Genomic DNA, 226,609 nt, shown 5'->3' with positions numbered 1-226,609 from the left:
AGAAGGCGAAGGTTGCGAAACTGTTCATTTTAGGCGAGGTTGGCCTATCGCTTTGAATGGCCACACCGACGCCCGGCCAGCGAGGAGATTCGTAATGCTTGTAAACTATGCCGATGAATATGGCAGCGACGTTGCGGACGACCTTGACAATGGCCCTCAGCCACGGTGGTGTTCTAGTGTGACAATACGGCAGGAGGCCTCGAACCCGAACGTGCTGGCCCTTACGGATGGCCAGCGCGATTGCTTGCGCCTCGTCTACAACCACATGAAATCGAAGGATATTGCCCGTGTGCTCGGCGTCTCGCCGCACACGGTCGACATGCGTCTGCGCACTGCCATGAAAACGCTGGGCGTCGCCAGCCGGATCGAAGCGGCGCGGATGCTGGTGCAGGAGGAATCCGGCGGGGAAACCACCCCGGATCGTGCCTCGGCCCAATATCAGTCGTTGATATATCAGGCACCGGATGTTGCCGAGCCGACGGATCCGGCGAAAATGCAATCACCGGCTCTGGACAGCGGTGACGACGCAGACATCACCAATTTTTCGGTCGACTGCATCACCCCCGCCTCCAGCCCGGTCGTCGATCCGATCGTCAACGGCCCTCCCCGTCTGGCAACCGCATCGATGGATGTCGAAACCTTGTTCGACACCAATAGGGCGGGTGCTGGGTCTTTTGACCCTGGACCCAGCATCCGCCCGACCGGTGAACCAGGGGTCCGATCCCTGCCGTGGGGACAACGCAACGATCTTTCGGTCGGCGCGCGGCTCGGATGGATCTTCATGATTGCAGTTGGTTCGGCGCTGGCCTTCGGCTCGATATTGGCCGCCCTCGCCGCACTGAAAACCTTAATCTGACGCTTCCGGGTGATGGTCATCCGGGAGGGTGACCATCAACCGCGCAAACCCCTAGGTTGCGCAACGGAAGGATATTGTCATGATTTCTCAGTCGAATGTCGCCGCTTTCGGTAACACCCAGGCCCCCATCCGTATCGCCGCCCACCAGCTCACCGAACAGCTCATCGCCGCCGAAGCCGCCATCGATGCCGCTGTCGCCGCCGTCGCCGCCCTCGCCGCCGGCATGCCACTCGCCACCCAGCAGGCCAATGTCGGCACCCATGTGCTACAGGAATCGCTGATGCACGCCATGGAAACCTGCCAGACCCTCGTCAAGTCGCGCACCCAGATCCTGCGCACCCACCGCGCCATGTCGGGCGCGCTGCACAATGTCGGCCTCACCCCGATGGCCATCGGCGACGTGTCCAAGATGTGCGAAGCCGAACTCGACGAAGGCCTTGCCGTCACCGCCATCGCCGCCTGAAGCTGACAGTACAACCACCCGCCCCGTCGCCCGGGGCGGGTTGTCCTGTGCAGTTGCGACTTTTGGAGGCATCATGCTCTGGTCGGTTATCACCCTTTTGACCATCGCTGGCTGCTGCGCTTACGCCTTGCGTTGGGGTGGCCTCGATGAACGGCTCGCTGCGATCGGTGGCCTGCTCGCCGTCGTCGCATCGAACATCGTCACCGATGGCGCATATACCCATACGGAAGGCGGCGTCCTCGTCGTTGACGTTGCACTTTTCATCGGCCTGCTGGTCCTCGCTCTGCGCAGCGACCGCTTCTGGCCGATGTATGCGGCAGCGTTCCAGCTGGTTGGAACCATGTTCCATTTCGCCAGCATGGTGCAGACGGGCGACTTCGCCTGGGCCTATTACATCGCACTGATCTTCTGGACCTTCCCGGTGTTCATCGCCCTTGCCGCCGGGACCTGGTTCGAAGGCCGTTACCGCCGCCGCTGAACCGCGGCCGCGCTGGGGAGGAGGACGACCGCGCCGGGCCAACCGGCGCGGTCGTTTCCATGTCGGCGCGTCACCACCGCCGGTTGCCGATGCCCCGCACCGCCCCTATCTCGGTTCCATCTTGCCTGCGGCGAACAAATATGGAACAAATCACCCCATGCTCACCCATATCCAGGTCCGCGGCGCGCGCGAACACAACCTCAAGGGCGTCGATGTAGACCTGCCCAAGAATGCGCTGACCGTCATCACCGGCCTGTCGGGCAGCGGCAAATCGAGCCTCGCCTTCGACACCATCTATGCCGAGGGCCAGCGCCGCTATGTGGAATCGCTGTCGGCCTATGCCCGGCAGTTCCTGGAGCTGATGTCCAAGCCCGACGTCGACCATATCGAGGGGCTGTCGCCGGCCATCAGCATCGAACAGAAGACCACGAGCAAGAACCCGCGCTCCACCGTCGCCACCGTCACCGAAATCTATGACTATATGCGGCTGCTGTGGGCGCGCGTCGGCGTCCCGTACAGCCCGGCCACCGGGCTGCCGATCACCGCCCAGACGGTCAGCCAGATGGTCGATCGCGTCATGGCGCTGCCCGAAGGCACCCGCCTGTTCCTGCTCGCCCCCATCGTGCGCGGCCGCAAGGGCGAATATCGCAAGGAACTGGCGCAGCTGCAGAAGGACGGCTTCACCCGCGTCAAGATCGACGGCGAATTCCACGACATCGACGCCGCCCCGGCGCTCGACAAGAAATACAAGCACGACATCGACGTCGTCGTCGACCGTATCGTCGTGAAGGAAGGCCTCGAACCCCGCCTCGCCGAAAGCTTCGAAACCGCGCTGAAACTCGCCGAAGGCCTCGCCATCGCCGAAATGGCCGATGGGGCCGAAGGCGCGCCGAAGGACCGCATCACCTTCTCCGAAAAATTCGCCTGCCCCGTCTCCGGCTTCACCATTGCCGAGATCGAACCGCGGCTGTTCTCCTTCAACGCCCCCCAGGGCGCCTGCCCGGCGTGCGACGGCCTCGGCGAAAAGCTGCTCTTCGACGAAGATCTCATCGTCCCCAACCACGCGCTCAGCATCGAAAAGGGCGCCGTCATGCCCTGGGCCAAGTCCAACCCGCCCAGCCCCTATTACATGCAGGTCCTGGGCAGCGTCGCCCGCGCCTACAACATCACGCTGAAGGCACCCTGGGCGAGCCTGCCCGCCGAGGCGCAGCGCGCCATCCTCCACGGCACCGGCGGCCGCGCCATCCCGCTGCGCTTCGAGGACGGCCGCAAATCCTATGAGGTCGTCAAGCCGTTCGAAGGCGTCATCGCCAACCTCGAAAAGCGCCTGCGCGCCACCGAAAGCGCCTGGATGCGCGAGGAACTGTCGCGCTACCAGTCCGCCGCCCCGTGCGAAGTCTGCCACGGCGACCGCCTCAAGCCCGAGGCGCTTGCCGTCAAGGTCGCCGGCGAAACCATCGCCCAGGCCGTCCGCCGCCCGGTCAGCCAGGCGTTCGCCTGGGCGAAAGGCCTCGCCGAGCAGCTGACGCCCAAGCAGCGCACCATCGGCGAACGCATCCTCAAGGAAATCATCGAACGCCTCGGCTTCCTCGACAATGTCGGGCTCGATTACCTCAATCTCGATCGCAAGTCCGGCACCCTGTCCGGCGGCGAAAGCCAGCGCATCCGCCTGGCCTCCCAGATCGGCTCCGGCCTCTCCGGCGTCCTCTACGTCCTCGATGAACCGTCGATCGGCCTCCACCAGCGCGACAACGACCGCCTGCTCGTCACCCTCCGCCGCCTGCGCGACCTCGGCAACACCGTCCTCGTCGTCGAACATGATGAAGACGCCATCCGCACCGCCGATTACATCGTCGACATGGGGCCCGGCGCCGGCGTCCATGGCGGCGCCGTCGTCGCGCGCGGCACGCTGGCGGACATCCTCGCCACCCCGGGCAGCATCACCGCCGATTACCTGTCCGGCCGCCGCAGCGTCGCCGTGCCCGCCACCCGCCGCAAGGGCACCGGCAAGAAGCTCACCGTCAAGAACGCCCGCGGCAACAACCTGCAGGGCGTCACCGCCGCCATCCCGCTCGGCACCTTCACCTGCATCACCGGCGTCTCGGGCAGCGGCAAATCCACCTTCACCATCGACACGCTCTACGCCGCCGCGGCGCGGGAGCTCAACGGCGCCCGCCTCGTCATGGCCCCGCACGACAGCATCGACGGGCTGCAGCATCTCGACAAGGTCATCGACATCGACCAGTCCCCCATCGGCCGCACGCCCCGGAGCAACCCCGCCACCTACACCGGCGCCTTCACCAACATCCGGGACTGGTTCGCCGGCCTGCCCGAAGCGCAGGCGCGCGGCTACAAGCCCGGGCGCTTCAGTTTCAACGTCAAGGGCGGCCGCTGCGAGGCGTGCAGCGGCGACGGCCTCATCAAGATCGAAATGCACTTCCTGCCGGATGTCTATGTCACCTGCGACGTCTGCCACGGCGCCCGCTACAACCGCGAAACGCTGGAAGTGAAGTTCAAGGGCCAGTCGATCGCCGACGTCCTCGACATGACGGTGGAAGACGGCGTCGAATTCTTCAAGGCCGTCCCCCCCATCCGCGAAAAGCTCGCCATGCTCCACGAAGTCGGGCTCGGCTATGTCAAGATCGGCCAGCAGGCGACCACCCTGTCGGGCGGGGAGGCGCAGCGCGTCAAGCTCGCCAAGGAACTCGCCCGCCGCGCCACCGGCCAGACGCTCTACATCCTCGATGAACCCACCACCGGGCTCCACTTCGAGGACGTCCGCAAGCTGCTCGAAGTCCTCCACGCCCTTGTCGACCAGGGCAACACCGTCGTCGTCATCGAACACAATCTCGACGTCATCAAGACCGCCGACTGGGTCGTCGACCTGGGGCCCGACGGCGGCGACAAGGGCGGCCAGATCGTCGCCACCGGCACCCCCGAAGTCATCGCGGCAACCCCCGGCAGCCACACCGGCCATTACCTCGCGCCCCTGCTCACCCCCGCCGCGACGCCAGCCCCGGACCCGGCCCCCGCCCCGGCCAAACCCCGCCGCAAGGTCCGTGCATAAAGCCGAAATCTTTCTCAACGAACGTTGATGAATATTTACGTTCTATAAAATGATTCATGTTAACCATTGTGAATGCCCGGCGAGTCGGCAACCGGGCAGAGGGGCACCATCGTCAACGATAACAGGGGTAGGAACAGGCTTGGGCTCCGCCAGCCGGCATCATGCGAACCGTATCTGATCGTAAAGAGAGGGGCCTTCGAAATGACCAAGCTGAGCTTCGTTCCACTTGCCGCCGCCATCGGCATCGCCATGGCATCCACACCCGCGGCCGCGGTCGTCTATTCCAACCCGACGCCGATCGTCATCCTCGACAACGATGACAGCTTCAGCGATATCACCATCGCCGGCACCACCGGCACCATCACCAACCTGACCCTGTCGCTCGCCGGGCTCAGCCACACCTATCCGGACGATCTCCTCCTCGGCCTGATCAACGCCGACGCCGGCCTCGGCTTCATCTTCATGAGCTTCGCCGGCGGCAGCATCGATATCAGCGGCGTCAACCTCACCTTCTCCGACGCCGCATCGTCGCAGCTGCCCCAAACCTTCGTCAGCCCGTTCCCGATCACCTCGGGCACCTATCTGCCGTCGAACTTCGGTGGCTACACCTTCACCTTCTACGACAACGCCACCAGCTTCGCCGGCTTCAACGGCCTCAGCGCCAACGGCACCTGGACGCTTCTCGTCGCCGATACGTTCGCCGCCGACGTCGGCACCGTCGCCGGCGGCTGGAGCCTCGACATCACCACCAGCGCCGGCGCCATCCCCGAACCCGCCAGCTGGGCCATGATGATCGCCGGCTTCGGCCTCGTCGGCGCCAGCGCCCGCCGCCGCCGCACCACCCACGTCACCGCCTGACACCACCGGGGGAGGGCAAACCACCCTCCCCCTCTCTCGCCCGCGCGAGAGGCGAGACACACCCGGCGCGCCGGGTGCGGGTGTGCGCGCGTCGAAAATGGGAACCGCCTGCCCTGCCGTGCCCGAAGCGCCTCCGGCGGCTGGGGCCTTGGCCCCAGACCCCACTCCTCACCCATGTCTGTAAGGCAGACGATCAGGATGAATACTAGTCCCGGTTCTGGGCAAACGACCGCTTAGAGCGGCAATTATATACTTGAGAAAACAAGCAGACGGCCTTACAAGAGTTGGGACGTGCCGGCGATACTGAGTTGCTTCAAGAAATCGAATATGAAGTGCGCTGTTGGGACATCGAGCGCGCTTTAACTTATTCCCAGTTCGCGGCGTGCGTTCTCAAGATCGCTCGCGGGGAAGCGGCGACCATCGCCGCCAATGATTACCCAGACCTTTGGCGACAGATAGCCGCCAAGGTCTGACGCTTGGGCGATGATCGAACGCAACTCTTCTTGCGAGTAAGCCTTGTCTTGGACACGAGCGAAGGGACCGTCGTAGATAACTCGCTGTGTATGCCAGGCCCCGCCACGCCAAGGCCTTCGATGCAGCAGCCCGTGTATCAGGTCGTGTCGCGCGTCGCCTAAGCGCTTCGCTTCAATACGGGTTTGCCGTAAAAACTCTTGAGTTTCGGGCGAAAAGCGAGGATCGCGTTGCATCACGCGAAGGTATTTCAGCTTGGCAGAAAGGCTGCGCGGGTGCTCGGCCTGCAATTCGGTGCCGTGATGCTGATACCATGCGATCAACTCATCAAGCATGCGCTCAACGCCCGCCCATGTTATCGTCAGCGTGCCGACAAGGCCGAGCACGCTCTGAGTTTCCGCCCATTGGGCAGCTTGGAGCGCGGCGCGGTCACGTCGCGCCATGTAGGCGCGAAGGCGGCGATACGGGTTAAGGCGCTTGAGGGTTCTGATAGCTGACACCGATCAAAAGCGAGAAGATGACGTGCTGCGGCGGCTGCTGAAACGCCGCCGACGCCGCGTAAGCCGAAGGACAAGGAACGAGGCGATGCGCCTAGAAAGATTGATGGTGCCTACGTGCTAGCGCCCTTCACCTCTGGTGAGGCGAGGGCGCTAGAAGACCTAGTTATGCAGGAAGTGCGGGTTGCTTCAGCAGCTTCATTTCAAGCCATTCGTTCACCGCAACCGGACCATAGCCAGCGATCGGTGCCGACAGCCTGATGACATAAAAGCGGTCGTTGTTGTCGAGGAAGTGGCTGAAGATGCTGTAAATCGCGGCCGCATCGAGAGTAGTTTCGATGGCGTACGATGATTCAGACAGCCTCGCCCAGTCGTAGTGCTCTTTAATAAACTGGACGATGGGTGGACGTTTCGTTTCGTAGCTCAGATCGTACGTAACAAGGTAAACAGCCATGATAGGCCCTTTCGTCGTTTGCGACGTACGGCCCTTGTCAATCGAGCAAATTGCTATAGTATTCTCTGCGCTGACAGGCAGAGAGGCAATCGACTCTCTTGGACCAGCGGACCGTCGCCAAGACATTGCTGGTCTTCTCGGGTCATCACCTTCTGGGGAGTCGGTGATGGCCCGAAACTGTTTTTAACCTATTTGATTCATCAGCGCTAGTGCGCCGGGCGCGATTTGTTCCGCCAGCGCAGGAAGCGCTTCGCCTGCTGTTGCAGCGCCTTATGCGGCGTTAGCCCGCCGCTAGGTCAAGCGCTTGGGCGACCTTACATAGCCGACAGTGCATCCAATCACCAACGCAACCCTCAGCCGGCTGGCGGGCGTGAGTTGGCAAGCGACATTTGCAACCGAGACATCTTGTAATTTACAACCAAATCGGTTACACAACCGATCATGACCCAGCCCCCCTTCGCCCCCGCCCCGCTCCACCCACGCCAGGATGGCTGGACACCCGAGCGACAATGGTCGTTCATTGAAACCCTCGCGCAGACCGCCTCCGTCACCGAGGCGGCGCGGGCGGTGGGGATGAGCGTGCGGTCGGCGCATCGCCTGCGGCTCCACCCCAAGGCGACCGAGTTTCGCGCCGCCTGGGACAAGGCGCTCGCCCAGGCGTGGGAGCTGCTCGAACAGGTCGCGCTCGATCGCGTCATCAACGGCGAGCACGAGGTCATCGCGCGCGACGGCGTCATCATCGAACGGCACAAGCCCTGTTCGGAACGGCTGCTCGTCCACCTCCTCGCCATCCGCGAACGCGCCCGCGCCGAGGAACGCGCCGAACGCGCCCGCGCCCATGCCCGCGCCGTGGAAGCGGCAGCGCGCGCCGCCCTCGCCTCCCAAAGCCGCCGCAAGGGCACGCCGCCGCCGCCCGCCCCGCCGGTGCTGCTCGATGACCAGGGCGCGCAAACCGCGATCCTCGCCGCGCTGCACGCCCATGGCACCGCCTTCACCGCCTGGCCCGCCGACGCAGCGGCGCCGCGCCTGCCGAAACCGGCCGCAGAGCCCCGCATCCGCTGGGAGGAATTCCGCCCGCCCATTGCCGCCCGCGGCGAAGGTCGCGGGTGCGATTCGGTGTGACTTTCGAGACTTTCGGGCGTGGGCGTTGACGGCGATCCGACCCCCGATATCCGTCACCCCCGCGAAGGCGGGGGTCCATCTCCGGGTCTTCGAAGGCGGATATGCAATTCCGCTCATCCCGAGCGAAAGGAAGGAAGCAAGGGGACGCGGCAAAGCCGCGTCGTCGGACGGGTTCGGTCCGCGACGCCGCCCGCCCCGCCGGCCGGGCCTGCGGCGTCTTGCAGATAGCTGCGCTATCTGGCAGCGCCTTGGCCATGTGCAACGAAGTCGCCCGGCGCATCGCCCTCGCCCTCATCCGCGAGGATTTCAACGAACTGAAGATCCCGCTGCGCTTCCCGGAGGGCCTGCCCAACCTTCCCGCCACCGACAGCATCCGCATCACCGACACCACCCCGATCATCCGCGCCGCGCCCGACAAGGAAGCCGAAATGGTGCAGCGCCGCTGGTCCTGGCCCGGGCCGACGGGCAAGCCGGTGTACAATTACCGGTCGGAAGGCCGCACCCTCGGCAATGTCGCCAAGGGCGGCCGCTGCCTCATCCCCGTCGACGGCTTCTACGAATTCACCACGGCCGAAGACCCCAGGGCCAAACGCAAGGACAAATGGCTTTTCACCATGACCGGCGCGCCCTTCTTCTGCATCGCCGGCCTGTGGCGCGCCGACCCGGTGGTGGGGGAGGCGTTCACCATGCTGACCTGCGAACCCGGCCCCGACATCGCGCCCTACCACAGCCGCCAGATCGTGCTGATGCCGCGCGAACACTGGGCCGGCTGGATCGCCGGGGTGGTGCCGGCGGCGGACCTGATCGCGCCGACTCCGGCGGGCACGCTCACCGTGGTCAGAGGATGAATTCGCCCTCGATGGTGGTGACGCAGCGGCCGGTCAGCACCACCCGGTCGCCTTCGAGACGGCAACCCATATGCCCGCCGCGCGCGCTGGCCTGATAGGCGGTGAAGTCCGCCCGGCCCAGCCGGTCCGCCCAATAGGGCGCGATGACGGCGTGCGCCGATCCGGTGACGCTGTCCTCGTCGATGCCGGCACCGGGCACGAACACCCGGCTGACGACCTGCGCGCCGCTGGCATCGCCGATGCCGATGGCGGTGGCGATGAACAGCACATCGCCGGTCAACAGCTTTGCCAGCGCGCGAAAATCGGGCTGCAACGCCCTGACTTCGCTGGCATGTTCGTACACCGCGACCACATGGTCACGGCCGCGCAGCCAGGTTTCGGCCGGCACCGCGCCCAGCGCCGCGGTAATCGCCGCACGGTCGGCGGCGCCGGGTGCGTCCGTGGCGGGCAAGGCCGGCAGTGCCATGCGCAAGCCGCCGCCATCGGCGCGGGCCACCGTCAGCACGCCCGACCGGCGGGTGGCGAAGCGCACGATGTCCATTCCCGCCGCGCTGCCCAAGATGACATGGCCGCTGGCCAGCGTGGCATGGCCGCACAGCGCCACCTCGACCGCGGGGGTGAACCAGCGCAGTTCGAAATCGGCGACTTCGGCATCGGCACAGGGCACCAGGAACGCCGTTTCCGCGAGGTTGTTCTCCTGCCCGATCGCCTGCAGCTGCGCATCCGGCAGCCATTCGCCGAGCAGCATCACCGCCGCCGGATTGCCGCTGAACGGCGCATCGGCAAAGGCATCGACCTGCCGGAACGGGATGCGGGTCACGGGTACAGCAACCCCGATGTCCAGCCGCCGCCGGTGCGGGTGAAGACCAGCCGTTCGTGCAGCCGGTTGTCGCGGTCCTGCCAGAATTCGATCACCTGCGGCACGATCCGCCAGCCGGACCAGCGCGGCGGCCGCGGCACCTCGCCGCCATCGAAGCGCGCGGCCGCGGCGGCGATGCGGTCCTCGAACGTTTCCCGCGTCGCCAGCGGCCGGGACTGGTCCGACGCCCAGGCGCCCAGTTGCGATTCGCGCGGGCGGGTGGCGAAATAGGCGTCCGCCTCGGCATCGTCGACCAGCGCGGCGGCGCCGTCGACGCGCACCTGGCGGCGCTGCGACTTCCAGTGGAAATCCATGTGCACCAGCGGGTTGGCGGCGATTTCGGCACCCTTGCGGCTGTCCATGTTGCTGTAGAAGACGAAACCCTGGTCGTCCCAGCCCTTGCACAGCACGACGCGAACCGATGGCCGGCCGTCCGGTGTCGCGGTCGCCAGCGCAAAGGCGTTGGGGTCGGCCGGCTCGGTGGCGCTGGCTTCGGCGAACCAGCGGGCAAAGCGCGTGAAGGGATCGGTGTCGACGGTGTCCATCCCGACGCTCTATCGCCTCCCGGTGCCGAAGTCACCCGCTGTCGGAACGGCCACCGCGACCGACTTTTTTGCAGGATGACAGATTTCCCCGGCGGCCGTATCAGGCTGGCCATGGCGCCACGGTCCTTCCTGAAAATGCACGGCCTGGGCAATGATTTCGTCGTGTTCGACGCACGCGGCGACGCCTTCGACCCGGATGCCGACCTGGTGCGCCGCCTCGCCGATCGCCGCACCGGCATCGGCTGCGACCAGCTGATCGTCGTCGATGCCAGCGCCGTCGCCACGGTGCGCGCACGGTTCTGGAACTGCGACGGCGAAGCCGTCGGCGCCTGCGGCAACGGCAGCCGCGCCGTCGCGGCACTGGTCGGCGGCGATGCCAGCATCGAAACCGCGGGCGGCCTGCTGACGGCGACCGCATTGGTCGGCGGCGCCAGCGTCGACATGGGGACACCCAGGTTCGATTGGGACGCTGTGCCGCTCGCCTATGCGATGGACACGCTGGCGCTGCCGCTGGCCTGGGGGCTGCTCGCAAACCCTGGTGCCGCCAATGTCGGCAACCCGCATATCGTGTTTTTCGTCGCGGATCCGGACGCCATCGATCTCGGCGTCATCGGGCCGGAGATCGAACACGACCCGGTTTTCCCCGAACGCATCAACGTCGGCGTCGCGGCGCTTCCGGCCCGCGACCACATGGTGTTGCGCGTCTGGGAGCGCGGCGCCGGCCTCACCCGCGCCTGCGGCACCGGCGCGGTCGCGGCCGTCGCCGTCGCACAGCGCCGCGGCCTCGCCGATGCGCGCGTCACCGTCAGCCTGCCGGGCGGCGACCTCGTCATCACGCGGCAGGACGACGGCCATCTGGTCATGGCCGGCCCGGCGGTGATCGCCTTCACCGGCACCGTCGACCTGGAGGATTATCGATGAGCTGGCTCGACCGGCTGAAATCCGGCCTCACCCGCTCGACATCGAAACTGGGGGACAGCCTCGCCGGCCTCGCCACCGGCAGCATGCCGCTCGACGACGCAAGGCTCGACGCGATCGAGGAGGCGCTGATCGCCGCCGATCTGGGGCCCGCCGTCGCCGGCCGCATCCGCGATCGCCTCGCCGACGTCAAATTCGCCAAGGGCATCGACGAGGCCGGGCTGCGCGCCGCCGTTGCTGCCGAAGTCACCGCCGTCATGGCGCCCGTCGCCAAGGCGCTGCAGGTCACCGCCTTTCCGCGGCCGCACGTCATCCTCGTCGTCGGCGTCAACGGCTCGGGCAAGACGACGACCATCGCCAAGCTGGCGCGCCGCTTCACCGAGGCGGATTATACCGTCATGCTCGCCGCCGGTGACACGTTCCGCGCCGCCGCCATCGCCCAGCTGAAGATCTGGGCGGAACGGATCGGCGTGCCGGTGATTTCAGGCGAACAAGGGGCCGACGCGGCGGGCCTGGCCTTCGAGGCGTTGAAGGCGGCACGCGCCGCCGGCAGCGACGTGCTGATCATCGATACCGCCGGCCGGCTGCAGAACAAGGCCGGGCTGATGGACGAACTCGCCAAGATGCGGCGCGTCATCCAGAAGCTCAGCCCGGCGGCGCCGCACGACACGGTGCTGGTGCTCGATGCCACCACCGGCCAGAACGCCCTCAACCAGATCGAGGTGTTCCGCGACATCGCCAAGGTCACCGGGCTGGTGATGACCAAGCTCGATGGTTCGGCGCGCGGCGGTGTGCTGGTGGCAGCTGCGGAGCGTTTCCGCCTGCCGATCCACGCCATCGGCGTCGGCGAGGGCATGGACGATTTGCGGCCGTTCACCGCCGAGGAATTTGCCGACGCCCTGACCGGCACGTCCTGATGGAGGCAGCGGCCGGAATGACCGCAGCCGGGCGTCGCCTGCTCGTCGGCCTCCTGTTCGTGGCGATCGCGCTCAACTATGTCGACCGCCAGGTGCTGTCGCTGCTCAAGCCGACACTGGAGGCCGAATTCGGCTGGACGTCGAGCGACTATGCCCATCTGGGCTCGGCGTTCCAGATTGCCGCCGCCTCGGCGCTGCTGCTCGTCGGCTGGTTCGTCGACCGTGTCGGCGTTCGGCTGGCGCTCGGCCTCGGCGTCGTGCTGTGGAGCCTTGCCGGCATGGCGCATGCCTTTGCCGGTTCGGTGCAGCAGTTCGTCGCCGCGCGGGTGGCGCTGGCGGTGGCGGAATCGGTCGGCACACCGGCGGCGGTCAAGACGGCGGCGGTCTATCTGCCGCTCCGGCAACGGTCGTTCGCGCTGGGGCTGTTCAACACCGCCCCCAATATCGGCGCCATCTTGACGCCGCTGCTGATTCCGCCGCTGGCGCTGGCGTTCGGCTGGCGGGCGGCCTTCCTTGTCACCGGCGGCCTCGGGCTGGTCTGGGCAATCTTCTGGATCATCGGCACCCGGCGGCTGCGGCCGGTCGAAGCCGTCACGGCCGCGACGCCAAAGGCCGCCGGCTGGGGCATGCTGCTGCGGGCGCGCAGCAGCTGGACGATCATCGGCGCCAAGGCCCTGTCCGATCTCGTCTGGTGGTTCGTGCTGTTCTGGACCCCCGATTTCTTTCACCGCGAATTCGGCCTGGAACAGGGGGCGCTCGGCTATCCGATCGTGCTGATCTTCAGCTTCGCCGCTGCCGGTGCCCTGTCATCGGGCTGGCTGTTTCCCAAGCTCGTCGACTCCGGCCTCAGCATCAATGCGGCGCGCAAGCGCTCGATGCTGTTCTATGCGCTGTTGATCGTTCCCATCCCCCTGGCGCTGCTGACTCAAAGTGCCTGGGTGGCGGCGCTGCTGATCGGCGTCGGCCTGTTCGCGCATCAGGGGATTTCAACCAACATCTTCGGGCTGAGCACCGACATCGTCCCGGCTAGCGGCATTGCCCGTGTCATCGCCATGGGCGCCGTCGCCGGCAATATTTCGGGCAGCCTCATCATCGAGCTGGCGGGCTGGTCGATCGACAACGGCCATGGCTATTGGCCGATGTTCGCCATCTGCGCGGTCGCCTATCTGCTGGCGCTGGCGTTCATCCAGTTGATGCTGCCGGTCATTCGGCCGGTCAACCCGCTGGACGAACGCCCGGCTGCCTGAAACCCGGCAGCCCAGGACCTGGCCGCCTAGAAATTGTACCGCCCCGTCACCCCGAAGTAACGATCGGCCTCGCGCGGGATCAGGTAGCGCAGCGACCCGCCGGGGCCGCCGTTGGTGATCTGGGCGGGAAAGCTCTGGTCGAACAGGTTCTTGACGACGAACTGCAGGCGGAAGCGGTCGTCCTTCTCCACCACCGCGAACTGCAGGTCGACCAGGCTGTAGGCGTCGATCAGGCCCTGCTGGCGCACCAGCGCGCTTGCGTCGAACAGCGACAACTGGCTCGACTGGGTCGAGGCCTGGACGCCGAACGCCAGGTCGACCGCCGCGCCGGTGCGCCAGCGATAATCGGCGCCCAGCGACCCCTTCCATTTCGGCGCAAAGGCCAGCGGCGTGCCGACGGGCACGACCGCCGCCCCCGGCGGCGCGTTGAAACGGTCGACCCGGGCATCGGTATAGGCCAGCCCGCCCGTGATGGTGAAGTCGGTGACCGGGCGCCAAACCAGGTCGAGTTCCCCGCCGCGGGTGGAAATGTCACCGGCATTGGTGAAGCGCGTGATGACCACGCCGGCCACCAGATCGGGGTTGTTCGCCTGGAAATTCTTGTACTTGGCGTAATAGCCGGCGAGATTGAGGATCAGCGAACCGTCGAACAGCACGTTCTTCAGGCCGATTTCATAGCTGTCGGCGGTTTCAGGCGCGATGACATTGGTGCCATTGGCGTTGAGGTTGAAGAAGATGTTGTACGCCGGCCCCTTGTAGCCGCGCGAATAGGTGCCATAGGCCATGACGTCCGAATTGACATCGAACTGCAGCCCGGCCTTGCCCGACAGGTTGTCGGCGTTGGTCGCGGTGGTGAAAGGTGCGCCGTTCGATGCCAGCGGGTCGCCGTTGATGTTCGCCGGCGTTGACGTGTTGAACACGCCCTGGTCGAAGTTGCGGTTGACGCCCGGGATGCCGGCGACGTTGGGTGTTGTCACCCGGCGGTGGAACACCGACAGATTGTCGATCGTGTAACGCAGGCCGACGATGCCGCGCAGCCGGTCGCTGAAGTTGATCGTGCTCTGGCCGAAAACGGCGACATTGTCGAACGTCGAACCGAAATTGGCGGTGCCCGAAAACAGTGACGTCGGCGGCGCGCCCGCCGCGCCGCACGGCACGACGGCCGCAACCGCCGGGGCCGGATTGCAGCTGACCACGTTGCGGGTGAAGGTGCGTTCCGAGACGGCGTGCGAGTAAAAGGCACCCAGGACATAGCTGACGAACTGGTCGGCGGGCGAGGTCAGCCGCAGTTCCTGGCTGAAGGTGCTGCCGGTCTGCGGGCCATCGTCGTGGAGCTGCGGAATGCCGGCGATCGGCTGGCCGATCCAGTCGCCGTCACGGATCTCGCGGTTGGCATAGTTGCGATAGGCGGTGATCGACGTGACGGTTTGCGTGCCGAGCTCGGCATCGAGCTGCGCCGACAGGCCCCAGCTGGTTTCCTCGGTGCGGGTGACGAGGTTCTGGCGGATCGTGCGCGTTTCATCGCCCTGGAAGTTGATGCCGGCGAGCGCCAGCGCGCCGACGCCGGTGGGCGCCGTACCGATGACTTCGGCGCAGCAATCGTCGTTCGCCTGGCGCCAGTCGGCGATGACCGTCAGCTTGGCGCTTTCGCCGATATCGGCCTCGACCATGCCGCGGACGCCATAGCGTTCATAGCCGTTGACCCGGCGATTGATGCCGGCAGCATCGTTGAAGATGTTGCCGTCATATTTCCCGTAGAAACCGGTGATGCGGCTGCGGGCATTGTCGCTGAGCGGCACGTCGATGGCGCCGCGCGCGCGATATTCGGTGCCGTTGCCGAGATAAAGCCCGCCTTCGGCAAAGCCGCCCAGCACGTCGCCCGGCCGCTTCGAAACGATGTTGACGACCCCTGCCGAGGAATTCTTGCCGAACAGCGTCCCCTGCGGCCCGCGCAGCACTTCGATCCGCTCGATATCGACAAGGTCGGAAAAGGCCTCGCCGGCGCGCGACAGCACGACACCATCGAGAACGGTCGACACCGAGGGCTCGCCGGCGATCGAGAAGGTCGAGGTGCCGACGCCGCGCAGGAACAGCGACTGGTTGATCGACGTCCCCGACTTGCGGAAATTGAGGCTGGGGACGAGATATTGCGCGCCTTCGAGGCTGAGTGCGCCCTGGCGCGCGAGCATGTCCCCCGAGACGACGGACACCGCCACCGGCACGTCCTGCAACCGTTCCGACCGCTTTTGCGCGGTGACGATGATTTCCAGCGAATCGTCGGTGTCTGCCGCCGCCACCGGCCCCGGCGCTGGCCCCGGCCTCGACGACGCCGCCACCTGCGCCTGCGCCGGCGCAACACTCAACGCCGCAAGCGCCACAGTGCCGAGAAAGAGTGTCCGCATCATCGTGCCTCCCAAAGCCGTCGCCGGGGTTTCTCCCAGGTCGATCGATTGCCGCAACAAAGCCTTTCTTCGCTGTGCGTCAATCGACGCTGCCGCGAAACGCCGCCGCTGTTGCAACGCGGCAACAGCGGTGGCGGTCAAAGCCCCAGTTCGGCCATCGCCACCACGCGCTTGTCGCGCGCGCTCATTTCCGCCGCCAGCCCCATCGCCACGGCGCGCAGGCCATCATCGGCGGTAACCATCACCGGCCCCTGCCCGCGCACCGCCGCGGCGAAATGCTGGTGCTGGTAGAAGGTCGAGCCATGATGCTGCCCCGCCGCCAGCGCCGCGCCATCGGTATGGATGACGTCGCGCGTCGCCTGCTTGGGGTTCATGAAGCCGACGCGCGGGCTGTGGACGATGGCGCCGGCCGGGATGAAGCAATCGAGCCGCGCCGCATCGCCGGTGGCGGCGATCTCCTCCTGCTGTTCGGCGCCATCGGCGAACATGCACAAATCGAGCATGGCGCGGACGCCGTTGGCGAAATCCACGGTGGTGAAGCTGTTGTCGATGATGTCGGGGGTCCGCCCATCATAGCGTTCGTCGCGGTGGTTGACGTCCATCGCGCCCGAACAAAAGACGCGCACTGGTTCGGACTGGACGATCAGCCGCATCAGGTCGAAGAAATGACAGCATTTTTCGGTCATCGTGCCGCCGGTGTTGGCCGAAAAGCGGTTCCAGTCGCCGACCTTGACGAGGAACGGAAAGCGATGCTCGCGGATGGCGAGCATGTGCAGCCGGCCGACCCGGCCATCGTGGATCTGGCGGACATATTCGGCCATCGGCGGCATGAAGCGATATTCCATCGCCGTCCAGAACACCCGCCCATAGGCCTTTGCCGCATCGGCGATGGCGCGGGCGTCCGCGATCGTCGTCGCCAGCGGCTTTTCGCACAGGATGTGCAGGTTGGCGGCCATCAGCGGCGGCAGCACCTGCGCATGGGTGAAATTGGGGGAGGCGATGACAACGGCGTCGCACAGGCCCGACGCGGCCAGCGCCTCGGCATCGGCGAAGCGCGCGACGTCATGGCCGATGGCCGCGGCCGCGCGATCGAGCGACGACGTCACCGGGTCGGCGATGGCGGTGACCCTGGTGCCGGGGGTGAGCGCCAGATTGGCGATATGCTCGATCGCCATCATGCCGGTCCCGACAATTCCATAGCGGATGACATCGGTACTTTTCATTTGGCAAGGCTCCGGGCATTGGCGTGTCATGGATGACATCGTTCTTTCTCCCGATCCCCGGCCGCTCGGCAAGTCCGCATTGCAGGTTTCGCCAATGGCGTGGGGCATGTGGCGCTTCGCCGGCGATGACGTTGCCGCCGCCCGCCGCCGCGTCGAAGCGGCGCTCGCCGCCGGCATCACCTTCTTCGACACCGCCGACATCTATGGCCCGGACAATGACGAGCCGTTCGGCGCATCGGAAGCGCTGCTCGGCCGGGTGTTCGCCGACAGCCCCGGACTGCGCGACCGGATCGTGCTGGCGTCGAAGGGCGGCATCCGCATGGGCGTGCCCTATGATTCGTCGCCCGCCTATCTGCGCGCCGCGGTCGAGGCATCGCTGACCCGGCTGGGTGTCGACCATATCGACCTGTGGCAGGTGCACCGCCCCGACATGCTGGCCCATCCCGCCGATGTCGCCGCGACGCTCGATGCGCTGGTGGCGGAAGGCAAGATCGGCACGGTCGGCGTCTCCAACCACACGCCGGCACAGACGCGCGCGCTGGCGCGGCACCTGACATCGGCGCTGGCGTCGACCCAGCCCGAATTTTCGCCGCTGGCAACGGCACCGCTGTTCGACGGCACGCTCGACGGCGCGATGGAACACCGGCTGGGCGTCATGGCCTGGTCGCCGCTGGGGCAAGGCCGGCTTGGCGAGGGGGATCCGCGGCCCGGCCGCAAGGTTGCCGAAGACAGCCGCATCGTCGCCGTCAAGACCGCGCTGGCGGCGCATGGCCAGCGCCATGGCGTCGGCGTCGCCGCGGCCGCCTATGCCTGGATCATGGCGCACCCCGCCGGCATCATCCCGATCGTCGGCAGCCAGAACGAAGGCCGCATCGCCGAAAGCGCCGACGCCTACAAGGTGCGCTTCACCCGCGCCGAATGGTACGCCATCCTGGTCGCGTCCCTGGGAGAAGATCTGCCATGACCCAATGTGAAGTCAGCTGGTTCTCGGCGCTGTGCGACGACGACTATGAATTTCTGGGCGTGCCCGACCCGCTGCTGAAATCCAGCTTCGAACATTGCCGCGACATTGTCCTGGGCGCCGAAACCGGCGGCTTCGACAATGTGCTGCTGCCGTCGGGCTATGCGCTCGGCATCGATTCGACCGCCTTTGCCGCCGCCATCGCCGTCCTCACCCGGCGCATCAAGCTGCTGCTCGCGGTGCGCACCGGCGAAGCCTGGCCGCCGCAGCTGGCGCGCCAGATCGCGACGCTCGACCGGATCGCCGGCGGGCGCCTCAACATCAACATCATCTCGTCGGACCTGCCGGGCGAAACGCTGGCCTCGAAGCCGCGCTACGGCCGCACCGTCGAGGTGATGACGATCCTCAAGACGCTGCTCAACGGCGAGGCGCTCGACCACCAGGGTGAGCATTACAATCTCAAGCTCGACCCGCCCGGCGTTACCACCGTCTCGGGCAAATGCCCGCCACTGTATTTCGGCGGACTCAGCCCCGACGCGCGCGATGCCGCGGCCCGCGCCGCCGACGTCTATCTGATGTGGCCCGACACCACCCCCGTCGTGCAGGGCATCATCGACGACATGACCGCCCGCGCCGCCACCTATGGCCGGACGCTCAAATTCGGCTATCGCGCCCATGTCATCGTCCGCGATACCGAGGCCGAGGCGCGCGCCTATGCCGACCGGCTGTTGTCGAAGCTCGACGCCGCCACCGGCGACGCCATCCGCGCCAAATCGCTCGACTCGCAGTCGGTCGGCGTGCTGCGCCAGGCCGAACTGCGCGACGCCGCCAGCGACGGCTATGTCGAGGACAATCTGTGGACCGGCATCGGCCGCGCCCGCTCCGGCTGCGGCGCCGCCATCGTCGGCAACCCCGACCAGGTGCTCGCCAAGCTCCACGCCTATCAGGCAATGGGGATCGATGCGTTCATCCTGTCGGGCTATCCGCACGCCGCCGAAGGCGACCTGTTCGCGCGGCACGTTTTGCCGCGCCTCGACCATGGTCCGTTGACCCTCTGATCGCGGGGCGGCGCACGATCGCCGCCCGCGGCTCAGACCGTGATCGACACGCCGCGATAGACCCGCGCCCGATAGCGCGAATCCTCGGCATCGGGCAGCGGCGTTCCCGCCAGCAGCACGGCGCGGGCGAAGCGCTTGACCTCCTCGTCATGCTCGGCGGCGTTGCGCGGTTCCTCGGAGCGGACGCGGCGTGTCAGGTTGATCTGGTTGACCGGCACGTCATGGACCAGCCGCTCGTTCTCGACCGCGATCGTCGCGGTGAAGGCGTGCAGCGTCGTCTTGACGAAGTTCGCCAGTGCGAACGCCGAGCCGCCACCCTGCCCCATCGGCACGTCGGGCGACACCAGCACGATCTGGCAGCCATCGAACAGCGACGCCTTGCGCGCGACGCGGAAATGATGCGTCAGGTTGGTTTCCACGACATCGGCAAAGCCGGCGCCATCGAGCGGCGTCGGGCCATCGAACAGCGCATCGGGCAGCGGCTTGAACGGCGTCGACACGATCGTCGTCGGCCGGCCCCATTGCGTGAGCGCCGCGTCGAGGCTGTCCTCGATGGCGTCGCCGACGACCAGCGTTTCCACCCGGTTACCGCCGTCGATCGCCGTCGCCAGCGCCGCACCGCCCGCCGCCGTCATCGGCAGCAGCACGACCCGGGCCACGCCGGCGGCCAGGAAGCTGCGCGCGCTTTCGGCGAGGTAGTCGACCAGATGTTCGCCGACCAGCCAGACCGTCTTGCCCGCCATGGCGTCGACGCGCTCCTGCCTGGGACTGCCGAACAACTCGCGCTCGGTCGTCGAGCGTTCGACGTTGAGCCCACCCGACGGCATGAAGGTTTCCCCCGACACGGCGCGGTCGGCAAGGAAGAACACCGTCGCCTGCGCGACTTCGCCTTCGGTCGGCATCTTGCCGAGATGCAGCTGCGACAGCACCCCCGACCGGACCTTGGCAGCCTCACGGCCGATCTGCGCCGCCGGCAGCCACGGCATGTCATCGGGCGGGAAGCGCAGCAGCCAGCCGTCATCGGGCTTGCTCGCCCAGCCCAGCCCCAGGAAAAACCCGCCGAGCCGCAGCCGCTTGACCAGCTTTGCCGCCAGCGCCGGTGTCAGCAGGTACCGATCCCAGCAGCAGCTTTCATCGCCTTCGCGCGCGCACGCCAGCGCCAGGTCGCGCAGTTCCTGCGGCACCGCCTTGTCGTGGCTCAACTGCACCGTGTCGTTGCGTGCCAACCGGCCCAATATCGTCTCGACATTCTCGCCGCGGCGTACCGCCTTGATGGTTGCGGCATAGACGGCGTTGAGCCGCTTGTTCTCCAGGATCAGCCGGCCGCGCCGTTCGAACAGCCCGGGCTTGCCGCCCAGCCCCGCCAGCCGGTCGCCATCCACTGGCCCCGGCGCAATCGCGTTGATCTGGATTTCCGGCCCCAGATGCCGCGCCATCGATTCGACCATGGCGCGCTGCCCGGCCTTCGACACCGCATAGTCGGTGCGGTTGGGGTAGCTGACGGCGAGAAACTTCTCCCCGCCGAAATAGCTCGACACGTTGAGGATATAGCCCGAGCCCTGCGCCTTCATCATCGGCACGACCATGTGCATCAGCGCATAGTTGGAGATGAGATTGGCGTTCTGCGTGTTGCGCCACGCCTTCAGGTCCATGTCGACGGCCATTTCCTCGGCCCCCGACACGCCGGCGTTGTTGATGAGATAATCGATGTGGCCGAATGCCTTGATCGTCTCGTCGACGGCATGCTTCAGGCTTGCCATGTCGGCGACATCGACATTGGCGAGGGTGCGCACCCGGCGCTCGACGCCCGAAAAGCCGATGTCTTCCAGCTCGCCGACGATGCGTTCGCGTGCCGCCGCCAGCTCGCTTTCTCGGCGGGCGACCATCATCACCTTGGCCCCCGCGAGCGCCAGCAGCCGCGCGACCTGGCCGCCGATGCCGGCCGAGCCGCCGGTGATCAGCGCCACCTTGCCGAGGTGAAGGCCGGTGATGTTCTCGGTCGTCCCCACCATTGCGCGCCGCGCGCCGGTCGCTTCGGCGATGCTTTCGGGCAGGTACAGATTGACGGGGTCGATCTTGCGCTCCTTGAGCACGATCCGCGCTGCCTGGCCGGCGGCGAACGACAGGCTTTCGGGCTCGGCATTGGTGTAGCGGACGATCTGGTTGCCCCATTCGGGCTTGTCGCGCCGGCCATGCGCAGCGTCGACGGCGCTTTCGTCGCGCCAGACGCGGATCAGCTCCTCCAATGCGGCGCGCAGCAGATTGGCATAGGCGTTGCCGGCGCCATCATCGCCGTTCGACACGAAGACGAAGCGCGGATCGTGGAGCAGGCCGTCGTGCCGCTTCCAATAGCGGCTGAGCGTGCGCGCCACGGCGATATTGGCTTCCAGCTCGTCATCGACAAAGCGTTCGACCTGCGCGTCGCTGGCGTCACCAATCGCGCCGGTGAAATAGCCGGCGGCGCGCGTCGGCAGGATGATGGCGCCGGTCACCGGGCAGCAGGTGGCGGTGAACTCGGCAAGCACCCGGTCCATGACGAGATTGTCGTGGCGGGGGAAATGCACGACGTGAATGCGCGGCGTGTCCGCCAGCTGCGCTGTCGCGTCCTCGGCGGCCGCCCTGGCATGAAAGCCGAGAAGTACCTCCGCACCCGCATCGGCCTGCACACGGGCGATCGCGATGGCGTCGTCGAGCTGGCTGCCGGCGCTGACCAGCACCCCCAGCCCGCCGCCGTCGATCGACCGCATCGTCGGCCGCGAGGTGAAGGTCGATCGCGATTCGGGCCGGACCGCCATGCCATGGGTGACTTCGAAATCATGGCCGGAGAAGGCCGCCGATTCATCGGAGCCGAGGAAGACACAGGTGTGGGCAATGTCGGCGGGGGTCGGGAAGGTCTTGGCGCGGGCAGCGCCATCGACGCTGCGTTCCAGCGCCATCAGGTCGAAGAAATGGTTCGCCGTCGCGCCGGCTTCGTCCCCGCGCAGGCCGTCCATGGCGGCAAAGACGTTGCGGATGCGCTCGCTGGCGATCGGCCCCGGGAACAGCAAATTGACGCGGATGCCGCGCGGCCCCAGCTCCGTCGCCAGTTCGCGTGACAGCGCGTTCATCGCCGCCTTGGGAACGGTATAGGCAGCGCGCGCATAATATTCGGTGCGCGAGAAGATCGTCGACACGTTGATGATCGATCCGCCCTCCCCCATCGCGCCGGCGGCGGCGCGCACCATGTTCCAGGCGACGACCATGATGTTGCGCGCGGCGTCGCCCACTGTCTCGCTGTCGGTGCTGCCCGCGGCCTGCAGGGCCGCCAGATCGGCGGTGCTCAGAGGCAGGTTTTCCAGTGGCTGCTTGGGGCCGGCCGACCCGGCATTGTTGACCAAAATGTCGATCCGGCCATGGCGCGCGACGACTTCGGCGATGCCGGCGCGCACGCTCTCGGCGTCGGCCCCGTCGATGACCACCGTCGAGGCGCGATCGCTGTCGACCTCTGCCGCCGCCACTGCCGCCTCGCGCGCCGTGTCGGTCCGCGCGCGGTCGCGCCCGGAAAACACCACGGTGGCGCCTTCGGCCAGATAGCGCCGGGCGATATTCTGCCCCAGATTGCCGGCGGCACCGGTGATCAGCGCGACTTTGCCGGCCAGGCGGCCGACAGGCGCAGTTGTTGCGGCGGTGGTGGTCTTGCCCATCGTCGGTTCTTTCAGTTCGAGGTCGCAGGGGCTTCGGCCGCCCAGGCTTCGTACAGTTCGTCACGGCTGCGCAGCCCCGACGCCGGCAGCGCATGGTTGACGATATAGGTCGCGCCCGAATGGCGGTTGTCCCACATCGACTGGTGCGCTTCGGGCAATCCCTCCCATGGCACCACCGTCGGCTCGGTTACGTCGAGCAGCCCGGCTGCGACCATGTCGTTCATCCGCGTCACTTCATAGGCATTGCACAGATGCGTGCCGAGGATTTCGGCGGTCGGCATGATGATCCGCCGCTGCCGCGTCCACACCTGCGGCGCGTAGAAATTATAGCGCTGCCCGGCCATGTCCTCGGCATAAACGATCCGCCCGGTGAAGGGCTTGACCAGCGCCGAGGTGACCCCGAGCGTGTCCTGCCCGGCACGTTCCAGCACGATGTCGGGAGCGCCGCGCGGGTTGTCGGGGGATCGCAGCAACTTGCCGACGGCACTGCCGAACGGCTTGAGCGTCTTGTCCTGGAATTCGCGCACGGCTTCGCGGAAGGCCTCGATATCGGCACGCGCTACCGGCAAACGCGGCATGGTGTCGGGCCATTCGAAATTGGCCCCCTCCCGCCGCTTGATGCCTTCCAGAGACACGACCCCCGCCACGGCATCTTCGAAACCCAGCGACAGGATGAATTCACGCTGGCCATCGGTGGTGGTGACCACGACGGTGCGGGCGCCGATGCCGCGCGCCGCCTCGATCATCTCCAGCCCGGTTTCGTCGGCGAGCGCCGTCGAATTGGGACCGTAGAAGATCAGGATCGCCTCGCCGCCCCGGGCACCGGCCTTTTGCAGCATCGCCTCGGCGGTCGATGCCCCTGGCTTGCCCATGAAGCCGAGGTGATAGCCCGACGACGCGCCATAAAAGGCCAGCTTGCCCCCTTCGGCGAGCAGCTGGAAGCTGCGCGGGAACGACGTCTCGCCGGCATGGCTGACGGCATAATCGGCCAGCTTGCCATTGTTGAGGCGCTTGTATTCCGCGACGAGCGGTGCGCCCGCTGCCTCCCACGCCCGCGACGCCTCCGCCCCATCGGGAACCGGCGTGTAAAGCGCGGCAAAGCGCGCATCGGTCCGGTCGATGGCGCCCACCGCGCCCTTCAGCGTCACGAACTCCGCGCGCGCCGGGCTCGACACCAGCCCGGTCACCGCCAGCCCGCTGGCCTTCGACGACTTCAGCGCATCGAGCCCGGTCCCGGTCGCCGAGCCTTCGATGAAGATCGTCTTGCCGCCGACGATTTCCAGCGTCGTGAACAGGCAGCGCACGATCGTGCCGAGGTTGAGGATATAGCTGCCCGCCTGTTCGAGCGTCAGGTCGCCGGGAACGGCATGCAGCTGAGGCGCCTGGACGGTGAGGAACTGGGCGTGGCTGCCGGTCTTGGTTTCATAGCCCTGGATGCTGAAATCGGCGAACATCGGGTCCCGGCCGGCCGCCGGGCTGAGCAGATCCGACGTGCCGGAATAGACCGCGACCATGTCGCCGACCTTCAGACGGCCCTCGCCCCGCGCTTCGGAGCCCAGCGCCGCGATCAATGCCAGGCCACCCGACCCGGTCGTCTGGAAATCTTCCTCATGGCCATCGAAGGGCGACACCGGAATCCCGGTCAACGCCCAGATATCGTTGAAGTTGACCTCCGACGTCAGCAGATAGACCAGTGCCTCGTTCGGCTCCGGTGCCGGCACCGGCACGATCAGCTCGCGCTCATGCGTCGCCGGCTGGCCGAACCGCGGCGCCCCGGTATCGGCGTCGCGCGCAATGCCAAAGGCATATTGGTGGCCAGGGATCGCCGTCACGCCGGGGAAGAAGGGTGCGCCGACCGGCAACAGGTCGCCGGCCGCTTCCAGCCGCTCGGCCCGGGCGTCATGCTCGCTGTCGATGAAGACGCCGTTGCGGCGCACCGGCAGCGGCGGGCTCTTCTTGTCGAGGAATTCGCGAATGCCGGTCTTGCCGCCCTGCGGGTCGACCACGGCTTCGGCGAACAGCTGCGCCTCGCGTTCCAGCCCGGCGGCCATGCCCTCGGTCCAGCCGGCGCGGATCGCAGCGATGGCGCGTTCGCCGGCGGTCGCGCGGCCGGCCCATTCGAGCTGGCGCAGAATGCGCTGGACAAAGTCATCCGCCAGCGCTTCGTCGAGATCGACATGCGCCGGCTGCTGCCAGGCGCCCTTGGCGGCCTTGCGGCGTTCCGCCCAGACGCGGCCGAGCTTGCTGTTCTCGCCATGGCGAACGAACTCGCGCACCGCGGCATGGGCGAGGCCGAGCGCGTCATCGGCACCGGTCGCAAGGGTTTCGACAAGGCCGATTTCCAGCGCCGCTTCGCCATCGATGCTGCGGCCGCCAAGGATGAGGTCGAGCGCATCGCGCAGCCCCTCCGGCCCGCGCTTTTCGGCGAGCAGGCGCGGCAACCTTTGCGTGCCGCCATAGCCGGGCAGCAGGCGCAGCCGGATTTCGGGCTGGCCGAAGCGCGCATGCGCCTCCGCCACCCGCCAATGGCAGGCCAGCGCGAATTCCATGCCGCCGCCGAGCGCGACGCCCTGGATCGCGGCGACGCACGGCTTGCCCATGCTTTCGATGCGCGCGAACGCCAGCTGGGCGTTGTTGGGCAGCACCCGCGCTTCCTCGATCGTGTGGATTTCGTCGAGGAACTGGCGAATATCGGCACCGGCGACAAAACTCGCCGTGCCGTCGCCGGTGAAGACGACGGCGACGACATCGTCGCGCCGCGACAGATGCTCGACAACGATGACCAGCTCGTCGATGGCGCGCTCGTTCAGCGCATTGACCGGCGGGTTGGTGACGAACACCGTCGCAACCTTCTGCCCGGGCGCGACTTCGTTGTACTGGATGCGGAAATAGCGATAGCGGTCGAAGATCTGCTGGTCTTCGGACAGGCTCTGCCGCCGCTGCCAGTCGCCGATCACCTTTTTCAGCTCATCGAGGCTTTCGGGGTTGCGCAGCGTCGTCACATCGCCGACGTCGCCGCCCTCCACGATCGCCCGCACCATCCGCCGCATATATTTGCCGCTGCGGGTTTCAGGGAACTGGCTGACCTCGATGAAATCACCGGGCACCGCAACGGCGCCCTTTTCCTGCCGCACCAGGTCAGACAGGCGGCGGAAGTCGTCGCGCGTCAGAGTCTGGCCCGGCGCTGCCGTCACGAACGCGATCGGGGTCAGCCCCTTTTCGCGGTGCGGCGCACCGACCACCAGGACATTGCCGAGCGGGCTGTCGGGGTCGAGCTGCTTGTCGCGCAAAATCGCGCCTTCGATCTCCTCGGTGCCCATGCGGTGGCCCGAGACATTGATGACATCGTCCGACCGGCCATGGAGCGAAAAGCCGTCATCGGCATGCCGCACGGCGAAATCGCCCTGGGTATAGGCCCAGACGCCATTCCAGCGCCGCCAGTAATTGCTGTCCCAACGCTCGGCGTCGCCCTTCCAGCCGGCCGCCACACTGCCATCGACGACGGTGAAATGCTCGGGGTCGCCCCAGACGGTGCGCGCCAGATAGGGATAGGGCGCGGCGATGACGATTTCGCCCTTTTCGCCCACATCGGCGCGGCGCCAGTTGACGCCGCCGCCGCCGCCGGCACGCGCCAGCGGCGCCACCGCCTGGCCGTCGCCGGCCTCGTCCTCCACCCAGACATCACCGACGATCCAGGGCAGCGGGAAGGTCCGCGCATCGGCGGCAAGCGGGAAATCGTCGTTGCCGTAGAAATGCGTCCAGGCGATGCCGCCGTGTTCCGTGGCCCAATAGCTGTTGATATATTGCGGCGTCACATTCGCCATGCCGAACGCCTGCACCGGCGGCGAGCAGGGCTCCGCACAGAAGGTCGCGACGCGCAGGCCGCCCATGTCGTAATTCTGGATGTCCTTCAGGTTCTGCGGGTCGCTCATCACCGCCTTCAGGAAGGTCACGCCGGCCTTGAAGATGGTGACGCCGTGCCGCTCGATCATCGCGGCGAAGCGCCCCGAATGCGGGAACACCGGCGCCCCCTCCCCCAGCACCGTCGTCACGCGCGTCAGCAGCGGGGCGGAGATCATGTAGCTCTGGCCGGTGATCCAGCCCGGATCGGCAACGACATACAGCACGTCGCCGGGCCGCGCATCGAACGCCACCTTCATCGTTTCGGCGATCCCGGCGGCGTAACCGCCATGGACATGGACGACGCCCTTGGGTTTGCCCGTCGACCCCGAGGTGTAGATGAAGAACATCGGATATTCGGCATCGACCGGCAGCACCGGCGCTGCCGCCCAGATGGCGCGAACGAAATCGGTGTCCGGCAGTGCCAGCAGTTCGGCCTCCGAAGCAACGCCGGCGGCGGCGAGGATTTCGGCCAGCGCCTTGTTGGTCAGGTCGTGGCTCCACAGGTCGCGGTCGCGCCAGACGATATCGGGCTGGCCGGTGTGGCGCGCGACGACCACGGCGTCGACGCGCGGCGGCGTCGCCACCAGGCTTTCGGCGACCGCGATGCGGATTCGCGCCGCCGCGGTCGAATCGACGGTTCCCGCCTTGCCCAGTTCGGCCAGCGCGCGGCCGACGCCGCGCATGACATCGCCGCGCTCGACGGTGACTTCGCCCTTCAGCGTCGCGCTGACGGTTTCGACCATCGCCGCCGCCATCTCCGCCGACAGGCCGAGATCGTCACCGGCGAGCCGATCGGCCAACAGCCGCAACGCCACCTGCACCGGGACATAATTGTCGAGCGCCGGATCGGTATAGGCGGTCTTGAACGGCACGATCTGCGCCATGCGATAGCCGCCATCGGCGGTGATGACGATCCGCGCGCCGGCGTCATGGATGCGGTCCGAAAGCGTCTTGTCGGAAAAGCCGCCGAACACCGGGGTGTAGAGCACGCCGATCCGCTTGGCCGCTTCGGTCCAGTAGAGCTGCGCCGGGATGTTGGGCATGTTGAGCGCGATACGGTCGCCGGCCTTGAGCCCCAGGTTCTTCAGCGCGATCGCGCATTTGGCGGTTTCGAGCAGCAGCCGCTTGCGGCTGACACCATAGCAATCGACCGGCGCGCCGCGGCCCTGGTCCTGCGCCATGTCCCAGCGATCGCCTTCGAAGATGAAGGCGGTCTCGTCGCCATGGCCGGCGAGGACATGCCGATCGACCTCGTTGAAGCCGCAATTGGTCCGCGCGCCATCGAACCAGCGGAAATGCGGCGCGTCGTCATCGTTGAAGGCCCGCGTCCATGGGGCAAAATCGGCGGCCAGGTCGGGGGTGACGGGCGCGGCGGTGGCTGCGTCCCAACCCGACCAGCCCGTGCCGTCGAAGGCGAGCCACGCCGATGTGCCATCCGCAAGCGGGACCAGCCAGTGCAGGTTGCGCGCCGCGATCGCGCCATGGACGGCACCCGGATCGGCGACCACCGCCGCTCGCAGATCGTCCCAATCGGCCCGCGTCCGGATCGGGTTGCTGACGGGCTCGAGGCGCGCCGGCCGCGCATCCGCCGCCAGAGTTGCAATATCGGTCATTGGTTTTGCCCTTGATCCCCTGCGCGCAATCCCCGCCCAACAGCCATAACGTGCGGCCCCGGCGGGGCCAAGCGATCACATCGAAATGATCCCGCCATATGGCATGACGACGCTTCATTATCGTTAGATGCCGTTTAGGGCACGAATATGTCCGGAATCAAGCTCGAACGACCATGGTGTTGCCATTCGATCGGAAAGCGGGAATCGGGGCGCAGCCTCTGCCTGTCGCACGCGCTACGGCGGCGGGGTCATTTTGCCACAAACTGCAGGGATTCGCGCACCCGTCCCTCCGGCCGAAGCGAAGGCCGTGCGCGACCCGGCCCGAAATACGGAGCCACGGCAGCGCTTGCGCGGTGTCCCGGCATTGCGGCCGATGCAGTTGCGCGCAGGCGACAGCCTCCATGTCCGCAGGCACCAGACACAAAAAGGCCTGCCGACGTCGCCGCCGGCAGGCCCTTTTTGCGATGCGTCAGACGATCAGGCGACGACGCTGCCGTTGCGGGCGCGGCGGCGAACCTGGACGCCGACAAGGCCGAAGCCGACGACGAGCATGCCCCAGACCTGCGGTTCGGGAACGGCATTGACGATCGGCGCCGGATCCGAAGAGAAGCTGCCGCCGGCAACACCGGTGAAGGTGCGCAGTGCACGACCGGTGGTGCGGAAGATCGACGGCGTGATCGAGGTCATCGACATCGAGAAATCACGCGCCGCGGTGGCGTCGAAATCGAGGAAGTCCGACGTATAGGTCAGGACGCCAGTGTCCGAATTGCCCGAAAACGAACCCGACGTCGAAGCACCAAAGATCGACCCGGCCGAGAAGGTGCCGGTCAGCAGGTTGGAGCCCGCTGCATAGGTGACATTGCCGACGGTCACGGCCTGACGGCTCGTGAAGGAGAAAGAGCCAGTCGGAACGATCTGGATGCTGAACCCGCCCATGGTCGATGCCGGCGTGTTGGTCACCGTAATGTCCATGAAGAAGTCAGCCGAAATCGGGCTAACAGTCGCCAGAACCGGCTGGAGGAAGTTGAATGCCACGATGGTCGAGGCCGGAACCGTACCGGTCGCGGAGCCGATGGTGTAGAAATAGCCGCCGGTGCCGGTCGAGGTGTTGGTGACCGACGAGGTTTTGCCGACGCCGTTGTTGACCCAGCGCACATTGGCGGCCGATGTCGGGCTGCTGAACGTCGCAAAGGTTTCGATGACAGCATGCGCTGCAGTGGAGGACAGGGATGCCGCTGCGACCGCAGCGGCCATGATGAGCTTGATCTTCGACATTTAGAGCCACTCCGCAAAGGATTTAACAAAGGGTAAAGGTTTGGAAACACTCGGGAAATCCGGAGAACATCCCCTTGCGAAAGTCTATGCAAGGCCCATGCCAATTGCGTTCGTAACGCTAAGCGTATGAAAATGCGCACCTACTACTTTTGGCTAGATTTGGAACTGTAAAGCCTGCCGACAGTTTGCACCCGTTCGGGTTAGCGCACTCTTTTGAGTGACAGTGCCGGTTCCTCGATGAGGTGCCAGGACAGCGCGGCGAGCGGGAGGGTGATGAGAAACCCCCAGGCAATATTCGCCAGCGGATCGGCGGCACCGAAGTGCAACGCCACCTGCTGCGCCGGGAAGGCATAGATATAGATGCCATAGCTATAGTCCGGCAGCCGCTGGCTGGCGGTCTTGATCGCCGCCGGCATCCGGAAGGCTGCGACCATGACGAAATAGGTCAGGGCAATCTCGATGGCCGGCAGCTGGTACCGGTTTTCGACCGGAACCAGCAGCGCCGCCGCCACGCCGGCGACGGCCAGCGGCCACGACAGGCTCATCCGCTCACGCCACAGCCATGCCAGCACGCCGACGAAGAACGCGAAGCCCAACCGCCGCGCCAGCATGAGCGGCGGAATCAGATTTTCGGGCAAGGCCAGGTGCAGCGCCAGCCCCGCGAGCAGGATGATCGTCAGCCGCCGCCGCGTCAGCCCCAAGCCAAGGCCCGCGAGCAACGCCAGCGCCAGATAGCATCGCACTTCATAAGGGATCGTCCACAGCGAGCCATTGACCGCCATCGACGGCGAATCCAGGAAAATGCCCGGCAATGTATAGGCGCCGCCGATCAGCAGGGCATTGCGCCAGACATAGGCCAGGGTCTCGCGATGGGTGAAGAAGTCCGCTGCCGGGGTGGTGCCGCAGACCAGCCACAGCAGCACCGGCACGACGATCAGCATGACCCACAGCCCCGGGATCAACCGCAGTGCCCGGTTTTTCAGGAAAGTGCCGACGCCCCGCCGCAGCAGCCCGCCGATGACCAGGTATCCGCTGAGCGAGAAGAACAGCAGAACCGCGAGCCGGCTGACCGGCTGGCCCAGGATCGCCACGGACGGATCGAGCCCCTGCGACGGCTGGGTCAAATCCCACCCGTGCGAGAACATCACCGTCGACGCCAGGATCCAGCGCATGAGCGTGAAGGCGTTGCCATCGGCCCGCAGCTCCGCATCGGTAACGGGCGCGCCCAGCCAGCGCGGCTGCGAAAGCGATTCAGAACGCATTTTTGGGCAGCAATACGGAGCCGATGGTCCGGAACAGGATGTAGAAGTCGAACGCCAGCGACCAGTTCTCGATATAGTGAAGGTCATGCTCGAGCCGCTTGACGAGCTTTTCCTCGGTATCGGTTTCGCCACGCCAGCCACAGACCTGCGCCCAGCCGGTGATCCCCGGCTTGACCTTGTGCCGCGCGGCATAGGACGCAACGACATCGGAGAACAGCCGGCCGCCGGCGCGCGTCGACGCCGCATGCGGCCGTGGCCCGACCAGCGACATGTCGCCGTTCAAGACGTTGAACAGCTGCGGCAGCTCATCAAGGCTGGTCCGCCGCAGGATTCGCCCGACGCGTGTCACGCGCGGATCGGACCGGCTGGCCTGCTGGATGGCGTCGAATTCCGACCGGTTGTGATACATGGTGCGGAATTTGAAAACCCGGAACGGCCGGTTGTTGAAGCCTTCCCGCGGCTGGCGGAAGAACACCGGACCCGGCGAATCGAGCTTCACGGCGATGGCGATGGCGAGCAGGATCGGCCAGGTGAACGCCAGGATGGTCAGCGTCAGCAACTTGTCCTCGACCAGCTTGAGCGCCGCATCCATGCCCGAGATCGGCCGTTCGAACAGCGTCAGCATCGGGATGTCGCCAAGCACCACGATCGGCCGCCGGGCAAAGGCAAAGCTGGCGAGGTCGGGCGCCAGACGGATCTTCACCGGCGTCAGCGCGAGGCGGCTGACCACCTGCTGCAGCCGCGCTTCGGCAGACCATGGCAAGGCGACCACGACCTGGTCGACGCGCCCATCGCGAATCAGCGAAATCAGCGCGGAAAGATTGCCGAGCACCGGGACGGTTGCGGCCGCCGACGGCACCCGACCGTCACGGCGGTCATCGAAAAACCCGACCAGCGAGATCGTCAACCGGTCGTGCTTCAAGACATAATCGGCAAAACGCACCCCCTGCGGACCGGCCCCGAAAACCGCCACCCGCTGGTTGAAGGTGCCGCGATTCTTCAGCCGGCGCACCCAGACGGTCGTCGCCCCGCGGGACAGCAGCAGCGCCAGCCCGCCCGCCGCAAACCAGCCACCGGCCCAGGATCGCGACACCGAATCGGACGCTTTCAGGATGAACCCGAGGGTCATCATGAACAGCGCCGAGGTCAGCCAGCTGGTCGCCACCCGCTGCCACGCCATCCGGAGCGAAAACTGCGCATCGAGGTCGTAGCAACCAAGGCTTTCGGCGAGGACGGCAAAGGCGATGCCGGTGATGAGAACGACGCGCAGATGGACCGCGACTTCGGATTCGGTCAGCCCATTGTGGATCAGCAGGATCGCGAGACTGCCGCTGCCCAGCACCACCAGGAATTCCACGATCCGCACGGCGAACGTCGCCACGTCGAGCGGCAAACCGGCACGCCCGCCGGACCGCTCGGCCTGCCGATACAGGTTCACCTGGGGATCGTTCATTCCGTGCCGCCCATCGCCATCAGCAATGCGCAGCTCGTGACAAAATCGCCACGCCCCCGCGCCACCGTTCGCATGTCAGTAGTGCAAAAGGCTGAAGATGATGTAATGGCAGCCAAGAGCATTGAGGGAACATCATGGAAACACCATATGATTGGACGACGATCATCGTCTTTGCCGGCCTCATTGTGCTGTTTCTGCAACGGTCGCAGGGCGCGCCGCGCGACCATCTGTGGCAGTATCTCGTCGCCGCAATAGGCTGCGCGACGACCAATTACCTTGGCAACGAAGCCATCAAACAGAGTTCCATGTCCTATCATTTCGCTGCTGTCGCCCTCGGCCTCGCGACCCTCGCTTTCATCTGGTTCATTCTGCAGCCTTTTACAAATGACCAAAGCTGAACACACGCAGATTTTTGCTGCGGTGCACAATCGCGGCGCCCGGCCCCTGTAGGGCTATGCCATCTCGCCGGCGAGTCGACGTCCGATGAATGCAGGACGATCGGCGGGCTTCATCGTTTCCATCATGATGCGCGCGAAGTCGCCAAGTTCCACGAACGTGGCGGCGCTGGGCTCGCCCACCGTCGACATCCGCACCAGGACACCATCGGCGAGATAGCCGCGCATCTGCTGGCGCAGCTTCACCCAGCGCTGCTCGCGGCCGGTGGTCGGCAGGTCGTCGCCGATGCGCGTCCAGTAGAGAATGGGTTCGACCCGGGTTTCCGACCGCGCCGTCAGCTCGCGGGTCGGCAATTTCGCCGAATCACTCAGCCGGACCAATCCCGGCCGCGAATCCGAAATGGCAAAGCCGACCGCCGAATAGCAGGTCTCCGGACGATGCAGCTGCAGCAGATCGTTCTGAACCGCGCCATAGGCGATGACGAGCATCACCGGCCGCCGGTCGGGAGCCTCGTAAAAGCGCGTGAGTGTCTGGTTGTAGAGCCGGTCGGCAAGGCTGCCCTCGGTTTTCGGCAGCACGAACGCGTCCGATTCGATCGGCCGCCACGACCCGATCTTCTTGGGGACGATCTCCTCGAGCGCGCGCCCCTCGGGCAGCAGCACGAGCCGGTCGCGCGGCCGCAACACCTCGGCGCTGGCCGCGGCGGCAATCAGGCCGCCGCCGAGCAGGATATCGCGACGGTTCATGCGCCCTCCGGCCGATCGGGCGCCAGCGCGTTGCGCACCGGAGTCAGCAGCTTGTCGACAAGGAAGATGAATAGCAGCGCCGAGGTGAACGTCACCATCCCGGCAAAGTTGTGGAGATAGCCCTGCGCCGCAGCATTGCCGAAATGATAGGTGATCAGCACCAATGCGGCGACGCGGATCATGTTCGCCGCAATGGCGATCGGCACCACCAGCGCCAGCAGCAGCATCGAATAGCGCCAGTTGCTGCCCCGCAGCATGTAAACATAGAACAGTCCGATCGCCGACAGGCTGACCAGCGAATTGAGGCCGGCGCAGGCATCCTCGACGAGCAGCTGATAGCTCGCCACGTAGATCGTCACGCCGACACGGGCGACCGGATAGCCGAAGGCGGCAAGGCCGTTGGTCACGACTTCGGACACCAGCAGCTTCAGCGGCTGGGTCACCGTATCCAGCACCCAGCCCGGGATCGGGATGACGAAGCCGAGATAGAAGATCGGAAACCAGAGCATCCGGATGACGACGGCACCGAGATAATAATAGGCCACCGATACCAGCGCCAGCAGCAGCGCCGCCGTCTCGATGCTGATGAAATCATAGGCGCGGCCGAACGCGTAAAGCGGAATTGCCACCAACACGCCGGCAAGCGCCAGGGCGAAACTGCCGTCGCGACGATAGGCACGGATGTCCGGAAGCCGACGGGCGATCAGCCAGCCGCCGGTCGCGACGACGATCGGCCCATGGACGCCCGATTCCATCGACCAGGGACCACGCGCCAGCGACACCAGAGTCGGCAACGTCATCGCCAGGATACCGATGACCAGCAGCCAGTAGCGCGAAGCCAGGGCCGACCAATCGACCGGGCCGGCAGGTGCGATTGTCGCCACTATCAGAATTCGTTCAGAACCGAACCGATGACGGTGCAGCGTGTCGATTGCAGCTGGTTGACGAGCGTCGTCACGTCCTTGAAGTAGCTGTGGTCGCGTCGCGCAACGACCATGGCATAGCCGACGACACCGCCGACCGTCAGCGCATCGGCACTCGAATTTGCCGGGGCGGTATCGAACAGCACCATGTCGAATTCGCGCAACAATGTGTTGACGCCGTCGCGGAAGCGGTTGGACGACAACAGCTCCTGCGGCATCAGCACCGGCGGCCCTGCGGTGATCACCGAAAGATTGGGCAGCACATTGGCATGGACGACCCGCTCCGGCCGCGCCACTTGCAGCGAAAGGTAACTCGACAGGCCGGGGGCATTGGGGTCGAGCCCGAACACCTGGTCGACCCGGGGCGAGCGGAGGTTGCAATCGACGATCAGCGTCTTGACGCCGACCTGTGAAAGCCCCGCCGCCAGATTGGCTGCCATGAAGGTGCAGCCGACGCCTTCGACCGGCGAAGCGACAACGATGCCGCGCCGCCCGACCTTGATGTGCTGGGCGATGATCTGCGTGCGCAGCATGCGGATCGCTTCGGCACGCGGCGACACCGGCTCGTTGATGACAACGAGCTCGTCCGAAACCGGTCGCCGGTTGGTGCTCTGCAGCGCCAGACTGTTGATCAGCAGGTCGCGGGCCCGGTCGAGATCATCATCGCTAATGAAGCCGAGCTCGCGCGCCGCCTGGTCGAAATCCAGGCTCTTTTCTGCCTGATACGCGACGACCCGCTGGGTCTGGTCCTCGGTCAGATAGCCCAGCCGCAACAGCACGTCGCGGATGGGCGAGTCAAAGCCCTGCCCCGCGGCGCCGGTAACCGCCACCTGGCCCGACTGATCGATGACATTCGACGTGTCGGTCATTGTGCGGGCTGCCATTCAGCTGTGGCCTTGCGACCGCTGGAGAAACGATTGCGGATACGGTCCAGCCAGGAGGTGCGATTGCCCTCGGCAACAATCGCCAGAACCGGCGCCCGGGTGGCAAAGGCCAGATCCTCGACCCCGCGCACGCGGCGCGCCATCAGCTCGGTGATCATCGCGATGACGATCCCAAGCGCCAGGCCGAAGCCTGCCGACATACCGAGGATCATCGGCCATTTCGGGAACGACGGCGCACCATTGGCCATCGCGTCGCCCAGGACGACGAGCCCGCTTTCGGACAGATTGGCCTGCAGGCGCAGGTCGGCCGTGCGTGCGGCCGCCTTCTGATACTGGTCGCGCCGCAGTTCGACTTCGCGCTGCAACTGGCCAAGCTCGTTGAGCTTGCCCTTCATGCCGAGCACGAGCGCCTTCTGCGCTTCATATTCGGCGTTGAGACGCGCGATCGACGAGGCCGAGGACCCGCTCTGCATGGCACCGGCGGCCCGCGCCGCAGCCGTTTCGCGCGAGATCTCGCTGTTCAGCATCTGGCGGCGCGACAGCAAGGCCTTGTAGGTCGGATGCTCGGTGCCCAACCGCTCGCCGGCCTGGCCGATCTGGTCGTTGAGCGTCGCCAACTGCACCTTGAGCTGGTCGACAACTGGTGCCGTCGTCGCGGCGCGCGTCGCCTCGAAGTCACGGTCCGTCGCGCTGGCGCGTGCGGCCATCAGGGCGCCCTGAAGGCTGGCGAGCTTGCTGCTCTCCGCCTCGGCGTTCTGCGGCCCCATGACGATGCCATTGTCCTTTTCGAACTTGTTCATCGCGTCTTCGGCGGCAACCAGGGCCCGCTGGGCACGATCGGACTGTTCACGATACCAGTCGGCCGTCCGCCCGGCGCTGTCGGTGCGGAAGCGCAGGCTGGCGTCGATATAGGCGTCGCGCAGCATGCTGACGATCGTCTTGGCGACTTCGGGATTGGGGCCTTCATAGGTGATTTCGAGAATGTTCGAGGTGTCGACCATCCCGGCATTGGTGGCGTTGATGATGCGCTGCGCCGCCCAGCGACGCATGTCGCCGACACCGCCGGTATCGGCCTGCCATGCGGCGATGACCGCCGGGTTCTGCAGCCAGCCGGCACGATCGACCACGTCACCGGCAACGCGATAATCCTGGATCAACTCGGTCTGCGTCTTGATGTAGGATCGCACCGCCGGGCCGCCGAGCATCTGGCCGGTCACCGGGTCGGGCTTGACGACGTCGAGGATGACGCGCGCCCGCGCGTCATAGCGCTCCGGCAACGACTTCGCCGTTGCGACGGCAACGACGACGCAAGTCACCAGCGAGATGATGATGATCCACCGCCGGACCATCAGAATTCGCAGAAATTGCATGATGCTCATCAGCGACTACCTCTACTAAGCGCCGGAATGCGGGTCAGAACAACCGCTCCTTGACCACGATCACGTCATTCTTCTGCACGATCTGATTCGTGTCCACATCGACTTCCTTGGCGTTGCCGCGGATCAGGCCGACCTTGTTCGACGACCCCGAGGCGGTGACACCGCCGGCGGCGGCGATCGCCTGCCGAATCGTCATGTTGGGAAGCACCGCGAAACCGCCGGGCTTGTTGATCTGCCCGGTGAGGAAGGCCAGGTCGGCATCGGGCACGAACAACGTATCGCCGCCACGCAGCAGCAGGTCCTTGTCGGGACCGCCACGCACCAGGTCCTCGACATCGAGGCGCATTTCTTCCTGTCCGGGACGGCGCAGGTAGATATAGGTCGCACCGGCATCATTGACCCAGCCGGCCTTCAACAGCGCCTCGAGAACGCGATACGGACGGTCGAGCGGGATGATCCCCGGCTGCGCGACCTTGCCGGCGACGTTCACCGACTTGCTGAGATAGTTCATGATCTCGACGTTGACGATCGGCGACTTGAGCAGCCCGCCCTTGGTCAGCGCGTCGGTGATCGCAGCGGCGAGGCTCAGGTTGGTCCGGCCAGCGGCCTTGACCGACCCGATCAGCGGCATGACGATGGTGCCGTCGGACTTGATCCGGGTGGTGATGTTGAATTCCGACTGGCCATAGACAACGACCTGCACGGTATCATCCGGCCCAAGCACATAGCCCGCCTCCTGCGCCTGCGCGCGGTCCGCCATGCCGACGACGGCAATGGCGGCGACCAGCAGCAGTGCCAGCGTCACCAGCGCCCGTCGAAAGCGATCGATCGTGTCGGTCATCAACCTCTCCCAAACTTTACACGCAACCGCAGCAGCGCTGTCGTACTCTTGAAATCGAAATCGTCCGGGTCGGCGTTGCGCTGTTGATGCGCCACGACGACACCGATCGAATACAGGGCAACCGGCGAATAGTCGAGTTGCGCATAGACCCGCGTTGTCGTGTCATTGTTCCGCAACCGGACTTCGTCCGGCGTCGTGAAGCTGCCCCGATAATCGTTCCTGTAGTGCGTGGCGCCGACGCCCGCGTCCAACTTCGAACTCAGCTTGTAGTTCACATTGGCAGAATAGCCTTGCGCAACAATGAACAGCGCACCGACATTCGGACTGACCCGCACATTGCGTGTCGCCATGATGCCGATGCTGAGCCGGCTAGAGGCGCTGTAATCGAGCGAAAAGTCGAAACCGCTACCGGTAAAGCTGTCGCGCGGCACCTGGACGACCTGTCCATTGGCATCGATCGCCAGGATGACCCCCGGAGACGGCGTCGTCTTCAGATACGACCCGCCGAACGACAGCTGGAGCCGCGAACCGAGATTGCGCGAATAGCCCAGCCGACCCGATAAGATGCGGACGCCCTCGCCGACCGGCCCGTCGATCGTCGGAGCAAAACGGTTCGGGTACGACACATTGTTGAAGTTCCCGCTCAACGAGAACTGACCGATCGTCGGCGTGCCATAGGAAATGCTGGGCGAATAGGTCGTGCTGTCGAGATCGAAGGCGGCGCGTTCCGGTCGTTCGTTGCGGATGCCGGACTTCCGCACACTGCCGGCAAAACCCAGCCCGGTGGCGGTCTGGCAGCTCGCCGACGCCGCGATCACATCGGTATTCTGCACATTATCGGTCAATTCCGCCTGGTCGAAGACGAACGACAACCGGCTCGAATATTCGGCGCCGACAACTCCGGAACAGCGCGAACCGAGCTTCCAGGCCACGCCGCCGCCGATCGAGCTGCGGTTGCGGTTGAACTCCGGATTGCCGAGCAAATAGTCACGCCCGAAATCGCCGCCAAGAAACAACTGCTGCCGTCCGACGGGCAGACCGACCGCAGCCGACACCGACGGGGTCAGCCGCACGCCGGCCTCCGGCTCCTTGGTGCGGCGAAAATTGGTGTCACTCAGCGTGTTCATGTTGAAGCCGACGGTCCAGGCCCGCCCCTGCACCATCGGTGTCGACAGCAGTCCGGCGCCCAGCACCGGGCCGTTGTCGCCATCGGTGTTCGGCGCCGCGGCGACGGGCGCCGCCGCCAGCAGCGCGACCATCGCGCACAAACGCCGGCCGTCCGCCGAACGGACGGCTCGGCGGCGGCGACCGCAGGGCGTCGCTGATGTTGCAAGGAAACGCGCTGAGATTGTCACAGCCCTGCGTGCTACACATGTGGCAGGGTATCGGCAAGGTCACTTGCCGACGTTAACGATATTCGTCTTTCAGGGTGTGGCACTTATAAAGCACGTGCAATTTCGGCTTTCAGCGTCTAGGCGAAGACACGGCCATAGCGTTGAGGATAGAGCGTAAATGATCTGGAAACGTCGCGGTCACGCTGAGTCAGTTGCAGTACAGGATGAGGCGTCGCAAGCTTTGGGCGAGCAGGCCGAAAATACCGGCATGCAGGCAGAGGCACCGCCGACATTCGCCCAGCCTCCCGCAACCAGCGTCGGCGCCGCCCTGGAAGAACGGCCGTCGTTTCTCGACCGGCTTTGGGCCAATCCGGCCGACCAGGGGCGTGTCGATACTTTGCCGCGCTTCACGGCGACCGCCTCGGATGAAGTCGAACAATCCACCGACGCGCTGATGGTGCGCCGCAAGATCGCGCTGCGCGACGCAATGGGTGCATCGCAGCCGGTCGTCGATCGCGAACATTTCGCCGGCCGCCACGACGCGCTCCGGCAACTGATCAACGCCGTCGAGCAGCAGCGCATGCATGTCGTCGTCTATGGCGAGCGCGGCATCGGCAAGACCAGCCTCGTCCATGTCTTTGCCGAAACGGCACGCGAGGCCCGCTACCTCGTGCTGTACGGCAGCTGCGGTTCGGACACGCGCTTCGAAACCCTCTTTTCCGCCTTCGCCGCGCGCATTCCGCGTCTTTATCATCGGTCGGTCCTGCCCAATTCGCCCGAAGCGGAAAGCGGCGACAATTTCGATGCGATGCTGGAACCGGGATTCGGTCCGCGTGAACTCGCCGATGTCTTCGCCGATGTGACCGGCACCCGCGTCATCCTCATTCTCGACGAATATGACCGCGTCGCCGATCCGATGTTCCGCCGCGACGTTGCCGAGCTCATCAAGAACCTGTCGGATCGCGCCTCGCGGGTGCAGTTGATCCTGACCGGCGTCGCCCAGAATCTCGACGAAATTCTCGGCTATGCGCCTTCGGTGCGCCGCAACGTCGTCGGCCTGCCGCTGCGTCCGATGTCGTCGGCCGAAGTCACCGATCTCATCGGCATCGGCGAGGCTGCCGCCGAAATCGAGTTCGCCGAAAGCGCGACGCGGATCGTGACCGTCATGGCGGGCGGGTCGCCCTATCTCGTCCGGCTTATCGCCCACCAGGCCGGCCTCGTCGCCCTCGATGCGCGCAGCGCCGTCGTCACCGATACGCACGCCACCACCGCGGTGGAACGCGTGCTGACCGAATGGAATGCCTCGCTGCCGCGGCGTGTCCAGGTCAGCCTCAGCCGCGAGGAAGCCCGGGCGCAATGGCCGGTGCTGATCGCCGCCGCACGCGCCGGCAGCGCCGCCGACGGCATGTTCAGTGCCGACGACGTCATCACCGAGCTTGGCGAAGCCCGCGTGCCGTCGATTCTCGAACGCGACCTCAAGGGCTTCACCGGTCCGCACGACCTTCTCGAAGTGCAGGAAAAGAACGGGGAGACGCAGTTCCGCTTCCGCTATCCGGGGGTCGCTGCGCTGCTGTTGATGTCGTCGGCGATGGCGCGGCTGTCGGCTTGACGATTCGGACGGACTCGCGATGATCGGCGCCCTGCTCGACCGTGTCCGGTTGCGGCTGCTGCTCCGCGACGAATATGACAGCATGGCACTGCGCACCCTGTTCGCGACGCGCTACCGGGTCGAGGTCGGGCTTTACAGCTATGGCTGTTTCGATCGCTGGCGGGTGCCGCCGCGCACCCGCATCGGCCGCTATTGCTCCTTTGCCAAATCAGTGCGCGTGCTCGACGCCAACCATCCGTTCGATGCGATGACGACCCACCCGTTCCTCTACGAAGCCAAGTTCGGAGTCGTCGCCGCCGACCGCATCAATCCGCCGTGGCTGGAGATTTCGGACGATGTCTGGATCGGCCACAACGCCATCATCACGCCGGGCTGCAAGGCCATCGGTCGCGGCGCCATCATCGGCGCCGGCGCCGTCGTCACCCGCGATGTCCCGGCCTATGCGATCATGGCCGGGACGCCGGCAAAGTTGCTGCGCCAGCGCTTCGACGCCGACACCATTGCCGCGCTGGAAGCATCGCGGTGGTGGGAGCTCGATCGCGCCGGGCTGCGCGACCTGGTGGCGGCGACGCCCGACACCGTCTTCCACCCCGATCCGGCCAACCTTGCCGCGCTGGTCGCCCGCCGGGCAGCGGCATGACCGCCCCTGCGTCCGCAGCCGAAACCGACCTGCCGCCGCACCGCCATGCGGCGCCGCGGGTGTCCGTCATCATCCCGCACCTCAACACGCCCGATCTGCTGGCCCGCTGCCTCACCTCGGTCATCGCGCAGCGGCTCGACGGTGGCGGTTTCGAAGTCCTTGTCGTCGACAATGGCTCGCACACGCCGCTGGGCGATGTCGCGGCGCGCTTCCCGGGCGTGCGCTTTCTCGCCGAACCACGCCCCGGTCCGGGCCTCGCGCGCAACCGCGGCATCGCGGCGGCCCGCGCCCCCATATTGGCCTTCATCGATGCCGATTGCCGCGCCGACGATGGCTGGCTGCAGGCCGCTGTCACCGCCGTGGCGGCCGATCCCGATCGGGCCGTCGTCGGCGGCGATGTCCGGATCGAAACCCGCGACCCCCGCTGCTTCACACCGGTGGAGGCGTATGAAAGCGTCTTCGGCTTCCGCCAGAGGATGTACATCGAAAAGCGGCAATTCTCGGTCACCGCCAACCTCGCCATGGCGGCGCGCGTGTTTCCGGCGGTCGGGCCGTTCGGCGGCATCGACATCGCGGAGGATCTCGATTGGGGCCAGCGCGCCCATGCCGCCGGCTTCGTCACCCGTTTCGTGCCGCAGATGCGCGTCTGGCATCCGGCGCGCGCCGATTTTCCGGCGCTGGCGCGCAAGTGGCAGCGGCATATCAACCATGAATATCACGATCATCTGGCGGCGGACCGGCCGCGCTGGCGCTGGCAGGCGCGCGCCGCGATGTTGCTGGTGTCGATCCTGCCCGATGCCGGGCGCTGCCTGGTCTCGGACCGTCTCGATGGTCTTGCCAACCGCTGGAAGGCCGTGACGATGCTGGCGCGCATCCGGCTGTTCCGGGCCCGCGAAATGCTGCACATTGCCAACACTGCGCAGGTGTCCGGCGCCGAGTTCTGGAACCGTTGATGATCAGGCCGACCACTCCGACCCGTGCCCCCGCGCCCGTCGCCCGGCAATCGAGCGGCGCCAGCCTGACGGCGCCGCTTGGCATCGTCCTCGTCAACTGGAACCGCTGGGCGGATACCATCGAATGCCTCGAATCGGTGCTGCGCAGCAGCATTCCGGTGCGCATCGTCGTTGTCGACAATGGCTCGACCGATGGCTCGCTCGATCGGATCGCGGCCTGGGCCGACGGCACCCAGCCGGTCGAACCGACGAGCGCCGCCATGGCGCGGTTTTCGCAACCGCCCTGCCCCAAGCCGGTCCCCTACGAACGCCTCGATGCAGCGGCGATGGCCCGGCCGGACGCTGTCGCCCGCCAATATCTGACCCTCGTCGATTCCGGCGCCAATCTGGGCTTTGCCGGTGGCAACAATGTCGGGCTGCGGCTGTTGATGGCCGATCCGCGGGTCAACTGGTTCTGGCTGCTCAACAACGATACGGTGATCGAGGCCAATGCCGCCGAGGCGCTGGTGCGCCGCATGGCGACGACCCACGATATCGGCATGTGCGGTACGATCGTGCGCTATTATCACGATCCGGAGCGCATCCAGGCGCTCAACGGCCATCGCTTCAATGTCTGGACCGGCCAGTCGCAGGGCATCGGCGTCCGCGAGCTGATCACCAAGCCGTTCGATTCCAAGCGCGTCGTGGACCAGACCGACTTCGTGCTGGGGGCGTCGCTGGGGGCCAGCCGGCGTTTCCTCGAAACCGTCGGGCCGATGGAAGACCGGTATTTCCTCTATTATGAGGAGATCGACTGGGCGGCGCGCAACAACGGCCGCTTCGCCATCGGTTTTGCCCATGGCGCCACGGTCTTTCACAAGGAAGGCGGATCGATCGGATCGTCGGGCAAACCCGGCGCGCGCAGCCTCGGCTCGGAATATTGGCTGACCCGTTCCCGGCTCGCCTTCTTTCGGCGCAACCGGCCCTGGCTGCTGCCCTGGCACTGGCTGGTGACGCTGTCGCTGATCGCGCGGCGGCTGGTCAAGGGTCAGCCGAAAAAAGCCGCCGCCATTGCCCGGGCGCTGTTCGGCCTTGGCCAGAAACCATGACGGCTGCGTTCCATGTTGACCGCGAAGACATTGCCCGCAAAGACATTGACCGCGACGACATTGACCGCGACGACTTGGCCTGTGCATGACACGCCACCGCTGACACGACATAGATACGGAGCCTTCTGCGTATGACCGTGATGAAATCGTCCTTTCTGGCCTCGGCGGCACTGACGCTGCTGGTACTTGCCGCGTGCGACAAGGCGGACAAGGCGCCCGAGGGCCAGGTCGTTGCCACCGTCGACGGCACCGAGGTCACCGTTCACGAACTCAATGCCGAAACCGCGATGCTGGCGAGCCGTGCCAATGGCGCGCCGCCCAAGCTGGTCGAATCGGTGGCGCTGCAGCGCGTCATCGAACGCAAGATGCTCGCCGACGAAGCCGCGAAGCTGAAGCTGGACAAGAACCCGCAGTTCCTGATCGCCAAGCAGCGGACCGACGAAGGGCTTCTGGTCCAGGCGCTCCAGGCCGATATCCAGGCCAAGGTGCCCAAGGCAACCCGCGAGGCGGCCCAGAAATATGTTGCCGACAATCCCCAGGTGTTCGGCGACCGCAAGGTCTTCACGCTCGACCAGATCCAGTTCCTGCGTCCCGCCAATATCGAACAGCTGCCGCTCAAGCAGGCGAAGTCGATGGCCGAAGTCGAACGCGTCCTGATCGATGCCAACATCGAATATCGCCGTGCCCCGCAGCAGCTCGATTCGCTGGTCATCAACCCGGCCTTGACCAGCGAAATCTCCAAGATCGCCGCCACCGCCAATGGCGAACCCTTCATCTTCAGCGATCAGCCGCAGGGCGCCCCGGTGCCGGTGCTGTATGTCAACAACATCACCAACACCGTCACCCAGCCGTTCACCGGTGAAAAGGCCATTACCTATGCGCAGAACCTGCTGCAGCGGCAGGATGTGCAGAAGCGGCTGGCAGCCGAACTGAAGGCCATCCAGGAAAAGTACAAGGCCAAGATCGTCTACGGCAAGGGTTACGGCCCGCCCGACACCACCAAGCTGGCGCCTGCCAAGCCCGGCGCCGCGCCGGCGGCAGCACCGGCCGCCCCGGCTGCGACGGCGCCGGCTGCCCCAGCGCCGGTTGCGGCGGCACCGGCCACTACACCGACCAACTGACCCGTTCCTTTCGTTCCTCGCTGCCCGACGGAGCATCGCACGTGAAAACGCTTCGTATCGGCTTGCTGTGGCACTCCGCCGCCGCCGGCAATCTCGGCGTCGGCGCGCTCAGCGTCGGCAATATTGCCCTGGCCCGCGCCGCGGCGGCGCGGGCCGGTCTGACACCGGAATTCACCCTGTTCGGCGGGCGCGAGACCGGCGCTGCGTATATCACCGGGCCGGACATCGGCATGCGCGTCATCGATGGCCGCTACATGGCGTCGCCGGGCGGCTATCTCGCCGATGTCCGCGCCCATGACATCATGCTCGACATCGGCGCCGGCGACAGCTTCGCCGATATCTACACGGACAAGCGCTTCGCCTATATCATGGCGACCAAGGCGATCCCGATCCTCGCCGGCACGCCACTGGTGCTGTCACCGCAAACGATCGGGCCGTTCTCGCGCCAGCCGCACGCCGGCATGGCGGCCTGGGCCTGCCGCAAGGCGAAGATGGTCTTTGCCCGCGACCCGCTGTCGATGGACGTGCTGCGCAAGCTGGCGCCGACGGCCAACGCCCGCCAGGTCATCGATGTCGCCTTCGCCCTGCCCTTCGATCGCCCGGTGCGCCCCGCCGGCGACCCCATTCGCGTCGGCCTCAACGTCTCGGGCCTGTTGATGAGCGGCGGCTATTCGGGCGGCAGCAACGATTATGGCCTCGGCTTCGACTATCCGGCGATGACCCGCGCGCTGATCACAGCGTTCACCGCCATGCCCGGCGTCGTCCTGTCGCTGGTGCCGCACGTCAATGCCCCCGACATGCCGCGCGACGACGATGGCGCCGCCTGCGACGCGCTGAAACGCGAATTTCCGCAGGTCGAACGCACACCCGACTTCGCGTCGCCATCCGCGGCCAAATCGACGATCGCCGGCCTCGATTTCCTCGTCGGCGCGCGCATGCACGCCACCATCGCCGCCTATTCCGCCGGCATTCCGGTCGTGCCGATCAGCTACAGCCGCAAGTTCGAAGGCCTTTATGGCGGCCTGCGCTACCCCTGGGTGGTCAATGCCAAGGGCATGGACACCAAGGCGGCGGTCGCCTTTGTCCTCGATGCGTTCGAGCGGCGCGTGCAGGTCGCCGCCGACATCGCCCGCGGCAAACCGGTCATCGATGCCGGCCTCGAAGACTATACCGCCGCACTCGAGGCGCAGTTCACGGCCGCTGCCCGATGAGCGCTTACACCTCGCCGGCACTGGCGCGGGTGGAGCGCGGCCAGACCTGTTCCGGCTGCGGCCTGTGCGCCGCCATCGCCTCCGGCGCCGTCACCATGGCACAAGCGCCGCCAGGGTATCTCCGGCCGGTGCAAAGCGCCCATCTCACGCCCGAACAGGAAACCGGTGTCAGCGAAGCCTGCCCTGGAATCATCGTCGACATCCGCACCGATGCGCCGGTCGACGACCTGCTCTGGGGGCCGGCGCACTTCACCGGCACCGGCTTCGTCACCGATCCGGCGCTGCGCCACCAGGCGTCGTCGGGCGGGGTGATCTCCGGGCTGCTCGTCCACGCCCTTGCCACCGGCCTTGTGGACTTTGTTGTCGAAACCGGCGCCGACCCGATCGTCCACACCGGCAACCGCAGCGTCGTTGCCCGCACCGCCGCCGAAGTGTTCGACGCCGCCGGCTCGCGCTATGCCGCGTCGTCACCGCTGGCGGGGCTGGAGGACTGGCTCGGCCGGCCCGGTCGCTTCGCCTTTGTCGGCAAGCCCTGCGACGTGGCCGCGCTGCGCGCCCGCGCCCGCCACGACCCGCGCATCGATGCCAAGGTGCCGGTCATGCTCGCCTTTTTCTGCGCCGGCATCCCCAGTGCCCGCGCCAACAACCGCCTGCTCGACGCGATGGAGGCACCGCGGGACCAGGTCACCGGCTTTCGCTATCGCGGCGATGGCTGGCCCGGCTATGCCAAGGCGACGCTCGCGGACGGCACCACCCGGCGGATGAGCTATGACGCGAGCTGGGGCCAGATCCTGTCGAAGGAAGTCCAGTTCCGCTGCAAGGTTTGCGCCGATGCCGTGGGCAGCGCCGCCGATGTCGCCTGCGCCGATGCCTGGTACGGCGATGACAAGGGCTATCCCAGCTTTCAGGAACAGGACGGCCGCAGCCTCGTCATGGCGCGCACCGCCGCAGGGCTGGCGCTGCTCGATTCGGCCCGCGCCGCCGGCACCATCGACACGACGCCGCTGGCCATGACCGAGATCATCAAGATGCAGCCGCACCAGGCGCGCCGCAAACGCCAGATTCTGTCGCGCCTTGCTGCAATGGCGGTTGCCGGTCGCCCGGCACCCCGGTATCGCGGGTTGCAGCTGTGGGCGGCAGCGGCGCGGGAAAGTCCCGTTGAACAGGCGCGCAGCTTTGCCGGGCTGGTCCGGCGTTTCCTTCAGGGGCGAGCATGACCAACAGCGGAACACAGCGCCGGGGCATCATCCTGGCAGGCGGTTCGGGCACGCGCCTTTATCCGTTGACCAAGCCGGTCTCCAAGCAGTTGATGCCGGTCTATGACAAGCCGATGATCTATTATCCGCTGTCGGTGTTGATGCTCGCCGGCATCCGCGAAGTGCTGATCATCACCACCCCGCACGACAGCGCGGCGTTCCGCGGCCTGCTCGGCGACGGCTCGGACTGGGGCATGGAAATCCAGTACGCCGTCCAGCCCGAACCCAAGGGGCTGGCGCAGGCCTATCACATCGGCGCGGACTTCGTCGGCGACCGCCCGTCGACGCTGATCCTGGGCGACAATATCTTCTACGGCCATGGCCTGCCCGAACTTCTCGGCCGCGCTTCGGACCGCAGCGATGGCGCCACCGTCTTCGGCTATTATGTCAGGGACCCACAGGCCTATGGCGTCGTCTCCTTCGACGCCGATGGCCGCGCCGCGACGATCGAGGAAAAGCCCAAGGCACCCCGATCCAACTACGCCGTCACCGGGCTCTATTTCTACGATGGCGACGCCGTCCGCCTGGCGCGGGACATCACGCCCTCGCCGCGCGGCGAGCTGGAAATCACCGATCTCAACCGGCTGTATCTCGAAGCCGGCAAGCTCCACGTCGAACTGATGGGCCGCGGCTTCGCCTGGCTCGACACCGGCACCCATGGCTCGCTGCTCGATGCCGGCCTTTATGTCCGCATCGTCGAGGAACGCCAGGGACTGAAGATCTGCTGCCCAGAGGAAATCGCCTGGCGCCAGGGCTTCATCGAGGCGGAGCAACTCGCCCGCATCGCCGAACCGCTGCGCAAATCGGGCTATGGCGAATATCTGCTCGAACAGCTGAAGACGGCCCGGTGAGGCGCACACGATGAACGTCATCGACACCGCCCTGCCCGGCGTCAAGCTGATCGAACCGCGCGTGTTCGGCGACGATCGCGGCTTTTTCCTGGAAAGCTGGAACGCCGCGACCTTCGCCGCCAACGGGCTCGACATCGCGTTCGTCCAGGACAACCACAGCCGCTCGGCGAGGGGCGTGCTGCGCGGGCTGCATTACCAGTTGCAAAGCCCGCAGGGCAAACTCGTCCGCGTCACATCGGGCGCCGTCTTCGATGTCGCCGTCGACATCCGCCGCAGCAGCCCGCATTTCGGCCAGTGGGTCGGTTATGAACTGTCGGACACCAACAAGCGCATGCTCTGGGTCCCGCCCGGCTTCGCCCATGGCTTCCTGGTGCTCAGCGACACGGCCGATTTCCTCTACAAGGTGACGACGCTGTACGACGCCCCCAATGATCGCGGCATCCGCTGGGACGATCCCGACATCGGCATCGCATGGCCCGATGTCGGTGCGGCGCCGCAGCTTTCGGGCAAGGATACCGTCGCGCCGCTGCTCGCCGATGCGCCTGTGTTCGAATAGGGTGTTCGCATGAAGTTCCTCATCGCCGGCGCCGGCGGCCAGCTCGGCCGCGCCTTGCAGGCGCGCGTTCCGGCCGGCAGCAGCGTCATCGCCCCGCCGGAGGCCGATTTCGACATTACCGACGCCGCCCGCGTCGCCGATGTCGTTGCGTCATCGGGTGCCACCCACCTCGTCAACGCCGCCGCCTATACCGCCGTCGACAAGGCGGAGGCCGATCTCGAAGCCGCGCGCCGCATCAATGTCGATGCCGTCGCCGCGCTCGCCGTCGCGGCGCGCACCGCAGGCCTTGGCTTCATCCATGTCTCGACCGATTTCGTCTTCGACGGCACCGCCAGCTCCCCCTATGCCCCCGACGCGCCGACCAACCCGATCGGCGTCTATGGCGAAACCAAGCGCGACGGTGAAATCGCCGCCGGCGCCGATGCGCTGATCGTCCGCACCGCCTGGGTCTATGCCGCCGCCGGCAACAATTTCGTCAAGACGATGTTGCGGCTGATGGCGGAACGCGATGAAGTCCGCGTCGTCGCCGACCAGATCGGCACCCCCAGCCACGCCGCCGGCCTCGCCGGGGCGCTGTGGACGCTCGCCGGCGCCAAGGCCACCGGCCTGCATCACTGGACCGATGCCGGCGCCGCCAGCTGGTATGATTTCGCCGTCGCCATCCAGGAGGAAGCGGTCGCGCTCGGCCTGCTCGCCCGCGCCGTTCCCGTCATCCCGATCCGCACCGCCGATTACCCCACCCCGGCGCAGCGCCCGGCCTATAGCGTCCTCGACAAGACCAGCAGCTGGGCGATCACCGGCCCTGCCCGCCATTGGCGCGCCGAACTGCGCGATTGCCTAGCCACCATGAAGGCCAGCTCATGAGCCATCTTCTCGTCACCGGCGGCGCCGGCTTCATCGGCGCCAATTTCGTCCATTACTGGCGCCAGCATCACCCGCAGGACAGCGTCACCGTGCTCGACGCGCTGACCTATGCCGGCAACCGCGCCAACCTTGCGGGCGCGAACAGCGTGCAGCTGGTCGAAGGCGATATCCGCGACACCCCGCTGATCGAAGGGCTGCTGCGCGACCACGCTATCGACACCATCGTGCATTTCGCGGCCGAATCGCACGTCGACCGCTCGATCCACGGCCCGGCGGCGTTCGTCGAAACCAACGTCATCGGCACGATGAACCTGCTGACGGCGGCCCGCGCCGTCTGGCTCGCCGACGGCGGCAAGCCGCACCGCTTCCACCACGTCTCGACCGACGAAGTCTATGGCACGCTCGGGCCCAACGACCCGCCGTTCAACGAAACCACCGCCTATGCCCCCAACAGCCCCTATTCGGCGTCGAAGGCGGCGAGCGACCATCTCGTCCGCGCCTGGCACCATACCTATGGCCTGCAGGTGACGACGTCGAACTGTTCGAACAACTACGGCCCCTATCAGTTTCCCGAAAAGCTGATTCCGCTATTCCTCATCAACGCCCTCCACGGCCGGCCGCTGCCGATCTATGGTGACGGCATGCAGATCCGCGACTGGCTGCATGTCGAGGACCATTGCCGCGGCATCGAAGCCGTCCTCCACCATGGCCGGGTCGGCGAAACCTATTGCATCGGCGGGGGTGCCGAACTGCCCAACATCACCGTCATCGACACGCTGTGCGCCGCCGTCGACGCCGCCTTCGCCGCCGACCCGGCGCTGGCCGCCCGCTTCCCCGAGGCGCCGGCCGCACGCGGCATTCCCACTGCCAGCCTGAAGACCACCGTTGCCGACCGGCCCGGCCATGATCGCCGCTACGCCATCGATGAAACCCGCGCCCGCGCCGAAATCGGCTATGCACCGGCCCGCGACTTCAAGACCGGCTTTGCCGCCACCCTCGCCTGGTATCTCGCCAACGAACCCTGGTGGCGCGGCGTTCTCGATGGCAGCTATCGCAACTGGGTCGAAACCAATTACGCGGCGCGCTGAAGGGTGATGCGGCGGCCGTTGGCAAGCCGCTCGACATGATCGTCCGCCGCTACGCGCGCTTTGTCGCCTTTCTCGTCGTCGGCGCCATCGCCGCCGGACTCGCGGCGCAACGTTTCGGCTGGGCGCCCGCGCTGCTGATCGGCTTCGACATCGGCACTCTGGTGTTCTTCTTGACGCTGATCTCGATGTTCCGCGGCGCCACCGCCGATTCGATGCGCGAACGGTCGCAGGCCAACGAGCCCGACCATGGTTCGCTGCTGCTGTTGTCGATGGCCATTGCCGGGGTGACGATCGCCGGCGTGTGGACCGAACTGGCGTCGATTTCCGCGGGCCCGGGCGAGGGCGATCGCCCGATGATTGCATTGGCGATGGGCAGCCTCGTGCTCGCCTGGCTCTTCGCCAATGTGCTCGGCGCCATCCATTATGCGCATCTCTGGTATCTGCGCGGGCCCGATGGCAAGGATGCGCGCGGGCTGGATTTTCCCGGGCCGTGTCTCGACCCGGATTATTTCGACTTCGCCTATTTCGCCGCCGTGCTCAGCATGACCTTCCAGGTGTCCGACGTCGCGATCACGTCAAAGCACATGCGGCGGCTGGCGCTGGTTCATGGCCTTGTCGCCTTCCTGTTCAACTTCAGCGTCATCGCCTTGTCGGTCAATCTGGTGACCGGCGTGATGGGGACGTAACGGCCGCCGCCGCCAACATGGCAGCGGCCGGCATCGGTCAGGCGAGTGTGGCGCGCAACATCCAGGCGGTCTTTTCATGCACCTGCATGCGCTGGGTCAACAGGTCGGCCGTCGGCTCGTCATGCGCCTCATCGGCGATCGGGAAAACGCTGCGCGCGGTGCGCACCACGGCGAGCTGGTCAGCGGCGAGAATCCGCACCATCTCCTCGGCCGGCGGGTTGCCATCGGCTTCGGTGATCGTCGACAGCCGCGCGAACGCCGAATAGCTGCCCGGCGCCGGCACGCCGAGCGCGCGGATCCGCTCCGCAATCAGGTCGACGGCCGCCGCCAGCTCGGTATACTGACCTTCGAACATCAGATGCAGCGAGTTGAACTGCGGACCAGTAACGTTCCAGTGGAAGTTATGCGTCTTCAGATACAGGGTATAGGTGTCGGCGAGAAGCCGCGACAGGCCGGCTGCGATGTCCAGCCGCTGCTTGTCGTCGAACCCCAGGTCGATTGCATCCAGCGCCTCGGCGGCCGCCAGCTTCTTGCCCGATTTCGCCATACATCACCTCCATTGAAGCGATGACCCTAGGCGGTGCGGCGACAGCATCCAACCGGAAAAACCGATCAGGGCCATCGCCGCACTGCGTCACCTCAACGCTGGATCAGCGGCAGGTGACGTTGTTCTTGCCGACCGACGATCCGAGAACAGCACCCAGGCCGCCACCCAGGATCGACCCCAACGTCTTCGATCCGCCCGGCGCGATGACATTGCCGAGCACGCCGCCGCCGAGCGCGCCGACGATCAGGCCCGTCGTGCCGTCGTTGCGGCGGCAGTAATAGCGATTGTCCTGGCCGCGGTAGATGCGTTCATTCGCGGTGAGCCGGCGCGGCTGGTAGTTGTTCCCGCCACGATAATAGTTGTCGGCATAATAGCCGTTGTAGCGAGGGTCCGGTCGGTTGTGCGAATAGGCACGGCCGCGGTTCCAGTCGCGGGCATCCTGCCGCGCCTCGTTCTGTGCCCGCCGCAGGTCGCGCGTCTCTTCCCGCACATCCCGACGGTCGCCGTTGCGGACCGCCTGCCGCACGTCGCGGCGTTCCTCGGCAATGCGACGCTGGTTGTCACGCAGTTCGTTGGCGTCGACATAGGCCCGATCGCGCGGCTGTGCCTGCAACGGCATCGCGGTGGTGACGATGGCAAGAGCAGTCATCGACATCAAGATGGTACGCATGGGCACAGTCCTTCTTCTGGTGCCGACCAGAAATGCATGACCCCGCATGGAGGTTTCATGAACGTAACGGACAGCGCGTGTTCAGGTTGGAAGGGGCGCCGATACAACCGGCCCGGAGCCACGCCCCGGGCCGCGTGATGCCTAATCCTTCTTCAGGCCGAAACCCGAAAAGCGCTTGTTGAAGCGCGCCACCTGGCCGCCGGCATCGAGCATCTTGCCGGCGCCGCCGACCCAAGCCGGGTGCGAGGTCGGGTCGATATCCAGCGCCAGCGTATCGCCTTCCTTGCCGTAGGTCGAACGCGTGGAATATTCGCTGCCGTCGGTCATCTTGACGGTAATGCGGTGATAATCGGGGTGGATACCGGGCTTCATGTCTGGCGCTTTCGTGGCTGCGGCTGGTTCCGACCAGCCTGTTGTGACGGCGGCCCATAGCCGACCTGGCCCCTGCGGGCAAGCGCCAGCCGCGCTGCGCGACCGGCGGGTGTTTTTTGCGGCAACGGGAAGGCTTTGACTTGCGCCTGTAACAACAGCGGTGCATGCTGCACTGCAACAGGAAAGGGAGGCCGGACATGACCGCTTTTGGCAATACCCGATGTGTGGCGAAGCTGCGCGACCTGGCACAGCTGCGCCTGTTGATCCTGTCGATGCTGTTCGTGCCGGGCCACGCCATGGCAGCGCAAGTCCCTGCATCCGTGCAACGAATTGCCGATGCGGCATCGCGCGACGCCACCCGCCTGTCGGCGCTGGTGCTGGTCTGCGTCGTCTTCGGCCTGTTCGTCCTCGCCGATCGCCGCCGGCGCTCGCGGGTCCGCCAGGCCTCTGCCTGACGCACTGCAACATCGCAGCCGCGAAGCCGAAAACCCCGCCGCCACGTATCGGTTGAGCCGGGGCGACGAACCGGCCTATACGGCTTGGCATGCCCCAGATCGGTCAGCCTCTCGTCCCCAGCGCCGAAACGCGCGCCAATGCCGCTGCGATGGCAGTCCTGGTGGCCGATCTTCGCGCCAAGGTGGCCGAAATCGCCCTGGGAGGCCCGTCGGCCAGCCGCGATCGCCATGTCGCGCGCGGCAAGCTGTTGCCGCGCCAGCGCGTCGAGGCGCTGCTCGATCCCGGCACCGCCTTCCTTGAAATCGGGCAGTTGGCAGCGCACGGCGTCTATGGCGAGGATGTCCCCGCCGCCGGCATGATCGCCGGGGTCGGTCAGGTCGCCGGCCGGCTGTGCGTAATTGTTGCCAATGACGCGACGGTGAAGGGCGGCAGCTATTATCCGCTCACCGTCAAGAAGCACCTGCGCGCCCAGGAAATCGCCGCCCAGAACGCCCTGCCCTGCGTCTATCTCGTCGATTCGGGCGGTGCCAACCTGCCGCGTCAGGACGAGGTCTTCCCAGATCGTGACCATTTCGGCCGCATCTTCTTCAACCAGGCCAATATGTCGGCACAAGGGATCGCCCAGATCGCCGTGGTGATGGGCAGTTGCACCGCCGGCGGCGCCTATGTCCCCGCCATGGCCGACGAATCGATCATCGTCCGCGACCAGGGCACGATCTTCCTCGGCGGGCCGCCGCTGGTAAAGGCCGCCACCGGCGAGGAAGTCACCGCAGAGGAGCTCGGCGGCGGCGACGTCCACACCCGCCTGTCCGGCGTCGCCGATCATCTGGCGGAGGACGATCCCGACGCGCTGCGCATCGCCCGCAGTATCGTCGCCACCCTGCCCGCGCCCGCGCAGGTCGCCGCCCAGCCGACGCGCCCGCCGCACTTCGACGCCCAGGACCTCCACGCGCTGGCACCGCTCGACACCCGCCACCCGGTCGACGTGCGCGAAGTCATCGCGCGCATCGTCGACGCGTCGGACCTCCATGAATTCAAGCCGCGCTTCGGCGAAACGCTGGTCACCGGCTTTGCCCATGTCGGAGGCATGCCGGTCGCCATCCTCGCCAACAACGGCATCCTGTTTTCCGAAAGCGCGCAAAAGGGCGCGCATTTCATCGAACTTGCCTGCCAGCGCCGCATCCCCTTGCTGTTCCTCCAGAACATTTCGGGCTTCATGGTCGGCAAGCGCTTCGAGAACGAAGGCATCGCCAAGCACGGCGCCAAGCTCGTCACCGCCGTCGCCTGCGCTGCCGTCCCCAAGATCACCGTCGTCACCGGCGGCAGCTTTGGCGCCGGCAATTACGGCATGTGCGGCCGCGCCTATTCGCCCCGCTTCCTGTGGATGTGGCCCAACGCCCGCATCAGCGTCATGGGCGGCGAACAGGCGGCATCGGTGCTCGCCACCGTCAAGTCCGGCGGCTTCAAGTCCGCTGCCGACGAAGAAGCCTTCAAGGCCCCCATCCGCGCCCAGTACGACCGCGAAGGCCACCCCTATTACGCCAGCGCCCGCCTGTGGGACGACGGCATCATCGACCCTGCCGATACCCGCGCCGTCGTCGCGCTCAGCCTCGCGGCCGCGCTGCAACAGCCGGTGCCGGAGACGCGCTTCGGCACGTTCCGGATGTGACGGCATGAGCCTGTCGACCACCATCACCGCCGGCGTGGCGCATGTCACCCTCGCCCGCCCAGCCCAGCACAATGCCTTTGACGAGGTGTTGATCGCGGCGCTGACTGCGACGTTCAACGCCCTCGGCATCGACCCGGCGGTGCGCGCCATCATCCTGTCGGGCGAGGGCAAGTCCTTCTGCGCCGGCGCCGACCTCGGCTGGATGAAGCGCGCCGCCGCCTTTACCGAGGCCGAGAATCGCGCCGACGCGATGCGGCTGTCGGACATGCTCGCCGCCATCGATAGCTGCCCCAAGCCGGTCATCGCCCGCGTCCATGGCAATGTCGCCGGCGGCGGCGTCGGCCTCGTCGCCTGCGCCGACATGGCGGTCGCCATCGACGGCACGCAGTTCCGGCTGTCCGAAGTCCGCCTCGGCCTCACCCCCGCCACCATTTCCCCCTTCGTTGTCGCCCGCATCGGCGCCGGCCAGGCGCGCCGCTGGTTCCTCACCGCCGAGGCGTTCGACGCCGCACAGGCCAGGGCCATCGGCCTCGTCCATGAAACCGCCGCCGATGCCGCCGCGGCCGACGCCATCATCGCCGGCTGGCTGTCCCACCTCACCGCCGCCGCCCCCGGCGCCGTCGCCGACGCCAAGGCGCTTGTGGCCGACGTCGCCGGCCGCACGATCACCGACGCGCTGCGCGCCCTGACCGCCAGCCGCATCGCCGCGCGACGCGCCTCTGCCGAGGGCCGTGAAGGGCTGGCGGCCTTCTTCGACAAGCGCAAACCGGAGTGGAGCCGATGAAATTCGCCCCTGTTGCCCCTGTCGCCCCTGTTGCCCTTGTCGCTCTGCTGCTCGCCGGCCCCGCCGCGGCGTCGCCGCAGGCCGAAGTGGCTGCGGCGCTGGATGCCTTCATGGCCAGCGTCAACACCAGCAACGCCGATGCCTTCACCGCCGCCGTCGATCCGCGCGCCATGATCCAGGTCCAGCAGTTCCAGCCCGACGGCAGCAGCGCCCTGCGCGTCTTCCCGGCCAGCGACTTTGCCGCGCGGTTGCGCAGCCGCACCGGCAAATCCACCGTCGATGAACGGCTGATCGACCCGCAGATCCTCGTCACCCGCGACTTCGCCCATGTCTGGACGCCCTACAGCGTCGATATCGATGGCAAGCGGCTGCATTGCGGCGTCAATTCGTTCAGCTTCATCAAGACCGCGGGCAAATGGCTGGTCACCAACCTCACCTGGACCGCCGATCCGCAAGGCTGCCCGAAATGAAAAAGCTGCTCATCGCCAACCGCGGCGAAATCGCCCGCCGCATCATCCGCACCGCCGACGCCATGGGAATCGCCAGCGTCGCCGTCTATTCGGATGCCGACGCCGCCAGCCCCTATGTCCGCGAGGCCGGCCAGTCGGTCGCCATCGGCCCCGCCGACGCCCGCCCCTACCTGGACAGTGACAAGATCATCGCCGCCGCGCGCCTGACCGGCGCCGACGCCATCCACCCCGGCTATGGCTTCCTGTCGGAGAATGCCGATTTCGCCAAGGCCGTCCGCAAGGCCGGGCTGGTCTTCGTCGGCCCGCCCGAAGCCGCCATGCGCGTCATGGCCTTGAAGGACAGCGCCAAGGCGGCGATGAAAAAGGCCGGCGTGCCGATCACCCCCGGCTATCAGGGCAATGACCAGTCGCTCGTCCGCCTGCAACGCGCCGCCGAAGGCGTCGGCTTTCCGCTGCTCATCAAGGCGGTCGCCGGCGGCGGCGGCAAGGGCATGCGCGCCGTCCATGACGCTGCCGACTTCCAGGATGCGCTGATGGCGGCGCAGCGCGAGGGCCAGGCCAGCTTCGGCAATGCCGGAGTCATGCTTGAAAAGCTCATCCAGCGGCCGCGCCACGTCGAAGTCCAGGTCTTTGCCGATTCGCACGGCAATGTCGTCCATCTGTTCGAACGCGATTGCTCGCTGCAACGCCGCCACCAGAAGGTCATCGAGGAAGCCCCGGCCCCCGGCCTTTCCGAAACCCTGCGCCACACGCTGGGCGTTGCCGCCGCCACCGCTGCCCATGCCATCGGCTACCAGGGCGCCGGCACGGTGGAATTCATCCTCGATCTCGATGCCGTCGATGCCAGTGGCGACCCGGCCTTCTATTTCATGGAAATGAACACTCGGCTGCAGGTCGAACATCCGGTCACCGAGGCGATCACCGGCCATGACCTTGTCGAATGGCAGCTGCGCGTCGCCCGCGGTGAAATGCTCCCCGCCAACCAGGACGCACTCACCGTCACCGGCCACGCCGTCGAGGCGCGGCTTTACGCCGAGGACGCCGACGGCGGCTTCCTGCCCTCCACCGGCACGCTGACCGCGCTGGCGTTCGGGAGTGGGGCCGGCATCCGCATCGACACCGGGGTCGAAACCGGCAGCGTCATCGGCCTCGATTACGACCCGATGATTGCCAAGGTCATCGCCTGGGGCCCCGACCGCGCCACTGCGATCGACCGGCTCGTCGGCGCCCTCGGCGGCACGGTCGTCGAAGGGCTGAAATCCAACCGCGCCTTTCTCGCCCGCCTTGCCAACCACCCGGCGTTCCGTGCCGGCGATGTCGATACCGGCTTCATCCCGCGCCACGCCGCCGAACTGACACCGCCCGACACCGTCCCCGAAATTGCGCTGGCGCTGGCAGCGCTGGCGCTGGTTCTCGATACCCGCCCCGGCGGGCCCTTTGCCGGCAGCGGCTTCCGCCTCAACCTGCCCGAAGAACGCGTCATCCGGCTGTGGTCGGGCACGGTCGCGCATTGCCTGACTGTGCGCCGCGCCGGGACGCGCTTCCGCCTCGGCGGGCTCGACACCGTCGCCGAGGCCGGCGCCGTGCGCGATGGCCACCGCATCCACCTCGATCGCGGCGGCGAACTCGTCACCGCCGATGTCATCATCGCCGATGCCGCCGTCGAGGTGCGCGTCAACGGCCAGACCTACACGCTCGCCACCCGCGCCCCGGCCAGGGCCGCCCAGGCCGGCGCCAGCGACGGCCGCATCATCGCGCCGATGCCCGGCCGCGTCCTTGCCGTCGACATCAAGGTCGGCGACGCCGTCGCGCCGGGCGACCGGTTGCTGGTGCTCGAAGCGATGAAGATGGAACACCGCATCACCGCCCGCGCTGCCGGCACCATCGCCGCAGTAAACATCGCCGAAGGCGACCAGGTGGCCGACGGCATGCTGCTGGTGGAAATCACCGCCTGACCTTCTCCCCTCCCGGCACGGGAGGGTGATCACCCCCCCCAATCTTCTCCCCTCCCGGCACGGGAGGGGTCGGGGGTGGGTTCTAAAACACCATCGTCATGAACTGATTATACGGACTCGGTGCATAATCGGCAAAGGCGTCACAGCCGACAAACCCCGCCGACCGATAAAGCGCCACCGCCGGCGCATGCAACGCGCCGGTCCCTGTCTCCAGGTTCAGCCGCGCATAGCCCCGCGCCCGCGCCTCGGCGATGACATGCAGCAGCAGCGCCCGCCCGACCCCGGTGCCACGAAACGCCGGCGCCGCCCGCATCGACTTCAACTCGCCCTGTCGGTCGTCCAGCACCTTCAACGCGACGAACCCGGCCAGCGCATCCCCCCGCCACGCCGTCCAGAATGTCACCTCGGGCGCCGATAGCCCCGTCGCATCGAGCGCAAAGGCATGGCTCGCCATCACGCTGCGCAACTCGGCCAGATGATACGCCAGCAACGCCGCGACATGCGCAGCGGCCGGATCGTCACGCCGGATGACCAGTTCATTCACCAAATACGCCCCCTCGATACCGACCCCAAAACCCGCTCATCCCGAGCGAAGTCGAGGGACGCTCGAACCACCGACCGAGCGTCCCTCGACTTCGCTCGGGATGAGCGGGGAGGAGGATGCTCGCGGATTCAAAAACCTTGTCATCCCAGGCCTGACCCGCGATCCGGCTGCCCCGACGCTCACCCGATCTCGTGGTCCATATCATCCACCCCGACAGCTTCGCCACCATCACGCCACGCCAGCACGATGCCCGGCATGGCGAGATGGACCCACGCCAGGCTCCAAAGCAGCGACCGCGCCGTTGCCGCCGCAGGCATCGGCAAACCCCAGCCTTCCGCCCGCAGGCCATAAAAGGCCACAGACAACCAGATCAGTCCCATCGCCCGGTGGGCGAACATGAAGCTTGCGGCGCGTTCCGCATGCTCGCGCTCGTCGAATTCGCCGGGCTGTACGCCACGCCACCCGGGTGCCGCGACCGATATCCAGAGCAGAAGCGGGACCGCCGCCATGGCTGCGAAAACATCGAGTGGCAGCCTGACCCAAACCGACGCGACGGCGATACTTGGCAGCACCAGATAATGGCAAGCGAGTCCTGCCGACGCCACCAGCGACGCGATGCGCACCTGTCTCGGCGTCATCATCCCCCAATAGTGCCCCCGCTCAGCCATGCCTGTCCCCCTCCCGATCTTTCGCGATCATCGCCAACGCGTTCGCCAGCGTCGGAAACGGGTCCAGCGAGAACAGCGTCTCCACCGGCACCCCGAACACCGCCGCCAGTTTCAGCCCCAGTTCGAGGCTCGGGCCATATTGCCCGCGCTCGAGAAAGCCTATCGTCTGCGGATTGACATCGACCCGCTCGGCCAGCGCCGCCCGCGACAGTCCCGCCTCGACGCGGAACAGCGCAAGCCGATTGTGCAGACTGGCCGAGACGTTTTCGGAACCCATGATATATTGCTTATACACAACACAACTGAACGTGCAAACGCCGGTTTCTGCCCCTGTCCTACGCACCCCAACTCGTTTAGAACATTCAGCCGGGCCGGCGTCGCCTCGCCGCGTCCGGCACGACAGACGCCTTTTTGCACACCCCAATTCGGTGTGACTTTCGAGACTTTCGCCCCGCCTTGCCACGCCAGGAACCCCCGACGATGCTCTCCACACTGCGGTTCAATCACGGTGAAACCATCGACATGCTGCGCGACAGCGTCGCCGCTTTCGCCGCCGCCGAAATCGCCCCGCGCGCTGCGGAAATCGATGCCAGCAACGCGTTCCCGATGGACCTTTGGAAAAAACTCGGCGACCTCGGCCTCCACGGCATCACCGTCAAGGAGGAAGACGGCGGCGCCGGGCTCGGCTATCTCGCCCATGTCATCGCCATCGAGGAAATCAGCCGCGCCTCTGCCAGTGTCGGCCTGTCCTATGGCGCGCACAGCAACCTGTGCATCAACCAGATTGCCCGCTGGGGCACCGCCGACCAGAAGCAGCGCTATCTGCCCCGGCTGATTTCCGGGGACCATGTCGGCAGCCTTGCCATGTCGGAATCGGGCAGCGGCTCCGATGTCATATCGATGAAGCTGCGCGCCGATCGCAAGGGCAACGACGCCTTTGTCCTCAATGGCAACAAGTTCTGGATCACCAACGGTCCTGATGCCGATACCCTCGTCGTCTATGCCAAGACCGATGTCGACGCCGGCCCGCGCGGCATCACCGCTTTCCTCATCGAACGTGGGATGAAGGGTTTCACGACGGCGCAAAAGCTCGACAAGCTCGGCATGCGCGGGTCGAACACCTGCGAACTGGTTTTTGAAGATTGCGAAGTGCCGGCGGAAAATGTCCTCGGCGGTGTCGGCATCGGCGCCCGGGTGCTGATGTCGGGCCTCGATTACGAACGTGTCGTGCTCAGCGGCGGCCCGCTCGGCATCATGGCGGCGTGCATGGATGTCGTCGTGCCCTATGTCCATGATCGCAGCCAGTTCGGCGCACCGATCGGCAGCTTCCAGCTGATGCAGGGCAAGCTGGCCGACATGTATGTCGCCCAGTCGACCGCCCGCGCCTATACCTATGCCGTCGCCGATGCCTGCGACCGCGGCGAAACCACCCGCAAGGATTCGGCCGGCTGCATCCTCTATTCGGCGGAAAAGGCGACCTGGATGGCGCTGGAGGCGATCCAGTGCCTTGGCGGCAACGGCTATATCAACGATTATCCCACCGGCCGCCTGCTCCGCGATGCCAAGCTGTACGAAATCGGCGCCGGCACCAGTGAAATCCGCCGCTACCTGATCGGCCGCGAGCTGTTCGACGAAACCGCGTGAGGGTTCTGGGGGCAGTCCTGGCCGGCGGCGCCGCGTCGCGCTTCGGTTCGGACAAGGCGTCGGCGCTGTTCGACGGGCGGCCGCTGATCGACCATGTCATCGCCGCGCTGGCACCGCAGGTCGATGGGCTTGTCGTCGTCGGCCGCGATTGGCCAGGACATGTGCGCGTGGATGACCTGCCGGTCGCCGGGCTCGGCCCGCTCGGCGGCCTCTGCGGCGCCCTCCTCCATGGCCTGCACCATGGTTTCGACGCCGTGCTGTGCGCGCCCTGCGACACGGTCGGCCTGCCTGGCGACCTTGTGACGCGGTTCGGTGCCGGGCCAACCGTGGCGCGCGGGCAGCGCAGCATCGGCCTGTGGCCTGCCAGCTATGGGCCGACGCTGCTGGCGCGATTGACCAGCGGCGGCAGCCGCGCCCTCCATGTCTGGGCCACATCGACCGAGGCGCGCGAAGTCGATTGCGGGCCGCTGCGCAACATCAACCGGCCGGCCGACCTGGAACTGCTAACGACTCGCAAAGGGCAACCGGATGAACGCTGACGGGTTCAGTGAAAACCCCCGCCAGGAGATTACCGATGTCGTACACCGCCACCCAGAACCGCACCGACACCGCCAAGCGCCATAGCGATTCCGACCATGGCACGACCACCACTGCCGTCGTCGCCGGCGCCGCCGGTTTCGGTCTCGGCTTGCTCGCCGCCGCCGGCCGCAAGGCCGTTGTCCAGGCCGCCACCTATTCCGCCGGCGACTGGATGGAAGGACTGAAGGCTGAACACAAGGCCGCCCGCCTGATCCTTGAAAAGCTTGCCGAAACCACCGACGATGAACAGGCCAAGCGCGCGCCGCTGGTCCTGTCGCTGCAGCATGCCATCGGCAAGCACAACGTCCAGGAAGAATATGTCGTCTACTGCGTCCTGGCCGAAACCGGCCAGGACAGTGCCGCCGACCATCTCAACGCCGACCACTTCGAACTGAAGAAGGGCCTGTACGAGCTCGAACAGATCGGCAAGGAACAGCGCCCCGGTTTTCTCGCCAAGCTCGCCGAAATCCGCGCCAGCTTCGAAGAACATGTCCGCGAGGAAGAAGACGACATCTTCCCGACTCTCCACGCGGCACTGAGCGCGGAACAGCAGACGAACCTTACCAACCGGATGAACCGCGAAGGCTTCAAGGTCGCTTGAGCCCGATTTGGGGGAGGCTTCGGCCTCCCCCTTTTGCGAAAAGGAGTTGCAATGCCTTCGACCTCAGGAATCTTCGACACCCGCCGCGAAGCCGAAATGGCGATCGAGCGGCTTGTTCAGGAACATGGCGTCGATCGGGCCGTGATCGCCGTCGCGCCGGCCGGTCGCCAGAACAGCGTCGGTATCGAAGTTGCCGGCTCCGATGCCAAGCGCGGGGATGCCGAACCGGCACGCGACGACGAAGCCGCGCTCAACGGCCGTATCGCGGTCACCGTTCCGGACGGCGTCGACGCCCCGGTGGACGATGTGTTCCGCGAATTTCACGCCACCGATATCCGCGCCGAGGCCGGCCAGCCGTCGACGGAAACCCGCCAGAGCTGATCGCTCTGGCGCGATCCCGCCGTCCGGATTATCGCCGATGCGATGTCCGGCCGTTCGTTCGCCCTTGTCCAATGCGCCGCCGGCATCGGTTCGCTGTGCCTGATGGATGTCGTCGTCAAGCATCTCGCGGCAACGACCCCAGTGGCGGTGATTACCCTTGGCCGCTATGTCACCGGGACGCTGCTGGCGCTGGTGGTCTGGCAATTGCAGGGCCGCCCGGCGATCACCCGTGCGATGCTGCCGCTGCATCTGGTGCGCGGCGGCCTCATCGCCAGCATGGCGTTCGCCTTCTACTGGTCGCTGAAAACGCTGCCGCTCGCCGAAGCCATCACCCTGTCCTTCATCGCGCCGCTGCTGGTCCCGCCCTTCGCCAGCCTGTTGCTGAAGGAACGGATGCAGCCGCGCCTTCTTGCCGCCGGGGCGCTGGGCTTCGTCGGCGTCCTGGTCACGGTCCAGGGGGCGCCGCGCTTCGATGGCGACCGGCTGCTGGCGCTTGGCGCGGTCCTCTATGCAGCGGTCGCCTATGCGGGCTCCGCGGTGCTGCTCCGCGCCCGGGCGGCGAGCGACGGCGCGACGATCGTCACGCTGATGGGCGCATTGGTGCCGATGATCATCCTCAGCCCCGTCGCCATCGGCGCAGCCCCCGTCGATGCCGTTACCATCGGCTGGCTGATCGCCATGGGCGCCATCGGCAATATCGGCATGCAGTTGCTCAGCCGCGCCTACGCGCAAATCGAAGCACAGGTGCTGGCCGTCATGGAGTTCACGGCGCTTGGCTGGGCGGCGCTGTTCGGCTGGATCTTCTTTGCCGAGCCGGTGCGGGCGCAGATCTGGGCCGGCGCGCTGGTCATCCTCATCGCCTGCCTCTGGGCGGGGCGTCAGCCCCGCCCCGTCACGGCGTGATGCCGAGCGCCTTCAGCAGCGGCGCATCTATCCCGCCCGCGGCAAGTCCACGCGACTGGCGAAAGGCGGTGATCGCCGCGAGCGTGCGCGGCCCGGCGTCGCCATCGGCTGCCCCGACGCCGGCAAAGCCGGCACGTAGCAGCGCCTTCTGCACCCGGATGACCAATTCGGCCGGTGGCTGCGCCGCCGGTGCCGGCGGCGGCGCCGCGAGCACCCGGCGCACCTTGTCGAGCCACTCGCGCCGATCGGCGATCCCGGTCGTGCCGCCGTTGATGATGATGGTGCAGCGCGTGAAGTCGCGTGCATCGCACACCGGGTTCAACCCCTTCCACTTCCAGAACGCCGCGGCACACAGCAAGGCATTGCCCGGCACCGTGACCAGGTCGGGATCGGCCTCCATCGGCAAGCCGGCGCGCGCGCCGACTTCGCGATAACCGTCGCGCCCGGTAATCTGGATCAGTCCGCGCCCGCGGAAGCGAAAGCCGTCGCCGCTTGCCGGCGGGCCATTGCCCATCCGCCCGCCATAAACGAAATTGGCGAGCTTTTCCGGGTTGTTGGCAAAGGGCGCGGCGGCGGCAATGGTCGGAAAACGCCGCGGCCATACCTCGGTCATCCGTTTCGCCGAATAGTTGAGGTTTTCGGCGTTGATCGTCAGTCCGCCCGATTCATGCCCGACCTGCGCCAGGAAATAGGCCAGACGATCGGGCTTGTCGGCGATACCGAAGCGCCCCAGCACATCACCCGCCGCCGCGGCGACGCCCGACAGCAGATCGGGGATCGCCCGGGGGTACAGGGTAGAAAGCTGGGCTTTGGTCACCGGCATCGCCATTCTCCCGAAAGAGACGCCGATTGTGACTCAGATGCAACGACCGGGCAAATGCCCAAATGGTCAGGCGGGCGGATCGGCGATCATTGCCGTGAAACTGGCCTCGGCAACCAGCTTGCCGCCGATCTCGGCGCGCCCGGCGAACTTGCTGATCCGCCCGCGATTCTGGACGAATTCGACCTTCAGATCGAGCACGCACCCCGGCTCGACCGGGCTTCGGAACTTGGCATTCTCGATCGCCATGAAATAGACGAGCTTGCCCTTGCCCGCATCGCCGAGCGTCGAAAGCGCCAGCACGCCGGCGGTCTGCGCCAGCGCCTCGACGATCAGCACGCCGGGCATGATCGGCCGGCCGGGGAAATGGCCGGCAAAGAACGGCTCGTTGATCGTCACGGCCTTGACGCCGCGTGCCGACCGGCCCGGGACGATGTCCTCGACCCGGTCGACGAGCAGCATCGGAAAGCGGTGCGGCAACAAGGCCATCACCGCGAGGATATCGGCGGCCCCCATGGCCTCCGCCGTCTCCCCGCCGGTCATTTCGCTCACTTGGCCGGAGCGGTCGTCACGACGCGCGGCAGCGCCTTGTCGAGCCGGGCGATGACATCGGTGGTGACGTCGATCGCCGCCGCGTGCTGCAGGGTCGCGCCTTCGGCGAGCGCGATCGAGGCACCGCGCTCCTTCATGATCGTGCTGATGATCGGCTGCGCCGCGTCATTCAGCTGCTTGACGACGAACTGGCGGCTGGCCTGCAGGTCCTGGTCGCGCTTGGCGAGTTCCTGTTCGGCCTGGGTCTTGCGGGTCTGGAAATCCTTGGCCTTGGCTTCCCAGGCGGTTGCTGCTGCACCGGCTGCAGTCGGACGGGTGCTGACCAGCGTCTGCTCCTCGGTGCCGAACGAGGTGCGCAGCTGCTGCAGCCGCGCCTGGATACCGTCGGCGCGGGTCTTGAGCTCGGTGAGCGCCTGCTTGCCGGCGGCCGAAGTCTGGAACACCGAGTCGAGATCGACAACGATGATCACGGCCGGCGGCAGCGTCTGGGCGGCCACCGGGCCAGTGATCGCGGCGCTGGCAATCGCCAGCGAAATGAGAAGCTTCTTCATCAGAATTGGGTCCCTACGTTAAATTGAAACAACTGCGTGTCGTCGCCAGGCTGCTTGAGCAGGGCCTTGGCCAGATCGAAGCGGAATGGCCCGAACGGCGAGTTCCAGTTGACGCCGATACCGACCGAAAGCCGCGGGCTGGGCGTGTTGCCGAGGAACTCCTCGCGGAACCCCAGCGACGAGCCATTGTACGGCGCGCATTCGGCGAATGTCGTCGTCGGACCGTTGAGGCAGACGGTCTGAGGCGCCTTGACGTTCCAGACCGCACCGACATCGGTGAAGATCGAGGGACGCAGCCCCAGCTCGCTGATCGCCGAGCCCAGCGGCAGCTGGATTTCGGCGCGCGCCAGATAATAGGCCTTGCCGCCGAGCGCATCGTCGGTGGCCTGCTGGCGGTCCGTCACGATATTGCCGTCGGCATCGAGCGGCCGCCGCAGCACACGCGGTCCGACGCCGCGGATGTTGAAGCCGCGCATCTGAGGCTGGCCGAGGAAGAAGCGGTCGGTCAGCAGAACGTCGCGCCCGCCATAGCCGAAGATGGCGCCCGCCTCGCCGCCGATGTTGAGCACGAAGCCGCTGCCGAACAGATTGTGATACCAGTCGTAATTGACGCGCGACCGGAGATATTTGACCCCGATCGGAACGCCGGCCAGATCCTGGCTGAAGGTGAAGCGCTGGCCCGCCGATGGCCGCAGATTGTTGTTCAGATTGTTGTAGATGATCGAATAACCGATCGACGAGATCGTGCGCTTGCCGATCGCTTCGCACAGATAGCGGCCGGCGAGCAGTGGGTCGCAGACACCATTGGTGAAGAACACCAATTCATCGAGGCCGATTTCTTCGCGGCTCAGGCCATAGCGCAGCGACGCTGCCCAGAATTCGGTGATCGAGAAGCCGGTGCGCACCTGGAAGCCGGTCGAAACCTGGGTGTAGGTCGTGTCACGCGTGTTGTTGCTGGTGAAGCGGAACGACCGGAAGTCGCGGCGGAACACGTCGAAGCCCAACGCCAGGTTGCGCCCGAACAGATATGGCTCGGTAAAGCCTGCCTCGATCGACTTGGAATAGCTCGACAAATTCGCCGACGCCCGCAGCTCTTGACCGCGGCCACGGAAGTTGCGCTGGCGGATCGACAGCGACAGGATGAAGCGTTCGATGCTCGAGAACCCGGCCGAAACCTGCAACTCGCCGGTCGGTCGTTCCTGCACATTGGCTTCAAGGATCACCTTGTCGGGCGAACTGCCGGGTTTCTGCTCGATCTCGAGCTTCTCCTGGAAATAGCCCAGCCCCTTCAACCGATCACTGGTACGGCGCACCTTGATCGAATTGAACGCATCGCCTTCGGCCAGACGGAATTCGCGGCGGATGACCGTGTCGAGCGTCGTCGTGTTGCCGTTGATCTGGATCCGCTCGACATAGACACGCGGCGCTTCGCCAATGGCGAAGGTCACGTTCATCTCGTGCTTTTCCTTGTCGCGGTCGAACTGCGGCCGCACATCGGCGAAGGCATAGCCGAGGAGCCCAGCGGTTTCGGTCAGCGATTCGACCGTGTCCTCGATCTTCTGGGCATTGTACCAGTCACCCGCCTTGACGCGGATCAGCGATTGAAACTCCTTGGGCTTGATGTCGCGAATCTGGCTGTCCAACTCGACCTTGCCGAATTTGTAACGCTCGCCCTCGTCGAGCACATAGGTGACGATGAAGTCCTTCTTGTCGGGCGTCAGCTCGGCGACCGTCGAAACGACGCGAAAATCGGCATAGCCCTCGGTCAGGTAGAATTGCCGCAGCTTCTGTGCGTCATAGGCCAGACGATCCGGGTCGTAAGTGTCGTTGGAGGTGAAGAACCGCCAGGCGCGCGCCTGTTTGGTGGCCATCGACGAACGGATCTCCTTTTCGGAGAATTTCTCGTTGCCCAGGATGTTGATCTGGCGGACCTTCGACTTCGGCCCCTCCTGGATCTCAAACACCACATCGACGCGGTTCTGTTCGAGCTGGATGATCTTGGGCTCGATCGACGCCGCGAACCGTCCCGAACGGCGATAAAGCTCCAGAATGCGGCCGACATCGGCGCGGGCCTTGGACCGGGTGAAGATCTGCCGCGGCGCCAACCGGATTTCCTCGCGGATCTTGTCTTCCTTGACGCGCTTGCCGCCTTCGATGACGATCCGGTTGATCACCGGATTTTCCTTCACCTCGACGATCAGCGTGCCGTTGTCGTCGCGGATCGTCGCGTCGGCGAACAGTTCGGACGCATAAAGCGCCTTGACCGCCTGGTCGAGCCGTTCCCGGTCATAGCGGTCGCCGATGCTCAGGTTGATGTACGACCGCACGGTTTCAGGCTCGAGCCGCTCGGTGCCGCGCACGATGACCGCGCGAACAACGCTGCTGACAGCGCCCGGTGCAACGGTAGCCACCGGCGCCTCGGCGACCGGCGCTTCCACCGGTACCGGTGGCGGCGGTGGCGGCGCATCCTGGCCGCGGCGCTGACGCTGCGCCATTGCCGGCGTCGCCAGCATGGTGGAAATCAGAAAGGTTGAAATCAGGCGTGGCGCCAAACGCTGCTGCCCGAACGTATGATTCACGCGAAGTCCGTCCTTACTGCCACCCGACTGCCTCAACTCGCCCGCCCGCGCCGTCAACTCAGCCAGGATGCTACCCTCGCCCACACCCCGACGGCGCCAAGGTCATTCCAGGTGAGCACGACCATCAACGACATGATGGCGGCAAAACCCGACATGAACGCCCATTCCTGCACTTTGGCACCGATAGGCTGCCGCCGAACGGCCTCGACCGCGTAGAGGAGAAGATGCCCGCCGTCCAGCATCGGGATCGGGATGAGGTTGATGAAGCCCAGGTTTATCGAAAAGAATGCCATGAAGACGATGAACGACAGCACGCCGAGCGAAGCCTGCTGCCCGGTGACCTGGCCGGTCTTGATCGGCCCGCCGAGTTCATCGAGGCTGCGCTCCCCCATGACGATCTGGCGGATCGTGCGCGCAATCGAAACGGTGATGCCCCAGGTATCCGCCACGCCATAGCGCAGCGCATTGATCGGACCGACGTTTTCGACAACTTGCGCGCCGCTGCGGGCGATCCCCAGGCGCCCATGGCGCACCACGCCGCCAAAGCGATCGACCGTTTCAACGATCTTGGGCGTGACGGTGACGGTCTTTTCGACACCGGCGCGTTCGAACGCCACCGTCATCGGCGCCCCGGCGCTGGTCATCGCCGCATTGGCGATATCTTCGAAGCGGTCGACCGAACTGCCGTCGATGGCGGTGATCCGGTCGCCCGGGCGAATGCCTGCAGCAGCCGCCGGACCATCGGCAACGACCGCCGAGACCACCGGCGGCGTCGATGGGTGGCCGAGCGCCATGTAGACGCCGGCGAGAATCAGGATGGCAAAGGCAAAATTGATCAGCGGCCCCGCCGCGACGATGATCGCCCGTTGCCACAAGGGCTTGAACAGGAACAGCTCGGCACGTTCGGAGGCTGGCAGCGCGGCCAGCTGCGGGTCGGGCTGGCTGGCGGCGTTCATATCGCCGGTGAACTTCACATAACCGCCGAGCGGGATCAGGTTGAACTTCCAACGCGTGCCGCGGGAATCGTCATAGCCGAACAATTCTCGTCCGAAACCAAAGGCAAAGGCGTCGATCTTCACACCGAAATAGCGCCCGGCGAGGTAATGGCCGCCTTCGTGGACGACGACCAGGATGGCCACCATCACGATATAGGTCGCAAGCGTGAAGAGAATCCCCGGCTGGGGCAGCAGATCGGTCATGTGCCCTCCTAAGCGGCGCGGCGTGTAACCTCGGCCTGTGCCCCGGCGCGGGCTTCGGCATCGATTGCGACGACCTCGGCCAGCGATCCGACCGGTCCCGATGCGATACGCGCCAATGTGGCCGAAACAATGGCATCGATATCGAGGAAACCAACTTGCCCGGCGATGAACGCCGCCACGGCGACTTCATTCGCCGCGTTGAGGATGCAGGGCGCCGAGCCGCCGGCACGCAGCGCGTCCCATGCCAGCTGCAGACACGGAAAACGTTGCAGATCAGGCGCTTCGAATTCGAGCTTGCCGACGCTTGCGAGGTCGAGCCGGGTTGCCGGCGTGGCGATGCGCTCGGGCCAGGCCATCGCATAGGCGATCGGTATGCGCATGTCGGGCGTGCCGAGCTGCGCCAGAACCGACCCGTCGACATATTCGACCATCGAATGGACGACCGATTGCGGGTGGACGATGACATCGAGCCGATCGACACCGACGGGAAAAAGATGATGCGCCTCGATGAGTTCGAGGCCCTTGTTCATAAGCGTCGCCGAATCGACCGAGATCTTCGCCCCCATCGACCACACCGGATGCTTGCACGCCTGCGCCACCGTCACCGCCGCCATGTCGTTGCGGCTGAAAGTCCGGAAAGGCCCGCCGCTGCATGTCAGGATGATCTTCGCCACCCGGTCGGGCTGGTCATGGTCGAACACCTGGAAGATGGCGTTATGTTCGCTATCGACCGGCAACAACCGCGCGCCACTCGCCGCCGCCGCCGCCGTGACCACCGGCCCCGCGCACACAAGCGTCTCCTTGTTGGCGATCGCCAGCGTCGCGCCGCGTTCCACCGCCGCCAGCGTGGGGGCCAGCCCCGCCGCGCCGACAATGGCGGTCAGCACGATGTCCCCCGGGCGCCGCGCCGCCTCGCAGATCGCTTCCGGCCCGGCACCGGTTTCGACGTCGGTGCCGGCGAGCGCGTCCCTGAGCGCCGCATGCGCCGAGGCATCGGCGATGGCCGCAAAGCGGGCCCCACAGGCGATCGCGGCACGTGCCAGCCCATCGACGTCACTGTTGGCGGTCAGCGCCTCGACCGACCAGCGGCCGGGGTTGCGCGCGACCAGGTCAAGCGCCTGGCTTCCCACCGATCCGGTGGCGCCCAAAATCGTCAAGCTTCGTGTCATCCGGCCCATCCCGTCACGGCAAACACGCCGGCGCCCGCCACTGCCACGGGAACCAGCCCGTCGAGCCGATCCATGACCCCGCCATGGCCCGGCAGGATAGAGCCTGAATCCTTGACGCCAGCCCGGCGTTTCAACCAGCTTTCGAACAAATCACCGAGCACCGACAACACTGCCAGCGCGCCGGCGATGCCGATGAACGCGATTCCACCGGTGCCGCCGACCCGCGCCAGATAGGCGATGGCAAGCCCGCCGGCGACGACCATCGCGCCGATCACCCCGCCGACCGCGCCCGCCCAGGTCTTGTTGGGGCTGATCGATGGCGCAAGCCGCGCCCCGCCGATCGCACGGCCGGCAAAAAAGGCGCCGATATCGGTCGCCCAGACGCAGACCAGCACGAACACCGTCGCCGCCAGTCCAAGCGAAAGCCCGCGCAGCCACAACAGCGCCAGCGCCGGCAGCCCGCAATAGAGCAAGCCCATCGCCGCCGCGCGGCCGCCAGCCCGATCGACCCGCGCCGTAACGCCGCCCGCCGGGATGCTGCGCCCTAGCGACGCCGCGAAAAAGCCGATGATGATGGCGCCGAAACCGAGCAACAGCATCGCTTCGGCCGACCGGCCGAACGACATGAGCAGGATCACGCCGGCCAGGATGACCAGCCCAGCGCGCATCACCAGCCGCGCCATCCGGTGCATCACACCCCATTCGCCGAACATCAGCAGCGTCGCCGCCGCGACCAGAGCCGTATAGGCCGTGCCGCCGACCCATACCGCTGCGAGCGCCAGCGCGACCAGCGCGACGCCGGTGACGATCCGCAGCAGCAGCGGGTTACGCTCAGCGGCCGCCAAAACGCCGCTCGCGCGTCGCGAATTCGGCCACGGCGTCGGCCAGCGCCTGGGCGTTGAAATCGGGCCACAACGTGTCGGTGGCGACGAATTCGGCATAGGCCGACTGCCACAACAGGAAGTTGGACAGCCGCATTTCGCCCGACGTGCGCAACACCAGATCGGGCGGCGGCAGTGCCGCCGTGTCGAGCCGCGCCGCCAGCGTCTCGACGGTAATGGCCTCGGGCGACAGGGTTCCCGCCGCAACGTCGCGCGCCAGCGATTTCGCGGCGCGCATCATCTCGTCCTGGCCGCCATAGTTGAGCGCCATGATCAGCGTCAGCCGCGTATTCCCGGCCGTCTTGACCCGCGCCGCATCGAGCATCGCGACCAGGTCGGGTTTCAACGCACGATAGTTGCCGATAAAATCCAGGCGCACACCATTTTTGTGCAATGCGTTGATTTCGGACTGGATATAGTGGCGCAGCAAACCCATCAGGTCGGCGACTTCGTCGGCCGGCCGCTTCCAGTTTTCGGAACTGAAGGCATAGAGCGTCAGCACTTCGATACCGAGATCGGGCGCCGCCTCGACGACGCGGCGCACCGCCTCCACCCCGGCCCGGTGTCCGGCAATCCGCGGCAGGCGGCGCGCCTTGGCCCAGCGGCCATTGCCGTCCATGATGATCGCCAGATGGCGCAGCCCAGCGGCGCCATCACCCAGCGAGGCGGCCGCCGTGCTCACTTGCCGAGGATTTCCTTTTCCTTGGCGGCGGCGGCGGCGTCGATGTCGACCATCGACTTGTCGGTGATCTTCTGCAGCTCGGTTTCCAGCTTTTTCTGCTCGTCCTGGCTGATCTTGCCCTTCTTTTCAGCGGCTTTCAGCGCTTCCATGCCATCGCGTCGCACGTTGCGCGCGGCGATCTTGGCCTTTTCGGCATAGCTCGACGCCAGCTTGGCCATTTCCTTGCGGCGTTCTTCGGTCATGTCGGGAATGGGAAGCCGCAGCGTCTGGCCGTCGGTGATCGGGTTGAGCCCCAGCCCGGCCGAGCGAATGGCCTTTTCCACCGGCGTCACGTTCGACTTGTCCCAGACCTGGACGCTCAGCATCCGCGGTTCGGGCGCCGTCACCGTGGCGACCTGCGCTAGCGGCATCGCCGAACCATAGACTTCGACCGTCACCGGGTCGAGCAGGCTGGTGTTGGCGCGGCCGGTACGCAGGCCTTGCAGATCGTGCTTTAACGCCTCGATCGCCCCCGTCGTGCGGCGGTCAAGATCGGCCTTCCACGGGCCCGGTTCGAATTCAGCCACTGTTCGGCTCCTCAGTTCATCACGATGGTCGAAGTGCCCTCGCCGCGCAACACCGCTGCCAGCGTGCCGGCCTCGCGAATGTTGAAGACGACGATGGGAATGTCATTGTCGCGGCACATCGACACCGCGCTGGCGTCCATGACCTTGAGATTGTCGGCGAGGACCTTGGAAAAGCTCAAGGTCTGATAGCGCTTCGCTGTCGGAACCAGCTTTGGATCGGCGTCATAGACCCCATCGACCGACGTGCCCTTGAGCAAGGCGTCGCAATTCATCTCGGCAGCGCGCAGCGCGGCGCCGGTATCGGTGGTGAAGAACGGATTGCCGGTGCCGGCGGCAAAGATCACCACCCGGCCCTTTTCGATATGCCGCTCGGCCCGGCGGCGGATATAGGGTTCGCACACCGATGGCATCGGGATCGCCGACTGCACCCGAGTATGGACGCCGACATTCTCGAGCGCGTTCTGCACCGCCAGCGCGTTCATCACCGTCGCCAGCATGCCCATGTAATCGGCGCTGCCACGGTCGAACCCCTTGGCGGCAGCCGCCAGGCCGCGGAAGATGTTGCCGCCGCCGACGACGAGGCACAATTCATAGCCGGCGTCATGGGCAAGCTTGACCTCACCGGCAATCCGCGCCGTTTCCGCAGGGTCGATGCCGTATTGGCCCGTGCCCATCAGCGCTTCGCCGGACAATTTGAGCAATATGCGCTTGAAGCCGGACCGTTGCATGACTTGTCATCTTCTCCCGGATGTCAACGCGCGCGCACCCTAGTCAGGCGCGGCAGTGGTGCCAAGGGGCGCAGACCGCCCCCTGGCACAAGGCCGTTACATGCCGGCAGCGGCCGCCACTTCGGCGGCAAAGTCCTTCTCTTCGCGCTCGATGCCTTCACCGAGCTGCAGCCGGACGAAGCTGCTGATCGTGATCGGCGTGCCGGCGGCCTTGGCGGCGGCGGCGACGATATCGGCGACCTTGGACTTGCCGTCGATCACGAACACCTGGGTCAGCAGCGAATTTTCCTGGGCGTACTTGCGCACCCCGCCTTCGATCATCTTTTCGATGATCTCGGCCGGCTTGCCCGACGTCGCGGCCTTTTCACGTGCGATCGCCCGTTCCCGCTCGACCAGCGACTGGTCGAGACCGGCCTCGTCCAGCGCCAGCGGGTTGGCGGCGGCGATGTGCATGGCAATCTGCTTGCCCAGTGGTTCCAGAACGTCCGCCGACGCGGCGCTTTCCAACCCGACGAGAACGCCGATCTTGCCCAGCCCCGACGCCGTGGCGTTGTGGACATAGGAGGTGACGACGCCCTGCTCGACTTCCACGATCGCGGCGCGGCGCAGCGACTGGTGCTCGCCGATGGTGGCGACATTATGGGTCAGCTTGTCGTGCACGCTGCCATCGCTTTCCGGATAGGACGCCGACAGCAGTGCCTGGACATCGCTGCCCAGTTCGGCGGCGATTTCGGTGACGGTGCGGACAAAGCCCTGGAACGTGTCGTTCTTGGCGACGAAATCGGTTTCCGAATTGACTTCCACCATGGCGCCGCGCTTGCCGGCGACGGTGACGCCGATCAGGCCCTCGGCGGCGGTGCGACCGGCCTTCTTGGCGGCGGCGGCAAGACCCTTGGTGCGCAGCCAGTCGACGGCCGCTTCCATGTCACCGGCGGTTTCGTTCAATGCCTTCTTGCAGTCCATCATGCCGGCGCCGGTGCGGTCGCGCAGGTCCTTGACCATGGTTGCGGTAATGTCGGCCATCGTATCGGCTCCTTGTTTGCGGGTCTGGTTGGCCGATGGACGGCCAATCTTGCAATCTTGTGACAGGCTTTGCGGAAACAGCCGGACGCAAAGGGATGCGCCCGGCCTGCTTCGCATTTTCAGCGTCGGCCCGAAGGCCGGCCGCACCGTCAGGCCGCCGGCGTTTCCGCAGCGGCTTCGTCCATGGCGGCTTCGGCGCTCAGCACCGGTGCCGCTTCCAGAACCGGCTCGGCAATGGCGAACTCGACGGGTGCATCTTCCTGCGCCCCGAGATCGACACCGCGGTCGGCGGCGCGGCCCTGGCGAGCCTCGATCACCGTGTCGGCGATGGCGTTGACGTACAGCAGGATCGCCCGGCTGGCGTCGTCATTGCCCGGGATCGGGAAGGCGATGCCGCTCGGATCGGTGTTGGTGTCAAGGATGGCGACGACGGGAATGCCGAGGACATTGGCTTCCTTGACCGCCAGCTCTTCCTTGTTGACGTCGATGATGAAGATCACGTCGGGCAGGCCGCCCATGTCGCGGATGCCGCCGAGCGACAGCTCGAACTTGTCACGCTCGCGGGTGAGCTTGAGGATTTCCTTCTTGGTCAGGCCCACCGTGTCGCCCGCCAGCTGCTCTTCGAGCTGCTTGAACTTCTTGATCGATCCGGAAATCGTCTTCCAGTTGGTCAGCATGCCGCCCAGCCAACGATGGTTGACATAATGCTGGCCCGACCGGCGTGCGGCCTCGGCGATCGGCTCCTGCGCCTGGCGCTTGGTGCCGACGAACAGCACCTTGCCGCCCGACTGGACGGTGCCGCGGACGAAATCGAGCGCGCGCGCGAACAGCGGCACGGACTGCGAAAGGTCGATGATGTGAACGCCGTTGCGATCACCGAAGATGTAGGGCTTCATCTTCGGGTTCCAGCGGTGGGTCTGGTGACCGAAGTGGGCGCCGGCTTCCAAAAGCTGCGCCATCGTGACGACGGGTGCCGCCATAAGTCTCTCTCCTCTATCCGGTTGGTCCGCTGCAGGGGATGTTCGGCTGTTGCCGACACCGGATGGGTTGCCCCTGCATGTGGTTACCGGCACGATTGCCGGTGGCGGGCGGATAGCGGCAGCGGCCGCTTCGGTCAAGATATGTTGTCGGGCGGCGCGTCGCGGGATAGGATCGGGCTGTCAGTCGGGGAGACACGCCATGTTGTCACTGGCCACCGCAACGCCGGTCACCTTCGTCATGACGACAGATGCCGAACGATCCCGCCGCTTCTACGCCGAAACGCTGTCGCTGCCGCTCGGCACCCAGGACGAATACGCCATGGTCTATGATCTGGCAGGCACGATCCTGCGCATTACCGAGGTTCCGCAATTCGCGGCGGGTCCGCATCCGGTGCTCGGCTGGAAAGTGGCCGATGTCGTGGCGATCGCCGGCGAACTGCGCGCGCGGGGGGTCACCTTCACGATCTATGACGGTCTCGACCAGGACCAGGACGGCATCTGGACGGCGCCCGACGGCGCCGCCCAGGTCGCCTGGTTCAACGATCCGGATGGCAATGTGCTCAGCCTGACCAAGAGCTAGGCTGCCGGCGCCACCCGCAACAGCTTGCCATCGGCATCGTCGGTCAGCAGGTACAGGGCCCCATCGGGGCCTTGCACGACATCACGGATCCGCTCGCCGCGATCGGTGAGCAGCCGTTCCTCGCCTGCGACCCGGCCTTCCTTCAACACCAGCCGCACCAGCGCCTTCGACGACAGGCCGCCGATGAAGACATTGCCGCGCCATTCCGGCAACAGGCTGCCGGAATAGATCGTCATGCCCGATGGCGAGATGACCGGGTCCCAATAATAGACCGGCTGTTCCATGCCGGCCGCCTTGGTGATGCCCTTGCCGATCGGCTTGCCCGAATATTCCTCGCCATAGCTGATCGTCGGCCAACCATAGTCGCGCCCGCGCATGACGAGGTTGAGCTCGTCGCCGCCCTTGGGTCCCATTTCGACGTCCCACAACCGCCCCTGGTCGTCGAGCGCCGCGGACAGGATGTTGCGATGGCCTTTCGACCAGATTTCCGGCCGCGCCGCCTTGTTGGCGAGATAGGGGTTGTCGCGCGGCACCGTTCCGTCGCGGTTGATGCGGACGATCTTGCCGAAATGGCTGCCAAGGTCCTGCGCCTGAACGCGGCCGGGCATGTCCGACCGTTCTCCCAGGGTGACGAACAGCGTGCCATCCTTGGGGAAGATCAGGCGGCCGCCGGCATGCTTGGTCGAATCGAGCGTCGGCATCATCCGGAAGATGACCTTCACATCGCTCATCGCCGGCGCCGCCGCGGTGCCGCCCAGCTTGCCGCGCGCGACGGCCAGACCGTTGCCGCCGTCCCGCGGCTCGGCATAGCTCCAATAGACATAGCCATCGCCGGGCGCGGCGACGCCCATCATGCCGAGCTGGTCACGTGCATCGGTTTTCGGCGTCCCGGTGACGGGTGCCGACTTGGTGCCATCCTTGGCAATGATGCGCAGCGTGCCGGCGGCCTTTTCGCTGACCAGCATCCGCCCGTCGGGCAGGAAGGCAAGGCCCCAGGGCTTATTGAGCCCGGTGGCGATTTCGGTCACCGCCAGCTTCGTCTGCGACGTGACGGCGGGCGCCCGCGTCTGGCCGGCAAAAGCCGGGGTGAATTCAGGCACATTGGCAGGCCCGGTGGGTACCGGAGCGGCGGCCACCGGCGCGGCAATGGCAAGGGCAAGAAGGAAATGGCGCATGAAAAACTCCCGGGATGGTGCGGCCCCGCGCAACGTGGCGCCGGGCAATCTTGCCCCTAACGCCGCATAACGCCCTTCTGTTCCAACCGCCATATCAACTGATCGATACGGTCCTGTCCAAAAAACGGCTCGCCATCCAGCACCATCAGCGGCACGCCGTAATGGCCGCCCTTGCGCTGGTCGGACTGGTTGGTTTCCACCACATCGACATGATGCACCGGGTCGGCGGCGATCGCGGCGTCGAGTTCGGCCAGGTCGCAGCCGGCCCGCGCCGCCGCCTGCGCCAGATGGTCGCCCTCGTGCCAATTGTCGGTGCAGCCGTCCCAGATCAGCGCGCTGACCTCGGCGATGAAGGCCAGGCCGCGGCCGCGTTCGGCGGCTGCGACACCCAGATGGCTCAGCCGGTGGATATGCGGCTGCGCGCGCGGATACGTCCGGGTCGCCGGGTCCATCAGCACCGGGTCCGGGTTGGGCCAGCGATAGGGCAGGCCGAGAAACTCGGCCGTGCGATAGGTGTCCTTCATCAGGTAGAATACCCAGAGCGGGTCGGCATTGGCGAAGAAATCCGCCTGGCGCACCGCGATCGGATAGACGATGCGGACGTTGCAGGCGACATCGAAATCCCGCACCAGGTTCACCAGCCGCGGCGTCGCCAGATAGGAATAGGGCGATCGAAACGACCAGAACAGGTCGAAGCCGAGGGCGGTCATGCCGACATCAGCCCGGGCCGCGTGCGGATGTTGAGCTGACCCTTCAACCCGGCGAAGCGGTGCACCTCGATGCCCTGATATTCGGGCAGTGCCACCATCGCCAGCATCGCCTGCGGACCGGGATAATAAGCGAGCGCCACCATGTCCCAGAGTTCCTCGACTTCGCCGAGCAGAAGGCCGGTGACATCCCCCGAAAACACCGCACGGCCGCCGACCATCGCCAGGCATGTCTGCACGGCGGCGCCATAGCGCAGATACGCTTCGCGGCCCGTCAGGTCGGCATCCGAGCCATCGGGATATTCGGCCCTGTCCTTGAACTTGAGCAGGTTGACCATCACCATCGGCGCGTCGGCATCTGCGGCAAAGAATGCCGCAGCCTGGTCCGGCTGCGGCATCAGCGCGTTGAGGACGTGCACGGCGTCAGACCCCTTCCCTGCGTCACGCCCGAATGAAACCGTCGATCAGGGTGACGATCTGCGGCGCCGCATCTTCCTGCAGGAAATGCCCGCCGGGCAGGATGACGTGTGGCTGGCCCAGCGCGCCCGGCATCCGCGTCTTGAAAATCGCCTCGCCGCCCCTGGTCACCGGGTCATTGTCGGAAAAGCAGGTCAGTACCGGCCGGGTGAAGTCTTCGAGCACCCGCCAGGCGGTGATGTTCTCGCACACCGACAGGTGGCTGGGCGTCATCGGGACCAGCGTCGGGAACTGGCGCGCGCCCGCCTTGTACCGTTCATCGGGAAACGGTGCGTCATAGGCGGCGATCTCGGCAGCGGTCAGTTCGCGGGTCGTGCCCAGGTTGACGATGTTGCCGGTCGGAAGCTCGGGGATCGTCTGGCTCAGCGTCAGCCATTGCTGAAATCCCGGCGTCATGCCCGACCCGGTCGGCAACCCGGTGTTGGCGATGACCAGCCGGGCAAAACGGTCGGGGAACGCCGCCACCAGCCGCAGCCCGATCAGCCCGCCCCAATCCTGGCAGAACAGCGTAATATCCGTCAGGTCGAGCCCGACCAGCCAGTCCGACATCCAGGCGACATGGCGTTCATAGGTGTAATCGGCCCGCGCCGCCGGCTTGTCGGACTTGCCGAAACCGATCAGGTCGGGCGCCACCACGCGGTGGCCCCTGGCGGCCAGCGGCGCCGCAATGTCGCGATACAGATAGGACCAGCTCGGCTCACCATGCAGCAACAGCACCGGCGCCGCATCCGCCGGGCCCTCGTCGATATAATGGATCCGCAGCGGCGTGCCGCTCGATGCGTCGACGACCTCGGCATAATGCGGCGCGAACGGATAATCCGTCAGTGCCTCGAAACACGCGTCCGGGGTACGCAACACCTGCATCAATCGGCCCTCATCTTATGGCACGAACAGTGCAGTATCTTTGCTGTCAGGTCAATACGCCCTTCGCGGTAAGCTCTTGGTCGAGCCGCAAGCTCGCACGCCAGAACAGCACCGCCGGCACCAACCCCAGCCAGGCGGCACCGAACAGCACCCAGCGCACACTCTCAGCACCCGCCACCGGCTGGAAATAATCGGACATCATCCCGAACGCGAGCGGCCCTAGCCCCAGCCCGATCAGGTTCTGCGCGAACATCATCACCGCCGTCGCCGTGGCGCGCGCCTGCGGGTGCACCAGCTGCTGCGCCAGCGCATAGGTCGGGCCATAATAGAGCGAATTGAGGAAGGTCGGCGCCACCAGCAGCGCCAGCGCGACCCGCCAATCATCGACGCTGTAACCAAGGAACAGCATCGGCGCCGCGACCGCCATGCCGACGGCCGGCCCGGTCAGCATATGGCGCTTGTGGACGCGCCCGAACTTGTCCGCCAGCCAGCCGCCCGCCCAGGTCCCGGCCAGCCCGGCAATTCCGAGCACGACGCCCAGCCACAGGCCCGTCTGCGTCGGCGTCAGCCCATGGGTGCGCATGAAGAAGATCACCGCCCATACCGCCTTGCCATAACCAAGGAAGGCCACGAAACCGCCCGCCAGGGTCACCAGCACGAAGGCACGGCTGCTGAAGATATCGGCCAGTGCCGCCCGCGCCGGCATCCGCGGCGGCGCCGGCGCCCGCGCCCGCAGCGCCGCCGCCAGCGACCCGAACCGCGGATCGCGCAGTGCGAACCAGACGAACGCCGCCAGCACCAGCCCCGGCACACCGACGACCATGAACGCCCGGCGCCAGCCCAGGACATCGGCCAGGAAGCCGCCGATGACCATGCCGAGCAGCGAGCCGATGGGGATGCCCAGCCCGTAAAAGGCGATCGCCGACGCCCGCCGCTCGATCGGCACCGCGTCGGAAATCAGCGAGTGCGCCGCCGGCGTGCACCCCGCCTCGCCGACGCCGACGCCGACGCGGGCCATGAGCAGTTGCGTGAAATTCTGCGCCAGGCCACACACGGCCGTCATCGCCGACCACAGGACCAGCGAAAAGGAGATCAGCCCGACCCGGTTCGACATCGGCCGGTCGGCATAACGCGCGATCGGGATGCCGAGCACGGCATAGAACAGCGCGAACGCCAGCCCGGTCATCAGGCCCAGTTGCGTATCGGACAGGCCAAGGTCGCGCTTGATCGGCTCGGCCAGGATGGTGACGATCTGGCGATCGAGAAAGTTGAAGATATAGACGAACAGCAAGGTCCACAGCAGCAGCCGTTCGGAATTGACACGCTCCGGGGCCACAGCCCGCGCAGCACCTGCCGGCGTCGATGCCATCACGCTCTCCCCGCCGGGGCTTGTTGCCCTCGTCGGTCATGAAGTTGACGCAATGCCAAAGCAGCAGCAAGCCGTTTCTATCGCTAGGCCATTCCCGTCACCGCGGGCCGTCCGGCTTGCCCGCCGCCGGGCGCCGTTCTACGCCTGAGCCTCCAACCGGGAGAGCAGCACATGGGCGATTTCATCCGCCGCGAGACCATCGGCAAGGTCGCCATCCTCCATCTCGACCGCCCCGACAGTCTCAACGCCATCGGCACGCTGGAGGATTGCGATGACTTTGTCGCCGCGGTCGAAGCCGTCGGCGCGGATCGCGGCATCAGCTGCATGATCCTGACGGGGACCGGTCGCGGCTTTTCCGCCGGCGGCAATCTGAAGGCGATGCAGGACAAGACCGGCATCGGCCCCGGCGCCCAGCCCGCCGATACACGCGACACCTATGCCCGCGGCGTCCAGCGCATCACCCGCGCGCTGATGGACCTCGAAGTCCCTGCCATCGCCGCGATCAACGGCCATGCCGTCGGCCTCGGCTGCGACCTCGCCTGCCTTTGCGACATGCGGATCGCTGCGCAAAGCGCGATGTTTGCGTGCAGCTTCATCAAGATCGGCCTCGTCCCCGGCGACGGCGGCGCCTGGTCGCTGTCGCGCGTCGTCGGCTATGCCATGGCGGCGGAGCTGTTCTTCACCGGCGACCGCTTCGATGCCGCCCGCGCGCTCGAGATCGGCCTCGTCTCGCGCGTCGTTCCCGATGCCGAGTTGATGCCCACCGCATTGGCCCTTGCCGAACGCATCACCGCCAACCCCGCACGCGCCCTGCGCCTGACCAAGCGCCTGCTCCGCGAAGCCCAGACGGCGCGGATGAGCGAAATCCTCGAACTGTCCGCCGCCTACCAGGCCATCGTCCACGAAACCGCCGACCACAAGGAGGCCGTCGCCGCGTTCCTCGACAAGCGGCCGGCCGTGTTGACGGGGGACTGAGCCTTCGGCGGCTTATGCGGGCAGCCGGGGTACATAGAGCGTCAGCGCCAGCATTGCCGCCGTCGCGACCCATAGCGCATCGTGCCCCAGCACGGCCTCGGTCACCGCGCCCAGCGTTGCCCCCGACAACATGCCGAGAAACAGCGTCGCGGGCTGAACCCAGCCCAGCCGGTCACCGCCCGAAAGCGCCGTCGCGATGCGCTTGCCGATCCGCACCAGGGCGCCGGTCATGTAGGTCAGCCCCACCTTGACCTCGCCGTCGGCGGCGAACACGGTGTTCTTGGCGCCCATCGCCGCCGCCAGCAGCAGCACCGACGGCACCAGCAACCCGCGTCCGACCGCCAGTGCCGCCACCGCCATCAGGATCGTAACAAGCCACAACACCGCCCGGCGCTGCCCGGCGCCGGCGCGCCGCCCGACGAGCGATCCCACCACCACGCCACTGACAAATGCGGTGATGAGCCCGGCCCCCAGCGCAATCGTCTCGAGCCGGCCGGCCAGCCCCAGACCCAATTTGGTGACATTGCCGCTCATGAACGACACGAACAGGCCGCCCGAAATCAGCCAGCCGACCGCATCGACAAATCCGGCGGTCGCCGACAATGTGGCAGCGAAGATGCGAGTGCGACGGCTTTCGAGCATGGCGGACAGCAACAGCCGGCGACGGCCGCTGTCAAGACGGTGCCGAGGGGACGGCGTCCGCATGCCTGGCGCCCGCGACATCGGTCGCGACGGCAAACCCCCGCTTTACCCGGCCCCAGTTTTTCCCGCCCGCTTTTGGCACCGCCGCTGCTATGACGACGACATGACGCTGACCCATCTGCAACGGCTCGAAGCCGAGAGCATCCATATCCTGCGCGAAGTCGTTGCCGAAGTCGAACGGCCGGTAATGCTCTATTCGATCGGCAAGGATTCGTCGGTGATGCTGCACCTGGCGCTGAAGGCCTTTTACCCGGCGCCGCTGCCCTTTCCGCTGCTCCATATCGCCAGCGGCTGGGATTTCCAGGCGATGCTCGCCCACCGCGACACGATGGTCGCGACGCATGGTCTCGATCTCATCGTCCAGCACAATGACGAAGCGGCCGCCGCCGGGATCAACCCGTTCGATACGCCGACCCCACTTTATACCCGTCTGATGCTTACCGACATGCTCAAGGCCGCGCTCGATGCCGGGCGCTATGATGCCGCGTTCGGCGGCGGCCGCCGCGACGAGGAAAAGGCCCGCGCCAAGGAACGCATCTTCAGCTTTCGCAACCCTGACCATGTCTGGGATCCGCGCAACCAGCGCCCCGAAGTCTGGAACCTCTACAACAGCCACAAGGCCAAGGGCGACAGCATCCGCGTTTTCCCGCTGTCGAACTGGACCGAACTCGACATCTGGCAATATATCGAGGCGGAGAACATTCCGATCGTTCCCCTCTATCTCGCCGCCGAACGCCCCACCGTCACCCGCGACGGCATGATCCTGATGGTCGACGATGATCGCATGGCGTTGCGCCCCGGTGAAACCGTCACCCACCGCGCGATCCGCTTCCGCACGCTTGGCTGCTACCCGCTGTCGGGCGCCGCCGAAAGCAGCGCTGCTTCCTTGCCCCAGGTCATCCAGGAAATGCTGGTGTCGACCGCGTCGGAACGCCTCGGCCGCGCCGTCGATCACGACCCGACCGCCAGCATGGAGAAGAAGAAGGCGGAGGGCTATTTCTGATGGCCACGGACCCGTACCATGCCGCCGATGTCGGCGCCTATCTCGCCGCGCAATCGGCCAAGCCGCTGGTCCGCGTCATCACCTGCGGCTCGGTCGACGACGGCAAGTCGACCCTCATCGGCCGGCTGCTTTACGACAGCAAGCAGGTCTTCGATGATCAGTTGAGCGCGCTGACGGCGGATTCGAAGCGCGTCGGGACGCAAGGCGCCAATCTCGATTTCGCCCTGCTCGTCGATGGCCTGTCGGCGGAGCGCGAGCAAGGCATCACCATCGATGTCGCCTATCGCTTTTTGTCGACGCCGCGCGCCAAGCTGATCATCGCCGACTGCCCGGGGCATGAACAATATACCCGCAACATGGTCACCGGCGCCTCGACCGCCGACGCCGCCATCGTCCTTGTCGATGCACGCAAGGGCGTCCTGACCCAGACGCGCCGCCACAGCTATCTCGTCCATCTGCTCGGCATTCGCCACGTCGTGCTGGCGGTCAACAAGATGGACCTTGTCGGCTTCGACCAGACCGTCTTCGACGCGATCTGCGCCGACTATGCCGCTTTTGCTGCCTCGATCGGGATCGAGACCGTCATCACCGTGCCGATTTCGGGCCTGGGCGGCGACAATATCATGGTCCGATCCCCCAACACACCATGGTTTGCCGGACCGCCGTTGCTGGAGACCCTCGAAAGCCTCGACGTGTCCGCCGACACCGCCGGCCGGGCGTTCCGGATGCCGGTGCAATGGGTCAACCGCCCCGACCAGGATTTTCGCGGGTTCGCCGGCCAGGTTGCCAGCGGCAGCATCGCGCCGGGCGATGCCGTCCGCGTCCTGCCATCGGGCCGCACCACGCAAATCGCGCGCATCGTCACCGCCGATGGTGACCTCGACATGGCCGAAGCCGGCCAGTCGATCACCCTCAGCTTCACCGACAATGTCGATTGCGCCCGCGGTGACGTCATCGCCGCTGCCGGTGACCCGCCGCAGGTCGCCGACCAGTTCGAAGCCACACTCGTCTGGATGGACGCGACGCCGCTGCTCCCCGGGCGCTCCTATCTGCTCAAGCTCGGCACCCAGACCGTCGCCGTCAGCATCCAGCCGCCGAAATACACCGTCAACGTCAACACGCTCGAACAACTGGCGGCCAGGACGCTCGATCTCAACGCCATCGGCGTCGCCGCCATCACCACGGCGCGCCCGATTGTCTTTGAACCCTATGCCGACAGCCGGACGCTTGGTGGTTTCATCCTCATCGACCGCGCCACCCATGCCACCGTCGCCGCCGGCATGATCCATTTCGCCCTGCGTCGGTCGCAGAACCTCCACCTCCAGGCCAGCGCCATCACCCGCGCCGACCATGCCGCACAAAAGGGCCAGCAGGCGAAAGTGCTGTGGCTCACCGGGCTTTCGGGGGCGGGCAAATCGACGATCGCCGACCTTGTCGAACAACGGCTTCACGCTGCCGGGCGCCACAGTTTCCTGCTCGATGGCGACAATGTCCGCCACCGCCTCAACAAGGACCTGGGGTTCAGCGACACCGACCGGATCGAGAACATCCGCCGCGTCGGCGAAGTCGCGCGGCTGATGACCGACGCCGGCTTGATCGTCATCACCGCCTTCATTTCGCCCTTCCGGGCCGAGCGACAATTGGTGCGCGAGATGATGGCGCCAGGCGAATTCTGGGAAATCCACATCGATACGCCGCTGGCCGAAGCCGAGCGCCGCGACGTCAAGGGTCTCTACAAAAAGGCGCGGTCGGGGGCGCTGGCCAATTTCACCGGCATCGATTCGCCCTATGAAGCGCCCGAGGCGCCCGAAATCCGGGTGGACACAACCGCGATGTCCGCCGAAGCTGCCGCCGACCTGATCGTCGCCCGTTTGCTGGCAGAGGACCGCGGATGACCGAAACCGATGCCGGCCTCGCGCGGCGCCTCGCCACACTTGCCGGTCGGTTGTTGCTGCAACTGCGCGATAACGAGGACACCAATGCCAAGGCGCTGGGCGATGAAGGCGACCGCGCCGCCAACCGGCTGATCCTCGACGCGCTGCGCCGCGCCCGCCCCGACGACGCAGTGTTGTCGGAAGAAGAAGCCGCCGATCCGGCGCGATTGGCGGCGCGCCGCATCTGGATCATCGACCCGCTCGACGGCACGCGCGAATATGGCGAACGCCGCGACGATTGGGCGGTGCACGTCGGCCTCGCCATCGATGGCGTCGCGGCGGAGGGCGCGGTGTCGCTGCCGGCGATGAACGCCTGTTTCTGCACCGCCGCGCCGCCGTCGCTGCTGGCCGAAAACCGGCCGCTGCGCATGCTGATCAGCCGCACCCGCCCCGCGCCCGAAGCCCTGGCGGTCGCCAGGGCGCTCGGTGCCGAGCTGGTGCCGATGGGCAGCGCCGGCGCCAAGGCCATGGCCGTGCTGCGCGGTGACGCCGATATCTATCTTCATAGCGGCGGGCAGTATGAATGGGACAATTGCGCCCCCGCCGCCGTCGCGATCGCCGCCGGCCTCCACGCCAGCCGCATCGACGGGTCGCCGCTGGTCTATAATCGCGCCGACCCGCTGCTCCCTGATCTGCTGATCTGCCACAAGGCCCGCGCCGCCGAAATCCTTGCGCTCGTGGCCGGCAACGCTTGAGCTGCCATACCGGCGCAGGTCGGCGTCCAGGACATCGATCACCCGTCCAATATCACCCCCCTTGCGCCGGCGCCCACCAGCCGCCAATTCACCACCCGTGACCCGCCGTCTCCTCGCCTCGATCCACGATGTCTCGCCGCGCTTCGAAGCGCAGGTCGATCGGCTCGCCGAACGGCTCGATTGCCACCTCGGCGCCGCCCGCTTCGCCATGCTCGTCGTTCCCGACCATTGGGACAGGGCGCCGCTGGCGGATGACAAGCCATTCCAGGCGCGGCTGCGCCGCTGGGCGGATGCGGGGGTGGAAATGTTCCTCCACGGCTGGCGCCATCGCGACGATGCCCCCGCCGGCTTCAAGGCGCGCCACATGACGGCCGGCGAAGGCGAGTTTTCGCACCTCGACCATTATGAAGCCAGGCAGCGCCTGCGCCGGGGCCGCGCCGTGGTGGAAGATGCCATCGGCCGCCCGGTCGCCGGCTTCATCGCGCCGGCATGGCTCTACAGTCCCGCCGCGCTCGACGCCGTTCGCGACGAAGGCTTTGCGCTGGCGGAGGATCACATGAAGGTCTGGCGCCCGGCCGATGGCCGTGTCCTTGCCCGCGGCCCGGTCATCACCTGGGCCAGCCGCTCGCCGGCGCGCATCCGCAGCTCGCTGTTCTTTGCCGGCCTCGCCGGTTATGGCCTGCAACCGCTGCCGACCGTCCGCGTCGCCGTCCACCCCGGCGACACCGGCGTGCCGGCGCTGCTCGCCAGTCTCGACACCACCTTGTCCCGCCTGCTGCCGGGGCGGATCGCGGCGCGTTACGCCGACCTCGCCTGATGGCCGCCTCCGGCCGCCCGCTGGCGGTGATGGTCCCCCTCCACAGCTTCGCCCCCGGCGGCGTCGAGCGCGTCGCCCTGCGGCTGTGCGGGGCCTGGGCACAGGACCCCGGCCTCGACGTCCAGCTCGTCATGGGCCGCGAGGATGGTGCCATGCGCGGCGAAGCCCCCGCCGGCCTGGCCCGCCACGTCACCCCCGAACCCTTTCCCACCGCCGCCTGGGAAAGCCTGTGGATGATGCTGACCCTGCCCGCCCATATCCGCCGGCTGCGGCCGGATGTGATCTTTGCCGCCGGCAACAGCTATTCGGTCATCGCCGTCGCCATGAAGCTGTGGCTCGGCCGTCGCTGTCCGCCGGTGATGCTGAAGATCTCCAACGACCTTGTCCGCCGCGACCTGCCGGCGCCGGCGCGCTGGGTCTATCATCGCTGGCTGCGCATCCAGGGGCGCATGATCGACCATGTCACCGGCCTCGCCGAACCGATGCGCGCCGAAATCGCCGCGCGCATGCACGTGCCCGCCGGCCGCATCCACATCATCGACGACCCGGCGCTGTCGGCAATCGACCTCGCCAGCCTTGCCGCCATCGGCACCGCCCGCACCCCGGCATCGCGGCCCGGCCGACACTTCGTCGGCATCGGCCGGCTGGCGCGGCAGAAGAACTGGCCGCTACTGCTCACCGCCTTCGCCCGCATTGCCGGCGCCGATGACACGCTGACCATCGTCGGCGAAGGCGATGAACGCGCCCGGCTGACCCGGCTTGCCGCCTCGCTGGGCATTTCCGATCGGCTCGGCCTTCCCGGCCATGGCGCCATCGCGCCGGCGCTCGCCGCCGCCGACGTCTTTGTCCTGTCGTCCGACTATGAAGGTGTCCCCGCTGTCCTCATCGAGGCGCTGGCCAGCGGCCTGCCGGTGGTGGCAACCGACTGCGCCGTATCGATCCGCAGCCTCGTCGCCGGTTTCGGCAGCATCGTGCCGGTCGGCGACGCGGACGCGCTTGCCACGGCCATGGCAGCGCAGCGTCCGCTCGATCCGGTCGCACGCGCTGCCGCTGCCGCGGCGATGGCGCGGTTCACCGTGGAGCGCGCGGCGGGTGCCTATGCGACGCTCTTCGGCATCGCGGCGGCGCCGGCGCCATCCACCTGACCTTGCATCGGCAGGGCGGGCACCCGATCTGTGCAACCGCGGCCGCCGCAGCGCGTCGTCAAAATGCCATATTGGCCTCCTACGGACGCTGGTATCGCTCCCGATAGCGGATGGTGATCGCGCGTGTACAACCTCAGTGCCAGTGCCGAACGGAGCCATCCTGGCCCTGCCGACACGCTTGCCATCGATCCGGCCCCGCTGGCCCGGGAGGATCGCGGCTGGACCTGGTGGGTCAGCGCCGGCTTCTCGGTCGCGATTCTGGTCGCCGTGCTCTGGCAGGTGCGCAGCGTCGGGCTGACCGAAGTCATCGCCATGGTGCCACGCACACCGGCGTTCTGGCTGGTCTTTCTCGCCGCCTATTTTTCCTCGCCCTTCATCGACTGGCTGATCTTCCGCCGGTTGTGGAACATCCCGGCTTCGGGCTTTGCGGCGCTGCTGCGCAAGTTGATCGGCAACGAACTGCTGCTCGGTTACATCGGCGAAGTCTATTTCTACACCTGGGCGCGGCGTCGGACCGGCATGACCGCGGCGCCGTTCGGCGCGGTCAAGGATGTCGCAATTTTGTCGGCGTTGATGGGCAATGTGGTGACCATCGCCATGCTCGTGCTGGCGGCACCGCTGCTGTCGACGATGGAATTCGGCATCGATGCCGATACGCTGATCGCGTCGATCGCGGTCGTGCTGCTGTCCTCCAGCGCGTTGCTGCTGTTCCGCCGCAAATTGTTCAGCCTGCCGGCCGCCGAACTCCGTTATGTCTCGGCAATGCACCTGGTCCGCATCGGGCTGACCACCGGGCTCAGTGCGCTTGCCTGGCACCTCGTCCTTCCCGATGTCGCGCTGCAATGGTGGCTGCTGCTGTCGGCCCTGCGGCTGCTGCTGTCGCGCCTGCCGTTGCTGCCCAACAAGGACATTGTCTTTGCCGGGCTCGCGGTGTTCCTGATCGGCCATGACGTCCAGATCGGCGCGCTGATGACGATGATGGCCAGCCTCATCCTCGCCACCCATGTCATCGTCGGCCTTGGGCTGGTGGCGGGCGACATCCGCCACTGGCGCCGGCGCGCGTGATGCGCACCCTGGCCGCGCTGCTGGTCGCGGCGGCCCCGATTGCTGCCGCTGCCGCCGCGCCCGCCGCGGGGTATCTGCCGTCGACACCCGATCTGGGCAAGGCGGAGGCACAGTGCCGGCCCGGCGAGACCGGCCCCGCCGTGCTCGTGCTCGCCGTCGGGCTGAAGGATCGCGAGGGCCGGATGAAGGCCGAACTCTATCCGGCGAACGAGGAGGATTTCCTCGCCGACGACAATGTCCTGATCATGGCCGGCAAGACCTTCCGGCGTGTCGAGATCCCGGTGCCGCCGTCGGGTCCGGTGCAACTGTGCATCCGCCTGCCCGGCCCCGGCCAATATGCGCTGGTGCTGCTGCATGATCGCGATTCGAATCGCAAGTTCGGCTTGTCGACCGATGGCATCGGCTTTTCCAACAACCCCAAGCTCGGCCTGTCAAAGCCCAAGGCCGACGCCGTGCGCTTCACGGCGGGGTCCGGCCTGACCCCGGTGACAGTGCGGATGAACTATCGCCATGGGCTTTTCGGCTTCGGGCCGTTGAAGAATTAGCGGCGGCCGCTGCCGACCCTCTCTGGGGAAGGTCGCTGACGCACGTCTGCAACATTTTTGACATGACGATACAAATTGTAAGAAACCGGCCCTAAGAGCCGATCGTGAATTCGACCCGCCCGTCCCCGACCCGCCTGCTGCCCGCCATCCTGTTCCTCATCGGGGCCGGACCGGCGCACGCGCATCTGCCATCGATCCCGCCGCCATCGGCGGCCCCCCAGGCGATCCGCGCCGCAACCGACCCGTTCCTCGCCGCGCTGGCGGTCCGCTCGCCGACAGCCGACTTTGCCGAGGCCATCAACGGCGCTGCGCGCACCCTGCCGGTGCTGGGCGAACGCGGCGCCGATGTGGCCGCCGCGGCGGCGCTGCGCGACCAGGCGCGGTCGCGGCTGTTCCCGACCCTGGGGGTCGATGCCGTCGGCGCGCGCACCATCGCCCGCGATTTCCAGCTGTCCTCGACCCAGGTCGAAAATCTGTCACCGCGATCGCGAAACGACGTGACCGGCTCGGTCGAACAGCTGGTGGCCGATTTCGGCGCCACCGGCGCGCGCATCCGCGCCGGCAACGCCAATGAAGATTCGGCGCGCGCCACGCTCGACGCGGCGCGCAACGCGGCGCTGCTGCAACTCGTCGGCGCCTGGGTCGATGTGCTGTCGGCGCGCACCGCGGTGTCGCTGTCCGCCGCCACCGTCGCCCGACTCGATGATCTGGCGCAGGGCGCGGCGCTGCGCTTCGAACGCGGCGTCGACAGCGGCGGCGATGTCGCGCGCGCCCGCTCCTATCTGGCGGCGGCGCAAAGCCAGCAGGTCAATTTCCTGCGCCGGCGTACCAGCGCCGAAGCGCGCTTTGCCGAGATTTTCGGGTCTGTGCCCGGCACCCTCGTCCGCCCCGCCCTGCCCGGCGACGCCGGCATCGTCACCCCCCGGCCCGAAGTCGTCGCCGCCCGGGCCGATGCCCGCGCCGCCGACGCCGCCGTCGATGCGGCAAAATCGGATCGGCTGCCGCGCATCGGCATCCGCGTCGGCGGCACTGCCTATGACGTGCTGAACGGTCGCCAGCCCGACCATGATGTCCGCGCGCAGCTGACGCTGACGCAGCGTTTTTCGGCCGGCGGCGGCGAAGCGGCGCGCGTCGCCGAGCTGGCGGCGCGTCGGCAGTCGGCGGGCTTTGCGGTCGATCGCATCGACGCCGCCGCGACGCGGGAACGCGCCACCGCCGAAGCCGATGTCGCCGGCCTCGCCGGATCGCTGCCGCCGCTGACCGCCGCCTATCTCGACGCGCTGCGCGCCCGCGACCTGTTCGTCGAACAGTTTCGCGTCTCGCGCGGCACCCTGTTCGACGTGCTGCGCGCCGAACGCGACCTGCTCGACACGGCGCTGGCACTGGCGCAAACAGGCTATGACCATGATGTCGCCCGCTTCACGCTGCTGGCGCGGCGCGGCGGGCTGATCGAATATTTCGGCCTGACGCCGGCCGTCATCGCCAATCGGGACCTGCCGCAATGATGACCCCGCGCACCCCCTGGCTGTCGCCCTGGCTCGCCGGCCCGCTCAGGGCGCACCGCAAGACCTATATGAAGGTCGCGATCGCCGCCGTGTTCACCAACATCTTCGCGCTCGCCACGTCGCTTTATTCGATGACGGTGTACAACCGCATCGTCCCCAACAACGCCACGAGTTCGCTGATCGCGCTGTCGATCGGCGTCGGGATCATTCTCGTCTTCGATTTCATCCTGCGCATGTTGCGCGGTTATTTCGTTGATGTCGCCGGGCGCGATGTCGATGCGCGATTGGGCGCCGATGTCTTTGCCCGCCTCATCTCCATGCGCATGGCCAACAAGCAGGGGTCAAGCGGAGCCTTTGCCGGGTTGCTGCGCGAATTCGAGACGCTGCGCGAATTCTTCGCCAGCGCCACCATCGTCGCGCTGGTCGACGTGCCGTTCATCCTGTTGTTCCTCACCGTCATCTGGCTCATCGGCGGCCCCGTGGTCATCGTGCCACTGGTCATGGTGCCGTTGGTCATCGGCAGCGCGCTGATCGTCCAGCCCGGGCTCGACCGACTCGCCGGCAGCGCCATCGGCCTTGGCTTTTCCAAGCAGGGCGTGATGGTGGAAGCCATCGGCGGGCTGGAAACCGTCAAGGCCACCGCGGCCGGAACCATGTTGACCGGCCGCTGGCAGAATGCGGTCGACAGCAGCGCCGATGTCGCGCTGCGCAGCCGGCTGCTGTCGGCCTTTGCCACCAACGTCGCCGCATCCGCACAACAGGTCGTCTATGTCGGTGTCATCATCCACGGCGTCTTCCTGATCGCGGCGAACGAGATGACCAGCGGCGCGCTGATCGCCGCCTCCATCCTCGCAGGTCGCTGCGTGGCGCCGCTCAGCCAGGTTGCCGGGTTGCTGACCCGGCTCAGCACCACGCGCGCCGCCTATGGCCGGCTTGACGCCTTCATGACCGCGGGCGGGGAACTGGCTGCCGGGGCCACGCCGGTGCGCCGGTCGCGGCTCGATGGCCGCATCGAATTCCGCAACGTCGTCTTCCACTATCCGGGCACCAACACGCGTGTTCTCGACAATGTCAGCTTCACCATCGAACCCGGCGAGCATGTCGCCATCGTCGGGCGCGTCGGATCGGGCAAGTCGACCATCGCCCGGCTGATCCTGGGCCTCTACCAGCCGACCGAGGGCCAGATCCTCATCGATGGCGCCGATGTGCGGCAGCTTCACCCCGACGATCTGCGCCGCAACATCGGATCGGTGCTGCAGGACATCGTGCTGTTTTCTGGGTCGATCCGGGACAATATCACCCTGGGCCGCGACATCGACGACGCCGAACTGCTGCGGCTGGCCAAGCTCAGCGGCACCCATGACTTCGTCGGCCAGATCGCCAATGGCTTCGATCTGACCCTCGCCGATCGCGGCGAGGGCCTGTCGGGTGGCCAGCGACAATCGATCGCCGTCGCCCGGTCGCTCGGCGGCAAGCCGCCGATCATCGTCTTCGACGAACCGACCAGCGCGATGGACAGCCAGTCCGAAAACGGTCTTGTCGCGCGCATGGCGGCGGAACTGGCGGGGCGCACCTTCATCGTCGTCACCCACCGCCAGCCGATGTTGAAGCTCGTCGATCGCATCATCATCCTGTCGAATGGCAAGGTGACGGCGCAGGGTCCGCGCGACGATGTGCTGCGCTCGCTGGCGGTGGGACAGGCCTGATGACCAATATCGTCGAAACCGCGCTCGTCGGCGCACCGGACCGCGTCAAGGAACGGGACTTCGCCAGCATCCTGTTGTGGGTCATCGTCGCACTGACGCTGGCGTTGCTGCTGTGGGCGGCGCTGGCGCGGGTCGACGAAGTCGTCCACGCCCAGGGCAAGGTGATGCCGTCGAGCCGGCTGCAGGTCGTCTCAAATCTGGAAGGCGGAGTGGTGTCGCAGATCCTCGTCCATGCCGGGGACAAGGTCGCCGCCGGCCAGCCGCTGCTGCGCCTCGACGCGACCGCCGTCACCGCCGATTTCAACCGCAGCGACACGACGCTCGACAGCCTGGTGGCGCGCGCCGCCCGGCTCGACGCCGAGGCACGCGGTCGGCCGCTGGTCTTCCCCGCGGCGATCGAAACCCGCGCTGCGGGCCTGGTTGCCAACGAACGCGCCCTCCACACCGCGCAAATGTCGGCGCGCGACAGCGAACGCAGCATCGCCGCCGCGCGCATCGACCAGGCCCGGCGCGGCCTGGCGCAGGCCGAAGCCGATGCCGACGCCCGCGGCGAAGCGCTGGCCCAGGCCGAGCGCGAAGTCGCGATCATCGCGCCGCTGGTCGAAAAGGGCGCCGAGCCGCGGCTGGCGCTGGTGCGCGCCGAATCGAGCGCCCGCCAGGCCGCCAGCGTCCGTGACGGCGCCGTCCTCGCCGCCCGCCGCGCCGCCGCGGCGCTGACCGAGGCGCAGGGCGCGCTGCACAGCGTCGATGACCGCTTCCGCGCCACGGCGTCGGACGCGCTGGCGACCACCCGCGCCGAGATCGCGGCGCAGAGCAAGACGCTGCCGGCGCTCGCCGACCGCATGCGCCGCGCCGAACTGCGCGCGCCGGTCGCGGGCATCGTCAATCGCGTGCTGGCGACGACCGTCGGCGGTTCGATCCGCCCCGGGGAGCCGCTGGTAGAGGTCGTGCCGCTCGCCGACTCGCTGATCATCGAAGCCATGGTGGCGCCGGCCGACATCGCCTTCCTGCGCCCCGGCCAAAAGGCCAGCGTCAAGATCAGCGCCTATGATTATTCGGTCTATGGCGCGCTGCCCGGCAGGGTCGAAAGCATCGCCCCCGACGCGACCGTCAACGAACGCACCGGCGAATCGCACTTCACCGTCCGCGTCCGCACCGACACCAATGCGCTGGCCGGTGAAGGCGGCGTCCGCCTGCCGATCAGCGCCGGCATGATGGCCGACGTCGATGTGCTCGGCCGCGAACGCACCGTCCTCAACTATCTGCTGACGCCGCTGACCCGCCTGCGCGACACCGCCTTTCGCGAGAAGCTTTAAGGCCGGTCCCCTGAGTTAAGAGAGGCAAGCGCCACCCGCCGACCCCATTATGATCTCCCGACACCCTCGGGAGACCCCGCCATGACCCCGCTCGAACGCTGGCACGCCCACATCCGGAACCCCGATCACGCCGCGCTGTTCGACATGCTCCACCCCGACGCGGTCTTCGAAAGCCCGGTGGTCCACACGCCGCAGGTCGGGCGCGACATCACCTTCAAATATCTGGCGAGTGCCGACAAGGTCCTCGGTGGACCCGGCTTCACCTACATCGGCGAATGGACCGCGCCGAACAGCGCCATCCTGGAATTCGAAACCGTCATCGACGGCATCAAGGTCAACGGCATCGACATGATCACCTGGAACAGCGACGGCCAGATCACCCATTTCAAGGTCATGGTGCGGCCGCTGAAGGCGATCCAGATGGTCCACGCCAAGATGGGAGAAATGCTCGCCAAGGCAGGCTGACACCGGCGTCATTGGTGCTTCCAAGCGCGGCGCGGCGCTTCTATGCTGCGCTGCACAAGCTTTGAAGGCCGCCGATTCATGCCGAACCCCGCCGACGACCGCGCCGACGTCCGTTATCTTGGCCGGCTTCTCGGCGATGTCATCCGCGAACAGGATGGCGAAGCGGTATTCGACGCGATCGAAGGCGTCCGCCAGGCCTCGGTCAACGCCCACCGCGCCCCCGATGCAGCGGCGACGGCCGCGCTCAGCGCCCGGCTGGGCTCGCTCGATCTCGGCGACACGCTGCGCTTCGTGCGCGGCTTTCTGCTGTTTTCGCTGCTTGCCAACCTGGCCGAGGATCGCTCGGAAACCGGCAGTACGGCGAGTCTCGCCAGCGCGATCGACAGCCTTGCCGCCGCTGGCGTCGACCGCGATGCCGTGGTGGCGCTGCTGCAGGGCGCCCTCATCGTCCCGGTGCTCACCGCCCACCCGACCGAAGTCCGGCGCAAGAGCATGATCGACCGCGAAGCCAGCATCGCCGCGCTGATGGCGCAGTGCCGCGCCGGGCGTCGCGACCCGGCAGCCGAGGCCGAGCTGGTCCGCCAGATCACCATCTTGTGGCAGACCCGGCCATTGCGCGCGGTCAAACCGGTCGTCCTCGACGAAATCCAGTCGGCGCTGTCGTATCTCGGCGGCAGCTTCCTTCCCGTCCTGCCGCGCCTCCACGCGCGTTGGGAAGCCTTGACCGGCACCGGGCTGCCGCCCTTCCTGCGCCCCGGCAGCTGGATCGGCGGCGATCGCGACGGCAATCCCAATGTCAACGCCGCCACGCTCGAGGCTGCGCTGTCGGCCCAGGCGCGCGTCGTCATCGGCCATTATCTTGCCGAACTCAACGCCATCGGCGCCGAACTGTCGATGTCCTCGGCCATGGTCGTCGTCACCCCCGAACTCGCAGCGCTGGCTGAAGCCAGCGGAGATACCGCCGCCAGCCGCGCCGACGAGCCCTATCGCCGCGCCCTGTTCGGGCTGTACGCCCGCACCGCCGCCAGCTACCGGGTCATCGCCGGCCAGGCGCCGCCGCTGGCCTCGCTGGTCCCCGGCGCGCCCTATGATCGCGCTGCCGACCTGCTCGCCGACTTGCGCACCGTCGCCGCTTCGCTGGCGGCACATGGCGGCACCGTCATGGTCGGCGGTCGGCTCGATGCACTGATCCGTGCTGTCGAAATTTTCGGCTTCCACCTCGCCACGCTCGACTTGCGCCAGAATGCCGACGTCCATGCTCGTGTCGTCGCCGAGCTTCTGCGCATCGCGGGCGTCACCGATGATTACGAGGCGCTCGATGAGGAAGCGCGCATCGCCCTGCTCGGCGCCGAACTTGCCTCGCCACGCCTGCTGTTCAACAGCTATGCTGACTATGGCGCCGAAACGCTTGGCGAAATGGCGATCCTGCGCGCCACGGCCGCCGCCCATGCCCGCTTCGGACCCGAAGTCATCCGCGCCTATATCGTGTCCAAGACCAGCGGGGTGTCCAACCTGCTCGAAGTCTATCTGCTGCTCAAGGAAGTCGGCGTCTACATCCCCGGCGACCCGCCGTCCTGTGCGATCATGGCCGTTCCGCTGTTCGAAACCATCGAGGATCTTCAGGCGGCGCCCGACGTCATGGCGCGCTTCCTCGATCGCCCCAAGGCGGCCGCGCTGGCAGCCGTGCGCGGTTATCAGGAGGTGATGATCGGCTATTCGGATTCCAACAAGGATGGCGGGTATCTGACGTCGAACTGGTCGCTCCACGAAGGCGCGCTGGCGCTCGCCGCGGTGTTTTCGGACCGCAACCTGCGCATGCAGCTGTTCCACGGCCGCGGCGGCGCCGTCGGGCGCGGCGGCGGTCCCGCGTTCGACGCCATCCGCGCCCAGCCGCAAGGAACGGTCAAGGGCCGCATCCGGATCACCGAGCAGGGCGAAGTCATCGCATCGAAATATGGCACGCCGGCCGTCGCCGAAACCAGCCTGGAGACGATGGCTGCCGCCACCCTGCTCGCCAGCCTCGAACCGCCGCGCCTCAGCACCGTCGATTTCACTCGCTTCCGCGCCGCCATGGCGAGCATCAGCGCCGCCGCTTATCGCAGCTATCGGGGGTTGGTCTATGAAACTCCGGGCTTCAACGCCTTCTTTCGCGCCGCCACGCCGATCACCGAGATCGCCGAACTCAAGATCGGCTCGCGTCCGGCATCACGAACACGGTCGGACCGGATCGAGGACCTGCGCGCGATTCCCTGGGTGTTCAGCTGGGCACAGGCGCGAATCATGCTGCCCGGCTGGTACGGCACCGGCGACGCGCTGGCCGGGTTCGAAGACAAGGGTCTGCTGGCGGAGATGGTCGACGCCTGGCCGTTTCTCGGTGCCACCCTGTCAAACCTCGAAATGGTGCTGGCAAAATCCAATATGGATATCGCCCGACGCTATGCCGGGCTGGTGCCCGACACGGCGCTGCGCAAGTCGGTGTTCGGCGGTATCGAAGGCGGCTGGAACCGCACCCGCGACACGCTGCTGCAGCTGACCGGCCAGACCGAGCTGCTCGATCGCCATCCGGCGCTTGGCCGGTCGGTGCGCATGCGCCTGCCCTATATCGATCCGCTCAATGAACTGCAGATCGACCTCATCCGCCGTCGCCGGGCCGGCGAGGACGACCCGCGGATCGCCGAGGGCATCCATCTCACCATCAACGGCATCGCCGCCGGGTTGCGCAATAGCGGCTGACGTCAGCGCTTCGGCTTGGCATTGGCTGCCCGCTCGCGCGCCGTACCGCGCTTGGCCGCCAGGATCGGCGCGCAATTGACGTCCTTGGCATCGCCCAAATCGACAAAGGCGGCGATTGCGGCGACCGGGGTTGCCACCAGCCCCAGCGTCACGGCCGCCGCGCCGCGCGCCAGCAACTCGGCGGAAATCGGGTTGATCGACGGATCGGCAAAATAGCCGCCGATCCCGATCGGCGACTGGCCGGAAAACAGGCTGAAACGCTTCGAATCGCCTTCCAGCGACATGTCGAGCGATTCATCGACAAAGCTGAACCCGCCGCGGCCGCGGAATACGGCGCGGTCGGTATCGATAACGATCGGATCGGCCACGGCCCGCCCCTTGGTAACCGTGAAGGCGACGACGCCGCAATTGATCTGCCGCTTTTCCTTCAACTGCTTGCCGAGCAGGGCCAGCAGGAAATTCTGCAGATCGAGCTTGGCGAGTTCGATGTTTCGGATCCACAGCTGGCCGGTCGGCACCACCAGCGCGATCCGACCGTCGGCATTTGCCAGTGATTTGTGCACGGTGTCACCGACGCCCTTCAGCTGCAGGCGTCCCCGCACCGACGCCGTGGTACCGGCGTCCTCGACCTTGAACCCCGTCAACACCCGGCCCAGCGGAATCTCGGTCAGCCGCACGTCGTAGTCGGTTCGTACCAGCGGCGACCGCGCGTCGATGCCGATCTTGGCGATCAAGCGCCCGCCGGCGACATCGAACGCCAGCGGCGACAGGGTCAGCAGTTTCCGGTCAAGCCCGAAATCCAGCCGCAGATTGTCAAACGGCAGTTTGCCGGTTCGCACCGTCTTGGCGCGATAATCGATCTTGGCGTCGAACTTGCCGATCGCGTCGACCGCCAATGTGGCGTCCGGCAGCAGCCGGGGCCGGCCAGCGACCTGCACGACGACACCCTTGCCGGACTCGATCCTTGCCGGATCATAGCCGACCAGCGGCCCGACATCCTTGATATCGAGCGTTTGCGAATTGAGCGTGCCGTCGATGCGGAAGCGATCACCCGGGTTCGCGGCAAGTGTTGCCGTCAGATTGCCGGCGATGTCCGAATCGCCCAGCCGCCCGGTCAGCTTCGTCAAGCGAAGCTCCTGCCCGGATTTGGTCAGATTGGCCGTCAACTTGTAAGGCCGCGTCGCCGGCAGCGCGATGTCGAACAGCCGCCAGGGGTCCTGGAAGTTACGCCCGGCCACCGAGATCCGCAGGTCAGCCCCATCGATCCGCGTCGCACCGGGCAGAACCCCTGCAACGGCGATCCGCGTCTGCGCAATGTTGGCGGTCAGGTCGAGCCCGATCCGGCCACCGGCCGCCGCCTGGTTCGGCGTCGTCAGCCGGCCGGCGATATCGAAGGGTGCACCGTGTGTCCGGCCCTTGCCGGAAAAGCTGAGCGGACCGTTGATCCGCTGGCCACCGCTTGCGGCGGTGCCGGCAATATCGCCGAAGGCGATGTCGAGGCGGGTATCAGTCACCGCGTCGACGAAAGCGATGCCGCTGTCGGTCACCGCGGCACGGACGATGTCGGGGATTTCCAGGGCGCCGCCACCGAAGGTCCAGCTGTTGGTCCTGTCGGCTCGGCGTTGCAGCGCCAACCGGCCGCCGTCGACGGTCAGGTCATTGATCGTCACTGTGCCGAAAAGCGCCTTCCACAACGACGCATCGAGCGCGATGCGCCGGGCAACGAAGAAATCATCCTGTTCGGCCCAGTCGGGGTTCGCAACCCGCAGCCCGTCGGCGCGGAAACGGATGTTCGGATCGAGATAAAGCTCGAAATTCCCCGCCACCCGGACCGAACGGCCAGCGCGCTTCGACACATAGGATTCGAATGTCGATTTCCAGAACGCGCCGCGCGTCACATATTGGAAGATGTATAGTCCGACGAGCAGGGCGGCCAGCCCTGCGGCGATCTGGAGGGCGCGCCGCCGGCGCATGCTGCGCAGCGGAGGGGCAGGATCGGCTTCGTTTCGGGCAGCAGGCGTGACATCCATCATCGCCAAATGCCTGACCCCCTTTGCTCGTTCCGTGATACCGCGTGTCGGCGTCGCGGAGTCATGCCCGAAAACATCCAAAGGGTCGAGATGCCTTTGGGCGCTGTGCGCGCAAGATTGACTTGCGCGCGAAGACCAACCCGTTGGATCGGGTCAAAAATATCTGTGCAGTACCAGGCGGACGCTTGTCCCGAGACGTCTCCCCGCCGATCCGGGCGCCGGACTCCTCTCGCTTCCGACCAGCAGGCTTTATCCGCCCGCCCGACAATGTTAGCCACGCTCGCGTGCGCAGAAAGGGTGTCCGATGACTGAACCATGGGCATCATATGCGCCGATTGCCCTTGGTACGGCAGGCGGCACCGTCGCGGGCGCTGCAATTGCCGAGATGACCCACCGTTGGCCAAAATCGCTCGGGTTCGTGGCCCACCGGCACGACGATGTGCATGACCAACGCCTCGCAGCGACGCCTCCCGGTGCGGGGCGGCGACGCCTGGTGATCATTCTGGTAGCAGCCGCAATCGGTGCCGTCAGCCTGGCGGCAAGACCCTTGCCGGGGGGAATAGGTGGGGCAATCTTCGGCTGGATGCTGCTGGCGCTGCTGGTTCTCGATGTCGAATATTTCTGGCTGCCCGACCGATTGACCGTGCCCCTCGCCGCCATGGGCCTGGCAGCCGGGATCTGGCTGCCACCGAGTGTTCCAGACCGTTTGATCGGGGCCGCAGCGGGTTTCGCCAGTCTTGCCGGCATCGCCTATGCATACCGCGTGATGACCGGAAGGGTCGGGCTCGGCGGCGGCGATCCCCGGCTGTTCGCGGCCATCGGCGCCTGGCTGGGGTGGGTTGCCCTGCCCTTCGTTCTCCTGCTTGCGGCTTCGTTCGGCTTGGCACTTGTCGCCTATGACCGCCTCCGGGGGCGCGCCATCACCCGGCATAGCCGTATCCCGCTCGGTGCGTTGCTGGCCGCCGCGGCCTGGCTATTGTGGGTGCCGGGTCCATTTTCAGTTTGGGAGCGCTGATTATGACAGCTTTCGCCGGTGCGCAGCGGATGCCGCTGCCTGGGGTGACGATCTACGTCCGCCGCGATTTTCTCGATCCGACCGAGTGCGAGACGCTCATCGCGCGGATCGAGGCCGAGCGGCGGCCGTCGGCTCTGGCGGATCACACGGGCGACAACAGCTTTCGGACCAGCGAGACCTGCGACCTGGGCGGCAGCGACGCTTTCATCAGCGGCATCGTCGCCAAAATCGCGGCCTTTGCTGGCCTCAATGCCGCCCATGCCGAGCCGCTGCAGGGACAACGCTATGCCGTCGGCCAGGAGTTCAAGGCCCATACGGACACGTTCGAACCGGGCGGCCCCGACTATGCGCGATTCTGCACCGTGTCCGGACAGCGCACCTGGACCGTCATGGTCTATCTGAACAAACCGCAATCAGGCGGCGCCACGCGGTTCAAGCAATACGACAAGATCGTCCAGCCCGAAGCCGGCAAGCTGCTCGCCTGGAACAATCTGCTTGCAGACGGTCGGCCGAATTATGCCACGCTGCACCAAGGGATGCCGGTCAGGGCAGGTGTGAAACACATCATCACCTGCTGGTTCCGCGAGCGCCCCTGGTCCTAGACCAGGGGCGGAGAGCGAAAAAGCGCCTAGAAGTTGATGCTGGCGCCGATCGAACCGCTCACCCCGACGTCCCAGAGGTTGAAGAAGATGCGATTGTCACCGCTTTGCTGAAATTCCTGGTTCTTGGTCGCGGTAATGTTGCGAACCTCGAGCTTCAATTCGATCGTCTTGCCCGACACTTCGATCCCCTGACGGGCAACGAAATCGAGGCGGAAGCCCGGCTTCTCGATGATATCGGGCTGGCCGGGGCCACCGCGGCTGGTGACGCGGTTGCTGGCATAGCTCAGCAGGAACGTCTGCTGCGAAAGCCGTTCCGAATCCTGCAGGCCGAACTGCAGATTGACCAGATGGTCGGACTGGCCGGTCAACGGTGCACCGTCGCGGAAATAATCGGTCGCCAGATTGGCCGCCGATGCGAACACGGCGACGGGGTCATTCGGACCGACCTTCAGCTTCGACTGGGTGTAGGTGTAGTTGGCGATCAGCAGGGCGCGGCGTGACGCCCAGAAAGCACCCTTGCCGACATCGGCAAGGTCGAAATACTTCTGCGTTTCCAGTTCGACGCCATAAAGATCGGCCTTCGGCGCGTTGGCAAAACTGGTGATGACCAGATTGTCGCTGAAGCTGACAAAGGACTCGATCGGGTTGTCGATACGCTTGAAGAAACCTGCCACCGAAAGCTGCTCGTCGGTGCCGAAATACCACTCATAACGGGCTTCGGCGTTGAACAACTGGCTGTCCGTAAGCAGCGGGTTGCCGCGATAGAGCCGGTTGCTCTCCGGATCGAAATAGTTCTGGAAGATCAGCTCACGAAACTGCGGGCGTGCCAACGTCTTGGAGGCGTTGAGCCGAACCTGCATGCGATCGGCGAGTTCCCAGGTCAGCGTGGCGGCCGGCAACCAATAGCTGCGGTCAAGCAGCGTCTCGGCGAGCGACGCTGTTGGCTCCTTGAACACCTGCACCGGCGTGACCGTCTGCTTCGCGGTTTCATAACGCACGCCGGCGTTGAGGCTCAGCGTCGGCGTCAGCTCTGCCTGGATCTGGCCATAGGCGCCGTGAATGCGCAATCTGGCGTCAAACACCGGGTTGGCTTCGTTCACATCGACCAACGCGATGTTGTAATAATCGATGACCGAAGGCTGCAACAGCAAGTCGGGGCGCAGCATCGCGACACCCCGCGGGAAATCCGACGGTGCAATGAACTGAAACTCACGCCGCTCGGTGCGCCGGCTGGTATCCGAATAGGCATAGCCGAGCGTCGCCGTCACCGCATCGATCGGCTTGTACGACAGATCGGCGCCGCCCGACCAGAGATTCTCGTTGAGCTTGGAGTAGGTCGCCGACGCCAGACCCTGCTGGCCATTGTTGAGGCGGTTGATGAACTGGGCGCCAAAGGGATCCTGCTCGCTGTTGCTGCGCAGATATTCGAAGCTCAGTTCCGCCGGCGCATCGCGCCTGGAATTGGCATAGGCGCCGCGCATGTCGAGGCTCAGCTCGGGTGTCAGCTCGAATTCGCCGGTCAGCTGGGTGTTGAACAGCTGGCGCGCGTACCAGGCCGTGTCCTGCTGCTGAAGCGTCGCATTGGGTGCCCCGGTGGCACGCTGGCCGATGCCGATCCGCGCCTGTTTCAGGGTGTCGCGGATGAACAGGTTCGTCCAGCGCAGCTTGTTCTCGTCCCATTCATAGCCAACGCCGAGCAGGCCGTTGACGATGATGCGGTTGTCCGTGATCACCCGCTGGAAATCGAGTTCCTTCTGCGACAGGTCAGCCGACGACGCCGTCTGCTGGATCGCATCGCGCGTCCGCCAGGTATTGCTGTAGCCCAGAGTGGCGATGACGCCGAGCGTCCCGTCGTTGCCGACATCATAGGAATCGCCGGCGGTCAGGGTCGCCGAGGTATTTGCTGGAATATGACGGTTGCGCTGGACGAGCGCATTGCGGGCGTTGACCAGTTCCCCGGCGATCGGCTTGGTGTCGACCGCGCCGGTGCTGATCCGCTCACCACTGGCGAGATACGCGGCGAGTGCCGGCGGCGTGCTGCGCGTGCCGTTGTCGAAGCCGGTCGGGTCGGTGGGGCTGCCGAAATAGGTATAGCCGAGCCCGTTGGTGGTGACCGTGTCACCGCCGATCGCGCCGCCGATGGTGATGAAGCGTTCCTGCGGGATAGCCTTGGTCGTCAGGTTGATGACACCGCCGCCGAACTCGCCGGGGAAGTTGACCGAATAGCTCTTCTGGACAAGTGTCGAGGAAATGACGCTGGTCGGAAACAGGTCGAGCGGCACGACCCGGCGCAGCGGCTCGGGGCTCGGCAGTGGCGAGCCGTTGAGCAGCGCCAGCGAATAGCGATCGCCAAGGCCGCGGACATAGACAAAGCCGTTGCCGACAACGCTGAGGCCGGTGACATGGCTGAGCGCGCCGGCGATGTCGCCTTCACCGGTTCGCGCAATGTCGGCGCTGGACAGAACCGAAACGACCTGCGGGACCGACTTGGCAATATTGGCGTTGCGCCGTCCGGTTACGACGATATCTTCATTGGCACCGGGAATGGAAATGTCGACGCTTTCCTCGGCGGGCACGTCGGCCGCGGGCGGGGATGCGGCCGCCGGCGGCGCCGCGGATTGGGCGCGCACCATCGCAGGTGCCACCAGCGATGACGAAATGAGCAAAAGGCTCGCAAGTTGCAACGGCCTCGACATCAGCAGCCCCCAGCTATCAGTTCAAGAAGCCGCGTGGCGCAGCGCCGGATGCGCCACGCCACGTCGGCGAATAGTAGATCAGTACGTCGGGATCGTGGTGCACAGGCCAGTGTTGCCGGTGCCGAAGTCAACGGTGGCGCTGTTGCAAGTCCAGGTGCGGATCCAGTTGTCGGACGCATCCTTGACCGCACCGATGTAGGTCACCTTGTCGAAGAACGGATCGAGGGTGCTGGCATCGAACACCGGAACCGCCGTTTCGGTCGGACCGTTGATGAAGACGCTGGTCAGGCTCGGGACATAGGCATCGTTGTTGTTGCTTGTGCCCGTCCCGAACACTGCTGCGACTTGCGCGTCCGTGACGCCGTTCGAACCAATATACTTCGGCGTCCCGCACTGCATCTGCATCGAACGGATGATCGGCGGGCCGACTTCGTCGGTCGCAGCATTTGGCGCAGTAACGATCGTTTGCGGGCGGCTGATGCGCAGGCAGGGGTTGAGCGGGCTGCTCGCGAGCACGCCATTTACGAGTGCGTAATCGGTGCCGCCGCGCAGCAGGATCGAGGCGTTGTTCCCGAAACTGTTCGCCGAACGCTGGATGAAAGTGAAGTTGGCGACACGGGTATTCTGGCGCGGGATGTTGCCGTCGACGGCATTGTCGGAGTCGGCTTCGATCATCGAGTCGCCGATATTGGGACGCTGGACAACCAGGACATACTGGAAGTTGGCCTTGACGCCGGTATCGGTGTCGAGGTTGTCATCTTCGGCCCCGACCGAGATGAAATACTTCATGTTAACACGGCCGCCGAAGAATTCGGCGCCATCGTCCGAGCTATTGAAGGTCATGATGTGGTCGAGCTGCGTGCCGGTGCCGGTGCCCTGCGTTGTCAGCGCCTGAAGCTCGCTGTTTCCGGACAGGACGAAACCCGAGTAGCGGATCTGCACATAGCTCATCCGGCCGCTGCTATCGGTGTTGGTGGCACCACCATAAAGCGCAGGATCGACAGCGCCTTCGGTCTGGCGTTCGCACGACACGGTGCCGGGCGTTGCGCCGGGCGCGGCGCAATCGGTGACCTGGGCGCGGCCGCTCAACACGACGCCGCCCCACTGGCCGGACGAACTGTCGGAGTTGAGGCCGAGGACGTTGTCACGGCTGGTGAAGATGATCGGCAGGGCAGCGGTGCCAACGGCGTTGATGCGGTTGCCGCGATTGACGTGCAACCACGACACGCCGGTCCCGCCGTAGACGATGACACCCGGATCGATGGTCAACGTCACGTTCGAATCATTGGCGCTTGCCGTCGGGCCGCCATCGGTGCCGACATCGACTCGTCCGGCAAGCTGGTAAAGCAGGCCGCGCACCTTCGTCAGCTGGATGCTGCGCGTGATGCGTGCCGGCAGGGTGCAGACGCGCCACGTGCCAGTCGGGCCGGTGATTGTGCCGCCGTCGGTCAGACCGGCGGGGTCGGCGACGGTCGGACAACCTGCGGCGGGGGTCACCAACGTCGGCGTCGGTGTCGGTGTCGGCGTCGGGGTGGGTGTCGGCGTCGGGGTCGGCGTCGGGGTGATGATGACATTTCCGCCGGTGCCAGGCGACGCAACATCGTTGGCGCCGTTACAGGCTGTCACGGTCAGCGCTCCGCCAAGCAACAGCAAGGCCCGCATCTTGGTCATTATCTGGCTCCCATCCGATTCGCGCGGCACAATGCCGCCCCTTACGCGTCCCGGCCGGGTGTTAGTGGCGCTTCATGGCGGAATTATTACATAATGACCTAACAATGATATCGTCATAAAAGTCACAAATCTGTCATATCGCCGATCACGCATGGCCGTGACTTGCGCAACACCATTGTTTGTTTCTGCATCGACCTGCGGACGTCTTGTCCAGCGGGGATCTGGCTGACCCGTAATGGATGAAACGCTGTGATACAGGGTCAGCGATTGCAGCCTGCGATCCCGGCCACCGGCGCCACAACCTCGACGCCGTCGCTATCCGTCACCGAGATCACGCCGTCACGCACGATGGCGCTGCCTGGCGTGTCGTTTGCGACGATTGCCAGGTCGGTGACGATCCGCAGCGTGCCATCGGTATATTCAGCGCGGGGAACAAAGCCCGCGACAGCCTCGCCCTCCCCGGCCTTCCGCGGCAGTGCCAGCGCGCTGCCTTTGCTGACAACGCGAATCGCCTCGGGGTTCAGCAGCATCATCGCGATGCGTCGCCCGGTGGCGCGGTCCCACAGGACCAGCGCACATTCGTTCACCGCCAGCTTCTGGGTCGGAAGTTCGGCGAGTGGCAGCGGCGAAACGACCGGCGTCGCGCTTGCCGCCAGAAGAAATGCAGCGAGCCCCAGCATCGAAGCCATCAGAATATGCCCTCCGTCGTCAGCGTCAGGCCGGTCGGTGTCGGCAAGAACCCGGCGGCCAACAACAACGGACGCTGCGCTTCGCTCACCCCGTCGAGCGAAAGCTCCGCGCGATAACGCCGGTTCGCCTCGACCCGCACCATCAACCGCTCCCTGCCCGACGCCGATGCCAGCGGCAGCACGACAGCCGAGCCCTCGCAGCGCGGCCGGCCGTCGAGGCTCTCACCGTCCGCAAGGCCTGCCCCGGGTTGAACCCGCACCATCCCCTCCGCGGTTACGCAGGCCCCTGCGTCGAACCCGATACTGACCTGTTCGAAGCTCACCGCCGTCACCGGCACGCCGCCGATCGACAGCGGGCCCACGCGTCCGGCCAGCCCGGCGATCCCGAAACCACCCCGACCCCGAAAACCCGCGCCTGAAAGCGCCTCAGAAGCAAAATCGAGCCGCAATCGGCCACCCAGCAGCGCCGCCGGTGCCACGCCGACGGCAACATCCCCCAATGCGATTCCGCCGAGCTGCGCCGCTTCCAGGTGGCCGCGCCATATCGTGCCGCTGGCGGCGCGTGCCGATACGCCGGCGCTGTCGAGTCCGGCAAGGCGCAGCGGAAACAGCGCCAGGGTGGCGAAAAGCAGGCAGGCTGCAAAAATCGACAAGCGAACGCGCCGCGTCATCGGGCGGCACCGCGAAACGCCAGGTCCGCAGCGACTGTGGCGTCACCGTTGCGGGTAACCGTCAGACTGTCGACCAAGATCTGATCGCGCGTCTCGATATCGGCAATCCAGCGCAGCAGGACTGCCGGCTTGATCGCGGCAATGCGCAGCGTGACCCGCCCGGCGCCGTCATCGGCAATGGTGTCCGCAACCAGGCCAGCATCGGTCGCGCGGCGTCGGATCGTGTCGATCGCCGGCACGTCCCCGGCCGATCGCGCCCGGGCTTCCGCAGCCCGGATGATCGGCGTCAGCGCCCGGATTTCGCCCAGATCGGCCTCGGCGGCGGCCAGCCGGTCCGCAGCTTCGGCGCGGGCCTGCGCCAAGGGTCGCAGCACCCCGAGCCAGCCGAACACAAGGCCGAACAGGACAAGCGCCGACGCCAGCAGGATCTGCTCGCGTCGGGTCCGACCGTGCCACCACGATGTCAGGGCCTTGGTCATCGCGGCCGCACCACGATGTCGACAACCGTGGTGCCGGCCACGTCGCGCGGCGCGCCGACTGTCAACGTCTGGCCGGACCCGGGAGCAATCGCGGTCAATTGCTGGCGCGCTTCGGGAGATCGCACCTCCACGGCCGCCGCAAGGCCGCTGTCGGGCGCATATTTCAGCGATTGCAGCACTGTGGCGGTCTGGTCTCGCATCCCTGCCAGCAATGGCCCGGCGAGCTGCGTGAAGCCGCTGCCCGCCGCCCCCAGCCGCGCCGCGCGCGCCGCCACCTGGGCGCGTGGCGCGTCGACGGCCGTGCCCCGCGGCAACGCCGCGCGGGCGGCATCCGCTGCGCGTTGCTCGATCTGGTCGGCGGCGAACCTGTCGCGCAGCAGTGTCGCGGCTTCGACGCCGAGCCACAGCCCTGCCGCCGCGACGGCGGTCACGGCGATCCGACGCAATTGCCGCCGGTCGAGCGGCGCCCGCCGCTTGCGGGCAAATGCGCCCTGCCGCAGATTGACGACATCGGTGGCCAGCATCGCGGACAGGCTGGCTTCAAAGCGCGCCGCGTCGATCGGGATGATCGTGCGGTCGGCCAGCATGACATCGACCAGCGGCAGTTCGGCCGAAAAAGCGAGCCGGTCGCCGCGGACATGGCCGATGTCGCCGATGGGCAGCAGCGTCGCATGCGCGCCTTCGGCATCGGCAGACGCCGCCGGCAGCAGCAGCGGCAGCGGTACGATGCGCACCGCGTCCAGTCCCGCTGCGGCCAGAATTGCCAGCCAGTCGTCCATCGTCCGCGTGTCGACCAGCGCCAACGGCCTTGTGCCCTCGCTATCGACGTCGCCGAGCGCGACATGTGTCGAAGCGATGGCGCCGCCGCAGACATCGGCCGCCAGCAACCGCGCCGCCGCCGCCGCCTGTGCCGGCGCCAGGGCCGGAAGCTCGACCCAGTGCACGACCACCGACACGCCGGAAACAACAGCGACGACGTCGCGCGGCGCTTCCCCGGCGGATCGGAGTTCCGCAAGGTCGGTGCCGCGCGCGACGATGCGGCCGGCCTCCATTTCCAGCCATAGGCAGGAATAGCCATTGTCCGGGAAGACGATCAATTCGGTCATTCGTCGGCGGTCCAGCGGCGGCGGGCGAGCTTCACCGGCGATTGTCGGGCATCGAACAGCGCCGTTTCGCGCAATTCGCCATCCCCCGCGAGGATCTGCATGTCGACCGCGAACCAGGACGTCTGCACGCCGGGCTGCCGCCGGCCCTCGCCGGATGGCACGACGCCCTGCAGCGCCGGCGTGTTCCAGAACGACGCCATCTCGCCCCAGCCTGCGGCCGGCCGGGCGGCGATGACGCGGCGGGCGGCGGCAACGCTCAGCGTGCCGGGAAACAGCATCGCCAGCAGCGGCGCCTGGTCGGGGGTGAGCGTGTTGACATTCAAGGGTGAAATCTCGGCAACCGGCAAGGCGCAAAGCAACGGGCGCAACCGCGCGTACAGCGCCGGCGTCACGCCCGTCACCGCACGCCATTCACTGGCATCGGTCATCAACGTGTTGCCGGTGCGATAGGCGGGTGACCCCCGGGCATAAACGCTGTCCTCGGCGCCCTCCGGATTGGCGTCGCCGTCGCTGTCGATCCAGTCCGCTGTCGCCGCGGCGATGCGCCGGGCCTCGCTGTCCGGCACATCGAGGACCATCATCAATCGGGCGAGCTGGTCGATGGCCGGCGGCCGGGACGCGCGGGCATCGCGACTGTCCATGACGAGGCTGTTCAGGTTGAAGCAATTGGCACCGTCGCGCACGCGAATTTCGGCGCTCCCCGACGGCAGCGGGATGACCGTCGCGCGCCCCTGCCAGCCGCCGACCAACGTCGTGCGCCCGGGACTGGCGGTGACCAGATCCTCGATCTTCATTGCCACGAGCGCCTCGGCGATCGCCGAAAAACTGCGGGCGTCCTCGATGCCGGCATGGTTCGACGCCAGCATGGTCGCCAGTCGCAACCGGTCGAACACCACCACCGCCAGCGCGCCCAAGACGCTGACGAGGATCAGCACCGTCAACAAGGCGGCACCGCGCTCATGCGCTGCGGGTTCGATCGGTCCGGTCATGCCGCAGGGCCGGGTCCGACCAGAAAAACCTGCCGCAGCGGCGGGATCGCCGCCGAAGCGACAGTCACTTCGACCGCGTCCGGCAGGGCGTCGTCGGTGACCGGCTGCCAGTCGTCGCGCCATTCGCCGCCGGCGTGGAAGCGCATCTTCAGCGACGTCACGCCGGTCAGCAGGACGGCCGGGGGCGATTCCGCCGTCCCGTCGACCATCGGCGCCGCCGTTCGCACCAGCCGGTCCCCGTCGAGGCGATAGGCGACGCGCTGCAACGACGATCGCGGCGCCGCGCCGTCATTCGCCCAGCCGCCACGCACCAGTTGCAACGCCGCCTCGCCGCTGTTGCCGGCAAAGGCCGGCCGGCGCAGACCCGACTCGTCACGCCAGGTTCGCGGCGTCGCCTGGGCGAGGTCGGCGGTCAGCAGCGATCGCGTGCGCACCACACTGGCCAAGCTGTCCAGCCGCTCGGTGGTGCGCTGGCGCGAATCGATGCTGAACGACAGCAACGAAACGCCGCCGATCGACAGCAATGCAAAGATCGACAAAGCGATGAGCATTTCCACAAGCGTGAAACCGGCCGTTCTCATGACGCGCGTCGCACCACCGTGCGCGTGGCGGCCACGCTGCCGTCGGGCGTCATAACCTTGATCTCGATCTGCTGCAGGCGCACGTCGGGGCTGCGCGCGACTGTTTGCGCCCACCGCCAGACGCGCCCGCCATTGGCTTCCTCGCCGGCGGTGGCGCCAAAGCCCGGTGGCTGTGGCGCGATCATCGCCTCGATGGCCCGGTTCTGGGCCACCACGCCGGCAAGCGCGCGCTCGTCCAGCCGCGCCGTGGTGCTCAGCGCCGCACCCTGCAGTCGCAACAGCGCCAGCGCCGCCAGGCTGAAGATGGCGAGCGCGACGAGCACTTCGATCAACGTGAAGCCGCCTTCGCGCGCGGGCATTGCGATGTCAGCGTGCATCGACATGCACCGCTCCTGCGGCATCGACGGCGATGCTGGCGCGGCCGCGGCCGCGCTGCAGCGTGACGAGCGCCGGGGTTGCAAGGCCGGTGGTGTCGAAGACCAGCCTGTCACCATTGTCGATGCGGGTCTGCACGGCTGTGCCTGTGCCCCACAGACGCGCCTGCAGGGCCTTGGCGGCGGCAGGCTGCCACCCGTCCACGCGGCGCTGTGCGAAGCGATAGCCAACGGCATCGACCTCGACGGCAATATCACGCCCCGAAACGATCGACAGGTCACGCGCCGCGACCAGCCGCGCGGCAAAGGCATCGGCATCGTCGGCAAGCCGCGCCTGCTGGTCGGGAATGGCGACGACGACCGTCGCCGCGGCCAGGCCGATGATGACCAGCACGACCATCAGCTCGACCAGCGTGAACCCATCCCGGCGCGGGGACGGTGTTCCTGCCCGGTCAGCGCCAGTTGCCGATGTCGGCATCGTTGGCGGTCCCTCCCGGTGCGCCGTCGGCACCAAGCGAATAGACGTCGATGGCGCCATGGGTCCCAGGGTTGGCATATTGATAGGGCTTCCCCCACGGATCGTCCGGCAGCCGTTTCAGATAGCCGCCCTGGCGATAACGCTCGGGCTGGGCAAGATCGGCCGGCGCCGAGCGCAGCGCCGCCAGCCCCTGTGTCGCGGCGGGATAGTTGAAATTGTCGAGCCGGTACATTTCGAGGCCCTGCTCGATCAACGCGATGTCGGCGCGCGCCTTTTCCTGCATCGCCTTGTCGCGCGTCGGCAGCACATTGACGATGACCACCGTCGCCAGCAGGCCGATGATGACGATGACGACCATCAGTTCGACCAGCGTAAAGCCTTCTTCGTCCGATCCTGGGTGCATCCGGGGTCTCACTGTGCTGCCAATGTGTCGAGTTGCAGGATGGGAAGCAGGATCGACAGGACGATTGCCGCGACGATGCCGCCCATCAGGATTATGACGCCGGGTTCGAGCAGCGACAATGCCGTCGCCGTGAAGGTGTCGAACTCGCGTTCCAGATAATCGGCGGCGCGTTCGAGCATCAGGTCGAGCCGTCCGGACGTCTCGCCGCCGGCGGCCATATAGACCAGCAACGGTGGAAACAGGCCGCTGCGGCGCAGCGCCACCGACAGGCTGCCGCCTTCGCGGATCGCCACCACCATGTCCTGCGATGCTTGCCGCAAGGCGCGGTTGTTGATCGTCGGGGTGGTCAACGCCAGGCCTTCGATCAGCGGCAGCCGGCTGGCGACCATCGTCGCCAGCGTGCGGGCAAGCCGGGCGGCATGAAGGTCACGCAACAGACGCCCGATCAGCGGCAGGCCAAGCAGCCAGGTGTCGAAGCGCAGCCGGAATACCTCGTCGCGCATCAGGCGGGCAAAGGCCAGCCCGGCGCCGGCAACGAACAGCAAAAGCGCCCACCACCAGCCCGACAGGAAATCCGACAGCGCAATAACGATCCGCGTCAGCAGCGGCAGCTGCTGGCCGATATCCTCGAACTGGGCAACGACCTTGGGAACCACAAAGACCATCAAGGCGATCACGACGGCAACGGCGACCACCGCCAATGCCGCCGGATAGGCGACCGCGGCCATGACCTTGCCGCGCACCGTCGCCTGCCGTTCCTGCAGCATCGCCAGCCGTTCGAGGATTTCGGGCAGCGAGCTCGAGCTTTCGCCGGCGGCGACCATCGCACGGTACAGCGGCGGAAAGCTGTTGGGTGCCAGCGCCATTGCGGCCGACAACGGTCGCCCTTCGACAATGCCCGCGTGCACCCGTTCGAGGATCTGCTGGACATGCGGCTGTTCGGTCTGGCGAACGATGGTGCGGATCGCTTCTTCAAGCGGTGCGACCTGGACCAACGTCGCGACCTGCCGGGTGAACAGCGTCAACTGCTTGGGGCTGAGCTTACGCCGCGACCCGCCCGGCTGGCGCGGCGCCGCGGCGCTGGGGCCGGCAGGCTGGAGGCGGGTTGCAAACAGCTTCTGGCGCAGCAGCGCCGATCGCGCCGCGTCATCGTCCCCCGCCGTCACCCGGCCATGGCGCAACCGCCCGGCCGTATCGATGGCACTATATTGATAGTCAGGCATCGCCGCCGCTCCGCATGACGCGGACCGATTCCTCGGCCGTCGTCACGCCGGCGATCACCAGCGCCCGCGCCGCGCCCGACAAGGCCGGCGCGCCGGCAAAGGCCTGCGCCATGATCGCACTTTCATCGCCACCGTCGAGGATGAGGCGCCGGATCTCGTCCGTGATGCGGATCGCCTCGAAGACGCCGAGCCGCCCGCGATAGCCGCTGTTCGAACAGGCAGGGCAGCCTGCCGCCGACCAGATGATCGCGGCTTCGGCAATGCCGATCAACGCCGCCTCGGCGGCCGTTGCAGGGTGCGGCACGGCGCAATCGCGGCAGAGACGGCGGACCAGCCGCTGGGCAACAACGGCGCGCAGGGTGGACGCCAGTAGAAACGGTTCGATCCCCATGTCGCGCAGGCGGGTGATGGCGCCGGCGGCGTCGTTGGTATGGACCGACGACAGGACCAGATGGCCGGTCAGCGAGGCCTGGATGGCGATTTCCGCGGTTTCGGAATCGCGGATTTCGCCGACCATGACGGTGTCGGGGTCCTGGCGCAGGATGGCCCGCAGCCCGGTCGCGAACGACAGGCCGACCTTTGGGTTGACCTGCGTCTGGCCGATCCCGTCGACGGCATATTCCACCGGGTCCTCGACGGTCAGGATGTTGCGGCTGCCGTCGTTGAGCAGCCGCAAGCCGGCGTAAAGCGTCGTGGTCTTGCCCGAGCCGGTCGGTCCCGTGACCAGGACGATGCCGTTCGGCTCCGCCAGGGCATTGCGGAACACCCGGTCGATCGCCGCCGGCATGCCGAGCGCATCGAGGTCGATCCCGGCATTTTCCTTGTCGAGAAGGCGCAGCACGACGCGTTCGCCGGCGCGCGACGGCAGCGTGGACACCCGGACATCGAGGCTCTTGCCGCCCAGCGTCAGGCCGATGCGGCCATCCTGCGGCAAGCGCCGCTCGGCAATATCGAGCCGCGCCATCACCTTGATCCGGCTGACCACCATGCCGGCGACATTGGCCGGCAGCCGGTGCCGTTCGGTCAACTGGCCATCGGCACGCATCCGGACGATCAGCGCCGTCTCATAGGGCTCGATATGGATATCGGACACATTCTGGCGCGCGGCCTCGGCGATCAGGCCGTTGATGAGCCGAATGATCGGGGCATCGTCCTGGGTGTCGAGAAGGTCGTCAGCCGACGGGATGTTGTCGACCAGCAGGCCAAGCTCGTCGCCGCTGTCGATCGCGCCGCCGGTAAAGCCTCCCAGTGCATAATTGCCCGACAACAGGCGGTCGAAACTCGGAGCCTCGACGATTTCCACCGCGAGCGGTCGACCGACAAGCCGCCGGACCTCGGCGAGGACGCGCGGGTCGTCACCCTTGCGCAGCCCGACATGGATTGCGGCATCATCATTTCCGGTGATGACCACGCCGAAGCGCTTGGCGAACCCGTAAGGCAAGACCGGAACCTCGGCTTCGGGCGCGACGACCATGGTCATCGGGGCACCGTCGGCGCGGGCAATGCCGGCGGCGCCGTGTGCAGATAGTCGCGCACCATCGAATCGAGGGACGTCGTTTCCGACGGGTTGCCGCCATTTTGCGCCAGTTCCGCGTCGCGCATGTAATTGTAGCGCTCTGCCGCCAGGCGCTGGGCATCCGGCGCCGATCGCACGATCGTCGGCCGGATGAACACCATCAGATTGGTCTTGGTGCGGCTGCGCGATTTCGACCGGAACAATACGCCAAGCCCCGGAATATCGCCGAGCAGCGGCACCTTCTCGATCGTCCGGCGCTCATTGTCGTCGATCAGCCCGCCGAGCGCGATGATCTGGCCATCGTCGACCGTAACAGTGGTCGACAATTCGCGCTTGTTGAGGATCAATTCGCTCGAAGTCGACGACACCGGCCCGGCGATCGAGCTGACTTCCTGCCGCAACGCCAGCTTGATCGTGCCACCGGCGTTGATCTGTGGCTTCACATCGAGCTGGATACCGACATTCTGGCGCTGAATGGTGCGAAACGCGTTGTCGAAATTGCTCGACAGCGATTCCCCCGTCGAAATCGGGATCTCCTGGCCGACCAGGATCTTCGCCTGCTGGTTGTCGAGCGTCATGATCGATGGCGTCGACAGCACGTTGGAATTGGTGTCCGACTTCACGGCATTGATGACAAAGCCGAAAATGGCATTGTTGCCGAGCTTGCCGCCGAGACCGAAGGATCCCCCGGTCGCGCTCAACAGCGTCGAAACCGCCGCATCGCGAAGGGTCTGGGTAAGTGTCGAGCCCGGATCGGTTTTTTCACTTGCCACGGCCCCGGCCACCGTCAGCAGGTTGGGGACGGCATTAGAATAATTGGTGACCGAAAACGGGATATTGCTGCCACCCGTGCCGGTCAGCAGGAACTGCACACCCAGCTTCTTGGCCACGACATCGGAAATTTCCACGATGATCGCTTCGACCAGCACCTGCTCGCGGCGCGTATCGAGCTGACGGATGACCTCGCCGAGCTGGCGCTGCACATCGCCGGGCGCCGAGATGATGATGGCATTGGCGCCCTCATAACGCGCAATGACAGCTTGCCCACGGCCGATGGTGGCGCCGGCGATCGGCGTGGCGCTCACCGATGGTGCCGACGCCGAAACGCTGGCCTGGCGGTTGCCGAAAGGTTGCTGCGCTGTATTCGGCGTCGTGGCCGTCGGCGCCGTCGTGGTCGGTGCCTGCCCGACCAGCTGTTGCAGGACCGGCAGCAGCTTTTCGGCGTCGGCATGCGCCAGGAAGATGACCCGGACATCGGCGCCGGCAGCGGCACGCCGGTCGAGGTCAAGCACGGTTTCGGCCATTTTCTGAACGGCCGCCGCATCCCCGCGCAACGCCACGGCATTGGAGCTGTCGATCGCGACGACCTGCACGCCGCCGCGGGCTGCACCCCCACCGTCCGCCGGATCGCCACCGGGCCCCGACCCGCCAAGCTGGTTGAGCGCGCCGGCAATCTCGCGCGCGCCGGCGTTTTTCAGCGGAACGACGCGTGTCGTCTGTCGGTCGCGGTCGATCTGGCCCAGCAGGCTGCGAACGCGTGCCACGTTGTCGGCATAATCGGCGACGATGATGGCATTGCCGGACCGGTTCGACGTGACCTGGCCCTCGCGACTGATCAACGGCCGCAGCGTCTCCGCGGCCGAAGCGGCATCGATCGAATTCAGTCTGAAGACCTGCGTGACAAAGCGGTTGCGGCTCGACCCCGAACCCCCTGGCTGGGCCGCGGCGCCATCGGCGGGCTGCACCCGGAACGCGCCGCCCGATGCCGGAATGACGACCAGGCCATTGGCACGCAGCGTCGACAGGAACAGCTCGAAATAGGCGTCACGCCCCAGGGGACGTTCGCTGACAACGGACACCTTGCCCTGGACCCGTGGATCGATGATGAAGGTGCGACCGGTCGCCCGGGCGACGTCCTGGATATAGGCGCGGACATCGGCATCGCGCAGGTTGATCGTCTGCTGCGCATGGGCCGGAATGGCCATGGACATGACAGTGAGCAGCGAAACCGCTGCCCAGAGCTTCGGGCGCATCGACCGCGCCGCGGTCGGCCAGACCCGGCGAAACGTCACTTGGCGCCGATCCGGAATGTCGCCGGCCTGCCGTTACGCTCGACCGTGATGTCGATTCCGCCGCCGGCAAGTTGCTGGGACAGTCCCGCGACATCCCTGAGGCTGGTCACCGTGGCCCCATCGACGCTGACCAGCACATCACCCGGTTGCAGGCCGGCCGCGGCAAAGGCGGCGCCGGACCCCTTTGGTGTCAGCACATAGCCGGTGATCGTTGCCCCATCCCGGCGCGGCGTGATGGTGACGTCGGCTGCCAATGCCGCCCCCGCCTCGTCCGTCGTGCCGCCGCTGCTCGCACTGGCTTGCGGCATGGTGACGGGGGCTGCGCCGGCGGACTGGTCGACAAACAGCCGTTCGGTGGTTCCGCCGCGCGAAATGGTCACGGAATCAAAGCCAACCGCTGTCAGCGTCACGCCCGGCTGGATCAGCTCACCGACTGCATAGCTCGACTGGACGCCATCGGGCGTGCCGATGATCGCCGAGCCGCGGCCCGAGACCTGATCGACCCGCGTGCCCGCCAGCACAAGATCGAGGTCCGATACCGCGCTGCCCTCGTCAACCGCCGATCGGAAAAACGGGTCATAGCTGCCGACAATGGTCCGATCGGGCGCGCCGGGAACATTGACGGGCTGCGTCCAGTCCCCGAGCGACGCCGCCGGCGTTGCAATGGTCCAGCCAAGACGTGCAACCTGCCACGCGAGAGCACCAAGGACGAGACATTCGAGGACGTTAATTGTCGTGGCAAAGGCGTGTTCCCGCGACACCGCCATCGGCGACCATGCGCCCGGTCGTTGAAACTGCAATCGCATTCAGGGTCGGGCCTTTTACCAGCCTGCGCTGCCTATACACCGCCGATGACAAATTTGTGACAGATTGGATCGGACTGGTCGAGCCAACTCCGGCCCAAATCGCGTGGTGGATCGACACAAAAAGCGGCGCCAGTTTCGCGAAATTGTCACCGCGCCGCGTCCGCCGCAACCCTATACGACAATCGTGCAAACCGGCGTCCGCGGCGAGCCGAATGCAACGGGCATGTGATCGAAGTGCGCGCAAAATCTGCATGGTCGGGGCGAGAGGATTCGAACCTCCGGCCTCTGCCTCCCGAAGGCAGCGCTCTACCGGGCTGAGCTACGCCCCGACGGCATGCAGAGGCGCGGCTATAGCGACCCGGTCGCGGCCGCGCAACGGGAATGATGACACCATCGTTGTCGGCGACGGCAATGATTGCACCACTGTGCAACAGGGACTAGACCCCGGCCGAAAGCAGATAGGAACGCCCATGACCGCCATCGGACAGGACAGCCTCGGTACGCGCCGCACCCTCACCGTCGACGGCAAGGCTTATGGTTACTACAGCCTCGAAGTTGCCGCAGCGGCACTCGGCGATCTGTCCCGCCTGCCCTATTCGATGAAGGTGCTGTTCGAAAACCTGCTGCGCTTCGAGGACGGCGCGACAGTCAAGGTCGAGGACCTGAAGGCCCTTGTCGCCTGGCTCGGCAGCGGAAAATCGAACCACGAGATCAATTACCGCCCGGCTCGCGTGCTGATGCAGGATTTCACCGGCGTCCCCTGTGTCGTCGATCTTGCCGCGATGCGCGATGCGATGACGGCGCTGGGCGGTGATCCCCAGAAGATCAATCCGCTCGTCCCGGTCGACCTGGTTATCGATCACAGTGTCATGGTCGACGAGTTCGGCACGCCGCAGGCGTTCGAGGACAATATGGACCTCGAATATGCCCGCAATATCGAACGCTATGAGTTCCTGCGCTGGGGTTCATCGGCGCTGAAGGGCTTTCGCGTCGTGCCGCCCGGTACCGGCATCTGCCACCAGGTCAATCTCGAATATCTGGCCCAGGCGGTCTGGACCAGCGAAGCCGCAGACGGCGCCACCATCGCCTATCCCGACACCGTCGTAGGTACGGACAGCCACACGACGATGGTCAACGGGCTCGGCGTTCTCGGCTGGGGAGTCGGCGGGATCGAGGCCGAGGCGGCGATGCTCGGCCAGCCGGTCTCGATGCTCATTCCCGAAGTCGTCGGTTTCAAGCTGTTCGGCGCCATGCCCGAAGGCATCACCGCGACCGACCTCGTCCTCACCGTCACCCAGATGCTGCGCAAGAAGGGCGTCGTCGGCCGCTTCGTCGAATTCTACGGTCCCGGGCTCGACGCCCTGACGCTGGCGGACCGCGCCACGATCGCCAACATGGCCCCGGAATATGGCGCCACCTGCGGCTTTTTCCCGATCGACGAAGCCACGCTCGATTACATGCGGCTGACCGGACGGGATCCGGCGCGGGTCGCGCTGGTCAAGGCCTATTGCCAGGCACAGGGGCTGTGGCGCGAATCGAACACCCCCGACCCGATCTTCACCGACACGCTGGAGCTCGATCTCGGCAGCGTCCTGCCCAGCCTGGCCGGACCGCGGCGTCCCCAGGACAAGGTGCTGTTGTCGAACGCGGCACCGGCCTTCGAAGGGGAACTCGCCGGCGGCTACAAGCAGGCCGAAACCATGGACCGCCGGGTGCCTGTCACCGGCGCTGCGCACGACATCGGCCATGGCGATGTCGTCATCGCCGCGATCACCAGTTGCACGAACACATCGAACCCCAATGTCCTCGTCGCCGCCGGGCTGGTTGCGCGCAAGGCGCATGCGCTCGGCCTGACCTCGAAACCCTGGGTCAAGACCTCGCTCGCTCCGGGGTCGAAGGTCGTCACCGATTATTTCGCCAAATCGGGGCTGCAGGCCGATCTCGACGCGATGGGCTTCAACCTCGTCGGCTATGGTTGCACGACCTGCATCGGCAATTCCGGCCCGCTTCCCGAACCGATTTCGGATGCCATCAACGGCAATGACATCGTCGCTGCCTCGGTGTTGTCGGGCAACCGCAACTTCGAGGGCCGGGTGTCACCGGACGTTCGGGCCAATTATCTGGCGAGCCCGCCGCTCGTCGTCGCTTATGCCATCGCCGGCTCGATGCGGCTCGACCTGACGACCGAAGCGCTCGGCATCGGCGCCAATGGCGACCCGGTGTTCCTGAAGGACATCTGGCCGACCAACCAGGAAGTCGCGGCGATGGTGCTGTCGTCGGTCACTGCCGAGATGTTCCGTGCCCGCTACGACAACGTCTTCGACGGCGACGCGCGCTGGCAGGGCATCAAGGTCGAAGGCGGCGCCACCTACAAATGGAACCCGTCGTCGACCTATGTCCAGAACCCGCCCTATTTCGAGGGCATGACGATGACCCCGCAGCCGACGCAGGACATCATCGGCGCCCGGCCGCTGGCGATCTTTGCCGATTCGATCACCACCGATCACATCTCGCCCGCCGGCAGCATCAAGGAAGCCTCGCCTGCCGGCCGCTACCTCAACGAGCGTCAGGTCGCGCGCGCCGAATTCAACAGCTATGGCGCGCGCCGCGGCAATCATGAGGTGATGATGCGCGGCACCTTCGCCAACATCCGCATCCGCAACGAGATGGTCCCGGGCGTGGAAGGCGGCGTGACGAAGCACATTCCGTCGGGCGAGGAGCTGGCCATTTTCGACGCGGCCGAACGGTACAAGGCCGAAGGCACGCCGCTGGTCGTCGTCGCCGGCAAGGAATATGGCACCGGATCGTCGCGCGACTGGGCTGCCAAGGGCACCACCCTGCTCGGCGTCCGCGCTGTCATCGCCGAAAGCTTCGAGCGCATTCACCGCTCCAACCTCGTCGGAATGGGTGTCCTGCCGTTGCAGTTCGCCGAAGGCCAGGATCGCAAGACGGCGGGTCTCGACGGCACCGAGATCTTCGAGATCCTGGGCGTTGCAGACTTGAAACCGCGCCAAACCGTTCAGGTTGGCTTCACCCGTGCCGATGGCACGCACGGCAACTTCGAAACCCTGTGCCGAATCGATACCGAGCAGGAACTCGGCTATTTTTATGCCGGCGGCATTTTGCCCTACGTTTTGCGCAAACTTGCTGCATAGTAGCGGACCGCGGAAAACCGGGAAATTATGGGAAAATCCTTACCCTTAAGGATAGGGTAACCTCTTTCTTGTTGCAGTGCACATTGGCATTGCGCACGTTAGTCACAACCGGTTCATCTTTGAACTTGGGGGAAACAGCGATGAAGGGGTTTGCCACGATGCGCAGCGCACTGCTGAGTCTTACGATCCTTGCGGCCGGTACATCGACTGCTGCTTCGGCGGCGTTGACCTACACGGCAGCCAACCTGCCGCAGCTGGAACGCACCAAGGGTGACAGGACCGCCCAGGGGTCGAGCAACGGCCTCACCTGGACGGCGCGCAACACGATCATCGGTGGCACGCCGACGTCGAACGTCCCGCCCGCGCCGTCGCCCGCGCCCGGCGTCGGTGGTGGCGACCCCATTTACAAGCCGTCGGCGAACAAGAGCGGCGTCGTCGCGCTGATCATGACCTATGCCGATGGCGCCCGCTTTATCTGCTCGGGCAGCGTCCTCGGAGACGGCATGTCGATCGCGACCGCCGGCCATTGCGTCAGCGACGGTGCCGGCACGGCCAACCCGGTCAGCACGACCGCCTATTTCTTCGATGGCGATGCCGATGTCCGCACGCCGTTCAAGCCCGGCGGCGTTTCGATCGATGTCACGCGCTATTTCGTCAACCCGAATTACACCGGCGAAGTCATCGACCAGAACGACATCGCCGTCCTGCGTCTCGCCACGGCCGCACCGAGCTCGGCCGAGCGCTATGACCTCTACACCAGCGAAATCAAGGGTCAGCAGTTCAACGTTGCCGGTTACGGCACGCGTTCGACCGTTGGGGGTGCTACCGGCAACACGCCGCCTGACGCTGGCCAGACGGGTTTCCTGCGCGAAGGCGACAACATCTATGACTATGCCTGGGGCGACGCACTGTTCCAGGGCTTTTTCACCGATCGTGACGCCAATGGCGAGAACTTCTTCGGTACTGCCGAAGTGGAGTTCAGCTATATCTCCGACTTCGACAATGGCCTCGCCGCGCAGGATCAGGCGCGCCGGATCGCCAATGCACTCGGCCTCGGCGCCATTGGTGATGCGAACTTTGCCGACACCGGCCTTGGCGCCCGCGAAGTCGGCATCGCCGGCGGTGACTCGGGTGGCCCGGCGTTCATCGACGGCAAGCTTGCCTCGATCAACTCCTACGGGCTGACCTTCGGGACGGCGTTCGGGGACTTCGGCGGCGGCCTCAACTCGGGCTGGGGTGAATTCAGCGGCTATGTGCCGGTTTTCATCCACACCGATTTCATCGCCTCGGCGATGGCGGTTCCGGAACCCTCCAGCTGGGCCATGATGATCGCCGGCTTCGGCCTCAGCGGTGCCGCGATGCGCCGTCAGCGCAAGGCGCTCGCCAAGGCGGCCTGATCGACGGGGTTCGCCCCGGGATCGCAAACACGGAACATCCCGCCATCGCATCAGCGGTGGCGGGATTTCTGTATCGGTGGCGCGGCGAGGCCGGTTGGGCCGCTCTGCGCCGCTCAGGCGCGTTCGAACAGGGATTTGGCGGGCACGCCCCAATCGACGATCTGCCAGCCACGACGGGTGGCCTCGGCCCGCAGCGCCGGCGACGGATTGACCGCCACCGCCTCTCCGCCACGTTCCTCGGCGAGTTCGAAGCTCGGCAGGTCGGACAGATGGTCGGAAAAGAACCGGACTTCGGCATCGGCCAGCCCGTTGCGGCCCAGCCATCCCGCGACCTGCAAGGCCTTGGCAGCGCCGTAGCAATTGTCATCGTCCAGCCACGGGTGCAGCACGTCGCCACGCCAGCGCGATTCACTGGCAATGATATCCGTGATGCCGAGTTCGGCGCCGATGGCGCGCACATAATAGGCGTTCGACGCGGTTGCCAGCACCAGCCGATGTCCGGCATCGCGGGCCTGCGCCAGCGCCGTCCTGGCAGCGGGGAAAACCTCGTTGGCGACCATCTCGCGGGCGAAGACCTTTGCCGCTGCCTCGACCCGCCGCCGCGACACCGTCGGCCCCATCAAAAGCCGATGCCCCCAGGCTTTCAGCTTGCCGCGATCGATCAGCCGCGTCGCATAGGCGACGCCGGGGACCACCATCAGCGGCACCATCACGACACGCCACGGGGCCTGGGTGCGCAACCAGAACTGCAGCCAGGGGATCCACGTCCCCCGCCGCGTCAAGGTCCGGTCCATATCGTAGATGCTGACAATCATGTCGCGCCACGATACGGGCCCGCGGGGCTACCGCAAAGCCGTTTGCGCTTTTTGCTGGCAATCTGCTGCGTCGACACCACATGATCGCACCATGGGCCATTATTCCGCCAGCCATGTCATCGTCCTGCTGATCAGCATCCTGATGTGGGTCGGCGCCGCGGCCGCGATCGTGGTTGCGGGCCGGAAGATGGGGCTTTTTGGTCGCCGCCCGAAATAGTGGCGCCACCGCGCTTCTTTCGGCCGCAAGGGTTGCCCTTGCGCGCCACTTCCCGCACGACTGACATTAATGACGATGCCAATGATCGAGGATAGCGCTGTCGGAGATCCCCGTTCGCCTGGGGAATCGCGCCGCATCGCCGTGACCGGCGACCTGACCATGGCGAGCATCGGCAGCGTCGTCGGACCGCTGCGCGCCATTGAACCGGCCGGCACCGAACTTGCGCTCGATCTCGGCGGCATCGAGCGCATCGATACGGCAGGTGCCTGGATCATCCATCGGATGGTCAAGGACTGGAGCGCCGCCGGCGTCCCCACGCACGTCGAAAATGCCAGCACCGAGGCCGAACGGCTGATCGCGACCGTCGCCGCCAACGACGCCCGGGTGTCGCGCCGCGAACCGCGTGGCAATGTCGTCATCGATCGGTTGAGCCGCATCGGCGCCGCCATGGTGGCAGCCGCCAACAACATCGGCCTTTTCCTGGCCTTTCTCGGCCAGACGCTGGTCGTGCTGGCGGGAACCGTGGCCGGCAAGCGCTCGTTGCGCTGGAATGCCTTCATCCACCAGTGCGAAGCGATCGGCGTCTCGGCGCTCGGCATTGTCGGCCTGCTGCTGTTCCTTGTCGGCATGGTCGTGGCCCAGCAGGGTGCCGTGCAGCTGCGCCAGTTCGGTGCCGAGGTGTTCGTCGTCAACCTTGTCGGCCGCTCGATCGCGCGCGAACTCGGGGTGCTTTTGACAGCGATCATGGTCGCCGGCCGGTCGGCCTCGGCGTTCGCCGCACAGATCGGCTCGATGAAGCTCAATCAGGAAGTCGACGCGCTCGAAACCATCGGCCTGTCGCCCATCGAAGTCCTGGTGATCCCCCGTGTCGCCGCGATGGCCTTGATGATGCTGCTGCTCGGCTTTTACGGCATCGTCATGGCCATCCTCGGCGGTGGCCTGTTCGCCTGGGTGTCGCTCGACATTCCCCCCAGTGCCTTTTTCGGGCGCATCCAGGAAGTCACGCCGCTGTCCGACCTTGTCATCGGGCTGATCAAGGCACCCGTGTTCGGGGTGATTATCGCCATGATGGGGTGTTTCCAGGGGCTGCAGGTCTCGGGCAACGCCGAATCAGTCGGCGAACGCACCACCCGCGCCGTGGTCGAATCGATCTTTGCCGTCATCGTGATCGATGCGTTCTTCGCGGTGTTCTTCTCCGCCCTCGGATTCAACTGATGCTGTCCCCTATCCTTCCCGATGACGCTGATGTGGCGATCCGCGTGCGCGGGCTGCGCAATGCCTTTGGCGACCAGGTCATCCATGACGGGCTCGATCTCGATGTTCGCGCCGGGGAAATCATCGGCATCGTCGGTGGTTCGGGAACCGGAAAGTCGGTCTTGATGCGCGCGATCATCGGTCTGCAGCGGCCGGCGGCCGGCACCATCGAAATCTTCGGCGAGGATGTCGCCGAACTCGACGCTGCCGCTGCACGGGACCTGCGCCGACGTTGGGGCGTGCTGTTCCAGGACGGGGCGCTCTTCTCCTCGCTGACGGTCGCCGAAAATGTCGAGGTTCCGATGCGCGAATTTCTCGGCCTGCCCGAAGCGATCATGGACGAACTCGCCGGCTACAAGGTCGCCATGGTCGGACTGCCCCCGGAAGCCGGCCCGAAATTCCCCAACGAGCTGTCGGGCGGCATGCGCAAGCGGGCCGGCCTGGCCCGTGCGCTTGCCATCGACCCGCAGCTGCTGTTTCTCGATGAACCGACCGCCGGGCTCGACCCGATCAGCGCTGCCGCGTTCGACGACCTGATCCGCGAGCTGCGCGACGCGCTCGCCCTGACGGTCTTTCTCATCACCCATGACCTTGATACGCTGCACGCGATCTGCGACCGCGTGGCGGTGATCGCCGACCGGAAGGTTCTCGCCGTGGGGACGATACCCGAACTTCTGACCTTCGATCACCCCTGGGTGAAAAGCTATTTCACCGGGCCCCGCGGCCGTGCCGCGCTCTCCGGCAAACAGGCGGCCTGAATGGAAACGCGCAGCAACTATGCCATCGTCGGCGCCGTCGTCGTGGCCCTCGTCGTCGCCATGTTCATCGCCGTGCTGTGGCTGGCGCGCTTTGCCGGCGCCGATGACCAGCGTTTCGACATATTCTTCAAACAGTCGATCAGCGGCCTCGCCATCGGCTCGCCGGTCGCCTTCAACGGTGTTCCGGTCGGCAAGATCGACGAAATCAAGCTGCTGCCGGACACGCCGCAATATGTTCGCGTCCGCATCAGCATCGCCGAGGATGTCCCGGTGCTGAAGGGCACCACCGCCGCTGTGGAAGGCGTCGGCTTTACCGGCGTCAGCCAGATCGCGCTGTCCGGCGCCATGCAGGGGGCGGAGCGGATTACCGCACCCGGTCCCTATGGCGTCCCCGTCATCCCGCCCCGGGTGGGCGGCTTCGGCGCCCTGCTCGCCAGCGCGCCCGAACTGCTCAACAATGTCTCCAAGCTGACGGAACGGCTTGGCGAGCTGCTCAACCCCGCCAATCGCAACTCGCTCGGCAATATCCTGAAGAACGCCGATCGCGTGTCCGGCGCACTAGCAGACCGTGCGCCGGAGATTGCCGATACGATCGTGGAAGCGCGTGCCACGCTGCGCGCCGCGACGGCAACGCTGGCCCGGTTCGAAGGTCTGGCGGGCAGCGCCCAGGACATGATCGACAAGGACGGCAGGCCTTTGATTGCGGACCTGCGCCGCACCGTGCAATCGGCCAATGCCAGCCTCGCCCGGGTCGATGCGCTGACGGCAGCGGCACAGCCGGGGGTCGAAACCCTGACCACCGAAACCCTGCCCGAAGCCAATCGCCTGATCCGCGACCTGCGCGATGTCACCACCAGCCTGGGCGCCGTGGCGGCCAAGCTTGACGAAGACCCGGCCGGCGCACTCATCGGCGGCCGCAATCTGCCCGATTATTCGCCGCCCAAGCAAGCTGAGGACACGAAATGAAGTCCGCGATCGTCCTTGCGCTGTCCTGTGGCGCCCTGCTCGCCGCCTGCGGTCCGCTCGTCCAGATCGGCGGCAACAGTCCGCCGGCGCAATCGCTGCTGGTGCTGTCGGCGACCACCCCGCCGGCGCCCTATTCCGGCGCGACCCCGGCCAGCGCCACCGTCGGCGTCGAGATTCCGGCCGTGCCGGCGACCCTGCAGACGCTGCGGCTGCCGGTCGATACCACTGCGACCGAGGTCACCTATCTCGTCGGCGCCACCTGGGCCGAACAGCCCAACCGCCAGTTCCAGCGCCTGCTCGCCGACACGATGACGGCCAAGGGCATTGCCGTCGTCGATGCCCGCCAGGTCCGCACGCCGCCGGTGCGATCGTTGACCGGCACGCTGCGCAGCTTCGGCCTCGACGTCACCGACCCTGCCAACCCGGTGGTGCGCGTCCGCTACGATGCCCAGCTGTCGGGCAATCGCACCGCCACCAATGTCATGCTTCGCCGCTTCGATGCGGTCGAGCCGGTGGCCGTCCAGACTCCGCTCGCGGTCGCCGCCGCCCTCAACCGCGCCGCCAACCGCGTCGCCGTCGATGTTGCCGGCTGGGTCGCCGGCTGACCCTTTGCGACCGGCGCACCGCCGCCTAGAGTGATCAAAACACCACGGGGAGACGTCACCATGCCTTATGTTCGTGCCGATGTGCAGAACCTGCTTGCCATGCTCGCGGCCCAGCCGGGCCCGAAGATGGAGGACGGCGATGCGCCGACCGCGCGCGCCGCGATGACGATGATGATGCAATTGGTCGAAGCGCCGCGGCCGGACATCGCCGAAACGAAGGACCTTGCCATCCCGGGGCCGGCCGGCACCATTCCCGCCCGCCTTTACCGCAACAGCCTCGCCACCGATCCGGCGCCGGTGCTGGTCTTCTATCATGGCGGCGGCTGGGTGATCGGCGACGTCAACGTCTATGATTCGCTCTGCGCCGAAGTCTGCCGCACGCTCAACATGACGGTCGTGTCGGTCGATTATCGCCTTGCCCCCGAACACCCCTTCCCTGCGGCTACCGAGGATTGCCTTGCCGCCACCGCCTGGGTGGCCGGCAGCCCCGCCGAGATCGGCCACCCGGTCTCCGGACTGGTGCCCGCCGGCGACAGCGCCGGCGGCAATCTGGCGGCAGTGATCTCACAGGAACAGCACGGCAAATTGCCGGTGCCCATCCTGGCGCAATGGCTGATCTATCCCGCGACGGACATGACGGCGACCACCGGATCGATGATCGATTTTGCCGATGGCTATCTGCTGACCGCCGGCACCATGGAATGGTTCACGCGCCATTACATGGGCGACCAGGATCTCACCCACCGCTGGGCATCCCCGCTGCTGACCGAAAGCCTTGCCGGCCAGCCGCCGACGCTGGTCTATACCTGCAGCCTCGACCCGCTGCGCGACCAGGGGCGCGCCTATGCGGCCAAGCTGACCGCCGCTGGTGTCCGCACCATATTCCGCGAGGCCGAAGGGCAGATCCACGGCAGCGTCACCCTGCGCGGCGGCATCCCCAGCGCGCAGGACGACCTTCACAAGAACCTGCGTGCGCTCAAACTTCTCATCGACGAGGCTGCATGACCACGACACCGCGCGCGCACCCCTCCGGCCTGCCCTATCGCCCGGGGGTCGGCGTCCTGCTGTTCAACGACGAGGGCAAGGTCTTCGTCGGCCAGCGCCTCGATTCCAAGCTCGAGGCCTGGCAAATGCCCCAGGGCGGCATCGACGACGGCGAAGACGCGCAGACCGCGGCGCTGCGCGAACTGGAGGAAGAAACCGGCATCCCGTCGCACTTCGTCGAGATCATCGGTGAAACGCCCGAGTGGCATTATTACGATCTGCCCGAGGACATGATCGGCACGGTGTGGAAGGGCCGATATTGTGGTCAGCGCCAGAAGTGGTTTGCCATGCGCTTCCTGGGTTCCGACCGCGACGTCGCCATCGAGACCGAGCATCCCGAATTCAAGGCCTGGCGCTGGGCGACCGTCGACACGCTGGTCGACATGGCGGTGCCGTTCAAACGTCAGCTCTATGCCGATGTGATCGGCATCTTGGCGCGATAGGCGGATGTCGCTCGACCGCTTCGTCGAAGCCCAGGCCGATGGCGTCTACGAAACGGCGCTTGCCGAACTGGTCGCCGGGCACAAGCAGGGCCACTGGATGTGGTTCATCTTTCCGCAGCGCAAGGGCCTGGGCGTCAGCCAGAGATCGAATTTCTACGGCATCGATTCGCTCGATGAAGCAGCGGCCTACCTCGCCCATCCGCTGCTCGGACCACGACTGCTTTGCTGTGCCGAGGCCATGCGGGGCCATGCCGATCGCGGCGCCGTAAGCGTCCTCGGCACGGTCGATGCCGCCAAATTCCAGTCGTGCCTGACCCTGTTTGCCCGGGTGCCTGGCGCACCGCCGCTGTTCGCGCAATTGCTTGACGATTATTTCGGCGGTGTGCGCGATCCCCGAAGCCAGGCCGATTGATCTGGTCCGCCACTGACTCGCCCAAAGTCCCAACCACATCGGCGCTGCCAGAATGGCGGGCCGGGATGCCGCATTAAACCGCAGCAAGCAGGCCGGGTCAGTCGTCGAAGCCGACGAACACCGCCGCCTCGTCGACGGACTTGCGTTGCGAAACCACGGCATTGGCCGGAAAGTCATCGTCGGGCCAGCCCATCGCGACGCAGATCATGATGACCTGGTCGTCGGCAATGCCGGCATGCTCGCGCACCACCGGCGATTGCATGATGCCCTGGCTGTTGATGACACAGCCCAGCCCGCGCGACCAGGCAGCGTTGACAAGCGCGTTGGTAACGGCACCGCAGTCGAACGGCCCGATGTCGCCGCCGTGCACCGCCCGGTCATAGGTGACGACAATCGATACCGGCGCGTCGAACTGGCGGAACCCGCGCAACACCCAATCGCGCCGCGCGGCCTGGTCGTGGCGTTCGATCCCCATGGCGCCGAACAGTTGCTTGGCAATGCCGACCTGTCGCTCGCGGTGAACTCCGGCATAGTCTTCCTGCGCCCGAAACTCGCGCGACGACGGCACGCCGGCCAGGTTGCGCTCGGTATTGCCGGCCCGGATACGATCGAGCGGCGCCCCGGTGACGACGGTGAAGTTCCACGGCTGGGTGTTGAGCGACGAAGGCGCCCGCAGTGCCAGCGCAAGGATCTCGCGGATCAGCGCCTTGGGCACCGGCTCAGGCCGAAACCCGCGAATGCTGCGCCGGCCCATCACCACCGCATCGAAACTGGCAACATCGAAACCGGCGGTCGCGTCCGTCGTCATCGCATATCGTCCCTGCCAGCCCGACGCCATGCGCGTCCGGGCGCAGTTAGCGAGCCGCAGTCGCCGCCGTAAAGCCTAGCGAATCTGCCCGGCGGCGCCGCAGCGCGCCCCCGACCATGCCGAAGCCGGCGATCAGCATCGCCCAACTGGCGGGTTCCGGTACCATGCTGATCCGCACGACCTCACCGATGCCGGCCGCGGCGCTGAAGTTGGTGATGTAGAAACTGCCATCGGCACCGATTTCCAGCCCGGTCGGCGTCACCAGCCCACGGCTGAAGATCGTCGAACGCGTGCCATCGGCGGCAAGCCGGATCAGCGCGCCATCGGTCCCGGGCCCGAGCAGGCCATCGGCATCGAGTTCCAGAACGTACAGGCTGCCATCGGCACCAAAGGCGATGTCGGTGATGTTGGTAAAGCCGGTGCCGAAGACCGACACCGCGCCCCCGGGCGTCACCTGGTACACCCGTGCTGCCCCGGGGGTGAAGGGAAAGCCTGTCAGTTCGGCGACATAGTAGTTGCCGTCGGGACCGATGGCGATGCCGGTTTCCACCGAATCGCTGGGAAAGCCACCGCCGATGTCGCGGCCCGGAAAGCTCGCGACCAGCCCGACGCTGCCGTCGTCGCCGACCCGCAACAGGGCGTTGGCGCCGGCATCGGTGACCAGAAAGCCGTCGGAAAGACGCGCGACATGATAGGGGTTGCTGTCGACCGGGCCACCGGCGGGATTGTTGGCGCCTTCATAAGCCGAGACATCGGCAACGCTGGCCGGTGCGCCGCCGCCAGTAAAGCGCAGCACGCTGCCAAGGTTTCGGGCCGCGGGGGCAGAACCGAGCGCGCCGATGCGCACCGCGGGGTCGGCGCCCAGGCCGGTGACGACATAGCCCGTGCCATCGGCGCCAAAGACGATGTCCTGCGGGCCGGCCGTCTCGCCAGTCACTGTCGAAGACAACGACGGCAGGCCGTTGACGATGCGTGCCTGGCTGCCGCCGTCATAGCGCGAGATCGACCCGGTTTCGCCGAACCGATATTCGACGCCGCGAATGATCGTCGTCGGCCCGGTGCCGCCCGGATCGAGAAAGCCGCCCTCTGCCACATAAAGGGCACCGTCACCGCCGAACGCCAGCCCGCGGGGGTTGTTGAGCCCGGTCATGATCGTCGATGCCGCGTAACCGGCAAAGGCCGGGCCGGCCGCGAGAAGCGCCAGCGATACCGCAGCGATACGGTGGAACATGGCCAGACCCATCGATCTTCCCCCTGTTCAAGGCGGACACAGCCGCCCGGCGCACGCACGCGCCTGTGTTTACGAACGTGAAATGATTACCACGGGCGTGCGAAGGCGATCAAGCGAAGGCGCAGCCAGGTCTGCCGGCAATCGCCTGCCAAATATGAGAGGTTCAGATCAGGCCTGCCAAGGGGCTCGACGGGTCGGCATAACGCCGCTTGCCCATCCGCCCTGCCAGATACGCCAGCCGGCCACTTTCGACGCCCAGCTTCATCGCGCGCGCCATGCGGACCGGGTCCTTCGCCTCGGCAATCGCCGTGTTCATCAACACGCCGGCGCAGCCCAGTTCCATCGCCGCCGCTGCGTCCGACGCGGTGCCGACGCCGGCATCGACCAGCACCGGCACGCCGGCCCCCTCCACGATCATGCGGATGGTCACCGGGTTCTGCACACCCAGGCCCGATCCGATCAGGCTGCCGAGCGGCATGATCGCGCACGCCCCCAGATCCTCCAGCCTTTTTGCAGCGATCGGATCGTCGGCGCAGTAAACCATCACGTCGAAGCCGTCCTTGACCAGCACTTCGGTGGCTTTCAGCGTCTCGGCCATGTCCGGATACAATGTCCGCGCTTCACCCAGCACCTCCAGCTTGACCAAGTTCCACCCACCGGCCTCGCGCGCCAGCCGCAGCGTGCGCACGGCATCGTCGCCGGTAAAACACCCGGCGGTGTTGGGCAGATAGGTGTATTTCTTGGGGTCGATGAAATCGGTCAGCATCGGCTGGCCCTTGTCCATGACATTGACCCGCCGCACCGCAACCGTCACGATTTCGGCGCCCGACGCCTCCACCGCCGCGGCATTCTGCGCAAAGTCCCTGTACTTGCCGGTCCCGACGATCAACCGCGACCCGAAGGTCCGCCCGGCGACCGACCAGCTGTCCGCTTCGCCCTGCCCACCGCCGACAAAATGCACGATCTCCAGCCGATCGCCTTCTCCAAGCGTCACCGTGCCGAAGGTCGACCGCGGCACGATCTCGAGATTGCGCTCCACCGCCACTTTGGTCGCATCCAGCGCCAGCTGGTCGAGCAGCGCGGCAATGCTGGTGCCGCTGGAAACGCGGTGCATGGCACCGTTGAGCGTGAGGCTGATCATTCCTGCCATATGGGAGATGCCAGCCGCGCTTGGAAGACTTCGCGTGGCATTTGCCGCACCCGCGGCTATAATCGCGTCATGTCGTCCAACCTGATCCTCGTCCTCAACGGCCCCAACCTCAATCTTCTGGGCAGCCGGGAACCCGAGATTTATGGCCATGACACGCTCGACAGCATCGCCATGATGCTCGAGGATCAGGCGGCCGCGCTGGGCCTGGAGATCGACCTGCGCCAGTCCAACCACGAAGGCCATCTCGTCGACTGGCTGCACGAGGCCGGGTCACGCCAGTGCCTCGCCGTCATCCTCAATGCGGGCGCGTTGACGCATAGCTCGATTGCACTGCATGATGCCATCAAGGCCATCCCGGTCCCGGTCATCGAAGTGCATCTGTCCAACCCGCACGCGCGCGAACGTTTCCGCCATCGCAGCTTCATCAGCGCCGTCGCGCGCGGCACCATCAGCGGCTTCGGCGCCCGCTCCTACGCCCTGGCGCTGGACGCGGCGGCGCAGTTGCGGCAATAGCGTTTCTTCCGGGGCTCTCACTTAGGAATAATCATGCCAGAAGGCAGTGGAATTCAGGTTGATACTGCGCTCGTCCGCGAACTGGCCGAGCTGCTTGAATCGAGCCACCTGACCGAGATAGAAGTCAAGGACGGCGATCGCACCATCCGCGTGGCGCGCACTGCTGCCGCCGTGACCCAGGGTTTCGCACCGGCGCCCAACTGGGGTCCGGCACCAGCACCTGCGGCGGCCGCCGCTGCGGCCCCGGCCGCGCCTGCCGCCGATGACTGGAAATCCCATCCCGGCCTCGTCAAGTCGCCGATTGTCGGCACTGCCTATCTGACCCCGGAGCCCGGCGCGCCCCCGTTCGTCGCCGAAGGCGCCAGCGTCGTGGCGGGCGCAACGCTGCTCATCATCGAGGCGATGAAGGTGATGAACCCGATCACCGCGCCCAAATCGGGCAAGGTCGTCAAGGTCCTCATCCGCAGCGAGCAGCCTGTCGAATATGACGAACCATTGGTCGTGATCGAATAATGGCCATGTTCGGAAAGGTCCTGATCGCCAACCGCGGCGAAATTGCTCTGCGCGTCCATCGCGCCTGCCGCGAAATGGGCATTCGCACCGTCGCGGTCCATTCGACCGCCGACGCCGATGCCATGCACGTGCGCCTGGCCGATGAAGCGATCTGCATCGGGCCGGCCTCGGCAACCGACAGCTACCTCAACATCCCGGCGATCATTTCGGCGGCCGAGATTGCCCAGGCCGATGCCATCCACCCGGGTTATGGCTTTCTCAGCGAAAATGCGCGCTTCGCCGAGATCGTCGAGCAGCACAAGATCGTCTGGATCGGCCCCGATCCGGAACATATCCGCAAGATGGGCGACAAGATCGAGGCCAAGCGCACTGCTGCCATGCTCGGCCTGCCGCTCGTCCCCGGCTCCGACGGCCCGATCACCTCGACCGAGGAAGCCATCAAGGTTGCTGACGCCATCGGCTATCCGGTGCTGGTCAAGGCGGCGTCGGGCGGTGGTGGCCGCGGCATGAAGGTCATCCACGATGCCGCGTCGCTGCCCGGCCTCGTCCAGCAGGCCAAGTCCGAAGCCAAGGCGGCCTTTGGCGACGACACCGTCTATATCGAAAAATATCTGTCCGAACCGCGTCACATCGAATTCCAGGTTTTCGGCGACGGCAAGGGCGGTGCCGTCCATCTGGGCGAACGCGATTGCTCGTTGCAACGCCGCCACCAGAAAGTCCTCGAAGAGGCGCCTTCGCCCGCGCTTAATGCCGATCAGCGCGCCGAAATGGGCGAGATCGTCCGCCAGGCCGTCGCCAAGCTGAAATATCGCGGCGCCGGTACCATGGAATTCCTCTACGAGGACGGCAAATTCTACTTCATCGAGATGAACACCCGGCTGCAGGTCGAACATCCGGTGACCGAGGCCGTCACCGGCCTCGACCTCGTCCGCGAACAGATCCGCATCGCGGCCGGCCTGCCGCTGAGCGTCACCCAGGACCAGATCCGTTTCGAAGGCCATGCCATCGAATGCCGGATCAACGCCGAAGATCCGTTGACCTTCGCGCCATCGCCCGGCCGGGTCACCGACTTCCATGCACCCGGCGGCCTGCATGTCCGCGTCGATTCGGCGCTGTACGATGGCTATCGCATCCCGCCCTATTATGATTCGCTCATCGCCAAGCTGATCGTCTACGGCGCCAATCGCAACGACGCCTTGATGCGCCTGCGGCGTGCTCTGGAGGAATTCGTCATCCATGGGCCGAAGACAACCATTCCGCTGCAGCAGGCGATCATCGAAGCCCCCGACTTCATCGATGGCAATTATTCGATCAAATGGCTGGAGCGCTGGCTGGCCTCGCGTGCCGGCGAAGGCTGACGCGGCCATCGCGAAGCCGGATCGTCAACACATGCCACTGGCGCCGTTCGCGCGCTTGCGGCATTTGAGAAAAGGCGCCGCGTCGGGGAGTCGCTGCCGTTGACCCAAATGCTCAAAACGCGCCTGGCGCCGGAAACCCTGCTGCGCGCCTATGCCAGCGGCATTTTTCCGATGGCCGACAGCGCCACGGCCAAGGACGTGTTCTGGGTCGAACCGAAGCGCCGCGGCGTGCTGCCGCTCGACGGCTTCCACCTGTCGAAAAGCCTCGCCAAGACGTTGAAATCGGAACGCTTCACCCTGACGGCCGACAGGGCGTTCGACGAAGTCCTCGACGGCTGTGCCGAACCGGTGCCGGACCGCACCGATACCTGGATCAACCCGCTGATTGCGGAGGCCTATCGCACGCTCCACACCAGCGGACACGCCCATTCGATCGAGGCATGGACGGCGGACGGCGCGTTGGCCGGCGGCCTCTATGGTGTCCGACTGGGCGGCGCCTTTTTCGGGGAAAGCATGTTCACCCGCGTCCGCGACGCCTCCAAATGCGCGCTGGCGGCGCTGGTGGCGCGGCTGCGGGTCGGCGGCTTCACGTTGCTCGACACCCAGTTCCTCACCGATCACCTCGCCACTTTCGGGGCGCGCGAGATTACAGCGCGCACCTATCGCGGTCAGTTGGGCTCGGCGCTGGGCGTGACAGCGGACTTTTTCGCGTTCGACGGTTTCGCCGCCTCGCCTCTCGCGGCGCCGCCGACGCTGCCCGCGGTCACCGTATCGGGGCCGGTTTCGGGAAACCGCATCGTGCAGCTTTTGACCCAGATGTCATAGCGCGCATGTTCGAGCGGATGCAGCGACGGGCTTTCGGCAAACATCCAGCCTGAATAGATGCGCTTGGGTGCGGCGCGCCCGATGCGCTCGTCGATCAGCAGAAAGGCACCGGTCAGTTTCTGCTCCCACGGCGGGGTCGTCTCGCAGGTGCGCACAATGACGCGCAGCGCGCCGAAATCGAACATTTGGCCGGGGTTGCCGACAAAGCTGCGGTTTTCGCCGGTGCGCTTGTCGATGGCGCCGATGGTGACGACACGCTCGGCGTTGGGGGTCAGGCCCGCCCCGCGTTTCGTGGGATTTGCCGGCGGCTGGGCGACTGCCGTCGCCGGCGGGGCGCTGGTATCCGCAGCCTGCGGCCGCGGCGCCTGTGCAACTGCCGGCGCGGCCAGCAGCACGGCGATCATCGCCGCCGTGGCAGACTTCCTTGCCATGCTATTTCGTCGGTGCCCCCGCGGCCGGCTCGGTTGCCGGCGCCGCCGCCGGCGCGTCGCCGCCCGATTTGTTGACGAAGCCCCCGATCAACGCCATCAGGTCGGTCGCCCCCGAGGTTTCGATGATTTCCTCGCCCGGCTTCAGCATCATTTCGTCGCCGCCTGGCGTCAGCGCGATGAAGGTGCCGCCCAAAATGCCTTCGGTGGTGATGGCCGCACTCGAATCAACGGGCAGTTTCAACCCCTTGTCGATCGACAGGTCGAGCACCGCCTGGAAGCTCGACGGATCGAGGCTCTGCGCCGCCACCTTGCCGACGCGAATGCCCGCCATCCGCACGTCGGTGCCAGGCGAAACCCCGGCGACATTGGTGAAACGTGCCTTGACGACATAGCCATCGGCCGTGCCGCCGGCCTGGGTGCGGCCATAGGCAAACACCACAAAGCCGATCGCGACGATGACGACGACGAGCCCGATCACCGCCTCGACGACATTTTCCTTGAACAGTGCGCGCATCAACGGCTCCCTGCATCGGGGCTGGGATCACCAGGGCTCCAGGCGCGATAATCGCCAGTCGTCCGCGCGCGCTTGCCGCCCACATCGAGACTGCCCGACGGGACGTGCGCCGCGGCGGTGCCCGTCGCATTGGGCGTCCACGGCCGTTCCCACACCCGCGGCGTTGCGGGTGCTTCGGACGGCGGCAGCGCCACCGTCTTGTGCATCCACAAATGCCATTCGGGCGGGATCCGCGTCGCTTCCGGCGTGCCGTTGTAAATCACCCAGCGACGCTCCGCCCGCCCGGTGCCGCTACGATAATAGATATTGCCTTCGCTGTCGCGACCGACTTCACGGCCGGTGCGGCGCGTCATGATGCGCGTGCCGAGCCCCGGCCCGTTCCACCAGGTGAAAATCCTGTTCAGCAGTTCCATCGGCTTCCTACACTCCAACGGCGACAAAAGCGCAAGTCCGCTGCCGCCTCCCGGCCCAGCCTCAACCCGCCACCTTGTCGCCCGGTTTCAGGCCGATCCGTTCCGCCTCGCCGGCGTTGAGTTCGATGACCCGCGCCGTGACACCACCCGAATCGATCAGCGTGCGCGAAAAGGGCACCCCGTTGCCGATGCTGACCACGCGGGAATCGGGCCCCACGAACACCAGGTCGAGCGGCAGCGGCGTGTTTTCCATCCAGAACGACGCCGGGCGCGGCGGTTCGAACGGGAACACCATGCCGACCTTGCGCGGCATGGCACGGCGGAACATCAGGCCGCACTGCTGCTGGGCCGGCGTCGCCGCCACTTCCAGCTTGTAGGCAAAGCGCCCCTTGGCTGTCGTGAAGGTCACGGGCACGCGCGACAGCCCCTGGTTGGGGCAGTCCGCCGGCGCGGCGGCGGCGGGAACGGCAACGATCAGCGCCGCCAGAACAAGGCATGTCTTCATGGCGGCGACTATGCCGCGGTCAATCGGGACTGTCGATTCCGGCCTCGGCTTCGATGAGCACGGCAAGGGGCCCCTTGTGTCCCGGCGCGACGCGTGCGCGCAGCGGCTGGCCCGGAGTCAGCTCCACCAGCCCGGCCCGACGGACGGTCTCCATATGCACGAAAATATCCTCGGCCGAATCCGGCCGCACGACAAAACCATAGCCTTTCAACCGGTTGAACCACTTTACCAGCACCGGTTCGAACGGCCCGGCGGCGGCGACCATCGATCGCGGATCGGTGCGATCGGCGGCACGCGCCGCGGCGCTTTCCGGATCGGGGCCGATCGCAGTCGTCAGGTCCATGCTCAGGATGCGCCGGGCCTGGCGACCACGGTCGCGTGCCACCACGGCACAGGTCAGCGACGCACCCTCCGGAAGGGTGCGGCGACCGGCTTCGCTGACCACCGAAAAATGCAGCAGCACATCCTTGCCCTGGCCATCGGCGGGCACGAGAAAGCCATAGCCGCGCACCGGGTCGAACCATTTGACCCGTCCGGCAACAATTATCTCTTCGTCCGGTGACCGGACAGCGGCACCCATATCGGCGCCGACATCAAGCCCCCCCCCGGCCTCGCTCATCACGTCCCCCTTACGCACTCCACCACGGAACACAGCGATTGCCACTGTGTAACACGGCGGCGATACTGACTAGACCATGGATAGGCCCATTGTTGCAACATGGTGTGTGCTGTTTGTTCCACATCCGTCGCCGACTCTGGCCACATTTCCCGCGCACAGCTAAGACCAAGGCCGCACGACGACGCGAAAGGCCATATCACGCATGGAACTCAACGGAGAGGTCAGCATCGCCGCACCGCGGGCACGGGTCTGGGCGGCGCTCAACGATCCGGCCGTGCTGGCGCGCTGCATCGATGGCGTCGAAAGCCTGGACCGTGTCGCAACCGATGCCGGCGAACGCTTCGAAGGCCGGATGAATGCCCGCGTCGGCCCGGTGCGCGCCACCTTCACCGGCCATGTCGCCATCTCGGATGTCGACGCGCCGCAATCCTATATCCTCACCGGCGAAGGCAAGGGCGGCGTTGCTGGCTTTGCCAAGGGACAGGCGCGCGTCTCGCTCACCGAAGCAGCCGCCGAAACCACATTGCTCGCCTATCAGGTCACGTCCAGCGTCGGCGGCAAGCTGGCCCAGCTTGGCGCGCGGCTCATCGAGGGCGCCGCCAAGGGCTATGCCGACACCTTCTTTGCCCGATTGAAATCCGAGCTGGAAACGCCGCCGGCAACCGCCGAGGCGCCGACGCCGCCGCCCGAGCCTGTGGTCATCTCGCCGGCTGCGATCCCGGCAACCGGCCTGTCGCCCTATGTCTGGGGTGGTGGCCTGGTCCTTGTCGTCCTCGCATTCCTGCTCTGGCAATGGTCGTGACATGGTGACACCCGTTGGCGACGACCTTGCCACGCTGCGCACCGCCGCCGGCTGGCAGCAGGCGGGGCATCGCGTCGCCATCGCCACGGTCATCGAAACCTGGGGGTCGGCGCCGCGGCGTCGCGGCAGCATCCTGGTCATCCGCGACGATGGCCTTTTCGAAGGATCGGTGAGCGGCGGTTGCGTCGAAGGCGATGTCATCACCGAAGCCCGGGCGCTGCTCGCCGAAGGCACTCCAGCCCGGCGGCTCGACTATGGCGTCGCCGACGAAACCGCCTGGCAGGTCGGCCTTGCCTGCGGCGGCCGCATCAGCGTCCTGGTGCAACCACTTGCCGATACCGGCTTTCCGATCACCGTCATCGATCGCCTGTCCGCGGCCGCTGCCGCCGGCGATGACGTCACGCTCGCCATCGACCTTGCCAGCGGTGTGACCCGCACCGACAGCACCGGCGAACTGTTGTTCCATTGGCCGCCACCGCGCCGGCTGGCGATCATCGGTGCCGTCCACATCGCCCAGGCGCTTGTGCCACTGGCGCAAGGCCTTGGCATCGCTGTCACCGTCATCGATCCGCGCGGGCTGTTCGCTGCCGATGCCCGCTTTGCCGGCCTCGATCTCGATCGTCGCTGGCCTGACGAGGCGCTCGCCGAATGGCGCCCCAACGCCGCCAGCGCCGTCGTCGCGCTGACGCATGATCCAAAGCTCGACGATGTCGCGCTAGCGGCAGCGCTTGATTCGCCGGCCTTCTATATCGCGGCGCTGGGCAGCCGGAAAAACCACGCCCGCCGCTGCGAACGGCTGGCGACAATGGGGTACGACACCGCCGCCCTGGCGCGCATCCATGGGCCGGCCGGGCTCGATATCGGCGCTGCCGACCCGGCCGAAATCGCGCTCAGCATCGCTGCGCAACTGACCGCCAGCTGGCGCGCGGTCCATCCCGGCAAGGTCGCGGCCGCCGCTGCATGATCTTCGCCAGCACTGCCATCGACGCGGCCGTCGGCGGCATTCTTGCCCATTCGCGCCGCCTGGGCAGCGCCCGCTGGGCCAAGGGTCGCATCCTGTCGGAGGCCGATATCGCCGCCGCCCGCGCCGCCGGCATTGCCGAACTGACCATCGCCTGCCTCGCCGCCGATGATGTGGGGGAGGATGCGGCCGCCACCCGCCTCGCCGCAGCACTCGCCGGCGCCGGTTGCCGTGCGCTCGCCGCCAGCCACGGCCGCGTCAACATCGCCGCCACCCACGCCGGGTTGTGCCGTATCGATGGCGCCATGGTCGCCGCTGTCAATGCCGGCACCGAGGCCCTGACGCTGGCGACGCTGGCGCCCGATACCCGCGTTGCCGCGGGCGAGATCGTCGCGACGATCAAGGTCATTCCCTATGCCGTCGGCGCGGCCGACCTCGGCGCCGCACTGGCCAGCGCGACACCGATCGCCGTCGCCGGCTTTCGCCCGCTTGCCGCAACGCTCATCCAGACCCGCCTGCCCGGCCTGTCGGCCAAGATGCTCGCCAAGACCGCGCGGGTGACAGCCGATCGGATCGTCGCGCTGGGTGGCACGCTGACCGAGGTCGACCGTTGCGCCCATGATGCCACCGCCCTCGCCGCCGCGCTGCGCCATGCCCCCGGTGACTTGCTGCTCGTCGCCGGCGCCTCCGCCACGGTCGACCGCGGCGATGTCATTCCCGCCGCCATCGTCCGCGCCGGCGGGGAGGTTGAGCGGCTTGGCATGCCGGTCGACCCCGGCAATCTCCTGTGTCTCGGCAGCCTCGATGGGCGCCCCGTCATCGGCCTGCCCGGCTGTGCCCGCAGTCCGAAGCGCAACGGCTTCGACCTCGTCATCGAGGCGCTTGCCGCCGGTCTCCCGGTCACCGCCGCCAGCATTGCCGCGCTGGGTATCGGCGGGCTGCTGCCGGAAGCCGAGCGCCCCGAACCGCGCACCGGTCGCACCGGCGCCCCGCGCTGCACCGGCGCCATCGTGCTCGCCGCCGGCCGTTCCAGCCGCATGGGCCAGGATCACAAGCTGCTCGCCGACTGGCAGGGCCGGCCACTGGTCACCCATGTCGTCGATGCGATCGCCGCCGCGGGGCTGCCGCCGCCCATCGTCGTCGTCGGGACGCGCGCCGACGCGGTGCGTGCCGCACTCTCCGGACGCGATGCCATTTTCGTCTTCGCCGATGACCATGATCTCGGCCTCGCCCATTCGCTGCGCGCCGGGCTGGCCGCCGTGCCACCGGCATGGGACGCGGCGCTGGTCTGCCTCGGCGACATGCCGCGCGTCGATCCGGCAACGCTGCGAAGCCTCGCCGCCGCCCCCGGCGACGTCGCGCTGCCGGTTCGCGACGGCAAGCGCGGCAACCCGGTGCGCTGGTCGCGCCGGCATTTCGCGGCGCTGATGGCGCTGGAAGGCGATATCGGCGGCAAGGCCCTGATTGCCGCCTTGCCGACGCCCCCGACCGAAATCACTGCGCCCGACGATGGGATTTTCGACGATATCGACACGCCGGCGGCGCTGGCCGCCCTGCGCGCGCGGCCGAGCGCGCTTTAGCGCATGGCAAAGGCCGCGTTGAACGCGCGCAGATACTGCATCATCGCCGATACCGTGTCGTGCGACAGGTCGATATAGCTGCGGCGCGCGTCGCCCGGGTCAATGTGGCGCTCGAACAGCCCCGCTTCGGTCAAGCTGCGCACCCAGCGCAGCGCCGTCGTCGTCGGCACCGCCGCTGCGATGCACAGGCTGGACACCGGCACCCTTTTGCTTTCCAGCCGTGCCGCGACGAGGTCGAGCAGCATGTCCCACGCCGGGTCAGCAAAGATCTCGGCGGGAAAATAACGGTCGCGATCGCGGCGCAGCTTGATGATCCGCCGCACCAGCGCCGCGTCGACACCCCGCGCAGGGAGGCTCATCTCGCGTTCCGTCGCCGCCAGCCGGGCCAGTTGCTCGGCGATCCGGCTGGCATCGGCCGAAAGCGCGTTGATCGTCCGCGCCGTGCCGTCCGACATGTCGGCGACGGCAAAGCCATCGGTCCGGCGCGTCGCGCGGCGCAACACCGCCATCCGCACCGCATCGTCATCGCCCGGCAAGACAAACCCGTCGGCCGCGTCGAGCCACGGGGTCGAAACCGGCGAATCATTATCGGCAAGGCTCAGAACCAGTGGCAGGCCGGATGCCATAACATCGTCCAGTCCCAATGCCGCCAAATCGCCGCTTTCCACCAACCAGCAGTCGGCTGTGCAAATAGAAGAGGATTCAACAACTTGCAGCGAAATGTCAGACGCAGAATGCCCATTTGGCGATTTGCGGCCAGGCCTTACGACGCGCAGCGGCGATCCGTAATGTCCATTATGGTTCCAACCATCGGCATGGCCTCGGGGATCGACTGTCATTTCGGCGATACTTCCATGTGACTTCGTTCGTCCTTTACTGAACTATGAACTGCAAGCTGTTGGAGAGGAATGGCAAGCTTCGGGTCGCGTGTTAACAACTGATTTATAATAATCGGACGCCATCATGAAGACTAGGCACGGTACATTTCCGACGCAATTGGCGACGCTTGTCGGCAACAGCAACGCCATCGCCAATATTCGCAACGAAATCGAAACGCTCGCGGATTCGCATGCGTCGGTCCTCATCACCGGCCCGTCGGGCTCGGGCAAGGACGTCGTGGCCCAGCTGCTGCACCAGCGCAGCCGCCGCGCAGCGCATCCCTTTGTCGCGCTGAATTGCGCCGCCGTCGCGCCCGACCTGCTGGAAAGCGAGATGTTCGGACACGAGGCCGGGGCCTTCACCGGCGCCCTCAAGGCGCGCGCCGGCCGCTTCGAGGCAGCGCATGGCGGCACCCTGTTCCTTGATGAGGTCGGCGACATGCCGCTGGCCATGCAGGCCAAGCTGCTGCGCGCCCTGGAGACCCGCGTGGTCGAACGCGTCGGCAGCATGTTGCCGATCGCCGTCGATGTCCGGCTTTGCGCCGCCACCAGCATCAACCTGTTTGCCGCAATCGATCGCGGCGCTTTTCGCAGTGACCTTCTCTATCGGCTCGATGTCATCCGCCTCGTCATGCCGGCACTTGCCGACCGGCCGGAGGACATCCCGCTCCTCGTCGCACATTTCACCGCGCAGTTGCCCGGCCCGGCGGTGACATTCGACGATGACGCGCTCGCGTTGCTGATGGCCCAACCCTGGCCTGGCAACGTCCGCGAACTCAAGAATTTCGTCGAGCGGGCTCAGGCACATCACCCCGGCGGCCGCATCGACGCCGATCGCGCCACACGACTGCTGCACCGCGACAGCCCGACAACACCGCGCCGCACCACACCGCCACCGCCGCCTCCGCCGCTCCCAAGCATGCTGCCTGCGGGCAATATCGACCTCAAGACGATCCTGTCGAGCATGGAACAGGCCTATATCGTCGAGGCGCTGCAAGCCTCGGGCGGCGCCATTGCCGCCTCTGCCAAACGGCTCGGCCTGCAACGCACGACCCTGATTGAAAAGATGCGCCGGCTGCACATCCCGCCGCACGGCCAGGCCTGAACGCGTTATCCCGCTGGTGCTGCGTCCTTGCCGCCCGGATCATCGCCGAAGGTCCACGCAATGCGGAACTGCATCGGCAGCGTTTCGACCAGCACCTGCGTGGCGTGCCCCGCCTCACCCGCCTTTTGTGCCGTCTCGATTGCCACACGGGTCGCGTCGCCGGCGTCGGCATAATAGCCGTAATTGACGCCGGCGAGGTTGATCCGCCACTGGCTGCCATCGCGGATCACCGAATAACGCGTAATCGGCTGCGCGGGCGGTTTCGCAGTCGGCGGGACAATCTTCATCGCTGGACACCTTCGGTTCGCTGGCTGGTGATTTCGGCATGGCCGATGCGCGCGTCAAGTGGCTGGACAGCAAGGGATCGCGTCCCGATAGTCGGCGCTTGCATCTGGGGGCCCTGCATGACTGATTTCACCACTGACCGCCGCGCGCTGCTCGCCGGTGCCGCACTTATCGGCGGCGGTCTGTTCCGCCCCGGCGCGGCCCTCGCCGCCAGCGGCGACCTGGCCGCCATCCGCGCCACCGTCGACAAGCAGCTGCCCGAAAACACGGCGCGCATCCAGGACTGGATCAAGCACCCCGGCATCGCCGCCGAAAACTGGCAGATGGACGCCGCCTGCGACTATACCATGGGCCTGCTCAAGGACGCCGGCTTCCAGACAGTCCGCAAGGTTCCGACCAAAGGGCAGCCGGGCATCTTCGCCACGCTCGATGCCGGCGCGCCGCGGACCATGGGCATCTATTTCATGTACGATGTGAAGCAGGTTAACCCGGCCGAATGGACCACGCCGCCGTTCGACGCGGTGCTGACCGACAAGCCCGGCTTCGGCAAGGTCATCGTCGGCCGCGGCGCCATCAACCAGAAAGGCCCCGAAGCGGCGTTTCTTGCCGCACTCCACGCCATTCGCGCCTCGGGCCGGAAGCTGCCGGTCAATCTGGTGCTGGTGGCCGAAGGCGAGGAGGAAATCGCCTCCCCCAATTTTCACCAGATCGTCCAGACGCCCGATGTGCTCAAGGCGCTCAAGACATGCGAAGGCGTCGTCATCCCCAGCGCCTGGCAAACGAGCAACGGCGCTGTCCAGATCAACCTGGGCGCCAAGGGCCCGATGGAGTTCCAGCTTGTTTCCACTGGCGCCAAATGGGGCCGCGGCCCGGCCGGCGACGTCCATTCCTCCTATCACGCCAGCGTCGACAGCCCGACCTGGCATCTGGTCCAGGCGCTCAACACCCTCGTCAGCCCCGATGGCCATACCCCGACGATCGACGGCTGGTTCGACAATGTCCGTCCGCTGACGGCGCGCGAAAAGCAGCTCATCGCCCAGACCGCCGCCGGCAACAGCGAGGCCGAGGCCAAGAAGGCGCTGGGCGTCAAGGTCTGGATCAACGACGAGCCGTGGCAGGCGTCGCTCGAACGCCTGGCATCGCAGCCGACCGTCAATATCCAGGGGCTGGTCGCCGGCTATACCGGCCAGGGCGGCAAGACCGTGTTGCCGGGCCGGGCCGAAGCCAAGCTCGAATGTCGCCTCGTTCCCAACCAGACCTTCAAGGAGGCCGAAGCCAAGCTGCGCGCCCATCTCGCCAAGCGCGGCTTCGGCGATATCGAGGTCAATGTCTCGGGCGGTTACGACCCCACCGAAACCGCCGAAGACAGCCGCGTCATCCGCGCCCAGCAGGCCGTCTATTCGCGCTTCGGGGTACCGCAGACACTCAACCCGCGCCTTGCCGGCTCCTGGCCCGGCAGTGTCTTCACCCAGCCACCGGTCAGCCTGCCCGCCGGCCAGTTCGGCCTCGGCCACGGCAGCGGCGCCCATGCCCCGAACGAATATTTCGTCGTCGAATCGAGCAACCCCAAGGTCCAGGGTCTCGCCGGATCGACGATGAGTTTCGTCGATTTCCTGTACCAGATCGCGTCGGTCCGCTGAACCCGACCGACCGTTTGGCGGGTTCTTCTTTTCTGCACCGGCAAAGGAACCCGCCATGGTCGACAAATGGTCACAGGACGTCACCGAACATTCGGACGCACTCGATGTCGAAGAAGGCCTGTTCACGAAGGACGACCCTGCCGCCATCGCCCGCGGGCTGAAACAATCCGCCGAAGCAAGCCATCGTCGCAAGGGCACGCCGCTGCAATCGACGATGGGCATGCTGACCTTCTATATCAACCGCGCAGGCCATAATCTGCCCAAGGCGCAGCTGCAGGTGCTCGAAGCTGCCAAGGGCGAACTCCACAAGCTTTTCGACAAGGATTGATGCGGGACTGGTCCGCGCCGCAGCGGGCCGACCGCGATGGCCTCAGCTCGCAAATTCCAGGATCACGGCATCGACCGTGAGCGAATCCCCCGCCTTGGCGAGCACCTTGCCGATGGTGCCGGACTTTTCGGCACGAAGGATATTCTCCATCTTCATCGCCTCGACCGTCGCCAGCTGCTGGCCCGCCTCGACCTTGTCGCCCTCCGTCACCGCCACGGACACGACCAGCCCCGGCATCGGGCACAGCAGGAACCGGCTCATGTCCGGTGCCACTTTCGGGATCATGTAGCGCGCCAGTTCGGCGGCGCGCGGGGTCAGCACCCGCACCTTGTGGCCGGCGCCGCGCGTGGTGATCTTCAACCCGCTGCCGGTTTTCTCCACTGTCAGGCTGCGCGCCACGCCGTCGATCTCGGCCTCGAACAGCGGCGAACCCACACGCCAGTCGGTGGATACGGCGACGTCGCGGCCATCGACCAGCACATCGAACCGCCCGCCATCGCCGCTGATGCTGACGGGCGTCTGGGTTCCGCCCATCTCGACCACCCAGTCCTCGCCATATTCGGCGCCGCTGCCCGACAATTGTCCGTCGATCAGCTGCGCGCGCTCGGCCTCGATCGCCTGCACGACGGCAGCGGCGGCGATGATCGCATCCGCCGTCGCGCCATCGGCAGCGCTGCCCTGAAAACCGTCCGGATATTCCTCGGCAATGAAGCCCGTCGTCACATTCTCGCCGGCCTGAAAGCGCGGATGTGCCATGATCGCCGACAGGAAATCGATATTGTGGCTGATGCCGCGGATGAAATAGCGGTCGAGCGCATCGGCCTGCGCGGCGATGGCCAGTGCCCGCGTCGGCGCCCAGGTGATCAGCTTGGCGATCATCGGGTCATAAAACATGCTGATCTCAGCGCCTTCGACGACGCCGGTGTCGATCCGCACCAGTGCCGGCCCCAGGCGACCGGGCTCGGGCGGCCGGCACGCCGACAGCCGGCCGATGGACGGCAGGAAGCCGCGATACGGGTCCTCGGCATAAACCCGGGTCTCGATCGCCCAGCCGTTCAGCTGCACATCGTCCTGGCGAAAGGGCAACGCCTCGCCGGCAGCGACGCGGATCATCAGCTCGACAAGATCGAGCCCGGTGATGCACTCGGTCACCGGATGCTCGACCTGCAACCGGGTGTTCATTTCGAGAAAGTAGAAGCTGCGGTCGGCGCCGGCGATGAATTCCACCGTCCCGGCGCTGGTGTAGCCCACGTTCTTGGCCAGCGCGACGGCCTGCTCACCCATCGCCTTGCGCATTTCCGGCGTCACGAACGGCGACGGCGCTTCCTCGACGACCTTCTGGTGGCGCCGCTGAATCGAACAGTCGCGCTCGTTTAGGTAGATGACATTGCCATGGGCGTCGCCGATAAGCTGGATCTCGATATGGCGGGGCTGCTCGACGAACTTCTCGATGAACACCCGGTCGTCGCCAAAGCTCGCCAGCCCTTCGCGGCGCGTCGCTTCAAAGCCCTCGCGGACATCGGCTTCGCTCCACGCCAGCCGCATGCCCTTGCCGCCGCCACCGGCGCTGGCCTTCATCATCACCGGATAGCCGATATCCGACGCGATGCGCACCGCATGTTCGGTGTCGTCGATCTCCCCGACGAAACCCGGAACCACCGAAACGCCGGCGGCAAGGGCGCGGCGCTTCGATTCGATCTTGTCGCCCATTGCGGCGATCGCCGATGCCGGCGGCCCGATGAAGGCAATGCCGGCAGCGCTCAGCGCTTCGACAAAACTGGCGCGCTCGCTCAGGAAGCCATAGCCAGGATGCACGGCTTCGGCGCCCGTCGCCAGGCAGGCCGCAACGATCTTGTCGGCGACGAGATAGGATTCCGCCGCAGGCGAAGGCCCGATGTGCACCGCCTCATCGGCCTCGCGCACATGCAGGGCATTGGCATCGGCGTCCGAATAGACGGCCACCGTGGCGATCCCCATGGCCCGGGCCGATCGAATGACCCGGCAGGCAATCTCACCACGGTTGGCAATCAGTATTTTCTTGAACACCAAGCGACCCCCATGCGGACAGGGGTTCTTCCATACCCGCCATGGCGCGACGTGCAAGGCCGCGCCGGCAACCCTCTTCTAATTGCGCGGGTCGATGCCCGGGCTAGTTGGTGGCGACACGGGGGCTGGTACGGGCCAGCAGACGGCGCAATTGCGGCGCGACGGCGGCCCGCGCTTCGGCACGACAGGCTTCCCTGGGCGCGGCAAGATCGCGTGACATGAATTCGACCGGACCGCATGCCTTGTTGATCGAATAATCAACCCGCCGCATCAGTTGCTGCGCGCCTTCCGGACTGGAAAGATCAAGTCCCCGCGTATCGACGTTGACGCTTTCGTACGTATCAGTCGGTCCCGCCAGAACCGGTATAGATGTCACAAGAACTGTCGCAGCGATGATGCACGATGCGAGGCGACGATTATTGGTCATTGCTACACTCCTCATCCACCAGCGTCGACGGTGTCCTGCCCGATTTCGTGGCAATGCCCGCCGGACCCTGAGTCGGTTCGAATATCGACGTTTCCGCCATGTGGGAAAATCTGCGCGTCTTTTGCGACGCGATCAAGCACAAACTGTCATATTAACGTCACGAAAAACGGGTATAGTACACCAGTGCGGTAGCTTATCGATTTCGACGGTTTGTCTTCATGCACTTACCGCGCCGCACCATTTCGATTTTTTTCGGCATCGTCAGCCGCCCGCGCGGCCTGTCGCAGCGCACCCCGACCAATTCCGATCGCGCCCGACGCTGCGTCGCGGCACGGATCAGAACGGTTTGGCGACCATCAGCCAGGTTGCCGCGACCAGCGGCACGGTGGAAACCAGGCCCCATGCCAGCCACCGGCGTGACTCGCGCCGATAGGCATCGGGCACGACGCCCCCCTGCGCAAACATGCGCGCCATCCTGGCCTGCCGCCGCTGGATCGGCACGATGACCAGCAACCAGATCAGCCCGGCGATGACGAACAGCCCCTGGCTCGCCAACAACCAGCGCGCGCCGATCAGGTCCCACCCCGCCATCGCCGCCATGCCATAGCCGCCGACCATGGTCAGCACGACGCCCCAGACCGTCATCGACCAGTCGGTGTAGGTCACCAGTTTCTGTGCAAAGCCAAGCACTTCGGCGCGTCCATCGCGATCGGCGAAAAACTTCCAGATCGCCGTCACGGTGATATTGCCCATCAGCATGACCACGCCGGTGATGTGGACGAATTTGAGCAGGTCATAAAGCGCAGGCGCGAGCATTGCCCACGCCATAGCGGCAGGCCGGCGCCGCGACCAGCGCCGCATCGGCACTTGCGCGCCGGCGTCGCAGCGTCGTACATTTTTTGGTAAGGTTCAGGCGGGGGCGGCCATGGGATATCTACGTTCTTTCGTGCGCGATTCCATTCGGGCCAACCCGGCCGTGCCGCGCATGGTGTGGGAGGCGGTTTATCCGCTGTTCCACCAGGACCGGCGCTGGTCCGGCAGCGAATATTCGGATCGCAAAAGCGCCTTTTCCACGATCTACAGGGACAATCGCTGGGGGTCGCGCGAATCGGTCAGCGGTCGCGGCAGCACCCTCGACAACACCGGCAGCGTGCGGACCGAACTGCCCAAGCTGCTGGAAGCGCTCGACGTCGAAACCTTTCTCGATGCGCCCTGCGGCGACTTCAACTGGGCCCGGCATCTGCGGCTGCCCGAGCGCACCCGATATATCGGCGGCGATATCGTCGAGGCGCTGGTCGCCGACCTGCAGGACAAATACAGCGATGCGCGCCACCGCTTCATCAACATCGACATCGTCGACGGGCCGTTGCCGCAGGCCGATCTCTGGTTGTGCCGGCACGTGCTCTTTCACCTGTCGAACGCCGACATCCGCGCGACGCTGCGCAATTTCGCCGCGTCGTCGATCGAATGGCTCGTCACCGAATCGCTGTTCACCGGCACCACCAACGCCGACATCACTTCGGGTGGCTTCCGCCTCATCAACCTGCTGGCACCGCCCTTCGGGTTGCCGAAGCCGGTCGACAGCTTCGCCGACTATTATCCGCCCAACGCCCCCGTCCACCTGTGCCGCTGGTCGCGGGCGCAGGTGGCAGACGCGGCACGCCGCTGGCCGGCCGACTGAGGCGCCACCTCAAAGCGGGATATTGTCGTGCTTCTTCCAGGGGTTCTCCAGGCGTTTGTTGCGCAGCTTGCGCAGCCCCACGGCGATGCGCTTGCGTGTTGCGTGCGGCATGATGACCTCGTCGATGAAGCCTTTCGACGCCGCCACGAACGGGTTGGCGAAACGTGCTTCATATTCCGCCGTCCGCGCCGCGATTTCCTCCGCCGATCGCCCGCGGAAGATGATCTCCACCGCCCCCTTGGCGCCCATCACGGCGATTTCCGCCGTCGGCCAGGCATAGTTCAGGTCGCCGCGCAGGTGCTTTGACGCCATCACGTCATAGGCGCCGCCATAGGCCTTGCGGGTGATGACGGTGATCTTGGGCACCGTCGCTTCGGCATAGGCGAACAACAGCTTGGCACCATGCTTGATGATGCCGCTATGTTCCTGCGCCACCCCGGGAAGAAAGCCCGGCACATCGACAAAGGTCACGATCGGGATGCTGAAGGCATCGCAGAAGCGCACGAATCGCGCTGCCTTTTTCGACGAATTGATGTCGAGGCACCCGGCGAGCACCAACGGCTGGTTGGCGACAATGCCGACCGTATGGCCTTCGATGCGCGCGAAGCCGATGATGATGTTGCCGGCATGGGCCGGTTGCAGCTCAAAGAATTCGCCTTCGTCGGCAACCTTTCGGATCAGTTCGTGCATGTCATAGGGCTTGCTGGCGCTGGGCGGCACCAGCGTATCGAGGCTCGGCTCGCTGCGCATCGGATCGTCGGCGGATGGGCGGAACGGCGCGCCGTCGCGGTTGTTGAGCGGCAGATAGTCGAAGAACGTCCGGGTGCGCAGCAGCGCGTCGACATCGTCCTCCATCGCCACATCGGCGACCCCCGACTTCGTCGTATGGGTGATGGCGCCGCCCAGATCCTCCTGGGTAACGATCTCGTTGGTCACCGTCTTGACCACATCGGGTCCGGTGACGAACATGTAGCTGGAATCCTTCACCATGAAAATGAAGTCGGTCATCGCCGGCGAATAGACGGCGCCGCCGGCGCACGGCCCCATGATCAGGCTGAGTTGGGGCACAACGCCGCTCGCCAGCACATTGCGCTGGAACACCTCGGCATAGCCGCCCAGCGATGCCACGCCCTCCTGGATGCGCGCCCCGCCCGAATCATTGAGGCCGATCACCGGCGCCCCGACCTTCATCGCCATATCCATGATCTTGCAGATCTTCTGGGCGTGACGTTCGGACAATGAGCCGCCGAACACGGTGAAGTCCTGCGAGAACACAAAGACCAGCCGACCGTTGATCGTGCCGGAGCCGGTGACGACGCCATCGCCGGGGAAGGTCTGTTCGGCCATGCCGAAGTCGACACAATTATGCTCGACATACATGTCGAGCTCCTCGAACGAGCCCGGATCGAGCAGGATGTCGAGCCGCTCGCGCGCCGTCAGCCGGCCCTTCGCATGCTGGGCCGCGACGCGCTTCGGCCCGCCGCCAGCATGCGCCGCGTCGCGGCGCCGCTCCAGGTCTTCCAAGGTCTTCAACATGCCAATGGCTTCCCCATGCCCGTCTCTGCATCCGACGATAGCCGCCCAGGGCGGGTTTATCGCTGGCCGGATTGATAGGTGGCGCTCGCGGGGGTGGCGAGATTTTTTTTGCAGGCCCGACTTTCGATAGTGGACACTTCGTTCATATGAATGGATATTCATCCCATAGTGCGCCGCAGAGTGCACGGGTTTCCGACGCCACAGTGTTTCGTCCATCAGGCTTCGTGTCTACCAAGGGGAAATTTTCATGTTGCGATCCATGTTGCTCGGCGCTGCCGCAGTCCTTGTTTCCACTGCCGCCAACGCCGCCGACTTCTCGTTCACCGGCGCCTTGCCCAATCCGGGCACGGTCCAGTTCTTCGACTTTGCCGTCGGCGCGCCGTCGAATGTGACGCTGCGGACGTGGAGCTATGCCGGTGGAGTCAACGCGGCCGGCCAGACGATCGCGCGCGGCGGCTTCGATCCCATCCTGGCGCTGTTCGACCTGTCGTCGGGCGTCCGTATAAACGAGAACGACGATGGCGGCTGCGGCCTTGTCGCCGCCGACGCCGTATCCGGCCAATGCTGGGACACGTTCCTGACGTCGTCATTGGGCGCCGGCAACTATCGGGTCTCGGTCCAGGTCTATCCCAATTTCGCACCGGACAATCTGTCGGGCACCTTCGCCGGCGCTACGACGTTCGACGATGTCTCGGGCACGCCCAACAACCCGCGCAGCAACCAATGGGCGTTTGACATCCTGGGTGTCGAATCGGCCAGCCAGGGCGTCGTCCCCGAACCCGCCAGCTGGGCCATGCTGATCGCAGGCTTCGGGCTGACCGGCGCCGCCATGCGCCGCCGCCGCACCGTCACGGCTGTTTCGGCCTAGCGCGATTTCGACCAAGTCGGGTCGACACCGCCGCGATCGAAGGCAGCGCTAAAGCAACTGCAGCATCGCCACCGCTGCGCCAAGGTCGGCCTGCCGCTCGGCATGGCCGGCCTCGGCCAGCGGGTCCTTGCCCCATTGTTCGGCCTGCCACAGCTCGTCGAGGTGGCCGACCGCCCAGGCTGTTGCGGCATCCATCGCCCCTTCGGCCACCGCCAGGCCGATGATTGCCGACCCCGATATCGTCACTACGGGGTTCAGCGCCGCCAGCCGGAACGCGTCCAGCGCCCGAAAGGCCGCCTGCACCCGTAACAGGGTCGCCGGCGGCTGCGGACGGTGGATGACACCTTCGATAAGGGCGAAATCGACATCGTAACGTCGCCGTGCCCAGTCCAGCCACGGATCCCACGCCGCCGCTTGCGCCGCGACCAGCGGCGCCGGATGCGCGGCGCGATAGGTCAGCAGTTCATTTTCCGCGAACCGCGCCAGACCGTCGGCAAAACCCTCCACATCGGGCGCGACGCGGTCGATCGCGGCATTGGCAAGGCCGGTCAACGGCATCGTCCGCGGCTGGATCTCGGTTACCTGCGCGTTCCACTCCACTGCGATCGCCGCCGCCAGCGCGCGCCCCGGCACCGCCAGCGCCGCCCGCGCCGGTGTCCGCAGCGGCTTGCCATCCAGCGCCACGCCGAATGGCCCGTCGCCGGTCACCGCCGCGGCCGTGTAAAAACGCTTCACGGCCGCCGCGACCCCTTGGTCAGCCCGATCATCCGCGGCCGGATGAACATCGTCGCCGCACCGACCGCCATCAGCGGCAGCCCCACCGCCGCATGGCCGCCGCGCACCAGGAAGACGCCGCCGAACAGCGCCGCCAGTCCGGCAAGTTTCATCGCGACGTACAAAAGATAGCGCCGCCGCGCTTCGGCCACGGGCATGATGACAACCGGCTCAGCCGGGGTTTCGCGTCTATCCATCGATCAATCCTCGCAACGCCCCCGTGTCCGCCGCGACGCCGATGGCACCGGCATCGATCAATTCCGCTGCCTCGTGATACCCCCAATCGACGCCGATGGCGCGCACCCCGGCCTTGGCGCCCATCGCCATGTCGTACACCGTATCGCCGATGATGACGGCCTGGTGCGGCGTCGCCCCGGCCTCCGCCAATGCCGCGCGCAGCATCGCCGGATGCGGTTTCGACGGATGCCGATCCGCCGTCTGCAGCGTCACGAAATGCCCGGACAGCCCGTGGTGCGCCAACGCCAACGCCAACCCGCGGTCCGACTTTCCGGTCGCCACGCCGAGCAGCCAGCCATCGTCGCGCAGCGCATCGAGCAGGTCCGCCACCCCGTCGTACAAGGGTTCGGGGTCGAGCGAACGGTCGGCGCGCAGCCGCTGGAATGCGCCCTTATAGTCCTGCGCCAGCCGGACGTGCAGCGCGGGCTCCGCTTCGGGAAGCAGCACCTGCATCGATTCAACCAGGCTCAGCCCGACCACCCGGCGGATATCATGGTCCGCCGGTGCCGGCAGCCCGGCGCGCGCAAAGCTCTGCCCCATGGCGCGCAGGATATTGACCTGGCTGTCGATCAGCGTGCCGTCGCAATCGAACACCGCCAGCTTTACCATCCCCGCCTCCGCTTTACCGCCGCCGCACCGTCATCGTCGCCGATCGTCGCCAAGGCTGCCATTACCGCCCGCGCATCGGCCTCGCTGCGATTCTGGCTGGCCTTGTCGGTGGAGCGCAGCGCGGTCGGCACCAGCTCATAAGCGGTGATCGCCCGCATCATCGCGTCGCGCCGGCCGGGGTCCATCTTCGCCATGGTCCAATCCTGCCCGACCCGCGGTTCGAATGTCGCCGCCGACAGGTCGAGCAGGTCGCGCAGTGCGTCCCACCCGAGCGCCGTCACACGACCTTCGATTTCCACCGTGCGGTAATTCCATGTCGGCAAATTGTTTGCCGGATCCGCATACCAGTTGGGGCTGATGTAACTGCCCGGCCCGCCGACACTCGCCACGGCCACGGCGCCGTCCAGATGCCTTGCCAGCGCATTGCCATTGCTCAGATGAAACCGCAGCACGCCGGAGGGCACCACCAGCAGCGGCACATGCGCCACCCGCGGGCCATCGGGCGTCATCGCGAACAGATGCGCAAAGCCGACATCGGCCACAAAGGCCAGCGCCTCCCTGTCGGCGGGGAATCGAAAGACGGCGTTGGGGTGCACCATCCTCCTATCCCTGCCCGGCGACGCTTCGGCAAGACTGCTAGTCGACGCGGCGGCGTCGCAGCCGTAAGCCGATCCGATGTCCGACATGTCGCTTTCAGAGGCTCCGGCGTTGCCGTTCCAGCGCATCGCCGCAAGTTCGGCCGAGCCGCGCACCCCGCAGGACCTGCGCGACCTGCACTATCCGTTCGGTCGCTGGGTGCCCGACCATGGCACGTTGTTCGAAGTCGCGCCCGGCATTCACTGGACGCGCATGGGGCTGCCGTTCGGGCTCGACCACATCAACCTCTGGGTGCTCGACGCCGGGGACGGCTGGGCGATCGTCGATACCGGCGTCAACCTGCCGGCGAGCAAGCGGGCGTGGGAACGGCTGTTCGCCGGGCCATTGGCGGGCAAGCCCGTCACAAGGGTCATCGTCACCCATTACCATCCGGACCATCTGGGCCTGGCCGGCTGGCTGTGCGCGCTCTGGAACGTGCCGCTGGAGATCGCCCGGACAGAATATCTGCTGGCGCGCTCGCTGATCCTCGATGTGCGCGATGCGCCGCCACCCGAGGCGGTCGATTTTTCCATTCGTGCCGGCTGGCCCGACACGGCGGTCACCGAGATGCGGCAAAAACCCTGGGGCAATTTCCACAAGATCATCAGCCCGCTGCCGGCGGGCTTCAAGCGCATCAAGGACGGCGACGTGCTGACCATCGGCGCCCGGCAATGGCGCGTCGTCACCGGTCGCGGCCATGCACCGGAACACAGCTGCCTGGTCAGCGACGACGTCATGATCGCCGGTGACCAGGTGCTGCCGCGGATCACCAGCAATGTCTCGGTCTATCCCACCGAACCCTTTGCCGACCCGCTCGCCGACTGGCTGGAAAGCATCGAGACGCTGCGTGCCATCGACCCCGGCATCCTCGTCCTGCCGGCGCACAACGAGCCCTTCACCGGCCTCCACACCCGCCTCGACCAGCTGCGCGCCGACCATGTTGACAAGCTGGCCAAGCTGCTCGCCTTCTGCGCCGAACCGCGCACCGCCGTCGACAGCTTCGCGACCCTGTTCCGCAAGCCGATCGGCGAAAGCGATTACGGCATCGCCACCGGCGAGGCGGTCGCCCACCTCCACTGGCTGGAAGAACGCGGCCAGCTGCGCCGGATCACCGACGCCCTCGGCGTGGACCGCTTCGTCGCGATCTAGTCGCGCAACGCCCCCTCGTGCGCCAGCAGCCAGCGCTTGCGTTCCATCCCGCCGGCATAACCCGTCAACGCCCCCGACGCGCCGATGACCCTGTGGCACGGCACGACGATCCCGATGGGGTTGAGGCCGTTGGCCAGCCCCACGGCCCGCGCCGCCCCGGGCCGGCCGATCGCCGCCGCCAGCGCGCCATAGCCGCATGTGGTCCCGGCCGGGATCGTCCGCAGCGCCGCCCAGACCCGGCGCTGGAAATCGCTTCCCGCGGTCGCCACCGGCAGCCCGTCGAGCGCCCGCGCGTCACCCCCGAAATACCCGTCGAGCGCCCCCGCAATGCCCGCCGGCACCCCGGCTTCGACCAGTGTGAACACGCCATAATGCCGCGCCAGCAGCCGCTGCATCCGCTCGGCATAGTCCTGGAAGTCGAGCGCCCGCAGCACGCCATCGGCGTCGGACACGATCAGCAGTTCGCCCAGCGGCGAGGCCTGGCGTGACAAGGTCAGTTGCATCACCTTCGCTCCCATCATCCGTTTGCGCCGCGCCGCCGGGGTTTCGCCATGGACGGCGGCAAAGACTTCGTTAAACCGCCGCACGCTGCCGAACCCGGCGGCCAGCGCCACCTGCGCCATCGGCAAGGTGCCGGCGTCGATCAGCACCACGGCTGCCGCCAGCCGCCTGGCCTGCGCAACCGCCACCGGCGACACGCCGACATGCCGTGCGAACAGCCGCCGCACCTGCCGCGCGCCGACTCCGATCCGGTCACCCAGCGCCTCCACGGGCACTGCATCATCGAGCGCGCCGGCATCGATCAGCCCCAGCGCCCGTGTCACGCTGGCGGCGCTGCCCGCCCAGGCCGGCGACCCCGGCGCTGCCTCGGGCCGACAGCGCTTGCACGCCCGGAACCCGGCCGCGACCGCGGCCGCCGCGTCGGCATGGAAGGTGCAGTTCCTGCGCAGCGGCGTCCGCGCCGGGCACACCGGCCGGCAGAAGATGCCCGTCGATGTCACCCCGACGAAGAACACCCCGTCGAACGCCCGGTCACGCCGCTGCATGGCGGCGTAGCATGTGTCGGGATCGGGTAGCATCATGCCGACGGTGTAGCGCCGGTGTGCACCCAAGTCTGGCGGTTTTCGGACTCCCTAGCCCAGCAAACCGAGCATGTCCGCCACCCGCACCAGCTTCTCGCGCGGCGCGCCGGGTCGCGCCTGGCCGATTTCGTGCGCGTCGATCACCTGCCAATGGTCGAAATGCGTCGCCCGCACGCCGCGGCTATTCAACAGCGCATCGAGCGCCGCCGGCGCATCGCCGCCCTTGCCGACAACGCCATCGGCGACGATTGCTTCGACCACCGAAAAACCATCGGGCCGGTTGGTGCCGATCGTTCCCGACGGGCCGCGCCGCGCCCAGCCGCTGACATACAGACCCTGGAACACCCGTCCGGCGTCATCGCTGTCGAACCGCCCGTTGGCGGCGTCGTAGGGCACGCCTTCGATCGTCGCGGTGCGATAGCCGATGCAGGCGACGACCAGCCCGCACGGGATCGCATGGAGCTCGCCGGTGCCGACGGCCTGGCCATTCTCCAGCATCGTCGTCTCGACGATCAGCCGTTCCGCCTTGCCATTGCCCTCGACCGCCACCGGCCGGCGGAAGAATTCGAAATTGATCGTCACCGGCTTGGCCGTATCGGTCGTTTCGGCAAAGCTGCGCAGATGGGTGACCATCTTGCGATGGCCGGGATCGAGCGCCGCATCGTCCGCCAGCGGCGGCAGGTCGCCGGCGCGCAGCACCGGGCGCGCGCGCTCCAGATGGCCCAGCTCGCCGGCTTCCTTGGTGGTGAAGCTCGCCTGGTGCGGCCCGCGCCGGCCGACGATGTGGATGTCGCGCACCGCCGACTGGCGCAGCGCGTCGATGGCATGGCCGGCAATGTCCGATACCGCCAGCTCGTCGGGGGTCTTGGCGAGGATGCGGGCGCAGTCGATCGCGACATTGCCGTTGCCGATGATCGCCGCGCCATGGTGCGACAGCGGCACCTGCAGATCGGCAAAATCCGGATGGCCATTGTACCAGCCGACAAAGGCGGCGCTGCCGAGCACGCCGGGCAGATCGTCGCCCGGAATGCCGATCGGCTTGTCGTGCGGCGCGCCGACCGACAGCACCACGGCGTCATAGATGTTCAGCAGCTCAGCGACGGTCACATCGCTGCCCACCGACACATTGCCGACGAAACGCACACCGGCGCCGAGGTTGGTCGCCTCATAACGCTTGGTCACCGCCTTGATCGACTGGTGATCGGGCGCGACCCCGGCGCGGATCAGGCCATAAGGGGTCGGCAACCGGTCGATGATGTCGATGCGGGCAGCGCCGCCCCAATGCTTGAGGGCAGCTTCGGCGGTGTAATAGCCGGCGGGACCGGCGCCGATGATGGCGATGTTGAGCGACAATGCGGCCTCCTGATGCGTTGCCGCCGCGATAGAAGCCACCCCCCGCCCGGGTCAAGCAAGCTGGCCTGTCAGATGCCCAAGCCCGGCCTCGCCGGCCGATCGACCGGCACCAACGCCGCATTGCTCTGTGCGCCTCCTCTGCTACACGGACGACACAATGACCGCAGACATCTCCCTCATCCGCAACTTCTCGATCATCGCGCATATCGATCACGGGAAATCGACCCTTGCCGACCGGCTGATCCAGACCACCGGCGGGCTGACGGCGCGCGAAATGTCCGAGCAGGTGCTCGACAACATGGACATCGAAAAGGAACGCGGCATCACCATCAAGGCGCAGACGGTGCGCCTCGATTATCCAGCCAAGGACGGCAAGCGCTACATCCTCAACCTGATGGACACGCCCGGCCATGTCGACTTCGCCTATGAGGTTTCGCGCAGCCTTGCCGCCTGCGAAGGCGCGCTGCTGGTGGTGGACGCGGCGCAGGGCGTCGAGGCCCAGACCCTTGCCAACGTCTACCAATCGATCGAGCACGACCATGTCATCGTGCCCGTCATCAACAAGGTCGACCTGCCCGCCGCCGAACCTGAACGCGTCAAGAAGCAGATCGAGGATGTCATCGGCCTCAGCACCGACAATGCCGTCCTGACCAGCGCCAAATCCGGCATCGGCATCGAGGACCTGCTCGAAGCGATCGTCACCGAGATTCCGGCACCCAAGGGCAATCCCGACGCCCCGCTGAAATGCATGCTGGTGGACAGCTGGTACGACCCCTATCTCGGCGTCGTCATCCTCGTCCGCGTCATCGACGGCATTCTCAAAAAGGGCCAGCAGATCACCATGATGGCGGCCGGCACCACCCATCTGGTGGACCGCGTCGGTTGCTTCCGCCCCAAGATCGAAGTGCTCGACGCGCTCGGCCCGGGTGAAATCGGGTTCATCACCGCACAGATCAAAGAAGTCGCCCAGACCAATGTCGGCGACACCATCACCGATGCCCGCCGCCCGACCGCCGAGGCCCTGCCCGGCTTCAAGACCGTCCAGCCGGTGGTGTTCTGCGGCCTGTTCCCGATCGATGCCGCCGATTTCGAGAAGCTGCGTGATTCGCTCGGCAAGCTCCGCCTCAACGACGCCAGCTTCTCGTTCGAGACCGAAAGCAGTGCAGCGCTCGGCTTCGGCTTTCGCTGTGGTTTCCTGGGGCTTCTGCACCTCGAAATCATCCAGGAACGGCTGACCCGCGAATATGACCTCGACCTCATCACCACCGCGCCATCGGTGGTCTATGAGATCCATATGCGCGACGGCACGATCAAGGAGCTCCACAACCCCGCCGACATGCCCGACCCCTCGTCGATCGAATTCATGGAAGAGCCGTGGATCGAAGCGACGATCTTCGTCCCCGACGAATATCTCGGCTCGCTGTTGAAGCTCTGCCAGGATCGGCGCGGCATCCAGAAGAACCTGACCTATGTGGGCGGCCGGGCCCAGATCACCTATGAACTGCCGCTCAATGAAGTCGTCTTCGATTTCTACGATCGGCTTAAGTCGATCTCGCGCGGCTATGCCAGCTTCGACTACCACCAGATCGGCCACCGCGAAGGCGACCTCGTCAAGATGTCGATCATGGTCAACGCCGAACCCGTCGACGCGCTGTCGATGATCGTCCACCGCGGCGCCGCCGAAGCCCGCGGTCGCCACATGTGCGAGCGGATGAAGGACCTCATCCCCCGCCATTTGTTCAAGATCCCCATCCAGGCGGCGATCGGCGGCAAGGTCATCGCGCGCGAAACCATCGCCGCGATGCGCAAGGACGTGACCGCGAAATGCTATGGCGGCGACGCCAGCCGCAAGCGCAAGCTGCTCGACAAGCAGAAGGAGGGCAAGAAGCGCATGCGGCAATACGGCAATGTCGACATTCCGCAGGAAGCCTTTATCGCCGCGCTCAGGATGGGCGACGAAAAATAGGCACGTGCACGGCAGCTGACCGGCACATGAAGCTTTTGCCCGGAATGACGAAACCATTACGTTGCCTGCCGAAACCGCATATCATGGCGCCATGACTAGGATCCTGTGCGTCGAAGACGATCCCATGACCGCCGAATACATCGCCAGGGGCCTTGGCGATGCTGGCTTCGAAGTCGATATCGCCGATGATGGCAACAGCGGCCTCGCCCGCGCCAGCGACGGCCATTACGACGCCATCGTGCTTGATCGGATGCTGCCCGGGCTCGACGGCCTGGCGATCGTCACGGCGCTGCGCTCGGGCGGCGTCACCACGCCGGTGGTGATGCTGTCGGCGCTGGCCAGTCTCGATGAGCGCGTCCGCGGCCTGCGCGCCGGATCGGACGATTACCTCACCAAGCCCTTTGCGCTCACCGAGCTGCTGGCGCGTATCGAGGCGGTGCGCCGGCGTGGCACCCCCCAGGCCGAGGCACCGCCGACCAGGCTCAGCTTCGACGATCTGGAAGTCGATCTGCTGACCCGCCGCGTCACCCGCGCCGGCCGCCGAATCGAGCTGCAGCCGCGCGAGTTCAGCCTGCTCGAATTCCTGCTCCGCCACCAGGGCCAGGTCGTCACCCGCACGATGTTGCTGGAACGCGTCTGGGATTACCATTTCGACCCGGGCACCAACGTCATCGATGTCCATGTCAGCCGGCTGCGCAAGAAGCTCGACGATGGCAGCCAGCGGTCGTTGCTCCACACGGTGCGCGGCGCCGGATACCGGCTCGGCGCGCACTGATTTGCCGGCCGCGAACGGCCCTGGCTGGCAAGCGATGGTCCCCGCGCGGTGGCGAACCACCACCGCGCGCATCACCCTGATCGTCTTTGCAGCGCTCATCGCCACCAGCGCGTTGCTGCTCGGCTTCATTGGGCGGGTGACGCAGGACCAGCTTTATGCCGATGTCCGCGCCGCCGTCGCCGCCGATGCGGCGCTGCTGGTGGAAAACATCCGCCGCGACGGCCCGCGGCGCGCGGCGCGCGACATCACCGAAGACCTGCGCCTGCCCGGCCCGACCGCCGTCCTGCTGCTCGCCCCCGACGGACACCGTCTTGCCGGCAATGTCACGGAATGGCCCGCCGGCCTGCCGGTCGGCAGGCGCTTCGCCAGCGCCGAACTACACCGCGCCGACCATGGCCGCGCCGAAAGCTTCGGTGTGTCCACCCCGACGCTCGATGGCGGCTATCGGCTGCTTGTCGGGCGCAGCCTCGAAACCGAACAACGGCTCACCGACACGCTCAAAAGCAGCCTTTTTGCCGCCATTTTCCTGGCGCTGGTGCTCGCTGCACTGACCAGCCTCATCCTGGCGCGGATCATTTCCGCCCGTGTCCAGAACATCGCCGATGTCGCCGCTGCCGTCGCGGCCGGCGACCTGTCGCGCCGCGTCGACGAACCGCCCGCGCCCGGCGGCGACGCCTTCGATTCGATGGCCCGCGCGCTCAATGCCATGCTGGCGCGCATCGAAATCCTGCTCGGCGAAATCCGCATGGTCACCGATGGCCTGGCGCATGATCTGCGGTCGCCGCTGACGCGGATGAAGGCACGGATCGATCGCCTCGCCCGCACGGCGGACGCCGGCGAGCCTGCCGACGACATCCTTGCCATCGGCGCGGAAGCCGATGCCCTGCTCACCATGCTCGAAAATGCGCTCGAGATCAGCCGCGTCGAAGCCGGCATCGGGCGCGAGGCGTTCGTGCCATTCGATGTCGCGGCGCTGGCACGCGACCTTGCCGACATGTACGAGCCGCTCGCCGAAGAAACCGGCGTTTGCCTGACCGCTGCCGCCGATCTGCCGCTCCCGGTCATGGCGCATCGCAACCTGCTCAGCCGCGCGCTCGCCAATCTTATCGACAATGCCCTGCGCTATGGTGCCGGCGGCGGCATCATCACCGTGACGGCAGAGCGCACCGCCGCCGGCGCCCGGCTCAGCGTCGCCGATCGCGGGCCCGGCATCGCGTCCGCCAACCATGGCATCGCGCTGCGCCGGTTCGGGCGCATCGATGCCGCACGGCGTGCCGGCGGCGCCGGGCTCGGCCTCTCGCTTGCCGCCGCCATCGCCCGCCTGCACGGCGGCACGCTCACCCTCGCCGACAACGCCCCGGGGCTGCGTGTCGACATCGACCTGCCGCATATATCGGAGGCCGGCTGAGCGGCGATCGCTTGCGCTTTTGGCGGCGCCCCGCAAAGACACGCGCAGTGCAACCAGCCGGAGTCGTCCATGCCGCACCCGCTTCGTATCGGCCTCGCCGGCCTCGGCAATGTCGGCGCCGGCGTCGTTCGCCTGCTCGCCGACAATGCTGATCTCGTCGCCCGCCGTGCCGACCGGCCGGTCGTGGTCACGGCCGTGTCGGCGCGCGACCGCAATCGCAACCGCAACCTCGATCTCGCACCCTACGCCTGGGTCGATGACGCGACCGAACTCGCCGGCCGCGACGATGTCGATGTGGTCGTCGAACTGATCGGTGGTTCCGACGGCCCGGCACTCACGCTGGCGCGGCGCAGCATCGATGCCGGCAAGGCGCTGGTCACCGCCAACAAGGCGATGCTTGCCCATCATGGCCTCGATCTCGCCGCCCGCGCCGAAGCGCGCGGCACGGCACTGCGCTACGAAGCCGCCGTGGCGGGTGGCATCCCGATCATCAAGGCCTTGGGCGAAGGCATGGCCGCCAACCGCATCGACCGTGTCTATGGCCTGCTCAACGGCACCTGCAACTATATCCTGACGCGCATGGAATCGGAACGCCTGGCCTTTGCCACCGTTCTTGCCGAAGCCCAGGCGGCAGGCTTTGCCGAGGCGGACCCCAGCTTCGACATCGATGGCATCGACACCGCCCACAAGCTTGCCATCCTCGCTGCGCTGGCATTCGGGTCGCGCATCGATTTCGGCAGCGTCGCCACCCAGGGCATCCGCGCGATCGAACTCGCCGACCTCGACCAGGCCGCGGCGCTGGGCTTTCGCATCAAGCTCGTCGGCCTTGCCGAAAACCTCGATGGCACCCTGTTCCAGCGTGTCCACCCGGCGCTGGTGCCGCTCGATCACCCGCTCGCGGCTGCCTCGGGCGCGCTCAATGCCGTGGCGGCAGAAGGCGATTTTGTCGGCCGGCTGTTCTTCCAGGGCCGCGGCGCCGGCGAAGGCCCCACGGCCAGCGCCGTCGTCGCCGACCTTGTCGATATCGCCCGGGGCGTGACCACCCATCCCTTCGGCATGCCCGTCGCCGCTCTCACCGCGCTGCCCACCGCCGATCCCGCCAGCCGACGCGGTCGCTATTACCTCCGCCTCACCGTCGCCGATCGCCCCGGCGTGCTCGCGGAGCTGACAGCGGCGCTGCGCGATCATGGCGTGTCGATCGAAAGCCTGGTGCAACGCGGCCAGTCGGCAAGCGGCGACGCCATGGTGGTGATGATCACCCATGTCAGCGCCGAAGTCGCCGTGCTCGCCAGCCTGGCGCAGATGCAGGGCAGCGACGCCGTTACCGGTGCGCCGGTGATGATGCACATCCTCGATTTTTGACGCGCAATCTTCCCTCCCCAGCGCAAACCCCCTACACCCGGCGCAAATCGCCGCAGGAGCCATGATGACCACCAGCCCGACCTCGACACTCGACCGCGTGCTTGTCCTCGAAATGGTTCGTGTCACGGAAAACGCCGCCATCGCCTGCGCGCGGCTGATCGGCCGCGGCGATGAAAAGGCCGCCGACGCCGCCGCTGTCGAAGCCATGCGCGACGCTCTCAACGAACTCGATTTCGACGGCACCGTCGTCATTGGCGAAGGCGAACGCGACGAAGCGCCGATGCTGTTCATCGGGGAAAAGGTCGGTCGCGGCCAGAAACTCAACGGTGTCGGCACCGGTCCCAAGATCGATATCGCGCTCGATCCGCTCGAAGGCACGACGATCACCGCCAAGGCCGGCCCCAACGCCCTCGCCGTGCTGGCGATCGCGGAGGAAGGCGGCCTGCTCAACGCGCCCGACGTCTATATGGACAAGATCGCAGTCGGGCCCGGCTATCCCGCCGGCGTCATCGACCTGCGCAAGTCCGCAACCCAGAATGTCGCCGCCGTGGCCGCTGCCAAGGGTGTCGCGCCGGCCGACCTCATCGTCTGCGTGCTCGATCGTCCGCGCCACGAAGCGCTGATCGCCGAACTGCGTGCCATCGGCTGCGGGATCATGCTGATCCCCGATGGCGATGTCGCCGGCGTCATCGCCACCTCCAACCCCGATACCGGGATCGACATGTACATCGGCAGCGGCGGCGCCCCCGAAGGCGTGCTCGCGGCGGCCGCATTGCGCTGCGTCGGTGGCCAGTTGCAGGGCAAGCTGATCTTCCGCAACGACGATGAACGCGGCCGCGCCCGCCGCTGGGGCATCACCGATCTCGATCGCATCTACGACCTGACCGACCTTGCGAAGGGCGATGTCATCTTCGCCGCCACCGGCGTCACCGATGGTTCGCTGTTGAAGGGCGTCAAGCGCCGTCGCGACGGCGTCGTCACCACCCAGTCGGTGGTCATGCGCGCGTCGTCGGGCACCGTCCGCTGGGTCAGCGGTGAACATCGCGATCACAAGAGCGCCTAGAAGCGCTCGGCCGGCTGTCGCAGGACCGGGGCCGTTCGCCAGAGCGCGCTTGCGCGGCAAGCCGTCGGGACTAAACACCCTCCCATGACGGCTGTGTTCAACACCACCACCTCCATCCTGGGCCAACCCTGGCGCTGGCGCGGCGGCATCATGCCCGGGACCGATCTCGATGGCCGCGGCGCCGACGCGCTTCTCCACCATCTGTTTCACGCCCGTGGCGCCAGTCCCGACGATTTCGCCCGGCTGAAGGTGCCGACGCTGCGCGAATGGCTGCCCGACCCAGCGATCTTCCGGGACATGGAAGCCGCCGCGACGCGCCTCGCCGATGCTATCGCCGCCGGTGAATCGATCGTCGTCTTCGGCGACTACGACGTCGATGGCGCCACGTCGGCGGCCGTCCTCATCCGTTACCTCCGCCAGGTCGGCGCCACCGTCGGCCATTACATCCCCGACCGGCTGCTCGAAGGCTATGGCCCATCCGCCGATGCACTGGTGGCGCTGAAGGCCGCCGGCGCCGATCTCGTCGTCACCGTCGATTGCGGCACCCAGGGGTTCGACGCGCTCGCCGCCGCACGCGCCGCGTCGCTCGATGTCATCGTCGTCGATCATCACCAGGCCGCAACGGCACTCCCCGACAGCCTGGCATTGGTCAACCCCAACCGACTCGACGAATGTCCGCAGGCCGCGGCCCATGGCCATCTCGCGGCCGTCGGGGTCGCCTTCCTGCTCGTGGTCGCGCTCAACCGCTGCCTGCGCCTGCGCGGCGCCTTTTCGGCGGTGCCCGAGCCGCAGCTGACGGCGCTGCTCGACCTTGTCGCGCTGGGCACCGTTGCCGATGTCGTGCCGCTGACCGGCCTTAACCGCGCCTTCGTCACCCAGGGGCTGAAGGTCATGCGCGCCCGCCGCAACCCGGGACTTACCGCGCTTATCGACGCCGCCGGGCTGACCAAACCGCCCGTGGCCCGCGATCTCGGCTTTGCCCTCGGCCCGCGGGTCAATGCCGGCGGCCGGGTCGGCAAGTCCGACCTCGGCGTCCGCCTGCTGACCACCGACGACCCGGCCGAAGCCCAGGCGCTGGCGCAGGAACTCGACCGCCTCAACATCGACCGCCGCACGATCGAGGCCGAGGTGACCGAAGCGGCGCTGGCATTGGCCGGCACCGCTGCCAACAGCGCCATCGCCGTCATCGCCGGTGCCGGCTGGCACCCGGGCGTCATCGGCATCGTCGCGTCACGGCTGAAGGAGCGCCTGCACCGCCCCGCCATCGTCATTGCCCTGCAGTACGATGGCGCCGGCACCATGATCGGCAAGGGCTCCGGCCGGTCGGTGCCGGGCGTCGATCTGGGCGCTGCCGTGCTTGCCGCGCGCGACCACGGCCTGCTCATCGCCGGCGGCGGCCACGCCATGGCGGCGGGGCTGACGGTCGCGGCCGAAAAGGTCGATGCCCTCGCCGCGTTTCTCAACGAGCGACTGTCGGGCGCGGTCGACCGCGCCAGCGGCGTCCGCGGGCTCGATTGCGATGCGGCGGTTGCGCCCCGTGGGGTCAACCTCGGGCTGGTCGAAACACTCGACTGCGCCGGCCCCTATGGCCAGGGCTGGTCACAGCCGCGTGTCGCGTCGGGGCCGTGGACGCTGATCGACTGCCGCATCGTCGGAGAGCATCACGTCAAGCTGATATTGTCCGGGGTCGATGGCGCCCGCTGCAAGGCGATCGCCTTTCGCCACGCCGATACCGCGCTGGGCGCCGCATTGATGGGCGCGCGCGGCAAGCAATTCTACCTCGCCGGCCGTATCAAGCGCGATGACTGGAAGGGCGAACCAAGCGCCGAGATCGAAATCGACGACATGGCCTGGGCTTGAATAGCCGACGCCGGCCTTGCTCAGGCCAGCGCGCGCCGACGCCAGCGCATCGATCCTCCGACGACGCCAACGCCGGTGACCATCATCGCCCAGGTGGCAACTTCCGGCGCCGGGCTGGTGATCGGCGCGGATGGCAGCGCGCTACCACCGGGCCCGCCACCGCCGATGCCGCCCGCCAAGCCACCGCCGCCGGGCAACGGCAGCCCGCCGCCGAGCCCGACGCCGCCACCCGGATTCGCGCGGTCGATCAGCGACGCACTGCTGTCGAACGCCGAAAAGCCGGCGCCGCCCGCGCCGAGCCCGGCAACCGTCGGCGGGCAAGCGATCGATGCCCCGGCAATGGCAGCGGCCGGCGCAATGACCTGATGCACCGCCGGCCGCGGCTTGATCGCCGCGCGAACACGGTGCGCCACCGGCACCAGGGCGGCGCCGGTCGATCCCGCACAAACACACATCAACAATTTTGCAGCAGCTGGTGACACGTTCTTTTACTCTTAATGATTACTAACAAACAATTACGATATACGTCTTTACGACATAGTAAGGATTTCAGCAACATTGTTTTTCGCGATGCATTGCCAGCGCCGGGGAACGCGGGTCGGCACGCAGGATGGCGGAAAGGCTTGACGCCGTTCCTTTCGCACTTTAGCAGCCCCTCTCCGACCGGTCCCTTCGTCTAGCGGTCTAGGACGTCGCCCTTTCACGGCGAAAACACGGGTTCGATTCCCGTAGGGATCACCACATTGATTTTGTGGACTTTTTGGCAGGCCTGGCGCTTCGGCGCGGCACGGTCGCCCATCGCGGCTTCGGACTTTGCGCAGACTTTGATAGGCTGTTGCGCGCAGACTATGCGATAGACGCGCCATGGACAGCGTGACGGACGATTTCATCATTCCGCAGGACTGGTCGAGCTACAGCGCGGTCGATCATGCCACCTGGGACAGGCTGTTCGCACGCCAGCAGGCGATGCTCCCCGGGCGTGTCGTGCCGGCCTTTCTGAAGGGTCTCGACGTGCTGCGCCTGTCGAAGCCCGGCATTCCCGACTTTGCCGAACTGTCCGACCGGCTGATGCACGCCACCGGCTGGCAGGTCGTCGCCGTGCCGGGCCTGGTGCCCGACGACGTGTTCTACGAGCATCTCGCCAACCGCCGCTTCGTTGCGGGCCGCACCATCCGCCGGCCCGACCAGCTCGATTATCTCGAAGAGCCCGACGTCTTCCACGATGTCTTCGGCCATGTGCCGCTGCTCACCGACCCGGTGTTCGCCGACTATATGCAGGCCTATGGCGAAGGCGGGCGCCGCGCCGCGTCGCTCGGCGCCATCGACAAGCTGGCGCGGCTCTACTGGTACACGGTCGAATTCGGCCTGATCCGGGATGGCGACGCGACCCGGATCTTCGGCGCCGGCATCGTTTCCTCACGCTCCGAATCGGTCTTCGCGCTCGACGACCCGTCGCCGAATCGCATTGCCTTCGATCTGAAGCGCGTCATGCGCACCCGCTATCGCATCGACGACTATCAGCAGACCTATTTCGTCATCGACAGTTTCGACGACCTGCTGCGCCAGACGCTCGATGCCGATTTCGGGCCGATCTATGCCGAACTCGACGCCGCCGAAGACCTCGACGTCGATCGGATCCTGCCCGGCGACCGCCTGCTGACCCGCGGAACGCAGCGCCATGCCCGCGCCCGGACCGCCCGGCAATGACCGCCGGATTTTATCATCGGCTCGACGCCAGCCTGCGCGGCAATGCCGATCGCACGCTGCTGACCTTCGGTGACGCCGCGCTGACCGGCGCCGAACTGGTCGACGCTGTCGCCCGCCGCGCTGCCGTGCTCGTCGCAGCCGGTGTCGCCCCCGGTGACCGCGTCATGGTCCAGGCCGAAAAATCGCTCGAACTGGTTCTGCTCTACCTTGCCACCCTGCGCATCGGCGGAGTCTATGTGCCGCTCAACACCGGCTATCGCGCAGCAGAAATCGCCTATTTCATCGGCGACGCCGCGCCGCGCCTGCTGGTCTGCGACCCTGCCGACGCCGCGGCCCATGGCGCACAGGTCTCCGCCGCCGGCGGAATCCTGATGACGCTCGACGGCGGCGGGCGCGGCAGCTTCGCCGACGCCGTGACCGCCGACCGCGCGCCCGCAGCCGCCCGCAACGCCGATGACCTTGCCGCCATCGTCTACACGTCGGGCACCACCGGCCGGTCGAAGGGCGCCATGATCACGCATGGCAATCTCCTCGCCAATGCCCATGCGCTCATCGCCACCTGGCAGATCACCGACGACGATACGTTGCTCCACGCCTTGCCGCTCTACCATATCCATGGCCTCTTCATCGCGCTCAACACGCTTCTGCTCGCCGGCGGCCGCGTCGACATGCTCGCCGGCTTCGACGTCGACCGGGTGCTTGGCCGGCTCGGCACCGCCACGCTGTTCATGGGTGTCCCCACCTATTACACGCGCCTGCTCGCCGACCCGCGGCTGACTCCGGCGCTGGCGGCGCCCGTCCGGCTGTTCATCTGTGGATCGGCACCGCTGACACCACAGATTTTCGAGACGTTCGAAGCCCGCACCGGCCACGCGATCGTCGAACGCTACGGCATGTCGGAATGCGGCATCATCTGTTCCAACCCCGTCGATGGCCCGCGGATTGCCGGCTCGGTCGGTCGGCCGCTTCCCGGCACGGACGTGCGCATCGCCGACGGCGCCGATACGGGCGTGCTCGAAGTGCGGGGGCCCAGCGTCTTTGCCGGCTATTGGCGCCAGCCCGAAAAGACCGCCGCCGAATTCCGCGACGATGGCTTTTTCACCACCGGCGACATCGCCACCATCGATGCCGACGGCAGCGTCCGCATCGTCGGGCGCGAGAAGGACATGATCATCTGCGGCGGCCTCAACGTCTATCCCAAGGAGATCGAGGAGCGGATCGACGCACTGCCAGGCGTCGCCGAAGCGGCCGTCATCGGCGTGCCCCACCCCGATTTTGGTGAGGCGGTCTGCGCCGTCGTCCGCCCCACCGGCGATATTCCCCTCGCGCCCGATGCCATTGTCGCGGCCTTGCGCGGCGACCTTGCCGGCTTCAAGCTGCCCAAGGCGGTGTTCATCGTCGACGAGTTGCCGCGCAACGCCATGGCCAAGGTGCAGAAGGCCGTACTGCGCGCGCGATATGCTGGTCATTTCACCGGCTGAACGAGCGGCCGTCAGCGCTGCGTCAGCTTTTGCCGTCAAATAAGCATAACTGCGACAACGGAACCCGGTTCATGCGTCTCCTGCTGGTCGAAGACAATGCTCGGCTCGCCGCACTGGTCCGCGATGGCCTGTCGGCGCAGGGCTTTGTCGTCGATTGGGCGGCCAGCCTGGCAGGCGCCGAGGCTGCGCTCGCCGGCAGCACCTATGACCTGCTGCTGCTCGATCTCGGGCTGCCGGATGGCGATGGGCTCGCGCTCCTGCGCAGCGTCCGGCAGCGGCGTGACCGGACCCCGATTCTGGTGCTGACGGCGCGCGGCGGGCTCGACGACCGGGTCTGCGGGCTCGATGCCGGCGCCGACGATTATCTTGTCAAGCCGTTCCAGATCCCCGAACTCGCGGCCCGCTGCCGCGCGCTGCTGCGTCGCCCCGGCGCCGTGCTCGGCACCAGCCTCGGGTGTGGCAATGTCGCGCTCGACACCGCGACGCGCGCCGTCACCGTGGCGGGAGCGCCGGTCGATGCGTCCCCCCGCGAGGTCGGGGTGCTCGAGGCGCTGCTGCGGCGCAGCGGGCATGTCGTGGCCAAGGCGGCGCTGGAAAATGCGCTCTACACGCTCGATGCCGATGTCACGGCCAATGCGCTCGAAGCCGCGGTCTCGCGGTTGCGCAAGCGCCTCGCCGCCGGCGATGCCGATGTCACCATCCGCACCGTCCACGGCGTTGGCTACGCCCTGCTGGCACCCGCCGCCGCCGATCGCGCCCATGCCTGAACATTCGGGTTCCGGTCCCTCGCTGTTTCGCCAGATCGCGCGGCGGCTGGTGGTGTTCACCCTCATCTTTGCCTTGCTCGATATCTTCATCGTTATCGCCACCTACGCCCGCCACCCCGAATCGTTGACGCAGGAACTGCTGACGCTGGAGGCGGAGCGCATCGCGCCGCTCGCCGACCCGGCGAGCGCTGATCCGGCGCCCGGCACGCGCAACTGGTCGGCGCGCCTCGTCGGACCACGAGCCGACGGCGATGCGACGCTGATCGACTGGACCCGGCGCGACCGCATCGATGGCGGCTACCGGATCAGCGGCATGCGGCCGGTCGGCGATGATACGGCGTCGCACTGGCTGCTGATCCGCTTCGATACCGTCGGAATGCGTCCCTTTGTTCCGGTCATCCTCGACGAGCTGGTCGAACATGTCGCGCTGCCGCTGGTGCCGCTGTCGGCGCTGCTGCTGCTGTTCAACGTCATTTCGGTCCGCCGCGTGCTGGCGCCGCTGCAACGCGCCGAAGCCGAGGTCGATAGCCTGGCGCCCGACAATATGGCGATGCGGCTGACGGTGCCGGGGGAGCCGCGCGAGGTCGATACGCTGGTGCGCGCCGTCAACCGGGCGCTGGCGCGGCTCGAAACCGCAATCGTCACGCTGCGCGATTTTACCGCCAATGCGGCCCATGAACTGCGCACGCCGCTGGCGATCATGCAATTGTCGCTCGAACGCCTGCCCGATGGCGCCATAAAGGCCGATCTCCAGGCCGATACCGACCAGATGACCCGGCTGGTCGGCCAGATGCTCGATCTGGCGCAAGCCGATGCGCTGGTGGTGGCCGACCCTGTCCCCGTCGATCTCGCCGCGCTGGGCCGCGCCGTGGTGACCCAGCTTTCGCCCGGTGCCTTTGCGGCCGGCCGCGAACTGCGCTTTGTCGATCAAGGCGGCGCCATCATCCAGGGCCATGCCGAAGCGATTTTCCGCCTTTATCGCAACCTTGTCGACAACGCCCTCGCGCATGCCCCGGGGACCACGCCGATCGACGTCACCGCCGGTCCCGGGCCGCAGATGAGCGTTCGCGACCACGGCCCCGGCATCGCCGCCGCCGATCTGCCGCATCTGTTCGAGCGCTTCTGGCGCAAGGATCGCAGCGGCACGGGCGGCGCCGGGCTCGGCCTCGGCATCGTGCGCCGCCTGGTCGATGCCCATGGCGGCAGCATCACCGTTGAAAGCCCGGCGGGCGGCGGCGCATTGTTCCGCGTGCGTTTTCCAGCCGCCTGAGCCGCCACCGTCAGCGCGCTGTCAGGACCTGCCGCTATCAAGGGCAGCACCGGATCGGTCGAAGGAGACCCCCAATGCCCGACATCGCACTCCCGATCACCCCGACGGCCCCCGGCCGAAAGGGTCACGCCAACGCCGCCGTCAAGGTCTGGGACCTGCCGACGCGGCTGTTCCACTGGTTGCTCGCCGCAACCGTCCTGCTCGCCTTTGTTTCGGCCGAGGAAGGCACGGGCCTGGCGCCATGGCATGTGGCCGCCGGCTGGGTCGCCGCGATCCTCATCGGCTTTCGCATGATCTGGGGCTTCATCGGCGGCCAGCATGCGCGGTTCAGGAATTTCATCCGCCCCGGCGCGGTCGGCGACCATGTGGCAGGGCTGCTGCATGGCCGGGTCGAACCGTCGCTCGGCCACAATCCCCTCGGTGGCCTCGCCACGCTCGTGCTGCTTGCCACCGTCACCGCGGTCGTCTGGAGCGGCGCGAGCCTGATCGGCGGTACCGGCAGCGAGGATCTGCATGAAGGGCTTGCCGGCGGCCTGCTGGCGCTCGTCGGCCTGCATGTCGCCGCAGTGGTCGTCATGTCGGTGCTGTCGCGCGAAAATCTGGTCCGCGCCATGGTGACCGGGGTCAAGCCGCGGGCCCGCCATCCCGGCGCCGTGGATGCAGCACCGGCCGCAGGCCTGGCAGCGCCCGCCGCCGCCCTGGCCATCATCGCCGGCGCCTATGCGGTGCAGCAGGTCGACAGCGGCGCCTTCGTTCCGGGCAGCCACGCCGAAGCGGGCGAAACCGAAGACGCCGACCACGACTGACCGACACGATCGCCCGGCCCGGCTGCGGCTATCCTTTTCCAAAGCGTCCGCTATCGATGAGATGACATGACAGTTTCCGCCTATCTTTTCCTCGCCTTGGCACTTGTTCCCGCCGCTGCCGCTGTCGCCGCCCCGGTGCTGACCGTCAGCGCGGCGCAGCAGCGCCAGCTCGGCATCCGCACCATCGTCGTCCAGCCCGCCGGCGCGGCGCCGATCGCGACGTTGCCGGCGACAATCGCGCCGCCGCCCGGCGCACGCGTCGCCGTTTCGGCCCCCTTTCCCGGTGTCATCCGCCAGAGTTTCGCAGTCTCGGGCCAAGCCGTGCGCAAGGGCGAGGCGCTGGCATCGGTGTTCAGCCGCGAAGTCCTCGAAATGGGGGCCGAGCTGACCCGCGCCCGCGCCCGTGGCGGCGTGGCAAAATCCGCTGCGGCCCGGACCGATCAATTGGTTCGCGAAGGCATCGCCGCCGGCGCCCGCGCCGAGGAAGCACGCGCCGCGCTGAAGGAAGCCGACGCCGATGTGTCGTCGCGCAGCCGTCTGCTGGGGCTCGCCAACGCCGATCCGGCCACCGGCCTCTATGTGCTGCGCGCGCCCATCGCCGGCCGGGTCAGCAGCACCACCGTCCAGATCGGCAGCGCCATCGACGGCATGGCGGCGCCGTTCATCATCGACGCCGCCCGCCGCTATGCGGTGGAGGCGCAACTGCCCGAACGGCTGGTCGGCCAGGTCCGGGTCGGGGATCGCATCGGCCTGGCCGGCGGCGTCACCGGCACCGTCACCTCGGTGGGTGTCACCATCGATCCGCAGACGCGGTCGGCGCTGCTCAAGGCCAGCGTGCCCGCGGCACCGGGGCTGGTCACCGGGCGCAGCATCAGCGTCGCGCTGTTCGGCCCGGCAGTTGCCGGCGCCGTCACCATCCCGGCCAGCGCCATTGCCCGTATCGGCGGGCGGACCATCGTGTTCACGCAAGCCGCCAACGGCTTCGCGATCCGCCCGGTGACGCTGGTATCCGCCGGCGGCACCAGTGCCGTCGTCACCGGACTGCCGGCCGGCGCGCGCGTCGTGACTTCAGGCGTCAGCGAACTCAAGGCCATGGGCCTCGCCGCGCCGGCGGGGAACTGACGCCATGCTGCACCGTCTCGTCTCTGCCGCGCTTGGCGCGCGCCTGCTGGTCATCGGCATGGCGGTGCTCGTCGCCGGCCTCGGCTTCTGGGCCTTCGCCACCCTGCCAATCGATGCCTTTCCGGACATCGCCCCCACCCAGGTCAAGATCATCCTGAAGGCGCCGGGCATGACTCCGGAAGAGGTGGAAACCCGCGTCATCACCCCCATCGAAACCGAAATGCTCGGCATCCCGAACAAGGTCATGCTGCGCTCGGTCGCCAAATATGCCGTCGCCGACATCACCATCGATTTCAAGGACGGCACCGACATCTACTGGGCCCGCCAGCAGGCTGCCGAGCGCCTCGCCGGCGTGCGCGACCAGATGCCGGCGCTGGTCGAAGGCGGGCTCGCGCCCGTCTCCACGCCGCTGTCCGACGTGCTGATGTTCACCATCGAAGGCCCGCTCGATCTCGCTGCCAAGCGCACCCTGCTCGACTGGACGATCCGTCCGGCACTGCGCACCCTTGCCGGCGTCGCCGATGTCAACTCGCTCGGCGGCCATGCCGTCGCCTTCGATGTCCGCCCCGACCCCATCGCGTTGGCGTCGGCCGGGCTGACGGTCGCCGAGCTGCGCACCGCCATCATGGCCGGCAACCGCAACGATGGTGCCGGCCGTCTGGCCGAAGGCGAGGAAGCACTGATCGTCCGCGTCGTCGGCGCAGTGCAGACCGTCGACGATCTGAAGGCCCAGGTCGTCGCCACCCGCCCCGGCGGCGTCGTGCGACTGGGTGATGTCGCGCAGGTGTCGATGGGCAGCCTCACTCGCTATGGCGCCGTCACCCGGGACGGCAAGGGCGAGGCGGTCGAAGGCATCGTCATCTCCATGCGCGGCGCCGATGCCTCGAAGGTCGTCGCCGCGGTACGCACCAAGCTCGACGAACTCAAACCGGCGCTGCCCCCCGGCACGAGCATCACGATCTTCTACGACCGCGCCGACCTCATCGAACACGCCGTCGGCACGGTCGAACATGCGCTGCTCGAAGCGACGGTGCTCGTCGTCATCCTGCTGTTCATCTTCCTCGGCAACATCCGCGCCGCGCTGATCGTCGCCGTCACCTTGCCGATGGCGGCGCTGATCACCTTCATCCTGATGCGCGGCTTCGGCCTGACCGCCAATCTGATGAGCCTGGGCGGCCTCGCCATTGCCATCGGCATGCTGGTCGATGGCGCCGTCGTCGTCATCGAAAACGCCGTCGAACGCCTCAGCCATCCCGCCACCGCAGGCGAAAGCGCCGGCAGCCAGGTGCTGGAAGCCACCGGCGAAGTCATCGTCCCGGTGACCGCCGGCATCGTCATCATCGCGCTGGTGTTCATGCCGCTGCTGTCGCTGCAGGGGCTGGAAGGCAAGCTGTTCGCCCCCGTCGCCCTCACCATCGTCTTCGCGCTCGGCGCCTCGCTGCTGCTGGCGCTCACGCTGGTGCCGGTGCTCGCCGCCTTGGGGCTGAAGCGCGGGCACCACGGCGACCCGTGGATCATGCGCAAGCTTTCGCCGCTCTACGCCCGGCTGCTCGACGCCGCCTTCCGCAACCGCGCCATCGTCTATGGCGTCGCCGCCGCCTCGCTGGCGCTGGCCGTGGTCACCTATGGCGCCGTCGGCAAGACCTTCATGCCGGTGATGGACGAGGGCTCGATCATCATGCAGGCGACGAAGCTGCCGTCGATCGGGCTCGATCGCAGCCTCGCCGTCGATCTCGCCGTGCAGCGTGCCGTGCTGGCGCAAGTGCCCGAAGTCACCGGCTTCGTCTCGCGCACCGGGTCGGACGAGATCGGCCTCGATCCGATGGGGCTCAACGAAACCGATGGCTTCATGACGCTCAAGCCCCGCGCCGAATGGCGCCGGCCCGACAAGGCCTGGGTAACCGGCGAGATCCGCAAGGTGATGGCCGGCCTGCCCGGCGTCACGCCGTCATTCACCCAGCCGATCGAGATGCGCGTCGCCGAAATGCTCACCGGCAGCCGCGGCGACCTGGCGGTGAAGATCTTCGGTCCCGATCTCGCCACCGTCAACCGGCTGGCCGGCGACGTCGAAACGACGCTGCGCAACATCCCCGGTGCCACCGACGTGATGACGCTGGCCAACGACCGCGTCGCCTATCTGCAGCTCGACATCGACCGGCTGGCCGCCGGCCGCGCCGGCCTGTCGACCGATGCCTTTGAAGATGCGCTGCGCATGCAGGTCGAAGGCATGCGCGCCGGCGTTGTCGCGCAGCAGGGCCGCCGCGTCCCCATTCTCATTCGCGGCGACGACAGCGTTCGCAACGACGCCGCCGCCTTTGCCGACCTGCCGCTGCGCACCGCCGACGGGCAGATGGCGCGGATCAGCGACATCGCCCGCGTCACCCGCGTCGATGGCCCGGTCAAGATCGAGCATGAAAACGGCGCCCGCTTCGCGCTGGTCCAGGCGTTCGTTTCCGGCCGGGACCTCGTCGGCTATGTCGAGGATGCCCAGGCCGCCGTCGCCGCCAATGTCCCGCTGCCGCGCGGCTACAGCCTTGTCTGGGGCGGCCAGTTCGAAAACCAGCAGCGCGCCGCCGCCCGGCTCGGCATCGTCGTGCCGATCGCGCTGCTGCTCATCTTCGGCGTGCTGCTGATGACGCTGCGCTCGCTGCGTGCGGCGCTGCTCATCCTCGCCAACATTCCCTTCGCCATGGTCGGCGGCATCGTCGCGCTGTGGATCGCCGGTGCCTATCTGTCGGTGCCCGCCTCTGTCGGCTTCATTGCTTTGCTCGGCATCGCCGTCCTCAACGGCCTCGTCCTCGTTTCGCACTTCCGCGAGCTGCGCGTCGACGGACTGTCGCTCGACCAGGCCGTCCGCCAGGGCGCGGCGCGGCGGTTGCGGCCGGTGCTGATGACCGCCAGCATCACCGCCTTCGGGCTGGTGCCACTGCTGTTCGCCACCGGCCCCGGCAGCGAAATCCAGCAGCCGCTGGCCATCGTCGTCATCGGCGGCCTCATCACTTCGACGTTGCTGACGCTGGTGCTGCTGCCGCTGCTGTACGAACGCTATGGCGAACCGCGCACGCCCCGGGAGGTCGTCGCATGATCCGCATTGTTGCCGCCGCACTGCTCCTGCTGAGCACCGCTGCGATCGCCGCACCCGATACCGGCCCGCTGCCGATCGCACTCGTCGACGCGGCGCTCGACGATGCCCCCGTCGTGACCGAAGCCGCAGCCCGGTTGCAGGCGGCAAAGGCGCAGGCACGCGCGCTGGGCGTCGGCGCCCATGAATTCACGGTCACCGGAACCTATATCCGCCGCACCGTCGACCGCGAAGGCGGCTATGACGAGTTCGACACCACCCTCAGCCATGGCGTTCGGCTGCCCGGCAAGGCCGCGCTCGATCGCAAGGCCGGTGCACTTGGCGTGGAGGTCGCGCAGAACCTTCTCGAAGATGCCCGGCACCAGGCGGCGCTGCAGCTCGCAACGCTCTGGTACGACTGGCTGCTGGCCGAAGCCGATGCGCGCATCGACGCCGCGGCGACGCTGTCGTTCGGCGCCGCCCTCGCCGCAGTCGACCGCCAGGTGAGCTTGCGCGACGCGGCGCCGCTCGATGCCGATCAGGCGCGCGCTGCCCGCGACAACGCCCATGCGCTCGAAGTCGCGTCACGGGGCCGCGCCACTGCCGCCCGGGCCAGCCTGGCGGCGCAATTTCCGTCGCTGCCGCTGCCCGACGGCATCCCCGAGATCGCCGCACCGGCCTTGCCCGCCGAGGGCCTGGCACCGTGGCGCGACCTGGTGCTGGCCCGCAGCCATGAAATCCGCGCGGCCGAAATCGAGGCACTCCGCCTCGGAGTCGTCGCCGAACGGACGCGCCGAGACCGGTTTGCCGACCCTTCCATCGGCGTGCGCGCCTTCAGCGAGCGCAGCGGCGCCGAACAGGGCATCGGCGTCGTCGCGTCAATGCCGCTCGGCGGCAGCTACCGCCGCGCATTGGGCGATCAGGCCGTGGCAGAGCGGACAGCGGCCGAAGCCAAACTGGCCGCCACCCGCCGCGACATCCAGGCCACCGCCAACATGGACCTCGCCACCGCCAACGCCGGCATAACGGCGTGGCAAGCCGCGGCCGCCGCCGCCAGCAGCAACCGCAGCGCCCTCGAACGCCTGCGCAAAGGCCGCAAGCTCGGCGCCACCGACCTTGCCACCCTGCTCTACGCCGAACGCCAGTCGCTGGAGGCCAACCGCGCCGAGCTCACCGCCCGCGCCGCGGCGGTTCGCGCAATCCTCAAGCTAAGGATCGACGCCCATTTGATCTGGGCAAAGCCGGAATAGGCCGGCGGCGCGGCCGAAGGATTACGCGGCTTTGGCGCGGCGCAGCTTCTCGAGCTTTTTCAAAAGCATGTCGCGCTTCAGCTTCGACAGATGGTCGATGAACAAGATCCCATCGAGATGGTCCATTTCATGCTGCAGGCACGTTGCCAGCAGGCCGTCGATTTCCTGCTCATGGGCCTGGCCAGTCTCGTCGAGCCAGGTGGCACGGACACGCGCCGGGCGATCGACATCGCCATACAGCTCCGGAACCGACAGACAGCCTTCGTTATAGATCGTCATCTCGTCCGATTCCCAGACGATCACCGGATTGATGAAGACCTTTGGATCGCGAACATATTCGATCTTCTTGGCCTCGGCGTCGCTGGTCGGCTCGGGTGCGTCGGGATCCTTGGGTCGCTGCAGGTCGATGACGAGGATCCGCTCGGCAACGCCGACCTGGACTGCCGCGAGGCCGATGCCGGGCGCGTCGTACATCGTCTCGAACATGTCAGCGATCAGCGCGCGATGCGTGTCTGTTACGGTCTCGACCGGCTTGGAAATGACGCGCAACCGCGGATCGGGGGTTTCGATGATGTCGAGAATGGCCATGATGCCGAATTAGGGTCGGCGGACCCGAAAATCAAGAAACCCCTATTCGACCAGTCGCCGCGCCCGCAACGCCAGCGCCAACGTGCCCTCATCGAGATAGTCGAGCTCGCCGCCCACCGGCAGGCCATGCGCCAGCTGCATCACCCGCACCCCCAGCGGTGCCAGCTGCTCCGCCACATAATGCATCGTCGTCTGGCCCTCCAGGGTCGCGTTCATCGCCAAGACGACTTCGCCGATGCCGCCGTCGGCAACCCGGGCGACCAGCTGGGCGATCGCCAGATCCTCCGGCCGCACGCCATCGAGCGCCGACAGCCGCCCGCCGAGGACATGATAGCGTCCGCCGAACAGCCGCGCCCGGTCGAGCGCCCAAAGATCCGCCACTTCCTCCACGACGCACAGGCTTGCGGGGTCACGGCGCGGGTCGGTGCACACGGCGCAGGGGTCGGCGGTATCGATATTGCCGCAAATGCCGCACGTCACCAGGTCGCGCGCCACTGCCTGCAGCGCCGCGATCAGGGGCGCCAGCGCCGTCTCGCGCTTCTTGATAAGGTGCAACACCGCTCGCCGCGCCGACCGCGGCCCCAGCCCCGGAAGCCTGGCGAGCGCCTGGGTCAATGCATCAAGGGCGGGGGACGACATCCACGTGATATGGCGCCCTCCCGCCTGCGCCGCAATGGCCTGGCCTTATGGCCGGCAGGCGAGTCGCCCGTTCACCACGCCGCATTCTCTGCTGTTGCCGTCACGGCTCCACCGCACGACCACCGCGCCGCGCGACGCCTGCGCCGCGACATCCGCCACCGTCTTCACCGGCTGGCCACCAACGGCTTCGATGATGTCTCCCGGCCGGATGCCGATCTGTGCCGCCGGCGCATTGCCGACCATCTGCACGACCACCACCCCTTGTTCGGGCAGACCGGCGCCCAGTTCCTGGGCATAGGCGGGTGACAGATTGGCGACGGTCACGCCGGTCAGGATCGATTGGCCGGTGATCGGTGTCAGTTGGCGCGCCGGTGTTTCCGGCGGTGCCGCCACCGTCACCGACGCCCGCTGCTCCCGCCCTTCGCGCAGCAACACGACATCGAGCGACCGCCCGACGCCTTCGGTGGCGAGCGAATAGCGCAGCTGGCCGCCGTCGGCGACATCCTTGCCGTTGACGCTGCGCAGCACGTCGCCGATCCGGATTCCCGCCCGCGCCCCCGGGCTGCCCGGAACAACGCCGGTGACGAGCAGGCCGCCGGGGCGATCCATCCCCGCCAGCCGCGCGCTCTCGGCCGTCAGCGGCTCGCCTTCGACACCGATCCAGCCGCTGACCAGCTTGCCGCTCTGTGCCGCCGACAGGAACACCCGCACCATCCGCGATGGAATCGCAAAGCCGATGCCGTTCGACCCGCCGCCTTGCGAATAGATCGCCGTATTGATGCCGAGCAGCCGCCCCTGACCATCGAGCAGCGCGCCGCCCGAATTGCCCGGATTGATTGCAGCGTCGGTCTGGATGAAGAACTGCCAGTCCGAAATGCCGACGCCGGTGCGGGCGATGGCGGAAACAATGCCGGTCGTCACGGTCTGGCCGACGCCAAAGGGGTTGCCGATGGCAATCGTCACGTCGCCGACTTCGGCCTGGTTGCTGTCGCCCATGCGGATCACCGGCAGCGGCGTGCCCTTGGTGTCGACCTTGAGCAGCGCAAGATCGAGCCGCGCGTCCGAAAACACCAGCTTGGCCGGATATTCGCGGCGGTCTGACAACGCGACCAGGATCTGGTCGGCACCCTTGACGACATGATTGTTGGTGACGATCAGCCCGTCGGCGCCGACGATGACACCCGATCCCAACGACTGCTGGACCCGCGGCCGCGCCGGCGCCGAACCACCGAAGAACTGCTGCATGAACGCGTCCATGTTCGCCGATCGGCTGCGGTCCACCGTCGCCGTGTAGATGTTGACCACCGCCGGCGCCGCCGACTTGACGATCGGGGCGAACGAGAGCGTCACCTGCGCCTGGCCATCGGGGACGTTGCGCACCACCGGGGTCGTGTCCACGGGCGGCACACCGCCGGGAATGGCCTGGCCGGGCATCTGGCCCGATACGCCGACGGCGAGTCCGATGCCGGCGATCGCACCGATACCGAGACCGGCGGCGAGCTTGGTTCTTGAGCGCATCCTGGGACCCATGATTGTCAGTCCGCGTCCCTGTAACGATGGACGCTGAAGACAATATGAACGATTTTCCGTGCGCTCAGACCGGTTCGGCGTGCATCACCTCTGCCAGTCGCAACGGCCGATACAGATGCGGGAACAAGCTGCCGCCGCGCGCCGGTTCCCAACGCAGATCGGCCGCCAACACATCCGCATTGAAGGTCACCGCCATCACCCCGACTTCGCCCGCAAACCATTTCGCCGCCGTGCCGGCCACCTGCTCGGGGGGCGACATGTGGATATAGCCATCGCGAAGATCGTCGGCCGACCCTGCGAATTCGCCCGTTGCCTGCAACGTCGACCATTCATCGGCGCGCAACAGCTTGATCACCGGTGTCACTTCGCCACCCGCACCGGCACCCGGACATTGCACAGATCGACTGCGCCGGCCGGCCGGACGAAAAACCCGCTGCGGTTGGCGCGCGCCGTCTTGTAGGCCGCAAAGCTGTCGCTGCTCGTCTGCATCACCTCGAAGCGCGGCGCGTCCGGCATGGCGCTGGCCAGCCGCGCGCGGATCACCGGCGTCTGTTCGGCCGGCGTCGCATAAAAGCCGAGCGCCTCGGTGCCGCGCTTCAAGGCCGCGTGCGGTTCCAGCCCCGACACGACCCGCCCGACCAGGGCGATGTTGCGGTCGAGATGGCGCGGTGCATGGCCGATGACGGCATAGAGTTCCGAACCGTCGCCGCTGTCCGGCGGCATGTCGTGCCCGGCGCCGACCGTGCCGTAGCAATGCGCGAGCCAGGCCGTGCCGGCCTTGCGGTCCTGCGCAACTGGCCAGCCATCGGCAAAGCCGGCCTCGGCATAGGCGTCCGGGAAACCCAGCGGGGTGATCGCCAGCCCCTTCGCCGGTCGTTCGAATTCGGCCGGCAACGGTTGCGGCCGGGTTCGCTTGGGGCGATCGGCGGGCGGCTGGCCGACCGCCGATGCGCCGGGCGCCGGCTTTGCCGCCCATTGCACGACATAATTGTCCTGCACCCGGGTAATCGACCCGCCATCGAACCGCCCGGCCGCGACCAGCGCGCGCACGGCGGCGACATGCGCCGGCGCGAAGTCCGGGGCCAGTTCCATCGCCATGGTGCCGGCGGCGGTTTCGATGATCATGAGATTATCGGGCGCAATCGGCCGCCACGCCGCTGGCGGTGCGGCCGCGACAATGGCGTCGGGTTCAAGCGGCGGGGCGGCTGCAGCAAGCAGTGCGGCGAGAAGAAGGATCATGTCCCCACCATGCCTACTGGACTCCCTCCCTGCAAGCGAGGGGGCGGCAGGACGGCCGGGCGGCTATTCCTTCGCCTCGAACGTCAGCGCCAGGCCGTTGATGCAATGCCGCATCCCTGTCGGCCGCGGGCCATCGGGAAAGATATGGCCGAGATGGCCTTCGCACGTGGCGCAATGGACTTCGGTGCGGGTCATGCCGTGGCTGGTATCGACCGTCGTTGCGACCGCGCCCGGGACCGCGTCGTAAAAGCTCGGCCACCCGGAGCCGCTGTTGTATTTGGTGCCCGATTCATAGACGTGCGTGCCGCAGCCGGCACAAAAGAAGGCGCCGGCGCGCTTTTCATCGTTCAGCGGCGAGGTGAAGGGCCGCTCGGTGGCATGGTCGCGCAGCACCGCGCGCTGCTGCGGACTAAGGTCGCGTGTGTCGGACATGGTCTTCCTTCCCATTATCTTTGGTTGTCACCAAAATCGTATCGCGGCGCGGCTTTGCCAAGTCCTGTTCGACCGGCTGCGGCATCAATCCCCTGTGTCCGGCACCGGCAACCGCGTCAGCGCGTCGATCGCGCCCTGCAGGATGTACGCCGCCGCCAGCCGGTCGACGCGCTCCGCCCGCGTCCGCCGCGACAGGTCCTCGGCAATCATCGCCCGCTCGACGGCCTGGGTGCTCCAGCGCTCATCCCACAACAGCAGCGGCAGGCCCAGCGCATCGAGATTGCGTGCGAGCGCGCGCACCGACTGGGTGCGCGGGCTGTCGCTGCCGTCCATGCTCAGCGGCAGGCCGAGCACCAGGCCCTTGATGCGTTCGGCCGCGACAAAGCCGCGCAGCAGCGCCAGGTCGGCGGTAAACCGGGTCCGCGCGATCGTCGAATGCGGCGCGGCAAAGGCCCAGCCGGCATCGCATGTCGCCAGCCCGATGGTCTTGGTCCCGGCGTCGAGCCCCGCCAGACGGCCGCCGTCCGGCAGCACGGCCGCAAAGCCGGCAAGGTCCAACGTCGCCAGCGGTCAGGCCCGCGCCGACCGCTGTTTCGGTGGCTTCGGCGTCACCACCGGCTGCCCGAACCGGTCGAGCCGGCGTTCGACATCGGCGCGCAAATTGGCCCAGAACAGCGGGATATCATACACATGGTAGTTGTTGCCGGGCAGGACATAGGCGGTGAAATCGGCCGGCGGTTCACCGATATCGAGGATGCCGGTGGCGGTGCAGGCGGCGCCGACGGTCTTGGCCTGCAGCGTGCCACCGCTGAAATCGTCATTGGGGACCAGCGAACCGAAATTGCCCGCCGCCGGCATCGGCGTGCGGTCGCTCATGCCCGACAGGGGGTTGCTGCACAGCATCTCGGTGCCCAACCGCTTCGCCCCGGTCAGGCCGCTGCCACGGTCGAAACTGTCGCGGACTTCCTTGTAGTCGGCCGGCCGGGCAAAGCTTTGCCACGACAGGATGCAGCCGGTTTCGTCGGCGATCGTGCACGCCGGTAGCCCGAGCGCCGGCAGGTCCGCCGTTACCGAGATAGGCCAGCCCGGCGCATAGACGGCCACGATCCGCGCGGCGAGCGGCGTCCCGGCGATGCGCTCCTTCAACAGCCTGATCAGGTGCAACGATCCCTGGCTGTGGCCGGCCAGAATGATCGGCCGCGTCGCCGGCTGTGCCGCCACAAAGGCGTCGAAGGCCGCCAGCACATCGCCATAGGCCAGCGCCTGCGCCTGCGCCGCCGCATCCTGGTCGGTCAGGAACGCGCCGAATGTCGCCTGGCGGTAGCGCGGTGCCCAGATCGACCCTATGCCATTGAAAACGCTCGCCTGCGCCCGCAAGAACATGTCCATCCGCCGTGCCATTTCGGCGTCGTCGGCGCGGGCATTCCACCGTGACCGGTCGAACACACTGGTCGGCAGCACATAGAATACCGCCGCTGCCGGGAACGGCGCCACGGCATAATCCGCCGGTGTCCAGCGGGCTGCGTCGGTCTTCAGCCCCGGATGCGCCGCCCAGGCCGTCAGCCGGGCGTAATCGGGACGCGGCCCTGCCGCCTGTTCCGAAAATGCCGTCGTCGGCACCAGCGCCACCCGCAACAGCCGCGGCCCGAACAGGCTGTAGGCAAAGGCGGCGGCAATGACGATCATGACGATGATCGCAATCGCCCAAAGGAAGCGGCGGGCATACATACCCCTGTCCTACCCGCGCACGCGCCCGGGTTAAACCCCCCGCCCGAGGACGAACACCGCCTGTTCCGCCATCAGATTTGCAAGATTGCCGTTGCGCCGCCGCCCGCCGCTGAGGAAAGTCGCACTTTCGATGCGCAATCCCAGGTCGGTGACCAGTTCGCGAAAATCATCGATCGTGCACAGATGGATATTGGGCGTCTGGTGCCAGCTGACGGGCAACGTCGCCGTCACCGGCATCCGCCCGCCGAACACCACCGACGCGCGCACCCGCCAGTGGCCGAAATTGGGGAAGCTGACGATCCCGCGGCGGCCGATGCGCACCAGTTCACCCAGCACCGCCGCCGGCGCCCGCATCGCCTGCAGCGTGTCGGAAAGGATGACCATGTCGAACGCGCCATCGGGGTAATCGCCCAGGTCGGCATCGGCATCGCCCTGGACGACCGACAGGCCACGCGCCACCGCACTGGCGACGTTGCCAGCCAGCACGTCGATGCCGCGCGCATCGACGCCCTTGCGGTCGCGTAGATATGCCAGCAAGGCGCCGTCGCCGCAGCCGACATCGAGCACCCGCGCGCCCGGCGGCACCGCGTCGGCAACCGCCGCCAGGTCGGGCCGCAGGCTCATTGTTCCCCCGCGCGCAGGAACCCGTCCACTACCCGCACCATCTCGGGCGCGTCGAGCAGGAACGCATCATGGCCGAAAGGACTTTCCAGCTCGACAAAGCTCACCGCTGCGCCGGCGGCATTCAGCGCGCGGACGATCCGCCGCGCTTCCGCTGTCGGGTACAGCCAGTCGCTGGTGAAGCTGACCACGGCAAAACGTGTCTTCGTGCCGGCAAAGGCCTTGGCCAGCACCCCGTCGTGCGGCGCCGCCAGGTCGAAATAATCGAGCGCCCGGGTAATATAGAGATAGGAATTGGCGTCGAAGCGTTCGACGAACGCCAGACCCTGGTGCCGCAGATAGGATTCGACCTGGAATTCGGCATCGAAGCCGAAGCCCAGCACGGTTCGGTCCTGCAAGCGGCGGCCGAATTTCGCGGTCAGCCCGGCTTCCGACAGATAGGTGATGTGCGCCGCCATTCGCGCCACCGCGAGGCCCGCCGCCGGCGGCGCATTGTCGGCGTAATTGCCGCCCTGCCACATCGGATCGGCCATGATCGCCTGGCGCCCGACCTCGTGAAAGGCGATGTTCTGCGCCGAATGTCGCGCCGCCGTGGCAATCGCCACCACCGATCGCACCCGGTCGGGATGCGCCACGGCCCAATCGAGCGCCTGCATCCCCCCCATCGACCCCCCGACCACCGCCGCCAGCCGGCCCACGCCCAGATGGTCGAGCAGGCGCGCCTGGGCGTTGACCATGTCGCGAATGGTGATCATCGGAAACGCCATCGAAAAGCGCTTGCCGGTTGCCGGGTCGAGGCTCGCCGGTCCGGTCGATCCGCTGCAACCGCCGAGCACATTGGAACAGACGATGAAATGTCGCGCCGGGTCGATGGCCTTGCCGGGCCCGACCAGCCGCGGCCACCATCCCGGCTTGCCGGTGCGCGGGTTGGCGCCGGCGACATGCTGGTCGCCGGTCAGCGCATGGCAGACCAATATGGCGTTCGACGCGTCGGCGTTGAGCGTCCCATAGGTTTCATAGGCAATGTCGATTCCGGGCAGCGCCTGGCCGCTGGCCAGGGCGAACCGCCCCGGCAGCGTCACCCGCCGGTCATGGCCGAAGCGTCCATCGGTTGTTACGGTTTGCGTCGCAGCCATGGTGGCGCGTTAAGGCTTCGGACCGCGCTTGTCACGCCGGTTGCGGCCGCAACCCCTGCCAGCGCGCCACCGGCGCGATCCGCCGCAGCACCGGCGACGACCCTGCCAGCACCGCCAGCCCCAGCGCCGTCAGCACGCCGATCGCCTGGTTGATCCGCCCGACCAGCGCGCCTTCGTGCGAGGCGATGCCCAGGCCGGCCAGCGGGTAACCGCGAACCCCTGCCGTTACCAGATATGCACACGGTCCTTCGGCGCCAGATACAGCTTGTCACCGGGCTTGACGCCAAAGGCATCGTACCAGGCGTCCATGTTGCGCACCGTGTCGGCACGCTCGACATTGGGCGAATGCGGGTCGGATGTCAGCTGCGATAGCAGCGCCGCATCGCGGACCTTGCCGCGCCAGGCCTGGGCATAGCCCAGGAAGAAACGCTGTTCCCCGGTCATCCCGTCGATCACCGGCGCGGGCTTGCCGTCCAGCGACCGCAGCCAGGCATCATGGGCGATCTGCAACCCGGCGATATCGGCGATATTCTCGCCCAGGGTCAGTTCGCCGTTGATGTGGCTGCCCTTCAACGGCTCATAGGCGTTATACTGTGCCACCAGCCGCTTGGCGCGTTCGGTGAACGCCTTGTTGTCGGCAGCCGTCCACCAGTCGCGGAGCGCACCCTTGGCGTCATATTGCCGACCCTGGTCGTCGAAACCATGGCTGATTTCATGCCCGATCACCGCGCCGATCCCGCCATAATTGACCGCCGGATCGGCTTGCGGATCGAAGAACGGCGGCTGCAGGATCGCAGCCGGAAACACCACTTCGTTCATCGGCGGATTGTAATAGGCGTTGACCACCGTCGGCGCCATGAACCATTCGCTGCGATCGAGCGGCCCGCCCAGCTTGGCGAGGTCGCGGTCGTAATCAAAGGCATTGGCGCGATCGGCATTGCCCACCGCGTCGCCGGAAACCACCTTCAGCGCCGAATAGTCGCGCCATTTGTCGGGGTAGCCGATCTTGGGATTGAAGGTCGCCAGCTTGGCCCGCGCCTCCTGCTTCGTCGCCGGGGACATCCATTCGGCCTTGTCGATCCGCGCCCCCATCGCCGCCAGCAGGTTCTTGACCAGCGCATCGATCTTGGTTTTGGCATCGGCGTTGAAATATTTGTCGACGTACAGCTTGCCGACGGCTTCGCCCATATAGGCGTTGACCTGCGTTACCCCGCGCTTCCAGCGCGGCTGGTTTTCGGGCTGGCCGGCCAGCACGGTGCCGTTGAAAGCAAAATTCTCGTCGACAAAAGCCTTGGGCAGCACGGCCGCCCGCGCCTTCAGCACGCGCAGCGCCAGATAGTCCTTCCACACCGCCAGCGGCTGGTCGCCGACCAGCTTCGCCATGCCGGCAAAGGCGCTCGGCTGTGCGACGTCCAGCCGGGTTTCGCCGCCGATGCCCGCCGCCGCCAGGAAGGCCGGCCAGTCCAGCCCCGGCGCTTCGGCGGCCAGCGTCTTGGGATCACGCAGATTATAGGTCTTGACCGGGTCACGGTTCTGCACCCGCGTCCACTGGACTTCGGCCAGGGCCTTTTCGAGCGCGAAGACCGCTTCCGCCCGGGCCCTTGCATTGTCGAACCCCGCCAGGGTGAACATCCGGGTGATATGGTCGACATATTTCGCCCGGACTTCGACGAATTTGGGATTGTCTTGCAGGAAATAGTCACGGTCGGGCAGGCCGAGGCCGCTCTGGCCCATGCCCGCCATATAGCGTTCGGGGTTCTTGGGGTCCTGCTCGACGCCGACGCCGAATGGCCCTGGGATCTTCAACCGTTGCGCCGCGCCCAGCGCCGTCGCCAGTTCGGCCGGCGTCGATATCGCCGCAATCCGGTCGAGCGCCGGCTTGATGGCCGCCAGCCCCTTCGCCTCGATCGCCGGCTCGTCCATGAAAGTGGCGTAATAGGTGCCGACCCGGGCCGCATCGGCCGATGTGCCGGGGTTGGCGGCGGCCGCTTCGATGATCTCGCGGGTCCGCTGGCGCGACAGGTCATCGAGCACATAGGCGACGCCATAGCCCGACCGGTCGGCGGGGATGGGCGTCGTCCTGTCCCAATTGCCATTGGCATAGGCAAAGAAGTCATCGCCGGGCTTGACCGCCCGGTCCATGCCCTTGGTATCGAAACCATAGCTGCCATATTGCGGCGCCGCCGAAACCGGGCCGGCCAGGACAAGGGCAGTCGCACAAAGCAGCAAGGCGCGCATAAGCAAAGGGACCTTCAAAAGGGGTTCATGCGGCGTCTTCATAATCGCCCGGATCGGCCTTGTCATGCCGGTGACGCCCCGCGGCGACCCTGCCCTTTCCCTCCCCCGCCATCTCGCCTAAACCGCGCCGCATGATGACCCGCCCCGCGCCCCGCATGAAATCCTATGTCGCCGACCTCCACGCCTATGTTCCCGGCAAGGCCGGGCTGGGCGGACGTCCCGTCGTCGCCAAGCTGTCGTCGAACGAGAACCCCTTCGGTCCCTCCCCCCAGGCCATCGCCGCGATGACCGCCGTGCTGGAGAACAGCAACCGCTACCCCGATCCAGCCTCGACCGCGCTGCGGGAAGCTCTTGGTGCCGCCCATGGCATCGAGGCCGATCGCGTCATCTGCGGCACCGGCTCCGACGAGCTCCTGCACCTTGTCGCGGGGGCCTTTGCCGGTGTCGGCGATGAAGTCCTCTATGTCCGCCATGGCTTTGCCGTTTACGACATCGCTGCCCGCCGTGTCGGCGCCACGCCGGTGGTGGCGCCCGACGACGATTATGCCTGCAACGTCGATACGCTGCTCGCCGCGGTCACGCCGCGCACGCGCGTCGTCTTCCTTGCCAACCCCAACAACCCCACCGGCACGCTGATTCCCGCGTCCGAAGTCCGCCGCCTTCACGCCGGCCTGCCCGCCGACTGCGTCTTCGCGCTCGACGCCGCCTATGCCGAGTTCGCCGAAGGCGAATATGAAGACGGCCTCGCCCTTGCCCGCGCCCATGCCAATGTCATCGCGCTGCGGACCTTTTCGAAGATTTATGGCCTCGCTGCCCAGCGTGTCGGCTGGGCCTATGCCCAGCCCGGCATCATCGATGCGATGCAGCGCATCCGCGCGCCCTTCAATGTCCCCACCACTGGCCAGGTCGGCGCCATCGCCGCGCTCGCCGATACCGGCTGGGTGGAGCGCGCGCGCGCCCATACCATTCAGTGGCGCCAATGGCTGGCGGGTGAGGTGACGGCACTGGGCAATGCCGGGCTGCGCGCCATCCCGTCCGCCGCCAACTTCGTCCTGGTCGAATTTCCCGAACACGGCCCCGTCACCGCCGCCGCCGCCAATGCCGCGCTGCTGGAAGATGGGATCATCACCCGCTACCTCGCCGTCCAGGACATGCCGCGCTGCATCCGCATCTCGGTGGGAACGGAAGACGAAACCCGCGCTGCCGCCGCCGCGCTGCGCCGCTTCGTCGAAACCGCGACGGCCTGATGCTGCCTTTCGCCCGCGTCGCCATCATCGGCATGGGCCTGATCGGCTCATCGCTGGCGCGCGCCATTCGCGAGACCATGCCGACGGTGCGCTTGACGGTATCGGACGGTGACCCGGCCGTGCGCGCGCGCGTTGTCGCGCTCGATCTTGCCGACGACGTCACCGAAAATGCCGGCGCCGCCGTTGTTGACGCCGAACTTGTCGTCCTTGCCGTGCCGGTCGGCGCCATGGCCGCAATTGCTGCCGAAATCGCCGGCGAACTGGCACCCGGCGCCATTGTCAGCGACGTCGGCTCGGTCAAGGCACGCGTGCTGGCGGACCTCGGCGCGGCCCTGCCCGGCGTCGAGATCGTCCCCGGCCACCCCGTTGCCGGCACCGAAAAATCCGGCCCCGATGCCGGTTTTGCCAGCCTGTTCCAGGACCGCTGGTGCATCCTCACTCCCGCCGTCGCCGGCCCCGCCAGCGACCGCGTCGCTGCCTTCTGGACCCGCCTCGGTGCCCGGGTCGAGCTGATGGATGCCGCCCATCACGACCGTGTGCTGGCCGTGACGAGCCATCTGCCCCATCTCATCGCCTATTCCATCGTCGGGACAGCCAGCGACCTGGAAAGCGTCACCCGCAGCGAAGTGATCAAATATTCCGCCGGCGGTTTTCGGGATTTCACGCGGATCGCCGCCAGCGATCCGGTGATGTGGCGTGACGTCTTCCTCAACAACAAGGACGCGGTGCTAGAAACCCTCGGCCGCTTCACCGAAGATCTGGTGGCCTTGCAGCGCGCGATCCGCTGGGGCGAAGGCGACACGCTGGAAGCATTGTTTACCCGCACCCGCGCGATCCGCCGCAGCATCATCGACGAAGGTCAGGACACCGAGGAACCGGACTTCGGCCGCAAACACTGACCACCCGCTGACCTGTCGGAAGACTTGGGCGGAACTTCTCACCTGGCACTCGGTTTACCAGAATATCAGGTATTCCGGGCTCAAAACGATGATCAACTGCCAGACTGTCGATGCCTGGTCTGTGGATCACTGCGCCGACATCACCGCCGACGACGTCGGAGCTCCGGCATGATGGCAGCGCCCGTACCGGACAAGCCGCCTGCGACCCGCAGCGCGTTGCGCCAGCCGCCGGTGCGCATCCTTGGCGGGCTGATCATCGGCCTTGTTGCCGGCGCGCTCGCCGCCGGGTCCCCTGCCGAGGCGCCGCTTGCTGCAACCGCCACGCCGATTGGCAAATTGTGGCTCGATGCGCTGACCATGACGGTCGTTCCGCTGGTCACGGCACTTCTCGTCACCGGCGTTTTCGATGCCGGCAACCAGGGCGGCAACGCCATCGCGCGGCGGGCGCTTGGCTGGTTTGTCGGGCTGTTGGTCGCGGCATCGCTGCTGGGCGGTATCGTGACCTTGGGGTTTCTCGACCTGTGGCCACTGCCCGAGGCCGCAGCGCGGCTCATCGATGCTGCGGGCCCGGCGCCGGTGCTGCCATCAGGAAGCTGGGTCGAATCGATCATTCCGACCAACATCGTCCGCGCTGCCGCCGATACGGCGATGGTGCCGCTGGTCATCTTCGCAGTGCTGTTCGGCTTTGCCCTGACGCGGATCGATCGCGACTCGGCCGAGGCGACGGCGCGGCTGTTTCGCGGCATTGCAGCAGCGATGCTCGTCATCATCGGCTGGGTTCTCTGGGTTGCGCCGCTCGGCGTGCTTGCCCTGGCCTTCATTGTCGGGACAAAGCTCGGCGCCGGTGCTGCCGGGGTGCTGGCGCATTATGTTGCGGTCATCGTTGGCGTCTGCCTGGCAACGGCGGCGATGGCGCATCTTCTCGGCGCCCTCGCCGGGCGCGTCGGGATCATGGGCTTTGCGCGCGCAGCCGTCCCGGCACAGGCGATCGCGATGTCGACGCAATCGTCGCTTGCCTCGTTACCGGCCATGGTCGCCGCCGCACAGCCGTTGGCGGTCAGTGCGGCCAATGCCGGCATCGTGCTGCCGCTGGCGGTCGCCATGTTCCGTGCGGCCAGCGCTGCTGCGAACATGGGCGTCGCGATCTATCTTGCCGATCTTCACGGCGTCGCCGTCACGCCGGCAACATTCGTCATCGGCGCCCTTGTCGCCGCCGCTGTCAGTCTTGGCGCCGTCGGGCTGCCGGCACAGGTCTCGTTCTTCGCCGTCATTGCGCCGGTGTGCGTCGCCATGGGCGTGCCGACCGTGCTGCTGCCGTTGCTGCTCGCCATCGAGACCATCCCCGACATCTTCCGCACCCTCGGCAATGTCACCGCCGACCTGGCGGTCATGCGCCTGGCCGGGCGGACGACTGGCGCGCCGATGGAGGATCCGCTGCCGCATTCAGGGCCACGGGCGGAACCTGTGCCCTGATCAGCCGCCTGGACCCCGGATAACCGGGCAGGCCGGGTCCTGCCCGCGCCGCGCCCTTCCCGCCAGGTCGGTCGGCACACCGCTTAACCGGATCGACCCTGCCAGGCCATCGAAGGCCACCCGCACCGGCGCCCGCAGCCGCATTTCTGCCACTGCGGAACGCCCTTCGAACGCTGCAATCACGTTCGCCGGGCAAACGGTTTCGACCGTTCCGGCAAACCGCAACGCTGTCCGCCCAACGGGCACCAGGGTCGCTGCGACCTTGGCGACGTCACCATGCGCATCGGCCAGGGTCAGTGACGTCACTTCGATCGTGCCATCCTGCGCCCAGCGGTTGAAATCGGTCAGGCGGCCAGCACCATTCGCCGTCATGTCGGCTGCGAAGGTCAGCGCGTCGCCGCCATCGAACCGCAGCCGCTGCCCCTTCGCCACCAACTGGCCGCGCGCCGGCAATGTCGCCGAATCGCTGCTGTCGGACGCCGGGATCCGTTCGCGCATATGAAGTTCCAGCACATCGGCCATCACCGCAACCGGGGCAAAGCCCAGCCGCGCCTTCGCCGCCTCCACCACTGCCGACAGCCGCGCCAGCCGGCCTTCATCGATCTTGACACTGACAAGCGCCGACTTCCCCGTCAGGCTGGCGCCGAAGCCCGGCCCGACGATGGCCGAAACCTTGGCATAATCCGCCCGAATGACCGTCAGCTCCGGCGCCCAGGGCCCGCGGTTGACAATCGCCCGGTCGGCACCTGCGACGATCTTCACGCCGTCCCCGGCTGTCCAGGTCGGCGATACCAACGCTGTTTCCAGCCGATAGGGGAATCCCGTCACGGCCACCGCGCCGGCCGCTGGCACCTCGCCCTCGACCATCGCTTCGAAATCGCGCGCCCAGCCGCTCCACAACAACCAGTAAAGCCCGATCGCCAGCGCCAGCGGCACCAGGGTCAGCCACAACGGCACACGGCGCAACATTCAGCGGACAACCTTTGCGATGGGACGATCCGGGTGCTGCAACGCGTTGATCGCGGCATGGACCTGCGTCTCGATGACGTCGCGCGGCAGCCCCGGCGCAATCGCATCGCCGACGCGCAGCGTCACCACCCCTGGATATTTGATGAAGTTCCGGGGCCAGGCCGTGCCCGAATCGAGCGCGATCGGCACCACCGGCAGCTTGAGCATCTTGTACAGGCCGGCAAAGCCCGCAGCCAGCGCCGGAGCCTGGCCCACCGCCACCCGCGTGCCTTCGGGAAAGATCACCACCGGCCGCCCTGCCGAAACCGCGCCTTGTGCCGCCTTCATCATCGCCCGCAGCATCGTCGCCGACCCGCCGCGATCGACCCAGATCGACCCATGCCGCGCCGACGCCGCGCCCCACACCGGGATCGCCCGCAATTCCGCCTTCATCACCACCGCCGGCCGGTCGAACAGCCACAAGGTCATGATCGCTTCATAAGCCGATTCATGCTTGATCGCGAACAGGTGCGGCCCCTGCGGGATCGTGCCTTCGACACGCAGCCGGATGCCGCCAAGCCAGCGCGCGCACCAATAGAACCACCCCGCCCACAGCTTTGGACCAAGGAACAGCAGCTGCCGTGGAAACAGCCAGCCGGTCAGCAGCACCAACGGCACGATGACCAACGACCCCAGATAGAACGCCAGCGTGAACAGCACCGACCGCACCAGGGCGACAAGCGTGGCAAGGGGTGACCTGGTCATTCCGCACCCAGCGTCAGTGCCACCCGGCGCAGCAGATATTTGCTGTATTCGGCAGCAATACTCGGCGCCTTGGGTTCGACGGGAACAGCGTCGGAAACGACCAGCACCGCCGGCGGCAACACCCGCGACAGTTCCAGCCGCGCGCGTCGCATATGCCCCGCCGACGTCACCAGCCGAATCGTGGAGAACTGGTGTTGCGCGACCCAGCGCGCGGTTTCCTCGGCGTTTGAACGCGTATCGATGGCCTCATAGCCAAGGTCGGTCGTGGAAAAGCGCGACTGGGGGCTGTCGGCCGCGGCGGCAAGCTGCTTGCGGGTCGTGCGACGATCCACGCCCGAAACCAGCATCCGTTTGGCGCTTCCCGCCTCCAGCACCGCCAGCCCCCGCGCCAGCCGCCCGGCACCACCGGTCAGCACGACGACGGCGTCGGTCTTGACGGCCAGCGGCGCAGGGTCGGGCAACGTCAGGCTGAACCACAGGAAACCACCTAGCCAGCCCAGGGCCAGAACCGCGACCAGCCGCAGCAGGACGCCGGCGAGCGTCATCCGGCCGCGCGGCTTGCGCGCTTGTGCCCGCCCTTGTGTCCGCGCCGGCGCCCTCACATCTCGCCGCGCTGGCGACGCAGCGCGTACCATTTGGCGACATTGGCATTGTGTTCGCCAAGGGAATTGGCGAACACATGGCCGCCGCTACCATCCGCGACGAAATAGAGCGCGTCGGTCGGCGCCGGGTCGAGCACCGCGGCGATGCTGGCGCGCCCGGGATTGGCGATCGGCCCCTTCGGAAGACCGGGCTTGAGATAGGTGTTGTAGCCGGTATCCGCTGCCAGTTCCGACCGCCGGATGCGCCGCCCCAGCGGCTTGCCCTTGGTAATCGGATAAATCACCGTCGGATCGGCGTCGAGCTTCATCCCCTGCGCCAATCGGTTGCCGTAAACGCCCGCCACGGTCCGCCGCTCGGCGGGCTTGCCGGTCTCCTTTTCCACGATGGACGCCAGCGTCACCGCCGCTTCCGGCGTTGTCACGACCGCCCGTTCCGAACGCGCCGGCCACAGTTCCGCAACGGTTTTCGTCATCGCCGCCTGCATGCGGGCCAGCACCGCGGCGCGCGGTTCGCCGGGCGTGAATTCATAGGTCTCGGGCAGCACGGATCCTTCGGCAGGTATGGCCACCGCTCCGGTCAACCGCGGCTCGGCCCGCAGCCGCTCGGCAACCAGTACCGAGGGCATGCCTTCGGGAATGGTCAACGACACCCGTTCGATCCGTCCTTCCTGCATGATCCGCAGATAATGCCGCCAGCTGTCTCCGGGAATCAGCCGATAGGTCCCTGCCTGCACCGGGTCAGGCCCCCCAAGCACACGCGCCAGCAGCCGGAACTGCCGCGGCGAATCGACCAGTCCGGCACGCTCCAGATCGTCGCTGACCGCGGCCAGCGACGACCCCTTGTCGATGGTGATCGTCACCGGCGCACCCCGCGGGCTGCCGATCCCGAACCAGGGCGCCACCAGCAGAGGCAGGCCGATGACCAGCAGCAATGCCACAAAGGCGAAGAAGGCTCGCCGCGCCATGGCCGGATCAGACTCCGCGCATCACCAGCGTCGCGTTCGTGCCGCCGAACCCGAAGCTGTTGTTGAGCACGGCGCGGATCGGACGCGGCTTGGCGACATGCGGCACCAGATCGACCCCGGCGCAGGCTTCGGAAGGATTGTCGAGGTTCAGCGTGGGTGGCGCCACCTGGTCACGCAGCGCCAGCAGGCAGAAGATCGCCTCCACGGCCCCGGCACCGCCAAGCAAATGGCCGATCGCCGACTTGGTCGACGACATCGACACGCCCTCGATCGCCGGCCCGAACAGGCGTCGCACCGCACCCAGTTCGAGCTCGTCGCCCATCGGCGTCGAAGTGCCATGGGCGTTGATGTAATCGATGTCCGCCGGCGCCAGCCCCGCCTTGCGCAACGCCATTTCCATCGATCGGAAGGCGCCCGAGCCTTCAGGGTGAGGCGCCGTGACATGATAGGCGTCGCCGGTCAGGCCATAGCCGATCACTTCGCCATAGATTTTCGCACCGCGTGCCTTGGCCCGTTCATATTCCTCCAGCACGACAACGCCGGCGCCTTCGCCCATGACAAAGCCGTCGCGGTCGCGGTCATACGGCCGGCTGCCGCGCTCGGGCGTGTCGTTGAAATGGGTGGATAGCGCCTTGGCCTGCGAGAAGCCGGCAATGCCGAGCGGGCAGATCGCCCCCTCCGCACCGCCCGCGAGCATCACATCGGCATCGTCGAGAGCGATCATGCGCGCCGCGTCGCCGATCGCATGGGCACCGGTCGAACACGCTGTAACCACCGCGTGATTGGGACCCATCAGGCCGTATTTGATCGAAACCTGGCCCGAAATCAGGTTGATCAGCCGGCCATGGACGAAGTGCGGACTAACCCGGCGCGGACCCTTGGTGTGAAGGACGATCGATTCCGATTCGATCCCCGGCAGGCCGCCGATGCCCGAACCGATCGAACAGCCTGCGCGAAAGCGCTGTTCCTCGGTCATGTCGGTGAGCCCGGCGTCTTCGAGCGCCTGGCCCGCTGCATCAATGCCATAGACGATGAACGGATCGACCTGGCGCTGCACCTTGTAGTCGACGCGCGTGTCGGCGTTGAATGTCACGCCCGACCCGTCACCGCGCACGACCTCGCAGGCGATCTGGCAGGCATAATCCGTCGGGTCGAAGCGCGTGATGCGCTGCGCGCCGGACCGCGACGCCAGAATATTCGCCCAGACCGTTTCCACATGCGATCCCAGGGGCGTCACCATCCCCACGCCCGTCACAACCACCCGCCGCATGCGCCGTCATCCTTCCCAACCGGGCCACGCCTGGCCACTTTATATCTCTGCCTATACGCGAAACGGCCCTTCGCAAAAACGCGAAAGGCCGCTCCAGGTCGTCCATTCTGACACCCGGCCGCAGCCGGTCACTTGGTGCCGCCGGCCGCTCAGGCCTTCTGGTTGGCGGCGATGAAGCCGATGGCATCCTTGACGGTCAGGATCTTTTCGGCAGCGTCATCCGGAATTTCAACGCCGAATTCCTCTTCGAAAGCCATCACCAGCTCGACCGTATCGAGGCTGTCGGCACCCAGATCATCGATGAAGCTCGCATCTTCGGTAACCTTGTCGGCTTCGACGCCAAGGTGCTCGACGACGATCTTCTTCACGCGTTCGGCGACGTCGCTCATGGGGGTCCTCTTTCGAATTGCTGCAAGGTTGTAATCAGCCCCTGCGATAGCGGTGCGGCGCAACGCTGACAAGTGCGGAGCGGCACCGCCCGCACCCACCACGCCGTCAGATCATCGCCATCCCGCCGTTCACATGCAGGGTCTGGCCGGTGACATAGCTCGCCTCGCGCGACGCCAGATAGACGACACCCGCCGCGATCTCATCCCCCGACCCCAGCCGGCCCGCCGGTATCCGCCCCAGCAGGGCCGCCGTCTGCGCCTCCGGCAGGGCTTCGGTCATCGGCGACGCGATGAACCCCGGTGCGATGCAGTTGACGGTCACACCGCGCGACGCGACCTCCTGCGCCAGCGCCTTCGACATGCCGATCAGGCCGGCCTTCGACGCCGCATAGTTTGCCTGTCCCGGGTTGCCGGTCACCCCGACCACCGACGTCACCGAGATAATGCGCCCGAAGCGCTGCTTCATCATCATGGGTTTCAGCGCGGCCCGAGCCAGCCGGAATGCTGCCTCGAGGTTGACCCGGATGACCGTGTCCCACTCCTCGTCCTTCATTCGGACCGCCAGATTGTCCCGTGTCACCCCGGCGTTGTTGACGAGGATATCGAGCCTGCCGAGCGCCGCTACTGCGGCCGGAACCAGCGCATCGACCGCCGCTGCGTCCGACAGGTTGCACGGCAGCACCAGCGTCTCGCCGCCGATCTCCGCCCGCAGCGCCTCCAGGGCATCCGCACGTGTCCCCGACAGCGCCACCCGTGCGCCCTGCGCCGCCAGCGCCTTTGCCACCGCACTGCCGATGCCACCGCTGGCGCCGGTCACCAGCGCCGTCATCCCGGTCAGATCGAACATGGCCTAAAGCTCCTTTGCCAGCGCTTCGACGCCGGCCATGTCGCCGGCGCTCAGCATCCGCGCGTCCGGCGTGATCCGTCGCACCATCGGCCCCAGCACCTTGCCGCCGAGTTCGACGAAGGTCGTCACGCCCATCGCCGCCATCGCCAGCACGGATTCGCGCCAGCGCACCGTGCCCGTCACCTGCTCGACCAGCAGCCGCCGGATCTCATCCGGATCGGTCACCACAGCCGCCGTGACATTGGCCACCAGCGGCACGAACGGCGCGCGCAGTTCGGTGCCCGCGAGCGCGGCCGCCATGGCATCCGCGGCGGGCTGCATCAGCGCGCAGTGAAAGGGTGCCGAGACAGGCAGCAGCACCGAATGGCGGGCGCCCTGGGTCTTGGCCAGCGCCATCGCCCGCGCCACGGCCTCGACATGGCCCGACACCACCACCTGCCCCGGGGCGTTGTCGTTGGCCGCGGCACAAACCTGACCGCCGCCGACCTGCGCCGCCGCGTCTACCGCGATCGCGGCCACCGCATCGAACTGCAGCCCAAGCAGCGCCGCCATGGCACCTTCGCCGACCGGCACCGCCGCCTGCATCGCGGCACCGCGCCGACGCAGAAGCCGCGCGGTTTCCGCCAGCCCCACCGAGCCGGCCGCCGCCAGCGCGGTATATTCGCCAAGGCTGTGACCGGCGACGAACGCCGCCTTGTCGGCAAGGCGCATGCCGCCATCGTTTTCGAGCACGCGCAGCGCCGCGATCGACAGGGCCATGATCGCCGGCTGGGCGTTTTCGGTCAGCGTCAGCTGGTCCTCCGGCCCTTCCCACATCAACCGCGACAGATGCTGGCCCAGCGCATCGTCGACCTCCTGGAAAACGGCGCGGGCGACCGGGCTGGTTTCGGCCAAGGCGCGGCCCATGCCGACCGACTGGCTGCCCTGACCCGGAAAGATGAATGCGCGGATGGTCGCCTCCCCTGACGGTTATCGTTATCGGGGCAGCGCTTAGGCGGTGGCGCCGACGCGCGCAACATCTCGCCCGCTCCGTCGAAGGCGACCGCCCGGCCGCCATGGTGATCGCGTGTTGCAACGCCTTGGAGATTCGATAAGTATGCAAGGGCTTGGTGCTGTTTGGGCGTGACGGCATGTGCGATCGTTCATGGTACAGCCACGCGGCCTGTGCGGATATGACGTCGCGCAACACCGTGACCTTCCATATCACCCGGATTGCCACGGTCTTTTGCAAGAGGATGCTCATGAAGCCGAATGTCACGACCAATTTCTTCCGCCTTGGCGTCGCCGCTGCCGCGTTGGTGGCCGCAGTTCCGTCGCATGCCGCGGTGTCACCGGCCGTTGGCAAGGCCCTGAACCAGGCCGCTTCGGCCGCCAAATCGGGCAACAGTGCCGCCGCAATCGCCGCCGTGAAGACCGCGCAGGCCGCTGCCAGCAGTGCCGAGGAAAAGCAGAAGTCGGCGCAGATGGCCGGCTATGTCTATACGCGTGCCGGCCGCTATGCAGAGGCTGCGAATGCCCTGCAGGCGTCCGGCGCGCCGGCCCGCCAGCTGGCGCCGCTCTATTACCAGGCCGGCCAGTATGACAAGGCGATCAGCGTCGCCAGACAGGCAGGCGGGGAGGACATGCAGGTTCTCATCGCCCAGGCGGCCACCAAGCAGGGCCGCCCGGCAGAAGCCGTCAAGGCGTACAACGCCCTCATCAAGGCCAATGGGCCCAAGCCGCTCTATCTCGAAAACCTGGCCGGCGCGCAGTACAAGTCCGGGGACAAGGCCGGCTATCTGGCAACCACGGAAAAGCTGATCCGCGTCGATTCCTCGCCGGCACGCTGGAAAACCCTGCTGATCAACTTCCGTCAGAACCAGATGCGGCCCGAGGCCAAGCTGGCACTTTACCATCTGATGAGCGCCACCAACACGATCGAACGGCCGGAGGATTTTTCCGAGTTCGCCAAGCTGGCACTGGTGTCAAACCAGGCGGGCACGGCGCAGGCCGCCCTCACCCGGAGTGGGGCGCCGACCGACGCCATGTCGCAAAAGGTCGCCCAGGCCGCTGCCGGCATGGTGGCCAAGGCGCCGGCCGAAGCGGTCAAACTGGCTGCCACGCCAGCGACGGCGTTGCGCGGCGGCAACGCCTATCTTGGCCTCGGGCAGTTTCCGCAGGCAATCGCGGCCTATGACAAGGCGATCGCTGCCAATGGCGCCGACGCGGACCAGGCCCGTGTCTTCAAGGGCATTGCGGCCTTGAAGGGCGGCAACGCCAACCTGGCGAAGCAGACCTTCAAATCGGTCTCCGACAAAGCCGGGATGAAGGACATCGCCGACCTCTGGAGCCTGTACGCCACCACGCGCGGCGCCACGGCCCCAGCGGCCAAGGCCGCCTGACGACCTATGTCCCGCGCTGCCGGGACGGCGGCGCGGGCATTTTGTGATTTGCGTACTGGACAGCCCGATCCCGAGGGCGATCGGCCCGGCCTTTAGCTGCCGGCACCTTCCGAATTGAGCTGGATGAAGTTGGCCAAGCCCATCTGATCGATCTGGCTTTTGGCTGTCTCGATGAAGTCGATATGCTCTTCTTCGGCACGCAGGATTTCGGAAAACAGATCGCGGCTCGGAAAATCGCGCACCGTCTCGCAATAGACGATTGCTTCGCGCAGCAAGGCCGTGGCGTCATATTCCAGCGCCAGATCAGCCTCCAGCACTTCGGGAACACTTTCGCCGATGCGCAGTCGGTTCAGCGCCTGCATTCCCGGAAGTCCGTCGAGAAAGAAGATGCGCGCGATCAGCTTGTCGGCGTGTTCCATCTCCTCGATCGATTCCTTGCGCTCATAGGCGGCAAGTTTCGACACGCCGAGATTGTCGAGAAGCCGATAGTGCAGCCAATATTGATTGACCGCCGTCAACTCGCCTTTCAGCACGGCGTTCAGATATTCGATGACCTTGGCGTCGCCGCGCATGACTATTCTCCTGTTGCGCCGGCAGATTTGGGCCAATTTGCCGTGACGGTCAACGCGCAGCGACCGCGCACCTGCAGAAAATGGAACGAAATCAGCCGCTTCTGCGAAGCAGTGTCACTAGCAGCTCAGGCAAAGACCACTTCGCTCGCCACGACCTCGCGTGCGAAGGGCAGGCACTGGCCGCATTTGGGTTTGCATCCCAGACGCGCATAAGCGGTGACCGGGCAATCGCTGCGCGTTGCGCGGGCCGCCTCCCGGACCTGGTTTTCGCGAAGAGCATTGCAGACGCAGACGATCACGATTTGGTGGCCTCGCTCTGGTGTTGCGAAGCGTTATCACCGATCCAAATGGCTATTGCAAGCGATTCGCATGTGCCGTCCGTCGATTATCGTCGGCCGAACAGCCGTTCGATATCGGGTTTGGACAATCGCACCCAGGTCGGCCGGCCATGGTTACACTGGCCACTATGTGGTGTGACCTCCATCTCGCGCAGCAAGGCGTTCATTTCAGCGAGGCCGAGCGCGCGGCCGGCCCGAACACTGCCATGGCAGGCCATGGTCGCCGCGACCGCGTCGAGCCGCTCCTTCAGCGTCACCGCCCGGCCCCAGGCCGCCAGATCGTCGGCGAGATCGCGCACCAGTGCCGCGGCATCGGTGCCGCCCAGCAGCGCCGGCACACTGCGCACCAGAACCGCTGCCGGCCCGAAACCCTCGACTCCCAGTCCCAGCTCGGCAAGCTCTCCGGCGCGGTCGACGATGCGCCCGGCCGAAATCTCGTCGAGCTCGACGATTTCCGGCATCAGCAGCGCCTGCGACGCCACGCCGCCCTGGCCCAGTGCCGCAATCATCCGCTCGAGCGTCAGCCGTTCATGGGCTGCATGCTGGTCCACCAGGATCAGCGCGTCCTCGGTTTCGGCAACGATATAGGTGTTCGCCACCTGCCCGCGCGCCACGCCCAGCGGATAATGCGCCGCTACCGGTGCCGGCGCCGGCAGCGTGCCCAACGCCGCGTCGACCCCGGCCGGCGGCGCAAAGCCCGGCAATTCTGTGAAAATTCTCGGCGGTTCCGCCAATTGGCCGATCGGCGCCCCCCATTGCTGCCCCGCCGCGGCGGCCGGACCCGCGGGGATGGCGGCGGGCGCCCGGAAGGCAGCCAGGGCCACGTCGCTGATCGTGGTCGCGGCACGGTGACCGGCGCCGTCCAGCGCACGGCGCAAGCCCGACACGATCAGCCCGCGAACGATGGCGGCGTCGCGAAACCGGACTTCGGTTTTGGCGGGGTGCACATTGACGTCGACAAAGTCGGCGGGAACGTCGAGGAAAAGCGCAACCACCGGATGGCGGTCGCGCGCCAGCAGGTCCTGATAGGCGCCGCGGACCGCGCCCACCAGCAGCCTGTCCTTGACCGGCCGGCCGTTGACGAACAGGAACTGGTGATCGGCGACGCCGCGATTATAGGTCGGAATTCCGGCCAGCCCGCCCAAGAGGAGCCCCTCGCGCTCCAGATCGATGGCGACCGAATTGTCGGCGAAGTCGGGGCCCAGCAATGCACCCAGCCGCGCAATCTGCGCAGCCGCGCCGCAATCTGCACCAGCCGCGACGGCCAACAACCGCCTGCCGCCGTGGCGCAGTTCGAACCCCACATCGGCGCGCGCCATCGCCAGCCGCCGCACGACGTCGAGACACGCCGCCAGTTCCGACCGCTGGGACTTCAGAAATTTGCGCCGCGCCGGCACCGCCGCGAACAGGCCATCGACCGCCACCCGCGTGCCCGGCGGCGCCCCGGCAGGGCCCTCGGACAAGATACGGCCATTGTCGACGACCAGCATCCAGCCATCGCCATCGCGCGTCCGGCTGGTCAGGGCCAGCGTGGCGACGCTGGCGATCGACGGCAACGCCTCGCCGCGAAAGCCGAGCGTGGCGATCGCCGACAAGTCCCCGTCCGGCAGCTTGGATGTCGCATGGCGTTCCATCGCCAGCCGAATCTGATCGGCGCCCATGCCATGGCCGTCATCGCTGACCGAAAGATGATCGATCCCGCCATTTTCCAGGTCGATCTCGATTCGCCGGGCGCCCGCGTCCAGCGCGTTCTCGACCAGTTCCTTCAAGGCCGCTGCAGGCCGCTCGACGACTTCGCCGGCCGCGATCTGGTTGACGAGCGTGTCGGGCAAGCGGCGGATGATGGGCACGTCCCATGCCTACAGCCGCCGGCGGATCGAGTCACGCGACCAGCCCCTGAAGGATGCGACAAACACCGTGCAGCCGCCTTGCAAAGGCCCCTGCCAAGCGCCTAAAGCCAGCGATGGCTTCGCGGCCCCGCGGTCACCCCCTCCACCCCTGGTCTGGTCCCCTGCCCTCATGTCGTTGTTCAGCCGCATGTTCTCGTTCCTTAGCCAGGATATGGCCATCGACCTCGGAACGGCCAACACTCTCGTTTATGTTCGCGGACGCGGCATCGTCCTCAACGAGCCCTCCGTGGTTGCGATGGAAACGATACGCGGCACCCGCAAGGTCGTCGCGGTGGGCAACGAAGCCAAGGTGATGATGGGCAAGACGCCCGGCAATGTCGAATGTATCCGGCCGCTGCGCGACGGCGTGATCGCCGACATCGACGTCGCCGAGGAAATGATCAAATATTTCATCGCCAAGGTGCATACGTCGCGGCTGCCGCGCTTCCCTGAAATCGTCATCTGCGTGCCGTCGGGGTCGACCAGCGTCGAAAAGCGCGCCATTCGCGACGCGGCCAACAATGCCGGCGCCAGCCAGGTATACCTCATCGAGGAACCGATGGCCGCCGCGATCGGCGCCGGCATGCCGGTGACCGAACCGATCGGCAGCATGGTGGTCGACATTGGCGGCGGCACCACCGAAGTCGCCGTGCTTTCGCTGCGCGGGCTGGCCTATACGACCAGCGTCCGCGTCGGCGGCGACAAGATGGACGAAGCCATCGTTTCCTATGTTCGCCGCAACCACAATCTTCTGATCGGCGAAATGACCGCCGAACGCATCAAGAAGGAAATCGGCACCGCCAAGCCGCCCGCGGATGGCATCGGCCTGACCATGGAGATCAAGGGCCGCGACCTGATGAACGGCGTGCCGAAAGAGATCACCATCAACCAGGCGCAGATTGCCGACGCGCTGTCGGAACCTGTCGCCACCATTGTCGAAGGTGTGCGCACGGCGCTGGAAAATACCCAGCCCGAACTTGCCGCCGACATTGTCGACCAGGGCATCGTCCTGACCGGCGGCGGTGCCTTGCTGCACGACATGGACGTCGTGCTGCGCGAAGCGACCGGCCTGCCCGTTACCGTCGCCGATGATCCGCTGACCTGCGTCGCCATCGGCACCGGGCGGGCGCTGGAAGACCCGATTTACCGCGGCGTGCTGACCACCGCCTGACGCTCGATTGACACGATGAGGCCGGGCGACACCGCAACCCGGCCGGTAGGACGAACGATGGACTGGACGCCCGCGCCCCGAAGGTCGAGCGCCATGCGCCGCGAGCAGAACCTCGCGCTCGTGGGTGCGGTCGTGTCGGGTGCCGTGATTGCAACAGGCGTGCTGTTGCTGCTCGTGGCGCGCGTCAATCCCGATGCCGGCGCCCGCGTGCGCGGCGCATTGCTTGACGTCGTCACGCCGGTCTGGGCCGTGGTGCGTGCGCCGTTCGACGGCGTCGGCCGTGCAATTGCCTGGGGCGGCTCCTATGTTGCCGCCGTCGATCGCAACCGCGCCCTTACGACCGAACTCGCGACAGCCCGGGCCGATCTGCAAAAGGCCGCCGGCGACCAGCTTGCGCTGGCGCAACTGAAAAAGCTCATGAAGGTCCGCCAGCCGGGTCGGACAACCTTGGTGACGGCGCGAATCGTTGCCGCGACATCGGGGTCGGTGGTCCGCACGGCGATGATTGCCGCCGGCACGCGCGACGGCGTCGGCATCGGCCTGCCGGTGATTGCCGCGGAAGGTCTGATTGGCCGCACCATCGAAGCCGGCAACCATTCGACACGGGTCTTGCTGCTCGCCGACCCGGCGAGCCGCATTCCCGTCGTTGTCCAGCGCACCGGGCAGGCCGGGCTTGCGATCGGCAACAACCGGCCGACGCTGGAACTGCGCGATCGCGTCGGCCCGGAAACACCGCTGCGCGCCGGCGACCGGCTCGTCACATCGGGCGATGGCGGTGTGTTCCCGCCAGGCGTCCCGGTCGGCACGATCATCGCCGCCGGTACCGAACCACCGCTGATCCGGCCGGCCGCGACCCCCATGGGCACCGGCTTCGTCAACATCGAGGCAGCCTGGCTCCCCTTGCCGGCGGAGCCGGTCGTCGTGTCACCCAATGTGCCAGTGCCTATCGAAGCGCGCCAAAGCCAGGGCGCGAAGCCGACGGCTTCCACTGGCGCCCAATGATCGACCGCGGCGCACCACCCTTGCGGCTGATGAGCGCGACCGAGCGTCGGCGCTATTTGTTCGGGTACTGGCGGGTTCTGGTGCCGGCGCTCGTCGTCCTTGGGTTGTTGTTCGCCATGACAGCCCCGCTTTTGACCCCGGTGCCCGTCTTCCCGCAACTGGGGCTGCTCGGCATCTTTGTCTGGGCGACCTTCCAGCCGGGGCTGATGCCGCCCTGGGTGGCATTTCTGCTCGGCCTTGTCGCCGATCTGCTGTTCGCCCAGCCGCTTGGCGTGAACGCCACCCTGTTCGCCACCACAGCGGGTTTCGTCCGCGTCTTCGAATCACGCTACGGTCATCATGCCCATGATTTCGACTGGGGCATGGCCAGCCTTGTCGTCACCGTCGCCGCGTTTCTCGGGGCCCAGTTGATGGCCCTCGCCGGACGGCCGGTGCCGCTGCCGCCGCTGGCGTGGCAGGTGGTAACCAGTATCATCGCCTATCCGCTCGTCGTCTGGCTGTGCGCCTATGTCCAGCGGCGTGCGTTCGGGCCGGGAACCGCGCGATGATCGGCGGCAGGTGAGCAACGAGACCAACCGACAGCAGAGCTTTTCCCGGCGGGCATTCGTGCTCGGCGGCGGCATGGCGGCCATCGGCACTGCTTTGATCGGCCGGATGACATGGCTGGCGATCTTCGACGGCGACCAATATCGCCTCGCGTCGGAAAAAAACCGCGTCCAGTTGCGGCTGATTCCGCCGCGTCGCGGCTGGATCGTCGACCGCACCGGCAAGCCATTGGCCATCAACAAACCGGATTATCGGCTCGAACTCCTTCCCGACCAGGTCGGCGACATCGACATCGCGCTGGCACGGGTCCGACAGGTCATCCCGATCAGTTGGGACGACGAGCTGCGGATTCGCGCCGACATTGCCGTCCAGCCATCCTACATGCCGGTCGAAATCGCCCGTCAGCTCGATTGGCCGGCCTTCGCCGCAGCGAATGTCCAATTGTCCGACATGTCCGGGCTGCAACCGGTCCGCGCTTTTGCCCGGGTTTATCCCGACGCCGACCATTTCGCTCATCTTCTGGGCTATGTCGGGGCACCGACCCCGGAGCAGTACAAGCAGCAGAAGGACCCGGTCCTGATCTTTCCCGGTTTCCGTATCGGCAAGGACGGGATCGAACGCAGCGCCGACAAGGCGCTGCGCGGCACCGCCGGCGCACGTCGAGTGGAGGTCACGGCGCGCGGCAAGGTGGTGCGAGAGCTGGAGACCCGCAGCGATACACCGGGGGAGACACTGAAACTCACCATCGATCGCGATCTTCAAAGCTACACGGCCCGGCGCCTCGGCGACAACAGCGCCAGTGTGATCGTTATCGACTGCGAAACCGGCGATGTGCTGACGATGGTGTCGATGCCGGCCTATGACCCCAACATTTTTTCCACGCGCGTGCCATCGGCGTTGTGGAAAGACCTGCAGGAAAATGACCACACGCCGCTCCTCAACAAGAGCGCGATGGGCCTGTATCCCCCCGGATCGACGTTCAAGATGGTCACGGCGCTCGCCGCGCTCGAGGCTGGCATCGCTCCGGACTCGGGGGTTCGCTGCACCGGCGCCTACCGGCTCGGCAACAACACCTGGCACTGCCATTCCCGGCGTGGCCATGGCTTTGTCGACATGCACACCGCCCTTCCCAAAAGCTGTGACATTTATTTCTACGCCTATGGACGGGAAATCGGCATCGACGCGATTGCCGATATGGCGCGGCGGCTCGGGCTGGGACAGAAATATGACCTGCCGCTCGCCGGCCAGGCCGCCGGGATCGTGCCGGACACGGCGTGGAAGCAGAAGCGCTATGGCAAGGACTGGAATGTCGGCGAAACGCTGAACACGTCGATCGGCCAGGGCTATCTCATCGCCAATCCGCTGCAGCTGGCGGTGATGACGGCGCGCATCGCCAGCGGACGCGCGGTGATGCCGCGGCTGATATTGCCGCAAGACAAGGCGACGCCGCAGTTTGCGTCCTTGGGTATCCCGGACGATCACCTCGCCCTTGTCCGCCAGGGCATGTACGATGTCGTCAACGCCGGCATCGGCACCGCCCGCGCCGCGCGGTCGCCCGTGCCCGGCGTGACGATTGCCGGCAAGACCGGCACGGCACAGGTCCGCAGGATCAGCGCTGCCGAACGGCGCAGTGGCGTGAAGCGCAACGAGGCCCTGCCCTGGAAGCAACGCGATCACGCGCTGTTCGTCGCCTTCGCCCCGACCGACAGCCCGCGCTATGCCGTCAGCGTCATCATCGAACATGGCATCGCCGGCGGCCGCTATGCCGCACCGATCGCGCGCGACGTGCTGACCTATTTGTTCGAACCGGAACTGGCGATGAAGGCCCTCGGCCCAATCGAGGCAAAGATGCGCGCCGATCGGGACGCGCGCGAGCGTCTGGCCGCCGCCGCACCCCCACCCGCCGTGCCGGACACAATGATGCCATCGTGGCTGCGCACCGACAATCTCATCCTGCCACCGACGTTTGAAATCGGCGATCCGGATGCGCCTGTCGAACCGCGGAGCGACACCTGATGTTCAACGGCCCATGGCTGCGCGAACTCGGCCGGCTGCCGTGGGGTGTTATTCTTGTCATCGTCGCTCTGGGCAGCTTCGGCCTCGTCGTGCTGTATTCGGCGGCGGGAGGCGCACTGATGCCATGGGCATCGAAACAGGGCATCCGGTTCGCAATCCTGCTCATGGCCATGCTGGGGCTGGCCATGGTGCGGCCCGAAACCTGGATGCGACTGGCATGGCCGATCTACGGCGTCGTGCTGCTGGGCCTGATCGGCGTCGAGCTTCTCGGACACGTCGGCGGTGGCAGCCAGCGCTGGCTCGATATCGGCATCATCCGGCTGCAACCGTCGGAATTCATGAAACTCGCGATCGTGCTGGTGCTCGCCCGCTACTATCAGTCGCTGCCGACAGGGTTTGAAACGCGCCTCAACGCGCTGCTGCCGGCACTGGGCCTGATCGCCGTGCCCGCAGCCCTTGTCATGCTGCAGCCAGACCTGGGGACGGCATTGTCGATCACCTTCGGCGGGGTCGTGGTCATGTTCCTGGCCGGCGTGCGCCTGTGGCTGTTTGTCGGTGCCGGCGTGGCGGCCGCTGCGGCGATGCCGCTCGTCTGGGTGATGCTGCACGAGTATCAACGCAAACGGGTGCTTATCTTCATTGACCCGTCGACCGATCCACGCGGCGCCGGCTATCACATCACCCAGTCGAAGATCGCCATCGGCTCCGGCGGCTTGCACGGCAAGGGCTTTCTGAACGGCACGCAGAGCCACCTCGACTATCTCCCCGAACTCCAGACCGATTTCATATTTGCCACCATGGCGGAGGAATGGGGTCTGATGGGGGGACTTTTCATCATCCTGGGGTTCGGGATCGTTCTTGCCTGGGGGATCGGCGTCGCGCTGCGCGGCAAAACACAGTTCGAACGCCTGCTGGCGCTGGGACTGACATCCACCCTGTTCTTTTATCTTGCCGTCAACATGATGATGGTCATGGGCCTGGCACCGGTCGTCGGCATTCCCTTGCCGCTGATCAGCTACGGCGGCTCGGCCATGATGACCGTGTTGATCCTGCTGGGGATCGTCATGGGCATCGCCCGCAAGAACACAATACCGAAACAATGACACAAAGGCGCATCACAACGCTGGACAAGCCCGTGGGCCACTGCTAACAGCCCGCCTCCACGCACGACGTTGCGCACGGACGTATAGCTCAGTCGGTAGAGCAGCTGACTCTTAATCAGCGGGTCCCAGGTTCGAACCCTGGTGCGTCCACCAATCTTTTCAGTATCTTATGCTGAAATTACTAGCGCCATTCCAACACTCTATCCACTGTCATTCCAACAGGGTTGCTTTGCCTGCGCGCGGCAAATTCACTTTGAAACGGCTAAAAGTCGTGCTGGAGTTGCGATTCCCGACTCCCAGAAGGTGTCCACTGGACGAATTCCGCGGCCATCGTTGAATAGACCAGCCTAACCAAGGACGGGTTTTACACCGCTCTCTGCTGCACAACGCTGGCGATCCATTGGCCTGATTTGTTGATCGGCGCCGAAGCGGTACCCTCTGCTTATTCAGCGCAAGCGCTTTAAGCTGTTCAAGAAAGCCATTTTTAGGGGGGTCCCGATTGGCATCGATCGAGGCCCCGGATAACTTGAGATTCCACAACAGTCGGAGTTACTTAGCGCGGATGTCATGGGGTCCCGCTTCAGCGTCTATCCACACCCTGCTGGCCCTATGCGACCAAATCAAAACCAGCCTCGCCGACGCCACCCAGACCCAACACCACCTCGCCGACGCTATAGTGGAACAGGCCGCCGCCGCGTGACCAAGCGGCGCCCCCTCCACGCCGACCCATGAGCGCCTGCGATTAGGTCATCGACAAAAGTTGCTCGCCGCCACGATGCTGGTCGGCGTTACAAGCGACCGTTCGATCAACATTCGCCTGTCCCGCAAGGGCGTCGCATCAATCGCCAACCCGCCAAAAACGGTAAAGCCATACTCTCTCAAGCTGCATCAAGATTAAAGGCGGCAATGACGCCGGCCGGCGCGTCCAGGCACACCGGAGACACGCGGAGATGAATAGATTATAGCGTGACGCCGCTGGAGGAAGGCGGGTTGCATTGGGGATCACCTGCTGGCGTATTGATACCGCAAATCTGCAAGGGCGCGCCCGGCTGGCCCTGGGCTGCGGCCCACGCCAGTGCCCAGTCCCGAAAGCGCTTGTTTCCGAGCGCTGCAACCAAGCTGTAGCGTCGATCCGACGAGTCAACCAATCGCGCCTTGTTTACGGCAATGATGCGCCGTATCGATGGGAGGCGCTTAGTCGACTTCAAAGTATCTGATTTTCCCGCAGTGAAGAAAACAGCACCGCCACTGTCCCTTTTTGCCAACTGCACCTTATCGTCGGACAAAATTAACATATGCTTGGCGCAAGTCAACAAACTGGGATCGCCGCAATCAGCATACGCATTCTTTTCCGATACGCGTACGGTTTTTGGTCGCGTTGACGACTGGTCGACGGTCACGACGCCGGCACTGAGATCGTCAATCGAAGAAACGGTAGTATTTGAGATTGGCCCAAAACCTGCAATAATTACATCTTTGCCGAGCCATTGATTTTCATCACTGGTATCAATCCGTTCATAAGGCGCGGCGCTCGGGAGATACCGCCCTGCGGCGTAGATGGTATCCACACGGCACAACGCGACATCCGCCGACATATCGTATGGAGTCGAGAAATCGACTTCCCAACCATGGTTTCCCGGGCGCACGGTTTGATATTGTGAAAGGTGCCGGCATGAAATTGCCAAATTCTTGCCACCGAGATTGATCTGGGTGACGACGAACGATGGGTCTGTATCAAAGACGCAATGCGCTGCGGTCAGCAGCACTCGTGGACCGACCGCAGTCAACGTACACGATTCTTTGACATGTGCCGGTTTGACAACATTCAACCGGTACGTGTTAGGCGCTGAGTCCGGCGAGATCGGCACGCCGCCGACAACATCTGGAGATTGAAATGATTTTTGCTTAAAATCAATTTCTTGTCTGCTCTGCGGAGCGTCGCTGCCATCCCCACACGACGAAAGGACCAAGGCCAAGAACACCAAACCCGGCATTGCAATTTCTGATCGATGGTGTTTCATTTTTCTCAGGTTATTTGCTGATTCTGTGTCGGCAAGGCGAAATCGGGGGGGAATCTTCATGACCTACGTTACCGTTACGGCGCAAAATGGTGAAAACTTCATAGCGCTGCCGGAACCAGTTTACATAGTAAAAGTTTCCACGCAGGGATCGCCAGACAAATATGTGGTTACAACATCGGTCTGGGTATACGAAAGCTCAACTCCTGGTTCAGATCTGAATAATGGCTGGCAGACAGTCAAGGCTCTGTATGACGCTAAGGCGATGAATTCTGATAATATTTTGAATGCTGTAGCTTTAGATTCTTTTGACGTCGGCGACGGCAGTCCAGTTCAAACGCAACCCAGAAACCCGTGATTGGCGCCTCATCGGTCATCTCGCTTGAGTTATTGGTGGCTGCGCAACAAGCCAATGTAACCAGAATAGGTGCTGTCACATCGCTCGACCGGTTAGAAATCCCGGTATGGCAGGCCATTCGTCCGGATAGCCGCGCGGTTTCGGTTCACTCGGGGAAAGGATTTACCGACGAAATTGCAATCTCCGGCGCAATCGGGGAGGCGGTAGAAAGCTATGCCGCTGAAACTTGGTGGCAGGCAGATGTGCGCTGTCGATGGGATGAACTAACATTGGCAGCGCGGTCGCCTCGACCTAGCGATTGGTGGCAGACGCCGCTCGATGCGAATAGCAGCCCCATAGATTGGGCCATTGTCGAGCCACTCGCTGGCGCCCCGCTGGCAGTACCGAGCGACGCGATCAGCAACGACTTTACACGGACGCGTTGCGAAGGCCTGGTCGCCAGCAGCGCCGGGCAAGCTGCCGGCATGAACCAAGGTTCGGCTCGATTGGCTGGCCTGTTGGAAGTGATTGAGCGCGACGCCTATCGGCGCTGGCAGGACATGGGCACCGCCGCACGCTGTGCAACCATGCTGCCGAGAACGCAGTTGCCCGATTGCCAGGCCAGCAGGATTATCGCCGATCTTTCAGCGCGCCAATTTTCTATAGCTTTCCATACGTTACCTTCGGTCGTCGATGTGCCCGTTGCGGCCTGCACCCTGCGGGATATTCGCCCCGGATCAGATGCGCCGAGGGTCGCAATCGGCTCGGCTGCTCGGCTCGACCCTGCCGCCGCCATAGATGCCGCTTTCCTCGAGGCAGTTCAGATTCGCGCAACTTGGATATCTGGCAGTCGTGATGACTTAACAGACCCGGGCGATGCCGACGCCGCGAGTGCCCAGGGAGTTGCTTTGCCCCTGCCGCCGGGCATCACCACATCAGCGAAACTGCCGGCTCCGACGGTCGGCGGTGATCCGTTGGCATGGCTGGTGGCACGATTGGTCGGCGCGCGCTTCGTGCGGATCGCAGCTGCTCGCCTCGATGCGCCGGGGCTTGGTGTTTCCGTCGAGAAGCTGTTTGTGCCGGGGTTGATGCCGATGCGATTGGCATGAGCGATGTCATCATATTTTGTGGCCCAACACTCGCAGGGGTTGGCCTGCCTTCCGCCGTACGCCGTCAGCCTCCCGCTGCATTGGGCGATATGCTCGCCGCAGCGCCAAAAGTACCGTCGACTCTAATCTTGATTGATGGGCTTTTTGGGCGCCAGCGTAGCCCTTGGCACAAGGAAATTCTGACCCTCCTTTCGGCAGGTCACCGTGTCGTCGGTGCTGCCAGTATGGGAGCACTACGGGCCTGCGAATTACATCAGTTCGGGATGATCGGTGTTGGGGTGGTGTTTCGAGCCTATCGGCGCGGTGTGCTTATTGACGACGGCGACGTTGCGGTTGCGCATGCGCCGGCAGAATTGGGCTGGCGGCAGCTTTCGGTTGCAATGGTAGATGTGTTGACAGCACTTGGCCGGACTCGCCACGCGGGAGCAGTAGATCATGCAACGGCCTGTGTCATCTATGACCGAGCCCGCGCAATGTCGTTCAAAGATCGTAGCTGGAGCAAAATGCTTGATGGTCTTCCTATTTCTGGCGAGTTGGTGAGAATGTTAGCGGCGGCACCGAGTACAAAGCAGGCTGACGCGCTGCGCGCCGTCGAATTCGCTCTGCACGACTCGCGCTGGCCGTTACCACCACCTGCGCCGCCCTCAACCCGCTGGGAGCGATTTCTACCCTAATCTCGCGTTAAAACGAGAAGTCGATTCGGCCCTGGTAACGCACAAAGCAGCGTGAGCCCTGAGGCAGCCGCGACAGCCAATAGCTCGCCGTCTGAAAATCGATCGCCGCTCGCCAACAGCAACCATCCATTTGCAGCAAGTCGCTCCCCTAAGGCTCTTGCCGTGGACATTGAAGCTGCGAGAGGAAAGCGGTCGATTAGTGGATAGACAACAATAAGATCGAATCGCCTAGGCTGCTTAATCGCTTGCGCCAGCCGCGTTCGCATCCCGCCAACGTCGGGGTCGAGGATTGCGAGCCTAGCGATCCAAATTGATTCATCCGCGGTAGGACGGAGTCGCGGCAGCGCCGCTTCAGTTGTTACGATCAAATCGTTGGCCGCGTGGACCCGCCCGATCGTAGCCGCTCGCGCCGCCCTTAAAAGAGTGGTTTCAAACACAGGATCAACATATCGCGAAGGCGTACGGCGCCGAGTGCCATCACGCGAATTTCACGCTAACTTGCCAGCAAAAGCCTGGCGCAACCCGCTCTCCATTAGCTGCTGCGGCTCCTTCAACCGAAATGGGTGATGAAAATGGAAGAAGGTTAAGATCCGGTCGACAGTCATGGCTTCACGGTCGGGCCAGCAAATCTTCAGCCGCGCCAAGGCGCGTTCCCGCATCGAGGCGGGATTGCGCCCGGCCAGCGCGAAAGCGATGGCGGCGTACACTGGTGTCCAGATCAGACTGTCGCCACCGGCTTCGAATGCATCGCATGCACTATCCAGTTCGCCTCTAAAAAGACGAACTTTTCCGATGTCGTTCCAATAGTAAGCATCGAAGCGCCCGCGCAGCGCGCGTGCTGATTCGATCAATCGCTCACCTCGATCGATTTCGCCCAGATAGACAAGACCATCGCCGGCTTCGTTGAGGCGATCAAAATTTAATGGATTCAGCCAAACCACTTCATTGAAATGACGCTCGGCTTCGTCCCACGCCTGCCGGCGCAAAGCGCACCAACCCATCAAGCTGTTGACATGTGCGTCCTTGCTGTCGGAGGCGTAGGCGACATTCGACAGCGTTTGCGCTTGCGCGCGATGGCCAGGACCGGTTGATCCAAGTCGCGTGTAAAAGTAATCGGTGTTAAGTAACCGCGCGAGCGGCGCGTAGGCCGGAATGAAATCCGGATCATTGGAAATCAGTTGTTGCAAGGCACGCGCCGACGCCAGCGCCGCCTCGTGACTGGCCGGCGCGATGGAAAGCGAGCGGGCGCGCAAATAGGCAATATACGTCGGGCCAACAGGCGGCTCAGGCCGCATTATGGCGTCGTCAGCGATTGTTGGCACGAGCGTCGCGACAACACGTGCCACAAGGTCGGCGATCTGCTGCTGCAGTGCCCGCGGGCTGGCGCCGTCATGATCGAGCGCCTGACGGTCCGTCCACAGGACTTCACCGACATCCTTTGTTGCCAGTCGAGCCGACAGATAAGGTGTCTGACTGCCACGGACCGTACAATCGAGCGTATAACCAGGGCCGCGCGGCTCGCCGGCACCGGCAGCCGGCAGGGCAATGCGAAGTTCGCGGAACCGACTGAGTCCTTCCGCAAACTCCTCTCTAATTGCTAGTCCGAGACCCAATGGCACGTCCTCGCGGACGGCGCGCACCACCAGCAATGGAGCTGCCGAAGGATGCAACATGATCGCGGGCTGCGACGCTGGTCCGGCGAACGCGTCGTAGGTGGAACGAGCGTTAGCGGTCTGGCCCTGTTCGGTTTGTGAAAGAACTAAAGCGGCGTTCGCTTCGCTGTCACTTGGCTCGCGCAGTAGCCAAGCGGCAGCAAGCCGATTTACCGCCTCCCATTGCGATGCAGCTCGTTGGCGGGAGAGCCGGCGATGAACTTCAATCCGGAGCCTATCCGTAAGACTCCTGCCAGCGTCCGCTGACCATTGCTCAAATGCACCCGGGAGAAATAGCGAATCGAAGGGCCGGCCCAGTCGGGATAAGCCAGCCACAAAATCGTCGTTCGAACTTTGGGCGACCAGCACGTCGATCTCTGTTTGCACCTTGCCAGGATTTAGCCAGATCGCGCGATTGTCCGCAGCAAGCATCGTTTCAGGCAATTCGCGGCGCAGTTCACTAAGGCATTGCCGCAGACTGATCTGCCCCTGCTCTCGATAACTCCGACCCCACAACATCTGGATGATGTAGTCGCGCGACAGCGACTGCGCGGGCGATACCGCCAGCATCGCCATCAAGGCTCGCGCGCGTTTGCCGAGCTTTACGTGGGTCCCATCTGGCAGAAATAAATCGGCTAGCCCAAAGATTTTCTGAACCGCTGGACGCGCAAAGGCTTCGGTTGTCACACCGTACGCTCCCTCGGCTGATCAACCGCTCCACACATGTGCCCTGTCGCCCCCTCGCTGTACCTTAAATGCCCATAGTCTTTCTTGCTGACAAGTTTCGGACTGGCAGACGGCCCAGGCGAGGCGGCTACGTAAAAAGGCCGTTAGGATATCGTGAGCACGCTGTAAGGAATGAGATAGCAAGCCGAAACACTGCGGCATGTCGATCCGTTTTCCTACTGCCTGGCTTTCAGGCCCAGACACCGAAGCTGCCGGTCCAATGTCCGGCAGCGTGGTCGGTCTGTTGCTCGGGGCAATCATGCTGCGAGATATTCGGTCGTTGCTCGGCGGCATCGGTTCTGCCGGCACTGCGGCAACTGTGGCCTGTTTCCAGTTCGCTGTTTTCACCTCCTTTCTGTCTGCTGCTTCCGCCGCGCCGCGGTGGCTGTCGGCGGATGTCTGGGTTTCGGATCGGGGCGTTGAAAGCTTCGATTTTCCCATGCCGATCTCTGAAGGCTATGCAGGCGCTGTTCTGGCTGATCTGCCCGGCGCCTCGGTGCGGCGCGTCGTGTTCGGTTTTACGGGTTGGGTTTCACCGGCCGGTCGTCGCGGCAACGTCGCCTTGATCGGGGTGGAGGAGGCCGATTTGGCGCCGCGACGCTTCGTTGCTGACCGCTCCGATATGAGAAGGCTCGATATCGCGCGGTCAGACAGCGAATCCAGTATCGGCGCGCTCACAATGGCTTCGGCGGCGCCAACTGATGGCCTCGCCACCTTCCTGGGCGCTCCCTATGTCGTTACCGGACTCGATGATGCACGAGCAGCACTCGCCGCACCGATCGATCAGGTAGCGTTCCTTGCAATCGATTTTCCGCGCGGTCGGCCATCTGACCTCGATGCAAGGCTAAAACGGTTGAAAGCTCGATATCCGGAACTGGATGTTCGCACAGACGCGGCGTTCCAGGCCGACAGCTCGCGATACTGGCAAACCAAAACTGGTGCCGGTGCCGCAATTCTTTTGGCAGCTATTCTGGCCAGTTTGCTAATGATCCTGCTGATGCTGACCAGCATCGGGCGCTTTATCCAGCGCCGATCACAGGATTTCGTCTCGCTGATCGGCCACGGCGCCAGCGACCGGCAACTTGCCATGCTCGTCGGCGCGGTTGCGGCGGTGTTGACCGGCGGCGCTGGCCTCGTTGCGCTGGTCGCTGTCCCGCTGGCACGCGCCGTGGCTGCACCGATGCTGCCCTGGGTCACGCTGAAACCTGTCGATGTCGTCTTCGCCCTCGCCCTTGTCGCCATCAGCTTTGGCTTGGCGGTCGTTGCCGCAATCCGCGCCCTAAAGAGGTTCCCCCCGCATGTCATCTTTCGCAGCTGAACCGCGCTTTATGGCGCTGCTCGCGATTGTTGCGCTGCCGGGATGCAGCGAAGCAGTTGCTGATCAAACATCTGCCGAACCACGCTATAAGCTCACGGCGACTGCACGACTTGACGCCGCGAGCGAAGCCCGTTTCCTTGCCGCAGAACGCGACGCCGTGATCGTGCGAGTCCTTGTTGACCAGGGCAACAAGGTTGCCGCTGGCCAACCGTTGATGGAGCTGGCGTGCGCGGATGTCCGAGCCCGTGCTGCCGCAGCTATCGCGCGCGCAAGAGAAGCGGCCGCTGACGCCCGCTTGGTTGCTGCCGGTCCGCGCAAGGAAATCATCGCAGCGGCGGCAGCCCGCGTCGATGAGTCCAAAAGCAAGTTACACGATGCAGCCGATCTTCTAGCACGTGCCGAGTTACTGAAAACCAGCGGCTTTGTATCGGCGCGCCGGCTGAACCAACTCGCCAACGACCGTGATAGCCAAGCAGCCGCCCTCGCGAAGGCTTCGGCGGAACTCGCGGCGCTGGCCAATGGTGCGCGGCCGGATGAACGCGTCGCAGCGGCGGCAGTGGCTGTCGCAACCGGCGCCGACGCAAGCGCTATCGACGCCGAAACGGAAAAATGCATTCTGCGCGCGCCGATCGACGGGACCGTCTTACGCGTTTTGAAACATGCCGGCGAGTTCAGCGGCGCGAGCATGGGCACGCCGGTAATGGTCGTTGCCAATCTCGAAAACATGATCGCCAAGGCTGAGATTACTGACCGGGATGCGTGGTCCGTCCGGCAAGGAATGGGCGCCGACATCTGGGTTGATGGCAGTGCCCAGCGCTGGCGCGGACATGTTGTGACGCTATCCGGCCAGATGGGGCGTAAGACGGCGCGATCACTCGATCCCAGCGACCGCTTCGATCGCGATACGCGCGAAGCCTGGATCGCGTTCGACGGCGAGCCGCCGCCAGCGGTCGTGGGGTTGCGCGTCTATGTAGGGCTACGCGGATGAGCGCGCCACTTATCCTGAACGAAGTGGCGCATGCCATTGTGGAAGGCGCCCAGCGCCAGCCGGTGCTGGCGTCGCTGACATGGAGTTTTGCGCGGGGAACCTTCACCTGCGTTTCAGGCCCCAGTGGCGCTGGCAAGACGACATTGCTGTCAATCATCGCCGGCGTTGTGGCACCCACATTGGGAACTGTTTCTCACGGCACAACGCCAGTCACCAGCCTGAGCCACCGCCAGCGCCAGCAATGGCGCAGCAAGGAAGTCGCGCTGGTGTTTCAGACTTGTCGCTTGATCGACGTGCTGACGGTCGCCGAACATATGGCGCTCGTTGGACGGCTTCGCGGCCGGCCGGATGCAACCACTTCGGGGTTGGCCTGGGTCGAAAAACTCGGTCTCGGGCATCGCCTTTCCCAGCGTCCGGCGGACCTTTCAGGCGGTGAAAAGCAACGTGTTGCGCTGGCACAGGCGCTGGCTGCGGCGCCTAGCCTTTTACTTGCTGATGAACCGACTGCCGCACTTGATCCTGTCAACGCCCGCACCGTTGCCGAGGCGATCGGGCACTACGCCCGCGAATCCGGCGCTGTCGTCATCGCGGTAAGCCATGACGCTACGATGTTCGATGCCGCCAGCGATCGCCTGCAACTTCAGCGGCCTGCAGCCTGATTTTTGAAAGGGAGAACCACAATGAGGTACGAAAACGATAATGCCGGTGTCGTCACGATTCCGTCGCCGTCGAAATGGCCCGGAGTGGTCAATGAGAGGCTTTCAGCTGCGCTGGCGCGGCTGCACAGCGAAGGCGCACCGCCGTTCATTGCCGAGTTTCGCGCCGCGTTGCACCAACTCCGCATCGAGGCAGGGAGTGAGTGGCACGATATCGTCCTGCCCCTGGTCAGTGGTCATGAAGCAGCTGCGATGGCGCGTTTATGTCCGATCGCCGGCCATGCCTTTGCCCGGCCGCGCGGCTATCCCGGCGATGCTGGCCTGCTTGACGTCATCTACCGTCAGCCGGGCGCGCCCTGGACAACATCTGACCCAGTCGCGAGCGTCGTGACGGCGATGACGCACTCAGCACCGCCGGCACGATCGGTTCGCGAGCGCCGCATGATCCTCGCCGATGCGATCGACGAAACGGCAGTGCGTGTGCAGCGCCCTTCGATCCTGTCGCTCGCCTGTGGCCATCTGCGCGAAGTCGAATGGTCGCTGGCGTTAACACAAGGATCTATTGGCCGCTTCGTTGCAGTTGATCAGGACACGGACAGCCTGGCGAGCATCGCCCGCGACTATGCCGAACGCTTCCCTGCGATCGAAATGCTCGAAATGTCGGTGCGCGACGTGCTCCGCGGCGGCGGCCGCAACCTGGGTAGCTTTGATCTCATCTATGCCGCAGGGCTCTATGATTACCTGCCCGAACCCATCGCCCGCAACCTGACCGAGCGGCTATTCGCTATGCTCAACGATGGCGGCCGGTTGTTGATCGGCAACTATGGCGAAGGGCTTTTCGACACCGCTTATATGGAAGCTATCATGAACTGGCCGCTCAACTGGCGCGGCCCGGTTGTCCTGGAAGCGCTTGCGGACGGCATTCATGCGACGCAGGCGAGCCGCAGCGTCTGGCCCGACACGACCGGCACGTGCTGGTATCTCGATCTGCAGCGGTTTGTGGAAACCAAGGTAACGGCGTGAAATTTGCGTGAAACGAATTTCAAACCTTTAGCAATTCGCGTCTGCTTGTTCGCGTAACGCCGAGTGGGATATCTTATGCTGGAAACAACGACGTCGAATGGCCAACGCGTCAAAGGCACGCCTCCGCCGTTCAAGATCTTCTCGAACGCCGTCGCGCCGAAATTCGGATTCCGCCGGCACTGGGTCCTGTTGGTTGGTGCCGCTCTTGTCGGGGCGACCCCGGTATCGGCACAACTCTACTTCCATAGCCCCAGCGAAGAAGTCTCCACGAAAAAGCTCGCCGACGCGCTTGATGCTGCGCGCAAGGCGCACACCGAAGCTCTGGATCGCCACGATGCCAACCTTGAGGCGGGGTTCAAGGCATCAATCGATGCTCTGGTAGATCAGCGGCTGTCACGACGTGACCTGTATTTGGCCCGCTATGTAAATGGTGACGCCAGGGAGCTCAAAGAGGCAATCAGCTTCAGACTCAAAAGTTTGACGCAGATTGAACCAGACACCGCGCCTCCCGTGCCGACCTTCAAGCCGTCGAACGTCAAATTCCCGTCGACTGTAGCGCAGGTGCGTGTAGCAATAAGAAGCTTGGAGCAGGCGCTGGAAATGCGAGCTTGGACTGCAAGGCTACCAAACCAGGACGCGCCCGTCTGTGATGACAATGGCATCCCTTTGCTCGGCCACAAACCCAACAGTGATATGGAAGCCGACTGCAAGCGGGTGCGCGCGGCACGCACCAGACTCGCTGCTCAGATTCCGTGCGATAAACGGGAAGTCGACGGTTGGCGTGAATTGCGCTTCGCAGGCCCTACAAATCTGTGCCTAGACGGCAACGAAATCGTCGAGATGAAGAATCCTCCTACTTTCGGTTTCGATAATATCCAGGAATTAAACGACGACATAAAGCGTCAAGAAAAGGTCACAGATGAAGTGGCCTCTGTCCACAAGGAATTGAACGATTTGTTGGCAAAAGCGAAAGTAAAACTCCAACCTAATCTTACAAATGAAATCAAGGGAGCGTTGTGCCGCGTTGACTGGTTTACTGAAGAACTGCAAACTCTAAGCGTCGAGGAAGCCCAGGCTGCCGCTGCCACGGCAGCGCCTGCAGGTGCCCCTATAGCGCCGGCGCCAACGTTGCCCGCCGCTCCCACAACAACACCTGCAGGAGCCCCTGCCGCGCCGGCGGCAACTTTGCCCGTCGCGCCGACCGCCAGTAACGACGCCGCCAAATCAAAATGCGGTGACAAGGCCAAAGACGGCATGGTCGACACTGCGCTAAAGAATATCAAGGTGGCCGCAGCTGTTGTAGGAAAATTCGAACCCGGCCGCGCTGTTTTGGCTCAGGCCCGTGCCGACGCCGAGAAGTTTCGTGGCGACAAGCTCGTTGCGCTGCTGCTTGAGGTTAACAACAAAACAAGCAAAGAAATAGCGCAGGAAGTCTTGGACGCGAAAACAAAGCAACCGTCCACGGGCGCCATCCTGGCGGTCGCAATGATCGAGATCGCCGAGCCCATCAAAACATTGGCGCAATATTATAGCAAAACGCTGCCTGATACAGACGGCGTATTGGTGGCTATTGCGGAAGCGAAGATGCGGCAATCGCTCGCCGAACTGGAAGCCGGGCGACTGAAATCGCTTCTCGATCTGACGAGTCGTGCCCTGTTGCCCCGTGCTGAAGAGGTCGCACTCCTAGTCGACGCACAAGCAGCAATGCGGAATGCTGACTCTGCACAGACTGAAACACTAAAAATGAGAAATTATAACTTAGCAGCTCTCAGTTATTCTGAAAGTGTTTCACGCGGTCGCATTCCGGCTGACGTACTTCAACAAAGACTGAATCATGTTGAATATGGTGTGTGGGCGAAACGCGAACGTGCCGCATCCGATGCCACATTCGCCATTCTTTCGCCGGCCGTCGACCAGTTGCAGGTCTATGGCGCGGGGGGCGTGAAGCCCGAGACCATCGCCGGCATTCTCAACGTTATCGGCCTTGGCACCATCGCATGGAGCAAATAACATGAAATTGACCCGTTATTCCTTCATCCCTTTCGTGGCTGTTTTGATGCTCGGCGCTTGTTCCAGGCCCGATGCCGTTCGCTTGGCGGCCCAAAGCGCCGCACCGATCGCAAGCGATTTCCACGCCGCATTGCCCCCACTGGAACAAAGGCTGGCGATCCAGCTAAAGGCGCTTGACCTCGACCGGTCTGACAACGCCAAACGCGCTGGCGTCAGTCAAGCCTCGCTAGCGCGTGAGCAGCGACTGATGGCCCTGGAAAGCGAGGCTGTTGCCAAAGAGCGAACCAGGCAGTTCAATTTGCTCACTGCCGACAGTACCGCGGTGCGTGCGGACCCGTTCACATTCGTTCAAGCAACGTTACCATCCAAGTTGCCGGAAAATGCGGTGCCGACAAAATCCCTCGATCAAGTCATTGCGAGCCTATCGAGCATAGCCAAAGCAAGAAGCTGGGGCTTTAGCGAGACGGCAGCATTTCTCGGCGCCGTCCAAACCGAACGCGAACGTATCGCCAAGGAAGCGCAACCAAAAGCACCTTAACCGCCATCATGAGGAGAACCACTGTGACCAAGGAAGAAGCAGTACAAGCGGCGCTTGATTCTCTGGACCAAGCCATGTTGAGCTTGACCACATTATCTGCAGTGGGAGAAATAACGTCTGCCCAACGTGATGCTGCAGAAGAGGAGCTTCAAGACCAAATCGACACGTTGCTTTCGCGCCTGAAGACCCTTAGGGCGACCGGTAGCGGCGTCACACCGCTTCCCGATACCAAAAAAGTTGAGAAACTCCAAAGAGCAGTCGCCGCTCTTGGGGGCTTCACGGCGGCCGCCGCCACCTGGGATTCTGTAATTCAAACGGTGGTCACGACAGCAAGCGCGCTTGCGAATGCCGCATCGACCAGCACCGCGGCCACCCCTGACGGCAGCGTGGCACTGGCGGCACTGGTCCCCGATTTCGCCAAGATGTCCCTTGCCATTGCGGGGGGCACGCTTGCCGAAAGTCTGCTTATTGCCGACACGGTGTCTACAGCCCTCCCGGCCCGACAATCGCGCCTTTTCGTGACGGCTAGGAGCGGGCTGCGTGTGCGGTCTGGCCCCGGAACGAATTTCGATGTAAGGCCGCCCGATCTGTCGTATGGCACGGCGGTACGCCCGATCCGTGTCCAAGACGGTTGGACGCTTATCGACATTCAGGGTGACGGCAAGGCTGATGGCTACGTCAGCAGCGGCTTTCTTGCCGATCAGCTTCTCGTTGCGGTCAGATCAGGGGGCCTCGGCCTTGCTGAGACGGCTTCTCAAACACCAGATGCCGCAAAGATATCGGAACTTGTTGGCCAGGGCAGCGGTGCCGCCGGACTCAAACAGGCACGAAAGACCGCGTCGCGTGCACTGTCGGGATACCCGACTAACGGCTGCGCAGCGCATCTCAGCGCGCTGCTGCAACAGGCCAGCATTAATGTCGATATGACCTTTGGCGCTGGCAAACTTGCGCATATTCTGACCGAGCGAAACTGGCGCCGTGTGCCTTGCGGCCAACAGGCGCCTGGCGATGTCGGTGTATGTTTTGACAATGATCCCACGCCAGTCGGGGCGGATCACGTTTACCTCGTCATCGAAACGCTTGGCCCCGACCGAATGATGATCGCCGACAACCAGAACCCAAAGGATGCCCCCCACGAGCGCTTTACCAGCGGCCGCGGGAAGACACCGACTGAGTATTTTCTGCGCGCATAATAAATTCAAATGAAGCCGCAGTGGAGGGAATGGGAGGCCAAAGTGACTAAGCTCGGACGGAACGGATCCTTGAACAACGATCATTGGATACGACGGGCAGGAGGAACTGTCCGAGAACTCAGGGCTGTGAAGGGACCAGGTTTCGGATTGGGGGCGAAGCTCGTTGGCTGGCGTTATGACTGCTCACTGTTGGCAACAACGTGCGCCAGTTTGGTGATCTTTGGGCTCAGCGGGTGCGCGGCTAGCGAGCCAACCGCCCAGGCACGTGACCAGCAAACATCAGGAAATATCACCACGTTCGATGCACAAGTGGCTAAAGCGAAGCGAAGGGCGGTGCTGGTGGAATCCGCTAAAATCAAGCCAACAGCGCATCCAAAAGCACGTCGCGCTGGTTTGCCATCATGCGCGTTGGAGAAAGCGGAATCCGATAACGACGGCAAAGCGGCACAAAGATTCGTCAACTATATGAAGCAGGCAAATAAGCCGTCCACTCCACCGATAATTTCTCCAAATACTAGTCCCAAAGGTTTGCGGTTCCTCAGATCGGTTGCTTGCGATGTCCAATTCCCCAATGGCCCCATTGCGATGCCGACATCTACAGCGCACGTGCCCGTTTCTGACACCGATCGGGCGGCGATTGCGGCAATGGATAAGAAATTTTGCGTTGTGCTGGTGCCGTGTCAGCCCCGTCTATCTCCTGCGGGCGGGGAGCAAATCAACTCGCCCGACGCTGGAAATACACTCGACACCAATCTGACTGCGCTTGGTTCAGAGGAGGCTCTAAGGAAAAGGCTCGAAACTTGTGACCCCAAGTTGCTGCAACAATGCCCGGTTTGACGAACGCTTTCGACGCACTTGGAAGACGAACGTTAATACCGCTGGACGATACCGGAAAATCTTTGGGCGGTGACGTCCCCACGTTTTCTTCCTCCGGTTTGAATGAGAGTTTTCCGGCTGCCTAACCAACCGTAAGGAGGCAGCAGACCGTGAAGAAGAGCAGGTACACCGAGGACCGAATTAAATACGCGCTGAAGCAGGCGGAGACGGGAACGCCGGTTGCCGAAGTGATCCGCCGGACGCGATGACAGCTTCCAAGTCATCCCCTTTGACAAAGTCAATGCGATAACGAACAATAGCTTCTACCTTCCATCCGTAGTGGACTGTTTTCGCCATGGACAAAGTTGCTCTTCCCGTGCTTCCTACAGACATGAAACTCGAGGACGCCCTCGATCTGCTGCGCGACATGCGCATCTCTGGCCTCGTCACCATGATTGGCGGCCTTGAGACTGTGCTAGACGCTGACTCGCTCCTGCGCGGCACAGCGCTCGCCGGGACGGCCATTGGTCTTGTCACCCCGCGACATGCAACCGTCCGCTTCCAGGATTGGCAGCCAGATCTGTCAATTAAAGCGGATGTCGCGCGCGCGGAGTCGTACCTTGATGCGGGCGGCGCCTTTTTCGGGTTTGGCGGGGCCGTTACAACGGGTGGGGAAATTGCCAGGGTTATCACCCGGTACGAAACCATCGCCATGGGGCTTACAATCCAGATGGCCTACTGCGTGTGTACCGGGCCCGACCGCCACGTATGCGCTCCCGGCGATGCGCTGCTTCTCGGCCAGTGTAACGAATGCTTGAACAGGCTGGATTGCAGGTAATCTAATGACTTTCACTGTTCTGTTCGACACCTTCAAGGGGTTCTTCAGCCGCGGCTTCTGGTTCGCGAACTTCCTGCCCATCCTGCTAGCGGCCGCCCTGCACGGCCTGCTCGCCGCGCTGGTCTTCGACTGGAATGCAGTCGCCTGGCTGACCACCGCGATCAGCGCAACACCGGGCACGGCCATTGTGTTGTTTGCCGGAATCGTCGTGCTCGCCTATGCGCTGGCGCCGCTTACCCCGCTGCTTGGCAGCCTGCTCGATGGCTCGCTGCTGCCGGCAGCGCTGCACGATGCCCTGCGCGCCGACCGCGCTGCCGGCTGGCGCAAGGAAAATACGGAATGGCGCGCTGCGATTGAAGCGGATGCAGGCGCGAAGGGCGCTGCAGGCAGCATTGCCGCCGACTTGCGCGCCGCAATCGCGCGAAGCACGGACCAGAAAACGGCTGAGGATCCCGATTTTCACACCAAGCAAACGGCAATCGATGCCGCTGACAAACAAAAAAATAAGATCGATGCCTTGCCGTGGGATAAAGCCCGGCAACCAAGCCGTCCGGTCGAACTGAAGGACATCAAAGCCCTGGCGACCCATGTCGTGGCAGCGCTCGAACGAAAAACTCCGCCGCTGGTCCCTGCCAACGGGGTCGCAATAGATTCGCTCAAGGCCAGCCGGAAGACGCTAACGAAGCTACTGCAGGAGCACCGAACTAATGCCGAACAAAACCTGCGGGCAATATCCGCCCGTCTCGAAATCTATGACCCGTTAACCTGGCACGCGACCCGGCTCGCCGAAGTACGGCACGCGTTGCGTCGCCATGTGCGCGACCATTACAATGTCGAGTTCGGCTGGCTTTGGCCGCGCGTCCGAATGACACTAATCGAAGGCCAGGAAGCCAACAGCACGGGCGTTCCGCGTCAGATTGCCGACACGGCGGCCCAAGTCGATTTTTCGATCGCGCTGCTCGGAACCGTGGCGACAGTTCCGCTCGTCTGGCTGCCGCTCATCGTTGCCGAAGGCGGCCCTATCCGCGTCTTCCTCGGCCTTGCCGTCACTACGCCGCTGGTCTTGCGCCTGCTGTACGAGCTTGTAGTGCGCAGCGAAATGGCCTTGGGTGACACGATCCGGACGGCGATCGACCGCAACCGGCTGTCGGTGTTTAAAATGCTGTCCATGCCGTTGCCGGCAACGCTTTCAGCCGAACGCGAGCTGTGGAACAAGCTTGGCCGCGCGCATATACCCGACGCCGGCATAGAGCTCGTCTATCGGCACGACACGGCGGCCAGCGCATGACGCCCGACGGCAGCAGCGCGGCTTCGCAGAATGCGGCGCAGACCGGGCACATGTCGATAAAGGCACTGCTTCTGCTTTGTTTTGCAGCCCTGGTGTTGGTGGGCATCGGCCTCATCCTGTTTCGCGCCGACCAGCCTGCGCAGCCGCCGACTTTCCGGGCCGCCACGGCTCTGGCCAAAGGCCATGTACTGTCCACCGGCGACGTCAAACTCGGCGAAGGGCAGGTCTATCTCAAACGCGACATTTCCAGGGGCGGGACCATCGCCCCTGCCGACCTTCTGGAGTTGCCGACCATAGCCACGCCGGTCGGAACCCTTGCGGTCGCCGCCCTTCTGGCCCCAGGCCAGTCGCTGCCAAACGCAGGAGACAAATTGTGGATCTGCCCGAAAATCCCGGCGGCGGACGCGGTCGGCAAATCTGACGGAAAGGCCGCAGCCGAGGAAAATGGCAAGAACAAGGGCAAGGGCAAGGCGGCGGACGACGGTTCGATCAAGATGCTCGCGCGCGTCTGCGGTGGCGGCGCCTGTATCGCACTTGTACCGCTGCCCGTCGACCGGGCGGAGATGGTCGCCGCCGCGCCGCACCTAGCGCAGATAAAGCCCTGTAGAGGAGGCTGACATGGCCAACTGGATCCGAATCGAAACGCGCCAACCAACGGCCGGACCATTCGATCTGCCCTGGCTGCCGCTCGTCGACATGGTCGAAAATTTCAACTGGCTGCGCATCACCGCGCAAGGCATGTGGACTCCGTTCCCCGGCGTTGCGCTGACCTGCCGACCGGATGGATATGGCGGCTTCCAGCTTGCCAATTCCGCGCTGGTTCTTGCCAATTGCCCGATGGGCGCGCTGATCGGCAAGTTCGGCGGTAGCTCGGCTCATGCGGAACCGGCCAAGGTAGCCGATGGCCAAGCCGCCGATGACGAAGCCGTCGCGACATCATCGGTGTTCGCCATAGGCAGCCACTGCGTTTTGAAGCTTCCGACAAAGCCCCACGGACCCCTATTCATCGGGTTCAACCTCCACTCGCGCCCGATCGAAATCAACAACCTAACAATAACAGTCGAGGGCACGACACTCGGCACAACTTGAGCGGGCCTATCTTAAAGGTAGCTTGCCGCCTGTGAAATTCGGGGATAAATTTGAGAACAAACACCAATATAGGAACAGCAAACTTGTAAATATATGGACAGTGCTGTCGAGTCGGGTGCGCCATGAGTAAGCGTGCTTGGTAGGCCGTGCCTATGCGAATAAGGCAATCGGTTAATCTGATAGTTTCCAGTTCCACGGCCATCCGGCAATGTAGCTCCTAGCCTTCGGCCTCCGAGACCGGCCAGGCGGGTTGCGGCCCAACTCTAGCCATTTGTCGACGTCGATCTCGCACCCGCGCAGTTGTCCGCTTACGCCAAAGAAGCCAAAGGGCGACTACACTTGAAATAACCACCAAGTTTCAGGTCCGGTCATTCATAAACCATAACGATACCGAACGAGCAAGGACTCGACTATAAACTGTGCCGCCGATCAATCAGAGCGAATGCATCTACACGCCCACGTCGCCGCTTAAGGCAGTGGAGAGCGCCTAGTCCCATTGTCATCCTCGATTTCGCCGAGAAGCTCGATGTGACGTCGGCGCGCTTCGGCTATCCGCTTCGCCTTGTGGGTTGTGACCTTGTTGTAGATGATTGTCGTGGACATGTGCTTGTGGCCGCTGATGGCCCTGACATCCGTTTCGCCAGCATCACCAAGCTCAGTGATTCCGCCGTGCCGAAAGCCCGTGAAAGTCATGTCCTTGGGCAGTTTCGCGGCCAAACAAATTTGACGATGCCGCGTGGACACGGCGCGCTCAGTGAAGGGCTGACCACTGCGAGGGTTGACTATGATGTTGCCGTCGTTGCCGGCCAGCTTGGACAACTCGTCTTCAAGTTCGGGGTATAGCGGCGTTATCGCGCCATCAGCTTCCCTCAACACCAGCGGAAGCTCGAGCGAGACATTCGTTTTGTTTTGTCGCAGCCGGATTACCTGACCGGGCTGGTAGTCCGCCCAGTAGATGCCGCGAGCCAGCTTATCCCCGGTCGGATAATCGAAAACTGTCGAGACCCGCTGGCATAGCTCGAAACACACGGCGGCGGCGGCTGCGAACTCGGGATAGCCCAGGTCATGAGCCGCCTGCCGATAGAGCTCATATTCAGCCCGACTGGTCGCACGCGTGATGCTCTTGGCGCCGGAACGCAGCCGCATTTTCAAGAACGGGTTCGTGGCGACCTTGGTAGTGCTGGAGTGGCGTACAGCCTGCGTCCAGACAAGGCGGCACACCTGCATCGCGTACGTGGCTGTGCGATCGCCGCGCTTCAGGAGACGATCATAGATTTTGTCAGCCGCTGCGCCATCCACGACAGAAGCCATCCGAGTGCCAAGGGTCCCGGTCTTCATCGGCAAGTTCGCGACCATTTCCATCATGCGGGTATAATCTTTTCGGGTCTTTTCCGCTTTTTCGGAAAAGAGTCGGCTCTTGCGGTACCAGTTGAACAGCCAGGCGATGCTGCCCACTGTTTCGGCAGTCCCCTCCTCGCCGACGCGCCAGCCGTCGAGGCCATCGTTGAGTGCATTGGCCATTCCGATGGCATTGACCAGATCTTTGCCAAGCGCCGTCGCCCTCACAGGGCTTGGCCGGCCATTACGCTTCACACCGCGCTTGGCCCAATTTGGCGGCTGCCAGTAAAAGGCCGTCGAGCCATCTGCGAGTTTCTTCACCCGCATATATCGGGGCAATTCAGTCTTCGCCAAAGTCCATGTCCTTGGTTGGGTCCGCGCCATCAACAAGGCGTGCAAGAAGCTCGTCGAGATCCACACGCCTGAAGACCCGCCGGCGATTACCAGGCCGCACATATCCCCGGATGAGCCCGGCATTCACCAGAGCCCGAAACTCGCTAGTGGATATCGCCTGACGGATGAGTCCGTTTTAGGATTCCCAGCGTCGCCTGGCCGTGCGATTCAGGATCATGCGAACCGGGATCAAATTCGA

The 226,609-nt window shown here is 66.0% G+C and carries 214 protein-coding genes, 3 tRNA genes and 3 pseudogenes; 115 read left to right on the top strand and 105 right to left on the bottom strand.

The window, feature by feature from the left end:
• Positions 1-178 precede the first annotated feature (178 nt).
• The 5 genes from GGQ62_RS16180 (at position 179) to GGQ62_RS16175 (ending at position 5,722) form a co-directional block, all read left to right on the top strand.
• Positions 179-856 carry a helix-turn-helix transcriptional regulator gene (locus GGQ62_RS16180; protein WP_243446615.1) on the top strand — a complete coding sequence of 226 codons (678 nt, stop codon included), beginning with the start codon at positions 179-181 and terminating at the stop codon, positions 854-856.
• Positions 857-935: 79 nt separating this feature from the next.
• Positions 936-1,319: a hypothetical protein gene (locus tag GGQ62_RS01090; RefSeq protein ID WP_152576883.1), complete on the top strand. Its 384-nt coding sequence runs from the start codon at positions 936-938 to the stop codon at positions 1,317-1,319.
• A gap of 73 nt (positions 1,320-1,392) precedes the next feature.
• Positions 1,393-1,797 (top strand): hypothetical protein, encoded by a 405-nt coding sequence (locus tag GGQ62_RS01085; protein ID WP_152576884.1) that lies wholly within the window; start codon positions 1,393-1,395, stop codon positions 1,795-1,797.
• A 157-nt stretch (positions 1,798-1,954) separates the two neighbouring features.
• Positions 1,955-4,864 carry an excinuclease ABC subunit UvrA gene (uvrA, locus tag GGQ62_RS01080; protein WP_152576885.1) on the top strand — a complete coding sequence of 970 codons (2,910 nt, stop codon included), beginning with the start codon at positions 1,955-1,957 and terminating at the stop codon, positions 4,862-4,864.
• A gap of 201 nt (positions 4,865-5,065) precedes the next feature.
• The gene (locus tag GGQ62_RS16175) at positions 5,066-5,722 is read left to right on the top strand and encodes a PEPxxWA-CTERM sorting domain-containing protein (protein ID WP_243451553.1); all 657 of its coding nucleotides are present in this window, start codon (positions 5,066-5,068) and stop codon (positions 5,720-5,722) included.
• A gap of 359 nt (positions 5,723-6,081) precedes the next feature.
• Here the strand turns inward: GGQ62_RS16175 and GGQ62_RS01070 are convergent, their stop codons facing one another.
• Both GGQ62_RS01070 and GGQ62_RS01065 read right to left on the bottom strand, forming a co-directional pair.
• A complete protein-coding gene (locus GGQ62_RS01070; protein WP_152576886.1) occupies positions 6,082-6,636 on the bottom strand; it encodes a hypothetical protein in 555 nt (184 codons plus the stop codon).
• A 220-nt stretch (positions 6,637-6,856) separates the two neighbouring features.
• Positions 6,857-7,144, bottom strand: a complete 288-nt coding sequence (locus tag GGQ62_RS01065; RefSeq protein WP_167649422.1) for a hypothetical protein — start codon at positions 7,142-7,144, stop codon at positions 6,857-6,859.
• Between the two features lie 441 nt (positions 7,145-7,585).
• Between GGQ62_RS01065 and GGQ62_RS01060 the strand changes: the two genes are divergently transcribed.
• Positions 7,586-8,266, top strand: coding sequence for a hypothetical protein (locus GGQ62_RS01060; protein ID WP_152576888.1), 681 nt, complete (start codon positions 7,586-7,588; stop codon positions 8,264-8,266).
• Positions 8,267-8,520: 254 nt separating this feature from the next.
• The gene (locus tag GGQ62_RS01055) at positions 8,521-9,114 is read left to right on the top strand and encodes an SOS response-associated peptidase family protein (RefSeq protein WP_152576889.1); all 594 of its coding nucleotides are present in this window, start codon (positions 8,521-8,523) and stop codon (positions 9,112-9,114) included.
• On the opposite strand, the gene GGQ62_RS01050 is transcribed toward GGQ62_RS01055, so the two are convergent.
• Together GGQ62_RS01050 and pdxH are read right to left on the bottom strand one after the other, a co-directional pair.
• Entirely contained in the window at positions 9,104-9,934 is an 831-nt protein-coding gene (locus tag GGQ62_RS01050; protein ID WP_152576890.1) for a PhzF family phenazine biosynthesis protein, read from the bottom strand. The genes GGQ62_RS01055 and GGQ62_RS01050 overlap by 11 nt on opposite strands.
• Entirely contained in the window at positions 9,931-10,518 is a 588-nt protein-coding gene (gene pdxH / locus GGQ62_RS01045) for a pyridoxamine 5'-phosphate oxidase (protein ID WP_152576891.1), read from the bottom strand. The genes GGQ62_RS01050 and pdxH overlap by 4 nt, the downstream gene beginning before the upstream one ends.
• Before the next feature lie 111 nt (positions 10,519-10,629).
• On the opposite strand from pdxH, the gene dapF reads away from it, so the two are divergent.
• The 3 genes from dapF to GGQ62_RS01030 are packed head-to-tail and all read left to right on the top strand — an operon-like array spanning position 10,630 to position 13,600.
• Complete coding sequence (dapF, locus tag GGQ62_RS01040) at positions 10,630-11,439, top strand: diaminopimelate epimerase (RefSeq protein WP_152576892.1); 810 nt, start codon at positions 10,630-10,632, stop codon at positions 11,437-11,439.
• A complete protein-coding gene (ftsY, locus tag GGQ62_RS01035) occupies positions 11,436-12,353 on the top strand; it encodes a signal recognition particle-docking protein FtsY (RefSeq protein WP_152576893.1) in 918 nt (305 codons plus the stop codon). Before dapF ends, ftsY begins: the two co-directional genes overlap by 4 nt.
• Before the next feature lie 17 nt (positions 12,354-12,370).
• Positions 12,371-13,600, top strand: coding sequence for an MFS transporter (locus GGQ62_RS01030; protein WP_243445987.1), 1,230 nt, complete (start codon positions 12,371-12,373; stop codon positions 13,598-13,600).
• A gap of 26 nt (positions 13,601-13,626) precedes the next feature.
• On the opposite strand, the gene GGQ62_RS01025 is transcribed toward GGQ62_RS01030, so the two are convergent.
• Both GGQ62_RS01025 and GGQ62_RS01020 read right to left on the bottom strand, forming a co-directional pair.
• Positions 13,627-16,005 carry a TonB-dependent receptor gene (locus GGQ62_RS01025; protein ID WP_152576895.1) on the bottom strand — a complete coding sequence of 793 codons (2,379 nt, stop codon included), beginning with the start codon at positions 16,003-16,005 and terminating at the stop codon, positions 13,627-13,629.
• 134 nt (positions 16,006-16,139) lie between these two features.
• Positions 16,140-17,225: a Gfo/Idh/MocA family protein gene (locus tag GGQ62_RS01020; protein WP_153401093.1), complete on the bottom strand. Its 1,086-nt coding sequence runs from the start codon at positions 17,223-17,225 to the stop codon at positions 16,140-16,142.
• Between the two features lie 28 nt (positions 17,226-17,253).
• Here GGQ62_RS01020 and GGQ62_RS01015 point away from each other — a divergent pair, with 28 nt between their 5' ends.
• The gene (locus GGQ62_RS01015) at positions 17,254-18,189 is read left to right on the top strand and encodes an aldo/keto reductase (protein ID WP_152576896.1); all 936 of its coding nucleotides are present in this window, start codon (positions 17,254-17,256) and stop codon (positions 18,187-18,189) included.
• Positions 18,186-19,244: an LLM class flavin-dependent oxidoreductase gene (locus GGQ62_RS01010; protein WP_152576897.1), complete on the top strand. Its 1,059-nt coding sequence runs from the start codon at positions 18,186-18,188 to the stop codon at positions 19,242-19,244. Before GGQ62_RS01015 ends, GGQ62_RS01010 begins: the two co-directional genes overlap by 4 nt.
• Positions 19,245-19,276: 32 nt before the next feature.
• On the opposite strand, the gene GGQ62_RS01005 is transcribed toward GGQ62_RS01010, so the two are convergent.
• From GGQ62_RS01005 to GGQ62_RS00985, 5 genes are all read right to left on the bottom strand, one after another.
• Positions 19,277-22,927 carry an SDR family NAD(P)-dependent oxidoreductase gene (locus tag GGQ62_RS01005; protein ID WP_152576898.1) on the bottom strand — a complete coding sequence of 1,217 codons (3,651 nt, stop codon included), beginning with the start codon at positions 22,925-22,927 and terminating at the stop codon, positions 19,277-19,279.
• A gap of 11 nt (positions 22,928-22,938) precedes the next feature.
• The gene (locus tag GGQ62_RS01000) at positions 22,939-28,443 is read right to left on the bottom strand and encodes an AMP-binding protein (protein WP_152576899.1); all 5,505 of its coding nucleotides are present in this window, start codon (positions 28,441-28,443) and stop codon (positions 22,939-22,941) included.
• A gap of 477 nt (positions 28,444-28,920) precedes the next feature.
• Positions 28,921-29,718: a PEPxxWA-CTERM sorting domain-containing protein gene (locus GGQ62_RS00995; RefSeq protein WP_152576900.1), complete on the bottom strand. Its 798-nt coding sequence runs from the start codon at positions 29,716-29,718 to the stop codon at positions 28,921-28,923.
• Between the two features lie 200 nt (positions 29,719-29,918).
• Positions 29,919-30,980 (bottom strand): acyltransferase family protein, encoded by a 1,062-nt coding sequence (locus GGQ62_RS00990; protein ID WP_167649421.1) that lies wholly within the window; start codon positions 30,978-30,980, stop codon positions 29,919-29,921.
• Positions 30,970-32,433, bottom strand: coding sequence for an undecaprenyl-phosphate glucose phosphotransferase (locus tag GGQ62_RS00985; RefSeq protein WP_152576902.1), 1,464 nt, complete (start codon positions 32,431-32,433; stop codon positions 30,970-30,972). The genes GGQ62_RS00990 and GGQ62_RS00985 overlap by 11 nt, the downstream gene beginning before the upstream one ends.
• Before the next feature lie 134 nt (positions 32,434-32,567).
• Here GGQ62_RS00985 and GGQ62_RS00980 point away from each other — a divergent pair, with 134 nt between their 5' ends.
• A complete protein-coding gene (locus GGQ62_RS00980) occupies positions 32,568-32,831 on the top strand; it encodes an XrtV sorting system accessory protein (RefSeq protein WP_152576903.1) in 264 nt (87 codons plus the stop codon).
• 54 nt (positions 32,832-32,885) lie between these two features.
• Here the strand turns inward: GGQ62_RS00980 and epsI are convergent, their stop codons facing one another.
• Genes epsI through GGQ62_RS00950 form a run of 6 tightly spaced genes read right to left on the bottom strand, consistent with a single transcriptional unit; the run spans position 32,886 to position 38,861 of the window.
• Positions 32,886-33,575 carry an exosortase-associated protein EpsI, V-type gene (gene epsI, locus GGQ62_RS00975; RefSeq protein ID WP_152576904.1) on the bottom strand — a complete coding sequence of 230 codons (690 nt, stop codon included), beginning with the start codon at positions 33,573-33,575 and terminating at the stop codon, positions 32,886-32,888.
• A complete protein-coding gene (xrtV, locus tag GGQ62_RS00970; RefSeq protein WP_243446616.1) occupies positions 33,572-34,459 on the bottom strand; it encodes an exosortase V in 888 nt (295 codons plus the stop codon). Before xrtV ends, epsI begins: the two co-directional genes overlap by 4 nt.
• Before the next feature lie 2 nt (positions 34,460-34,461).
• Entirely contained in the window at positions 34,462-35,382 is a 921-nt protein-coding gene (locus tag GGQ62_RS00965; RefSeq protein ID WP_152576905.1) for a CpsD/CapB family tyrosine-protein kinase, read from the bottom strand.
• Complete coding sequence (locus GGQ62_RS00960) at positions 35,364-36,761, bottom strand: Wzz/FepE/Etk N-terminal domain-containing protein (RefSeq protein WP_152576906.1); 1,398 nt, start codon at positions 36,759-36,761, stop codon at positions 35,364-35,366. Before GGQ62_RS00960 ends, GGQ62_RS00965 begins: the two co-directional genes overlap by 19 nt.
• A gap of 34 nt (positions 36,762-36,795) precedes the next feature.
• Positions 36,796-37,602 carry a polysaccharide biosynthesis/export family protein gene (locus GGQ62_RS00955; RefSeq protein ID WP_152576907.1) on the bottom strand — a complete coding sequence of 269 codons (807 nt, stop codon included), beginning with the start codon at positions 37,600-37,602 and terminating at the stop codon, positions 36,796-36,798.
• Positions 37,602-38,861, bottom strand: a complete 1,260-nt coding sequence (locus tag GGQ62_RS00950; protein ID WP_152576908.1) for an outer membrane beta-barrel protein — start codon at positions 38,859-38,861, stop codon at positions 37,602-37,604. Before GGQ62_RS00950 ends, GGQ62_RS00955 begins: the two co-directional genes overlap by 1 nt.
• Positions 38,862-39,114: 253 nt before the next feature.
• Here GGQ62_RS00950 and GGQ62_RS00945 point away from each other — a divergent pair, with 253 nt between their 5' ends.
• From GGQ62_RS00945 to GGQ62_RS00890, 12 genes are all read left to right on the top strand, one after another.
• Complete coding sequence (locus tag GGQ62_RS00945) at positions 39,115-40,545, top strand: AAA family ATPase (RefSeq protein WP_152576909.1); 1,431 nt, start codon at positions 39,115-39,117, stop codon at positions 40,543-40,545.
• A gap of 19 nt (positions 40,546-40,564) precedes the next feature.
• Positions 40,565-41,185, top strand: coding sequence for a CatB-related O-acetyltransferase (locus tag GGQ62_RS00940; protein WP_152576910.1), 621 nt, complete (start codon positions 40,565-40,567; stop codon positions 41,183-41,185).
• Positions 41,182-42,138, top strand: a complete 957-nt coding sequence (locus GGQ62_RS00935; protein ID WP_152576911.1) for a glycosyltransferase family 2 protein — start codon at positions 41,182-41,184, stop codon at positions 42,136-42,138. Before GGQ62_RS00940 ends, GGQ62_RS00935 begins: the two co-directional genes overlap by 4 nt.
• The gene (locus GGQ62_RS00930) at positions 42,138-43,226 is read left to right on the top strand and encodes a glycosyltransferase family 2 protein (protein WP_152576912.1); all 1,089 of its coding nucleotides are present in this window, start codon (positions 42,138-42,140) and stop codon (positions 43,224-43,226) included. The genes GGQ62_RS00935 and GGQ62_RS00930 overlap by 1 nt, the downstream gene beginning before the upstream one ends.
• A gap of 140 nt (positions 43,227-43,366) precedes the next feature.
• Positions 43,367-44,347 carry a hypothetical protein gene (locus GGQ62_RS16010; RefSeq protein WP_153401095.1) on the top strand — a complete coding sequence of 327 codons (981 nt, stop codon included), beginning with the start codon at positions 43,367-43,369 and terminating at the stop codon, positions 44,345-44,347.
• Positions 44,348-44,388: 41 nt separating this feature from the next.
• Positions 44,389-45,558 carry a polysaccharide pyruvyl transferase family protein gene (locus GGQ62_RS00920; RefSeq protein WP_153401097.1) on the top strand — a complete coding sequence of 390 codons (1,170 nt, stop codon included), beginning with the start codon at positions 44,389-44,391 and terminating at the stop codon, positions 45,556-45,558.
• Positions 45,555-46,775: a Coenzyme F420 hydrogenase/dehydrogenase, beta subunit C-terminal domain gene (locus GGQ62_RS00915; protein WP_152576915.1), complete on the top strand. Its 1,221-nt coding sequence runs from the start codon at positions 45,555-45,557 to the stop codon at positions 46,773-46,775. The genes GGQ62_RS00920 and GGQ62_RS00915 overlap by 4 nt, the downstream gene beginning before the upstream one ends.
• Complete coding sequence (gene rfbA / locus GGQ62_RS00910) at positions 46,772-47,665, top strand: glucose-1-phosphate thymidylyltransferase RfbA (RefSeq protein ID WP_152576916.1); 894 nt, start codon at positions 46,772-46,774, stop codon at positions 47,663-47,665. The genes GGQ62_RS00915 and rfbA overlap by 4 nt, the downstream gene beginning before the upstream one ends.
• 10 nt (positions 47,666-47,675) lie before the next feature.
• Positions 47,676-48,221, top strand: a complete 546-nt coding sequence (gene rfbC / locus GGQ62_RS00905; protein ID WP_152576917.1) for a dTDP-4-dehydrorhamnose 3,5-epimerase — start codon at positions 47,676-47,678, stop codon at positions 48,219-48,221.
• A gap of 9 nt (positions 48,222-48,230) precedes the next feature.
• Positions 48,231-49,085 (top strand): dTDP-4-dehydrorhamnose reductase, encoded by an 855-nt coding sequence (rfbD, locus tag GGQ62_RS00900; protein ID WP_152576918.1) that lies wholly within the window; start codon positions 48,231-48,233, stop codon positions 49,083-49,085.
• Positions 49,082-50,173 carry a dTDP-glucose 4,6-dehydratase gene (gene rfbB / locus GGQ62_RS00895; RefSeq protein ID WP_152576919.1) on the top strand — a complete coding sequence of 364 codons (1,092 nt, stop codon included), beginning with the start codon at positions 49,082-49,084 and terminating at the stop codon, positions 50,171-50,173. The genes rfbD and rfbB overlap by 4 nt, the downstream gene beginning before the upstream one ends.
• 35 nt (positions 50,174-50,208) lie before the next feature.
• The gene (locus tag GGQ62_RS00890; protein WP_152576920.1) at positions 50,209-50,859 is read left to right on the top strand and encodes a DUF1345 domain-containing protein; all 651 of its coding nucleotides are present in this window, start codon (positions 50,209-50,211) and stop codon (positions 50,857-50,859) included.
• Positions 50,860-50,896: 37 nt separating this feature from the next.
• Here the strand turns inward: GGQ62_RS00890 and GGQ62_RS00885 are convergent, their stop codons facing one another.
• The 3 genes from GGQ62_RS00885 to rpmE all read right to left on the bottom strand — a co-directional run bounded on the left by GGQ62_RS00885 (position 50,897) and on the right by rpmE (position 52,448).
• The gene (locus GGQ62_RS00885; protein WP_152576921.1) at positions 50,897-51,406 is read right to left on the bottom strand and encodes a Dps family protein; all 510 of its coding nucleotides are present in this window, start codon (positions 51,404-51,406) and stop codon (positions 50,897-50,899) included.
• Between the two features lie 103 nt (positions 51,407-51,509).
• Positions 51,510-52,076: a hypothetical protein gene (locus GGQ62_RS00880; protein WP_152576922.1), complete on the bottom strand. Its 567-nt coding sequence runs from the start codon at positions 52,074-52,076 to the stop codon at positions 51,510-51,512.
• 141 nt (positions 52,077-52,217) lie between these two features.
• Positions 52,218-52,448, bottom strand: a complete 231-nt coding sequence (gene rpmE / locus GGQ62_RS00875) for a 50S ribosomal protein L31 (RefSeq protein WP_152576923.1) — start codon at positions 52,446-52,448, stop codon at positions 52,218-52,220.
• Between the two features lie 197 nt (positions 52,449-52,645).
• Between rpmE and GGQ62_RS00870 the strand changes: the two genes are divergently transcribed.
• From GGQ62_RS00870 to GGQ62_RS00850, 5 genes are all read left to right on the top strand, one after another.
• On the top strand, positions 52,646-52,903 hold the full coding sequence (locus GGQ62_RS00870; RefSeq protein WP_152576924.1) for a hypothetical protein: 258 nt from the start codon (positions 52,646-52,648) through the stop codon (positions 52,901-52,903).
• A gap of 89 nt (positions 52,904-52,992) precedes the next feature.
• Positions 52,993-54,573: a carboxyl transferase domain-containing protein gene (locus GGQ62_RS00865; protein WP_152576925.1), complete on the top strand. Its 1,581-nt coding sequence runs from the start codon at positions 52,993-52,995 to the stop codon at positions 54,571-54,573.
• Positions 54,574-54,577: 4 nt separating this feature from the next.
• On the top strand, positions 54,578-55,357 hold the full coding sequence (locus tag GGQ62_RS00860; protein WP_152576926.1) for an enoyl-CoA hydratase-related protein: 780 nt from the start codon (positions 54,578-54,580) through the stop codon (positions 55,355-55,357).
• A complete protein-coding gene (locus GGQ62_RS00855) occupies positions 55,354-55,827 on the top strand; it encodes a hypothetical protein (RefSeq protein ID WP_152576927.1) in 474 nt (157 codons plus the stop codon). The genes GGQ62_RS00860 and GGQ62_RS00855 overlap by 4 nt, the downstream gene beginning before the upstream one ends.
• Positions 55,824-57,782, top strand: coding sequence for an acetyl/propionyl/methylcrotonyl-CoA carboxylase subunit alpha (locus tag GGQ62_RS00850; protein WP_167649420.1), 1,959 nt, complete (start codon positions 55,824-55,826; stop codon positions 57,780-57,782). Before GGQ62_RS00855 ends, GGQ62_RS00850 begins: the two co-directional genes overlap by 4 nt.
• Positions 57,783-57,864: 82 nt before the next feature.
• Here the strand turns inward: GGQ62_RS00850 and GGQ62_RS00845 are convergent, their stop codons facing one another.
• The 3 genes from GGQ62_RS00845 to GGQ62_RS00835 all read right to left on the bottom strand — a co-directional run bounded on the left by GGQ62_RS00845 (position 57,865) and on the right by GGQ62_RS00835 (position 59,271).
• Positions 57,865-58,326, bottom strand: a complete 462-nt coding sequence (locus GGQ62_RS00845; RefSeq protein ID WP_341533734.1) for a GNAT family N-acetyltransferase — start codon at positions 58,324-58,326, stop codon at positions 57,865-57,867.
• Positions 58,327-58,505: 179 nt separating this feature from the next.
• Complete coding sequence (locus GGQ62_RS00840) at positions 58,506-58,994, bottom strand: hypothetical protein (protein ID WP_152576929.1); 489 nt, start codon at positions 58,992-58,994, stop codon at positions 58,506-58,508.
• Entirely contained in the window at positions 58,987-59,271 is a 285-nt protein-coding gene (locus GGQ62_RS00835; protein ID WP_194163350.1) for a helix-turn-helix transcriptional regulator, read from the bottom strand. The genes GGQ62_RS00840 and GGQ62_RS00835 overlap by 8 nt, the downstream gene beginning before the upstream one ends.
• 203 nt (positions 59,272-59,474) lie before the next feature.
• Here GGQ62_RS00835 and GGQ62_RS00830 point away from each other — a divergent pair, with 203 nt between their 5' ends.
• The 5 genes from GGQ62_RS00830 to GGQ62_RS00810 are packed head-to-tail and all read left to right on the top strand — an operon-like array spanning position 59,475 to position 63,102.
• Positions 59,475-60,638 (top strand): isovaleryl-CoA dehydrogenase, encoded by a 1,164-nt coding sequence (locus GGQ62_RS00830; RefSeq protein ID WP_152576930.1) that lies wholly within the window; start codon positions 59,475-59,477, stop codon positions 60,636-60,638.
• Positions 60,635-61,177 carry a molybdenum cofactor guanylyltransferase gene (mobA, locus tag GGQ62_RS00825; RefSeq protein ID WP_152576931.1) on the top strand — a complete coding sequence of 181 codons (543 nt, stop codon included), beginning with the start codon at positions 60,635-60,637 and terminating at the stop codon, positions 61,175-61,177. Before GGQ62_RS00830 ends, mobA begins: the two co-directional genes overlap by 4 nt.
• Before the next feature lie 35 nt (positions 61,178-61,212).
• The gene (locus GGQ62_RS00820) at positions 61,213-61,818 is read left to right on the top strand and encodes a hemerythrin domain-containing protein (protein WP_152576932.1); all 606 of its coding nucleotides are present in this window, start codon (positions 61,213-61,215) and stop codon (positions 61,816-61,818) included.
• A 51-nt stretch (positions 61,819-61,869) separates the two neighbouring features.
• Complete coding sequence (locus tag GGQ62_RS00815; RefSeq protein WP_152576933.1) at positions 61,870-62,199, top strand: hypothetical protein; 330 nt, start codon at positions 61,870-61,872, stop codon at positions 62,197-62,199.
• 42 nt (positions 62,200-62,241) lie between these two features.
• On the top strand, positions 62,242-63,102 hold the full coding sequence (locus tag GGQ62_RS00810) for a DMT family transporter (RefSeq protein ID WP_152576934.1): 861 nt from the start codon (positions 62,242-62,244) through the stop codon (positions 63,100-63,102).
• Here GGQ62_RS00810 and GGQ62_RS00805 read toward each other — a convergent pair.
• The 12 genes from GGQ62_RS00805 to rpsB form a co-directional block, all read right to left on the bottom strand.
• Positions 63,092-63,925, bottom strand: a complete 834-nt coding sequence (locus tag GGQ62_RS00805; protein ID WP_152576935.1) for a peptidoglycan-binding protein — start codon at positions 63,923-63,925, stop codon at positions 63,092-63,094. The two genes, GGQ62_RS00810 and GGQ62_RS00805, sit on opposite strands and share 11 nt — an antisense overlap.
• A 66-nt stretch (positions 63,926-63,991) precedes the next feature.
• A complete protein-coding gene (gene fabZ, locus GGQ62_RS00800; RefSeq protein ID WP_152577097.1) occupies positions 63,992-64,465 on the bottom strand; it encodes a 3-hydroxyacyl-ACP dehydratase FabZ in 474 nt (157 codons plus the stop codon).
• A gap of 5 nt (positions 64,466-64,470) precedes the next feature.
• Positions 64,471-65,025 carry an OmpH/Skp family outer membrane protein gene (locus tag GGQ62_RS00795; RefSeq protein WP_152576936.1) on the bottom strand — a complete coding sequence of 185 codons (555 nt, stop codon included), beginning with the start codon at positions 65,023-65,025 and terminating at the stop codon, positions 64,471-64,473.
• Positions 65,025-67,604: an outer membrane protein assembly factor BamA gene (gene bamA, locus GGQ62_RS00790; protein ID WP_424022208.1), complete on the bottom strand. Its 2,580-nt coding sequence runs from the start codon at positions 67,602-67,604 to the stop codon at positions 65,025-65,027. Before bamA ends, GGQ62_RS00795 begins: the two co-directional genes overlap by 1 nt.
• Before the next feature lie 53 nt (positions 67,605-67,657).
• On the bottom strand, positions 67,658-68,803 hold the full coding sequence (gene rseP / locus GGQ62_RS00785; protein ID WP_152576937.1) for an RIP metalloprotease RseP: 1,146 nt from the start codon (positions 68,801-68,803) through the stop codon (positions 67,658-67,660).
• An 8-nt stretch (positions 68,804-68,811) separates the two neighbouring features.
• Positions 68,812-69,972: a 1-deoxy-D-xylulose-5-phosphate reductoisomerase gene (locus GGQ62_RS00780; protein WP_152576938.1), complete on the bottom strand. Its 1,161-nt coding sequence runs from the start codon at positions 69,970-69,972 to the stop codon at positions 68,812-68,814.
• On the bottom strand, positions 69,969-70,817 hold the full coding sequence (locus GGQ62_RS00775) for a phosphatidate cytidylyltransferase (RefSeq protein ID WP_152576939.1): 849 nt from the start codon (positions 70,815-70,817) through the stop codon (positions 69,969-69,971). Before GGQ62_RS00775 ends, GGQ62_RS00780 begins: the two co-directional genes overlap by 4 nt.
• Positions 70,804-71,535 (bottom strand): isoprenyl transferase, encoded by a 732-nt coding sequence (locus tag GGQ62_RS00770; protein ID WP_152576940.1) that lies wholly within the window; start codon positions 71,533-71,535, stop codon positions 70,804-70,806. Before GGQ62_RS00770 ends, GGQ62_RS00775 begins: the two co-directional genes overlap by 14 nt.
• Complete coding sequence (gene frr, locus GGQ62_RS00765; RefSeq protein ID WP_152576941.1) at positions 71,532-72,101, bottom strand: ribosome recycling factor; 570 nt, start codon at positions 72,099-72,101, stop codon at positions 71,532-71,534. Before frr ends, GGQ62_RS00770 begins: the two co-directional genes overlap by 4 nt.
• An 11-nt stretch (positions 72,102-72,112) precedes the next feature.
• A complete protein-coding gene (gene pyrH / locus GGQ62_RS00760; RefSeq protein WP_152576942.1) occupies positions 72,113-72,829 on the bottom strand; it encodes a UMP kinase in 717 nt (238 codons plus the stop codon).
• A gap of 96 nt (positions 72,830-72,925) precedes the next feature.
• On the bottom strand, positions 72,926-73,852 hold the full coding sequence (gene tsf, locus GGQ62_RS00755; RefSeq protein WP_152576943.1) for a translation elongation factor Ts: 927 nt from the start codon (positions 73,850-73,852) through the stop codon (positions 72,926-72,928).
• Positions 73,853-74,001: 149 nt separating this feature from the next.
• On the bottom strand, positions 74,002-74,832 hold the full coding sequence (gene rpsB / locus GGQ62_RS00750; RefSeq protein ID WP_152576944.1) for a 30S ribosomal protein S2: 831 nt from the start codon (positions 74,830-74,832) through the stop codon (positions 74,002-74,004).
• A gap of 199 nt (positions 74,833-75,031) precedes the next feature.
• Between rpsB and GGQ62_RS00745 the strand changes: the two genes are divergently transcribed.
• A complete protein-coding gene (locus tag GGQ62_RS00745) occupies positions 75,032-75,412 on the top strand; it encodes a VOC family protein (RefSeq protein WP_152576945.1) in 381 nt (126 codons plus the stop codon).
• On the opposite strand, the gene GGQ62_RS00740 is transcribed toward GGQ62_RS00745, so the two are convergent.
• Genes GGQ62_RS00740 through GGQ62_RS00720 form a run of 5 tightly spaced genes read right to left on the bottom strand, consistent with a single transcriptional unit; the run spans position 75,409 to position 80,004 of the window.
• Positions 75,409-76,587: a PQQ-dependent sugar dehydrogenase gene (locus GGQ62_RS00740; RefSeq protein ID WP_152576946.1), complete on the bottom strand. Its 1,179-nt coding sequence runs from the start codon at positions 76,585-76,587 to the stop codon at positions 75,409-75,411. The genes GGQ62_RS00745 and GGQ62_RS00740 overlap by 4 nt on opposite strands.
• Before the next feature lie 56 nt (positions 76,588-76,643).
• Positions 76,644-77,297 (bottom strand): 2-hydroxychromene-2-carboxylate isomerase, encoded by a 654-nt coding sequence (locus GGQ62_RS00735; RefSeq protein WP_152576947.1) that lies wholly within the window; start codon positions 77,295-77,297, stop codon positions 76,644-76,646.
• Complete coding sequence (locus GGQ62_RS00730) at positions 77,294-77,713, bottom strand: DUF1330 domain-containing protein (protein ID WP_152576948.1); 420 nt, start codon at positions 77,711-77,713, stop codon at positions 77,294-77,296. The genes GGQ62_RS00735 and GGQ62_RS00730 overlap by 4 nt, the downstream gene beginning before the upstream one ends.
• A gap of 22 nt (positions 77,714-77,735) precedes the next feature.
• The gene (locus GGQ62_RS00725; protein ID WP_152576949.1) at positions 77,736-78,635 is read right to left on the bottom strand and encodes a haloalkane dehalogenase; all 900 of its coding nucleotides are present in this window, start codon (positions 78,633-78,635) and stop codon (positions 77,736-77,738) included.
• 46 nt (positions 78,636-78,681) lie between these two features.
• Positions 78,682-80,004 carry a spinster family MFS transporter gene (locus tag GGQ62_RS00720; RefSeq protein WP_152576950.1) on the bottom strand — a complete coding sequence of 441 codons (1,323 nt, stop codon included), beginning with the start codon at positions 80,002-80,004 and terminating at the stop codon, positions 78,682-78,684.
• Between the two features lie 171 nt (positions 80,005-80,175).
• Here GGQ62_RS00720 and GGQ62_RS00715 point away from each other — a divergent pair, with 171 nt between their 5' ends.
• Entirely contained in the window at positions 80,176-80,979 is an 804-nt protein-coding gene (locus GGQ62_RS00715; RefSeq protein WP_152576951.1) for a crotonase/enoyl-CoA hydratase family protein, read from the top strand.
• A 12-nt stretch (positions 80,980-80,991) separates the two neighbouring features.
• On the opposite strand, the gene GGQ62_RS00710 is transcribed toward GGQ62_RS00715, so the two are convergent.
• Complete coding sequence (locus GGQ62_RS00710) at positions 80,992-81,621, bottom strand: YoaK family protein (RefSeq protein ID WP_152576952.1); 630 nt, start codon at positions 81,619-81,621, stop codon at positions 80,992-80,994.
• Between the two features lie 163 nt (positions 81,622-81,784).
• Between GGQ62_RS00710 and cysD the strand changes: the two genes are divergently transcribed.
• The 12 genes from cysD (at position 81,785) to ppc (ending at position 96,610) form a co-directional block, all read left to right on the top strand.
• A complete protein-coding gene (gene cysD / locus GGQ62_RS00705) occupies positions 81,785-82,684 on the top strand; it encodes a sulfate adenylyltransferase subunit CysD (RefSeq protein ID WP_152576953.1) in 900 nt (299 codons plus the stop codon).
• Positions 82,684-84,579: a sulfate adenylyltransferase subunit CysN gene (cysN, locus tag GGQ62_RS00700; RefSeq protein ID WP_152576954.1), complete on the top strand. Its 1,896-nt coding sequence runs from the start codon at positions 82,684-82,686 to the stop codon at positions 84,577-84,579. The genes cysD and cysN overlap by 1 nt, the downstream gene beginning before the upstream one ends.
• Positions 84,576-85,313 (top strand): 3'(2'),5'-bisphosphate nucleotidase CysQ, encoded by a 738-nt coding sequence (locus GGQ62_RS00695; RefSeq protein WP_152576955.1) that lies wholly within the window; start codon positions 84,576-84,578, stop codon positions 85,311-85,313. Before cysN ends, GGQ62_RS00695 begins: the two co-directional genes overlap by 4 nt.
• A gap of 97 nt (positions 85,314-85,410) precedes the next feature.
• The gene (locus GGQ62_RS00690; protein WP_152576956.1) at positions 85,411-86,130 is read left to right on the top strand and encodes a DUF2334 domain-containing protein; all 720 of its coding nucleotides are present in this window, start codon (positions 85,411-85,413) and stop codon (positions 86,128-86,130) included.
• Positions 86,130-87,275 carry a glycosyltransferase gene (locus tag GGQ62_RS00685; RefSeq protein WP_243445988.1) on the top strand — a complete coding sequence of 382 codons (1,146 nt, stop codon included), beginning with the start codon at positions 86,130-86,132 and terminating at the stop codon, positions 87,273-87,275. The genes GGQ62_RS00690 and GGQ62_RS00685 overlap by 1 nt, the downstream gene beginning before the upstream one ends.
• Positions 87,276-87,398: 123 nt before the next feature.
• Positions 87,399-88,340 carry a hypothetical protein gene (locus GGQ62_RS00680; RefSeq protein ID WP_152576957.1) on the top strand — a complete coding sequence of 314 codons (942 nt, stop codon included), beginning with the start codon at positions 87,399-87,401 and terminating at the stop codon, positions 88,338-88,340.
• Positions 88,340-88,885, top strand: coding sequence for a DUF2141 domain-containing protein (locus GGQ62_RS00675; RefSeq protein ID WP_152577100.1), 546 nt, complete (start codon positions 88,340-88,342; stop codon positions 88,883-88,885). Before GGQ62_RS00680 ends, GGQ62_RS00675 begins: the two co-directional genes overlap by 1 nt.
• A 104-nt stretch (positions 88,886-88,989) precedes the next feature.
• Entirely contained in the window at positions 88,990-90,390 is a 1,401-nt protein-coding gene (locus tag GGQ62_RS00670) for a TolC family protein (protein ID WP_152576958.1), read from the top strand.
• Positions 90,387-92,096, top strand: coding sequence for a type I secretion system permease/ATPase (locus GGQ62_RS00665; RefSeq protein ID WP_152576959.1), 1,710 nt, complete (start codon positions 90,387-90,389; stop codon positions 92,094-92,096). Before GGQ62_RS00670 ends, GGQ62_RS00665 begins: the two co-directional genes overlap by 4 nt.
• Positions 92,096-93,412 carry an HlyD family type I secretion periplasmic adaptor subunit gene (locus GGQ62_RS00660; RefSeq protein WP_152576960.1) on the top strand — a complete coding sequence of 439 codons (1,317 nt, stop codon included), beginning with the start codon at positions 92,096-92,098 and terminating at the stop codon, positions 93,410-93,412. The genes GGQ62_RS00665 and GGQ62_RS00660 overlap by 1 nt, the downstream gene beginning before the upstream one ends.
• Before the next feature lie 81 nt (positions 93,413-93,493).
• Positions 93,494-93,877 (top strand): nuclear transport factor 2 family protein, encoded by a 384-nt coding sequence (locus GGQ62_RS00655; RefSeq protein WP_152576961.1) that lies wholly within the window; start codon positions 93,494-93,496, stop codon positions 93,875-93,877.
• A 78-nt stretch (positions 93,878-93,955) separates the two neighbouring features.
• Positions 93,956-96,610 (top strand): phosphoenolpyruvate carboxylase, encoded by a 2,655-nt coding sequence (gene ppc / locus GGQ62_RS00650; protein ID WP_152576962.1) that lies wholly within the window; start codon positions 93,956-93,958, stop codon positions 96,608-96,610.
• Between the two features lie 2 nt (positions 96,611-96,612).
• On the opposite strand, the gene GGQ62_RS00645 is transcribed toward ppc, so the two are convergent.
• Complete coding sequence (locus GGQ62_RS00645) at positions 96,613-98,583, bottom strand: AsmA family protein (RefSeq protein WP_167649419.1); 1,971 nt, start codon at positions 98,581-98,583, stop codon at positions 96,613-96,615.
• Between the two features lie 640 nt (positions 98,584-99,223).
• Between GGQ62_RS00645 and GGQ62_RS16170 the strand changes: the two genes are divergently transcribed.
• Positions 99,224-99,655, top strand: coding sequence for a prepilin peptidase (locus GGQ62_RS16170; protein ID WP_243445989.1), 432 nt, complete (start codon positions 99,224-99,226; stop codon positions 99,653-99,655).
• Positions 99,656-99,657: 2 nt separating this feature from the next.
• Positions 99,658-100,257 carry a prolyl hydroxylase family protein gene (locus GGQ62_RS00635; protein ID WP_152577101.1) on the top strand — a complete coding sequence of 200 codons (600 nt, stop codon included), beginning with the start codon at positions 99,658-99,660 and terminating at the stop codon, positions 100,255-100,257.
• A gap of 26 nt (positions 100,258-100,283) precedes the next feature.
• Here GGQ62_RS00635 and GGQ62_RS00630 read toward each other — a convergent pair whose 3' ends face one another.
• The 16 genes from GGQ62_RS00630 to GGQ62_RS00555 form a co-directional block, all read right to left on the bottom strand.
• Positions 100,284-102,953 carry a TonB-dependent receptor domain-containing protein gene (locus tag GGQ62_RS00630; protein WP_152576965.1) on the bottom strand — a complete coding sequence of 890 codons (2,670 nt, stop codon included), beginning with the start codon at positions 102,951-102,953 and terminating at the stop codon, positions 100,284-100,286.
• Between the two features lie 78 nt (positions 102,954-103,031).
• Positions 103,032-104,624 (bottom strand): hypothetical protein, encoded by a 1,593-nt coding sequence (locus tag GGQ62_RS00625; protein ID WP_167649418.1) that lies wholly within the window; start codon positions 104,622-104,624, stop codon positions 103,032-103,034.
• 260 nt (positions 104,625-104,884) lie between these two features.
• Complete coding sequence (locus GGQ62_RS00620; protein WP_152576968.1) at positions 104,885-105,313, bottom strand: hypothetical protein; 429 nt, start codon at positions 105,311-105,313, stop codon at positions 104,885-104,887.
• Positions 105,313-105,984 (bottom strand): type II secretion system protein N, encoded by a 672-nt coding sequence (gene gspN / locus GGQ62_RS00615; RefSeq protein ID WP_152576969.1) that lies wholly within the window; start codon positions 105,982-105,984, stop codon positions 105,313-105,315. The genes GGQ62_RS00620 and gspN overlap by 1 nt, the downstream gene beginning before the upstream one ends.
• A complete protein-coding gene (gene gspM, locus GGQ62_RS00610) occupies positions 105,981-106,463 on the bottom strand; it encodes a type II secretion system protein GspM (protein WP_167649417.1) in 483 nt (160 codons plus the stop codon). The genes gspN and gspM overlap by 4 nt, the downstream gene beginning before the upstream one ends.
• A complete protein-coding gene (gene gspL, locus GGQ62_RS00605) occupies positions 106,460-107,569 on the bottom strand; it encodes a type II secretion system protein GspL (protein ID WP_152576971.1) in 1,110 nt (369 codons plus the stop codon). The genes gspM and gspL overlap by 4 nt, the downstream gene beginning before the upstream one ends.
• Positions 107,566-108,558: a type II secretion system minor pseudopilin GspK gene (gene gspK, locus GGQ62_RS00600; RefSeq protein WP_152576972.1), complete on the bottom strand. Its 993-nt coding sequence runs from the start codon at positions 108,556-108,558 to the stop codon at positions 107,566-107,568. Before gspK ends, gspL begins: the two co-directional genes overlap by 4 nt.
• Positions 108,555-109,139 carry a type II secretion system minor pseudopilin GspJ gene (gene gspJ / locus GGQ62_RS00595; protein ID WP_152576973.1) on the bottom strand — a complete coding sequence of 195 codons (585 nt, stop codon included), beginning with the start codon at positions 109,137-109,139 and terminating at the stop codon, positions 108,555-108,557. The genes gspK and gspJ overlap by 4 nt, the downstream gene beginning before the upstream one ends.
• Entirely contained in the window at positions 109,136-109,522 is a 387-nt protein-coding gene (gene gspI, locus GGQ62_RS00590; protein WP_243445990.1) for a type II secretion system minor pseudopilin GspI, read from the bottom strand. Before gspI ends, gspJ begins: the two co-directional genes overlap by 4 nt.
• Positions 109,506-109,991: a GspH/FimT family pseudopilin gene (locus GGQ62_RS00585; protein ID WP_167649638.1), complete on the bottom strand. Its 486-nt coding sequence runs from the start codon at positions 109,989-109,991 to the stop codon at positions 109,506-109,508. Before GGQ62_RS00585 ends, gspI begins: the two co-directional genes overlap by 17 nt.
• Entirely contained in the window at positions 109,966-110,394 is a 429-nt protein-coding gene (gspG, locus tag GGQ62_RS00580) for a type II secretion system major pseudopilin GspG (protein ID WP_152576975.1), read from the bottom strand. Before gspG ends, GGQ62_RS00585 begins: the two co-directional genes overlap by 26 nt.
• An 8-nt stretch (positions 110,395-110,402) precedes the next feature.
• Positions 110,403-111,617: a type II secretion system inner membrane protein GspF gene (gene gspF, locus GGQ62_RS00575; RefSeq protein WP_152576976.1), complete on the bottom strand. Its 1,215-nt coding sequence runs from the start codon at positions 111,615-111,617 to the stop codon at positions 110,403-110,405.
• Positions 111,610-113,097: a GspE/PulE family protein gene (locus tag GGQ62_RS00570; RefSeq protein ID WP_152576977.1), complete on the bottom strand. Its 1,488-nt coding sequence runs from the start codon at positions 113,095-113,097 to the stop codon at positions 111,610-111,612. Before GGQ62_RS00570 ends, gspF begins: the two co-directional genes overlap by 8 nt.
• Positions 113,094-115,166, bottom strand: a complete 2,073-nt coding sequence (gene gspD / locus GGQ62_RS00565; protein ID WP_152577103.1) for a type II secretion system secretin GspD — start codon at positions 115,164-115,166, stop codon at positions 113,094-113,096. The genes GGQ62_RS00570 and gspD overlap by 4 nt, the downstream gene beginning before the upstream one ends.
• Positions 115,167-115,201: 35 nt before the next feature.
• Positions 115,202-115,972: a type II secretion system protein N gene (locus GGQ62_RS00560; protein WP_167649416.1), complete on the bottom strand. Its 771-nt coding sequence runs from the start codon at positions 115,970-115,972 to the stop codon at positions 115,202-115,204.
• Positions 115,973-116,263: 291 nt separating this feature from the next.
• Positions 116,264-116,340 (bottom strand) — tRNA-Pro (locus tag GGQ62_RS00555).
• A 141-nt stretch (positions 116,341-116,481) separates the two neighbouring features.
• Between GGQ62_RS00555 and acnA the strand changes: the two genes are divergently transcribed.
• The 3 genes and pseudogenes from acnA to GGQ62_RS16730 all read left to right on the top strand — a co-directional run.
• Positions 116,482-119,166: an aconitate hydratase AcnA gene (acnA, locus tag GGQ62_RS00550; RefSeq protein WP_152576979.1), complete on the top strand. Its 2,685-nt coding sequence runs from the start codon at positions 116,482-116,484 to the stop codon at positions 119,164-119,166.
• Between the two features lie 140 nt (positions 119,167-119,306).
• Positions 119,307-119,972 (top strand): annotated as a pseudogene (locus tag GGQ62_RS16735) (trypsin-like serine peptidase); the annotation flags it as partial.
• 483 nt (positions 119,973-120,455) lie between these two features.
• A pseudogene (locus GGQ62_RS16730) lies at positions 120,456-120,563 on the top strand (PEPxxWA-CTERM sorting domain-containing protein); the annotation flags it as partial.
• A 113-nt stretch (positions 120,564-120,676) separates the two neighbouring features.
• Here the strand turns inward: GGQ62_RS16730 and GGQ62_RS00540 are convergent.
• Entirely contained in the window at positions 120,677-121,378 is a 702-nt protein-coding gene (locus GGQ62_RS00540; protein WP_167649415.1) for an HAD family hydrolase, read from the bottom strand.
• Here GGQ62_RS00540 and GGQ62_RS00535 point away from each other — a divergent pair.
• The 8 genes from GGQ62_RS00535 (at position 121,365) to GGQ62_RS00500 (ending at position 127,077) form a co-directional block, all read left to right on the top strand.
• Positions 121,365-121,595, top strand: a complete 231-nt coding sequence (locus GGQ62_RS00535) for a hypothetical protein (RefSeq protein ID WP_152576981.1) — start codon at positions 121,365-121,367, stop codon at positions 121,593-121,595. The two genes, GGQ62_RS00540 and GGQ62_RS00535, sit on opposite strands and share 14 nt — an antisense overlap.
• 69 nt (positions 121,596-121,664) lie before the next feature.
• Positions 121,665-122,810, top strand: a complete 1,146-nt coding sequence (locus tag GGQ62_RS00530; RefSeq protein WP_243445991.1) for an ABC transporter permease — start codon at positions 121,665-121,667, stop codon at positions 122,808-122,810.
• Complete coding sequence (locus GGQ62_RS00525; protein WP_152576982.1) at positions 122,810-123,607, top strand: ABC transporter ATP-binding protein; 798 nt, start codon at positions 122,810-122,812, stop codon at positions 123,605-123,607. The genes GGQ62_RS00530 and GGQ62_RS00525 overlap by 1 nt, the downstream gene beginning before the upstream one ends.
• Positions 123,608-124,573 carry an MlaD family protein gene (locus GGQ62_RS00520; protein ID WP_152576983.1) on the top strand — a complete coding sequence of 322 codons (966 nt, stop codon included), beginning with the start codon at positions 123,608-123,610 and terminating at the stop codon, positions 124,571-124,573. It begins immediately after the preceding gene.
• Positions 124,570-125,178 (top strand): ABC-type transport auxiliary lipoprotein family protein, encoded by a 609-nt coding sequence (locus GGQ62_RS00515; protein ID WP_152576984.1) that lies wholly within the window; start codon positions 124,570-124,572, stop codon positions 125,176-125,178. Before GGQ62_RS00520 ends, GGQ62_RS00515 begins: the two co-directional genes overlap by 4 nt.
• 60 nt (positions 125,179-125,238) lie before the next feature.
• A complete protein-coding gene (locus GGQ62_RS00510; RefSeq protein ID WP_152576985.1) occupies positions 125,239-126,183 on the top strand; it encodes an alpha/beta hydrolase in 945 nt (314 codons plus the stop codon).
• The gene (locus tag GGQ62_RS00505) at positions 126,180-126,665 is read left to right on the top strand and encodes an RNA pyrophosphohydrolase (RefSeq protein WP_152576986.1); all 486 of its coding nucleotides are present in this window, start codon (positions 126,180-126,182) and stop codon (positions 126,663-126,665) included. The genes GGQ62_RS00510 and GGQ62_RS00505 overlap by 4 nt, the downstream gene beginning before the upstream one ends.
• Before the next feature lie 4 nt (positions 126,666-126,669).
• On the top strand, positions 126,670-127,077 hold the full coding sequence (locus GGQ62_RS00500) for a DUF1810 domain-containing protein (protein ID WP_152576987.1): 408 nt from the start codon (positions 126,670-126,672) through the stop codon (positions 127,075-127,077).
• A gap of 97 nt (positions 127,078-127,174) precedes the next feature.
• On the opposite strand, the gene GGQ62_RS00495 is transcribed toward GGQ62_RS00500, so the two are convergent.
• The 3 genes from GGQ62_RS00495 to thiS all read right to left on the bottom strand — a co-directional run bounded on the left by GGQ62_RS00495 (position 127,175) and on the right by thiS (position 130,257).
• On the bottom strand, positions 127,175-127,885 hold the full coding sequence (locus tag GGQ62_RS00495; RefSeq protein WP_152576988.1) for a nitroreductase: 711 nt from the start codon (positions 127,883-127,885) through the stop codon (positions 127,175-127,177).
• A 46-nt stretch (positions 127,886-127,931) separates the two neighbouring features.
• A complete protein-coding gene (locus GGQ62_RS16165) occupies positions 127,932-129,128 on the bottom strand; it encodes a ScyD/ScyE family protein (RefSeq protein ID WP_152577106.1) in 1,197 nt (398 codons plus the stop codon).
• 151 nt (positions 129,129-129,279) lie between these two features.
• Positions 129,280-130,257 (bottom strand): sulfur carrier protein ThiS, encoded by a 978-nt coding sequence (gene thiS, locus GGQ62_RS00485; RefSeq protein ID WP_152576989.1) that lies wholly within the window; start codon positions 130,255-130,257, stop codon positions 129,280-129,282.
• Positions 130,258-130,335: 78 nt separating this feature from the next.
• Here thiS and aroQ point away from each other — a divergent pair, with 78 nt between their 5' ends.
• The 4 genes from aroQ (at position 130,336) to aat (ending at position 133,475) form a co-directional block, all read left to right on the top strand.
• Complete coding sequence (gene aroQ, locus GGQ62_RS00480) at positions 130,336-130,779, top strand: type II 3-dehydroquinate dehydratase (protein ID WP_152576990.1); 444 nt, start codon at positions 130,336-130,338, stop codon at positions 130,777-130,779.
• Positions 130,780-130,812: 33 nt separating this feature from the next.
• A complete protein-coding gene (gene accB / locus GGQ62_RS00475) occupies positions 130,813-131,292 on the top strand; it encodes an acetyl-CoA carboxylase biotin carboxyl carrier protein (RefSeq protein WP_152576991.1) in 480 nt (159 codons plus the stop codon).
• Between the two features lie 5 nt (positions 131,293-131,297).
• The gene (gene accC / locus GGQ62_RS00470) at positions 131,298-132,650 is read left to right on the top strand and encodes an acetyl-CoA carboxylase biotin carboxylase subunit (protein ID WP_424022211.1); all 1,353 of its coding nucleotides are present in this window, start codon (positions 131,298-131,300) and stop codon (positions 132,648-132,650) included.
• 108 nt (positions 132,651-132,758) lie between these two features.
• Positions 132,759-133,475, top strand: coding sequence for a leucyl/phenylalanyl-tRNA--protein transferase (gene aat / locus GGQ62_RS00465; RefSeq protein WP_152577107.1), 717 nt, complete (start codon positions 132,759-132,761; stop codon positions 133,473-133,475).
• Between the two features lie 35 nt (positions 133,476-133,510).
• On the opposite strand, the pseudogene GGQ62_RS16155 reads toward aat, so the two are convergent.
• From GGQ62_RS16155 to GGQ62_RS00445, 5 genes and pseudogenes are all read right to left on the bottom strand, one after another.
• Positions 133,511-133,660: pseudogene (locus tag GGQ62_RS16155) on the bottom strand (DUF2155 domain-containing protein); the annotation flags it as partial.
• 247 nt (positions 133,661-133,907) lie between these two features.
• Positions 133,908-134,420 carry an outer membrane lipid asymmetry maintenance protein MlaD gene (gene mlaD / locus GGQ62_RS00460; RefSeq protein ID WP_152576994.1) on the bottom strand — a complete coding sequence of 171 codons (513 nt, stop codon included), beginning with the start codon at positions 134,418-134,420 and terminating at the stop codon, positions 133,908-133,910.
• Positions 134,420-134,833, bottom strand: a complete 414-nt coding sequence (locus tag GGQ62_RS00455) for an NADH:ubiquinone oxidoreductase subunit NDUFA12 (protein ID WP_152576995.1) — start codon at positions 134,831-134,833, stop codon at positions 134,420-134,422. The genes mlaD and GGQ62_RS00455 overlap by 1 nt, the downstream gene beginning before the upstream one ends.
• Positions 134,834-134,894: 61 nt before the next feature.
• The gene (locus tag GGQ62_RS00450; RefSeq protein WP_152576996.1) at positions 134,895-135,338 is read right to left on the bottom strand and encodes a DUF192 domain-containing protein; all 444 of its coding nucleotides are present in this window, start codon (positions 135,336-135,338) and stop codon (positions 134,895-134,897) included.
• Between the two features lie 19 nt (positions 135,339-135,357).
• The gene (locus tag GGQ62_RS00445) at positions 135,358-135,957 is read right to left on the bottom strand and encodes a cold-shock protein (protein ID WP_243445992.1); all 600 of its coding nucleotides are present in this window, start codon (positions 135,955-135,957) and stop codon (positions 135,358-135,360) included.
• A gap of 202 nt (positions 135,958-136,159) precedes the next feature.
• Here GGQ62_RS00445 and GGQ62_RS00440 point away from each other — a divergent pair, with 202 nt between their 5' ends.
• From GGQ62_RS00440 to GGQ62_RS16520, 3 genes are read left to right on the top strand one after another with little or no spacing between them, the layout of a single operon-like run.
• Positions 136,160-136,759: an SRPBCC family protein gene (locus GGQ62_RS00440; RefSeq protein ID WP_152576997.1), complete on the top strand. Its 600-nt coding sequence runs from the start codon at positions 136,160-136,162 to the stop codon at positions 136,757-136,759.
• 1 nt (position 136,760) lies between these two features.
• The gene (locus tag GGQ62_RS00435; protein ID WP_152576998.1) at positions 136,761-137,723 is read left to right on the top strand and encodes an XdhC family protein; all 963 of its coding nucleotides are present in this window, start codon (positions 136,761-136,763) and stop codon (positions 137,721-137,723) included.
• Positions 137,720-139,300 carry an NTP transferase domain-containing protein gene (locus GGQ62_RS16520; RefSeq protein WP_152576999.1) on the top strand — a complete coding sequence of 527 codons (1,581 nt, stop codon included), beginning with the start codon at positions 137,720-137,722 and terminating at the stop codon, positions 139,298-139,300. Before GGQ62_RS00435 ends, GGQ62_RS16520 begins: the two co-directional genes overlap by 4 nt.
• Here GGQ62_RS16520 and GGQ62_RS00425 read toward each other — a convergent pair.
• Positions 139,297-139,926 (bottom strand): hypothetical protein, encoded by a 630-nt coding sequence (locus GGQ62_RS00425; protein WP_152577000.1) that lies wholly within the window; start codon positions 139,924-139,926, stop codon positions 139,297-139,299. The two genes, GGQ62_RS16520 and GGQ62_RS00425, sit on opposite strands and share 4 nt — an antisense overlap.
• 337 nt (positions 139,927-140,263) lie before the next feature.
• Here GGQ62_RS00425 and GGQ62_RS00420 point away from each other — a divergent pair, with 337 nt between their 5' ends.
• Positions 140,264-141,283, top strand: coding sequence for a sigma-54 interaction domain-containing protein (locus GGQ62_RS00420; RefSeq protein WP_152577001.1), 1,020 nt, complete (start codon positions 140,264-140,266; stop codon positions 141,281-141,283).
• A 5-nt stretch (positions 141,284-141,288) separates the two neighbouring features.
• Here the strand turns inward: GGQ62_RS00420 and GGQ62_RS00415 are convergent, their stop codons facing one another.
• A complete protein-coding gene (locus GGQ62_RS00415; RefSeq protein WP_152577002.1) occupies positions 141,289-141,570 on the bottom strand; it encodes a DUF2188 domain-containing protein in 282 nt (93 codons plus the stop codon).
• A gap of 117 nt (positions 141,571-141,687) precedes the next feature.
• On the opposite strand from GGQ62_RS00415, the gene GGQ62_RS00410 reads away from it, so the two are divergent.
• Positions 141,688-143,208 carry a M20/M25/M40 family metallo-hydrolase gene (locus GGQ62_RS00410; RefSeq protein WP_167649414.1) on the top strand — a complete coding sequence of 507 codons (1,521 nt, stop codon included), beginning with the start codon at positions 141,688-141,690 and terminating at the stop codon, positions 143,206-143,208.
• A 55-nt stretch (positions 143,209-143,263) separates the two neighbouring features.
• Positions 143,264-143,536 carry a DUF3175 domain-containing protein gene (locus tag GGQ62_RS00405; protein ID WP_152579215.1) on the top strand — a complete coding sequence of 91 codons (273 nt, stop codon included), beginning with the start codon at positions 143,264-143,266 and terminating at the stop codon, positions 143,534-143,536.
• A 42-nt stretch (positions 143,537-143,578) separates the two neighbouring features.
• Here the strand turns inward: GGQ62_RS00405 and GGQ62_RS00400 are convergent, their stop codons facing one another.
• The 3 genes from GGQ62_RS00400 to GGQ62_RS00390 all read right to left on the bottom strand — a co-directional run bounded on the left by GGQ62_RS00400 (position 143,579) and on the right by GGQ62_RS00390 (position 146,825).
• The gene (locus tag GGQ62_RS00400; RefSeq protein ID WP_167649413.1) at positions 143,579-145,582 is read right to left on the bottom strand and encodes an acetyl-CoA carboxylase biotin carboxylase subunit; all 2,004 of its coding nucleotides are present in this window, start codon (positions 145,580-145,582) and stop codon (positions 143,579-143,581) included.
• A 103-nt stretch (positions 145,583-145,685) separates the two neighbouring features.
• Complete coding sequence (locus tag GGQ62_RS00395; RefSeq protein WP_167649412.1) at positions 145,686-146,009, bottom strand: UrcA family protein; 324 nt, start codon at positions 146,007-146,009, stop codon at positions 145,686-145,688.
• 336 nt (positions 146,010-146,345) lie between these two features.
• The gene (locus GGQ62_RS00390; RefSeq protein WP_152579031.1) at positions 146,346-146,825 is read right to left on the bottom strand and encodes a DUF2269 family protein; all 480 of its coding nucleotides are present in this window, start codon (positions 146,823-146,825) and stop codon (positions 146,346-146,348) included.
• Between the two features lie 130 nt (positions 146,826-146,955).
• On the opposite strand from GGQ62_RS00390, the gene GGQ62_RS00385 reads away from it, so the two are divergent.
• Positions 146,956-147,690: a class I SAM-dependent methyltransferase gene (locus GGQ62_RS00385; protein ID WP_152579032.1), complete on the top strand. Its 735-nt coding sequence runs from the start codon at positions 146,956-146,958 to the stop codon at positions 147,688-147,690.
• 9 nt (positions 147,691-147,699) lie between these two features.
• Here the strand turns inward: GGQ62_RS00385 and GGQ62_RS00380 are convergent, their stop codons facing one another.
• Positions 147,700-149,226, bottom strand: a complete 1,527-nt coding sequence (locus tag GGQ62_RS00380; RefSeq protein WP_152579033.1) for an acyl-CoA carboxylase subunit beta — start codon at positions 149,224-149,226, stop codon at positions 147,700-147,702.
• 247 nt (positions 149,227-149,473) lie between these two features.
• Between GGQ62_RS00380 and GGQ62_RS00375 the strand changes: the two genes are divergently transcribed.
• On the top strand, positions 149,474-150,094 hold the full coding sequence (locus tag GGQ62_RS00375; protein ID WP_243446311.1) for a DVUA0089 family protein: 621 nt from the start codon (positions 149,474-149,476) through the stop codon (positions 150,092-150,094).
• A 48-nt stretch (positions 150,095-150,142) separates the two neighbouring features.
• Here the strand turns inward: GGQ62_RS00375 and GGQ62_RS00370 are convergent, their stop codons facing one another.
• From GGQ62_RS00370 to GGQ62_RS00355, 4 genes are read right to left on the bottom strand one after another with little or no spacing between them, the layout of a single operon-like run.
• Positions 150,143-150,829, bottom strand: a complete 687-nt coding sequence (locus tag GGQ62_RS00370; RefSeq protein WP_152579034.1) for an ATP12 family chaperone protein — start codon at positions 150,827-150,829, stop codon at positions 150,143-150,145.
• On the bottom strand, positions 150,826-151,065 hold the full coding sequence (locus GGQ62_RS00365) for a hypothetical protein (RefSeq protein WP_152579035.1): 240 nt from the start codon (positions 151,063-151,065) through the stop codon (positions 150,826-150,828). The genes GGQ62_RS00370 and GGQ62_RS00365 overlap by 4 nt, the downstream gene beginning before the upstream one ends.
• Entirely contained in the window at positions 151,058-151,714 is a 657-nt protein-coding gene (locus GGQ62_RS00360) for an HAD-IA family hydrolase (protein WP_152579036.1), read from the bottom strand. Before GGQ62_RS00360 ends, GGQ62_RS00365 begins: the two co-directional genes overlap by 8 nt.
• Positions 151,708-152,313 (bottom strand): FMN-binding negative transcriptional regulator, encoded by a 606-nt coding sequence (locus tag GGQ62_RS00355; protein ID WP_153401491.1) that lies wholly within the window; start codon positions 152,311-152,313, stop codon positions 151,708-151,710. Before GGQ62_RS00355 ends, GGQ62_RS00360 begins: the two co-directional genes overlap by 7 nt.
• 76 nt (positions 152,314-152,389) lie before the next feature.
• On the opposite strand from GGQ62_RS00355, the gene GGQ62_RS00350 reads away from it, so the two are divergent.
• Positions 152,390-153,499, top strand: a complete 1,110-nt coding sequence (locus GGQ62_RS00350) for an MBL fold metallo-hydrolase (RefSeq protein WP_243446312.1) — start codon at positions 152,390-152,392, stop codon at positions 153,497-153,499.
• Here the strand turns inward: GGQ62_RS00350 and GGQ62_RS16515 are convergent.
• Entirely contained in the window at positions 153,496-154,581 is a 1,086-nt protein-coding gene (locus GGQ62_RS16515) for a bifunctional transcriptional activator/DNA repair enzyme AdaA (protein WP_207791804.1), read from the bottom strand. The two genes, GGQ62_RS00350 and GGQ62_RS16515, sit on opposite strands and share 4 nt — an antisense overlap.
• A gap of 51 nt (positions 154,582-154,632) precedes the next feature.
• On the bottom strand, positions 154,633-155,934 hold the full coding sequence (locus GGQ62_RS00335; protein WP_152579037.1) for an FAD-dependent oxidoreductase: 1,302 nt from the start codon (positions 155,932-155,934) through the stop codon (positions 154,633-154,635).
• A 157-nt stretch (positions 155,935-156,091) separates the two neighbouring features.
• Between GGQ62_RS00335 and lepA the strand changes: the two genes are divergently transcribed.
• The 6 genes from lepA (at position 156,092) to recJ (ending at position 164,368) form a co-directional block, all read left to right on the top strand.
• Positions 156,092-157,900, top strand: a complete 1,809-nt coding sequence (lepA, locus tag GGQ62_RS00330) for a translation elongation factor 4 (protein WP_152579038.1) — start codon at positions 156,092-156,094, stop codon at positions 157,898-157,900.
• A 91-nt stretch (positions 157,901-157,991) separates the two neighbouring features.
• Complete coding sequence (locus GGQ62_RS00325; RefSeq protein ID WP_152579039.1) at positions 157,992-158,675, top strand: response regulator transcription factor; 684 nt, start codon at positions 157,992-157,994, stop codon at positions 158,673-158,675.
• Positions 158,676-158,709: 34 nt separating this feature from the next.
• Positions 158,710-160,083: a sensor histidine kinase gene (locus GGQ62_RS00320; RefSeq protein WP_167649411.1), complete on the top strand. Its 1,374-nt coding sequence runs from the start codon at positions 158,710-158,712 to the stop codon at positions 160,081-160,083.
• 69 nt (positions 160,084-160,152) lie between these two features.
• On the top strand, positions 160,153-161,445 hold the full coding sequence (locus tag GGQ62_RS00315) for a homoserine dehydrogenase (protein WP_152579041.1): 1,293 nt from the start codon (positions 160,153-160,155) through the stop codon (positions 161,443-161,445).
• Positions 161,446-161,509: 64 nt separating this feature from the next.
• The gene (gene glpX / locus GGQ62_RS00310) at positions 161,510-162,508 is read left to right on the top strand and encodes a class II fructose-bisphosphatase (protein WP_152579042.1); all 999 of its coding nucleotides are present in this window, start codon (positions 161,510-161,512) and stop codon (positions 162,506-162,508) included.
• An 84-nt stretch (positions 162,509-162,592) separates the two neighbouring features.
• Complete coding sequence (gene recJ / locus GGQ62_RS00305) at positions 162,593-164,368, top strand: single-stranded-DNA-specific exonuclease RecJ (RefSeq protein WP_167649410.1); 1,776 nt, start codon at positions 162,593-162,595, stop codon at positions 164,366-164,368.
• Between the two features lie 20 nt (positions 164,369-164,388).
• On the opposite strand, the gene GGQ62_RS00300 is transcribed toward recJ, so the two are convergent.
• Positions 164,389-164,781: a hypothetical protein gene (locus GGQ62_RS00300; protein ID WP_153401493.1), complete on the bottom strand. Its 393-nt coding sequence runs from the start codon at positions 164,779-164,781 to the stop codon at positions 164,389-164,391.
• Between the two features lie 252 nt (positions 164,782-165,033).
• Between GGQ62_RS00300 and GGQ62_RS00295 the strand changes: the two genes are divergently transcribed.
• From GGQ62_RS00295 to GGQ62_RS00255, 9 genes are all read left to right on the top strand, one after another.
• Positions 165,034-165,109: transfer RNA gene (locus GGQ62_RS00295), tRNA-Glu, on the top strand.
• 123 nt (positions 165,110-165,232) lie between these two features.
• Positions 165,233-166,075, top strand: a complete 843-nt coding sequence (gene phhA, locus GGQ62_RS00290) for a phenylalanine 4-monooxygenase (protein WP_152579045.1) — start codon at positions 165,233-165,235, stop codon at positions 166,073-166,075.
• Positions 166,072-167,556 carry an AMP-binding protein gene (locus GGQ62_RS00285; RefSeq protein WP_152579046.1) on the top strand — a complete coding sequence of 495 codons (1,485 nt, stop codon included), beginning with the start codon at positions 166,072-166,074 and terminating at the stop codon, positions 167,554-167,556. The genes phhA and GGQ62_RS00285 overlap by 4 nt, the downstream gene beginning before the upstream one ends.
• Positions 167,557-167,627: 71 nt before the next feature.
• Positions 167,628-168,323 (top strand): response regulator transcription factor, encoded by a 696-nt coding sequence (locus GGQ62_RS00280; RefSeq protein WP_152579047.1) that lies wholly within the window; start codon positions 167,628-167,630, stop codon positions 168,321-168,323.
• Entirely contained in the window at positions 168,316-169,593 is a 1,278-nt protein-coding gene (locus tag GGQ62_RS00275) for a HAMP domain-containing sensor histidine kinase (protein WP_152579048.1), read from the top strand. Before GGQ62_RS00280 ends, GGQ62_RS00275 begins: the two co-directional genes overlap by 8 nt.
• 74 nt (positions 169,594-169,667) lie before the next feature.
• Positions 169,668-170,399, top strand: coding sequence for a cytochrome b/b6 domain-containing protein (locus GGQ62_RS00270; protein ID WP_152579049.1), 732 nt, complete (start codon positions 169,668-169,670; stop codon positions 170,397-170,399).
• Positions 170,400-170,465: 66 nt separating this feature from the next.
• Positions 170,466-171,521, top strand: coding sequence for an efflux RND transporter periplasmic adaptor subunit (locus GGQ62_RS00265; RefSeq protein ID WP_152579050.1), 1,056 nt, complete (start codon positions 170,466-170,468; stop codon positions 171,519-171,521).
• 4 nt (positions 171,522-171,525) lie between these two features.
• Positions 171,526-174,606: an efflux RND transporter permease subunit gene (locus tag GGQ62_RS00260; RefSeq protein WP_152579051.1), complete on the top strand. Its 3,081-nt coding sequence runs from the start codon at positions 171,526-171,528 to the stop codon at positions 174,604-174,606.
• Entirely contained in the window at positions 174,603-175,832 is a 1,230-nt protein-coding gene (locus GGQ62_RS00255; RefSeq protein ID WP_152579052.1) for a TolC family protein, read from the top strand. The genes GGQ62_RS00260 and GGQ62_RS00255 overlap by 4 nt, the downstream gene beginning before the upstream one ends.
• Before the next feature lie 21 nt (positions 175,833-175,853).
• Here the strand turns inward: GGQ62_RS00255 and def are convergent, their stop codons facing one another.
• The 11 genes from def to GGQ62_RS00200 all read right to left on the bottom strand — a co-directional run bounded on the left by def (position 175,854) and on the right by GGQ62_RS00200 (position 185,983).
• A complete protein-coding gene (gene def / locus GGQ62_RS00250; protein WP_152579053.1) occupies positions 175,854-176,420 on the bottom strand; it encodes a peptide deformylase in 567 nt (188 codons plus the stop codon).
• Positions 176,421-176,462: 42 nt separating this feature from the next.
• Positions 176,463-177,059, bottom strand: coding sequence for a recombination mediator RecR (gene recR / locus GGQ62_RS00245; protein ID WP_152579054.1), 597 nt, complete (start codon positions 177,057-177,059; stop codon positions 176,463-176,465).
• 45 nt (positions 177,060-177,104) lie between these two features.
• Positions 177,105-178,577: a Do family serine endopeptidase gene (locus GGQ62_RS00240; protein ID WP_243446313.1), complete on the bottom strand. Its 1,473-nt coding sequence runs from the start codon at positions 178,575-178,577 to the stop codon at positions 177,105-177,107.
• Positions 178,578-178,653: 76 nt separating this feature from the next.
• On the bottom strand, positions 178,654-178,953 hold the full coding sequence (locus tag GGQ62_RS00235; protein WP_152579056.1) for a DUF952 domain-containing protein: 300 nt from the start codon (positions 178,951-178,953) through the stop codon (positions 178,654-178,656).
• Positions 178,950-179,828 carry a peptidylprolyl isomerase gene (locus tag GGQ62_RS00230; protein ID WP_152579057.1) on the bottom strand — a complete coding sequence of 293 codons (879 nt, stop codon included), beginning with the start codon at positions 179,826-179,828 and terminating at the stop codon, positions 178,950-178,952. Before GGQ62_RS00230 ends, GGQ62_RS00235 begins: the two co-directional genes overlap by 4 nt.
• A 63-nt stretch (positions 179,829-179,891) precedes the next feature.
• The gene (gene msrB, locus GGQ62_RS00225; RefSeq protein ID WP_341533759.1) at positions 179,892-180,260 is read right to left on the bottom strand and encodes a peptide-methionine (R)-S-oxide reductase MsrB; all 369 of its coding nucleotides are present in this window, start codon (positions 180,258-180,260) and stop codon (positions 179,892-179,894) included.
• A gap of 84 nt (positions 180,261-180,344) precedes the next feature.
• A complete protein-coding gene (gene ruvX, locus GGQ62_RS00220) occupies positions 180,345-180,827 on the bottom strand; it encodes a Holliday junction resolvase RuvX (protein ID WP_152579059.1) in 483 nt (160 codons plus the stop codon).
• A 3-nt stretch (positions 180,828-180,830) separates the two neighbouring features.
• On the bottom strand, positions 180,831-181,988 hold the full coding sequence (locus GGQ62_RS00215) for a DUF3089 domain-containing protein (RefSeq protein ID WP_152579060.1): 1,158 nt from the start codon (positions 181,986-181,988) through the stop codon (positions 180,831-180,833).
• Between the two features lie 30 nt (positions 181,989-182,018).
• Positions 182,019-182,612 (bottom strand): methionine biosynthesis protein MetW, encoded by a 594-nt coding sequence (metW, locus tag GGQ62_RS00210; protein WP_152579061.1) that lies wholly within the window; start codon positions 182,610-182,612, stop codon positions 182,019-182,021.
• On the bottom strand, positions 182,609-183,745 hold the full coding sequence (gene metX, locus GGQ62_RS00205; RefSeq protein WP_152579062.1) for a homoserine O-acetyltransferase MetX: 1,137 nt from the start codon (positions 183,743-183,745) through the stop codon (positions 182,609-182,611). The genes metW and metX overlap by 4 nt, the downstream gene beginning before the upstream one ends.
• Before the next feature lie 225 nt (positions 183,746-183,970).
• Entirely contained in the window at positions 183,971-185,983 is a 2,013-nt protein-coding gene (locus GGQ62_RS00200; RefSeq protein ID WP_152579063.1) for a M13 family metallopeptidase, read from the bottom strand.
• 134 nt (positions 185,984-186,117) lie between these two features.
• Here GGQ62_RS00200 and hisC point away from each other — a divergent pair, with 134 nt between their 5' ends.
• The 3 genes from hisC to GGQ62_RS00185 all read left to right on the top strand — a co-directional run bounded on the left by hisC (position 186,118) and on the right by GGQ62_RS00185 (position 189,602).
• Positions 186,118-187,230: a histidinol-phosphate transaminase gene (hisC, locus tag GGQ62_RS00195; protein WP_152579106.1), complete on the top strand. Its 1,113-nt coding sequence runs from the start codon at positions 186,118-186,120 to the stop codon at positions 187,228-187,230.
• The gene (locus tag GGQ62_RS00190) at positions 187,230-188,129 is read left to right on the top strand and encodes a prephenate/arogenate dehydrogenase family protein (RefSeq protein ID WP_152579064.1); all 900 of its coding nucleotides are present in this window, start codon (positions 187,230-187,232) and stop codon (positions 188,127-188,129) included. Before hisC ends, GGQ62_RS00190 begins: the two co-directional genes overlap by 1 nt.
• Before the next feature lie 168 nt (positions 188,130-188,297).
• On the top strand, positions 188,298-189,602 hold the full coding sequence (locus GGQ62_RS00185; RefSeq protein ID WP_243446314.1) for a dicarboxylate/amino acid:cation symporter: 1,305 nt from the start codon (positions 188,298-188,300) through the stop codon (positions 189,600-189,602).
• On the opposite strand, the gene GGQ62_RS00180 is transcribed toward GGQ62_RS00185, so the two are convergent.
• The 8 genes from GGQ62_RS00180 to fabD form a co-directional block, all read right to left on the bottom strand.
• Positions 189,603-190,571, bottom strand: coding sequence for a DUF2125 domain-containing protein (locus GGQ62_RS00180; protein ID WP_152579065.1), 969 nt, complete (start codon positions 190,569-190,571; stop codon positions 189,603-189,605).
• Entirely contained in the window at positions 190,572-191,315 is a 744-nt protein-coding gene (locus GGQ62_RS00175) for a lysophospholipid acyltransferase family protein (RefSeq protein ID WP_152579066.1), read from the bottom strand.
• Positions 191,312-191,860: a YdcF family protein gene (locus tag GGQ62_RS00170; RefSeq protein ID WP_152579067.1), complete on the bottom strand. Its 549-nt coding sequence runs from the start codon at positions 191,858-191,860 to the stop codon at positions 191,312-191,314. Before GGQ62_RS00170 ends, GGQ62_RS00175 begins: the two co-directional genes overlap by 4 nt.
• A 53-nt stretch (positions 191,861-191,913) precedes the next feature.
• On the bottom strand, positions 191,914-192,882 hold the full coding sequence (mltG, locus tag GGQ62_RS00165) for an endolytic transglycosylase MltG (RefSeq protein ID WP_152579068.1): 969 nt from the start codon (positions 192,880-192,882) through the stop codon (positions 191,914-191,916).
• A gap of 7 nt (positions 192,883-192,889) precedes the next feature.
• On the bottom strand, positions 192,890-194,152 hold the full coding sequence (gene fabF, locus GGQ62_RS00160; RefSeq protein WP_152579069.1) for a beta-ketoacyl-ACP synthase II: 1,263 nt from the start codon (positions 194,150-194,152) through the stop codon (positions 192,890-192,892).
• Positions 194,153-194,301: 149 nt separating this feature from the next.
• Positions 194,302-194,541, bottom strand: coding sequence for an acyl carrier protein (locus GGQ62_RS00155; protein WP_152579070.1), 240 nt, complete (start codon positions 194,539-194,541; stop codon positions 194,302-194,304).
• Positions 194,542-194,647: 106 nt separating this feature from the next.
• Complete coding sequence (fabG, locus tag GGQ62_RS00150) at positions 194,648-195,388, bottom strand: 3-oxoacyl-[acyl-carrier-protein] reductase (protein ID WP_152579071.1); 741 nt, start codon at positions 195,386-195,388, stop codon at positions 194,648-194,650.
• A 3-nt stretch (positions 195,389-195,391) separates the two neighbouring features.
• Positions 195,392-196,339, bottom strand: coding sequence for an ACP S-malonyltransferase (gene fabD / locus GGQ62_RS00145; protein WP_152579072.1), 948 nt, complete (start codon positions 196,337-196,339; stop codon positions 195,392-195,394).
• A gap of 290 nt (positions 196,340-196,629) precedes the next feature.
• Between fabD and GGQ62_RS00140 the strand changes: the two genes are divergently transcribed.
• On the top strand, positions 196,630-197,769 hold the full coding sequence (locus GGQ62_RS00140; protein WP_167649409.1) for a tetratricopeptide repeat protein: 1,140 nt from the start codon (positions 196,630-196,632) through the stop codon (positions 197,767-197,769).
• Between the two features lie 92 nt (positions 197,770-197,861).
• On the opposite strand, the gene bfr is transcribed toward GGQ62_RS00140, so the two are convergent.
• From bfr to mutL, 3 genes are all read right to left on the bottom strand, one after another.
• Entirely contained in the window at positions 197,862-198,341 is a 480-nt protein-coding gene (gene bfr / locus GGQ62_RS00135) for a bacterioferritin (RefSeq protein ID WP_152579074.1), read from the bottom strand.
• Between the two features lie 125 nt (positions 198,342-198,466).
• A complete protein-coding gene (locus GGQ62_RS00130) occupies positions 198,467-198,640 on the bottom strand; it encodes a (2Fe-2S)-binding protein (protein WP_152579075.1) in 174 nt (57 codons plus the stop codon).
• An 86-nt stretch (positions 198,641-198,726) separates the two neighbouring features.
• The gene (gene mutL, locus GGQ62_RS00125; protein ID WP_152579076.1) at positions 198,727-200,529 is read right to left on the bottom strand and encodes a DNA mismatch repair endonuclease MutL; all 1,803 of its coding nucleotides are present in this window, start codon (positions 200,527-200,529) and stop codon (positions 198,727-198,729) included.
• A 169-nt stretch (positions 200,530-200,698) separates the two neighbouring features.
• Between mutL and GGQ62_RS00120 the strand changes: the two genes are divergently transcribed.
• The 6 genes from GGQ62_RS00120 to GGQ62_RS00095 all read left to right on the top strand — a co-directional run bounded on the left by GGQ62_RS00120 (position 200,699) and on the right by GGQ62_RS00095 (position 206,559).
• Entirely contained in the window at positions 200,699-201,739 is a 1,041-nt protein-coding gene (locus GGQ62_RS00120; RefSeq protein ID WP_152579077.1) for a rod shape-determining protein, read from the top strand.
• Between the two features lie 57 nt (positions 201,740-201,796).
• Complete coding sequence (gene mreC / locus GGQ62_RS00115) at positions 201,797-202,741, top strand: rod shape-determining protein MreC (protein WP_167649408.1); 945 nt, start codon at positions 201,797-201,799, stop codon at positions 202,739-202,741.
• Complete coding sequence (locus GGQ62_RS00110; RefSeq protein ID WP_152579079.1) at positions 202,738-203,289, top strand: rod shape-determining protein MreD; 552 nt, start codon at positions 202,738-202,740, stop codon at positions 203,287-203,289. Before mreC ends, GGQ62_RS00110 begins: the two co-directional genes overlap by 4 nt.
• A gap of 10 nt (positions 203,290-203,299) precedes the next feature.
• The gene (mrdA, locus tag GGQ62_RS00105; RefSeq protein WP_243446697.1) at positions 203,300-205,303 is read left to right on the top strand and encodes a penicillin-binding protein 2; all 2,004 of its coding nucleotides are present in this window, start codon (positions 203,300-203,302) and stop codon (positions 205,301-205,303) included.
• A complete protein-coding gene (rodA, locus tag GGQ62_RS00100) occupies positions 205,303-206,406 on the top strand; it encodes a rod shape-determining protein RodA (RefSeq protein WP_152579081.1) in 1,104 nt (367 codons plus the stop codon). Before mrdA ends, rodA begins: the two co-directional genes overlap by 1 nt.
• A gap of 77 nt (positions 206,407-206,483) precedes the next feature.
• Positions 206,484-206,559, top strand: a tRNA-Lys gene (locus GGQ62_RS00095).
• 806 nt (positions 206,560-207,365) lie between these two features.
• Here the strand turns inward: GGQ62_RS00095 and GGQ62_RS00090 are convergent.
• Entirely contained in the window at positions 207,366-208,487 is a 1,122-nt protein-coding gene (locus GGQ62_RS00090; RefSeq protein ID WP_152579083.1) for a trypsin-like serine protease, read from the bottom strand.
• Here GGQ62_RS00090 and GGQ62_RS00085 point away from each other — a divergent pair.
• The 3 genes from GGQ62_RS00085 to GGQ62_RS00075 are packed head-to-tail and all read left to right on the top strand — an operon-like array spanning position 208,486 to position 210,544.
• Positions 208,486-208,782, top strand: a complete 297-nt coding sequence (locus tag GGQ62_RS00085; protein ID WP_152579084.1) for a hypothetical protein — start codon at positions 208,486-208,488, stop codon at positions 208,780-208,782. The two genes, GGQ62_RS00090 and GGQ62_RS00085, sit on opposite strands and share 2 nt — an antisense overlap.
• Positions 208,779-209,870 (top strand): YcaO-like family protein, encoded by a 1,092-nt coding sequence (locus tag GGQ62_RS00080; protein ID WP_152579085.1) that lies wholly within the window; start codon positions 208,779-208,781, stop codon positions 209,868-209,870. Before GGQ62_RS00085 ends, GGQ62_RS00080 begins: the two co-directional genes overlap by 4 nt.
• The gene (locus GGQ62_RS00075) at positions 209,867-210,544 is read left to right on the top strand and encodes a TfuA-like protein (RefSeq protein WP_167649407.1); all 678 of its coding nucleotides are present in this window, start codon (positions 209,867-209,869) and stop codon (positions 210,542-210,544) included. The genes GGQ62_RS00080 and GGQ62_RS00075 overlap by 4 nt, the downstream gene beginning before the upstream one ends.
• Positions 210,545-211,032: 488 nt before the next feature.
• Here GGQ62_RS00075 and GGQ62_RS00070 read toward each other — a convergent pair whose 3' ends face one another.
• Positions 211,033-212,883: an AfsR/SARP family transcriptional regulator gene (locus GGQ62_RS00070; protein WP_152579087.1), complete on the bottom strand. Its 1,851-nt coding sequence runs from the start codon at positions 212,881-212,883 to the stop codon at positions 211,033-211,035.
• 199 nt (positions 212,884-213,082) lie between these two features.
• Here GGQ62_RS00070 and GGQ62_RS00065 point away from each other — a divergent pair, with 199 nt between their 5' ends.
• From GGQ62_RS00065 to GGQ62_RS00010, 12 genes are all read left to right on the top strand, one after another.
• Positions 213,083-214,240, top strand: coding sequence for a hypothetical protein (locus GGQ62_RS00065; protein WP_152579088.1), 1,158 nt, complete (start codon positions 213,083-213,085; stop codon positions 214,238-214,240).
• The gene (locus GGQ62_RS00060) at positions 214,221-215,228 is read left to right on the top strand and encodes an HlyD family secretion protein (protein WP_152579089.1); all 1,008 of its coding nucleotides are present in this window, start codon (positions 214,221-214,223) and stop codon (positions 215,226-215,228) included. Before GGQ62_RS00065 ends, GGQ62_RS00060 begins: the two co-directional genes overlap by 20 nt.
• Positions 215,225-215,887, top strand: a complete 663-nt coding sequence (locus tag GGQ62_RS00055) for an ABC transporter ATP-binding protein (protein WP_152579090.1) — start codon at positions 215,225-215,227, stop codon at positions 215,885-215,887. The genes GGQ62_RS00060 and GGQ62_RS00055 overlap by 4 nt, the downstream gene beginning before the upstream one ends.
• A 21-nt stretch (positions 215,888-215,908) precedes the next feature.
• Positions 215,909-216,907 (top strand): class I SAM-dependent methyltransferase, encoded by a 999-nt coding sequence (locus GGQ62_RS00050; protein WP_152579091.1) that lies wholly within the window; start codon positions 215,909-215,911, stop codon positions 216,905-216,907.
• A 75-nt stretch (positions 216,908-216,982) separates the two neighbouring features.
• Positions 216,983-218,917 (top strand): hypothetical protein, encoded by a 1,935-nt coding sequence (locus GGQ62_RS00045; RefSeq protein WP_152579092.1) that lies wholly within the window; start codon positions 216,983-216,985, stop codon positions 218,915-218,917.
• Between the two features lies 1 nt (position 218,918).
• Positions 218,919-219,455 (top strand): hypothetical protein, encoded by a 537-nt coding sequence (locus GGQ62_RS00040; protein ID WP_152579093.1) that lies wholly within the window; start codon positions 218,919-218,921, stop codon positions 219,453-219,455.
• A 23-nt stretch (positions 219,456-219,478) separates the two neighbouring features.
• Positions 219,479-220,648 (top strand): hypothetical protein, encoded by a 1,170-nt coding sequence (locus tag GGQ62_RS00035; RefSeq protein WP_152579094.1) that lies wholly within the window; start codon positions 219,479-219,481, stop codon positions 220,646-220,648.
• Positions 220,649-220,717: 69 nt separating this feature from the next.
• Positions 220,718-221,485 (top strand): hypothetical protein, encoded by a 768-nt coding sequence (locus GGQ62_RS00030; protein ID WP_152579095.1) that lies wholly within the window; start codon positions 220,718-220,720, stop codon positions 221,483-221,485.
• A gap of 370 nt (positions 221,486-221,855) precedes the next feature.
• Positions 221,856-222,302 (top strand): hypothetical protein, encoded by a 447-nt coding sequence (locus tag GGQ62_RS00025; RefSeq protein ID WP_152579096.1) that lies wholly within the window; start codon positions 221,856-221,858, stop codon positions 222,300-222,302.
• A 4-nt stretch (positions 222,303-222,306) separates the two neighbouring features.
• Entirely contained in the window at positions 222,307-223,590 is a 1,284-nt protein-coding gene (locus GGQ62_RS00020) for a hypothetical protein (protein WP_152579097.1), read from the top strand.
• On the top strand, positions 223,587-224,207 hold the full coding sequence (locus tag GGQ62_RS00015) for a hypothetical protein (RefSeq protein ID WP_152579098.1): 621 nt from the start codon (positions 223,587-223,589) through the stop codon (positions 224,205-224,207). Before GGQ62_RS00020 ends, GGQ62_RS00015 begins: the two co-directional genes overlap by 4 nt.
• A 1-nt stretch (position 224,208) precedes the next feature.
• Positions 224,209-224,679 (top strand): hypothetical protein, encoded by a 471-nt coding sequence (locus GGQ62_RS00010; RefSeq protein ID WP_152579099.1) that lies wholly within the window; start codon positions 224,209-224,211, stop codon positions 224,677-224,679.
• Between the two features lie 468 nt (positions 224,680-225,147).
• Here GGQ62_RS00010 and GGQ62_RS00005 read toward each other — a convergent pair whose 3' ends face one another.
• Positions 225,148-226,371: a tyrosine-type recombinase/integrase gene (locus tag GGQ62_RS00005; protein WP_167649406.1), complete on the bottom strand. Its 1,224-nt coding sequence runs from the start codon at positions 226,369-226,371 to the stop codon at positions 225,148-225,150.
• Between the last annotated feature and the right edge of the window lie 238 nt (positions 226,372-226,609).

Source organism: Polymorphobacter fuscus, from assembly GCF_011927825.1.
GTDB lineage: Bacteria > Pseudomonadota > Alphaproteobacteria > Sphingomonadales > Sphingomonadaceae > Sandarakinorhabdus > Sandarakinorhabdus fusca.
The sequence above is the reverse complement of the archived record's forward strand: the minus strand, read 5'-3'. Positions and strand labels throughout refer to the sequence as shown.

Coding starts and splice junctions, on each gene's coding strand:
- GGQ62_RS01000 (WP_152576899.1), bottom strand. CDS start 28,443: ATGACCGATATTGCAACTCTGGCGGCGGATGCGCGGCCGGCGCGCCTC.
- gspK (WP_152576972.1), bottom strand. CDS start 108,558: ATGACCGGACCGATCGAACCCGCAGCGCATGAGCGCGGTGCCGCCTTG.
- GGQ62_RS00695 (WP_152576955.1), top strand. CDS start 84,576: ATGACCGAAACCGATGCCGGCCTCGCGCGGCGCCTCGCCACACTTGCC.
- GGQ62_RS00815 (WP_152576933.1), top strand. CDS start 61,870: ATGCCTTCGACCTCAGGAATCTTCGACACCCGCCGCGAAGCCGAAATG.
- metX (WP_152579062.1), bottom strand. CDS start 183,745: ATGGCTGCGACGCAAACCGTAACAACCGATGGACGCTTCGGCCATGAC.
- GGQ62_RS00965 (WP_152576905.1), bottom strand. CDS start 35,382: ATGGCAGCCCGCACAATGACCGACACGTCGAATGTCATCGATCAGTCG.
- dapF (WP_152576892.1), top strand. CDS start 10,630: ATGGCGCCACGGTCCTTCCTGAAAATGCACGGCCTGGGCAATGATTTC.
- GGQ62_RS00830 (WP_152576930.1), top strand. CDS start 59,475: ATGCTCTCCACACTGCGGTTCAATCACGGTGAAACCATCGACATGCTG.
- GGQ62_RS01010 (WP_152576897.1), top strand. CDS start 18,186: ATGACCCAATGTGAAGTCAGCTGGTTCTCGGCGCTGTGCGACGACGAC.
- GGQ62_RS00065 (WP_152579088.1), top strand. CDS start 213,083: ATGTCGATCCGTTTTCCTACTGCCTGGCTTTCAGGCCCAGACACCGAA.
- epsI (WP_152576904.1), bottom strand. CDS start 33,575: ATGAACCGTCGCGATATCCTGCTCGGCGGCGGCCTGATTGCCGCCGCG.
- GGQ62_RS00075 (WP_167649407.1), top strand. CDS start 209,867: ATGAGCGATGTCATCATATTTTGTGGCCCAACACTCGCAGGGGTTGGC.
- GGQ62_RS00380 (WP_152579033.1), bottom strand. CDS start 149,226: ATGTTGAAGACCTTGGAAGACCTGGAGCGGCGCCGCGACGCGGCGCAT.
- gspL (WP_152576971.1), bottom strand. CDS start 107,569: ATGACCGAATTGATCGTCTTCCCGGACAATGGCTATTCCTGCCTATGG.
- GGQ62_RS00955 (WP_152576907.1), bottom strand. CDS start 37,602: ATGACCGACACGATCGATCGCTTTCGACGGGCGCTGGTGACGCTGGCA.
- fabF (WP_152579069.1), bottom strand. CDS start 194,152: ATGCGGCGGGTGGTTGTGACGGGCGTGGGGATGGTGACGCCCCTGGGA.
- GGQ62_RS00960 (WP_152576906.1), bottom strand. CDS start 36,761: ATGAGCATCATGCAATTTCTGCGAATTCTGATGGTCCGGCGGTGGATC.
- glpX (WP_152579042.1), top strand. CDS start 161,510: ATGACCACCAGCCCGACCTCGACACTCGACCGCGTGCTTGTCCTCGAA.
- GGQ62_RS00620 (WP_152576968.1), bottom strand. CDS start 105,313: ATGGCTTCGATGCTGGGGCTCGCTGCATTTCTTCTGGCGGCAAGCGCG.
- GGQ62_RS01015 (WP_152576896.1), top strand. CDS start 17,254: ATGGATGACATCGTTCTTTCTCCCGATCCCCGGCCGCTCGGCAAGTCC.
- GGQ62_RS00390 (WP_152579031.1), bottom strand. CDS start 146,825: ATGCTCGCGCCTGCGCTTTATGACCTGCTCAAATTCGTCCACATCACC.
- GGQ62_RS00325 (WP_152579039.1), top strand. CDS start 157,992: ATGACTAGGATCCTGTGCGTCGAAGACGATCCCATGACCGCCGAATAC.
- mlaD (WP_152576994.1), bottom strand. CDS start 134,420: ATGCGCGCACTGTTCAAGGAAAATGTCGTCGAGGCGGTGATCGGGCTC.
- rfbC (WP_152576917.1), top strand. CDS start 47,676: ATGAACGTCATCGACACCGCCCTGCCCGGCGTCAAGCTGATCGAACCG.
- GGQ62_RS00045 (WP_152579092.1), top strand. CDS start 216,983: ATGCTGGAAACAACGACGTCGAATGGCCAACGCGTCAAAGGCACGCCT.
- GGQ62_RS01005 (WP_152576898.1), bottom strand. CDS start 22,927: ATGGGCAAGACCACCACCGCCGCAACAACTGCGCCTGTCGGCCGCCTG.
- GGQ62_RS00010 (WP_152579099.1), top strand. CDS start 224,209: ATGGCCAACTGGATCCGAATCGAAACGCGCCAACCAACGGCCGGACCA.
- GGQ62_RS01065 (WP_167649422.1), bottom strand. CDS start 7,144: ATGGCTGTTTACCTTGTTACGTACGATCTGAGCTACGAAACGAAACGT.
- GGQ62_RS00645 (WP_167649419.1), bottom strand. CDS start 98,583: ATGCGCCGGCGGCGCGCCCTCCAGATCGCCGCAGGGCTGGCCGCCCTG.
- recR (WP_152579054.1), bottom strand. CDS start 177,059: ATGTCGTCCCCCGCCCTTGATGCATTGACCCAGGCGCTCGCCAGGCTT.
- GGQ62_RS00720 (WP_152576950.1), bottom strand. CDS start 80,004: ATGGCATCGACGCCGGCAGGTGCTGCGCGGGCTGTGGCCCCGGAGCGT.
- GGQ62_RS00510 (WP_152576985.1), top strand. CDS start 125,239: ATGCCTTATGTTCGTGCCGATGTGCAGAACCTGCTTGCCATGCTCGCG.
- GGQ62_RS00655 (WP_152576961.1), top strand. CDS start 93,494: ATGACCCCGCTCGAACGCTGGCACGCCCACATCCGGAACCCCGATCAC.
- recJ (WP_167649410.1), top strand. CDS start 162,593: ATGACGGCTGTGTTCAACACCACCACCTCCATCCTGGGCCAACCCTGG.
- GGQ62_RS01085 (WP_152576884.1), top strand. CDS start 1,393: ATGCTCTGGTCGGTTATCACCCTTTTGACCATCGCTGGCTGCTGCGCT.
- GGQ62_RS00440 (WP_152576997.1), top strand. CDS start 136,160: ATGGAACTCAACGGAGAGGTCAGCATCGCCGCACCGCGGGCACGGGTC.
- fabG (WP_152579071.1), bottom strand. CDS start 195,388: ATGTTCGATCTGACCGGGATGACGGCGCTGGTGACCGGCGCCAGCGGT.
- GGQ62_RS01070 (WP_152576886.1), bottom strand. CDS start 6,636: ATGGCGCGACGTGACCGCGCCGCGCTCCAAGCTGCCCAATGGGCGGAA.
- bfr (WP_152579074.1), bottom strand. CDS start 198,341: ATGCGCGGCGACGCCAAGGTCATCGAATATCTGAACGCCGTGCTGAAA.
- ppc (WP_152576962.1), top strand. CDS start 93,956: ATGCCGAACCCCGCCGACGACCGCGCCGACGTCCGTTATCTTGGCCGG.
- GGQ62_RS00155 (WP_152579070.1), bottom strand. CDS start 194,541: ATGAGCGACGTCGCCGAACGCGTGAAGAAGATCGTCGTCGAGCACCTT.
- gspN (WP_152576969.1), bottom strand. CDS start 105,984: ATGACGCGGCGCGTTCGCTTGTCGATTTTTGCAGCCTGCCTGCTTTTC.
- mltG (WP_152579068.1), bottom strand. CDS start 192,882: ATGGCGCGGCGAGCCTTCTTCGCCTTTGTGGCATTGCTGCTGGTCATC.
- GGQ62_RS00495 (WP_152576988.1), bottom strand. CDS start 127,885: ATGACGACGGACGCGACCGCCGGTTTCGATGTTGCCAGTTTCGATGCG.
- GGQ62_RS00915 (WP_152576915.1), top strand. CDS start 45,555: ATGAGCGCTTACACCTCGCCGGCACTGGCGCGGGTGGAGCGCGGCCAG.
- GGQ62_RS00190 (WP_152579064.1), top strand. CDS start 187,230: ATGCTGCCTTTCGCCCGCGTCGCCATCATCGGCATGGGCCTGATCGGC.
- phhA (WP_152579045.1), top strand. CDS start 165,233: ATGGACAGCGTGACGGACGATTTCATCATTCCGCAGGACTGGTCGAGC.
- GGQ62_RS16515 (WP_207791804.1), bottom strand. CDS start 154,581: ATGATGCTACCCGATCCCGACACATGCTACGCCGCCATGCAGCGGCGT.
- GGQ62_RS00795 (WP_152576936.1), bottom strand. CDS start 65,025: ATGAAGAAGCTTCTCATTTCGCTGGCGATTGCCAGCGCCGCGATCACT.
- fabZ (WP_152577097.1), bottom strand. CDS start 64,465: ATGACCGGCGGGGAGACGGCGGAGGCCATGGGGGCCGCCGATATCCTC.
- GGQ62_RS00885 (WP_152576921.1), bottom strand. CDS start 51,406: ATGGCGAAATCGGGCAAGAAGCTGGCGGCCGCCGAGGCGCTGGATGCA.
- GGQ62_RS00020 (WP_152579097.1), top strand. CDS start 222,307: ATGACTTTCACTGTTCTGTTCGACACCTTCAAGGGGTTCTTCAGCCGC.
- GGQ62_RS00180 (WP_152579065.1), bottom strand. CDS start 190,571: ATGTTGCGCCGTGTGCCGTTGTGGCTGACCCTGGTGCCGCTGGCGCTG.
- GGQ62_RS01090 (WP_152576883.1), top strand. CDS start 936: ATGATTTCTCAGTCGAATGTCGCCGCTTTCGGTAACACCCAGGCCCCC.
- GGQ62_RS16010 (WP_153401095.1), top strand. CDS start 43,367: ATGAAATCGTCCTTTCTGGCCTCGGCGGCACTGACGCTGCTGGTACTT.
- GGQ62_RS00040 (WP_152579093.1), top strand. CDS start 218,919: ATGAAATTGACCCGTTATTCCTTCATCCCTTTCGTGGCTGTTTTGATG.
- GGQ62_RS01055 (WP_152576889.1), top strand. CDS start 8,521: ATGTGCAACGAAGTCGCCCGGCGCATCGCCCTCGCCCTCATCCGCGAG.
- GGQ62_RS00320 (WP_167649411.1), top strand. CDS start 158,710: ATGGTCCCCGCGCGGTGGCGAACCACCACCGCGCGCATCACCCTGATC.
- GGQ62_RS00420 (WP_152577001.1), top strand. CDS start 140,264: ATGAAGACTAGGCACGGTACATTTCCGACGCAATTGGCGACGCTTGTC.
- GGQ62_RS00880 (WP_152576922.1), bottom strand. CDS start 52,076: ATGCGTACCATCTTGATGTCGATGACTGCTCTTGCCATCGTCACCACC.
- GGQ62_RS00170 (WP_152579067.1), bottom strand. CDS start 191,860: ATGACGCTCGCCGGCGTCCTGCTGCGGCTGGTCGCGGTTCTGGCCCTG.
- GGQ62_RS00530 (WP_243445991.1), top strand. CDS start 121,665: ATGACGATGCCAATGATCGAGGATAGCGCTGTCGGAGATCCCCGTTCG.
- GGQ62_RS00405 (WP_152579215.1), top strand. CDS start 143,264: ATGGTCGACAAATGGTCACAGGACGTCACCGAACATTCGGACGCACTC.
- GGQ62_RS01030 (WP_243445987.1), top strand. CDS start 12,371: ATGACCGCAGCCGGGCGTCGCCTGCTCGTCGGCCTCCTGTTCGTGGCG.
- GGQ62_RS00270 (WP_152579049.1), top strand. CDS start 169,668: ATGCCCGACATCGCACTCCCGATCACCCCGACGGCCCCCGGCCGAAAG.
- pdxH (WP_152576891.1), bottom strand. CDS start 10,518: ATGGACACCGTCGACACCGATCCCTTCACGCGCTTTGCCCGCTGGTTC.
- GGQ62_RS00865 (WP_152576925.1), top strand. CDS start 52,993: ATGCCCCAGATCGGTCAGCCTCTCGTCCCCAGCGCCGAAACGCGCGCC.
- gspJ (WP_152576973.1), bottom strand. CDS start 109,139: ATGAGAACGGCCGGTTTCACGCTTGTGGAAATGCTCATCGCTTTGTCG.
- tsf (WP_152576943.1), bottom strand. CDS start 73,852: ATGGCCGACATTACCGCAACCATGGTCAAGGACCTGCGCGACCGCACC.
- GGQ62_RS00685 (WP_243445988.1), top strand. CDS start 86,130: ATGGCCGCCTCCGGCCGCCCGCTGGCGGTGATGGTCCCCCTCCACAGC.
- GGQ62_RS00935 (WP_152576911.1), top strand. CDS start 41,182: ATGACCGCCCCTGCGTCCGCAGCCGAAACCGACCTGCCGCCGCACCGC.
- GGQ62_RS00275 (WP_152579048.1), top strand. CDS start 168,316: ATGCCTGAACATTCGGGTTCCGGTCCCTCGCTGTTTCGCCAGATCGCG.
- GGQ62_RS00455 (WP_152576995.1), bottom strand. CDS start 134,833: ATGGAACTGCTGAACAGGATTTTCACCTGGTGGAACGGGCCGGGGCTC.
- accB (WP_152576991.1), top strand. CDS start 130,813: ATGCCAGAAGGCAGTGGAATTCAGGTTGATACTGCGCTCGTCCGCGAA.
- gspM (WP_167649417.1), bottom strand. CDS start 106,463: ATGACCAAGGCCCTGACATCGTGGTGGCACGGTCGGACCCGACGCGAG.
- GGQ62_RS00570 (WP_152576977.1), bottom strand. CDS start 113,097: ATGACCATGGTCGTCGCGCCCGAAGCCGAGGTTCCGGTCTTGCCTTAC.
- GGQ62_RS00945 (WP_152576909.1), top strand. CDS start 39,115: ATGATCTGGAAACGTCGCGGTCACGCTGAGTCAGTTGCAGTACAGGAT.
- GGQ62_RS00445 (WP_243445992.1), bottom strand. CDS start 135,957: ATGAGCGAGGCCGGGGGGGGGCTTGATGTCGGCGCCGATATGGGTGCC.
- GGQ62_RS00980 (WP_152576903.1), top strand. CDS start 32,568: ATGGAAACACCATATGATTGGACGACGATCATCGTCTTTGCCGGCCTC.
- GGQ62_RS00890 (WP_152576920.1), top strand. CDS start 50,209: ATGATCGTCCGCCGCTACGCGCGCTTTGTCGCCTTTCTCGTCGTCGGC.
- metW (WP_152579061.1), bottom strand. CDS start 182,612: ATGAGCCTGCGGCCCGACCTGGCGGCGGTTGCCGACGCGGTGCCGCCG.
- GGQ62_RS00525 (WP_152576982.1), top strand. CDS start 122,810: ATGCTGTCCCCTATCCTTCCCGATGACGCTGATGTGGCGATCCGCGTG.
- GGQ62_RS00415 (WP_152577002.1), bottom strand. CDS start 141,570: ATGAAGATTGTCCCGCCGACTGCGAAACCGCCCGCGCAGCCGATTACG.
- GGQ62_RS00200 (WP_152579063.1), bottom strand. CDS start 185,983: ATGCGCGCCTTGCTGCTTTGTGCGACTGCCCTTGTCCTGGCCGGCCCG.
- rpsB (WP_152576944.1), bottom strand. CDS start 74,832: ATGGCGGCACCCGTCGTCACGATGGCGCAGCTTTTGGAAGCCGGCGCC.
- GGQ62_RS00735 (WP_152576947.1), bottom strand. CDS start 77,297: ATGACCGCCCTCGGCTTCGACCTGTTCTGGTCGTTTCGATCGCCCTAT.
- ftsY (WP_152576893.1), top strand. CDS start 11,436: ATGAGCTGGCTCGACCGGCTGAAATCCGGCCTCACCCGCTCGACATCG.
- GGQ62_RS00780 (WP_152576938.1), bottom strand. CDS start 69,972: ATGACACGAAGCTTGACGATTTTGGGCGCCACCGGATCGGTGGGAAGC.
- GGQ62_RS00990 (WP_167649421.1), bottom strand. CDS start 30,980: ATGCGTTCTGAATCGCTTTCGCAGCCGCGCTGGCTGGGCGCGCCCGTT.
- GGQ62_RS00715 (WP_152576951.1), top strand. CDS start 80,176: ATGGGCGATTTCATCCGCCGCGAGACCATCGGCAAGGTCGCCATCCTC.
- GGQ62_RS00725 (WP_152576949.1), bottom strand. CDS start 78,635: ATGCAGGTGTTGCGTACCCCGGACGCGTGTTTCGAGGCACTGACGGAT.
- GGQ62_RS00625 (WP_167649418.1), bottom strand. CDS start 104,624: ATGACCAAGATGCGGGCCTTGCTGTTGCTTGGCGGAGCGCTGACCGTG.
- acnA (WP_152576979.1), top strand. CDS start 116,482: ATGACCGCCATCGGACAGGACAGCCTCGGTACGCGCCGCACCCTCACC.
- GGQ62_RS00855 (WP_152576927.1), top strand. CDS start 55,354: ATGAAATTCGCCCCTGTTGCCCCTGTCGCCCCTGTTGCCCTTGTCGCT.
- GGQ62_RS00120 (WP_152579077.1), top strand. CDS start 200,699: ATGTCGTTGTTCAGCCGCATGTTCTCGTTCCTTAGCCAGGATATGGCC.
- GGQ62_RS00315 (WP_152579041.1), top strand. CDS start 160,153: ATGCCGCACCCGCTTCGTATCGGCCTCGCCGGCCTCGGCAATGTCGGC.
- GGQ62_RS00740 (WP_152576946.1), bottom strand. CDS start 76,587: ATGCGCCATTTCCTTCTTGCCCTTGCCATTGCCGCGCCGGTGGCCGCC.
- GGQ62_RS00560 (WP_167649416.1), bottom strand. CDS start 115,972: ATGGCGGTGTCGCGGGAACACGCCTTTGCCACGACAATTAACGTCCTC.
- GGQ62_RS00710 (WP_152576952.1), bottom strand. CDS start 81,621: ATGCTCGAAAGCCGTCGCACTCGCATCTTCGCTGCCACATTGTCGGCG.
- accC (WP_424022211.1), top strand. CDS start 131,298: ATGTTCGGAAAGGTCCTGATCGCCAACCGCGGCGAAATTGCTCTGCGC.
- cysD (WP_152576953.1), top strand. CDS start 81,785: ATGACGCTGACCCATCTGCAACGGCTCGAAGCCGAGAGCATCCATATC.
- rfbB (WP_152576919.1), top strand. CDS start 49,082: ATGAGCCATCTTCTCGTCACCGGCGGCGCCGGCTTCATCGGCGCCAAT.
- GGQ62_RS00435 (WP_152576998.1), top strand. CDS start 136,761: ATGGTGACACCCGTTGGCGACGACCTTGCCACGCTGCGCACCGCCGCC.
- GGQ62_RS00050 (WP_152579091.1), top strand. CDS start 215,909: ATGAGGTACGAAAACGATAATGCCGGTGTCGTCACGATTCCGTCGCCG.
- GGQ62_RS16170 (WP_243445989.1), top strand. CDS start 99,224: ATGCTGCTGGCGCTGCTGGTTCTCGATGTCGAATATTTCTGGCTGCCC.
- cysN (WP_152576954.1), top strand. CDS start 82,684: ATGGCCACGGACCCGTACCATGCCGCCGATGTCGGCGCCTATCTCGCC.
- GGQ62_RS00820 (WP_152576932.1), top strand. CDS start 61,213: ATGTCGTACACCGCCACCCAGAACCGCACCGACACCGCCAAGCGCCAT.
- GGQ62_RS00585 (WP_167649638.1), bottom strand. CDS start 109,991: ATGCCGACATCGGCAACTGGCGCTGACCGGGCAGGAACACCGTCCCCG.
- thiS (WP_152576989.1), bottom strand. CDS start 130,257: ATGATCAGCCTCACGCTCAACGGTGCCATGCACCGCGTTTCCAGCGGC.
- GGQ62_RS00515 (WP_152576984.1), top strand. CDS start 124,570: ATGAAGTCCGCGATCGTCCTTGCGCTGTCCTGTGGCGCCCTGCTCGCC.
- GGQ62_RS00085 (WP_152579084.1), top strand. CDS start 208,486: ATGACCTACGTTACCGTTACGGCGCAAAATGGTGAAAACTTCATAGCG.
- GGQ62_RS00540 (WP_167649415.1), bottom strand. CDS start 121,378: ATGATTGTCAGCATCTACGATATGGACCGGACCTTGACGCGGCGGGGG.
- gspF (WP_152576976.1), bottom strand. CDS start 111,617: ATGCCTGACTATCAATATAGTGCCATCGATACGGCCGGGCGGTTGCGC.
- GGQ62_RS00745 (WP_152576945.1), top strand. CDS start 75,032: ATGTTGTCACTGGCCACCGCAACGCCGGTCACCTTCGTCATGACGACA.
- rseP (WP_152576937.1), bottom strand. CDS start 68,803: ATGACCGATCTGCTGCCCCAGCCGGGGATTCTCTTCACGCTTGCGACC.
- GGQ62_RS00450 (WP_152576996.1), bottom strand. CDS start 135,338: ATGAAGACATGCCTTGTTCTGGCGGCGCTGATCGTTGCCGTTCCCGCC.
- GGQ62_RS00265 (WP_152579050.1), top strand. CDS start 170,466: ATGACAGTTTCCGCCTATCTTTTCCTCGCCTTGGCACTTGTTCCCGCC.
- GGQ62_RS00635 (WP_152577101.1), top strand. CDS start 99,658: ATGACAGCTTTCGCCGGTGCGCAGCGGATGCCGCTGCCTGGGGTGACG.
- GGQ62_RS00110 (WP_152579079.1), top strand. CDS start 202,738: ATGATCGACCGCGGCGCACCACCCTTGCGGCTGATGAGCGCGACCGAG.
- GGQ62_RS00355 (WP_153401491.1), bottom strand. CDS start 152,313: ATGGTGCACCCCAACGCCGTCTTTCGATTCCCCGCCGACAGGGAGGCG.
- GGQ62_RS00850 (WP_167649420.1), top strand. CDS start 55,824: ATGAAAAAGCTGCTCATCGCCAACCGCGGCGAAATCGCCCGCCGCATC.
- GGQ62_RS00675 (WP_152577100.1), top strand. CDS start 88,340: ATGCGCACCCTGGCCGCGCTGCTGGTCGCGGCGGCCCCGATTGCTGCC.
- GGQ62_RS00870 (WP_152576924.1), top strand. CDS start 52,646: ATGACCGCTTTTGGCAATACCCGATGTGTGGCGAAGCTGCGCGACCTG.
- GGQ62_RS00285 (WP_152579046.1), top strand. CDS start 166,072: ATGACCGCCGGATTTTATCATCGGCTCGACGCCAGCCTGCGCGGCAAT.
- GGQ62_RS00810 (WP_152576934.1), top strand. CDS start 62,242: ATGTCCGGCCGTTCGTTCGCCCTTGTCCAATGCGCCGCCGGCATCGGT.
- GGQ62_RS16520 (WP_152576999.1), top strand. CDS start 137,720: ATGATCTTCGCCAGCACTGCCATCGACGCGGCCGTCGGCGGCATTCTT.
- GGQ62_RS00805 (WP_152576935.1), bottom strand. CDS start 63,925: ATGCCGGTGACCAAAGCCCAGCTTTCTACCCTGTACCCCCGGGCGATC.
- gspD (WP_152577103.1), bottom strand. CDS start 115,166: ATGCGCCCGAAGCTCTGGGCAGCGGTTTCGCTGCTCACTGTCATGTCC.
- GGQ62_RS00425 (WP_152577000.1), bottom strand. CDS start 139,926: ATGGCATCCGGCCTGCCACTGGTTCTGAGCCTTGCCGATAATGATTCG.
- GGQ62_RS00535 (WP_152576981.1), top strand. CDS start 121,365: ATGCTGACAATCATGTCGCGCCACGATACGGGCCCGCGGGGCTACCGC.
- GGQ62_RS00930 (WP_152576912.1), top strand. CDS start 42,138: ATGATCAGGCCGACCACTCCGACCCGTGCCCCCGCGCCCGTCGCCCGG.
- GGQ62_RS00365 (WP_152579035.1), bottom strand. CDS start 151,065: ATGGATAGACGCGAAACCCCGGCTGAGCCGGTTGTCATCATGCCCGTG.
- gspG (WP_152576975.1), bottom strand. CDS start 110,394: ATGCACCCAGGATCGGACGAAGAAGGCTTTACGCTGGTCGAACTGATG.
- gspI (WP_243445990.1), bottom strand. CDS start 109,522: ATGTCGATGCACGCTGACATCGCAATGCCCGCGCGCGAAGGCGGCTTC.
- GGQ62_RS00520 (WP_152576983.1), top strand. CDS start 123,608: ATGGAAACGCGCAGCAACTATGCCATCGTCGGCGCCGTCGTCGTGGCC.
- GGQ62_RS00950 (WP_152576908.1), bottom strand. CDS start 38,861: ATGGTCGCGCTGCTGGCGGCGGCGCCCGTCGCCGCGGCGCCGAACACC.
- msrB (WP_341533759.1), bottom strand. CDS start 180,260: ATGTCCGACACACGCGACCTTAGTCCGCAGCAGCGCGCGGTGCTGCGC.
- GGQ62_RS00985 (WP_152576902.1), bottom strand. CDS start 32,433: ATGAACGATCCCCAGGTGAACCTGTATCGGCAGGCCGAGCGGTCCGGC.
- GGQ62_RS00360 (WP_152579036.1), bottom strand. CDS start 151,714: ATGGTAAAGCTGGCGGTGTTCGATTGCGACGGCACGCTGATCGACAGC.
- GGQ62_RS00060 (WP_152579089.1), top strand. CDS start 214,221: ATGTCATCTTTCGCAGCTGAACCGCGCTTTATGGCGCTGCTCGCGATT.
- rfbA (WP_152576916.1), top strand. CDS start 46,772: ATGACCAACAGCGGAACACAGCGCCGGGGCATCATCCTGGCAGGCGGT.
- rodA (WP_152579081.1), top strand. CDS start 205,303: ATGTTCAACGGCCCATGGCTGCGCGAACTCGGCCGGCTGCCGTGGGGT.
- GGQ62_RS00630 (WP_152576965.1), bottom strand. CDS start 102,953: ATGTCGAGGCCGTTGCAACTTGCGAGCCTTTTGCTCATTTCGTCATCG.
- aat (WP_152577107.1), top strand. CDS start 132,759: ATGCTCAAAACGCGCCTGGCGCCGGAAACCCTGCTGCGCGCCTATGCC.
- hisC (WP_152579106.1), top strand. CDS start 186,118: ATGACCCGCCCCGCGCCCCGCATGAAATCCTATGTCGCCGACCTCCAC.
- GGQ62_RS00395 (WP_167649412.1), bottom strand. CDS start 146,009: ATGACCAATAATCGTCGCCTCGCATCGTGCATCATCGCTGCGACAGTT.
- GGQ62_RS00665 (WP_152576959.1), top strand. CDS start 90,387: ATGATGACCCCGCGCACCCCCTGGCTGTCGCCCTGGCTCGCCGGCCCG.
- GGQ62_RS00840 (WP_152576929.1), bottom strand. CDS start 58,994: ATGGCTGAGCGGGGGCACTATTGGGGGATGATGACGCCGAGACAGGTG.
- GGQ62_RS00860 (WP_152576926.1), top strand. CDS start 54,578: ATGAGCCTGTCGACCACCATCACCGCCGGCGTGGCGCATGTCACCCTC.
- GGQ62_RS00185 (WP_243446314.1), top strand. CDS start 188,298: ATGATGGCAGCGCCCGTACCGGACAAGCCGCCTGCGACCCGCAGCGCG.
- mreC (WP_167649408.1), top strand. CDS start 201,797: ATGGACTGGACGCCCGCGCCCCGAAGGTCGAGCGCCATGCGCCGCGAG.
- GGQ62_RS00375 (WP_243446311.1), top strand. CDS start 149,474: ATGTTGCGATCCATGTTGCTCGGCGCTGCCGCAGTCCTTGTTTCCACT.
- lepA (WP_152579038.1), top strand. CDS start 156,092: ATGACCGCAGACATCTCCCTCATCCGCAACTTCTCGATCATCGCGCAT.
- def (WP_152579053.1), bottom strand. CDS start 176,420: ATGGCCATTCTCGACATCATCGAAACCCCCGATCCGCGGTTGCGCGTC.
- GGQ62_RS00175 (WP_152579066.1), bottom strand. CDS start 191,315: ATGACCAGGTCACCCCTTGCCACGCTTGTCGCCCTGGTGCGGTCGGTG.
- GGQ62_RS00255 (WP_152579052.1), top strand. CDS start 174,603: ATGATCCGCATTGTTGCCGCCGCACTGCTCCTGCTGAGCACCGCTGCG.
- GGQ62_RS00055 (WP_152579090.1), top strand. CDS start 215,225: ATGAGCGCGCCACTTATCCTGAACGAAGTGGCGCATGCCATTGTGGAA.
- GGQ62_RS00025 (WP_152579096.1), top strand. CDS start 221,856: ATGAAACTCGAGGACGCCCTCGATCTGCTGCGCGACATGCGCATCTCT.
- GGQ62_RS01025 (WP_152576895.1), bottom strand. CDS start 16,005: ATGATGCGGACACTCTTTCTCGGCACTGTGGCGCTTGCGGCGTTGAGT.
- pyrH (WP_152576942.1), bottom strand. CDS start 72,829: ATGCAACGGTCCGGCTTCAAGCGCATATTGCTCAAATTGTCCGGCGAA.
- GGQ62_RS00410 (WP_167649414.1), top strand. CDS start 141,688: ATGACTGATTTCACCACTGACCGCCGCGCGCTGCTCGCCGGTGCCGCA.
- uvrA (WP_152576885.1), top strand. CDS start 1,955: ATGCTCACCCATATCCAGGTCCGCGGCGCGCGCGAACACAACCTCAAG.
- GGQ62_RS00280 (WP_152579047.1), top strand. CDS start 167,628: ATGCGTCTCCTGCTGGTCGAAGACAATGCTCGGCTCGCCGCACTGGTC.
- GGQ62_RS00140 (WP_167649409.1), top strand. CDS start 196,630: ATGAAGCCGAATGTCACGACCAATTTCTTCCGCCTTGGCGTCGCCGCT.
- GGQ62_RS00090 (WP_152579083.1), bottom strand. CDS start 208,487: ATGAAGATTCCCCCCCGATTTCGCCTTGCCGACACAGAATCAGCAAAT.
- GGQ62_RS00240 (WP_243446313.1), bottom strand. CDS start 178,577: ATGCGCTCAAGAACCAAGCTCGCCGCCGGTCTCGGTATCGGTGCGATC.
- GGQ62_RS00350 (WP_243446312.1), top strand. CDS start 152,390: ATGTCCGACATGTCGCTTTCAGAGGCTCCGGCGTTGCCGTTCCAGCGC.
- GGQ62_RS00660 (WP_152576960.1), top strand. CDS start 92,096: ATGACCAATATCGTCGAAACCGCGCTCGTCGGCGCACCGGACCGCGTC.
- GGQ62_RS01020 (WP_153401093.1), bottom strand. CDS start 17,225: ATGAAAAGTACCGATGTCATCCGCTATGGAATTGTCGGGACCGGCATG.
- GGQ62_RS00230 (WP_152579057.1), bottom strand. CDS start 179,828: ATGATCCTTCTTCTCGCCGCACTGCTTGCTGCAGCCGCCCCGCCGCTT.
- aroQ (WP_152576990.1), top strand. CDS start 130,336: ATGTCGTCCAACCTGATCCTCGTCCTCAACGGCCCCAACCTCAATCTT.
- rfbD (WP_152576918.1), top strand. CDS start 48,231: ATGAAGTTCCTCATCGCCGGCGCCGGCGGCCAGCTCGGCCGCGCCTTG.
- GGQ62_RS16165 (WP_152577106.1), bottom strand. CDS start 129,128: ATGGGTCTGGCCATGTTCCACCGTATCGCTGCGGTATCGCTGGCGCTT.
- GGQ62_RS00260 (WP_152579051.1), top strand. CDS start 171,526: ATGCTGCACCGTCTCGTCTCTGCCGCGCTTGGCGCGCGCCTGCTGGTC.
- GGQ62_RS00835 (WP_194163350.1), bottom strand. CDS start 59,271: ATGGGTTCCGAAAACGTCTCGGCCAGTCTGCACAATCGGCTTGCGCTG.
- GGQ62_RS00995 (WP_152576900.1), bottom strand. CDS start 29,718: ATGTCGAAGATCAAGCTCATCATGGCCGCTGCGGTCGCAGCGGCATCC.
- GGQ62_RS00500 (WP_152576987.1), top strand. CDS start 126,670: ATGTCGCTCGACCGCTTCGTCGAAGCCCAGGCCGATGGCGTCTACGAA.
- rpmE (WP_152576923.1), bottom strand. CDS start 52,448: ATGAAGCCCGGTATCCACCCCGATTATCACCGCATTACCGTCAAGATG.
- GGQ62_RS00215 (WP_152579060.1), bottom strand. CDS start 181,988: ATGTATGCCCGCCGCTTCCTTTGGGCGATTGCGATCATCGTCATGATC.
- GGQ62_RS00015 (WP_152579098.1), top strand. CDS start 223,587: ATGACGCCCGACGGCAGCAGCGCGGCTTCGCAGAATGCGGCGCAGACC.
- GGQ62_RS16175 (WP_243451553.1), top strand. CDS start 5,066: ATGACCAAGCTGAGCTTCGTTCCACTTGCCGCCGCCATCGGCATCGCC.
- GGQ62_RS00940 (WP_152576910.1), top strand. CDS start 40,565: ATGATCGGCGCCCTGCTCGACCGTGTCCGGTTGCGGCTGCTGCTCCGC.
- GGQ62_RS00505 (WP_152576986.1), top strand. CDS start 126,180: ATGACCACGACACCGCGCGCGCACCCCTCCGGCCTGCCCTATCGCCCG.
- GGQ62_RS01060 (WP_152576888.1), top strand. CDS start 7,586: ATGACCCAGCCCCCCTTCGCCCCCGCCCCGCTCCACCCACGCCAGGAT.